We start from the raw sequence: 221,680 nt of genomic DNA on the forward strand, positions 1-221,680 counted from the left end.
GAGGTGGCGCCCGACAAGCGGTCCGTCACCTTCCGCCTTCATCCCAAAGCGCGTTTCAACGACGGTTCGCCGGTGCTCGCGGCCGATGTGGTGCACTCCTTCACCACGCTCACGGGGCCGCTGGCGGCACCCCAGTTCCGCACGATCTACGCCGAGGTGAAGAGCGCCACGGGCATCGGCGAGCGCACGGTGCGCTTCGACTTCGCGAGCCCCAATCCCGAGCTGCCGCTGGTCGTGGGCGGAATGGCGGTATTCAGCCGTGCCTGGGGCGCCGGCAAGCCTTTCGACCAGGTCACGACCGAGGTGCCGATTGCGTCGGGGCCGTACAAGATCGCCAACCCGCGCATGGGCCGCGACATCACCTACACGCGCGACCCGAACTATTGGGGGGCCGAGCTTCCGGTGCGCAAGGGCTTCTTCAACTTCGACCGCGTCACCTTCAAGATCTACCTGGACGACACCTCGCGCTTCGAAGGGCTGAAGGCGGGCGAGTTCGACTTCATGCGCGAGTTCACCTCACGCAACTGGGCGCGCCAGTACACGGGCAAGCAGTTCACGTCCGGCGAGATCCGAAAGCGTGCGTTCGAGAACCAGAACCCGGGCGACTTTCAGGGCTACGTGTTCAATGTCCGCAACCCGAAGTTCAAGGACATCCGCGTGCGGCAGGCCATCGGACTCGCCTTCGATTTCGAGTGGCTCAACAAGCAGCTCTTCTACGGCCTGTACAAGCGCGTGCAGGGCTACTACCCGAACAGCGAGTTCCATGCCGAAGGGCTCCCCAAGCCGGACGAACTGGCGCTGCTCGAGCCGCTGCGCAGCAAGCTGCGGCCCGAAGTCTTCGGGCCGGCCGTGATCTCGCCGAGTACCGCGCCACCCGGCAGCCTGCGCGAGAACCTGCGCCGCGCGCGCACGCTGCTGGCCGAGGCCGGCTGGACCTACCGCGACGGTGCCCTGCGCAACGACAAGAACGAGGTCTTCACCATCGAGTTCCTGAACGACCAGCCTTCGCTGATCCGCGTCGTGACGCCGTTGCAGACGGCCTTGCTGAAGCTCGGCATCCAGATGAGCTTTCGCACGGTGGACTTCTCCCTCTCGCAGCAGCGCATGGACAACTTCGACTTCGAGATGACCTCGGTGCGGCTGCCCGGAACCACGGCGCCGGGCGGCGAGCTGCTGGAATTCTTCGGCTCCAAGGCGGCCGCTACCCACGGCTCCTCGAACATCTGGGGCATCGCCGATCCCGCGGTCGATGCGCTGCTGCAGAAGGTGGTCGGCGCCACCACGCGGCCCGAATTGAGCGCCGCGATGCGTTCGCTCGACCGCGTGCTCTCGCACGGCTACTACTCGGTGCCGCAGTACTACGGCGACGCCTTCCTGATCGGCTACCGGCCCCGGCCCTTCGTGCTGCCGGACGTGATCCCGCCTTACTACCAAGCCGATGCCTGGGCCATGAGCACCTGGTGGGCATCGCCTGCCAACAAGTGAAGCCGTCATATGGCCAGCTACATCCTCAAACGCCTGCTGCTGATGGTGCCCACGCTCTTCGGCGTGCTGCTGCTGACCTTCGTCACGGTGCAGTTCGTGCCGGGCGGCCCGGTCGAGCAGATGGTGGCGCAGCTGCAGGGCCGCGACTCGGGCGGCGAACGCGCAGCCAGTTCCGGCGCGGGCTACCGCGGCCGCCAAGGTCTGGACGAAAAGCGCATCGAGGAGATCAAGAAGCTCTACGGCTTCGACAAACCGCCCGCCGAGCGTTTCTGGCTGATGCTCAAGTCCTTCGCGCGCTTCGATCTGGGCACCAGCTTCTACCAGCACAAGGATGTGTGGGAACTGGTCAAGGAGAAGCTGCCCGTCTCCATCAGTCTGGGTCTGTGGACCTTCTTCATCAGCTACCTCATCGCGGTCCCGCTCGGCGTGGCGAAGGCCGTGCGGGCCGGCTCGCGATTCGATTTCGTCACCACCTTGATCGTGCTGATCGGCTATGCCATTCCGGGCTTCGTGCTCGGCGTGGCGCTGCTGGTGGTCTTCGGCGGGCAGCTGCAGTGGTTCCCGCTGCGCGGCCTGACCTCGCCCAACTGGGACAGCCTGAGCTGGGGCGCCAAGGCGATCGACTACCTGTGGCACATCGCGCTGCCCGTGACGGCGATGGTGCTCGGCAGCTTTGCCGTGACAGCGATGCTGACCAAGAACTCCTTCCTCGAGGAAATCCGCAAGCAGTACGTGCTGACCGCGCGCGCCAAGGGCCTGGCCGAGCGCCAGGTGCTGTGGAAGCACGTGTTTCGCAATGCACTGATCCCGATCATCACCGGCTTCCCGGCCGCCTTCATCGGCGCTTTCTTCACCGGCTCGCTGCTGATCGAGACGCTGTTCTCGCTCGACGGGCTGGGCCTCCTGAGCTACGAGAGCGTGATCCGGCGCGACTACCCGGTCGTGCTCGGCACGCTCTATCTCTTCACGCTGATCGGGCTGGTGACCAAGCTGATTTCCGATCTCTGCTACGTCCTGGTCGATCCGAGGGTGAAGTTTGACTAACAGCAGCCCCGTGACCATTTCGCCCGGCCGCCGGGCCTGGATGCGCTTCAAGCGCAACAAGCTCGGCTTCTGGAGCCTCGTGCTCTTCACCGTCCTGGTGGTGCTGAGCCTGTTCGCCGAACTGCTTTCGACCGACAAGCCGCTGGTGGTGCGCTACGAAGGGCAGACCTACTTCCCGGTGCTGCGCGACTACTCCGAAAAGACCTTCGGCGGCGACTTCGAGACGCCAGCCGACTACCTCGATCCCTTCATCCGCGAGCGCATCACACAAGGCGGCAACTGGGCGATTTACGCGCCCAACCCCTACGGCCCCAAGACGCTCAACTACTTCGCGAAATCGCCGAACCCGGCCGCGCCTTCCAGTGAAAACTTTTTCGGCAGCGACGATCGCGGCCGCGACCTGCTGGCCCAGCTGATCTACGGCTTCCGCGTGAGCGTGCTGTTCGCGCTGGCGCTGACCGTCATCGGCGTCGTGCTGGGCATCGTCACGGGCGCGATCCAGGGCTTCTTCGGCGGCAAGACTGACCTCGCGTTCCAGCGCTTCATCGAGATCTGGGGCTCGATGCCGGAGCTGTATCTGCTGATCATCTTCAGCGCCGTGTTCGCCCCCAGCGTCGCGCTGCTGCTGATCCTCCTGAGCCTGTTCGGCTGGATGGGCCTGTCGGACTACGTGCGCGCCGAGTTCCTGCGCAACCGGCAGATGGACTACGTGCGCGCCGCACGCGCGCTCGGCGTCGGCAATCTGCAGATCATGTGGCGCCACATCCTGCCCAACAGCATGGTGCCGGTCGTCACCTTCCTGCCGTTTCGCATGAGCGCGGCGATCCTGGCGCTCACCTCGCTCGACTTCCTGGGCCTCGGCGTGCCGCCGGGAACGCCCTCGCTCGGCGAACTGCTGAGCCAGGGCAAGGCCAACATCGATGCCTGGTGGATTTCGCTCTCCACCTTCGGCGTGCTGGTGCTCACGCTGATGCTGCTGACCTTCATGGGCGACGCGCTGCGCGATGCGCTCGATCCGCGGAAGGCCGAAAAATGAGCCGGCCACTTCTGGACGTCCGCGGATTGCGCGTCGCCTTCGGCGGCAAAGAGGTCGTGCACGGCATCGACTTCGCCATCGCTGAAGGCGAAAAGCTGGCGCTGGTCGGCGAATCGGGTTCGGGCAAGACCGTCACGGCGCTGAGCCTGCTGCGGCTGGTGCAGAACGCCGATATCTCGGGTGCCGCAAGCTTTGCCGGCGGGGAGGGCGGAGGTGCAACACGCGAGCTGCTGTCGCTGCCGGAAGCCCGGCTGCGCGGCATCCGTGGCAAGGAGATCGCGATGATCTTCCAGGAGCCGATGACCGCGCTCAACGCGCTCTACACCGTGGGCGACCAGATCGCCGAGGTGCTCGAGCTGCACGAAGGCATGCCGGCGCGCGCCGCGCAGGAAGCCGCCGTGCAGTTGCTGGCCGACACCGGCATTCCGGAACCGGCGCGGCGGGCGAGGGCGTTTCCGCACCAGCTCTCGGGCGGCCAGCGCCAGCGCGCGATGATCGCGATGGCGCTGGCCTGCAAGCCGCGCCTGCTCCTGGCCGACGAGCCGACCACCGCACTCGATGTCACGGTGCGCGCGCAAATCCTCGAACTGCTGGCCGAGTTGCAGCGCAAGCACCACATGGCCGTGCTGCTGATCACGCATGACCTCAACCTGGTGCACCGCTTCGCCGACCGCGTGGCGGTCATGGAGGACGGCCACATCGTCGAGCAGGGCGCCGTTTCGACCGTGTTCGGCGCGCCGCAGCATGCCTACACCCGCAAGCTGATCGACAGCCGGCCGACGCGCGACGTGCCGCCCGTTCCCGCGGAGGCGAAGGGTGCGCCACCGGTGCTCGAAGCCAAGGCGCTGCGCGTCAGCTATCCGGTCTCGCGGCCCGGGGTGGCCGGCTGGTTCCGCAAGGGCGAGTTCGTGGCGGTGCAGGGCGCCGATTTCCGCATTGCGCAGGGCGAGACGCTGGGTGTCGTCGGCGAATCGGGCTCGGGCAAATCCACCCTTGCGCTCGCCGCGCTCGGTCTGCTCAAGTACGGCGGAAGCCTCGGCGTTGCCGGCCAGCGCTGGAATGCCGGCGGCGCGAGCGACCGCGCGCTGCGCCGCCAGATGCAGGTCGTGTTCCAGGATCCGTTCTCGTCGCTCTCGCCGCGCATGACGGTCGAACAGATCGTCGGTGAAGGCCTGACGGTGCACGCGCCAGGCCTCGACACCGCGGCCCGGCGCACGCGCGCACTGGCCGCGCTGGCCGACGTGGGCCTGAGCGAGGCGCAGTTCCCCTCGCTGCTCGACCGCTATCCGCACGAGTTCTCGGGCGGACAGCGCCAGCGTCTGGCGATCGCGCGGGCGCTGATCGTCGACCCGAAGCTGCTGGTGCTCGACGAGCCCACCAGCGCGCTCGATGTCACGATCCAGAAACAGGTGCTGGGTCTGCTGCAGCGACTGCAGCGTGAGCGCGGCTTGAGCTATCTGCTGATCACGCACGACGTCGAGGTGATCCGCGCGATGGCGCACCAGGTCATCGTGATGAAGGACGGTGCGATCCTCGAATCGGGCGGCGTCGAGCGCGTGCTCGATGCGCCCGAACATCCCTACACGCAGAAGCTGGTCGCTGCAGCGCTGGCAGATTAGAGAAAGACGGAGAGCACGAAATGTCGGCGATCGGAAGCGACCGGCGCGGCGCCTGGCGCGCAGCGCTCGCCTGCATGGTGAGCCTGGCGGTGGCGATGGGGCTGGGCCGCTTCGCCTTCACGCCCATGCTGCCGATCATGCTGCATGAGGGCAAGCTGGATCTGCAGGCGGGCGGGGTGCTGGCTTCGCTCAACTACCTCGGCTACTTCGTCGGCGCGCTGTCCTGCGCGGCGATCCGGCTCAAGCCGGCCACGATGGTCCGCGGAGCGCTGGTCGCCACCGCGGCGCTGCTGCTCGGCATGGGCCTGTGGGACAACTTCAGCGTCTGGGGCGTGCTGCGGACGGCGGCCGGCGTCATGAGCGCCTGGACCTTCGTCTTCGCCTCCGGCTGGGGCCTGCGGAGGCTGGCGGAAACGGGCGCCCCGACGCTGCAGGGCGTGATCTACGCCGGGCCGGGCGTCGGCATTGCGGTCACCGGTCTGGTGGGCGGCGCAGTGGGGCGCTGGGGCTCGGAGGCCGGCTGGATTGGCTTGGGCCTGCTGTCGCTGGTCCTGATCGCCGTGATCTGGCGCATCTTCAGCGACGGCGAAAGCGCGCACGCAGCGTCGCCGGCCGCCACCGCCGCGGCACCGAGTGAGGCTGAATCGGCCGCCGCGCGCAACGATGCGCGCTGGCTGGTCGGGCTCTACGGCCTGGCGGGCTTCGGTTACATCATCACGGCGACCTTCCTCCCGGTGATCGCGCGCCAGGCCTTGCCGGGCTCGCCCTGGCCCGATTTTTTCTGGCCCCTGTTCGGCCTGGCGATCGTTCCGGGCGCCCTGATCGGTGCGCGGGCGCCGGTCCACTGGGACAACCGGCTGCTGCTGGCGATCGCCTATGCGCTGCAGGCGCTGGGCGTCGTGCTTTCCGTAGCCTGGCCCACCATCATCGGCTTCACCCTGGGCAGCCTGCTGCTGGGCATGCCTTTCACCACCATCACCCTGTTCGCGATGCGGGATGCGCGGCGGCTGCGCGGCAACGCCGCGGCCGGGCTGATCGGCTATGCAACGGCTTCCTACGGCGTCGGCCAGATCCTCGGGCCGCTGTTTGCGGCGCCGCTGGCGCAGCGCACCGGCTCGTTCACGGTGCCGCTTTTGGTGGCTGCGGCGGTGCTGGCGTTCGGTGCCTTGCTTTTTGCGCTGGTCTGGTGGCGGTCGCAGCGGCCGGAAGGCGCTTTGACCACCTAGAAACCGACGTTCTTACACGTGTTTGGCATATAATTCGAGGCTCACGACCAAACGGGCGGGTACTCACCGCCCGTTTTTTATTGGTCGAAGCATTTCTCGATGCCGCAGGCGGGCAAGCAGGCAGGCGGGGGCGGCATCGGGGGCACACCAGAAGGCGCATACAGACACGTGGCATTGCAGCAGACAGTGGAACAAACCGTGGCCGGGCTCGGCTACGACCTGGTCGAGATCGAACGCTCGGCCGGAGGACTGCTGCGCGTGACGATTGATTTGCCCTGGAGTGGCCCCATTTCTGAGGCTGCAGCTGCAGCCGGTGCGCCGGAGCCTTTCGTCACCGTCGAAGACTGCGAGAAGGTCACCCGCCAGCTGCAGTTCGCGCTCGAGGTGGACGGCGTCGACTACAAGCGGCTCGAGGTGTCCTCGCCGGGTATTGACCGACCGCTGCGCAATGAGCAGGATTTCGAACGTTTCGCAGGCGAGGTGATCGACATCACGCTGAAGGCGCCCATGGGCGCGGCGGCGGCCGGCCAGGTGGCGGCCAACCGCAAGAAGTTTCGCGGCACGCTGGAGCGGGTCGCAGGGGCCGATGGCTCGCAGGGGTGGCAGATCGTCTGGAGCGATGCACCTGAGCCGAAGCCCGGTCAGAAGATCAGCAAGAAGCGCGCGCCTGCACCCCTGCAGGCGCTGGGTTTTGCATTGGACGAGCTGCGCGAGGCGCGGCTTGCGCCGATAGTGGATTTCAAGGGGCGCAGGCCCAAACCCGACACGACGGTGTCGGAATGAACAAGGAGAGTGGTGGCATGAATCGCGAAATGTTGATGTTGGTGGATGCGATCTCGCGCGAGAAGAACGTCGAACGCGACGTGGTTTTCGGCGCGGTCGAGTCTGCCCTGGCGCAAGCCACCAAGAAGCTCTACCAGGGCGACGTGGACATCCGCGTCGCGGTCGATCGCGACAGCGGCGACTATGAGACCTTCCGCCGCTGGCACGTGGTGCCCGACGAGGCCGGCCTGCAGCTGCCCGACCAGGAAATCCTGCTGTTCGAAGCCAAGGAAGAGATGCCCGACATCGAGGTCGACGAGTACATCGAGGAATCGGTGGAATCGGTGCCGATCGGCCGCATCGGCGCGATGGCGGCCAAGCAGGTGATCCTGCAGAAGATCCGCGACGCCGAGCGCGAAATGCTACTCAACGACTTCATGTCGCGCGGCGAGAAGATCTTCACCGGCACCGTCAAGCGGCTGGACAAGGGCGACATCATCGTCGAGGCCGGCCGCGTCGAAGGGCGGCTGCGCCGCAGCGAGATGATCGCCAAGGAAAACCTGCGCAACGGCGACCGCGTGCGGGCCATGATCATGGAGGTCGACCTCACGCTGCGCGGCGCGCCGATCATCCTGTCGCGCGCGGCGCCCGAGTTCATGATCGAGCTGTTCCGCCAGGAAGTGCCCGAGATCGAGCAAGGCCTGCTCGAGATCAAGAGCTGCGCCCGCGACCCCGGTTCGCGCGCCAAGATCGCCGTGCTCTCGCACGACAAGCGGGTCGACCCCATCGGCACCTGCGTCGGCGTGCGCGGCACGCGCGTCAACGCGGTCACCAACGAGCTTGCCGGCGAACGCGTCGACATCGTGCTGTGGAGCGAAGACCCGGCCCAGTTCGTGATCGGCGCGCTCGCGCCGGCCAACGTGTCGTCGATCGTGGTCGACGAGGAAAAGCATGCGATGGACGTGGTGGTCGACGAGGAAAACCTCGCGATCGCGATCGGCCGCGGCGGCCAGAACGTGAGGCTTGCCTCCGACCTGACCGGCTGGAAGATCAACATCATGGACGCCAACGAGTCGGCCCAGAAGCAGGCGAGCGAAACCGACGCCAGCCGCAAGCTCTTCATGGAGAAGCTCGACGTCGACGAGGAAATCGCCGACATCCTGATTTCCGAGGGCTTCACCAGCCTGGAAGAAGTGGCCTACGTGCCGATTTCCGAGCTGCTCGAGATCGAGAGCTTCGACGAGGACACGATCAACGAGCTGCGCTCGCGCGCCAAGGACGCGCTCCTCACGATGGAAATCGCCAGGGAAGAGAACGTCGAGAGCGTCTCGCAGAATTTGCGCGACCTCGAAGGACTCGATCCTGAACTCATTCCGAAACTGGCCGAGGCGGGTGTGCACACCCGCGACGACCTGGCCGACCTTGCGGTCGATGAACTCACCGAGATCACCGGCCAGAGCGCCGATGACGCCAAGCACCTCATCTTGAAAGCCCGCGAACACTGGTTCGCAGGCCAAGAGTGACGGTCATGGAGGCACGAAACCAATATGTCCAGTACCACTGTCGCCGAGTTCGCGAACGAGCTCAAGAAGACTCCCGAAATCCTGCTTGACCAGCTCAAGAGCGCGGGGGTGGCCAAGGCCGCCCCGACCGACGCGCTCACCGAGGCCGACAAGCAGCGCCTGCTCGGCTTCCTGAAGGCCAGCCACGGCACGGTCGAGCCCGAGCGCAAGAAGATCACGCTGACCAAGAAGTCGACCAGCGAGATCAAGCAGGCCGACGCCACCGGCCGCGCGCGCACGATCCAGGTCGAGGTGCGCAAGAAGCGCACCTTCATCCAGCGCGACGAGGGCCACCCGGCCACGCCCGAGCCGGCGCAGCAGCCGGCCGAGGCGCCGGCCGCCGCCGCGCCCGCCGCGCCGCGCATCGACGAAGCCGAACTCGCACGCCGCGAGGAAGAAGCGCGCCGCCAGGCCGAACTGATCCGCCGCCAGGAAGAAGAACTGGTCGAGAAGCGTCGCCTGCGCGAGGAAACCGAAGCGCGCGAACGCGAAAAGATCGAGCGCGCCGAACAGGCCGAGCAGGAAGCCAAGGCTGCCCGCAGCAAGAAGGCCGCGGAGAAGCCCGCCACCGTGACCGAAGGTGCGCCCGAAGCGCCCGAGGAAGCACCGGCGGTGAGCAACCGCAAGGCCGCTGCCGAGGCTGCCGCCGCCCAGGTCAAGGAAGACGCCAAGGCCAAGGCGGCCGCCGAATCGAAGGCCCGTGCCGACGAGGAAGCCGTGCGCGCCAAGGACCTCGACGAGCGCCGCCGCAAGGCCCTGGCCGAGGCGGAAGCCATCCGCGCCATGATGAATGCACCGGCGCGCGTGCTGGTGCCGCACAAGGCACCCGAGAAACCTGCGCCTGAAGCCAAGGCCGCGGTCAAGGGAACGCTGCACAAGCCGGCCACGCCCGCCGCCCGCACGGCGGCGCCGGCTGCGCCCGGCACGACGGCACCCGGCGCCGCCGGCGCCGGCAAGGAAGTCAAGTCGGCCAAGCTCTCGTCGAGCTGGGCCGGCGACACGGCCAAGAAGAAGGAAATCAAGACCCGCGGCGATGCCAGCGGCGGTGTCGGCCGCGGCAACTGGCGCGGGGGCCCGCGCGGGCGCCGCGGCAACGACCGCGGAGGCCAGGAAGAACGCGTGCAGGCCGCGCCGGTGGAGGCGCGCGTGCTCGAAGTGCACGTGCCCGAAACCATCACGGTCTCGGAACTCGCGCACAAGATGGCCGTCAAGGCGTCGGAAGTCATCAAGCAACTGATGAAGCTCGGCCAGATGGCGACCATCAACCAGTCGCTGGACCAGGACACCGCGATGATCATCGTGGAGGACATGGGCCATACCGCGGTGGTCGCCGCGCTGGACGATCCGGAAGCCTTCACCGACGAGGACGTGTCTGCGCAGAACGCCGAAGCGCTGCCGCGCGCACCGGTCGTGACCGTCATGGGCCACGTCGACCATGGCAAGACCTCGCTGCTCGACCACATCCGCCGCGCCAAGGTCGCCGCGGGGGAAGCCGGCGGCATCACGCAGCACATCGGCGCCTACCACGTCCAGACGGAGCGTGGCATGGTGTCCTTCCTCGACACCCCGGGCCACGAGGCCTTCACCGCCATGCGTGCCCGCGGTGCGCAGGCCACCGACATCGTGATCCTGGTGGTGGCGGCGGACGACGGCGTCATGCCCCAGACCAAGGAAGCCATCAAGCACGCGAAAGCGGCGGGTGTGCCGATCGTGGTCGCGATCAACAAGATCGACAAGCCCGATGCCAACCTCGAGCGCGTCAAGCAGGAGCTGGTGGCCGAGGAAGTGGTGCCCGAAGAGTACGGCGGCGATACGCCCTTCGTCCCGGTCTCCGCCAAGACCGGGCAGGGCGTCGACAACCTGCTCGAACAGGTGCTGCTGCAGGCCGAAGTGCTGGAACTCAAGGCGCCGGTGGATGCCGCGGCCAAGGGCCTGGTCATCGAAGCGCAGCTCGACAAGGGCCGCGGCCCGGTCGCCACCGTGCTGGTGCAGTCCGGCACGCTCAAGACCGGCGACGTGGTACTGGCCGGCTCGACCTTCGGCCGCGTGCGCGCCATGCTCGACGAGGACGGCAAGACCATCAAGACGGCCGGCCCCTCGATCCCGGTCGAGATCCAGGGTCTGACAGAAGTGCCGCAGGCCGGCGACGAGTTCATGGTGATGGGCGATGAGCGCCGCGCGCGCGAGATCGCGACCTACCGCGCGGGCAAGTTCCGCAACACCAAGCTGGCCAAGCAGCAGGCTGCCAAGTTCGAGAACATGTTCTCGGACCTGAGCGCCGGCGAAGTCAAGATGGTGCCGATCATCATCAAGGCCGACGTGCAGGGTTCGCAGGAAGCGCTCGCGCAGTCCCTGCTCAAGCTCTCGAACGACGAGGTCAAGGTGCAGGTCGTGTACGCCGCGGTGGGCGGCATCAGCGAGTCGGACATCAACCTCGCGATCGCCTCCAAGGCCATGGTCATCGGCTTCAACGTGCGCGCCGATGCCGGTGCGCGCAAGCTGGCCGAAGGCAACAACGTCGGCATCAGCTACTACAGCATCATCTATGACGCTGTCGACGAGCTGAAGACGGCGATGGCCGGCATGCTGGCACCGGAGCGGCGCGAAGAGGTCATCGGCTCGGCCGAGATCCGCACCGTCTTCGTGGCGTCCAAGATCGGTACGGTCGCGGGCTGTATGGTCACCGCGGGTTCGGTCAACCGCAGCGCGCATTTCCGCCTGCTGCGCGACAACGTGGTCGTCTACACCGGCGAGATCGACTCGATCAAGCGCCTGAAGGACGACGTGCGCGAAGTGCGCGAAGGCTTCGAGTGCGGTATCAAGCTCAAGAACTACAACGACATCAAGGAAGGTGATCAGCTGGAGTTCTTCGAGATCAAGGAAATCGCCCGGACGCTGTAAGCGCCCGATGCGACCCTGGCCATGCCCAAGAGAAAAGCCGCTGCCCCCAACCGCGCCTTCAAGGTCGCCGATCAGATCCAGCGCGATCTGACGGAGTTGATCGCGCGCGAGTTGAAGGATCCGCGGGTGGGCATGGTCACGATCCAGGCGGTCGAGGTCACGCCCGACTACGCGCATGCGAAGGTCTTCTTCAGCCTGCTCGTCGGCGACCCGGTGGAAACCACCGAAGCGCTGAACCAGGCCGCGGGCTTCCTGCGCAACGGCCTCTTCAAGCGCCTGCACATCCACACCGTGCCCACGCTGCATTTCCAGTTCGACCGCACGACCGAGCGCGCCGCCGACATGAATGCGCTGATTGCGCAGGCCGTCGCTTCACGTTCCAAAGACGACTGAAGATGAACGCGCCACGCACACGGGTGCAGAGGCGCCCTGTGCACGGGGTGCTGCTGCTCGACAAGCCGCTGGGTCTTTCCAGCAACCAGGCCTTGCAGAAGGCCAAGTGGCTGCTGCGCGCCGAAAAGGCAGGCCACACGGGCACCCTCGATCCGCTCGCGAGCGGCGTGCTGCCGCTGTGCTTCGGCGCGGCGACCAAGTTCAGCCAGCTGCATCTCGATGCCGACAAGACCTATGAGGCGACCGCGCGGCTCGGCATCAAGACCTCCACGGGCGATGCCGAAGGCGGGGTGATCGCCGAGCGTCCCGTGGCCGTGACGGCCGAGGACCTGGTGCGCGTCGAAGCGCAATTCACCGGTCCGATCCGCCAGGTGCCGCCGATGCACAGCGCGCTCAAGAAGGACGGCAAGGCGCTCTACGAATACGCACGCGACGGCATCGAGGTCGAGCGCGCCGCACGCGACGTGACGATCCACAAGCTGGCGCTCGGCCGCGTGGAAGACGACCAGATCCGCATCCTCGCAACCGTGAGCAAGGGCACCTACATCCGCACGCTCGGCGAAGACATCGGCGAAGCGCTCGGTTGCGGCGCCCATCTCACCGCCTTGCGCCGCATCGCCACCGGCGGCTTCGAAGTCTCGCAATGCGTGACGCTGGAAGCGCTGGAAGCCATGGGCGAGGAAGAGCGCCTGGCGCGGCTGCTGCCGACCGAAGCCCTGGTGGCCGGCCACACGAGCGTCACGCTCGGCGCCGAAGATGCGGCACGCTTTCTTTCGGGCCTGCGCCGTCGCGGCGACTGGCCCGACGCAGCGGAGGTCGCCGTCTTCGGGCCCGCGCCGTCGCACACCCCCGTTCGCCCTGAGCTTGTCGAAGGGCCGGCGCAGGCTTCGACAAGCTCAGCCCGAACGGATGAAAGAGCATTCCTCGGCACGGCGCACGTCACGGCCGGCGAACTGATCCCGGGGCGCTTGCTGAACCCCATCGAAATCCAGCAGACACTTTTGACCGAAGCGACACCATGAGCACCAACCAGATTCGCAACATCGCCATCATCGCCCACGTGGACCATGGCAAGACCACCATGGTCGACCAACTGCTGCGCCAGTCCGGCACCTTCGCCGAACACGAGAAAGTGGTCGACACCGTGATGGACAACAACGCCATCGAAAAGGAGCGTGGCATCACGATCCTGGCCAAGAACTGCGCCGTGACCTGGAAGGGCACGCACATCAACATCGTCGACACCCCCGGCCACGCCGACTTCGGCGGCGAGGTGGAGCGTGCGCTCAGCATGGTGGATGGCGTGGTGCTGCTGATCGACGCCCAGGAAGGCCCCATGCCCCAGACCCGCTTCGTGACCAAGAAGGCCCTGGCCCTGGGTCTGAAGCCCATCCTGGTGGTGAACAAGGTCGACAAGCCCGGCGCGCGCCCCGACTATGTGGTCAACGCCGCCTTCGACCTGTTCGACAAGCTCGGCGCGACGGATGAACAGCTCGATTTCCCCGTGGTCTACGCCTCGGGCATCAACGGCTGGTCGTCGCTGGAAGAGGGCGAACACGGCGAGCAGTGGGGCCCCGACATGTCGGCCCTGTTCGACACCATCCTCAAGCACGTGCCGGCCCATGCGGGAGATCCCGCCGCGCCGCTGCAGCTGCAGATCTCCGCGCTCGACTTCTCGACCTTCGTGGGCCGCATCGGCGTCGGCCGCATCAACGCCGGCACCATCAAGCCCATGATGGACGTGGTCGTGATGGAAGGTCCGGACGGCAAGTCCGTCAAAGGCCGCGTCAACCAGGTGCTGACTTTCCAGGGCCTGGAACGCGTGCAGGCCACCGAAGCCGGCCCGGGCGAGATCGTGCTGATCAACGGCATTGCCGACATCGGCATCGGCGTGACCGTTACCGACCCGGTGAATCCGGCGCCGCTGCCCATGCTCAGGGTCGACGAGCCGACGCTGACGATGAACTTCTGCGTCAACACCAGCCCGCTGGCCGGCCGCGAAGGCAAGTTCGTCACCAGCCGCCAGATCTGGGACCGCCTGCAGAAGGAGCTGCAGCACAACGTGGCGCTGCGCGTCAAGGAAACCGACGAGGAGGGCATCTTCGAAGTGATGGGCCGCGGCGAACTCCACCTGACCATCCTGCTGGAAAACATGCGCCGCGAAGGCTACGAACTGGCTGTGTCCAAGCCGCGCGTGGTGTTCCGCGACGTCGATGGCGTCAAGCACGAGCCGATCGAACTGGTGACCGCCGACATCGAAGACCAGCACCAGGGCGGCGTGATGCAGGCGCTGGGCGAGCGCAAGGGCGAGCTGGTCAACATGGAGCCGGACGGCCGCGGGCGCGTGCGCCTGGAGTACCGCATTCCGGCGCGGGGCCTGATCGGCTTCACCAACGAGTTCCTGAACCTGACGCGCGGCTCGGGCCTGATCTCCAACATCTTCGACAGCTACGAGGCGCACAAGGGCGACATCGGCAGCCGCAAGAACGGCGTGCTGATTTCCATGGACGACGGCGAGATCTTCACCTACGCGCTGGGCAAGCTGGACGATCGCGGCCGCATGTTCGTGCGGGCGAACGACCCGGTTTACGAAGGCATGATCGTCGGCATCCACAGCCGCGACAACGACCTGGTGGTCAATGCCACGCGCACCAAGCAGCTCACCAACTTCCGCGTCTCGGGCAAGGAAGACGCGATCAAGATCACGCCGCCGATCGACCTCACGCTCGAATACGGCGTGGAATTCATCGAGGACGACGAACTGGTCGAGATCACGCCCAAGAGCGTGCGCCTGCGCAAGCGCTTCCTGAAGGAACATGAGCGCAAGCGCGCCAGCCGCGACACAGTCTAGAGCCGCGCTGTCTCACGGCCGCGCGGTCTGGCTGATGGTCGCCGTGACCCTCATGTGGGCGACGGCGGGCGTGGTCACGCGCCACCTCGAACAGGCGCGCAGCTTCGAGATCACCTTCTGGCGCAGCTTCTTCACGCTGCTGGCCCTGCTCGTGATCCTGCCGCTCTGGCAGGGACGCGCAGTGTTCTCGAAGATCCGCGACGGCGGCCGCGCGTTGTGGATCTCGGGCGTCTGCTGGTGCGTGATGTTCACCGCCTTCATGGTGGCGCTCACGCTGACCAGCGTGGCCAACGTGCTGGTGACCATGGCTCTGGGGCCGCTCTTCACCGCGCTCGCGGCGCGGGTCTTCATCGGCCACCGGCTTCCGGCGCGCACCTGGGCCGCCATCGTGGTGGCGGGCCTGGGCATCGGCTGGATGTACGGCACCCAGCTCGGCGACGGCCTGCTGGCCGGCACGCTGGTGGCGCTCTGCGTGCCGCTGGCCGGCGCCTGCAACTGGACCGTGGTTCAGCATGCGCATGCCAAGGGCCGCGACATCGACCTGGTCCCCTCGGTGCTGCTCGGCGCCGCGGTCTCGTCGCTGCTCACGCTGCCGCTGGCCTGGCCGCTCCAGGCCAATGCGCACGACCTGGGCCTGCTCGCCTTCCTTGGCTTGTTCCAGCTCGCGATCCCGTGTGCGCTGTCGGTGGTCTGCGCGCGCATCCTGAAGGCGCCCGAGGTGGCGCTGCTCGCGCTGCTGGAAATCGTCTTCGGCATCGCGCTGGCCTGGATCGGGGCCGGCGAGGAGCCGGCGCCGAGCGTGCTGACAGGCGGTGCGCTCGTGATCGGCGCATTGGTGTTCAACGAACTGCTCGGGCTGCGTGACCGCCGCGCGGCCGCTATACCCTTGCCGGGGACCCACTAGACTTGGGACTTCTACCGATGTCCGGTGCAAACCCAGGGCCGTTTGACTTCCATTTCAAGAGGGAGATATCGATGCGACTTTCCACGTTCCTGCTGGCCGGTGCGCTGGCTACGGCATCCTTGGGCGCCGCGGCCCAGGTGTCGGTGAACATCCATGTGCCGGGCCTCATTGCCGTGGCGCCGCCGGCGCCTCGCTTCGAGCGCGTGCCGGCGCCACGCGTCGGCTACGTCTGGGTGGTCGGCCATTGGCAATACCACCAGGACGCGTATGGCTGGCGCCAGGGCTACTGGGAGCCGGCGCGCCCCGACCATGTCTATGCGCCGGGCCGCTGGGTGCGCGCCGACGGCGGCTGGCGCTGGGTCGAACCCAACTGGAAGCGCAAGGGCGGCAAGCACCGCGACCACGACGACGATCGCTATGAACGTCATGGCCGGCATGACGATCACGGCCCCGGCGGCCATCACTGCCCGCCGGGACAGGCCAAGAAGGGCCGCTGCTGAGCCTCAGGGGCGCGCCACCTTCCAGACGTTGTTGACGCCATCGCCGGTCTTGTCGCCGGCCTTGGTGTCCTTGACCCAGTAGTAGAGCGGCCAGCCCTTGTAGGCCCATTGCTTCTTGCCGTCGTCGCGCACGACGATGGTGTAGGCGGCCATCGGCTTGGCCGTGTCGGCCGCCATCAGCGGCGGCCAGTTGGTGGCGCAGGGTCCGTTGCAGGTGGACTTGCCGCTGCCGGCGGTATCGCGATCGAAGGTGTAGAGCGTCATGCCGGTGGGGCCGACCAGCACGCCATCGGCGGTACGGGTCGGGGTGTCCGGCGCCGATGCGGTCCTGGACATGCTGCCGCATCCGGCGAGCAGGGCGGCCGCAAGAATCGAAGCGCTGAGCAGTTTCATCAAGTTTTCTCCTTCGGTTAAAAAATCGCAAAAGCCGATACGGCCGGGGCAGTCTAGCGCCCGGGCCTTTTGTTCATAGTTGACGGTAGACCACGCCGGCGAGGCCCAGCAGCGCATCGCGCGGCAGCTTGCCCGCCAATGCATAGCCGAAACCGCGATCGACCCAATAGAAGCTCGGCACCGGACCGTCCGCCGAGTAGCGGAACGCCGTTTCGCCCGCCTGTGCCGGCCCGGCGGCGCTGCCCAGGCTGCCGATGTAGAGGGTCACGCGCTCGCCGTCGGCGCGCTCGAACATGAACTGTGCCCTTGCCCCCTCGCTGCCCGGCAGCAGACGGCCGCCCACGAGCGCGTAGCCCTCGGCCGACAGATCCGGCACCTTGAGTGGCTTGTCGAGCCGCCTGGAGAGCCACTGGACGAGGTGCTGCTGCTCGGCAGCGACCACTTCGACCGGATGCCGCTTCTCGGGCGCATAGACCGCGTGCGCCACCGAGGCGGCATGCACGAACTCGCGTGCGGCCGGCGCGCGGGCCAGCACGGCGCCGGTCTGCTGCGACGCCGACCATTGGTGGTTGCCGACCCAGCCGGCGGCGAAGGCGATCAGCACGCCCGCAGCCATCCCGCCCCAGCGCATCCAGCGCGCCTGCCGGGCCCGGCGATCATCTAGATGCCCGGCCGCCGCCAGCAGCGCTTTGGGAACGGGTTCGTCGAGCACTTCGCGATGCAGTTCGCGCAGCGCGTCGCGCTGGGCTCGCCAGGCGAGCTGGTCGGTGTCGGGAGGCGGCGTGGGGCTGTTCATGGCGGATGAGATGCGGGCTACTTGAGGCGGCGCAGACCGGGGCGGCCCGATGCCGGCGACTCGGTCCCTTCCATCAGGTCCTGAAGCCGGACGCGGGCACGCGAGAGGCGCGACATGACGGTGCCCACGGGGACATCCAGAATCCTGGCGACCTGCGCGTAGGAGAGGTCTTCGAGCGCCACCAGCAGCAGCACGGCGCGCTGCTCCTCGGGCAGGCGCAGCAGGCAGCGCTGCAGGTCGATGGTCCGGTCGCGATGACCGTCGCCACTGCTCAATTCATGCGCCACATCATCGATGTCCACCGTGGCGCGCGGCGGTGCGCGCCGCACCTGGCTCGCGAACACGTTGTGCATGAGCGTGAAGAGCCAAGCCCGCAGATCGCTGCCCACGATCCACAAGCGCCACTTGCTGCAGGCGCGCTCCAGCGTGTCCTGCACCAGGTCGTCCGCGGCCCAGGCGTCGCCCGTCAGCGCGCGCGCATAGCGCCTGAGGCTGGGAATGTGGTCGACGAGCGCGCGTGAATCCATCGCTGCACTAACGCCGTGGGGGCGCGGTTTATTCCACCGTGCCCGAAAAAATTCAGTGCTCGCTGCGCAGCACTCGCCGCTTGATCGGCTTGGCAGGGTTGCCGCCGTACACCGTCCAGGGATCCAGGGAGCGGAAGGCGACGCTGCGGGCGCCCAGCACCGCGCCTTCGCCCACTTCCACACCGGGCCCGACGAAGGCTTCTGCCGCGATCCAGGCGTCGGCGCCGATGGTGATCGGGCTCGCCGTCAACTGGAAACTCGCAGAGGAAATGTCGTGGCTGCCTGCGCACAGGTGTGCGCCCTGCGAGACCAGCGCGGCGCGCTCGAGCCGGATCGGCGCCATGTTGTAGCAAATGACCCGTTCAGCCAGCATCGCGCGATCGGCCAGGTGCAGATTCGGCGGATACCAGACCCGCGCGCTGCCGCGCACGTCGCTGGATTCGCCCAATTGCGCGCCGAAGAGTTTCAGCAGAAAGCGGCGCCAGAAGCGCATCTGCGGCGGCGTCCAGGAGGCGAGCAGCGCCCAGCTCAGGCTCCAGGCCGCGCGCAGCAGCCGGTTGGAAAGCGAGAAACTGGGGCCGCCTTCGAGCGGGTTGACGCGCGCGGCGTCGAGGGGTTGGAGCGCCATGGTGCTTCCTTCAGCGGCTGCGGCTCTTCATGGCCCGCTCGACCTCGCGCTTGCCTTCGCGGTCCTTGATGGTGTCGCGCTTGTCGTGCTCGGCCTTGCCCTTGGCCAGCGCGATCTCGCACTTCACCTTGCCCGCTTTCCAATGCAGGTTGAGCGGCACCAGCGTGTAGCCTTTCTGCTCGACCTTGCCCACGAGGCGGCGAATCTGCTCCTTGTGCAGCAGCAGCTTCTTGGTGCGCACCGAATCGGGCGTGATGTGCGTCGAGGCCGAACGCAGCGGGTTGATCTGGCAGCCGATCACGAACAGCTCGCCGTCGCGGATCACGACGTAGCCGTCGGTCAGTTGCACCTTGCCTTCGCGCAGCGATTTGACTTCCCAGCCCTCCAGCACCATGCCGGCCTCGAAGCGTTCTTCGAAGAAGTAGTTGTACGCGGCCTTCTTGTTGTCCGCGATCCGGGAGGAGGTGTCTTGTTTTTTTGTGGCCATGGTGTGTCAGGTGAGGGCTGCATGGCTTCAATACAATCCGTCGCGCACGCTGTGCCGATTCTATGAAAACAGTCCACAAGTCCATCCTGATCTGGTACAGCGCCGAAGAGATGTACTCCCTGGTCACTGACGTGACGAAGTACCCCGAGTTTCTCCCCTGGTGCGACAAGGCCAAGGTGATCGAGCACGACGCCGCCGGCATGACGGCCGAAGTCGGCCTCGCTTTCAGCGGTTTTCACCACAGCTTCACCACCCGCAACACCCATGTGCCGGGCCGCGAGGTCCATTTGAAGCTGGTCGACGGACCGTTCTCCAACCTCGACGGCGTCTGGAAGTTCACCCCGGTGGGCGAGGCGGGCGAGCGGGCCTGCCGCGTCGAGCTCAACCTCAGCTACGGCTTCAGCAATTTCGCGTTGCAGGCGCTGGTCGGGCCGGTGTTCGACAAGGTCGCATCCAACCTCGTGGAGGCCTTCGTCAAGCGCGCCGAGCACATCTACGACAAGATCTGATGCTGCAGGTGACCGTGGCGTACTCGCCGGCGCCGCGCGAGGTGTTCGAAGAGGTGCTGGGCGTGGCCGAAGGCGCGACAGTGCGCGATGCCGTGCGCGCAAGCCATCTGCCGCTTCAATTCCCGCAGCTCGACTGGCAGGCGATGCAGCCCGGAATCTGGGGCCATGCGGTGGCATGGGATCAGGCTCTGGCAGACCTCGACCGCATCGAGCTCTGCCGCCCGCTCACGGTGGACCCCAAGGTCGCACGGCGCGAGCGATTCAAGAAACAGGGCGCACGCGGAACGGGCCTGTTCGCGCGCCGCCGCAAGGGCGGCAAGGCCGGGTACTAGGCTCGGGGTGTGCGGGAGATCAGGCGGGAAACACCGCGGAACCGGCTTCGCCGGGCCGCTGGTGTTGCCCCCGGAAGGGGGTTGGCGAAGCGACACGAAGTGCGCGAAGCCTGGGGGCGAGCCTATTACTTGCAGTCGGCGCCGATCACCGACTGCAGGCGCTCCTGCTCGGCGGCCCGCGCCTTGTCGTCCATGATCTCGCGCTCGCCCTGGGCGTTCACGCGGGCCACGCGGATGCCGCTGTCGAAGGTGGCCTTGGCCTGGCGCGCCCGCTGGCAGTTCTCGGCCTTGGCCTGGGCGATCTTCTGAGCCTCGGCGGCCTTCTTGGCCTTTTCCGCTTCCTCGGCCTTGCGCGTTTTCTCCTCGAGTTCCTTGTCCACGCCGCTGGGCCTGGCGCCGCTGGCGGCAACGCGGGGCGCAGCAGCGGCATCGGCCTCGGGAGTTGCCGGTGCAGGGCTGAAGTTCGGCCGCGAGGAGGGCGCACCCGGCCGGCGCAGGATGTTCTTGTCCGGAATCTCGGGCGGCGGGGCCTGGTCGCTGAAGACCTTCTTGTTGTCCTTGTCGATCCACTGCCACTGGGCATTGGCGCCCATCGACAGCAACAGGCAGGCCGATCCGAGTACGAGCAAGTGCGCGATTTTCATGGCCGGCAGTTTAGCGCCGCCTTACGTTTTGCAACTTACTCGATGGCGTTTTTGCAACGTAACAACGGTATTCGTGCCGCAAGCCGATTCACCTTTGGCCCGGGTAAGTACCGAGCCATCGTTACAATCCGTCTTTTGGAGCTTCACCCATGCGCCTTCTCGGCAAAGCGCTCACCTTCGACGACGTGTTGCTGGTGCCAGCGTTCTCCCAGGTCCTGCCCAAGGACACCTCCCTCGCCACCCGACTCTCCCGCAATATCACACTGAACCTGCCGCTGGTCTCCGCGGCGATGGACACCGTGACCGAAGCGCGCCTCGCCATCGCGATGGCGCAAGAGGGCGGCATCGGAATCGTGCACAAGAACTTCACCGCCGCCGAGCAGGCTGCGCAGGTGGCCAAGGTGAAGCGCTACGAATCCGGCGTGCTGCGGGATCCGGTGGTGATCACGCCCACGCACACCGTGCTGCAGGTCATGCAGCTGTCCGACGAACTGGGCATCTCGGGCTTTCCGGTCCTCGACGGCGGCAAGGTGGTCGGCATCGTGACCGGGCGCGACCTGCGCTTCGAGAACCGCTACGACGTGCCGGTGAGCGAGATCATGACGCCGCGCGAGAAGCTCATCACCGTGCCCGACGGCACCACGCTCGCCGAGGCCAAGGCGCTGCTCAACAAGCACAAGCTCGAACGCCTGCTGGTCATCAACAACGCCTGGGAGCTCAAGGGCCTGATCACCGTCAAGGACATCACCAAGCAGACCAGTTTCCCGAATGCCGCGCGCGACGCCAGCGGCCGGCTGCGCGTGGGCGCCGCGGTCGGCGTGGGCGAGGGCACCGAGGAGCGCGTCGAGGCGCTCGTGAAGGCCGGCGTCGACGCGATCGTGGTCGACACCGCCCACGGCCATAGCGCCGGCGTGATCGAGCGCGTGCGCTGGGTCAAGAAGAACTATCCGCAGGTCGACGTGATCGGAGGCAACATCGCCACCGGCGATGCCGCCCGCGCGCTGGCCGATGCGGGCGCCGACGCGGTCAAGGTCGGCATCGGCCCCGGTTCCATCTGCACCACGCGCATCGTGGCCGGTGTCGGCGTGCCGCAGATCATGGCGGTGGACAACGTCGCCACCGCGCTGCAGGGCAGCGGCATCCCGCTGATCGCCGACGGCGGCATCCGCTACTCGGGCGACATCGCCAAGGCCATCGCCGCCGGCGCCAGCACCGTGATGATGGGCGGCATGTTCGCCGGCACCGAAGAGGCGCCGGGCGAGATCGTGCTGTTCCAGGGCCGCAGCTACAAGAGCTATCGCGGCATGGGCTCGATCGGCGCCATGCAGCAGGGCAGCGCCGACCGCTACTTCCAGGAATCGACCACCGGCAACCCGAACGCGGACAAGCTGGTGCCCGAAGGAATCGAGGGCCGCGTGCCCTACAAGGGCTCGATGGTCTCGATCGTCTACCAGATGTCCGGCGGCTTGCGCGCCAGCATGGGCTACTGCGGCTGCGCCACCATCGAGGACATGAAGAACAAGGCCGAGTTCGTCGAGATCACTACCGCGGGCATTCGGGAAAGCCACGTGCACGACGTGCAGATCACCAAGGAAGCGCCCAACTACCGCGCGGAGTGATCGGCCTCTCATGCACCACCAAAAAATCCTGATTCTCGATTTCGGCTCCCAGGTCACCCAGCTGATCGCACGGCGCGTGCGCGAAGCGCATGTGCTCTCCGAAGTCCATCCCTGCGACGTCACCGACGAATGGGTGCGCGAGTACGCGAGGGACGGCAGCCTGAAGGGTGTCATCCTCTCCGGCAGTCACGCAAGCGTCTACGAAGAGACGACCGACAAGGCGCCGCAGGCGGTGTTCGAGCTCGGCGTGCCGGTGCTCGGCATCTGCTACGGCATGCAGACCATGGCGCACCAGCTGGGCGGCAAGGTCGAGGGCGGCCACAAGCGCGAGTTCGGCTTTGCCGCCGTGCGCGCGCGCGGCCACACCGAGCTCCTGAAAGACATCGCCGACTTCACGACCGACGAAGGCCACGGCATGCTCAACGTCTGGATGAGCCACGGCGACAAGGTCACCGAGCTGCCGCCGGGTTTCAAGCTGATGGCCTCGACAGAGAGCTGCCCGATCGCCGGCATGGCCGACGAAGACCGGCATTTCTACGCCCTGCAGTTCCACCCCGAAGTCACGCACACGCAGCAGGGCAAGGCGATCCTCGAACGCTTCGTGCTCGGCATCTGCGGCGCCAAGCCCGATTGGGTGATGCGCGACCACATCGCCGAGGCGGTAGAGGCGATCCGCAAGCAGGTGGGCGACGAGGAAGTCATCCTCGGCCTCTCGGGCGGCGTCGATTCCTCGGTGGCCGCCGCGCTGATCCATCGCGCCATCGGCGACCGGCTGACCTGCGTGTTCGTCGACCATGGCCTCTTGCGCCTCGACGAAGGCGACAAGGTGATGGACATGTTCGTCGGCCAGCTGCACGCCAAGGTGATCCGCGTCGATGCAAGCGAGCTCTTTCTCGGCAAGCTGGCCGGCGTGAGCGACCCGGAGGCCAAGCGCAAGATCATCGGCGGCGAATTCGTCACCGTTTTCAAGCAGGAAGCGGCCAAGCTCACCAGCGCCGGGGCCAAGGGCGCCAAGTGGCTGGCCCAGGGCACGATCTATCCCGACGTCATCGAGTCCGGCGGCGCCAAGAGCAAGAAGGCCGTCACGATCAAGAGCCACCACAACGTGGGCGGCCTCCCCGAGCAGCTGGGCCTGAAGCTGCTGGAGCCGCTGCGCGACCTGTTCAAGGACGAGGTGCGCGAGCTCGGCGTCGCGCTCGGCCTGCCGCCCGAGATGGTGTACCGCCATCCTTTCCCCGGGCCGGGCCTGGGCGTTCGCATCCTCGGCGAGGTCAAGAAGGAATACGCCGAGCTGCTGCGCCGCGCCGACGCGATCTTCATCGAGGAGCTGCGCAACTTCAAGGACCCGTCCAGCGGCAAGAGCTGGTACGACCTGACCAGCCAGGCCTTCACCGTGTTCCTGCCGGTCAAGAGCGTGGGCGTGATGGGCGACGGCCGCACCTACGACTACGTGGTGGCGCTGCGCGCCGTGCAGACCAGCGACTTCATGACCGCCGACTGGGCCGAGCTGCCCTACGCGTTGCTGAAGAAGGTATCGGGCCGCATCATCAACGAAGTGCGCGGCATCAACCGCGTGACCTACGACGTGAGCAGCAAGCCGCCGGCGACGATCGAGTGGGAGTAAGGGGTGCGGATAATGCCTATATAAATCAATGACTTAGATCGAGTTTCGATGTCCGTGAGCACGACATCAATGGTGCTTCTCAAAAACTCTAAGTTGTTGAAAGATATGGGCTTTTTGTTGCAGCAAAAAACCTTTCGAAAGTGATCAGCGAAGAATGCAGCGCTACTTTCTGACGGTATTTCTGACGGCATCCCAGCGTTGCTGGATTGACGCCGATTTTTTACCGCCATTCGCTCGTGCAGAACGAGGCCGCGTGCTAGCGCTGGAGGATGCCGCCAAGGAACTGCTGAAGCCGGAGAACACGTGAGCATGGCTACGAGGAAAGCGCCGAGTTGGAGCGACGTCAGGGACCCGACTTCGACCGCCCGGGATTGATCGGCCTTGTGCAAGACCTCTACGCCGCCAGCAAGGAGAACCAGGCCTTCCTGCATTCCCGGCCGTCGGCCACCCGACGGGTCTGGCCGAGCTAATGGTGTTCTTCTGCGAGCGCGCGGCGGGCTTCAGCAACGACGTCGGCTTGCAGGACGAGGGTTACTTCGACGCTCTGGCGCGGATGTTCGCGCAGGCTTTGACGATCATCGGTACCTTGCCCAAGGATCGTCGGCCCGGACTACTGGGGCGCCTGGATGCTGTCCGACACCTCGGCCACACGGTTACGGCGTTGGTGACGACATGGACGACCTGCTGGTCGAGCATGGATTCGATGGCGGACAGTGATGAGCTCACCACGCTGCGCGCGGAGAACGGCCGGCTGATCGCGCTGCTCGAATCGCACGGCATCGAATGGCGGGCGCAGCAGCAACCGTCCCCACCGTCCGTCGAGGCCGGCACCGTGCCGAACGAAAGCCTGCTTTGATGCGCTGATGCAGATTCAGGTGTGCTTGAATTGGGGCGAGCGGGCAGACCACTATCGGCGACGTAGCGTGGCAGGAAGTATTGACGTTGTATATACTTCGTTGATATCAATGTTTCCGGAGCCGGTCATGTCCAAAGAAGCCATGTTCACCATGAAGCTGGAGCCGGAGCTGCGCGACGCCTTCATGGCCGAGGCCGAAGCTAGCCACCGCCCGGCGTCGCAGGTAGTGCGCGAACTGATGCGCGAGTTCGTCGAGCGTCAACGGCAGGCCCGTGAGTACGACGCGTTCTTACGCGCCAAGGTCGACACGGCGCGCGCGCAGATCGCGTCCGGTCAATACGCCAGTGACGCCGATGTCGAGGCCCGCTTTGCTGCCCGTCGCACTGCACTGCGGGCCAAAGCCGGCGGCGCTGACGCGTGAGGGTCCTGTGGACCTTGTCCGCCGAGCAAGACCGCGCCGACATCGTCGACTTCATCGCTCAGGACAACCCGCTCGCTGCCATCCGCATGGATGAGATTTTCTCGGCAGCCGTCGGCCGGCTGGAGAGCACCCCCTGCTGGGACGGGCAGGACAGATCCCGGGCACCCGTGAGTTGATCCCACACGAGAGCTATCGGCTGGTCTATGAGGTGCGGGCCGATACCGTCTGGATCTTGACCTTGGTGCATACCGCTCGCCTGTGGCCGCCGACCCGGTCGTGATCGACGGCCAGCAAAAGCGCTCGGTTCTGACGGTAGAAGTGACGGCAAAGCACGATGACGCGGACTACGAAGGGCAGTGTTCATGCGGGTTTCCAGACCTCGGAAACCATCGAGTGGGAGTGAGGGGTATCGTGGCGTGGGCAGGCGTAGAGCGGCCAAGCCGGCCTTCGCCGTCGACTCTCCGGGTGCCCCTGCCTGTGGCGCAAGTGATTCCCATTGGAGCGGCAGCTCGTCGTCAAAATCGAACACCAGCTGTACGGGAGCTCTTCGCAGCTGGAACAGGTGCTACGGTCCGGGGATGAATCGCCCCTCCATGGCCGGCATGGGTACCGGATTCTGGTAGGCCGCCCACAACCGCGCTTGCGCGCAACGGTGATGGGCGTGCGACACGGAGATCAACAGGCGACTGCGCGCATCCTGTTGTCGAAATGGCGCAACAGGCGAACGTAAGCATCGGCCAGCGAGTGATGAACATCGGGCTCGTTGTTCCAGAGCGATTCCGTCTCTCGCTCGTTCTGTTCCGTGTATCGAACGAGGTGCTGGTACAGGTGGCTCATATCAGTAGCAGTTCCTGAAACGTGGGATTCAGGAACTCGATGGTGGCGTCCCTGCGCGCCGCCAGGTCGCAGGCCACCAGCCAGGCCTCGTTGATCACATCCGGGAGTTGATGTTCTCCGCGGGTATGGCGCGCGATGCGTTGCAAGTCCTTCTTCCGCTGAGTGACGAAGCGCTCGAATGCGGGGTCTTGCGAATGAGCCATGAGGTCTCCCGTGTTTCAGTCTTGCCGAAGGTCTCCCAACAGGGGGGCGGCCACGGCTTCTTCGGCGATGGCCAGGCCATGGCGCTGCATCGCCGGGGCCAACGCGGCATCCCACGACGCGATGATGTAGGCGTCGGCCAGATCGCGCCGCGTGTGCGACGCGCTCGCCGTCGCGGCTTCGTAGTCCAGGGCTCCGAATCGCCAGGGATGGGCTCCCCAGGTACACATGACGTGGTTGGCGATCTGCACGCCGGGCCAATCGAAGTCGCCGTGATAGCGCAGACGGGCACCGGCTTGCGCCAACTGGGTGAGCAATGTTCGCTGCGCCGCTGCTGGCATGCCGTCGGTGCAGACCAGCGCGGCGCAACGCACACCCAGTCGGTCGGCGGCAATGGCGACCAGGTTGGGGTTCTCGCACACGAAGACCGCCTGGCCGGCCACGGCCCAGCGTGGCGGCGTGCGCAGCAGCCGGCGCAATGACACGTAGGCGGGTTCGCCCGGTGTGCACACCGGCGCCTCGTCGGCCCGGACCGGCAGATTCAGCAGCAGCGCCGGCCGAGCCAATTCATTGACCAGCACGCCGGCCCGCGCCCAGACGTCACGGGTGCGCTCGTCGGGCGTGTCTTCGGGATCGCTCGCATCCAGCTGACCCTTTTCGATCTGGCGCCAGGCGGCCAGCACCAGCGTCGCGGTGACCTGGCCGTTGTCCAGCGCGTGCGCGTCGCCCAGCGTTTCGGCCGCCAGTTGAGCGCGTGCCAAGCCGCCCGCCGGCAGGCGGCTCAGCACGGCATCCGCCGCTTCGAGCAGATGCTCGGCGGCTGAGGTGTCTTGCCGGGCGAGGCGCTTGAGCAAGCCGAGCGCGGCCGGCGCCTGCAGAAAACCGGTGAGCGCCGGATGTGTGCAGGACGCGACCACGGCAGACCAACGCGCCTGGGTCGCCGCGCGCACCGACGCGGGGTGCACGATGGGGCCGTCGATTTGTTCCAGCGCCTCCCGCAGCGAACCCGCGATGCCGGCGTCGCGCAGCGTGGCATTGAGCAGCGTGACGTCGATCTGCATCGACTTCGCCTCCCGAGGCGGGCGTCCGGTCAGCAGGGCCAGCGCTTCGCGCTCCGTGGTGCTCAGGGAACCCAGGCGCAGCAGGCTCGGTGGCGTGCCCGGTGCAGCGCGTTCGAAATGCCGGCGCAGCCGCCGGCGCAACGCAGCCAGTTCGTCGCCGCCGATCAGCTTGAGCAGGCGCGGGTCCATCCGATTCACGTCGGCGCGAAGCGCCGATCCGGATCGTCCTCGCGCCGCTTGGCCCGGCCGTCCCAGCTCCAGCGCGAGACGTACACTGCGTCGATGCCCTCGCGCCGCTGCAACTGGCAGATCGAAACGCCAGGCAGTTCGGCGTAACACGCCCACTCGCGTTCGCTGGTGATCACGAAGTCGAGGTCGAACTCGCGGATCAACCCCATGCAATGGGCCCGCGCCGCATCGTCGATACCGGCGAAGGCCTCGTCGAGCAGCATCAGGCGCGGCGCTTGCGGGTTGCTGCCTTGGCTATAGAAACTGGCGATGGCGGCGAAGAGCGGTACCGTCAGGCCCAAGGCGCGCTCGCCGCTGGAGGCTGGCCCCGAGAGCTTGCGCCATTGGCCGTCCTGCAAGCGTTCGACGCGGAAGCGGTGCCAGCGGCGGTAGTCGAGCGCACGCGCCAGTTGATCGACCATGCTGCCGCCGGCATCGCCACCTATCGGCCTGCCCAAGTCGGCATCGGCGCGCTCGCGTTCGGCGCTGATGCGCTGCTGGAGCATCGTGCCGACGACGCGCCGGTCTTCGGCTGACCAGAGGTCCGCGCTGGTGTTGAGCAGGTGCCGGCGAGCGGCCTCGAGCCCGACCGGCGCGCCTTCGTCTTCACCGAGCGGTTGCCATTGCAGGCGGTAGCGCACGCCGGTGGAGGTCGGGCGCTTGTGCAGTTCCCTGTTGATGGCCTGCACCTGCGTCTCGGCGGCGCGCAGCAGGCGCTGGACTTCGGCGGCGATCTCGGCCTGCAGGTAGTTCTCGAGCACCTCGCTTTCTTTCGCGGTGAGCAGTTCGCTGCGCTGGTGGATGTCGTCGGCGAGCCGCAGCGCGAGCTGGTCGGGGCGCTCGGGGCGGTTGTGAAAGATGATGTGCACCACGAAGCCCCAGTCGCTGGGCTCGGCCGGCGCGTGGTGGCCGAGCGCACTCAGCGCGCGCTGCAGTTCCTGCAGGTCTTCGGTGATCTGCCGTTGCACGCGGGTCCATCCGGCTTCGTCGTCCCGGATGTGCGCAAGCGCCTGTTCGATGCGGCGCGCGAGTGTCAGCGCGGGGTCGATGGTCCAGGTGCTGCGCAGGTCGGGCAGTTCGATGTCGGGCAGCGCGGACGACAGCAAGCTGCTGTCGGCAAAGTGCTGGAGGCGCGCGACGGCCGTGGCGCGTGCTTCGGTGCGCTGGGTCAGCGTGCTGTCGGCGGCTTCGCTCTTGGCGCTGGCGCGTGCGCGGGCTTCGCCGGCGAGGCGGCGCGCTTCGGCGGCCGTACGTTGATCCTTGTCGGCGGACTGAACGGCCTGGCGCGCTTCGGCCAGTTGACGGCGCAGGTCGTCGACCTGAGCGCCGACGGTTTCGCGCAGCACCTCGAAACGCGCCTGCGCTTCTTCGGCTTCGATGCGGCTGGCGGCGAGCCTTTCTTCGCGTTCCTGCAACTGTGCCAGCGCCTCGGCTTCGCGAGACTGCTGCAACAGCAAGTCGGGCTGTGCACGCCGCCATTCCTGCGCTGCCTGCACCAACCGGTATTGCGCGTCGTTGAAAGCTTGCAGGGCCATTTCGATGGGGGCCAGCGCATCGGCCGCCAGCGGCAGGCGCATGTCGGCGGCGTCGCGCTGCAAGCGCTCGCGCGCGGCATGCTGGGCTTGCTCGGCGTCGCGGCACTGGGTTTCGGCCTGGTCCAGCCGGGTGCGGGCGGTCTGAAATTCGCGGGCGCAGGCGGCGGTGTGCATCAGCGCCTGGCGCAGCGGCTGGTCGGACGGGGCGCTGCGCCATTCGTGTTCGGCCTGGCGGCGGTCGGCTTCGAGCTGCTCGAGTTGAAGCGCCACGGACGCGCCTTCTGCAGCCAGGTTTTCGAGGCGCTGCGCGATGACGTCCAGGCGCTGCCGGCGCGCCATTGCGCGGGCGGCATGGCCGATGTAGACCGCTTGCGGTTTGCTCCATGCGCCCGCCAGCGTGCCGAGGCGGAAGCGGCCGTCGGGCGCGACCCAGCCTTCGGCGGCAGGGTTCACGCCGCCGCAGGCCACGCTGGCAAGCAGGCGGTCGAGGGTGGCGGCCTGCATCGTCGCGTCGGCCGGCACGTCGGTTCGCAGCCAGTCGGCCAACGATGCGCCGGGCGCGGGCGGGCGCTGGGCCCATTGGGTGTCGAGCCAGGGCGGGTTGCCGTCGTCCGCGGCGAGCAGTGCGCCGTCGGGCGTAACCCAGGCGTCGAGCAGGCCGGAGGCCTCGAGCGCGGCTTCGAGGCCTGCGCGCTGCGCGGCGGCGACGTGGTCCTGGAAATCGACGAGCTGCCACAGCGGCGCGCCGGCCAGCCCATTGCGGCTGTCGGCCGTGCGTGTGTACGGCAGCGGCGGCACGGCATCACGGCCGGCGTTGAGTTGCGCGCGCTCAACTTCGAGTTCTTCACGCTCGCGTTGCAGCGTTTCGCGCTGCGTGCCGAGTGCGACCTGGCGTGATGCGTGCCGCACGCTGGCTTGTTGTTGTGCCGCTTGCAGGGCCAGCCGGGCGGGGTTGTCGCTAACGGGATCGGCAAGCAGCACCCAATCGTTCAAGGCTTCCAGTGGGCCATCGTCGTCCCACCGAAGCTGCACCAGGCTCGCGGTGTGGAATCCCCAGGCTTCGAGCAGCGCCTGCCCGGCTTGTTCGGCTGCGGCATCGGCCGCGCCGCGGCGTTCGGCCGCTTGTTCCAGTTCCCCCTGGCGTTCGCGCTGCGCCTCTTGCCGTTGGGCCAGCGCCAGACCGGCCTGATGCAGCTCGCCGTGGCGGCGGTGCAGCAGCGCCAATTGATCACGGCGCGTGGCCACCGTGCCGCGCAGCGCCACAGGCGCGGCATTGAACTCGCGCGTGGCTAGATCGGCCAGCGCGGGCGGTGCCAGCGCGGCCAGCGGGTTCTCGCTGAACGCTGACGCCACGCCGGCGCTGTCGGCGTGCTCCGCGCCTTCGTGGCGTACCGCGCCCAGCGCCTGCTCGGCCAGCGCCGCGCGCTGTGCGGCCTGCCGGCTGGCCTGCTGTTCGCGCTCCCAGCGGCTGCGGGCCTGCGCGCAGTCGGCCTGCTCCGTCTTCACGCCCGCGTGACGCTTGAGGGCATCCTTCTCGGCGCCTTCGAGTCGGTTCGCATCCTGGTTGATCGGGTCGGACTGCAGCGTCTCCTGGCGCGTGCGCTGCGCAGCCAGCGCGCTCTCAGCCTGCTCCTGGGTCTGCTGCGCCTGTGTTTCGGCGGCCAACGCGGCTTGCAGGTCGGCTTGCGCCTGGTTGCGTTCCTGGCTCGCGTTGTCGAAATCGGTCTGCGCCTGGCGCAGTTCGCGCGCCTGGCGGCGCGTCAACATGCCTGCGTAGACGCGGTAGCGCTGGTCGAAGCGCTCCACCGCCTTGGCCAGGCCCTTGAGTTCGTCGAGCTGGCGGCGGTCTTCCTCCAACTGGTTCAGGGCTTCGGCCACGTCGGTCAGCAACTCCTGCGGCAGCGGCGGAAGCGCTTCGGTCAACGCATGCGAGAGGCCGGCCTCGTCGGGCTTCTTCGACAACTGTGGCTGGCGCAACTGGATCAAGGTGTCCATCAAGGCGTCGTAGCGCCGTATGCCGAGGTGGAACAGGCGTTCGTCCACCGCGCGGCGGTAGCTGATGGCCGTTTCGAAGACCTGGCCCCGGCTTTCGATGGCTTCGCGCAGACGCTCGCGGGTCAGCACCACACGCTGGTCGTTGGTGAGCCAGAGGTCGCGGCCAATGCGCGGCCCGGCACCGTCAGCTTGCTCCAGCATGAAGAACCAGCTTTCCACCTGCGCGCGTGCCGCCACTGCCGACAAGCCAGCGCCCAAGCTGAGGTAGCGCGGCGTGCCGTCTTCCGCCAAGCGGCCGAACTCGATCCAGGCATAACCGATGCGCCGCGGGTAGCTGTTCATCAACAGGTTCCACGCCATCTTCTTGCCGCTGTCGCCGTCGGGCTCGATGCGCGACGAGCGCAGTTGCGCATCGAACAGGAAGGGCAGCGTCAACGACAACACCTTCGATTTGCCGGTGCCGTTGTTGCCGCGCAGCAGCAGGTGGCCGTCGCGGAACCAGAATTCCTCGCTGTCGTAGTGGAACAGTTCGACCAGGCCGAGCCGCAGCGGCTGCCAGCGTTGGCGCTGCGGTTCGGGCTGGGCGGGGCGGTCGTGGGCCGCTTGTGTTTCGGGCGGGGCGTCGAAGATGTCGTCGTGCATGGATTGGAACAGCGGGGTCAGAACAGCGAGCCGCCGGGTTCGCGGCCGCGTGCCGCCGTTGCTTGCACGTCGGCGTCGCTGAGCGCAAAACGGGCGATCGCGGGCAGCGCTCGGAAGCGGTCTACTGCGCGCACGATGAGTTGGAGCTTTTGCAGCCTTTCGAGCGCGGTCTGCGCCAGTTCCTGTTCCGCGCCGGGCTCGCGTGCCGACTTGCGCCAGAAGCGGCTGTAGCGCTCGGTGGCGCCGCGCACGAAGGCGGCGATCGCGTCGGCAGTGATGATGGCGCTGGCGCCATCCCGGCGGGCGCTTTCGGCCAGGTGTTCGGCGACCAGCAGCGTCACGTGCGCTTCGGTGCCTTCGGCCGGCATCGCGACGTCGGTCAGCGTGCCGGCTTCGTCGGTCAGTGCCAGGCCTTCGGCGCGTTGTTCGGCGACCAGGCCAGTGGCCTCGCATAGGCGGGCAGCCATCACGCCGCGCTGGTTGGCGAAATAGGCCTGCGTCTCGGCGGCTAGCGTTTCGGCGTAGACCACGGGGTCGTCAAGCAGGCGGCGCGCCAGCGCGTGGCGCAGCGCCGTGCGGCGGCCTTCGTCGCTGTCGGCCATGTGTTCGGTGACGAGCGCGTGCAGCCTTTCCTCGAGGGTCACCGGCGCGTCGTTGGCAGCCCAGGTGGAGGGGCCGCGCACCGCGGCGAGCATGCCGGCCAGCATCCGGCGCTGGATGTCGTAAAGCGCGTCGGCCTGGGCGCTGCCCTCGTTGTCGTGCACGAAGCCGTCCTCGTCGCCGGCCACACATTGCAGCACACCGAATTCCAGCAGGCTGCGGCAGACCGCGACCAGGTCGCGGCGCTCGGCCGCAGTGCGCAGCATGAAGCTGAACTGGCGTGCCACGAGCGTGGGTTCGGCCGCCATCTCCATCACGCGCTCGCCGAGCAGGTGCAGCGTGATCTGCGGGTCGGCACGTTCCAGCACGGCGCAGGCCAGGCACAGCAGCACGTAGCGGCGGCGGTCGAAGTCTTTCAGGCCGCGTGTGGCATCCGACAGATCGGCGGGGCGCTTGTAGAGCCGGGCGCCTTCGCGCTCGACCTGCAGCACCCAGCCCGCTTCGCGCGAGAACCAGTCGCGCAGCTTGTCGGCCTGGCGGCGAACTGCCGGAAAGTCTTCGTGCGTGGGGGGCATCAGCGGCTGCATCAGCAGGGCACGCAAGCCGATGCGGAACTCGTCGCGTTGCTGGCGTACTTGCAGTTCGCCGATGCGCTGGCTGCCGGGGGCTTGGCGGGTCGCCACTACTCGAGTTCCATGGTGGCGGTAATCGTCAAGCGATGATCGCGCCCCGCGAACACGCCGGCTGGCGCAACGATGCGCGCCAGGCTGCCCTCATCCAGCGGCTCGAGGCGGATGTGCAGCAGCCCATCGCCGGTCTGGCGTTCGATGGCTGCGTCCGGCCCCGATTGTTCAGCCAGCGCCTCACCCAGTAGATTGAGGAACAGGCCGAAGGCATGGGTGTCCAGTTCACCGAGTTCCGACAGCCGCGTCGCGCGGCCGGTCGCCAGGCGTCGGCGCGCCGCGTCGACCTGCCGCGATTCCTCGGCGAGCTGGCCGGCCATGCGTGCGCGCTCGTCGCTGCGGTCGCGCACCTTGGCCAGCGGCCCGCGCGGCGCGGCCTCGCCGTATTCGCGCAGGCGCGGGTTGATCTGCAGCGGCGGCGCGTCGGCCCAACGGGTGCTTGCCGGCAGGCTGTCGTCGGCCTGCGGGTTGAGCGAAAAGTGCCTTGCCGGATTGAGTGCAAATGCCGCCCGTGCCAGCCGGTGCGCCTCGTCTTCGTCGGCGCAGGCGGCGAACCAGCCGGCGAGCATGCGGAAGTCTGCCGAACGGTCGCTGCGACCGCTGCGCCGCTCGTTGATCGCAGCGATTGCGCCCAGCAGCTGCGGGATGGCTGCCCGCACCCGGGCCCGCAGCAGCTCGGCCTGCGGCGGCTCCTGGCCGGTTTGCAGGAACCAGCCGCGCAGACCCTTCCAGCGTTCGCGCCAGGCCTGCCAGCGGCGGAACTTCTCGTCGGCCAGGTCTTGCTCGCCGCCCGGCGCGGCATCGCGGGCTTCGCGTTCCGCGACACGCAGCAGCACCGGGTCGATGCGCGGCGTCAGCCCTTGCACCAGGCGGGCGATGGCATCCGAGCGCCGCACCAGATCGCCCATGAAACGTTCGAGGTAATCGATCAGCCGGCGTTTGTAGCCGACCACCGAGCCGGCTTCGGCCTGCTGCAGCTCGATGCTGCGAGCCACGCCGGCCATGAAGGCCTGCGCGTTGTCGGCCAGGCTCTCGAAGACGCGCACCAGGTCGCGCAGGATCTCGTGGACCTTGGCGGTGTCGGGGCCGTCGCCGGCGGTATCGGCGTCCATCAGGGTCTGCAACGCCAGCAGCCGGCTGGCGATGTCTTCCAGCGCGACGGTCTGCAGCTCGGCGCGGTGCTGCAAGGTCTGGAAAAAGACCGCCAGCGCGGCTTCGACCGCTTCGCCGCCGAGCGACAGCCGGTACAGGAACCTGGCGCGATAGAAATCATTGAGGGTAGCGACGCGCGCCGTGTCCGGCTGCGATTGCAGATTGCCCCAGTCGGCCAGCTGCGTCAGGGCTGCGTTGAGTTCTTCGATGCGCGGCGGCGCGTCGTGCCACTGCGCCTCGGCCAGCACCTCGTCCGGCCGCAACTGCAGGCGGTACTGCCGCTTGGCGGCAGCGAACACGTCCATGATGCGGCGGTAGAAGACGGCCTTCTCGGCGCTGACATGCCGGAACAGCTCGGTCGGGTCATTGGCGCTGGGCGCGGGGCCGCCTACTTCGCTATGTCCTTGCGTCAGGGCGTGAAAAGACGGTCTGTTGCTGCGATAGATGTCGCGTGCAGAAAGCTCATGGTTAGGCATGCTGCCGCTCCTTGTTCACACCACCGCTGGCGAGATTGACCCACTTGGCGCTGCGACCCTTTCCAGTCGAAGCGATCAGTCCTTCCGCTTTCATCGCCCGCAGCACCAGGCGCACCATGTCCCGGCTGACGCCAGGGCAGGCTTCTTCGATCTCCGAGATGGAAAACGGCTGCGTGCGTTCGAGAGCTTCCGCGCGAACGCGGTCGCCTTTGCTGCCTCGTCCGTGAGAGAGGGTACCAACACGCACCTCGAATTCCTTGTACGAACGCAGTAGCGCCCCCCAGAAGTAGTCGAGCCAAGGCTTGACGTCATGCTTGCCTTCGTGCCACCCCTGCGAGCTTGCTTCCAGCGTCTCGTAGTAGCCTTCTTTCGATTCCTCGAAGATTCGCTCCAGGCTGATGTAACGGCCCACGACGTAGTCGAACTTATAAAGCAGCAGCAAGGTCAGCAGGCGCGACATGCGTCCGTTTCCGTCAGGGAAGGGATGGATGCACAGGAAATCCAGCATGACCAGTGGGACGAGCACCAAGGGATCGGCCAAATGCCGGTCCAAGGCCGAGGCATAACGTCCGGTCAGCTCTCCCATGGCGATCGGTGCGAGGTGCGCTGCCACGGGCTGGAAACGCAGCCGCGTGCTGCCATCGGGGTGGCGTTCGATGATGTCGTTGTTGGCGGCCTTCCATCGTCCGCCAGGCTGTGGCATGTAGCGATAGAGCATGGTGTGCAGCTGCAGAACCACCCCCTCGCTGAATGGCATATCGGCAGCGGCCTCGTGGATCAAGGCCAGCGCGTCGCGGTAGCCCGCCACCTCCTGCTCCGAACGACTCTTCGGTACGGCGTTCTTGATTACCAGCGACTTCAAGCGCCCAGGCGCCACCACAACGCCTTCCAGGCGGTTCGACGACTCGGTGGATTCGACGACGGCAATCTGTCGCAGATCGGCGAGTGCTTCAGGAGACTGCGCGGCGTAGAGTTGCTGCTTGCCTTGGTACTCTCCCAGAGTGCGCAGCGTCGCCAGTTGCAGGCCGTCGTAGCGCAGTGCGGCGAGGAAGTCTGGTGTCAGCGACTGCATGCACCAAGTGTCGGAAGTGGAAATGGGGCAATTGTACGAAAAAATGGGGTATTTATGTATTGATTGCCCCATTAAAGGGGTGCACTACCCTGTTTATTCGCTGATGTCTGAGACCACGCAAGTGACGGTAAAGCGGTGCCATGCTTCCGCCACCTCGCGCAAGCATGCAGGTTTGTGGACCTCGGAAACAATGGAGTGGGAGTGAGGGGTGAAGCGCTTTTCTATATGAATCAATGACATAGGAAGATTCGACGACGATTTTTAGTAAATATTCGGTGAACCCGTAGGTGTGATCGAGAGGCGATCAAGAATCGCTGGACACACTTTGCGTTTTCCCCTACCGTTGCCCCCATGAGTGCGACGGTGTTGGTGGTGCAAACCGATGCGGACGATGAGACATCGCCCGCCCGCACCACGGCCGGCGCTGGCGCGACCCCATTCGCGCAACAGACCGTGACACTGACCAGGCAGGCATATATCGAGCTGGTCATGGCGGCCAAGCAATGGAAGTCGCTGCATGAACGTGCGACGGCGCGTGCGCACTGGGCTGAGCGGCGTCACCAACACGAGATCGAGAAGGCCCGACTTCGGGAGCTGGGCCTGCGCGAGGAATTGGCGTTGGCTCGGGCGCAGATCCTCGATCTGCGCCAACGGGTGTTTGGTGTCAGGACGGAGCAGTCGATGTTCGTTGCGCCGTCAGGCCGTGCGGTTGCAGGTGCGCCGCGCCCCAGGGGTCAGCAGCGCGGGCGCCCGGGCCACGGTCGCAGGCGTGCGGCTGAGCTGCCCGCGCGATGCGAGACGATCGAGCTGGACGCGGTTTGTCCGAAGTGCGGGCAAGGCCTGAGTGCGTTTCCCGGCACCGAGGACAGCGAGGTCGTGGAGCTGGAGGTCAAGGCCTACCGTCGCGTGATCCGGCGCCAACGCTATCGGCCCACGTGCCGATGCGGCTGCCTGGCCGGCATCGTCACCGCGCCGCTGCCACCCCGCCTGATCCCCCGCGGCAAGCTGGGGGTGTCGGTCTGGGTGAACGTGCTGTTGTCCAAGTTCTCGTACGGTCAGCCCACGCACCGCCTGCTGCACGACTGGTTTGATCAAGGCTTGCGGATCTCGCAGGGCACCATCACGGACGGCCTCAGGCGGCTGGCGCCGCTGTTCGAGCCGCTCGGGCAAGCCTGGTCGAACCAGCTACGAGCGCAATCGCACTGGCACGCCGACGAGACGCGCTGGGAAGTGTTCGTGGAACACGAGGGCAAGATCGGTCACCGCTGGTATCTGTGGGTGTTCCAGGCGCAGGACGTCGTGCAGTTCATCCTCGATCCGTCTCGCTCGGCACGGGTTCCCGGGGCGGCGCTGCGGGGCGTGGAGTCGGGCATCCTGAGCGTTGACCGGTACGCGGCGTACAAGAAGTTTGCGACCCAGACCCCAGGGATCAGCCTGTCGTATTGCTGGGCGCATCAGAGAAGAGACTTCCTCAGAATCGCCAACGACCACCCCGCGCTGTGGAGTTGGGCGATGGATTGGGTGGACCAGGTCGGCCTGCTGTATCACCTGCACGGGCGCCGCCGCCAGGCCTATGGCGATGCCGGGTGCATCGACACGGCCGTCTTCATCGAGCGGGACCGGGATCTGCGCGAAGCGGTGAACGCCATGCAGCGCAAGTGCGACGACGCGCTGGGCAACTCGCTGCTGGCCACCCCCGCGCGCAAGGTGCTGCAAAGCCTGAAGGCGCACTGGTCGGGCTTGGTGGTGTTCGTCGAGCACCCGTGGCTGGATCTGGACAATAACGCTGCCGAACGCGCGTTGCGAGCGGCGGTGGTCGGACGCAAAAACTTCTACGGCTCGGGCAGCCAGTGGTCGGGCGAGTTGGCGGCCACGGTGATGAGCCTGCTGATGACGACCAGGCTATGGAAGATCAACGCACGCACCTGGTTGATTGCGTACTTGCAAGCTTGTGCCGATTCGGGCGGGCGTCCGCCCGCGCAGCTCAGCGCCTTCGTGCCCTGGCAAATGAGTGCATCGCAGTTGGCCACCATGCGAGCGAGCCACCGGGGATTCGACGCTTCATGACACGCCATACATGAAACGCTACTGCGGACGGGACTTCACGGACGAGGACTTGCACACCATCGTGCAGCTGATCGAGCGCAACCCGCAACTCAAGCGTGCGCCGCTGTCGCGGCTGGTATGCGAGCGGCTGAACTGGGTTCGCCCGGACGGCCGCTTGAAGGACATGACGTGCCGGGTGGCGATGCTGCGCATGCAGGCCGACGGGCTGCTCACATTGCCAGCGTCGCAAATGGGTCAGCACCGCCGCCGGCCCGAATTCCTGCCCACGCCGCACACCGACGCTCGACCTGTGGTGACGCAGCCGGTGCACGAGCTCGGAGCGATCCAGCTGCACACCGTGGCCGCAGGCCATGCGCAATCGCGACGGTGGAACGAGTACATGGCGCGCTATCACTACCTGGGCTACACGCCGATGTCGGGAAGCCAGATGCGCTACTACGTGTATGCCGGTGAGCAATTGGTCGCCTTGCTCAGCTTCGGGGCCAGCGCATGGAAGCTCAGTGACCGTGAGCGCTTCATCGGCTGGAGCGAGTCCCAGCGGCAGAAGAACCTGCAACTCGTGGTCAACAACGCCCGCTTCCTGATCCTGCCCTGGATCCAGTGCAAGGGACTTGCCTCCAAGATCCTCGCGCTGGCCGCGCGGCAACTGCCGCGCGAATGGCACCAGCGCTACGGCTATCGTCCCGTCCTGCTGGAGACCTTCGTGGAAAGCCCTCGCCATCGCGGCACCTGCTACAAGGCCGCCAATTGGGTGCACGTTGGCCAGACCGTCGGGCGTGGCAAGAAGAGCCGCGTGCACAGTCAGATCGTGCCCATCAAGGACATCTGGCTGTACCCGTTGCGCAAGGACTTCGGCACCGTCCTCTGCCAGTAGCCACCGCGCTACGGGTTCACCGAATATTTACGATTTTTACGGCCATGAACTTCTGGCGGCAATTGCTGGAAGGCAGCGGAGGACAGCGAGCGTGACGGATCAATGGCCGGACTCACGTGCCGAAGCTGATGCCGGAGAACGTGTGTACCGGTGCTGAGTGCCGCGTAAAGGCGGGCTGGGCAGAGGTGGGGGACGGCGTTGCATCCCTGTCCCTTCCCCCTGCATGGCGGCTTGGAGAATGTCTTCAGAGGGCTCATAATCAAATTTGAGCAAATTACTCACTTTTTAATCGTTTTTATGCGCCACTAATTCATCGGCGTGATCATACCCGCCATCGTCGTCGTTTTTGTGCAGGCAAAGGCCGCTTCACTGGGAGATGCTTTATGAACGACCTGCCCGCTGATCCCATTGGCGCGGCGTGGCTGGCTCGGACCTATGGGGTGGCGCCTCTGGCCAGGTTGCCCGTGCTCAGTCAGGTGGGAGGGCGACGCGCCACTCAGGTGGACGAAGGATTCCGGCTGGAAGCCTACCTGGAGACCATGCGGCCGGCTGCGGAGCCTGCTGCACATCTGCAGTTCCATTTACGTCACGAAATCCCTCATTTGGAGTTCCTGGCGCGTCTGTTTGAGCGCACCGGACCAGGCTTCGTCCAGGCATGGGTCGCGGCCGAACCTACCGGGCAGTATGCCCGGCGGGCGGCGTTCCTGTACGAATGGCTGATGGATAGTGCGTTGGACGTGCCTGATCGGTTGGGGGGCAACTACGTCGATGCGATCAACGATGCCAAATTGGTGGCAGCGTCGGCCGATCGGGTGGTGAAGGTGCAGCGCTGGCGGGTGAATGACAACCTGCCCGGCACGCGGCACTTCTGCCCGACGGTGGTGAAGACGGAAGCGGTGACTCGGGCGGCTGGCCTGGACGTGCCCGGCCTGTTTGGCGACCTGACCGCCGAGTTCGGCGAAGATCTGCTGATGCGTGCCGCGGCGTGGATGACGCTGCGGGAAAGCAAGGCCAGCTTCGCCATCGAAGGAGAAGCCGACCGGGTCAGTCGCGTCCAGCGCTTTGCGGACGTCATGGCCCGACGCACCGGGCAGGACGAGCCGCCCTTGACCGATGCGGTGCTTGCCGAGTTGCAACAGGAAATCCTGGGCGGGAAGACCACGATCGCGCACTTCGGTCTACGGCAATCCCCCGTGTTTGTGGGCGAGACTGTGCGCTACCAGGAGGTCGTTCATTACGTGGCGCCGCCGGCCGGGGACATTGCTGCGATGCTGGAAGGGGTCGGCGTATTCCTTGAAAGAACACAAGGCCAGTCGTCCGTGATGCGCAGCGCCGTGGCGGCGTTCGGCTTTGTCTACATCCATCCTCTGGCCGACGGCAATGGCCGTGTGCACCGGTTCCTGATCAACGATACGCTGCGCCGTGATGGCGTTATCCCTGACCCGGTGATCCTGCCAGTATCGGCAGTCATCACGGATGATGCTGGCGAGCGTCGTGGCTATGACCGGGTGCTGGATCAGGTGTCAAGGCCATTGGTGCAGGCGGTGCGAGAGCATGTGGTGTTCGAGCCGGTGCAGACCACTTACCCGGACGGCGTGGTGTCGAACTTCGCCTTCCATGGCACAGAACAGGCCAGGCCGCTGTGGCGCTATCCCGATCTGGGGCCGCATGTGGTATTCCTTGCCAACATCATTGGTCGCACGCTCACCGAGCAGATGCGCGAGGAGTCGCGCTACCTTCGCAACCATGCGCAGGCACGCGCAGCGCTGAAGGAGATCGTCGAGATGCCTGACCACCAGGCGGATCGGGTGCTGCGGTCCATCGAGCAGAATCGAGGCAAACTCAGCAACGTGCTTGCCAAGGAAATGCCAGTGCTGCGGCAGCCTGGCGTCTGGGCCGACATTGTCGATGCGGTTTCGCGGGCTTTCCAGGAGAGCGAGCCTGCCGCTACGGCCGTTCTCGAACGATACCGTCCGGAGAAGCCTGTAGGGCGGTGAGTTGCGACACATGGCTGGCATGCGGATTGGCAACATGCAGCATGCACAACCGGAACCAGTCGATGCTATGAAGCAACAGAAGAAGCCCGCCAAGTCGCCCCCGCAACCCAAGCTGTCCCGAACCCATGCCCCACCAGGACTGGCGCCGATCGAGTGGCAGCGGTCCCTGCGCCGCCAATTCGGGCGCGAGCAGGTGTTCGGGCTGGAGAACATCGGCACGGAGCCGTTCTTCTCCGAATTCCGCGTCAGCAATCCGGAGTCGAAATCCACCTATTACCTGGCCATCCGCGGATCGCAGCCGGGCGACAATTTCTGCGCCTGCCCCGACTTTGCGACCAACGAACTGGGCACCTGCAAACACGTTGAATTCACGCTCGCGCGGCTGGCAAGAAAACGCGGCGCCAAGTCGGCATTCGCGCGTGGTTATCAGCCCGCTTTTTCCGAGCTGTATTTGCGCAACGACGGTACCCGCACCATTCATTTCCGTGCCGGTACGGATTGCCCTACCGCGCTGGCGCGCTCGGCGGCCGAATTGTTCGACGCATCGCAGGGCTGGCGCCTGCCAGAGGACCGCCTCCACAAAATCGGGCGATTTGTCGCACTTGCGGCGCGCACGGGCCACGAACTGCGCGCCTACGACGACGCGCTCGACTTCGTCGCCGGCAGGAGTGATGCGGCGCGCCGCGCCGCGGCGTTGGTCGATCTATTCCCGGATGGCGCTGCAGGCACTCGCTGGAAGAAACTGCTCAAGGTGCCGCTGTATCCGTACCAGGCCGAAGGCGCGCTGTTTGCCGTACGCGCCGGCCGCGCGCTGATCGGTGACGAGATGGGCCTGGGCAAGACCATCCAGGCGATCGCCGCGGCGGAAGTTCTGGCGCGGCATTTTGATGCTGCCAAGGTACTCGTGGTCTGCCCGACGTCGCTGAAGTACCAGTGGCAAAGCGAAATACTGCGTTTTTCCGGTCGCGCGTCCAGGGTCATCGGTGGCGGGCGGGCCCAGCGGCAAAACGAATATGCCGAGGAAGACTTTTGCAAGATCACCAATTTCGAGAAGCTCAGATCCGACCTCGATCTGATCTCCGCCTGGGCGCCGGACCTCGTGATCGTCGATGAGGCGCAGCGGGTCAAGAACTGGAACACCATCGCGGCAAAGGCGCTCAAGCGCATCGACAGCACGTATGCGATCGTGCTCACAGGAACCCCGCTGGAAAACAAGCTGGAGGAACTCATCTCGATCGTCCAGTTTGTCGATCAGCACCGCCTCGGTCCGACCTGGAAGCTGCTGCATGAGCACCAGGTTCGGGACGAGGGCGGCCGCGTCACGGGCTACACCGGCCTCGACAAGATCGGCCAGACCCTGGCGCCGGTCATGATCCGGCGGCGCAAGTCCGAGGTGCTGCTGCAGTTGCCGAGCCGCACCGATCAGAACCTGCTGGTGCCAATGACCGAGATGCAGATGCTGTACCACGCAGAGAACGCGGACATCGTGGCGAAGATCGTCCAGCGCTGGCGGAAAATGAAATTTCTCTCCGACCAGGACCAGCGCCGCCTCACCTGCGCCTTGCAGAACATGCGCATGTCGTGCAACAGCACCTACCTGCTCGACCAGGCGACCGACCACGGTGTCAAGGCGGACGAACTGGTGGAGTTGTTCGAGGGGCTGTTCGTCCAGCCGGGCGCAAAAGCGGTGGTGTTCAGCCAGTGGACGCGCACACACGCCATCGTTATCCGCCGGCTCGAGGCGCGCGGCATCGGCTATGTCAGCTTTCATGGCGGTGTGCCGTCGGAGCAGCGCCCGGCACTGATCGAGCGCTTTCGCGATGATCCGGATTGCCGCGTGTTCCTGTCGACCGACGCCGGCAGCACCGGCCTCAACCTGCAGCACGCCTCGACGCTGGTCAACATGGATTTGCCATGGAATCCGGCGGTGTTGGAACAGCGTATTGCGCGTGTGCACCGAATGGGGCAGAAGCATCCGGTACAGATCGTCAACTATGTGGCCAAGGGAACCATCGAGGAGGGCATGTTGTCGGTGCATGCGTTCAAGCGTTCCCTGTCCGCCGGGATTCTGGACGGCGGCAGCGCCGAAGTGTCGCTTGGCGGATCCCGGCTGAGCCGCTTCATGAAAGACGTGGAAAACGTCACCGGCCGCATGGGTGACGGCGAGGCCATGGCTCCGGCTGAAGAAGCCGCCCAGGTCGCTGCCCTGGAACTGGCGGCACCGGTCGGTGCGACGACCGCAGATTTGGACACCGTGACCACAACGGCTGCACCAGGGGCCGCTGGAACCGATCGGGAATCGGCGGCGGCGAACACCGACCCATGGTCCGGCTTGTTGCGCTTCGGTGCGGAACTGGCGGCGGCGATGACCTCACCGGACAATGGCTCTGGCACCACTCACCCTTGGGTCGAACGTGACCCCGCCACTGGGGTGCGCAGCCTCAAGGTGCCGCTGCCGCCGCCGGACACTGGCAAGCGGATCGCCGATGCCCTGGCGCTGCTCGCCGACGCATTGCTGGGTGCGGGCAACAAGCGTTAGTTAGTGGCGGCTGACCCATGGTCAGCATGGCAACTCCATCGATGACAACAGGCAAGGCAGTGGATTTGACGGTCAGATCTCTTGAGCCGCCGATCAGGCTGGCGAAAGCACCATCCTGTTTGAGACGCCACGATCGCCGCTGCAGACTGGAACCTGGGGTCCGGTCTATTGGAGCGCCATAATTATAGCGTTTTTCTGAAGAAAACGCCAATATAATGCACTCTTCTTAAGAGGGGGTGGATTCTTACTTTTAGAAGATATGTAAATATTATGGCTGTTTTCGCCAAAAAAACCTAAAATATCGGCTGTCATGGCCAAGAAGACAGCCCCTTTGCTCCCAGCCACCGATGAACTGCTACGTCAGTTCGGCGGCCGCCTGCGTCTGGCGCGGCTGCGCCGGCGGCTCTCGGCCAAACAGGTTGCCGAGCGAGCCGGGATGGCGCCCATGACGCTGCGCAGCCTGGAGCGTGGCGGGTCGGGGGTGACCATGGGTGCCTACCTCGCCGTCATGCAAGTGCTGGGCATCGAAAAAGACCTCGACTTGCTCGGTAAGGCCGACCCTGTGGGTCGCGAGCTCCAGGATGCGCAGCTGCCCGCGCACGCCAAGACAACACGACCAAGCTTGTCGCCGTCAGCCAAACGGCCGGCGACGGCCAAGAGGCCGGTGCCCGTTGCTGGCGCCGCGGCGGAGCTTCGCCATGCCATCGAAAGCTCACCGCAAGAACAACTGCGCAAGCTATTCGATTCCCTGCCCAGCGAGCAGATGCGCAAGGCACTTGAAGCACTGCCGGAAACACAGATGCGCAAGGCACTGGCCGCCATGCCGCCCGCGCACCTGCGTGAAGCCGTGGACCGGCAGGATGCCCCCAACAGGCAAATCAAGAAGCTGCTCAAGCCTTCTGAGGACGCGCGGGACTGGATCAAGAAGAGCGGCTTCGCCAGCGCCGATGCACTTGCTGGCTTGATCGACCCCTCGGTATCGCTGAAGAAAGGGCGTTGAGCCCATGGCAGCGACCATCGCCGTCTATGCGGACTGGGTCGGCCTCGCAGAGCCGCTACGGCTGGGGTGGCTGCATGCCAGGCGCGGAGCAGGCCGGGAGGTTTTCGAGTTTGAGTTCGACGCCGCGGCGCTGGCCCACCCCGCCGCCGGGAACTTGCACCTGGATCCCCGGTTGGGCCTCTTCGAGGGCCGGCAGCACCCGCCGCAGGGTCACGAGACCTTCGGCGTGTTCGCCGATGCGAGCCCGGATCGTTGGGGCAGGTTGCTGATGCGCCGCCGGCTAGAGCGCGCGCAGCGGGCAGGGCAGGTGGGCAAGGCCGTGCGCCTGCATGAATCGGACTACCTGCTGGGCGTGCACGACGCCTATCGTTCCGGGGCGCTGCGCTTGCGACTTGATGACGCCGGCGATTTTCTGGACAACCAGCACGGCGCGGCAGCGCCGCCATTCGTGCAACTGCGCGAACTGGAAGCGGCCAGCCTGGCGCTGGAGCGCGATGAGGACAACACCTCTGCGGCGGGCGACGACTGGCTGCGCATGCTGATCGCACCCGGCGGCTCGCTCGGCGGTGCGCGGCCCAAGGCCAGCGTGGTCGATCCACAGGGGCAGTTGTGGATTGCCAAATTCCCCAGCCTACGCGACGAGCACGACGTGGGCGCCTGGGAACTGGTGGTGCAGACCCTCGCGAAGGGGTGCGGCCTCGCCGTGCCACAAAGCCTCGCACGCAGATTCGCGAGCCCGCACCACACCTTCCTGGTGAAGCGCTTCGACCGTACGTCAGACGGCAGGCTTCACTTCGCCTCGGCGACGACGCTCACCGGCCGCTTGGATGGCGACGATGCATCGACAGGTGCGAGCTATCTGGAGATCGCCCGCGTGCTGATCGATCACGGCGCGCGCACCGTCGCCGATTTGCGCGAGCTGTGGTCGCGCATCGTGTTCAACATGCTGGTCTCCAACACCGACGATCACCTGCGCAACCACGGCTTCATCCTCGTGCCCGGCAAGGGCTGGCGCCTGTCCGATGCCTACGACATGAACCCTGTGCCCTCTGGAGTTGGCGCCGTGAAGTGACATCCACAAACGAGTGGAGAGTCGGCAGGTTGCGATCGAAGCCCAGCCCTTTAAAAAATGCGCGCTCAGGGGATGATTGGCATCTACTAAGAAGCGCTATCCCGTATGAGCAACCACAGGAAGCTCGCAGCCGAGGTCTTGAAGGCGCTTGATCAAGCGGCGGATGATTTTGGATCGGTCGTGGCGGTCGAGGTATTCGCTACCCAAGTCGCTGTACTCGGTGCCGTCGCGAAGCATGTGGTACGCGGCAGTGAGCATGGAAGCGGCCACGGCGAGGATGGCCTTCTTGGCTCCGCGACGTGCCTTGATACGCAGGAACTGCGCACGCAGGTAGCTGGTCTTCACGCGCACCGCGGCCCAGGCGGCAGTCACCAGGGTGGTCTTGATCCAGGTGCCGCTCTTGCGCACGCGGGTGGATCGGCGCTTGCCGGCGCTCTCGTCGCTGCGTGGACACAGTCCGGCCCAGGAGATCAGATGGCCGGCAGTGGGGAAGCGCGACATGTCCACGCCGATCTCCGCCACCACGACGCTGGCCGTCAGGTCAGAGACCCCGGGCATCGTCGTGAGCAGGCGGGCGCGCTGCCGGATCGGCGCCAGCGCTTTTCCCACGGCCGCATCCAGTTCGCCCAGCGTGCGCTGCAAGGCATCGATGACCTGCAGGTGCAGCCGCAGCATCGTGCGATGGTGCTCGGTGATGCGCCCGCGCAGCGCCTCGCGCAACTCGGCGGTCTTGTTGCGCGCCGTGCCCTGGGCCAGCGCGGCCAGCAGCGCCGGATCGCTCTGGCCGGCCACGATGGCATCGAGCATCGCACGGCCGCTCTTGCCCAGTACATCCGACAGGACGCTGCCCAACTTGAGGTTGGCGTCCTCCAGCACCTTCTGGATACGCAGCGAGTGCTGGGAGACCTCCCGCACGAGTTGCTTGCGCGTGCGCGTGAGGTCGCGCAACTGCTGGATCGCCTGCGGCGGCACGAAGCTGGAGCGAATGAGGCCGTGCGCCAGCAGATCGGCAATCCACATCGCGTCGTTGACGTCCGTCTTGCGCCCGGGCACGTTGCGAATGTGCGCGGCGTTGGCCAGCACCAACTCGAACTCGGCCTCCAGCACATGCCACACCGGCTTCCAGTACACGCCGGTGGCCTCCATCGCCACGTGGGTGCAGTCGTGCTCGGCCAGCCAATCGGCCAGTTCGAGCAACTGGGTGGTTGTGGTGCCGAAGCTGCGCACCTCCTGGTGCATGGGCGGCGAGACGCACCGCACGCAGGCCACGATGGTGTCCTTGTGCACGTCCAGGCCCGCACAGCGCGTGTAAAGCACTTGCATGAGAACCTCCTGACGGTTGATGGGCGCCGCAGGCAGTCCTCGTCATCGAACTCTACTAAGCGTGCTTCGGGACGTCGCCGCCCTCTGCCACATTCCGGGGTGCTCGCAGGACTGCGGGTCCAACTATTGAACGGGCTTGTTGCACCAAGGAGAAGCCGACCTCGTCAGCAGCGCCCAATTTCATCCTACAACCACCCGCCATCCGTCGCCAGCCACGTCCCCCGCTTCATGCTCCGGGGTCGGGCCCGCCCGATGGCGAACTATTGAGGACTATTGGATCGCGCCCTCAACCGTATCCAAACGATTGATTCAAGAATAGTGGCTGCGCTGCGGAGTGCTTCCTTCAGCCCATGGATGGGGGTCTCCATCGTCTTGTGGACGCGCACACCCGAACGGCCGACTAACCTGACTTGAGGCGTCTTACCCCGAGCGCCACCGTGAAGAACCACCCGAGGAGTACCTGACCATGGCAAAGACCAAGAGGAGTACAGCGTCGTCCTCTGACGGCGACGCGCGCAAGTCGGTCATCGTGACCTTCAAGCCGAAGGAGACGCGGCGCAACAAGTCGGCCGACAAGATGGAAATCCTTGCCTCGAGCTGTCCACGCGCCGGCAACCTTTTCATCTACGACGTCGCCGGCGCCGACGCGTTCACCGTCGGCGCCCCGGGCCTGCCGACATCGATCGAGAGCGACAGCATCGGCTTCGACATCAACCTCTACGAGGCACCGATCGTCACGTTGAAGCTGTCGGATAGCGAGATCAAGGCGCTGAAGAGCAACCCCGACGTCTCCGCGGTCGAAGACGACGGCTGGGCCCATGCGCTCCCGCTGCAGAACTTGGTGTTCGAGGGGCAGCCGTCGGTGCAGGCCGAGACGGTGCCGATCGGCGTCTCGCAGATCCAGGCGGTGCCGGCCTGGGGTTGCTCGCGCGGTCGCGGCATCAAGGTCGCGGTGCTCGACACCGGCATCGATTGGAACCATCCGGATCTGCGGCCGAACGTGCGCAGCGCGATCAGCTTCGTGCCGGGCGAAACGGCGATGGACGGCAACAGCCACGGCACGCACTGCTCAGGCACCATCGCTGCGGTGATCAACGGCGCCGGCGTCGTCGGTGTGGCACCTGAGGCCTGGCTCTATGGGATCAAGGTACTGGCCAACAGCGGCAGCGGCCAGTTCAGCTGGATCATCGCCGGCATCAACTGGGCGATCCAGAACAAGATGCAGATCGTCAGCATGAGTCTGGGCGCGAGCAGCGCGCCAGCGGCGCTTGAAGCGATCTGCAACGCCGCGTTCAACGCCGGTGTGCTGCTGGTCGCGGCAGCCGGCAACGCCGGACCGCCGCCGGCCGGCCAGCCGACTTCGGTGGGCTTTCCGGGGCGCTACAGGAATGTGGTCGCGGTCTCGGCGATCGACAGCAACAACGTCATCGCGCCGTTCAGCAGCCGCGGGCCGGAGGTCGAGATCTGCGCGCCGGGCGTGCAGGTGCTGTCCACCGTGCCCGGTGGCGGCTACGGTCAGAAGAGCGGCACCAGCATGGCCTGCCCGCATGTCGCCGGCGCTGCGGCAGTGATCTGGGGCGCGCACCGATTCGCCACCAACGTGCAGATATGGAACCTGCTCGGGGCGAGCGCCGACAACCTCGGCAACCCGGGCTGGGACTCGCAGTACGGCTACGGCCGCGTCGACGTGGACCAGGCCGCACTGGCGGTGGTGCCGGCGCCAGCGGTTCAGTTGCGGCCCTGAGGCGCGGCGACGCAGCAGCCGATGCAGGTGCTGATCCTTCCGCTGGTGCCCGACGCGCCGCTGCCGCGGCGCGCGCAGGCGGCCTCCCGGTCACCTGGACGCCCAGGCTACGGCGTGCAGGAGCAGTGCCTGCCGTTTACCGCGGCCGCCGGGCTCGGCCTGCTGGTGCCTGCGCCGTTCGACTTCGGCCTGTGCCTGCCGGCTGAGGTGCCGCCGCTCGCGCGCGCCTTCAGGCCGCCACCCGCGGCCGATGTCGCCGGCGACCGACGGACGTTCTACGTGTGCGACCGGCCGTCAAGCCGCTTCACGGGCAATGCGTTCACCTTCGACGCCTTGCCTTTCGACGACGAGCAAGGGCAGCGCCGCGAGATACGCCCGGTGCATCCCGGATTGAGTTTCTTCGATCGTGAAGACCAGGCGCACCTGTTCAAGTTGCACCTGCCCTGGTTGCTGCGCACGCCGCCGCAGGTGGACAGCTTCTTCGGCCAGCCGATCAACCGTCCGGTGCCGGTGGCAATGCACGTCGGCCTGGTCGAGACCGACTGGTACGCGCATCCAGTGAACCTGGTGTTGCTGCGGCCTACCGAAGGATCGCTGCATGTGCGCGCCGGCGACACCGTCGCTCAGGTGAATTTTGTCGCCCGCGCCGCCCGTCGCGTCGATCCCGAGATACTTCCGCGCGACGGCAGCACGGCCCACGCGCTGCACAACGAGTTGCTGCAATGGCACATCGCGCATGGCCGCGATCGCAGCGCCTATCGGAGGCTTGCGCGCAGCGAGCAGGGCCGACTCGTCGAGGCTCAGAGCAACGGCGCCGGACCTTGAGCCCATGCCGGCACAACGACGCGATGGGAAGAGCGACGGGCTCAGCCGCCGTCAGCGAACGCATCGAGCGCCTCGGCCAGTCCGTCGTACTCGATGCACTCCACCATCGGATGCGCCGCCAGGTCCAGTACCTGGCGTGCCGTCATCTCGCCGGCGACCATGCGGATCACTTCGATCTCTTGCGTCGCTACAAACGGCACGACATCGGCCGCCTTCGCGCCGGGCGCGAGCGTGACGATGAACTGGAGCTTCAGCTTTGGATGCCTGACAGCCAAGCGGGTGAGCACTGAGGCCGTGCGCGGTTCGAGAGGGTGTTTCATCGCGGCGATCTGATTGGCGGGGCTGGCGGATCCATGCTATCCCCGCCAAGAATAGTCGGGTTGCTCGAGCTGGCTTTGACCTGGACCTGCAGCGCGCAACCATGCGGCGAGTCGCGCGTCTTCGAAGGGTGGTGTAGATCATTGGTATTCAAAAATGCTCCCTGCTTGCTTGCTTGCGCAGCGCAGATCAGGGAAGCTCCTGCCACGTCGGTGCGCCGGCTCGCCTATCGAATGAATCCATCCGTTCTAAAAAACCGCCGCATCAGCCTGAATACGCGCCTGAGTCTGGGCGTCGCTGCGGTGGTGCTGGCAGCCACGTTCACGATTGCGACGATCGCGTTGCACCTGGTCAAGGCCAGCATGCAGGCGTCGATTGCGAACGAGCAGTTCGCGCGCGTATCGACCATTGCGGAGGCGCTAGACCAGAAGTTCGCGAGCCGGCGAACCCTGCTGAAGACCTTCGCCGAAAGCGTGGAGACGCAGGGATTCACGAACGGTGCGCCGCTGCAGGCCTTCCTGAAACAACACGAGTCCCTTCGAGCAGCCTTCGACAACGTCGCCCTCCTGGACCTCGATGGCAATCTGGTGGCCAACTTCAACGGCGCGCAACAGATCGGCCGGTTGAACATCAAGGACCGTGCGTATTTTTCGGACACGGTCAGATCCATGGCCGGCGTGATCTCGCAACCGTACCGCAACCGGATCAACGGCCTGGCGCAGGTGGCGATCACGGAACCCGTGATGGACAGTACCGGAGGCGTGCAGTTCGTGATCTCGGGCTCCATCAACCTGAAGGAACGGAATATTCTGGGCTCGCTCGCCGACATCAAGTTCGGCGAGACCGGCTACCTGTTCATCACGACCACGGACGGCGTCGTGGTCGACCATCCCCGCGAGGCGCGCGTCCTGAACCGCTCCAGCGCAGAGGACGCTGGCAACCCTGAAATCGATCGCGCGATCGCGGGCTTCGAGGGCAAGACCGAGGGGCTCAACGATGCCGGCGTGCATGGCTTGTACGCCTTCAAGCGCATCCGCCACGCCAACTGGGTTCTGGGCTCGATGTATCCGCGCCAGGAGGCCTTCGCCCGGATCGATGCCATCGAGCGCGCGGCCTGGGGCGGGGCGCTCGTGCTTGCCCTGCTGGCGGGCACGCTGGCGCTGGTCGTCGTGCGACGCCAGCTGAAGCCGCTGACGGAACTGCACCGGCACATGCGGGATGCGCAAGCCGCACCCGCCGAAGTTGCAACGCCACGCAGTTACCCGCGCGATGAGATCGGCGATCTTTCGCGAACCTTCGACGAGCTGATGCGAGAGCGGCAATCCAGCGAAAAATTCCTGCGCGACATCACCGACCACCTCCCCGCCATGGTGTCGCATGTGGATGCCCATGGACGCTTCGGCTTCGTGAATGCCCGCCTGTGCGACAAGCTGGGCCGCAGCGCATCCGAGCTCGTCGGCCAACCCGCGCAAGGCATGCACGGCGCGGACGACAGCGTCATTCCGGACCGCTACCTCCAGCGGGTGTTGGCCGGCGAGCCCGTGACTTTCGAGCGAAGAGGCTCGGTAAGGGGCGGCGAGCAGGCGCGTTTTTTCCAGACCGATCTCATCCCGGATCGCGATCGATCGGGATCGGTCCGCGGCTACTACGCGATGACCTCCGACGTGACGGAGCGCAAGCGCATCGAACTCAGTCTCGCGCACAGCGAGGCGCAGATCCGCACCATTGCGGACAGCATTCCGGCACTGGTTTCGCACGTCGACGCTTCGTTGCGGTACACCTTTGTCAACGCCCACATCAAGGCGCTGCACAAGAACGACGCGATGGCCGGCAGGTTGATGCCCGAGGTTCGCGGGAAGGCGGACTTCGCCGTGGTCGAGCCCTACTACCGCCGTGCGCTCGCGGGCGAAACCGTGATCGTCGAAAAAAGCGGCGATTCGGCGCTGGGCATCGGCGACCGGACCTACAAGGCCCACTACATCCCCGACCAGGACGATGTCGGCATGGTGCAGGGCGTGTTCGCAATGACCTTCGATATCACCGACGAGGTCAGGGTACGCAAGGCGCTCAGCGAGCAGGAGAAGCGGCTGCGCGACGTCACCGACAGCATTCCGGCGCTGGTGGGTTATTTCGATCGCGAGGAGAACTGCCACTTCGGCAACAGTCGGGCGCGGCAGATGGCCGGCTTGGGCGATGGTCCGCTCGACCGCGTGACCTTGCGGTCCGCGGTGGGCGAGGAGGTGTACGCGCAGCACGTGCCGCACATTCCCATGGTGCTGGCAGGAAAGGCGGTGCGCTTTCCAGTCCAGGCGCCGCTTCGCGGCAAGGACGGCTACTTCCAGGTGAATCTGATCCCGGACAAGGATCTGCAGGGGCAGGTGCTGGGCTTCTACCTGATGACCTTCGACATCACCGCGCTGAAGGAAGCGGAGCTGCGCCAGGCTGAAAGCGAAATGCGCTTGCGCACCATCACGGACAACCTGCCGGCGCTGATCACGTACATCGACCGCGAGCAGAAGATCACTTTCGCGAACGCGACCTACCGCGAATGGCTGGGACTCGATCCGTCCGCGCTCGTGGGCCGCCATATCCGCGACGTGGCAGGCCCCGAGCTGTACCTGGCCCGCAAGGCCATGCTCGAGCGTGCGCTGGCGGGCGAGCGTGTCGAATTCGAAGCCAAGACCAAGAGAGAGGATTTCGATCGCATCACCCACGTCATCTACGTGCCCCACATCGGCGTCGACGGCTCGACGCATGGCATTTTCTCGCTCAGCCTGGACATCACTGCGCTCAAGCAGGTGGAGCGCCAGCTGATCGAGCTGGCGCGGGTCGATACGCTGACCGGCTTGCCGAACCGGCTCGCCTTCAACGAGTATCTGCCGAACGCCATTGCGCGTGCCAGGCGCACGGGCAGCACCATCGCGCTGATGTTTCTGGACATCGACCATTTCAAATCGATCAACGACACGCTCGGCCACGCGGCTGGCGACGAGGTACTGAGCGAATACGCAGGACGCCTGCTGGCCAGCGTGCGCAGCACCGACACCGTGGCGCGGCTCGCCGGCGACGAGTTCGTCATCGTGCTCGAGAACCCGAGCACGCAGGAGGCGGCCGCGGCGGTGGCGCGGAAGATCGTCGGACGGGTCAACGCTCCGGCGTTCCAGGTCGATGGCCGGCTGCTGGATGTCACGACGAGCATCGGCATCGCATTTCATGAAGCGACCGATTCTTCCGTCACGGCCGAAGAACTGCTGGCGCTTGCGGACGCCGCGCTCTATGGCGCAAAGGCGGCCGGGCGCAACAGGTTCGAGTTCTCCGCTGACAGTTTCGCCGGGGTGGCCCAGAATCCCCAGCGCCAATCGAACAGGGGCTAGAGGCCATGCCGTCTGCCGAAGTTGTTACGCCAGAGCAGTTGTTGAAAGAGATCGCAGCGCAAGGCCGCATGCCGATCGTGCGGATAGGTCAGGCGCTGGTGTCCCTGGGCATGGTCATGGACGAACAGTTGAGCGCCGCATTGGCGCAGCAGCAGCTCGATCGCAGCGTGCCGCTGGGCGAGACCCTGGTGCGCATGGGTGTGGTCAGCCGTGCCCAGCTGCAGACTGCGCTGGTGCGAAAGATGGGCTACCCCCTCGTCAATCTGCATCTGTTTCCGGTCGCTGCCGAAGCCCTGCGCAAGATCAGCCATGGCGTCGCGCGGCGCTTGCAGGTGATGCCGCTGATGATTCACGAGGGGCGTCTCATCCTCGCGCTCGACGATCCGGCTGGCCGGCATGCCGCCATCGACGAGGTGGAGTTCATCGCCGAGATGAAGGTGGTCCCGGTGCTCGGACAGTGCGGCGACCTGGACGGCGTGCTGCACAAGGCGTACGAGAAGATCGGCGCGCCGGCGGACGGACGCTCGGCAGCTGCCGACCCGATGGCCATCGACTTCGACCTGGCCGGCACCAGCGAACTGCTGGAGACCCTCGAGAAGGAAGGCCGCGCGCCTCCGGTCGACGAAGAGGCGCCGATCGAGCAATCGGACAACTCGCTGGTGCGGATGATCAACAGCATGATTCTCGAAGCGCACCGCGAGGGCGTGTCGGACATCCATATCGAGAGCTATCCGGGACAGGAGAAAACCCGCATCCGTTTTCGCCGCGACGGAAGGCTCTACACCTATCTGGAACTCCCGCCCAGCTACCGCAACGCGATCGTCGGACGCGTGAAGATCATGTGCGACCTCGACATCAGCGAGAAGCGCAAGCCGCAGGACGGCAAGATCAATTTCGCCAAGTTCTCGCCGCAGCATCGCATCGAACTGCGCGTGGCGACCGTCCCGACCAGCAACGGGCTGGAAGACGTGGTGAGGCGCATTCTTGCTTCGGCCAAGCCCGTCGCGCTGGACCAGCTCGGGCTTTCGGAGCGCAATCTTGCGCGCTTCACCGCGGCGGTCGAGCGCCCCTACGGCATGGTGCTCTGCGTCGGCCCCACCGGTCGGGCAAGACCACGACCCTGCACTCGGCGCTCATGCACATCAACACGCCGGAACGAAAGATCTGGACCGCCGAAGACCCGATAGAGATAGAGATCACGCAGGCGGGCTTGCGACAGGTGCAGTTCAACCCCCGCATCGACTGGACCTTCGCCAAGGCCTTGCGGGCCTTCGTGCGCGCAGATCCGGACGTGATCATGGTCGGCGAGATCCGGGACGAGGAAACCGCCAAGACCGCGATCGAGGCATCGCTGACCGGCCACCTCGTGCTCTCGACCCTGCACACCAACAGCGCGCCCGAAACCGTGACGCGGCTCCTGGACATGGGGATGGACCCCTTCAACTTTGCCGACTCGCTGCTGGCGGTGCTGGCGCAGCGGCTGGTGCGCCGCCTCTGCACCCACTGCATCAGCAGCCGCCCCGCGAGCCCGGAAGAGACCGAGGAACTGCTGGCCGACTACCTGCACGCGTTCGCGAAGAAGGATTCGCCGGCCGAACGGGAGGCCGTGCTCAATTCCTGGCAGCGCCGCCATGCCCGCGATGGGCGGCTCATGCGCTTCGCGAGCGCCGGATGCAAGCACTGCGACGACACCGGGTTCAAGGGACGCGTCGGCATCCATGAGCTGATGGTGATGTCGAAAACGCTGCGCCGCCTGGTGCAAAACGGCGCTCGCGCGGAAGAACTGCAGGAAGCGGCGCTGCGCGAAGGCATGCGCACCCTGCGTCAGGACGGCATCGCCAAGGTTCTTTCAGGGCAAACGACGATCGAGGAAGTGCGCGCGACCAGCAACGTGTGAAGGCTCACGCGGCGTCCCATGCCACGGACGGCAACGCCGCGACGGCAGGCCTGGCAAACAGGTAGCCCTGGAACAGATCCACGCCCAGCGCGCGCAGCACGCGAACTTCTTCCGAAGCTTCGACACCTTCCGCGATCACCCTGATTTCAAGCTCCTCGCAGGTGGCGACGAAGCCTTTCACGATGGTCACCCGGACGGGGTCGATGTGGATGTCCCGCACCAGGCTTATGTCGATCTTCACCACATCGGGCTGAAAGGCCGCCAGGAGCTCGAAGCCGGCGTAGGCGGAGCCGAAGTCGTCGATGGCAGAGGTGAAGCCGTAGCGTTTGAAGGTGCGGAAGGCCGCCGCGAGACCGGGCAGGTCCTCGACGCGCTCGCCCTCGGTGATCTCGAACATCAGGCGGTTGATCGGAAAGTTGCAGCGCTTGGCCGTTGCCATGGCGGTACGAAAGCATTCTTCCTGCCCGGCCACGTCGTTAGGCATGACGTTGAGGCTGAGCTTGGATTCCATGCCCAGCGCCGAGGCCATCTCGATGGCCCGCACGCGGCAGGCTTCGTGGAAGGCAAAGCGCTGTTGCGGGCCCACGCGCCCAAGCACTTCGGACGCGCCTTCTCCGGACAGGCCGCGCACCAGCGCTTCATGGGCAAAGATTTCCCGCCGGGCGAGGTCGACGATCGGCTGGAAGGCCATCGTGAACCCCGAGTCGAAGCCAGGGGAGTCGGCAACGGCGGTTGTTTCGGCTGTCACTGGCATGGACCTCGCAGGCGGTGTTGGTAAAGGCTGCATTGTGCTGGCGAGCCTGTGTAGTCCGGTGGCGCAAAAATACAAAGTGACCACAGGCGAGCGAAAAGTCGCACCTTGGTATTACTTCACCCGTTGCTTCACGAGCTTCCGCGCCAGCGTGCGCCGATGCATGCCGAGGCGCCGGGCCGTTTCGGAGATGTTGAAGCCGGTCTCGGCCAGCGTTTCGTGGATGCGCTCCCATTCGAGCGTCTTGATCGAGGTCGAGCGCTCGGTCAGTTCGACCTCAACATCGCCCTCGGCGCGGCCGAAGGCGGCCTCGATGTCGTCGGTGTTGGAGGGCTTGGCCAGGTAGTGGCAGGCACCGAGCTTGATGGCTTCCACGGCGGTCGCGATGCTGGCGTAGCCGGTGAGCACGACGATCAGCATCTGCGCGTCGTGCGCATGCAGCATCTGGACGCAGGCCAGCCCGGAGGCGCCGCCGGCGAGCTTGAGGTCGACGACCGCATAGCCTGGCGAGTGGGACTTCAGGATCTCCGTCACCTGCTCGGCGGCCGTGGCCTGCAGCACCGTGTAGCCGCGGCGCTCGAAAGAGCGGCACAGGGTGCGCGCAAAGGCCGCATCGTCCTCGACGATGAGCAGCAGTCGTTCGTCAGTTTCCATTGCCTGCGATCTCCTCGAATTGGATCGCCGCCAGCGGCAGGCGCAGTGTCACGGCGGCACCACCTTCCGGCCGATTGTGCGCCGCCACGCTGCCGCCCAGGGTGCGCGCCACGTTGACGACCAGGAACAGGCCCAGGCCGCCGCCGGGGCGCCCCTTGCTTGACTGATAAGGCTTGCCCAGCTGCGCCAGCATCCCGGGTGCGAAGCCCGGGCCGGCATCGGACACGGTCAGGACCAGATCGTCGCCATCGCGCGCCGCATCGAGGCCGACCCAGCCCGGCGAGGCCTCGAGCGCGTTGTCGAGCACGTTGTAGATGGTCTGCTTGAGCGCGGAGTCCGAGACGATGGGCAGGTCGTCGCCGAAGGTGTTGGCGTAGGCCAGCGCGCCGGGCGAGCGCGTGGTGCGCCATTCCGCGACCAGGCCGTCGAGGAAGGCGCGGACGGTGGTCTGCACCGGCGACTCGCCGCGCGCTTCGCCGGCCGACAGCAGGATGCCGCTCACGATGGTCTTGCAGCGCGCCACCTGGGCCTGCATCTCCTCGATCTCCTGCCGTAGCTCGGGCTCGGCGGCAAAGGGCTGCATGCGCTGCCAGTCGCCGAGGATCACCGACAGCGTCGCCAGCGGCGTGCCGAGCTCGTGGGCCGCGCCGGAGGCCAAGAGGCCCATGCGTACGATGTGCTCCTCCTCGGCGGCGCGCTGGCGCAGGTCCGCCAGGTGCGCGTCGCGCGCCCGCAGGTTGCGGCTGATGCGCGTGATGAAGATTGCCAGCAGCGCCGCGTTGAGCGCGAAGCAGATCAGAAGCCCCTGGATGTACGGACTGGCGAGCCCGCGCGCATTGTCCATAGGAATCGCCAGCGGGCGATGGACGAAGGTCAGGCCCATGAAACAGGCGGCGGTGACGGCGACCATGGTGCGGGTGTAGCCGGGGCGCAGCAGCACGGCGCCGAGACTGACCTGCAGCAGGTACAGGAAGATGAAGGGGTTGGTGGCGCCGCCGCTGAGATAGAGCTGGACGGTCAGCGTGCCGACGTCGACCAGGAGTGCGATGAAGAGCTCGCCGTCCGCGACCTCCTGCCGCCGGCGCCAGCGCAGTAGGCTGAAGAGGTTGAAGGCCACGAGAAAAGCCAGCGCCGCCCCCATGTGGTCCAGCGGCAGGCGGATGCCGAAGCCGAAGTGGACGATGGCGATGGTCAGGATCTGGCCGCCGACGGCCATCCAGCGCAGCTGGATCAGCTGCTGCATATTCTTCAGGCCTGCCGAGTCGCCGGGTTCAGTGTTCTGCTGCATCCCTCTTTGCTCTCGTTGCGATGCGCTCCGTGCGCGCCACCAGCCAGGCCGCGCCCGCGACCATGAGGGCCAGCGCATACCAGGTGATGGCGTAGACCAGATGGTTGTTGGGGAAGGCGATCACCGTCAAGCCGGCGGCCGGCCAGCGCGGTTCGGCCGCTGCATTCGCCGGCTGCGGCGCAGGCGCATCCTCGTCCACGAAGAAGGGCGCCACCTCCGCCAGGCCGCGCGCCGCGGCGATGGCCTGCACGTCGCGCGAGAACCAGCGATCGGCTGCGGGATCGTTGCGGCGCAGGAAGCCGCCGCCGGGCTCGGTCATGCGCAAGAGGCCGATGAGGCTGACTTCGCCCGCCGCTTCACCGTCGGTGCGCTTCGCGCGCTCGCGCCGCTGCGGCGGCACGAAGCCGCGGTTGACCAGCACCACCGAGCCCTGCGCGGTCTGCAGCGGCGTCAGCACCCAGTGGCCGGCGCCGAGCACGGTCGAGGCCTGTACCAGGGTTTCACGCTCGTGGAGAAAGCGGCCGGTCAGCCGCACATGCCGGTATTCGTCGTCGGCCGCATTCACGCGCGGCCATTGCGCGGGCGCGGGTGCATCCGCCGGCGGCGCATGCACGCGCCCTTCGACGCGATCGATCAGCTGGAGCTTCCAGCTGCGCCGCTCGAGCTGCCACGTGCCCAAGGCCAGGAACAGGATGAAGAGCAGGGCGCCGGCAACGGCGAGCATCGCCAGTGCCGGCCTGGAACGCGTTGCGCTCAAGGCGCGTTGCGCATCTCGTGCATCGAGGCCGGCATCATGTTGTGGTTGAGGTGGAACATCACCCACAGCGAGCCGCTCAGCGTGATCACGACCAGCACGATCGTGAAGATCAGCGCGAGCATGTTCCAGCCGCCCTGCGACTTGGCGTTCAGGTGCAGGAAGTAGATCATGTGGACCACGATCTGCACGGCCGCGAAGCCCAGGATGACGAAGGCCGTGAGGCCGGGCTTGTCGAACACCTTGCCCATCACCAGCCAGAAGGGGATGGCGGTCAGGATCACCGACAGGATGAAGCCGGTCAGGTAGCCCTTGAGGCTGATGTGCAGGTCCGCTTCGACGTGCGGGTCGTGTTCGTGAACGTCGTGCGCATCGCTCATGACAATGATCCCATCAGGTAGACGAAGGTGAAGACGCCGATCCACACGACGTCCAGGAAGTGCCAGAACATCGACAGGCACAGGAGCCTGCGCCGGTTCTCGGGGATCAGCCCGTGCTTGCCGACCTGGATCATCAGCGTGACGAGCCAGACGATGCCGAAAGTCACGTGCAGGCCGTGCGTGCCCACCAGCGTGAAGAAGGAGGACAGGAAGGCACTGCGCTGCGGGCCGGCGCCTTCGTGGATCAGGTGCGCGAACTCGTAGAGCTCGATGCCGATGAAGCCCGCTCCCAGCAGGCCGGTGACGGCCAGCCAGGCCAGCGTCGCGCCGGTGCGCTTCTTCAGCATCTCGAGCATCGCGAAGCCGTAGGTGATCGACGACAGCAGCAGCAGCGAGGTGTTGAGCGCGACCAGCGGCAGCTCGAACAGGTCGGCGCCCGAGGGGCCTGCTGCATAGCTGCGGCCCAGCACGCCGTACATCGCGAACAGGCAGGCGAAGACCAGGCAGTCGCTCATCAGGTAGAGCCAGAACCCGAGCAGCGTCCCGTTCTCGGGATGGTGCTCGTCCACGACGTGGAAGAGCGGGTTCGGTGCGGCGCTCACGGCGCCGTGGGGGGAGGGGACGGTGATCTCAGACATGGCCGGTCAGGAGTCGGGTGCGATCGCCTTCCGTGCGGACGACCTCGTCCACCGGGATGTGATAGTCGCGCTTGTAGTTGAAGGTGTGGATGATGGTCGCGAGCAGGAGCGCGGCGAAGGACACGCCGGCCAGCAGCCACATGTGCCAGATGAGCGCGAAGCCCATGGCGGCGCTGAGCATGGCCAGCACGAAGCCGGCGGCGGTGTTCTTCGGCATGTGGATCGGGGTGAAGCCTTCCAGCGGCCGCTCGTAGCCGCGCTGCTTCATGTCCCACCAGGCGTCGTTGTCGTGGATGCGCGGCGTGAAGGCGAAGTTGTAGGCCGGCGGCGGCGAGGAGGTGGACCACTCCAGCGTGCGGCCGCTCCACGGGTCGCCCGTCGTGTCGCGCAGCGATTCGCGCTTGCGGAAGCTGACGACCAGCTGGATGAGGAAGGAGAGAATGCCCAAGGCGATCAGGAAGGCGCCGAAGGCGGCGATCTGGAACCAGATCTGCAGCGACGAATCCTCGAAATGGCTCACCCGGCGCGTGACGCCCATCAGCCCGAGCACGTACAGCGGCATGAAGGCGAAGTAGAAGCCGGTCAGCCAGAACCAGAACGAGCACTTGCCCCAGAACGGGTCGAGCTTGAAGCCGGAGACCTTCGGGAACCAGTAGGTGATGCCGGCGAAGGCGCCGAACACCACGCCGCCGATGATCACGTTGTGGAAGTGCGCGATCAAAAACAGGCTGTTGTGCAGCACGAAGTCGGCCGGCGGCACCGCGAGCAGCACGCCGGTCATGCCGCCGATCACGAAGGTGACCATGAAGCCGATCGTCCACAGCATCGGCACCTCGAAGCGGATGCGCCCGCGGTACATCGTGAACAGCCAGTTGAAGATCTTCGCCCCCGTCGGGATCGAGATGATCATCGTGGTGATGCCGAAGAAGGAATTGACGCTGGCGCCCGACCCCATGGTGAAGAAGTGGTGCAGCCACACCAGGTACGAGAGGATGGTGATCACGACCGTCGCGTAGACCATCGACGCATAGCCGAACAGGCGCTTGCCGCTGAAGGTGGACACCACCTCCGAGAACACGCCGAACACCGGCAGGATCAGGATGTACACCTCCGGATGGCCCCAGATCCAGATGAGGTTGACGTACATCATCGGATTGCCGCCGAGCTCGTTGGTGAAGAAGTTCGTGCCGACGTAGCGGTCCATCGACAACAGCGCCAGCACCGCGGTGAGCACCGGGAAGGCGGCCACGATCAGCACGTTGGTGCAGAGCGCGGTCCAGGTGAAGACCGGCATCTTCATCAGGGTCATGCCGGGCGCACGCATCTTCACGATGGTCGCGATCAGGTTCACGCCCGACAGCAAGGTGCCGACCCCGGCGACCTGCAAGGACCATATGTAGTAGTCGACCCCGACGTCGGGACTGTAGGCAATGCCGGACAGCGGCGGATAGGCGAGCCAGCCGGTCTTGGCGAACTCGCCGACGAACAGCGACATCATCACCAGCACCGCGCCGCTCGCGGTCATCCAGAAGCTGAAGTTGTTGAGGAAGGGGAAGGCCACGTCGCGCGCGCCGATCTGCAGCGGCACGACGTAGTTCATGAGCCCGGTGACCAGCGGCATGGCGACGAAGAAGATCATGATCACGCCGTGGGCCGTGAAGACCTGGTCGTAGTGGTGCGGCGGCAGGTAGCCCGCCGCGTCGCCGAAGGCGATCGCCTGCTGCAGCCGCATCATGATCGCGTCGGCGAAGCCGCGCAGCAGCATCACCAGGCCGAGCACGATGTACATGATGCCGATCTTCTTGTGGTCGATGCTGGTGATCCAGTCGCGCCACAGCGTGCCCCAGACGCGGTAGTAGCTCAGCGCGCCCAGGAGGGCGAGGCCGCCCAGCACGACGGCGACGAAGGTCGCCATGAGGATCGGCTCGTGGTAGGGGATCGCCTCCCAGGTGAGGCGTCCGAAGACGAGCTTGGTCAGATCGGGATGGTCGGGCATCGTGATGAACGGATTACTGGATCGTCGTCCGGACGGCGAGCGGCGCCCCGGTCGGGTTGTCGATGGTGCAGATTTCGGCGGCGAGGGTGCGCATCGGCTGGCCTTGCTCGCCGCGCGGTACGGTCGTCATGGCCAGCGGGGACAAGCCGCCGCGGCCTGCGCCGCCGCTGGCATCGACCGCCATCATGTGCTTCATGCACATCTTGCCGGGCTCCACGCAGCGGTTGACGATGGCGTCGTACAGGCCCGGCGCCACGCTGGCGTAGCGGCGCACCGGCTCGCGCTCGCTCGGGCGTTCGAGCTGCATGTAGCCCTCGCGGCTGAGCGCCTGGCCTTCGGCCTTGTTCTTCTGCACCCAGCGATCGAAGTCGGCACGGCTCATGCCGTGGAACTTGAAGCGCATGCCCGAGAAGCCGGCGCCGCTGTAGTTGGCGGAAATGCCTTCGTAGGTGCCGGCCTTGTTCATGACCGCGTGCAGCTTGGTTTCCATGCCGGGCATGGCATAGATCTGGCCGGCGAGCGCGGGGATGTAGAAGGAGTTCATGACCGACGAAGCCGTGATCCGGAACTGGATCGGCACGTCCACCGGCGCCGCGACCTCGTTGACCGTGGCGATGCCTTGCTCCGGATAAAGAAACAGCCATTTCCAGTCGAGCGCCACCACCTCCACCACCAGCGGCTTCGCGTTATCGGGCACCGGGCGTCGCGAGTCGATGCGGTCGAGCGGCCGGTAGGGGTCCAGCGTGTGCGTGCTGATCCAGGTCAGCGCACCGAGCGCGATGATGATCAGGAGCGGCGCGGCCCAGATCACCAGTTCGAGCTGCGTCGAATGGTCCCAGTCCGGCTTGTAGGTGGCCTCGGTGTTGGACTCCCTGTACTTCCAGGCGAAGAAGAAGGTCAGGGCGATGACCGGCACGATGATCAGCAGCATCAGCATCGTGGACACCACGATCAGCCGGCCCTGCTGGGCGGCCACGTCGCCGGACGGGTTCAGCACCACCATGTTGCAGCCCGCCAGCAGGGCAGCGAGCACGAGGAGGGCCGGTCCGCGAAGGGTCTTGAGGAGTGGCATGCCTGGAGCGAGGAAAAAACGTAGGCCGCGGGAAAACGCGGATTGCGGATGAGCGCAAAATGTACGTCCATCGACCCTGTTTGGCGATTGGACGTTTTGTCCTATGGCGTAAAACCGCATCTGATGCGACCCTGAGCGACCTTGCAAGCCCCCTGAACCCGAAGCACGCACGATGTCCAGCATCAGCCACGCCCCTTCCGAACCCTCGTCCGAGACCCTCGAGAGGGATGCTCGCCTCATCACTGCCGACCATTCGAAGGTGGCGCCCGGGGAAATCGCGGTCGGCGTGGTCATCGGGCGCGCATCCGAGTACTTCGACTTCTTCGTCTACGGCATCGCGTCGGTGCTGGTGTTCCCGGCCCTGTTCTTTCCGTTCGAGGACCTGCTGGAAGGAACACTTTACGCCTTCGTGATCTTTTCCTTCGCCTTTATCGCGCGGCCCTTCGGCACCGTGATCTCGATGGCGGTCCAGCGCCGCTGGGGACGCGGCACCAAGCTGACCATGGCGCTGTTCCTGCTGGGCACCTCCACCGTCGGCATCGCATTTTTGCCCGGCTACGAGACCGCGGGTTTCGCGGCCATCGTGCTGCTCTCGATTTTCCGCATCGGCCAAGGGCTCGCGCTGGGCGGCTCCTGGGACGGCTTGCCCTCGCTGCTGGCGCTCAACGCGCCGCCGAACCGCCGAGGCTGGTATTCGATGCTGGGCCAGCTCGGCGCGCCGGTCGGCTTCATCATCGCCAGCGGTCTGTTCGCCTTCCTGTATGCCAGCCTGTCGCCGGCCGACTTCCTTTCGTGGGGATGGCGCTACGCTTTCTTCGTGGCCTTCGCCATCAATGTGGTGGCGCTGTTCGCGCGCCTTCGGCTGGTGGTCACGCACGAGTACGAGGTGTTGCTCGACGAGCAGGAGCTGGAACCCACCGACGTGGTCGAGCTCGTCCGCGCGCAGGGTTCCAACCTGTTGATCGGCGCCTTCGCCGCGCTGGCGAGCTATGCGCTGTTCCACCTGATCACCGTGTTCCCGCTGTCGTGGATCCGGCTGTATTCGGAGCAGTCCATCACCGAATTCCTCGGCATCCAGATCGTCGGCGCGGTACTGGCGGCCGGCGGCATCGTCGCCTCCGGATGGATCGCCGACCGCGTGGGTCGGCGCCAGACGCTGGGCGCGCTCGCGATCCTGATCGCGGTCTTCAGCGGCTTCGCGCCGATCCTGCTCGACGGCGGCACCGTGGGCCAGGACGTCTTCATCCTGGTCGGCTTCGTGCTGCTGGGCCTGTCCTACGGCCAGGCCTCGGGCACCGTGACCTCCAATTTCATCTCCAAGTACCGCTACACCGGCGCTGCGCTCACCTCGGACCTGGCCTGGCTCATCGGCGCCGCGTTCGCACCGCTGGTGGCGCTGGGCCTGTCGGCGCACTTCGGGCTCGCCTACGTCAGCGTCTATCTGCTGTCCGGCGCGGCGTGCACGCTGGCGGCGCTGGGCATCAATCGCGCACTCGAGGCCCGCGAGCAGCCGTGACGCCCGTGCAGCCATCGTTCGACGGCGTGGCAGCTCGGCCACCGTCGACCGACCGGCTGTTCTTTGCGCTGCTCCCTGACGCGGCCGCCATCGCGCGCATCGAGAAGCTCGTGCGCGATCTGCAGAGCGATTTCGGGCTGAAGGGCAAACCGCTCGGCGCAAAGCGCTTCCATGTGACGCTGCACGTCGTGGGCACCTTTGCGCGCTTTCCGCAGGAGCTTGCCGACGCGTCGGTCAGGGTCGCGCAAGCGGTGAACGCCATGCCGTCCTTCAAGCTCGGCTTCGACCGCGTCGGCAGCTTCTCGCGCAAGGCACGCAACATGCCGCTGGTGCTGCTGGGCGAAGACGGCTTGGTGACCGTGAAGACGCTGCAGCAAGCCCTGGACCGCGCGATGGCGCAGATCGGCCTCGGTCACGGCGGCCGCGAGCACTACACGCCGCACCTGACGCTGCTGTACGACGACCGTCACGTCGCCGCGCGACCGATCGAGCCCATCACCTGGACCGCGCACGAGTTCGTTCTCGTGCGCAGCCTGATCGGCCAGAGCCGGCACGAGGTGCTGGCGCGCTTGCCTTTGCGCGGCTGAGCGCGGGGTTCAGCCGCCGCGCTGCATCCGGTCCGCGACCCAGTCCACGAAGACCCGCACGCGCGGCGACAGCTGCCTGTGATGCGGATACATCACCGACACCGGCATCGGCGCAGGCCGGAACTCGGCCAGCACTTCGCGCAGCGTCCCGGCCGCGAGCTCCCGTTCCACGTGATAGCGCGGCATCTGCGCGAAGCCCAGGCCGGCCGCGCAGCAAGCCGCGTAGGCATCGGCATGGCTCACCGTCGCCGAGCCGCGCAACTGCATCGTGCGCCGCTCGCCGTCCACCATGAACTCGAAGGGCAGCACCTTGCCGCTGCCGCTCGCATAGTTGACCGCGCGGTGGGCCCGGAACTCCTCCGGCGTGCGGGGTTCGCCGAATTGTTCGAGATAAGCGGCGCTGGCGCAGGTCACCTGCTCGAGCAGCGCGACGCGCCGGCCCACCATGCTCGACTCGCGCGGCTCGCCGGCGCGCAGCACGCAGTCGATGCTTTCGCGCACCAGGTCCACCAGCCGGTCGCCGAGGCCGATCTCGACTTCGATGTCGGGGTAGCGCGCAAAGAACTCGCCGATGTGCGGCAGCAGGAAATGCATGGCGAGCGTGCCCTGCAGGTCGACGCGCAGCTTGCCCTTGGGTTTGGCCGCCGAACTGCGGAAGACCGACTCCGATTCCTCGAAATCCGACAGCAGTTGCTGGCAGCGCTGGTAATAGGCCTCGCCATCCAGCGTGGCGCTCACATGCCGCGTGGTGCGGTGCAGGAGGCGTGCGCCGAGGCGCTTTTCGAGTTGCTGGATGGTGTGCGTGACCGTCGCGCGCGGCAGCTGCAGGTCGTCGGCCGCGCGCGTGAAGCTCTGCAGGTCGACGATGCGGACGAAGACGCGCATGGCATCGAGGCGGTCCATCTTCAGCCTTCCTTGATTGTTTGTGATTTTTGGACAGTGATGACGAATCTACTTCATTTATCTGCTTCTGGTTAAACAGAACAATCCATCCCACTGACCCGCAAAGAAGCAAGCGGACCAGCCCTCAACCAACCCTTCCAGGAGCTCAGCCATGAACGCATCGCAAGTCGCCATCGTCACCGGCGCATCCCGCGGCATCGGCGCCGCCATCGCCAGCCGCCTCGCCGCCGACGGCTATGCCGTGGTCGTCAACTACGCCGGCAACGCACAGGAAGCCGCCAAGGTCGTGGACGGCATCGCCGCCGCCGGCGGCCGGGCCGTCGCGGTGCAGGCCGACGTGGCCGATCCGGCCGCGGCGCGCCGCCTCTTCGACGAAGCGATCGCCGCCTACGGCCGCGTCGACGTGCTGGTCAACAACGCCGGCGTCATGCCGCCGGCGCTGCCGCAGCTGGCCGACACCGACGACGCCACCTTCGACCGGCTGTTCTCGGTCAACGTCAAGGGTAGCTTCAACACGATGCGCGAGGCGACGACGCGCCTGCAGACCGGTGGGCGCATCCTCAACTTCTCGACCAGCGTGATCGGCCTCGGCCTGCCGGGCTATGCGATCTATGGCGCGACCAAGGCCGCGATCGAGGTCATGACCAACATCCTCGCCAAGGAGCTGCGCGGCAAGGGCATCACGGTCAACGCCGTCGCGCCGGGCCCCACGGCCACCGCGCTGTTCCTCGACGGCAAGTCGCCCGAAGCCATCGAGCGCTTCGCCAAGGCCGTGCCGCTGGAACGCCTGGGCACGCCCGAAGACATCGCCAACACGGTGGCCTTGCTCGTCGGCCCGCAGGCCGGCTGGGTCAACGGCCAGACCCTGCGCGCCAACGGCGGCCTGGTCTGAACTCCTCTCACACAGAAAGCAACACCATGAAGAAATCCGTCATCCTCGTGACCGGCGCCTCCACCGGCATCGGCCATCTCACGACCCGCGCGCTCGCGGCGCAGGGCCACGTCGTCTACGCCAGCATGCGCGACATCGCCGGCCGCAACGCAGCGCGCGTGCGCGAGCTGCGCGACTGGGGTTTTGCAGGCGGCCACGACATCCGCGCGATCGAGCTCGACGTGCTCTCGCAGGCCTCCGCCGACGAAGCGGTTGCGACCATCGTCGGCGAACAGGGCCGGCTCGACGTCGTCGTCCACAACGCGGGCCATCTCGTGGTCGGGCCGACCGAGGCCTTCACGCCGGAGGAGATGGTCAAGGTGTTCGACACCAACGTGCTCGGCACGCAGCGTGTCAACAAGGCCGTGCTGCCCGTGATGCGCGGCCGGCAGTCCGGGTTCGTGCTGTGGGTCAGCAGCACCACGGTGCGTGGCGGCTTCCCGCCCTTCATGGGGCCGTATGCGGCAGCCAAGGCGGCGATGGATTCGTTGGCTGTCACGATGTCCTACGAACTCGCGCGCTTCGGCATCGAGACCTCGATCGTGGTGCCCGGCGCCTTCACCAGCGGCACCGCGCATTTCCCGAATGCGGGCAAGCCGGCGGATGCGGCGACCGTGGCGGCCTACGCGCGCTACGACGGGCTCATGGACCGGGTGGGCGCCAAGCTCAGCGCACTGATGCCCGCGCATGCCGACCCGCAAGCCGTGGCGGACGAGATCGCGCGCATCATCGGGCTGCCGGCCGGCGAGCGGCCGTTCCGCTCAGTGATCGATTTCATCGACGACGGCGCGGGTGCCGTGACCGAAGTGGCCGAGCGCGTGCGCGAAGCCTTCGCGGCGCGCATCGGGATCGCCGACCTGCTCGAGCCCGCGATCCGGGCCTGAGAGCGGCTATTCCTCCGGAACGTACTTGCCGCCCGCGGCCTTGTACTTCTCGATCGCCTTGCTGAGGTCATCGAGCTCCTCGCAGGGCACGGTGCACAGCTTCACCAGCCGCGCATGGCGCTCCTCGGCCTTCGGCAGATCGCCCTTCACGAGATAGAGCTCGCCCGAATATTCGAGCGCGCCGCGGTGGTTGGGGTCGATGCGCAGGGCGGCGTCGTAGAAGTGCTCCGCGCCTTCCAGGTCCGGTGCGGACTTGTTCTTGCGCAGGCTGTAGCCCATCAGGTTGTTCCAGTCGGCGCTGCGCGGGTCGTTCACCCGCTTGAGTTCGGCAATGGCCGCCGGCCAGTTCTTGGCCGTGATCTGCGCCCTGGCTGCCGCCAGCCGAAGCGCGGGCGGCGTCGAGTCGGTATCGGCCGCGAGCGCCGGCTGCAGCGAGAGGGCGGCGAGCAGGACGCAGGCGGCGAATCGATGGAGCATCCTCATGGGCGCCATTTTGCAGCGCCGCGGCAGATCTTAGGGCTCGGGGATGTACTTGTTGCCGGCTGCCTTGTAGCGCTCGATGGCCTGGCTGAGCCGCTCCTGTTCGAAGCATGCGTTGTTGCAGACCAGTTTCAGCGTCGTCAGCCGCTGCTCCGCCTTGGGCAGCTTGTCCAGCACCAGGTAGAGCTCGCCGGAATACGAGAGCGCCCCGCGGTGGCTGGGCTCGATGCGCAGCGCGGTGTCGTAGAAGCGTTCTGCGGCCGCATAGTCGGGCGTCCTGGCCTTGCGCAGGCTGAAGCCCATCAGGTTGTTCCAGTCGGCATTGTTCGGGGCGTCCACGCCCTGCAGTTCCGCGATGGCGCCTTTCCAGTCCTTGGCTTCGATCAGCGCCCTCGCGTTCGCAAGGCGGATCGACGCCGGCAGCGATGCCGAGTCCACGGCATGCACGCTCTGGTGCATCGCGAGCGCGGCGAGAAGGATGCAGGCGGCGAGGCTGAAGGTCGTCTTGGTCATGCTGCCGAGAATAGGCAGCGGCGCCGGCCTGGTCTTGAAGATTTGCGCCATCGCCGGCGCGGTGCATCACGCGGTCAGCTTGCCGAAGCCCGAGTCGCGCGCCAGCACGATCGCGCGGCCCCGGTTGTCGACCTCCAGCTTGGCGAACACGCTGGTCAGGTGGTTGCGCACCGTCTTTTCCGACAGGCCTAGCGTCGCTGCGATCTGGGCGTTGTCGCGGCCCTGGGCCAGCAGTTCGAGCAATTGGCGCTCGCGGCCGGTGAGCGCATCGAACACCGGGTCGTGCGCCGGCGCAGCGGCGGACAGGAATCTGCGCACCTCGGCGAGCCAATGCGCCCAGCCGGGCTCGTCGAGCAGCAGGTGGTTGCCGCTGTCGATCGGCACGAAGCGCGCACCGCGGATGCCGCTCGCGATCAGCCGCCCCTCGGCGAAGGGCACGCGAAGATCGCGCATGCTGTGCAGCACCAAGGTGGGACAGCGCACTTCGGCCAGAAGATGCGTGACGTCGATGCGGTTGAACTCGCGCATGAAGCGCGCGGCGTTGGCGGGCGAGCTGGAGATGCGCTCCAGTTCGTTGAACCACCGGTGCTGCTCGGCCGAGCCTCCCGGAATGAACTGGCTGGTGAAGAACTGGCGGAACGACGCGTCCTCCTTGCCCCAGCCCAGTTCGGCCAGCTTGCACATCATCTCGGCTTCTTCGCGCTGCAGGGCCGTGTTGCTGCGCACCAGGCGCCCGCGCGCATAGCCGCCATGCAGCACCATGTGGCTGACGCGATCCGGATGCTTCGCCGCGTAGGCGATGGCGATCGACGCACCTTGCGAGATGCCGAGCAGGCCGAAGCGCTCGGTGCTCAGCGCGTCGACCACGGTTTCGAGATCGCTCAGCCAGCTGTCGAAGCCGAGATCGTCGACCTCCCAATCCGACAGGCCACAGCCGCGCTCGTCGTAGCGCACGAAGGTGGCGTTGGCTGAGAGCCCGTGCAGCACGTGGCGCCAGACCGGGCTCTCCCAGTCGTACTCCAGGTGCGACAGCCAGGTCGCGGCCTTGATCAGCAGCGGGCCGCTGCCGGACATCGCATAGGCCAGCTGCACCTGGTCATGGCCGCGCGCGAAGCGGATTTCCTGTCGCGGGCGCGGCGGGCCGGCGGCGGATAGATAACTTTTCTGCACAGCCTTTAGTTGAGGACGTTTGTCTCCCATGGTCAATCGACCAGATGGCCGGTACCCGGCCGGACCGGCTAAGGCAAGCGCCGGATTTCCGTGCCGAAGCCCTGGAGCCGCTCGACCACATAGGCCGGATCCAGCAACTCCTCGGGGTGGTGAAGCCCCGGCACGACCGCCGAGCCGCCGGCCAGGCCGAGCAGACGCTCGACCGCCAGGGCCGCGCCGCGCGCGCTGAGGCCCGAGTAGACGTCGCCGTCGATCAGCGCGTGGCGCGTGACGCCTTGCCGGCCACCCTGCTGCTCACCCGCGATCTCCACGATCACCTCGTGCGAGGGCGCCGCGCGGCGCCGGCCCTCCCTGAGGGCGAGATCGACCCGGATCGACGGCGCGCCGGTCGCGGCCGCGAGGCTCACCACGTCGAGCAGCGGGTAGGCCTGCCCCTCGTGCGTGACGCCGTCGGCATCGACGAAGCGGCGCTTCGCCTGCGCTTCGTTCGCCCACAGCCAGCGGCCTTCATGCCGCAGCAGCGGGCGCGGCGTGCCGTGGCCCAGGCGTTCGATGTCGGCCTGCGCAACCGGCCCGCCGAGGTCGTCGGCATCGAGCAGCCCGCCGATCGCGATCGAATCGACGCGGCGGAACTCGCGCGCGAAATGCAGCGCGGCGAGCGCCGCCGTGCCGCCCAGGTACTGGCCCAGCAACAGGATGGGCGCGCTGTTCGGCTTGCGAACATGGAGCGCCACCTCCGGCCCGATGTCGAACACGAAATCGGAGAAGGACACATAGGGCAGGCCGCGGGCCTGGGCAAACCGCATCGAGTGCAGGCCAGCGTCCTTCAGCAGCACGACCACGGCGCTGTAGCCTGCATCGGCCGGCAGGCCAAGGTCCCTGCGGGCCAGGCCGATCATCACGGCGCCGGCGCCGCCGATCTCGCGTGCGAGCGCACCGGCCTTGTCCATGTCCCGAGCGCCGATCGCGATCGGCAGGTCCGGCTGGAGCTGGCGCAGCGTGCGCACGGCCCGGCTGCCCACCAGGCCGGAGCCGCCGATGAACAGGACGGGCTTCATGTCAGGCCTCCCTCGACGACTTGCAAGCCGGCCTCCTGCAGGCGCCGAAGCGCATAGCCCGGCTCGATCAGCACGTCGAGCAGGTAGAGCCCCGGCGGCGCCGCGGCGCCGCCGGCCAGGCCCAGCAGGCGCTCGATGCCGAGCGCCACGCCCACGGCCGTCACGGGCGCCTGGCCGCCCGGATGCACCAGCACATGGCGCGTGCGGCCCGGCTGGCCGTTGCTCTTCAGCCGGCCGCTCATCTCGATGATGATCTCTGTGGAGAAGGGATCGCCGCGCCGGCGCGAGGCGCTTTCGCCGACGGCCAGGTCCACGCGGATCGAATGGGCGTCGGTGGCGGCGCCCAGGCTCAGCACGTCCAGCGGCGCGTAGGCCTGGCCCTGTTGTTCGACACCTTCCGAGTCCTTGAAGCGGCGCGCGGCGTCTTCGCCGGTGGCCCACATCCACTGCCCGTTCTTCAGGATCTGCGCGCTCGCCGCGGCCTGCGTGATGCGCTCGTAGTCCACGTAGGCCGCCGGACCGCCCATGTCCTGCTCGTCGAGTACCAGTGAGATCTCGATCGTCTCGACGCGCTCGAATCCGGCCGCGAACTGCAGCGTTGCGAAGGTGGCCACGCCGGCCAGCCAGTTGCTGGCCATCAGCACCGGTGCGCTGGCCGGCCTGCGGATGAACCAGGCCACCTCGGGGCCGATCTCGAAGCTGGCGCTGGAGACGCTGAGGTAGGGCAGGCCGTTCGCCTGCGCATAGTCCAGCGAATGCATCGTGTCGTCCTTCAGGAACATCGCGATGGCGCTGTAGCGCTTGCCGGCGGGCTGGCCCCGGTCGGCGCGCGCGAGGTCGATCGCCACCGCGTCTGCATGGCCGATTTCTCGCGCCACCGCCTCGGCCCTGGCCAGGTTTCGCCCGCCGATGGAGATGGGGAGTTCGGGGTGCAGGCGGCGCAAGGCCTTCGCGGCCTGGGCGCCGACGACGCCCGAGCCGCCGATGATGAGCACGGGTTTTGTTGAACGCGCTGGCATGGTGGGAACTCCTGTCTGGGATTGGGTAAGATGCAATCTACGTCAAGTAACTTACTATTGGTAAGTTACGGAAAGTAGAATCCAGACCGAAGACGCTGTCAAGCTCGCCCCATGAACGACCCTTTGCCCAAAAAACTGTCCAAGGCCGAGCGCCGCGAACAGCTGCTCGAGACCGCGCTCGCCATCGTGCGGGAGCAGGGCACCGACGCCCTCACGCTCGGCTACCTGGCCGAGCGCGCGGGCGTGAGCAAGCCGATCGCCTACGAACATTTCAAGACACGCTCGGGCCTCCTGATCGCGCTCTACGAGCAGATCGACAACCGCCAGGTCGCGGCGCTGCTGCTCGCGCTCGAACGAACGCCGCGCCGGCTGGAAGAGGTGGCGCGGGTGGTCAGCACCGCCTACATGAACTGCTTCACTTCGGTGGGACCCGAATGGCATGCGATCTCGGCCGCGCTCAAGGGCGACGAGGAGATGGAAGCCTTCCAGCGCGAGCTGATCGACAGCTACGTCGCTCTCTACCGCGATGCGCTCGCGCCCTATTCGAAGCTGCCCGAGGACGAATTGCGCCTGCGCTGCGTCGGAATCATCGGCGCCGGCGACGCGATCGCGCGCGACATGGTCCGCGGGCGCATCGACGAGGCCTCGGCGGCGGCGAGCCTGGCCTCATTGATCGTCGGCTGGCTGGCTGCCAAGGCATAGCGCCAACGCCAGCACCGACAGCGGCGCCGACCCCTCGGCCTTGTTGTTGATCGTCACGTAGGCCGCATGGCCCGCGCCGGTGGTGGCGGCGATCACGCGGGCCAGCGTCCCGCGTGTCTCGGGGTCCGGGTCCACGAGCTTGTCGAAGGGCTCGTAGAGCTGCTTGGCTTCCTCGTAGCCGTAGGCGCCGTGCAGCCGGTTCAGGTTCCAGCGGCAGACCAGCGGGCCCGGCCACAGCGCGCGCAGCACCGGCAACTGCTCGCCGATCGGCGGCATCTTGGGATGCAGGCCGAGGCAGTAGGTGGCGCCGGCCTCGCGCAGCACGTCGGCAAAGGCCGGGGTCAGGAACTCGGGATTGCGCACCTCGACCGCGATCACGCCGTCCGGCGCGCTCGGGCGCAGCGCGGGCAAGGCCTGCAGCATGTGCCGCAGGCGCTGCAACAACTCAGGCATTTGCGACAGCATCGACGACGGCAGCGGACTGAGCTGGAACACGAGCGCGCCGATCTTGGCGCCCAGGCCGTCGAGCGCCGGCTGCACGAAATCCTGCACCGCCAATGCCGGATCGAGGAAGGCCGGATTGGGCTGCATGCCACGCCCGTCGTCGCCGCGCACCAGCGCATCGGCGACGACGCTCGGTGCCTTGACGACGAAGCGGAAGTCTTCCGGCACCTGCTGCGCGTAGGCAGCGAACTGGCTGGCCGACAGCGCGCGGTAGAAGCCGCGGTCCACGCTGACGGTGCGCAACAGCGGATGCTGCGCATAGGCCTTGAGCCCGTGCTTGGACAGCACCGACTGCTCGTACTCGCCGTCCCAGACCAGTCCGGCCCAGCCCGGGAAGAACCAGGAAGAGGTGCCGAGCCGCAGTTGCGGCGGCAGCGCCTTCACCAGCGCCTGCTGCGCCGCATCGGGCGGCGCGGGCTGGACCTTGGCCGCAGCAGCCTGGCCTGCGCACTTCTTCGGCGCGGGCGAAGCGGGCGCGGGTTCGTTCGGGTCGTCGAAAAGCGAGTCTTGCATCGTGTGGCAGGGCGAGCGCCACATTCTCCAGCAAGCCCTAGCCCAGCTGCCCGCTGGCCAACGCCGCCGCAGCCGAGCGCGTCTCGACGCCCAGCTTCTCGAAGATGTGCTCCAGGTGCTTGTTGACCGTGCGCGGGCTCATGCCGAGGATCTCGCCGATGTCGCGGTTGGTCTTGCCCTTGGCGAGCCAGGACAGCACCTCGGTTTCGCGTGGCGTCAGCGCCGCATCGGCCAGGCGCGAAGTGCCGGCGGCGCCTTCCTTGTGCGGCGCCAGCAGCAGCATCGTTTCGCCCAGCGTCGCGGTGCCCAGGTTGCGCACCGACAGGCGCGTGCCTGCCAAGGTCGAAAGCACCACGCTCGCGCCGCCCGCGAGCACCGGGTCCAGCGCCGCGGGCAGCTGGCCGGGCGCCGAAGGCTCGCCCAGCGCATGCAGCCACAGCGCGGCCTGCGGCGAACGCCAGGCCACGCGGCCCTGCGCGTCGATCAGCACCACGCCCATGCCCGCCACGTCGACCGCGTCGCGCGCCATGCGCGCGATGTGGGCGTTGCGCGCATGCGTGTGCAGGCGCGCCAGCACCTCCTGCGCGCGGATCGGCTTGACCACGTAGTCGACGCCGCCGCTCTCGAAGCCTTCGACCACGTGCGGCGTTTCGGACAGCCCGGTCATGAAGAGCACCGGGATGTGCGCCAGCGCCGCATTGGCCTTGATGCGCCGGCAGGTGTCGAAGCCCGACAAGCCCGGCATCAGGCCGTCGAGCAGGATCGCGTCGGGCACCACCAGTTCCAGAAGGCGCAGCGCCGACTCGCCGTCGCCGGCCACCAGCACCGTGTAGCCGCTGGCCTCCAGCGTGTCGCACAGCACGCCCAGGCTGCTCGGCGCATCGTCGACCACCAGCACCACGGGCCGTTCGCTTTCAGGGGTTGGATACATGCAGCAGATCCTCCGAAAGGGCTTTCTTGAAATCCTCGAGCTCGAAGCGCATGACCATGCGGCGCAGGTAGCTGCAGCTGGCGGCCAGCGTCGCGTCTTCGGACGCGAGGCGGTCGAGCGCGCGCTGCAATCCGCGCACGTGGCCGAGTTGCACCAGGCTCATCAGCTCGGTGCGTGCGTCTTCCGGCAGGCCCAGCTGCTGCGGCGGCGCGGCTTCGGCCGGCGGCGGCGCATGGCCGGGCACCATCCATTCCAGGCCGAGGTGGCGCTCCAGCGTCATGATCAGCTCGGACTCGATCACCGGCTTGCCGATGAAGGCCTGGCAGCCGGCCATGCGCAGTCGCTCGCCCTGGTTCTCGAACACGTTGGCCGAGACCATCACGATCGGCACCGCGTCGAAGCCGGCGGCGCGAACGAGGGCGGCCGTCTGCCAGCCGTCCATGTCGTCCATGCTGATGTCGAGCAGGATGGCCGAGGGCACGTGCTCGCGCAGGCTGTCGAGGCACTCGGTGCCGCTGGCGGCCTCGCGCACGTCGAAGCCCAGCGGCGCCAGCATGCCGGCCAGCATTTGGCGCTGCACCGGCTGGTCGTCCACCACCAGCAGCGTGCGGCGTGGGCCGAAGTAGCCGGAGATCTGGCGTTGCGGCTCGGCCTGCGGTCCGGGATCGGGCACCTCGCGCAAGTAGACCCGCACGCTGAAGGTGCTGCCGGCGGCCGAACTCGCGGTCAAGGTGAGTTCGCCGCCCATCAGCGAGGTCAAGAGGCCGGTGATGGTCAGGCCCAGGCCGGTGCCCGGTTCGCCGCGCTGGCGGCCCGCGGCGCCGCGCTCGAAGGGCAGGAAGATGCGCTGGTGGTCCTGCGGCGCCACGCCGATGCCGGTGTCGACGACGTCGAAGCGCAGCACCTGCCGCCGCGCATCGACGTGCAGCGTGACCGTGCCGGCATCGGTGAAGCGCACCGCGTTCGCGAGCAGGTTGATCAGGATCTGCCGCAGCCGCTTGGCATCGGCCTGCACCCAGGCCGGCAGCCGCCCGCTCTTCGTGAAGACGAAGGCCAGGCCCTTGGCCTCGGCCTGCGGCCGCACCATGCGCACCACCTCGTCGAGGAACTCGGGCAGCGGCAGCGGCATGCGCTCCAGCTGCAGCCGGCCGGCTTCGATGCGCGCCAGGTCGAGCAGGCCGTCGATCAGGCTCAGCATGTGCTCGCCGCTGTGGTGGATGGTCTGCAGCGCGTCGCGCGGCGGGATCTGCTTGCCGTCCTCCTTCAACAGGATCTGCGAGTAGCCGAGGATGCTGTTGAGCGGCGTGCGCAGCTCGTGCGTCATGCCGGCCACGTAGCGCGTCTTGGCCTGGTTGGCGGCCTCGGCCGCGTCCTTGGCCGCCTGCAGCGCGGCGTCGGTGCGCTGGTGCGCCTCGATCTCCAGCGTGAGCAGGTGGTTGTGGCGATTCGATTCCTCCTGCGCCATCTCGCGGCTTTCGCTGCCGAGCACCACCCACCAGGCGCCCAGCGCCGCGGCCAGCGAGAGCAGCGCGAAGGCCTTGAGGAAGGCATCGCGCAGCGCGCCGCGCTCCACCGTGCTCTGGATCAGCTGCTGCTCGTACACCACGCCCATGATCACGGCCAGCAGCAGGATGAAGGAGCTCGCCACCACCAGATAGCGCGCCACGCGGAAGTTGAGCCGTGCCGAGAGCGCGGGCGGCAGCAGCGCCGTCAACCAGGTGTTGACCTGCTCGGCCGCGCGCGAACCGGTCTTGCAGCGGTCGTGGCAGCGCGACTCCAGCGTGCAGCACAGCGAGCAGATCGGCGCGTTGTAGGCCGGGCAATGGGCCATGTCCTCCGATTCGAAGGCGTTCTCGCAGACCGAGCACTTCACGCTTTGGCCCGGCGCCCAGGGCGTGTCGCCGCTGCGCGCGAGGTAATAGCGCCCGCGCGTCCACCAGGCGAGCAGAGGCGAGACGAGCAGGGCAGTCAGGAGCGCGATGAAGGGCGAGAAGGCCTGGGCCAGCGGACCCAGCGCGCCGGCATAGGCCACGATGCCCAGCAGCGCGGCCACCAGCATCGCGCCAAGCCCCACGGGATTGATGTCGTAGAGGTGCGCGCGCTTGAACTCGATGTGCTTCGGGCTCCAGCCCAGCGGCTTGTTGATGACCAGGTCGGCCACCAGCGCGCCGACCCAGGCGATGGCGAGGTTGCTGTAGAGGCCCAGCACGTTCTCGAGCGCAGCGAAGACGCCCAGCGTCATCAGCAGCACCGCGATCATCACGTTGAACACCAGCCAGACCACGCGGCCCGGATGGCTGTGCGTGAGGCGCGCGAAGAAGTTCGACCAGGCCAGCGAGCCCGCATAGGCATTGGTGAGGTTGATCTTGATCTGCGACACCACCACGAAGAGCGTGGTCGCGCCCAGCACCCAGGCCGGGTTGCCGAACACGTAGCCGAAGCCGGCCAGGTACATCTGCGTCGGCTCGACCGCCTGCTCGCTCGGGATCTGATGCTGCAGTGCCAGGAAGGCCAGGAAGGCGCCGCCCAGCATCTTCAGCATGCCCGGCACGATCCAGCCGGCGCCGGCGACGAGCACGGCGCCCCACCAGCGGCGCCGGTTGGCAGGCGTCTTCTCCGGCAGGAAGCGCAGGTAGTCGACCTGCTCGCCGATCTGCACCACCAGCGAGAAGGCCACTGTCGCGCCGGCGCCGAACATGATGGCGTCGAAGCCGCTGCTGCTCGAAATGCGGCCCGAGAGGCTGGTGAAATCGCTGAAGGCCTGCGGGTTCTTCAGCAGCACTGCGATGTAGGGGCAGACGAAGAGAACCATCCAGATCGGCTGCGTCCACAGCTGCAGCCGCGAGATCAGCGTGATGCCGTACATCACGATCGGGATCACCACCAGCGACGAGACCAGGTAGCACGCCGGCAGCGGCCAGCCGAAGTAGAGCTGCAGCGCGAGCGCGAGGATGGCCGCCTCCAGCGCGAAGAAGATGAAGGTGAAGCTCGCGTAGATGAGTGAAGTCAGCGTGGAGCCGAGATAGCCGAAGCCGGCGCCGCGCGTCAGCAGGTCCATGTCCAGCCCGTACTTGGCTGCGTAGTAGCCGATCGGCAGGCCGGTGAGGAAGGTGATGAGGCCCACCACCAGGATGGCCCACACCGCGTTGGAGAAACCGTAGCTCAGCGCGATGGTGCCGCCGATGGCTTCGAGCGCGAGGAAGGAGGTGGCGCCGAAGGCCGTGTTGGCGACCCGGAACTCCGACCACTTGCGAAAGCTGCGCGGCGTGTAGCGCAGCGCGTAGTCCTCCAGGGTTTCGTCGGCGACCCAGGCGTTGTAGTCGCGGCGAATCCTGAAGATTTTCTGGCCTGTCACAGATTGCATGGTGTTCCGGCGCTCGGCAGTGGAAGGCATGCGTTGCAAGAAGCGCTCCTGCTGGGCCGTCGGCAAGGCGGGCAGTGTGGCGCCGGGCGGCGCGGGCCCCGATACGTTGATTGACGTATTCGAATCGCCGGGTCCTCTTCCTAGAGTGGCGGCCATGGTGCTGGTCGCACCGCCGGCTGGATGCACAGCGGTGGTGCGCAGCAACCCAAAGCCTTTTCACAACCCGTCTGGAGAGTTCGATATGTCCCGTGACCCCAACGCCTCCCCCGAGTCGCTGCTGCAGCAGCGCCGCCGCCTGATCCAGGGCGCCGCCGCGCTGCCGATGCTGGGCCTCGGTGGCCTCGCCTTCGGCCAGCAATTCCCGACGGCCAAGGTGAACACCACCAAGCTCGCGGTGACCGACACCGAAGTGACGGTCGGCCAGCTGCATTCGTCCAGCGGCACGATGGCGATTTCCGAGACCGGTTCGATCCAGGCCGAGCAGCTCGCCATCGACGAGATCAACGCCATGGGCGGCATCCTCGGGCGCAAGATCAAGGTGATCAAGGAAGACGGCGCTTCCGACTGGCCGACCTTCGCCGAGAAGTCGAAGAAGCTGCTGGTCAACGACAAGGTCGCGACCGTGTTCGGCTGCTGGACCTCGGCTTCGCGCAAGGCGGTGCTGCCGGTGTTCGAGAAGGAGAACGGCCTCCTGTACTACCCGACCTTCTACGAAGGCCTGGAGCAGAGCAAGAACGTGATCTACACCGGCCAGGAAGCCACGCAGCAGATCATCTGGGGTCTGGACTGGGGCGCGAAGGAGAAGAAGGCCAAGACCTTCTTCCTGGTCGGCTCCGACTACATCTGGCCGCGCACCTCGATGAAGATCGCGCGCAAGCACATCGAGAACTTCCAGAAAGGTTCGGTCAAGGGCGAGGAGTACTACCCGCTGGGCCACACCAACTTCAACTCGCTGATCAACAAGATCAAGGTCGCCAAGCCGGACTGCATCTTCGCGGCGGTGGTGGGCGGCTCCAACGTCGCCTTCTACAAACAGCTCAAGGCCGCAGGCATCACCGGCGACAGGCAGTTCCTCTTGACGCTGGCGGTGACGGAGGACGAGATGACGGGCGTGGGCGGCGAGAACTTCGCCGGCTTCTATTCGTCGATGAAGTACTTCCAGACGCTGCCGAACGACAACAACAAGAAGTTCGTCGCCGCCTTCAAGGCCAAGTACGGCAAGGACTCGGTGATCGGCGACGTCACGCAGGCCGGCTATCTCGGGCCCTGGCTCTGGAAGGCCGCGGTCGAGAAGGCCGGCAGCTTCGACGTCGACAAGGTGGTCGCCGCTTCGCCGGGCATCGAGCTGAAGACCGCGCCCGAAGGCTACGTGAAGCTGGACCCGAACCACCACCTGTGGAGCAAGGCGCGCATCGGGCAGGGCATGCCGGACGGCAGCTTCAAGGTGGTGGCGGAGTCGAGCGAGCTCATCAAGCCGGATCCGTTCCCCAAAGGCTACCAGTAAGGACTTCGCTCCCTCCCCCTCTGGGGGGGCAGGGGTGGGGGCATGCGGCGCGCGCATTCGACCGCTGCTGGCCCCCATCCCAACCTTCCCCCAGAGGGGGAAGGAGTCAAAACCATCGGATTTTCGCCATGAACTTTTCGGACATGTTGAACATCGGCCTGATGCAGGGCTTCGCGGGCCTGAGCCTGTTCGCGGTGCTGCTGCTGATGGGCCTGGGGCTGGCGATCATCTTCGGCCAGATGGGCGTCATCAACATGGCGCACGGCGAGTTCATGACGATCGGGGCCTACACGATCTACCTGGGCTCGACGCTGACTGAGGCGCACGCACCGGCCTTGCTGCCGTATTACTTCGCGCTCGCCATCGTGATGGCCTTCGTGTTCGCCTTCATCGCCGGCTGGCTGGTGGAGTGGGGGCTGATCCGGCACCTCTACAAGCGCCCGCTGGACACCCTGCTGGCCACCTGGGGCATCAGCCTCGGGCTGCAGCAGATCTTCCGCACCGGCATCGGGCCCAAGGAAGTGAGCCCGACGCTGCCCGAGTGGTTGATGGGCTCGTGGGCGCCGGCCGAGGGGCTGGACATCCCGATCAACGGACTCTTCGTGCTGGCGCTCACCGCCTTCGTGACGGCGGGCATCCTGATCGCGCTGCACCGAAGCCGCTGGGGCCTGCGCGTGCGCGCCACGGTCGCCAATCGCCAGATGGCCAACGCGACCGGCATCGACACCAGGAAGACCGACCGCTTGACCTTCGCGATCGGCTGCGGCATCGCCGGCGTGGCGGGCGCGGCCTTCACCACCATCGGCTCGACCGGGCCGACCTCGGGCCAGCTCTACATCGTCGACGCCTTCCTGGTCGTCACCTTCGGCGGCGCGGCCAGCCTGCTGGGCACGGTGGTGTCGGCCTTCGGCATCGCGCAGACGCAGTCGATCTCGGAGTTCTTCATCACCGGCTCGATGGCCAAGGTGCTCACGCTCTCGCTGATCGTGCTCATTCTGATGATGCGCCCGCAAGGTCTCTTTGCCGTCAAGGTGCGGCGCTAGGACTTCTCACATGACTTCGCTTTTCGATTCGTTCAAGCGCTCGGGCCTGTGGAGCGTGATCGTGCTGGCGGTCCTGCTGGCGGTCGTGCTGCCGGCCACGCTCGATATCTTCCGCCTCAACCTGGTCGGCAAGTACCTCACCTACGCCTTCGTCGCCGTCGGCCTGGTGATGGTGTGGGGCTACGGCGGCGTGCTGAGCCTGGGGCAGGGCGTCTTCTTCGGGCTCGGGGGCTACGCGATGGCGATGTTCCTGAAGCTGGAGGCCTCGGACCCCGAGACCACCAAGATCCAGTCGACGCCGGGCATCCCCGACTTCATGGACTGGAACCAGATCACCGAGCTGCCGATGCTCTGGCTGCCCTTCAAGAGCCTGCCGCTGACGGTGATCCTGGTGATCGCGGTGCCGACGGCGCTGGCCTGGCTGATCAGCTTCGCGATGTTCAAGCGCCGCGTGGGCGGCGTGTACTTCGCGATCATCACGCAGGCGGTGGCGCTGATCCTGTCGGTGCTGATCATCGGCCAGCAGGGCTACACCGGCGGCGTCAACGGCATGACCGACCTGAAGACGGTGCTGGGCTGGGACACGCGCACCGACAGCGCCAAGTACATCCTCTACTACCTCTGCGTCGGCCTGCTGATGGCCAGCATCCTGCTGTGCCTGTGGATCCAGAAGAGCAAGCTCGGCACGCTGCTGCTCGCCATGCGCGACAAGGAAGACCGGGTGCGCTTCTCGGGCTACGACGTCTCGAACTTCAAGGTCTTCACCTTCTGCCTGGCCGCCGCACTCTCGGGCATCGGCGGTGCGATGTTCGCGCTGCAGGTGGGCTTCATGTCGCCGTCCTTCGTCGGCATCGTGCCCTCGATCGAGATGGTGATCTTCGCGGCCGTCGGCGGGCGCATGAGCCTGGTAGGCGCGGTGTACGGCGCGCTGCTGGTGAACGCGGGCAAGACCTTCTTCTCCGAGAGCTTTCCGGATCTGTGGCTGTTCCTGATGGCCGCGCTTTTCATCGGCGTCACGCTGGCCTTCCCGATGGGCTTGGCCGGGCTGTGGGAGAGCCATATCAAGCCCTGGTGGCTGCGCCGCGCGACCGAGCGGAAACTGCATGCCGAGCAGCTGGCCGCCGCGCAGGCCCACTATCCGGAGCCGCCGCCGAAGGCGAGCCGCACCGTCGATGAACCCTCGCTGCCCGACGGTGTCGGCAGCCAGAGCGCCTGAGGATTCTTCATGAGCAGCAACACCGACTTCGCGCTCGCAGTGGAAGACCTCAGCGTCTCCTTCGATGGTTTCAAGGCCATCGACGATCTCACGCTCTACATCGACCGCAACGAGCTGCGCGTGATCATCGGCCCCAACGGCGCCGGCAAGACCACCTTGCTCGACCTGATCTGCGGCAAGACCAGGGCCACGAGCGGCAGCATCAAATTCCAGAACACCGAGCTCACCAAGATGGCCGAGCACAAGCGCGTGCGCCTGGGCATCGGGCGCAAGTTCCAGACCCCCTCGATCTACGAGAACCTGAGCGTGTTCCAGAACCTCGAGGTGTCCTTCCCCAAGGGGCGCTCGGTGTTCGGGGCACTGGCCTTCCAGTGCGACGACGAAGTCAAGGCCAAGGTGCAGGCGGTGGCCGATGACATCGGCCTGGCCGGCAAGCTGCATACCGAAGCCGGCCTGCTCTCGCACGGCCAGAAGCAGTGGCTCGAGATCGGCATGCTGCTGATGCAGGAGCCCGAGCTGCTGATGCTCGACGAACCCATCGCCGGCATGAGCGCGCGCGAGCGCGAGCTGACGGCCGAGCTGCTCAAGCGCATCTGCAGGAACCGCGCGGTGATCGTGATCGAGCACGACATGGATTTCGTCAAGCAGATCGCGCACAAGGTCACCGTGATGCACCAGGGAAAGATCCTGGCCGAAGGGCCGATGGAGAAGGTGCAGGCCGACCCGAAAGTCATCGACGTCTACCTCGGTCATTGAGAGAAAGAGACCCATGCTCCAAGTGACAGACCTTCACGTCGCCTACGGCCAGAGCGAGGCGCTGCACGGCATCTCCTTCGAGGCCAGGGCCAACGAGACCGTCGCCATCATGGGCCGCAACGGCATGGGCAAGACCACGCTGTTCAAGAGCCTGATGGGCGTGCTGCCGATCAGGAGCGGAAGGATCGAGGTCGCGGGCCAGGACGTGTCGCGCGACGAGAGCTTCCGCCGCGTGGCCAAGGGCATCGCCTACGTGCCGCAGGGCCGCATGATCTTCCCGACGCTGACGGTCGAGGAAAACATCCAGACCGGCCTGGAGAACGCCAAGGTCAATCGCATTCCCGAGGAGATCTACGCGCTCTTCCCGGTGCTCTTCGACATGAAGCGGCGCAAGGGCGGCAACCTCTCGGGCGGCCAGCAGCAGCAGCTGGCCATCGCTCGCGCGCTGGTCACCGAACCCAAGGTGCTGCTGCTCGACGAGCCCACAGAAGGCATCCAGCCTTCGGTCATCAAGGACATCGCGAAGGCGCTCAACGAGATCCGAAAGATGCGGCAGATCACCATCGTCGTGTCCGAACAGGTGCTGAGCTTCGCGCTGGACGTCGCGGATCGGCTGTTCGTGATCGAAGGCGGCCGCCTGGTCCACGAAACCGCGCGCGACAAGACCGACGTGAACCACATCAAGGCCTACCTCTCCGTTTAACCGAACCCCAAAGAAGGAGCATGCATGACCGACACCCTGATCAAGGTCGACCTCACCCAGTCGCCCACCGAGAACGAGATGATCCACAACCGCTGGCATCCGGACATCCCGATGGCATGCTGGGTCAACCCGGGCGACGACTTCATCCTCGAGACCTTCGACTGGACCGGCGGCTTCATCAAGAACAACGACAGCGCCGACGACGTGCGCGACATCGACCTGAGCACCGTGCACTATCTCTCGGGCCCGGTGGGCGTGAAGGGCGCCGAGCCCGGCGACCTGCTGGTGGTGGACCTGCTGGACATCGGCGCCAAGCAGGACAGCCTCTGGGGTTTCAACGGCTTCTTCTCGAAGAAGAACGGCGGCGGCTTCCTCACCGATCACTTCCCCGAAGCGCAAAAGTCGATCTGGGACTTCAAGGGCATGTTCACCAGCTCGCGCCATGTGCCGGGTGTCAACTTCGCGGGCCTGATCCATCCGGGCCTGATCGGCTGCCTGCCGGACAAGCCGATGCTGGACATGTGGAACAAGCGCGAGATCGACTTCATCGCGACCGACCCGGAGCGCGTGCCGGGCCTGGCCAACCCGCCCTTCGCCGCCACCGCCCACATGGGCAAGATGACGGGCGAGGCGGGGGCCAAGGCCGCCGCCGAGGGCGCGCGCACCGTGCCGCCGCGCGAGCATGGCGGCAACTGCGACATCAAGGATCTGTCGCGCGGCTCCAAGGTCTTCTTCCCGGTGTACGTGGATGGTGCGGGCCTTTCGGTGGGCGACCTGCACTTCAGCCAGGGCGACGGCGAGATCACCTTCTGCGGCGCGATCGAGATGGCCGGCTGGGTGCACATGAAGGTCAGCCTGATCAAGGGCGGCATGGCCAAGTACGGCATCAAGAACCCGATCTTCAAGCCCAGCCCGATCACGCCGAGCTACAACGACTACCTGATCTTCGAGGGCATCTCGGTCGACGAGGCCGGCAAGCAGTACTACCTGGACGTGCACATCGCCTACCGCCAGGCCTGCCTGAACGCCATCGAGTACCTGAAGAAGTTCGGCTATTCGGGCGCGCAGGCCTATTCGATCCTCGGCACGGCTCCGGTGCAGGGCCACATCAGCGGCGTGGTCGACGTGCCCAACGCCTGCGCCACGCTCTGGCTGCCGACGCAGATCTTCGACTTCGACATCAATCCGAACGCGGCAGGGCCGACGAAGATGATCGACGGCTCGATCGACATGCCGCTGTCGCACGACCTGCGCTGAGGGGGGCGGAATCGATGCCCACCTACGATTACGCCTGCAGCCGCTGCGGCGGCTTCGACGCCTTTCGCCCGCTGGCGGCACGCAACGAGCCTGCGGCCTGCCCGCATTGCGGCGAGGCCTCGCCGCGCGTGTTCGCGAATGCGCCACAGCTGGCTCTGATGGCCGGCAGCACGCGGCGTGCGATCGAGACCAACGAACGCGCCTCGCACGAACCGCGAAGCTCGCGCGACTACGCGCGACTCAGGCACCCGGCCGGCTGTGGCTGCTGCTCGAGCGCGCGCTCAGGCGCCACGGTGAAGGCACCGAACGGCGCCAAGACCTTTCCCTCGAAGCGGCCCTGGATGATCAGTCACTGAAGCGCTTCACTCGGGCGCCAGCCTGAAGCTGGTCTTCAGGCCGCCGATCGCCGACGGTCCGACCCACAGGTCGAAGTTGCCGGGCTCCACCGTGGGCTGCAGGTCCTGGCCGATGAACATCAGGTCGGCGCGCGAGAGCGTGAACTCGACCGCCATCGTCTGGCCCGCTGGCACCCGCACCTTGCGGAAGCTCTTGAGCTCCCGCACCGGCCGCGTGACGCTGGCGGCGCGGTTGCCGATGTAGAGCTGCACCACTTCCTCGGCCTCGCGCTTGCCGGTGTTGGTGATGCGCGCGCGCACGGTCAGCGTGCCGTCCCAGGCCATGCGGCCCGGGCTCAGTTCCAGGCCCTCGTAGCGCACGCGTGCATAGCCCAGCCCGTGGCCGAAGGGGAACAGCGCATCGTTGCTCGCGTCCAGGTAGCGTGCCTTGTAGAAGGTGGCCGGCGCATCGGCGAGCTGAGGCCGGCCGGTGCGCTTGTGGCTGTAGTAGTAGGGCACCTGGCCCGGCGTCTGCGGAAAACTCACCGGCAGCCGGCCCGAGGGATTGACGTCGCCGAACAGCACGTCGGCGATGGCCGGCCCGGTCTGCGAACCGAGGAACCAGGTGACCAGGATCGCGCGCGCATTGCGCACCGCGCCCCTGAGCGCCAGCGCGCGCCCGTTGCGCAGCAGCACGACCACCGGCTTGCCGGTGGCTGCGACAGCGTCGGCGAGCTCCTGCTGCGCCCGCGGGATCTCGATGTCGCTGCGCGAACGGGCCTCGCCCGACATTTGCTCGTTCTCGCCGATCGAAAGCACCACGACATCGGCCTCGCGCGCCGCAGCGATTGCGGCGTCGATACCGCCCGCGATCGGCGCATCGACGTCCGAACCGCGCACCACCGTGAGCAGTTCGGGCGAGGCGAGCGAATTCCGGATTGCCTCCTCGATGCCGACCGGCGACGCCTGGCCGGGAAAGACCATCCAGGGCCCGAACAGGTCGGAGGCACCGGCAAAGGGGCCGATGAGCGCGATGCGTTGCCCCGACTTCGGCAGCGGCAGCACGTCGCCGTCGTTCCTGAGCATCACGATCGAGCGTCCTGCAGCATCGCGCGCCAGCGCCTGGTGCGCGGAACTGTCGAAGCGCGGGCCGGCCGCGTCTTCGAGCCCGCGGAAGGGCTGGTCGAACAGGCCCAGCCGCAGCTTGATCCGCAGCACGCGGCGCACTGCGTCGTCGAGGCGGGACATCGGCACTTCGCCCGAGGCCACCAGGCCGGGGAGGTGCTGCATGTACAGGCCGCTCTGCATGCTGACGTCGGTGCCCGCGAGGAAGGCGCGCTTGGCGGCTTCGCGCCCGTCGGCCGCGAAGCCGTGCGCGATGAGTTCCTCGTCGGCGGTGTAGTCGGAAACGACGAAGCCCTGGAAGCCCCATTCGCCGCGCAGCACGCCGGTGAGCAGGTTGCGGTTGGCGTTCGAGGGGATGCCGCCGATCTCGTTGAAGGCGCTCATGATCGACAGCGCACCGGCATCGATGGCCGAGCGAAAGGGCGGCAGGTAGACCTCGCGCAGCGTGCGCTCCGAGAGATCGACCGTGTTGTAGTCGAGCCCGCCTTCGGCCGCGCCGTAGCCGGCGAAGTGCTTGGGCGTGGCCAGCATCGCGTCGGCGCGCCCGAGGTCCTTGCCCTGGAAGCCGCGCACCCGCGCGGCCGCGAACTGGCGGCCCAGGTAGACGTCTTCGCCGGCGCCCTCGACGCCGCGGCCCCAGCGCGCGTCGCGCGCGATGTCGACCATCGGCGCGAAGGTCCAGCGGAAGCCGTCGGCCGTGGCCTCGACGGCGGATGCATGCGCCGTGCGTTCGGCCAGGGCCGGCTCCCAGCTGGCCGCCTCCGCGAGCGGCACCGGGAACACGGTGCGGAAGCCGTGGATGACGTCGGCGCCGAAGAGAAGCGGGATGCCCAGGCGCGACTCGTTGACCGCCGCCTGCTGCGCCCGGCGCTTGCCTTCGAGGCCCGCGTTGTTGAAGAGGCCGGTCACGCGGCCGGCGCGGATGTCGGCCAGCTGCTGCTCCTGGCTCTGGCGCGCGGCCTGCGGATTGGCCACGATGTCGATGCCCGCGGGCGCGTAGAGGCTCAGCTGGCCGACTTTTTCTTCCACCGTCATGCGCACGATGAGGGACTCGACGCGCGCAATCGACATCGGGGCCAATCCGCCGGGCGTGGGGCCCGTGGCGCAACCGGTGATGCAGGCGAGAAGGAAGAGGAGGGCGAAGACGAGGCGGGGGAATCTGCAGACGCTCATTGCCCGCATTTTCGCGTGAGCCGAATGGCTCGGAAAATCGTCGGGCTCTCGGGGCCCGGCTGTCCCTACGTCAATCAACGTATTCGCCGCCGTCCGCCGGCTTCGCAGAATGGATCGCATCCATGACCACAGACAAGGACCGATCATGATTCACGGCGATATTTCGAGCAGCAAGGACACCGTCGGCGTCGCGGTCGTCAACTACAAGATGCCGCGTCTGCACACGCGCGCCGAGGTGCTGGAGAACGCGAAGGCGATCGCGAAGATGGTGGAGGGCATGAAGACCGGCCTGCCCGGGCTGGACCTGGTGATCTTTCCCGAATACAGCACGCACGGGATCATGTACGACAGCGCTGAGATGTACGAGAACGCGGCCACCGTGCCGGGCGCCGAGACCGAGATCTTCGCCGCCGCCTGCCGCAAGGCCAAGGTGTGGGGCGTGTTCTCGCTCACCGGCGAGCGCCACGAGGAGCATCCGAAGAAGGCGCCCTACAACACGCTGATCCTCATGAACGACCAGGGCGAGATCGTCCAGAAGTACCGCAAGATCATGCCCTGGGTGCCGATCGAGGGCTGGTACCCGGGCAACAGCACCTACGTGAGCGAGGGTCCCAAGGGCCTGAAGATCAGCCTCATCATCTGCGACGACGGCAACTACCCCGAGATCTGGCGCGATTGCGCGATGAAGGGGGCAGAACTCATCGTGCGTTGCCAGGGCTACATGTACCCGGCCAAGGAACAGCAGATCCTGATCTCGAAGGCGATGGCCTTCGCCAACAACACCTATGTGGCGGTGGCCAATGCATCCGGCTTCGACGGCGTGTACTCGTACTTCGGCCACTCGGCGATCATCGGCTTCGACGGCCGCACGCTCGGCGAGTGCGGCGAAGAGGAAATGGGCGTGCAGTACGCCGCGCTGTCGAAAAGCCTGATCCGCGACTTCCGCAAGAACGGCCAGTCGGAGAACCACCTGTTCAAGCTGCTGCATCGCGGTTACACCGGCATCCTCAATTCGCACGAAGGCGACAAGGGCGTGGCCGACTGCCCCTACGACTTCTACGCGCAATGGATCGCCGACCCGCAGGCCACGCGCGAGAGGGTCGAGGCACTCACGCGCTCCACGGTCGGCACCGCCGAAGCGCCGATCGACGGCATCCCCAACGAGGAGACCGCCAACCTCTATCGCTGAAGACACGCTGCCGGCGCGGGCACAATCCGCGCCATGAGGCAATGGTTGCGTACGCAGGGTGGCTGGTGGCTCGCATGGCTGCTGCTCGCCGGCGCCGGTGCGGTCTGGATCGCGCGCGCCGAACTCCGGCAGCTCCATGAGGAGTTCGAGGCCAACGGGCGCATCGCGCACCGCCTCATGAGCCAGCAGGTGGTGCAGTACGACGCGGTACTGGCCACGCTCGCATTGCTGGAAACCGCGCCGGACGGGGCCCGCTCGGAGCAGCGCCTGCCGTCCGTCTACCCCTCGATCCTCGGCGTGCAGCGGCGCGATGCCGGCGCGGCCTGGGCCGACCCTCCGTTGGCCGCGGCCGAGGCGAAGTCGCGCGAACTGCGGCGCCCCGAGCTTGCAACGCAGGACTTCGCGAACGGCCGCTACCGGCTCGTGATCGGCGCCGAGCCGACCAGCTATGCGCTCGACATCGACCTCGCGAGCACCGTGCCCTGGCGCGACTGGCCGATGGACCCGAAGCAGAGCCCGGTGCGCGTGGTGCTCGAGCATGCGGGCCAGCAGTTCGTGCTGCAGGCCGGACAGCCCGCGGCCTCGCAGGGCTGGCCCTTCAGCTTCCGCAAGGTGCTGGCCTCGGAAAGCCAAGCCTTCGATCTGGCGGCGCAGCGCCAGGTCTCATGGCGCGAACTGCCCTGGGCCTGGATGGCCGCCTGGGCGCTCGCGATGGCGGTGGTGCTGGCCGGCAGCTACGCGTTGCGGCGCCAGCGCATCGAGCGGCGGCGTGCCGAAGAGCTGCTGCGGCTCGGCCAGGTCGCGCGCCTCAATGCGCTCGGCGAACTCGCGGCGGGCATGGCGCACGAGCTCAACCAGCCGTTGACCGCGGTGCTCGCCAACACGCAGGCCGCGCGCCGGCTGCTCGACGACGACCCGCCCGAGCTCGACACCGCACGCGCGGCGATGAAGCAGGCCGCCGAACAGGCGCGCCGTGCCGCCGACGTGGTGGCGCGCCTGCGCCGCGTGATCGAGCGCCCCGGGCATGCGACCGAGGCCAGGCCGGTGATCCTGCAGGAGGTGGTGCGCAACGGGCTGCACCTGCTCGGCCCGGAATTCGACAGGCGCGCGATCGCGCCGGCCTTCGACGGTGCGGCACAGGCGCCGGTGAGCGTACGGGCCGAGCCGGTGGCACTGGAGCAGATCGTCCACAACCTGCTGATGAACGCGCTGCAGGCGCTCGAAGAACTGCCGGCCGGCGAGCGGCAACTGCGGCTCACCGTGGTTCGCAACGGCGCATACGGTGTGTTGACCGTGAGCGACAACGGGCGCGGCATTGCGCCGGAGATCCTGCCGCGCATCTTCGAGCCCTTCTTCAGCACGCGCGAAGGCGGCCTGGGACTGGGCCTGAGCTTGTGCCAAACCTTGGCCGAGAGCGTGGGCGGCACGCTGGCCGCGGAAGCGGCCGCGCCGCGCGGTGCCCGCTTCACGCTGCGCTTGCCGCTTTCGTCATGAACGAGCCGCTCTCTCCGCTCATCCACCTGATCGACGACGACCTCGCCGTGCGCGAGAGCCTGGCCCTGCTGATCGGCACGGTGGGCCTGCGCACGCAAGGCTGGGCGGATCCGCAGGCCTTCCTCGAGGGCTTCGACCGCGGCGGCATCGGCGCCATCGTGCTCGACGTGCGCATGCCCGGCATCGGCGGCCTCGCGCTGCTCGAAACGCTGATCGCCCAGGGCGTCGACCAGCCGATGATCATGCTCACCGGCCACGGCACGGTCGAGATGTGCCGGCGCGCCTTCAAGGCCGGCGCGGCGGAGTTCCTCGAGAAGCCGGTTGACGACGAACAGCTGCTCGAGGCGCTGCAGCACGCGGTGCGCCAGCACATCCGCTCGCGCGAACGGGCGCAGGCCGACCAGGCGGCGCGCGAGCGCCATGCCCAGCTCTCCGAACGCGAGCGCGAGGTGCTGGGCTTCATCGTGGCCGGACTCACCAACAAGGAGATCGCGCGTGCGCTCGCGTTGTCGCCGCGCACGGTCGAGACGCATCGCGCCAACCTGTTCGCCAAGCTCGGCTGCGATTCGCTGGCGCAGCTGATCCGGCGCTACGCAGCGCTCGTCGACAGCACTCCGTAGTTCTACGGAGCGGCCGGCGTAGCCGTACGAATGTTCCTTCGAAGGTCCTGTTTCTACAGTTGCGTTGCGGCCGGCAAGGCGCCGGCGCAAATCGATCAACCCCTTTCGGAGACCTACATGCATTCGACCCTTCGCCTCGGCAGCCTCGCCGTCCTGCTCGCCGCTTCCGCGATGAGCGCCCAGGCCCAAGCCCAGACGCCGAGCCTCGCCGTCCGCAGCGAAAAGAACATCTCGCTCGAACTCGCGAACCAGCTCGCCGCGGCGACCGTGGCAGCCTGCGCGGCCAACGGCTATTCGGTGGCGGCCACGGTGGTCGATCGCGCCGGCGTGGTGCGCGCGGTGCAGCGCGCCGACAACGCGGGCTCGCACACCGTGGGCGCCAGCGAGCGCAAGGCCTGGACCTCGGCATCGGCCAAGGCGCCGACGCTGGCGATGATGGAGAACGCACAGAAGAACCCCGGCGCGGCCAACCTGGTGAACATCCCCGGCTTCCTGCTGCTCGGCGGCGGCGTGCCGATCATGGCCGGCAACGAAGTCATCGGCGCCGTGGGTGTCGGTGGCGCGCCGGGTGGTCACCTGGACGAGCAGTGCGCCAACGCGGGGATCGAGAAGGTCAAGGCGCAGTTGGGCTGAAGGCGATGAAGGCCGTCCTTGTCTTCGCTGCGCTCGTGCTGACCGCGGGCGGCCTGGCCGCGCCTGCGGCGGCGCAGATGCCGCCCGGCCGCCGCAGCGGTGCTGGCCTATGAAGGCTTGCACCAGGCGGCGTGGCGCGGCGACCCGCCGCGGCTGAAAGCGCTCATCGAGGGCGGCGCCGCTCTCGATGCGCGCGACAGTCGCGGCCACACGCCCTTGCACGTGGCGACGCATGCGCGCCAGCGCGAGGCGATCCGCATGCTGGCCAAGGCCGGCGCGAGGCTCGACGAAAAGCTCAAGGCCGCGGGCGCAAAGTAGGGGCCTGCGAACGGGCCCCCGGCTCGGGGACAATCGGGCGATCCTCGATGCAGGGCCGCTCCATGTACATGCCACCCCAGTTCAATTCGCAAGACCGTGCCATCGCCGCGGAACTGATGCGCGCGCATCCTTTCGCCAGCCTGATCTCGACCGACGACGACGGGCTGCCCTACGTCTCGCACCTGCCGCTGGTGCTCGACGACCGCGGGGAGGGCGGCTTCGCGCTCTTCGGCCATTGCGCCAAGCCCAATCCGCACTGGCGCTACCTGCAGGCGCGGCCGCAGGCGCTGGTGAGTTTCCTGGGGCCGCATGCCTACATGTCGCCCTCGGTCTACCCCGACCTCGCGCGCGTGCCGACCTGGAACTACCTGGCGGTGCATTGCACGGTCCAGGCCCAGCTGATCGAGACGCCGGCGGAAAAAGATGCGCTGCTCAAGCGCTTGATCGGCCAGCACGAGCCGGCCTACGCCCAGCAGTGGCGCGAACTCGGTGAGGAGTTCCAGAACAAGATGCTGAACGGCATCGTCGGCTTCGAGCTGCAGGTGACGGCATTGCAGTGCAAGGTCAAGCTCAACCAGCACCGGCGCGAATCGCATGCCGCCATGCACGCGCGCTACAGCGAGGGCACGCCCGACGAACAGGCGCTGGCCGCGTGGATGCAGCGGCTCGGCATGAAGACCGGCGCGGCGCAGACGGAGGAAGGCTGAGATGCGCGCCCTCGGCTTGATCGGCCTGGTGCTCGCGCTCGCCATCGTCGGGCTGCTGGCCAGGAAGCAGATGGGCGGCGTCGCGGGCGCACCGGCCGCCGACGCACGCACGCAAAGCCAGCAGGTCCAAGAGCAGTTCAAGCAATCGCTGGACGCCGCGATGCAGCAGCCGCGCCCCCTGACCGATGACAAATGACGCGCACTGGATGCAGCTCGCGCTGGCCGAAGCGCGGCTGGCGGCCGAGGCCGGCGAAGTGCCGGTGGGCGCGGTGCTCGTGAAGGACGGCCGGCTCGTCGCCAGCGGACGCAACGCGCCAGTCGCGCAGCACGACCCCAGCGCGCATGCCGAAATGAACGCGCTGCGCGCGGGCGGTACGGCGCTCGGTAACTATCGCCTCGACGGCTGCGAGCTCTATGTGACGCTCGAACCCTGCGCCATGTGCGCCGGCGCGATGCTGCATGCGCGGCTGGCCCGCGTCGTGTTCGGCGCGGCCGATCCGAAGACCGGTGCCGCGGGATCGGTACTCGACCTGTTCGCGCAGAGCCAACTCAACCATCGCACGCACGTGCAGGGCGGCGTGCTTGCCGCGGAATGCGGCGATCTGCTGCAGGATTTCTTCAAGGGCCGCCGCAGCGCGGCGCGCGAAGCGGCCGAACCCCTGCGCGACGATGCCTTGCGCACGCCGGTCGAACGCTTCGGCGCGCTCGCCGGCTACAGCTTCGCGCCGAACTACGTGAGCGATCTGCCGAGTCTGCAGGGCTGGCGCATGCACTACCTGGACGAAGGGCCGAGTGGCGCCGCTTGCACCTGCCTCTGCCTGCACGGACCGGGCGAATGGAGCTACTTCTTCCGCCATCTCGCGGCCTTGCAGACGCTGCGCGTGCTGGCGCCCGACCTGATCGGCTTCGGCCAAAGCGACAAGCCCAAACGGGAGGCCGTGCACCAATGGACCTGGCATCGCGACGTGCTGCTCGAATGGCTGGAGCGCCTGCAGCCCGGCCCGCTGGTCCTGGTGCACAGCGCCGGCGCTTCCGAACTCGCGTCGCTGCTGCGCGCTGCCATGCCCGCGCGCTTTCCCTTGGCGCTGCTGGCGCCCGACGCCGGCGAGCCCGTGGCCGACGCATGGCGCGCGCCCTTTCCCGACCGCGGATACGAAGCCGCATTGCGTGTCCTGGGCCCGACTCCGCACGGCGTCTCGGGCCCTGACGCAGCACAGGCGTCCCGGCTGGCACAGGAGGCAATGGGATACTTCGCCCCGTGAAAAAGAAACACATCTACATCTACTCGCCCTCCAGCGCGGTTCGCAACAAGGCCGCATTCCGGCGCGGCGTGAAGCGCCTGCAGGCGCTGGGCCATGAAGTCGAACTGGACGAAGCCGCGCTCGACAGCCATCAGCGCTTTGCCGGCGACGATGCCACCCGCCTGGCCGCCATCGCGCGCGCCGCGGGCAGCCGCGCCGACGTGGCGCTGATCTCGCGCGGCGGCTATGGGCTCACGCGCATCCTCGATGCCATCCCCTACAAGGCCGTGACCCTCGCGATCGAGCGCGGCACCGAGTTCGTGGGACTCAGCGATTTCACGGCCCTGCAGAACGCGCTTCTCGTGAAAACCGGCGCCGTGAGCTGGGCCGGCCCCGCGCTCGGCGAGGACTTTGGCGCCGAGGATGGCGCCGACGACATCATGGAAGCCTGCTTCGACGATCTGCTGAGCGGGCGGGGCGAGGGCACAGGCTGGCGCATGCCGGCGCGCGATGCCGCGGCGATGCCGGGCTTTCGCGGCATTCACGATGCGGTGCTGTGGGGCGGCAATCTCTGCGTGCTCACCAGCCTGCTGGGCACGCCGTACTTTCCCCAGATCGACAAGGGCGTGCTTTTCTTCGAAGACGTGAACGAGCATCCCTACCGCGTCGAACGCATGCTCGACCAGTTGCGCCACGCGGGCGTGCTGGGCCGTCAGAAGGCGGTGATCTTCGGGCAGTTCACCGGCGCCAAGAAAGTGCCGCACGATCGCGGCTTCAGCATGCAGACCGTCGTTTCACGGCTGCGCGAACTGATCAAGGTGCCGGTGCTGGCGGGCCTGCCCTTCGGTCATGTGCCGACGAAGGTGCTGTTGCCCGTGGGGGCCAAGGTGGAACTGGCGGCAGACGCACGCGACGTCTTCATGGTGTGGGGACACCGGCACGCGCATTGAAAAAAGAAAAAGGCTGCTATGCAACAGCCCTTCAGGTGGTGATGCGGTGGTGCGGTCTGGGCCCCATCGCGCCGGGCAGGCCGCCCTTGAACAGGCGGTTGATCTGTCTCATCTGGCGGCGGGCGGCGACCTCGCCATCGATCGCGCTCAGCGCGGTCAGCACGTCCTGGCGCAGGTACCAGAGCGCCTCGAGATCGCCGGCAAAGCGAACGCGCTGGGCAACCCGCTGAACGGAATGGCCGCCGTGGACTTGCAGCAGCGACAGCATCGCAGTACGGATCTGGCCCATCTGACGGTCCGCCGAGCGGCGCAAGCCGAGGCTCGGGAGCGACAGAAAGCGGAAGAAACTGCTGAGTGACACCATGAAAGACGAAGGCGTTTTGCCGGAGGCCTTGAGGGTTGCTACGTTAAAGCCGCGCAGGACGCCACACAAGTGTGGAAACATCATTTCATGTTCAAAAACAACATACTTCACGAATCAGTTCATGCACTGGTCGAAGAATTGATACCTAAGTTCTACTTGACGAGTGAAATGAGCGCCAAGCGCCTGTATCGAAATGAAAAAGCAACAGGCGCAGCGGCTTCCCGGTCGATTTGACATGCTGAAAGGGCGTTTTTCTGATGCTTTGCCATAATCCCTCGGCGAGAGCTACCAAAAATTGCACACAATGAGCGCCCACCCCACTGTCGTTTTTGCTGACCTGACGGGGAGCACCCGGGTCTTCGAGGCCATGGGGAATGCACGTGCAACCGACACTGTCACAAGACTGATTCAGTGGATCGGGGGTGTTTGCGAGGCGCACGGCGGCCGCGTCGTGAAATCGCTGGGCGATGGCGTCTTTGCGATATTCGCCAATGGTGCGACCGCCACCCGGGCCGTGCTGGAACTCCAGCGCAACCACCAGAAGCGGCTTCAGACCTGGCCCGCACCGCTCAGGATGGAGCTTCAGATCGGCGTGGCGAGCGGCGAGGTGGTCGAAGTCGACGGCGACTGCTATGGCGACGCGGTCAACCTGGCTTCGCGGCTCAGCGATCTGGCCGGCCCGAGCCAGATCTGGGCCACGGAGTCGGTCATCGACGAATTGGTGGGCGGCGAGGTACGCCACCGCAGCCTCGGCCCGATCAACATCCGCGGCAAGAACGAGATGCCGATCGTCCACCGTATCGACTGGCAGGACGAGGTCTCGGAGTTCCTCACGATGCCGGCCTCCCTGGCGCCGCCGGTGCGAGGCGCCGATTCGTCCTTCGGGCAGATCGAACTCGCATGGCTGGACGTGCGCTCGATGTTTCGCGCCGCGGAGCTGCCCATCCATCTGGGGCGCGTCGACGAAGCCCAGTTCGTGGTCAACGATCCGCGCGTGTCGCGGCTGCACGCGCGCATCGAAGCGCGGCAGGGCAGTTGCGTGCTGGTCGACGTCAGCACCTACGGCACCTGGGTCCGCTTTCACGGCACGGCCGGTGCCAGCGGCGAGATCGCGCTGCGGCGCGACGAATGCGTGCTGCACGGCAGCGGCGAAATCGGGCTCGGTGCACCCTTGAGCGACTTCAGCGCACCGACCATCTCGTTCAACACCACCGGCGGCAACGTGTTGCTGGCGCGCCGCGACCTGCGGTAGGGCCTGTTAACAGGCCCTAAACCCCTGCCGGCATCGCGCCGCGCGCGAATCTTCTTGGCATTGCCGGCGAGTGCGTCCACCATGGCGGCCTCTTTCTCCGCCGCACCATGCTGCCGCCCTTCGATCCCTGGCTCACGAGCTTTGTCGCCGCCGACGTGGCCGTGGCCTCGCATGCGAGCGCAGAGGCGCTGGCCGGCCGGCGGGCGCGGCGTCTGGCCGATCTGCTGAGGTCCGCAGCGCGCGGATCGGCGCTGTACCGCAAGCTGCTCGCGGGCCGCGATCCGGCGCGCCTGCGCCTCGAAGAGCTGCCGATTGCGCAGAAGGCCGAATTGATGCGCCGATTCGATGACTGGGTCACCGATCCCGCGCTGCGGCTCGATGCGCTGCGCCGCTTCACCTCCGACCGCTCTCGCATCGCGGACCCTTTCCTCGGCCGTTACGTGGTGTGGGAGAGCTCGGGCAGCAGCGGCGAGCCGGCCATCTTCGTGCAGGACGCCCGGGCGATGGCGGTGTACGACGCGCTCGAATTTTGGCGGCGGCCGGTGCTGCGGCCGCTTCAGCGGATGATGGACCCGTGGTCCGTCGGCGAAGGCATCGCCTTCGTCGGTGCGACCTGCGGCCACTTCGCCAGCACGGTGTCGATCGAGCGGCTGCGGCGGCTGAATCCTGCGCTGGCCGGCAGCCTCCGCGGCATCTCGTTCCTGCAGCCCGCCGGCAAGCTGGTGGCAGAACTGAATGCATTGGCACCCGCTGTCATCGCCACCTATCCGAGCGTGGCCGTGCTGCTGGCGGAGGAGCGCCTTGCCGGCCGGCTCGAGAAAGCCCCGCGCGAGCTGTGGACCGGCGGCGAAGACCTCTCAACGGCGACGCGCGATTTCCTGCAACAGGCCCTGGGCTGCCGGGTGGCCGACAGCTACGGCGCCTCGGAGTTCCTGACGCTCGCCGCCGAATGCCGTTGCGGCAGCCTGCATCTGAACTGCGACTGGGCGATCCTCGAATCGGTCGACGAAGGTGGCCGCCAGGTGCCCGTCGGTGAGGCCGGCGCGACCACCTTGCTGACCAACCTCGCGAACCACGTGCAGCCGCTGATCCGCTACGACCTGGGCGACCGCGTCACGCAGCGCGCTTCGGCTTGCGCCTGCGGCTCCCATCATCCGGTGATCGAGGTTCAGGGCCGCAACGACGACACGCTGCGGCTTGGCCGCCCCGGTGCGCGGATGGTGCGCATCCTGCCGCTGGCCGTGAGCACGGTGCTGGAAGACGATGCGGGCCTGTTCGACTTCCAGCTCGAGCAGCAGGGGCCTTGCGACCTGCTGCTGCGCACGGGATTGCATGGCAAGGCCGCGGACACGACTTTGCGGCGCGCCCGGGCGGCACTCTCGGCCTTTCTGGTGCGGCAAGGCGCGGCCGGCGTGCACATCCATTGCCGAAGCGGCGAGACGGGACGCCGCGGCCGCAGCGGCAAGGTGCAGCGGGTGGTCGGCGCGCATGCTTGAAGCACGGGGCGGCATCCACTAGGCTTGGTCCACGCATCCAACATGGAGACCGGCATGACCATCGCGAATCCATTTCCCATCCCTTACGGCAACTTTCAGCCCGTCCTCGATTGGCAGGCCGCCTTCATCGAGAGCCTGATGCAGGCTCAGAACTTCCAGCTCCAGATGCTGACCGCCTGGCAACGGCCGTTCGCCAGCGTCAACCAGGACCTGTGGGACCAATGGGTGGCCCGTTTCGGCGGCGGCGTGCCGTTGGACGCGTAGGGCGCCCGAAACCTCGGGTTTGTACCTAGGCCTGAGCCCCTCAAGTTTCGGCTCCGCGCTGCCGATATGCCTGACAACCCGGCCCAGTTTGGCGGCCGCGACGGGGAAAGCACATGCGCAATTGGAAGATCAGTACCCAACTGGGTATGGGGTTCGGGATCGTGTTGCTGTTGATGGCGACAGGGGTCGCGATCGGCATCGCGTGCCTCCAGGACATCGCTGGCAGCGGCACCATCACCCCGGAACTCGCGCGGCGTATCGATTCGACGCAGAACCTCATGCTGGGCCTCGGGTTCGTCGCCCTGCTGGCGGGCGTCGGCTGCACCCTCTGGCTCGCGCGCAGCATCATGCAGCCGCTGGGCGAAGCGATCTTCATCGCGGAGACCGTGGCTTCGGGCGACCTCAGCAAGGAATTCGAAACCGAGCGCGGCGGCGATTTCGGACGCCTCTTGCGCGGCATGGGCGAAATGGAGGACACCCTGACCGACGTGGTGACCCGCATCAAGGCGTCGACCGACTCGATCGTGGTGGCATCCAGGCAAATCGCTGCCGGCAATCAGGATCTGTCTTCGCGCACCGAGGAGCAAGCCAGCTCGCTGGAGCAGACCGCGGCCTCGATGGAAGAACTCACCAGCACGGTGAAGCAGAACGCCGACAACGCGCGCCAGGCCAATCAGCTGGCGCTCTCGGCCTCCGAAGTGGCGGTCAAGGGCGGCGACGTGGTCAGCCAGGTGGTCCACACCATGGCCTCGATCAATGCGTCCTCCAAGAAGATCGTCGACATCATCGGCGTGATCGACGGCATTGCCTTCCAGACCAACATCCTCGCGTTGAACGCGGCGGTCGAGGCGGCGCGTGCCGGCGAGCAGGGCCGCGGCTTCGCAGTCGTGGCTGCCGAAGTGCGCAACCTCGCGCAGCGCTCGGCCGCCGCCGCCAAGGAAATCAAGGGCCTGATCGACGACTCGGTCGGCAAGGTCGATGCCGGCAGCCAACTGGTCGGCGAAGCCGGCAAGACGATGGAAGAGATCGTGGGCAGCGTGAAGCGGGTGACCGACATCATGGGCGAGATCACGGCAGCGAGCCACGAGCAGACGCAGGGCATCGAGCAGATCAACCAGGCGATCACGCAGATGGACCAGGTGACGCAGCAGAACGCGGCGCTGGTGGAAGAGGCCGCGGCTGCGGCACAATCGATGCAAGAGCAGGCGGGGAACCTCTCGCAGGTCGTCGGCACCTTCAAGCTCGACGACGACGAACAGCCCGTCGTGGCCCAGCCCAAGCCGATGCCGGTGCAAACGCGGCCTGTCGTCCAGCCGGTGCGGCCGGCACAGCCACCGGCGCGGCGGGCCATTGCCGCGCCGCAGCGCAAGCAACTGGCCGCCACGAGCACGCCAGCCGGCAGCGGCGACTGGGAGACCTTCTAGACCCGCAGCTGCCAGCCGATGCCCTTGATCGCGCTTACAGCTTGTGCGTGGACAGCAAGATGCTCGTCTCCGTGTTCGAGATGCCCTGAATCGAGCGGATGGCATTGAGCACCTTGTCGAACGCCTCCAGGGTGTCGGCACGCAACTCGGCCATCAGGTCCCAGCGGCCATTCGTCGTGTGCAAGGCAACGACATTCGGATGCCCGCGCAGCTTCTTGAGCACATCGGGCCCGTGGTGGCCCTCGACCTCGATGCTCGTGATCGCCCGGATGCGATGGGCCTCCGCCTCCGGCCGCAAGCGCACCGTGTAGCCGACGACGGTTCCGTCGCTCTCCAGCTTGGCGATCCTGTTCTGCACCGTGGCCCGGGCGACGCGCAGCTTCTTTGCCAGCGCAACCACGGACATGCGCGCGTTGTCGCGCAGCAGCGCGATGAGTTGGCGGTCGGTGTCGTCCATTGTCAGATCTTCAAAGTGCCATTCCTACTTAGCAAAATGTAATCCTCCAGGAGGAATTTGCCAAGTTGGATGGTTCATTCTGGCACCCCGCGACGGAACAATTGCGGCATGGCTGCGCGCAGCAATCGCAATTTCCAGGAGCCCTTCATGACCCGCTTCGTAGACGTCCCCACCATGTCCCGCCTCGTTCAGGACATTGGTGTGCCCCGCTTCATCGGCGAGCTCGCCGATGCCATCCAGCAGGACTTCGTGCGCTGGCCCGAGTTCGACAAGTCCGCCCGCGTCGCCAATCACTCGGAGATCGGCGTCATCGAACTGATGCCGGTGTCCAACGCCAAGCGCTACGCTTTCAAGTACGTCAACGGCCATCCGAGCAACACCACGCGTGGCCTGTACACGGTCATGGCCTTCGGCGTGCTGGCCGAGGTCGAGACCGGCTACCCGGTGCTCTTGTCGGAACTGACCGTCGCCACCGCGCTGCGCACCTGCGCGACCTCGCTCGTGGCGGCGCGCGCATTGGCACGGCCCGATGCGCGCCGCATGGCGCTGATCGGCAACGGCGCGCAAAGCGAGTTCCAGGCGCTCGCCTTCCACAGCCATCTGGGCATCGAGGAGATCGCCGTCTACGACGTCGACGCCCGTGCGACGGACAAGCTGGTCCGCAATCTGTCGGCGTACCCGTCTCTGAAGATCATTCGCGCCGGTTCCACCGCCGAGGCGGTCCGCGGCGCCGACATCGTGACGACCGTCACCGCCGACAAGGCTTACGCCACGATCCTCACGCCCGGAATGATCGAGCCGGGCATGCACATCAACGCCATCGGCGGCGATTGCCCGGGCAAGACCGAACTGCACGCCGACGTTCTGCGAAATGCTCAGGTGTTCGTCGAATACGAGCCGCAGACGCGCATCGAGGGCGACATCCAGCAGTTGCCGCAGGACTTCCCGGTCGTCGACCTGTGGCGCGTGCTCGCCGGCACCGAAACGGGCCGCCAGCGCGCTGACCAGGTCACGGTGTTCGACTCCGTGGGCTTCGCGTTGGAGGATTACTCGACCTTGCGCTACGTGCACGCGCAGACCGAGAAGCGCAATCTCGGCATGAGCGTCGAGCTGGTGCCCTGGGCCGAGGATCCGAAGGACCTGTTCCGCCATACGCGCAGCGGCGCCTCGCATGCCGTCATGCGCCGCGTCGCATGAACGGGCTCATCGCCATGCCTTCCATCCAGGCGCCTGCCGCCGTGGTCATGGTCCGCCCGCACCGGTTCACGCCGAACTCGGAAACCGCCGCCGACAACGCGTTCCAGAGCCTGGCCGCGAAGGAGGCCGCGCAGGCCGTGGGCGGCGCAGCGCATCGCGAGGTCACGGCCGCCGTGGAGCGCCTCGAAGCCGAAGGCGTGCGCGTGCACCTGTTCGAAGACCAGGGAGACCGCGACACGCCGGATTCGGTCTTTCCCAACAACTGGTTCTCCACGCATCCGGGCGGGCACGTCGCCATCTATCCGATGCACGCGCCGAGCCGCCGCCGCGAACGCCGTGCCGACGTGATCGAGATGCTCAAGTCCAGGTACCGCGTGCAGGACGTGATCGATTATTCCGGTCTGGAGCAGGATGGCCTGTTCCTCGAAGGCACCGGCGCGATGGTGTTCGATCACCTTGCGCGCGTGGCCTACACGGCGCGCTCGAACCGTGCCGATCCGGTGGCGCTGGAGCGCTTCAGCACCCATTTCAACTTCGAGCCGATGCTGTTCGACACGGCGGATGAGGCCGGCCGCCCGATCTATCACACCAATGTGCTGATGTGCGTGGCGACGGAGTTTGCGATGGTGGGTTTCGACATGGTTCCCGACCAGCGAAGGGCCGCCGAACTGCGCGCCCGGCTGCAGGAGTCGGGGCGCGAGGTCATTGCGCTGAGCGCCCGGCAGATCGCCGACTTCGCCGGCAACGCGATCGAACTGTCGGGCCGCGACGGCCGGATTCTGGCGCTGTCGCAGCGGGCCCTCGAGAGCCTCACCGCTCAGCAGAAGACGACCATCCAGCGCTCGGCCCGGCTCATTCCCCTGTCGGTGCCGACGATCGAAATGGCGGGCGGCTCGGTGCGCTGCATGATCGCCGGCATCCACCTGTCTCTGAGGGGCGCGTGATCGCTCTATCTGCCCACGATCGTCAGTTCACGGTCGTTGGCAGTGACGTCGAAGAGCGACAGCAGTTCCCGGCCTAGGAGGGCGTCCGTCGATTTGCGGCCCAGCGAGCCCACGACCACGGTGGCCTGCGGCACGCTGAAGGGCCCGAAGGTCATGGGCACACGCTCGATGCGACGCGCATCCATGACGGCCCCGGCGGTCTGCATGTGCGCGGGGGAACCTCCGATCAGGTTCGCCCGTGCGGCGAAGTCTTCGGTCACGGCGACGCCGGCATTGACTGTGGCGGCCTTGTCGATCACGAAGCGCACCGGGAAGCCGTTGACGGAGCCATGAATCCAGAAGCGGCCGTCCTGGCCGACGGGAACGGTGATCTGCCGGGATCCGTCGACTGCAATGTTTGTCGTCTTTCCCTTGGGCTGATCTGCGGTGTCGACCAGTACGCAGGCATCGGACCGAGGCTGCGCCGGCCGCGCGCTGGGCGGCACGTTCGTGTAGGTCTTGCCGCATTTGAAGATGGATTCCGCCGCGACAACCGGGTGCATGCTCATGACGCCGAGGGCAACCGCCGCTTGTGCTCCGAGATATCGCAGCGCCTGTTTGGGTTTCGAGTGCTTCGGCATGGCGTGACCTCGCTCTGATCAACAGTCTCAGACAATGCTTCATCCGGTACCGGCGCAGCGTCATCCAAATTCCACGTCGGCTGAACGGTTCGTTGGAGGCGATCGACGGTCTTCTGAACGGATCACCCGCGCACCGACGGCGCGGGCATGCCTGGCGCTGATCAGCCCTTGATGAAGGCGAGCAGGTCGCTGTTGAGACGATCCTTGTGCGTGTCGGTGAGACCATGCGGGGCGCCCGGATAGACGATCAGCTTGGCGCCCTTGACCAGCTTGGCCGATGCGCGGCCGGACGCGTCGATCGGCACGATCTGGTCGTCGTCACCGTGAACGATGAGCGTCGGCACGTCGAACTTCTTCAGGTCTTGGGTGAAGTCGGTTTCCGAGAACGCCTTGATGGAGTCGTAGGTGTTCTTGTGGCCGCCCATCATCCCCTGCATCCAGAATGAATCAATGAGTCCCTGCGAAGGCTTGGCGCCCGGCCGGTTGAAGCCGAAGAACGGGCCCGAGGCGATGTCCTTGTAGAGCTGCGAGCGATTCGCGATCGAGCCGGCGCGGATGCCGTCGAACACCTCGATCGGCAGGCCGCCGGGGTTGGCCGGCGTCTTCAGCATGAGCGGGGGAACCGCACCCACGAGCACCGCCTTGGCCACACGTTTCGTGCCGTGACGGCCGATGTAGCGCGTCACTTCGCCGCCGCCGGTCGAAAAGCCGACCAGCACTGCGTTCTTCAGGTCCAGCTTCTCGATCAGGGTGGCGAGGTCGTCGGCATAGGTGTCCATGTCATTGCCGTTCCAGGGCTGGCTGGAACGGCCATGGCCGCGGCGGTCATGCGCGATGACCCGCAAGCCCTGCGAGGCCAGGAAAAGCATCTGCGATTCCCAGCTGTCGGAGTTGAGCGGCCAGCCATGGCTGAAGACCACGGGTTGGCCCGAGCCCCAGTCCTTGTAGTAGATCTGCGTACCGTCCTTGGTGGTGATGTAGCTGCCGGCCGGCCTGGCTTGAGCGCTGGCCGGAACTTTGCTGCCATGAGGCTGTGCGGTTTCCGGCTTGTCGGCGGCTGCCAGCGCTGTGCTCGCGGCCAGGCTGATGATGGACAGGGCGAAGATTTTGGAAAGAGTCTTCATAGCAGGCTTCGTTGGAGGTTGGTTTCAAGGTTTCGCGTCTTCGGGTGCATGTCGGTGCGCGACGCCGCCATGTAAAATGTGTGCAAGTAAATCGTGTGCTATGTATATGCCGGAAAGAAGGGCACAGTGCTGTGCCCGTCACGATGTGTTCAGGAGGCGTTCTTGAACAAGTTCGTCCGTATCTCCAGCAGTCGCTCGCGCATCGAGCGCAACTCATCCGCCGAACACCGGGCGGCGGAAGCGACACACGCGGGAACCGCTTTCGCTCGAGCCCGCAGAGCGCGCCCCTTGCTCGTCAGCGACACGACGACTTGCCTTTCATCCGATGTCGAGCGACGCCGATCGATGAGCTCCGCCGACTCGAGACGCTTGAGCAACGGCGTCAGCGTGGGCGACTCCAGAAACAGTTGTTCCCCGATCTCGGACACCGTCAATCGGTCGCGCTCCCACAACACCAGCATGACCAGATACTGCGGGTATGTCAGGCCGAGGTCCTTCAACAATCCACGATAGACCTTGTTGAAGCCCAGCATGGTCGAGTAGAGCGCAAAGCAAAGCTGTTGCTCCAGGGCCAGGGAATACGCCTCGGAGGGGGCTGCGACGGGTGATTTGCTTGCCATGGGCGAATTATAAATAGCACACTATCTAATAGCAAGCTATTTATTCGTGCTGCCGAGAGAAGTCGTCCTATCGATTGAAGGTGGCTTACGTACCTTCCCTATGGTCGAACGAGGAGTCCGATCGCAAGAATGTCTCGTCCAGTTCGCCAAGCCGGCAGTCCAGAAGCGCCGGCTCGACTTCACGCTCAAGCACTTCGAACATCCCTTCGACAAAGTCCACCAGGCGATCGGAGGCCGAAATCGCATCATCAACATTGCCAGTGGCGACTGCATCAAGGACGGCAATGTGCGCGTCCACCGTGTCCTGCAAGTTGGCACCCCGCGCCGCATGCGTGTGATAGATCCAGCCGATGCGACGGAAGATGGTGTGCAGCGGCCGCAGCGTGCTTTCGACGAAAGGTTCGCCGGCGGCCGCGAGAAAGAGCTGGTCGATGCGCCGATCCACCACGTTGAACTGCTCGAGCGTCATGCCGTCCCTGTGTTCGGCCAACTGGCGCTTGAGATGCAGCATCTGGTTGCGCTGTGAAGAACCGGATCGCTCGGTGGCCAACCGGATCACGAAACGCTCCATGTCGCGCCGCAAGCGCAGCAGGACGCGATCGCGCGTAAGGTCGACCGGCACGATCTGCAAGCCATGTCGTGGCGTCACGTGCACCAGCGTATCGGCGGCCAGCCGATTGACGGCCTGAAGAACCGGCGTACGACCGAAGCCGACCATCCCCTGCAGATCGTGCGTCGCCAGGAACAGTCCCGGCCTCAGTTCGCAGCAGACCAGCAGTTCTTCGATGCGCGCATAGGCCAGGTCGGAGAGGCTCACCGAACTTCGCCGGCGAGACGGGTCCTGGACCGAAGCACTCTTTGCGGCCAGACGCGGTCGCGGACGGGTGGTTGAAGGCATGCGGCTCGTGGTCTGAAGGGGGTCCGTGCCCATCGCACGTTCCATGGTAAGCATAGCCTGATATTCAAGATTTTCTGCAGCGATAGCGTCGTTTTCTCCAATGAACGACTGCCGACGGATGGGATGGGTGTGAATAGGGTAAACACGAAGAACTTTTGTGAAATATCACAGTATTCTTTTTGTCATGGCAACCCTGATCTCAGACGTCAAAGTCATCCTCACGGCCCCGGAGGGGATCAACCTCCTCGTCGTCAAGGTGGAAACCAACCAGGCCGGGCTGTACGGCCTCGGCTGCGCGACCTTCTCCTACCGGCATCGGGCCGTGCAATGCCTGGTCGAGGAATACCTCCGGCCCTTGTTGATCGGGCGGGACGTGAGCGCGATCGAGGAGCTGTGGCAGCTGATGCACCAGAACGCCTACTGGCGCAACGGACCGATCGAGAACAACGCCATCTCGGGCGTCGACATGGCGCTATGGGACATCAAGGGGAAGATGGCCGGCATGCCCCTCTACCAGCTGTTCGGGGGCAAGTGCCGGGAGGGCGTGCCGATCTATCGGCATGCGGACGGCCGGGACCTGGCCGAGCTCTGCGACAACATCCAGAAGTACCGGGAGCAGGGCATCACCCACATCCGCTGCCAGAGCGGCGGCTACGGCGGCGGCGCCTTCGGACCGGCCCCCCCGACGGCGCCGAGGGGTGCTGCGCACGGCATCTACCTGGACAGCAGGACGTACATGCGCGACACGATCAAGCTGTTCGAAGGCATCCGAGCGAAGGTGGGCTTCGACGTCTCGCTCTGCCACGACGTGCACGAGCGGCTGAAGCCGATCGAGGCAATCCAGTTCGCCTGCGAGATGGAGCGCTTCGATCTGTTCTTTCTCGAGGATGCGATTGCGCTCGAAGAGGGCAAGTGGCTGCGCCAGCTGCGCGACAAGACCCGCATCCCGCTGGCGCAGGGCGAGCTGTTCAACAACCCGTCTGAATGGAAGACGCTGATCACCGACCAGCTGATCGACTACATCCGCGTCCACCTGAGCCAGATCGGCGGCATCACGCCCGGCAGGAAGCTCCAGCTCTTTGCCGAACAGTTCGGCGTGCGAACGGCATGGCACGGCCCGGGCGACATGTCACCGCTCGGCCACGCGGCCAACATCCACATCGACCTGGCGGCGCGCAATTTCGGCGTACAGGAGTGGTCGGGCACGGAGCCGCCCAACTTCGTCATCCAGGAACTCAAGGGGCCGCGCGATGCGCTGCTCGACGTCTTTCCGGGCCTGCCGGCGTTCGAGAACGGCTACGTCTACGCAAACGACAAGCCGGGCCTCGGCGTCGACATCGACGAAGAGGAAGCCCGCAAATACCCGTGCGAGAACGTCGTGACCACATGGACGCAAACGCGTCTGGCCGACGGAACGCTTCAAACGCCCTAGGAACGGAGACCATGTCCATTCAACTCTTCGATCTCACGGGCCGCACCGCGCTCGTCACGGGTTCCTCGCGCGGCCTGGGCTTCGCCATCGCCGAGGGCCTTGCCGCCGCCGGCGCACGGATCGTGCTCAACGGCGTCGATGCGGCACGGCTGGCCGATTCGGCCGCAGCGCTGCGCGGCAAGGGCTATGCGGTCGAGGCGTATGCCTTCGACGTCTGCGACGAGGGCGCAGTGGTCGGCGCGTTCGACCAGCTGGACGCGGCCGGCATCGAGATCGACATCCTCGTGAACAACGCCGGCGTGCAGTTCCGCAAGCCCATGGTCGAGCTCGCGACGGAAGACTGGCGCCGCGTGATCGAGACCAATCTGACCAGCGCCTTCGTTGTCGGCCGCGAGGCGGCCCGCCGCATGATCCCACGCGGCCGCGGCAAGGTCATCAACATCGGCTCGCTCACCAGCGAACTGGCGCGCGCAACCGTCGCGCCCTACACCGTGGCCAAGGGCGGCATCAAGATGCTGACGCGCGCCATGACTGCCGAATGGGCCGGCCACAACATCCAGGCGAACGCCATCGGGCCCGGCTACATGCTGACCGACATGAACCAGGCCCTGATCGACAACCCGAGCTTCGATGCCTGGGTCAAGGGCCGCACGCCGGCCGGTCGCTGGGGCCGCCCCGACGAACTGGTGGGCGTGGCCGTGTTCCTGGCGTCCACCGCTTCCAACTACGTCAGCGGCCAGATCATCTACGTCGATGGCGGCATGGTTTCCGTTCTCTAAGCGTTCCCTAACTACACATTCCATTCAGGAGACAGTCGATGAAACGAAGCATTCGCGCGGTCGTTGTTGGATTGACCGTTGCCGGCGCCTGCGTCGGCGCCGCGGGCACGGCCTTTGCGCAGGACATCAAGGAGCGCAACATCAAGTTCGCTTTTGCCAATACGGCGGACTCGGCGCACGGGATCGGCGCCAAGCGTTTTGCCGAGATGGTCGCGAGCAAGAGCGGCGGCAAACTTAACGTGAAGCTCTACGGCAGCGGCACGCTCGGTGGTGAAGCCGTGGTGGCATCGGCGATGCAGGGCGGCACCATCGAGATGTCGATGATGGGGCCCGGCCTTCTGACCGGCATGGACAAGGAGTTCGGTGTCTTCGACACGCCCTTCCTGTTCGACAGCTTCAAGGAGGTCGACGCCGCGCTGGACGGCCCGGTCGGCAAGAAGCTGCTCGACAAGCTGCCTGCCAAAGGGCTGGTCGGCCTGTCCTACTGGGATCATGGCTTTCGCATCCTGACCAACAGCAAGCGGCCGATCGCCAAGCTCGAGGACATCCAGGGACTGAAGATCCGCGTGCAGCAGATTCCGGTGTTCATCGAGTCTTTCAATGCGATGGGCGCCAACGCCGTGCCGATGCCTTTCCCCGAACTGTATTCGGCCCTCGAGCAGAAGGCCGTCGACGGCCAGGAGAACCCGTTCATCTCCGTCGAGGTAACCAAGTTCTACGAGGTCCAGAAGTACGCCTCCACCACGCGCCATGCGTACTCGCCGCTGCTCGTGCTGATGAGCAAGAAGTTCTGGGACCAGTTGTCGGCCGATGAGCGCAAGGTGCTGACGGACGCGGCGAACGAGGTGAAGAGCTACGAGCGCCAGGTGTCGCGCGAGCTGGATGCCAAGGCGCTCGACACGCTCAAGAGCCGGGGCATGGTGATCACCGAAGTCTCGGCGCAGGAACGTGCACGGATGCGCGACAAGCTCAAGCCGGTGATCGACAAGCATCGCCAGACGACAGGCGAACTGGGCAAGGAAATGACGGCCGAGGTGGAACGCATTCGTTCCGGAAAGTGAAGACCATGAACACCCGAAACATTCTTGGCGCCATCGCCGCGATCGCGGCGACGCTGTGGTCCCCTGTCGCGCCGGCCGCGGACTATCCGAGCCGGCCTATCGAGATCGTCGTGCCCTCGTCGGCGGGTGGCGGCACGGACGTGATGGCCCGGCTCTTCGCCGAAGCTGCCAAGAAGAGCGTGCCGCAACCCCTCGTCGTCACCAACAAGCCAGGTGCTGGTGGTGGCATCGGCATGACGGAAGTGCAGCGCGCACCAGCCGACGGCTACAAGATCGGCGTGCTGATCTCCGAGCTGGCGATCATTCCGCACCTCGGGATGACCAAGGTCACGACCGCCGACTTCATCGCCGTTGCGCGGCTCAATGGCGATCCGGGCCTGATCGCCGTGCGCGCCGACTCGCCATGGCAGTCGATCGACGACCTGTTGGCCGCCGCGAGAAAGCAGGACGGCGCCGTGTCGATGGGCAACGCCGGCACCGGCACCATCTGGCACCTCGCGGCCGCCGCCGTCGAACAGAAGACGCGCGTGCGCTTCAACCACGTGCCCTACCAGGGCGCCGCACCGAGCGTGCTCGCGCTGGCGGGCGGCCATGTGGATGCGATCGTCGTGAGCCCGGCCGAGATCGGGTCGCACGTGGCGGCCGGCAAGGTCCGCGTCCTGGTGTCCATGGCCGAAGGCCGGCTCGCGGCCCCCTACGACAAGGTCGCGACCTTCAAGGAGAAGGGCGTGGACCTGGTGCTGGGCACCTGGCGTGGCCTGGGCGTGCCCGCGGGCACGCCGCCCGAGGTGGTGCGGTACCTGCGCGAGGCGGCGCGCAAGACCTCCGAGGACCCCGCGTTTCGCGAAGCCTTGACCAAGGCCAACCTGCAGCCGGCCTATATGGATGGCGAACAGTTCCAGGCCTTCATGAACAGCCAATCGACCTATTTCAAGTCGCTGCTGGCGACCGTCGAGATCAAGAAGTAGGGCGCCCGCATGGAAGCACTCGTCATCCACGCCCCCGGCGATTTGCGCGTCGAAGAAGTCGCCACGCCCGAACTCGGCCCCGGCCAGCTGCAGGTGCGCGTGCGTTGCGGCGGCATCTGCGGCTCCGACCTGCACTATTACCAGCACGGCGGCTTCGGCACCATCCGCATCAAGGAGCCGATGGTGCTGGGCCATGAGGTGGCCGGCGTGATCGAAGCGGTTGGCGCCGGTGCAGGCGGCTTCGCGGCCGGCGAGCGCGTCGCCATCAGCCCGAGCCGGCCCTGCGGCCTCTGCCGCTACTGCCAGCAGGGCCTGCAGAACCATTGCCTGGACATGCGCTACTACGGCAGCGCGATGCGCACCCCGCACGTGCAGGGCGCCTTCCGCCAGCAGATCGTGGTCGAGCACTGGCAGGCGCATCGGCTGGCCGACAGCGTGAGCGAAGGCGAGGGCTCGATGGCCGAGCCGCTGTCGGTCGCGCTGCATGCGGTGCGCCGCGCGGGCCCGCTGCTGGGCAAGAGCGTGCTGGTCACCGGCTGCGGGCCGATCGGCGCGCTGGCCATCATTGCGGCGCGGCGCGCCGGTGCCACCCACATCGTGGCCACCGACGTCGGTGCGCACACGCTGGGCAAGGCGTTGAAAGTCGGCGCCGACGAGGTGGTCAACGTGGCCGAGGAGCCCGATGGCCTGGCACGCTTCACGGCCGACAAGGGGCATTTCGACGTGCTGTTCGAGGCCAGCGGCAACCAGCGCGCGCTGGTCGGCGCCTTCGATGCGCTGCGCCCGCGCGGCATCATCGTGCAGCTGGGGCTGGGCGGCGAGACGACGCTGCCGATCAACACCATCGTGGCCAAGGAGTTCGACCTGCGCGGGGCCTTCCGCTTCCACGAGGAGTTCGCGGTGGCGGTGGAGCTGCTCAACAAGGGACTGGTCGACGTGAAGCCGCTGATCTCGGCGACCTTGTCCTACCGCGACTCGGCGCGCGCCTTTGCGCTGGCGGCCGATCGCTCGCAGGCCATGAAGGTACTGCTCAGTTTTGAGTGAAACCGGGCGCGCACGGCGCGTCATGAGGGGACGTCGATGAACCGACTGATCAATGGCTATTGCAAACTGCTCGATGCGCTGGTCGCGCTGGCGCTCGCGATCATGGTGGTGCTGGTGTTCGGCAACGTGGTGTTGCGCTATGCGTTCAATACCGGCATCACCGTGTCGGAAGAGGTGTCGCGCTGGCTGTTCGTCTGGCTGGTGTTTCTCGGCGCCATCGTCGCGCTGAAGGAGCACGCGCACCTCGGCAGCGACATGCTCGTCGCGCGTCTGCCGGTGGCCGGCAAGAAAGTCTGCCTGGTCCTGGGCCAGCTGCTGATGCTGTACGTCACCTGGCTGCTCTTCTCCGGCAGCCTGGCACAGGTCAAGATCAACTGGGAGGTCGAGGCGCCGGTGACGGGTGCCTCCATCGCCATCTTCTATCTTGCCGGCGTCGTGTTCGCGGTGTCGGCAGGTGTGCTGTTGCTGCGCGAGCTGTGGCGCACCTTGAGCGGGCAGTTGCGCGACGACGAACTGGTGATGGTCAAGGAGTCGGAGGAGGCCGCCGAATTCGAGGAACTCCAGGCGCAGCTGGCGCGACAGAACGCGGAGTCGGCGCCTGCCGCCAACGAGCAGGCCAGGAGCAGGACATGACCGTCGCCATCTTCCTCGGCGCGCTGCTCGGCACCATGGCGCTGGGCATCCCGATCGCCTTCGCGTTGCTCGCCACCGGCGTGGCGCTGATGTGGCACCTGGACCTGTTCGATGCGCAGATCCTGGCGCAGAACGTGGTCAACGGCGCCGACAGCTTCCCGCTGCTGGCCGTACCTTTCTTCATGCTGGCCGGCGAGATCATGAATGTGGGCGGCCTGTCCAAGCGCATCATCGACGTCGCGCTGGCCCTCGTCGGCCACATCAGGGGCGGGCTGGGCTACGTGGCGATCCTCGCAGCTATCCTGCTGTCGGCCCTGTCGGGGTCGGCAGTGGCGGATGCGGCCGCGCTCACGGCGCTGCTTCTGCCGATGATGGTGGCCGCCGGCCACGACAAAGCGCGCTGCGGCGGACTCATCGCGGCCTCGGGCGTGATCGGGCCGGTGATCCCGCCGTCGATCGCCTTCGTGATCTTCGGCGTCGCGGCCAACGTGTCGATCTCCAAGCTGTTCCTGGCCGGCATCTTCCCCGGCATCCTGATCGGCGCTTCGCTCTGGCTCACCTGGATGTTCCTGGTGCGCAAGGAAAAGATCGTGCCGCCGCCGCGCAAATCGGCGCGCGAGATCTGGACGGCGCTGCGCCAGGCGACCTGGGCCCTGATGCTGCCGGTGATCATCCTGGTGGGGCTGCGCTTCGGCGTATTCACGCCGACCGAGGCGGCCGTGGTGGCGGCCGTCTACGCCTTCTTCGTTGCCACGGTGGTGTACCGCGAACTAAAGATCGGCCAGCTGTACGCCGTGTTCGTGAGTGCCGCCAAGACCACGGCCGTCATCATGTTCCTGGTGGCGGCCGCGCTGGTGTCGGCGTGGCTGATCACGGTGGCCGATCTGCCGGGCAAGGTGATTGGCCTGCTCGAGCCCTTCATGGGCAACAAGACGATGCTGCTGATCGCGATCATGGTGCTGTGCATGATCGTCGGCACGGCGATGGACATGACGCCGACCATCCTGATCCTGACGCCGGTGCTGATGCCCGTGATCAAGCAGGCGGGCATCGACCCGGTCTACTTCGGTGTGCTCTTCATCATCAACAACTCGATCGGCCTGGTCACGCCGCCGGTCGGAACCGTGCTCAACGTGGTAGCCGGTGTCGGGCGCATGAAGATGGACGATGTGACCAGGGGCGTGCTGCCCTTCATGGCGGCCGAGTTCGCGATCCTGTTCCTGATGGTGCTGTTCCCGCAACTCGTCACCGTGCCGGCCAAGTGGTTCGGCGGCTGAAGTGGCTGCACGGCGCCATCCACGGGGAACAAGCGGACGTTGAACAATCTACTGAAACATCACAACTAGAGCAGACTGCATGCCAATCGCTGCGGCTCGAGCAGCGCTCAACGATTGGCTGCATGCGACATTTTTAACCCTGCAGTGCGTCCATCAGCACGTCCTGCACGATGCGGCCGCCTTCAGGTGTGGCCCAGCTGCCTGCCAGTTCGGCGATCAGCTGGTTGGTGCTGGTCAGTGTGACGCCGTTCTTCTCCATGCGACGCAGCGCCATGTCGTCGGCCAACTTGCTCGGCGAGCCACCGCCGTCCGCGACCACCTGCACGTCATAGCCTTGCGATACCAGGGTCAGCGCCGGATAGACCGTGCACACGTCATTGGTCACACCGGCGATGATGAACTTCCTGCGGCCGGTCGACTTCACCGCCGCAGCGAAGTTCTCGTCGTCCATGGCGTTGACGACGCCGGCGCGCTTGATGCGAGCGGCGAACTCGGCCGGAAAGATGTCCGCCAACTCGCTGAGCAGCGGCCCTTGGGCGTACTCACTGGCTTGGGCGTGATACTGCTGCCTGAGGAGGTGGCCGCCGAGGATGTGGTGGCCGGTCGCTTGCGACGGGTTCTACCAGGGTGGCAGGCCAACCCGACGCCCGTCTACGCACTCACCGAGACCCGTTTGCTACCGGCGAAGACGCAGCGCTTTCTCGAGTTCCTGCAGGAGCGTTTGGGGCAGCAAGCTCGCCCGACCTCGAAGCCGCGGGCCACCCGACGAGTGAATCTCAGCGCGCTTCAAAGCCCTCGCCCGGAGTAAGCGGCGCGTGGCGATACGTCGCCGGTGTGCGGGCGAGCTTGACGGGCGCGCCGATGCCGCGGTAGCCGCCGGCCATCTCCACCACCATGCCGCGGTGCGCTGTGTGTGGATGCGCCAGCGCCGCGTCGACCGGCAGCACCGGTGCGGCGGGCACGCCGGCGGCCATCAGCGTGTCGATCAGCGCGTTGCCGTCGAAGCCCTTCATCGCGGCTTCGAGCGTTGCCTTCAGCGCTTCGCGGTTCACGGAACGGGCACCGGCGGTGGCGTACAGCGGATCGTCCGCCAGCTCGGGCACGCCGATGCAGCGGCAGAAGGCCGCGAACTGTCCGTTGTTGCCGACCGCCACGAAGACCGGTTCGGTGCCGGTCGCCAGCGCGTCGTAGGGGTAGATGTTGGGGTGCGCATTGCCGGTGCGCTTCGGCGCCTTGCCGTCGACGAACCAGTTCGCCGCATGCGGGTGCAGCAGCGACAGGCCGCTGTCGTACAGCGCCGCCTCCACGAACTGCCCGCGTCCGCTGCGCTGGCGCTCCTGCAGCGCCAGCAGCACACCGATCACCGCATTGAGGCCCGTCACCATGTCGACCACCGGCAGGCCTACGCGCAGCGGCCCGCCGTCAGCCTCGCCGTTGATGCTCATGATGCCCGTCATCGCCTGCACCGCGGCGTCGTAGCCGGGTAGGGCGCCGAGCGGGCCGTCGGAGCCGAAGCCCGACACGCGGCACCACACAAGCCGCGGGAAGCGCTGCGCCAGAGTCTCGTAGCCGATGCCCCAGCGCTCCATCGTGCCGGTCTTGAAGTTCTCGATCAGTACGTCAGCCTCGGCCACCAGCGCGAGCAGCGCCTCGCGCCCGTCGGCGCTGCCGAGGTCGAGGTGCATCGTGCGCTTGTTGCGGTTGAGCCCGTGGTAGTACGAAGCCACGCCGTCCTTGAAGGGCGGGCCCCAGGTGCGTGTGTCGTCGCCTTGCGGCGGCTCGACCTTGAGCACGTCGGCCCCGTGGTCGCCGAGGATCTGACCGCAGTAGGGGCCGCCGAGGATGCGGGAGATGTCCAGCACGCGGATGCCGGCCAGCGCGCCGGTGGAGGAAGGCGATGCGTTCATGGCGGTGTCAGTCGAGTTGCGCGCCGGACTGCTTCACCACGCCGGCCCACTTGCTCATCTGCGCCTGGATGAACTTGCCCAGTTGCTGCGGTGTGTGGGCGGGCGCCGGCTCCAGGCCCTGCGAGGCGAAGAGCTGTTTCACCTTGGGCGTGTCGAGCACCTCGACGAAGGCCTGGTTGAGCTTGGCGATGCGCTCGGGCGGTGTGCCGGCCGGTGCGACGATGCCGAAGAAGACGCTCACGTCGTATCCGGGCACGCCCTGCTCGACGACGGTCGGCACATCCGGCAGCGCCTGCGAACGCTCGGCCGTCGTGACGCCCAGCGCGCGCAGCTTGCCGGCCTTGACATAGGGCAGGGCGGTGAGCACGTCGGTGAAGCTCATGCTCACCTGGCCGCCCAGCAGGTCGTTCAACGCAGGCCCGGTGCCCTTGTACGGGATGTGTTGCAGGTCGACGCCGGCCGAGGCGTTGAAGAGCACGCCGGCCAGGTGCGACGACGCGCCGTTGCCCGACGAGGCGTAGCTCAGCTTGCCGGGGTTGGCCTTGGCGTAGGCGATCAGTTCCTTCACGTTCTTCGCCGGCACGGCGGGGTTCACCACCAGGATATTCGGCAGATGGCCGACCTGGATCACCGGTGCGAAGCTCTTCACCGGGTCGTAGCTCACCTTGCGGTAGAGACTGGCGTTGATAGCCAACGGTCCCGAGGTGCCGAACAGCAGCGTCTGGCCGTCGGGCGTGGCGCGCGCGACGTAGTCGGCGCCGATGTTGCCGCCGGCGCCGGCGCGGTTCTCCACGATCATGGGTTGGCCGAGGCGGTCCTTCATCTCTGCAGCAAGCGTGCGCGCCATCGCGTCGGTCGGGCCGCCCGGCGGAAACGGGATCACGAGCGTGACGGGCTTGTCGGGAAAGGTGTCGGCCTGTGCCGCAGGCAGCAAGGGCAGGGCCGCGGCGCTGGCGAGCACGAGTGTGGCGAGAAGTCGCATGGGTTTGTCTCCGTCGTTGTGTGGGTGAGAAGGGGTCAGGCCGTGAGGGCCTCCGGGGAATCGGCGGTCCAGTCGCGCGGCACCGCCAATGCAGCAAGCGGGTCACGCGGCAACACGCGGTGCAGCAGTACGAGCTGCGCCCATTCGATACGCTGCGCCGAGCCGCCACGCGCGCCCTCCCAGGCCATCGCGATGGCGCTGGCCACGTGGTAGAGCGCCGACGCGGCCTGCCGCGCGAGGCGGTCGCCGCCGTCTGCGGCCGCGAGCAACGCCAGCGCTACGGCGCGCGCGAGAGCATCGCGCAGCGCGGCGGCAAAGGCAGGCGCGAGCGGCGCGTCGTCGACCAGCGCCTCGAAGTGCGCCTGCAGCACCGGCAGCGAGCCTTCGCGTTTCACCGCGCGGATCACATCGAGCGCGACGATATTGCTGGTGCCTTCCCAGATGGAGCCGAGGTGCGCGTCGCGCAGCAGGCGCGGGTCGCTCCATTCCTCGATGTAGCCACAGCCGCCGCGCACTTCCATCGCGTCACCGGTCACCTTGCGCGCATCGCGGCAGGCACGGAACTTGATGAGCGGCGTGAGGATGCGCAGCAGCGGGTAGGCGGCGGTCTCGCCGTCGTCGGACCGTGCCAGCGCCTGGGCGGTCTGGAACACCATGCTGCGCGCCTGCTCGGCGGGGAGCCGCAGCTTCTGCAGTTGGCGCTGCATCAGTGGCATGTCTTCCAGCCGCTTGCCGAAAGCGCGGCGCTCGTGCGCGATGTACTCGGCCTCGGCCACCGCGCGGCGCATGAGGCCGGCGGCGCGCACGCCGTTCGACAGGCGCGAGTTGTTCACCATGTCGGCCATCTGCACGAAGCCACGGCCCTGCTCGCCCACCAGGTAGGCCAGGGCGCCTTCGAGCCGGATCTCGCCGCTGGCCATCGAGCGCGTCCCCAGCTTGTCCTTGAGCCGCAGGATGCGGTAGCGGTTGGCGCTGCCGTCGTCGAGCTGGCGCGGCAGCAGGAACAGCGACACGCCTTTCATGCCCGGCGGGCCGCCGTCGACGCGCGCCAGCACCATCGCGAAGTCGGCGTCGGGGTTGGAGCAGAACCACTTGTCACCGCCCAGGCGCCACTGGCCCTGCTCGTCCTGCCAGGCGCGGGTCTCGGTGGCGGCGATGTCGGAGCCGGCAGCCTGCTCGGTCATGAACATCGCGCCCTGCGCCAGCGTGTCGAAGTCGAGCGATCGCAAGCGCGGCATGAAACGCTCGACCAGCTCGGGGCTGCCGAACTTCTTCAGGGTGCGCGCCAGCGAATCGGTCATCGACACCGGGCAGCACAGGCCGAACTCGGCCTGCACGAAGAGATAGGTCAGCACGTACTTGACCAGCGGCGGCATGCGGCCCTTCCATCCCAGCGTGTCCTCGCGGTGCGACATCGCGGCGAGGCCGAACTCGCTCAGCGCGAGCCGTTCCATCTCGACGTACGCCGGGTGCTTGTGGACCCGCGGGTCGTCGACGCCGGTGCGGGTGCGCAGCGTCAACGTGGGCGGGTTCTGGTCTGCGGTGTGCGCGAGCTCGTCGAGCCGGCCACCAGCCAGGGCCCCAAGGCGCTCGAAGTGCGGCTGCATGTGCGCCAGCAGGTCGGCCGGCAGGTAGAGCGCCAGCAACCTGTGCAGTTCGGTGTCGTCGGCGTAGAGGCTCCGGCCGTGGCGGTCGGGTACGGGATGGACGGCAGTGCCGTCGGCGGTCGCAGCGTGGCTGGGCATGGCTTGTCTCCTTGTTCCCCGAATTCTTGGTGCGGCGACGATTCTTGTCTAATATCAGATTGGTCTTGATCAATCTGATATGACTATTGTTGAAAGGGCCTCGCCATGGAGCTTCGCCACCTGCGCTACTTCATCGTCCTGGCCGAAGAACTGCACTTCGGCCGGGCCGCACGGCGGCTGGCGATCTCGCAGCCGCCGCTGAGCGTGGCCATTCGCCAGCTGGAGGAATCGGTCGGCGCGCAGCTCTTCGAGCGCAACAGCAAGGCGGTGCGCCTCACCGCCGCGGGCCAGACGCTGCAGGCCTCGGCGCGCGCGCTGCTGCGCGATGCGGACGAGGCGCGAATGGAGGCGCGGCACGTGGCGCAAGGATCCGCGGGGCGGCTGCGCATCGGCTTCGTCGGCGCCATGCTCTACCGCGGGCTGCCGCAGGCGCTGACGCGCTTCCAGGCGGCGCATCCGGCGGTGCGCGTGACGCTGGCCGAGCTCAACTCCGGCGAACAGATGGCCGAGCTTCTGCACGACCGCTTGGACGTCGGCTTCGTCCACACACGCCGCGTGCCGGCCGAACTGCAGTACCGGCTGCTGGTGTCCGAGCCCTTCGTCGCCTGCCTGCCGGCCCAGCACCGGCTGGCGAAGAAGCGCAAGGTCGCGCTCGCCGGTCTGCGCGACGAGTCCTTCGTTCTGTTCTCGCGCAGCGCATCGCCCGACTACCACGAGCGCATCCTGTCGATCTGCGCCGACGCCGGCTTCTGGCCCGAGGTGCGCCAGGAGGTGCGCCATTGGCTGGCCGTGGTGTCGCTGGTGTCGCAGGGCATGGGCGTGGCGCTGGTGCCCGACGCGATGCGCCATTGCGCGCTGCCGGGGGCGGTGTTTCGTCCGCTGGAGGGCGCGAGCACGTCGTCGGAGGCCTACGGCGTATGGCTCGCGTCGCCGCAGAACGTGCTGGTGCCGCGGCTGCTCGATGAAGTGGCGCGGAGCTTGGGTCCGCGTCGCCAATCGGGGGCGTCGCCCCCGGGCGGCCTTTGAATCACCTAGTGGACTTGCTTGGGCAGGTTCAGGCTCTGGAGCAGCGGGACCCAGCGATCGTGCTCCGTGCGCACGAACTTCGCCAGTTCCTCGGGCGTGCCGCCGCGCGGCTCCATGCCAATGGCGCGGGCCTTGGTGATGAACTCCGGGTCGGCGATCACCTGGTTGACGGCCTTGTTCAGACGGTCGATCACGTCTTTCGGCGTGCCGGACGGCACCGAGAGCGAGTACCACAGCGTGGCGTCGAAGTCGTAGCCCATCTCCTTGAACGTCGGCGCCTCGGGAACCTGCGGCAGCCTGCGGCTGTCCATCACGCCCAACACGCGGAGCTTGCCGCTGCGGATATGCGGCAAGGAGCCGGTGATGGACGTCCCATGGATGTCGATCTGGCCGCCGAGCAGGGCCTGCACGGCGGGGGCATCGCCGTTGAAGGGGATATGGGTTGTACTGATGCCGACGGCCTTCTCGAAGCTCATGGGAGCAAGGTTGGTCAGGATCGCCGCGCCCGGGGAGCCGCGGTTGATCTTGCCGGGGTTGGCCTTGGCGTACGCGACCATCTCCTTGATGTTGGTGTACGGCAGGTCGGCCCGGCCGACGATGATCGCCGGTTGGTAGGCGATCTGCGTGACCGGCGCGAAGTCCTTGTTGGGATCGTAGGGCAGCTTCTCGTAGAGGACGGTGTTGTTCGCCAGGGTTCCCAGCGACGACACCAGCACGGTGAGCCCGTCCGGGCGCGACCTCGCCACGTAGTCTGCGGCGACGATTCCGCTGGCGCCGGGCTTGTTTTCCACGATGACCTGGGTCCCGCGCTTCGTCAGTTCGGCTGCAAGGATGCGGACGTACTGGTCGGTGCCGCCACCGGCGGCGAAGGGAACGACGATCTTGGTGGCCGTCTGCGCCTGGGCCGAACCCAGCGCCACGACCAGTCCGGACAGCAGTCCCGAGATGAATTTCCGATAGCTCACTTTGTCTCCTTTTGTCCCCTCGGAGGGGCAGGTAAATCCTGGACTCAGTCTATGGTCGGGTACAGCGCGCGGACGTGCAGGGAATGAAAAGCTGCTTTGTATGTCGTGCACGCGGGGCAGGCCTGCGCGGCCTATCCTGCGTCCATCCGTTGGTTCATTTCATCGAATGACATCCACAGTTCCGGCGACGCCGTCATCCATCCAGGCCCGGTGGGCCATGCAGGCCGCGCTGCCGGCCGTGATCGCTGGTTATCCGCTGCTGGAGGCGCTGCAGACCTGCCGGCGACAGGCGATGTCCGGCAAGCCGGGCCATGGTCGGGCGCCGTTCAACACGATCGCGCACAGCACGCGGCAGTGGACCCACAGCGACCGCGACTTCAACACGCCGACCGTCGACCTGCTTTACAGCAACGCCTGGCTGGACCTTCGCCATGGGCCCGTGGTGCTGGAGATCCCGGCGCGCAGCCGCTTCTTCGTCGTGGAGCTCCTGGATGTCTACACCAACAACTTCCAGAACCTCGGCACGCGCAACGTGCCCGCCGAGGGCGCTCGTTATGCACTCCTGGGCCCGGACGCGCCGGAGTCGCTCGCAGCGGCAGGCACGATCGCCGTTCGTTGTCCTTCCGCATTGGTGTGGCTGCTCGGCCGCGTGATCGTGGACGGCGAGGCGGACCTGCCTGCGGCGCGTGCGATGCAAGCCGGGTTCCGGCTGCACGGCGCGTCCGCGCCGGCGCCGTTCGCGAGCCTGGCACAGTGGCAGGACACGGGAGATGCGGCGCTCGACTTCTTTTCCAACCTGGCGCGGGCGTTCAATGACTTTCCGCCGCCGCCGTCGCAGCGCGCGCCTCTCGAGTTGCTCACTGCCGCGAACATCGCGCTGCCACCCGATGGCGTGCTCACCGAGTTGCGCGGCGCCGCGATCGAGGGCTTGCGCGGGGCGTATCGCGAAGGCATGGCGCTGATCGAAGGCCACACCCACACCGCATCCAAGGCGCCGTGGCGCTTCTCCACGCGCCTGGGCCGCTTCGGCAACGACTACATGCTGCGCGCAGCCACCGCCTGGAAAGGCATCGGCGCGCTGGCCGCGGACGAGGCGATCTACGCGCCGGCCGATTACGACCGGCACGGCGAGCTGCTGCACGGGCGCAATGCATACCGCATCCGGTTCGAGGACGGCGGCGACCTGCCGGTGGATGCGTTCTGGTCCATCACGGTGTATGGCGACGACCGCTTCCTGGCCGCTCATCCGTTCGGCCGGCATGCGCTCGGCAGCCGCAGCGGCCTGGAGCGGGACACGGACGGCGCACTGACGATCCACGTGGGCCACCGGCGGCCTGCCACGCCCGGGTCGAACTGGTTGCCAGCGCCGGACGCCCCCTTCTACCTGATCCTGCGGATGTACCACCCGCAGCAGCGCCTGCTGGAGGGGCGCTACAAGCTGCCGCCAGTGGAGCGGGTGGACTGATCGGCCTTCACGACGCCGGCCTCGCGCAGTGCCGCGATCTCGGCGTCGCTCAATCCCGCCTCCCGCAGCAATTCCTCGGTGTGCGCGCCGTGGGCCGGTGCGGCCTGGGTCTGGAGGCGCGGCGTGTCGCACAGGTCATAGGGCAGGCCGAAGCTGCGATAGCCGGGGCGATCCCCGTTCGGCGCAGCCTCGATGACCATGCTGCTGGCCCGGAAGTCTTCGCCCGCAAGGGCATCGCTGTAGCTGCGCACGACACCCACCACGATGTTGTTGCGCGTGAGCAGGTCGACGCACTCGCGCGTGCCGTAGCGAGAAAGCCGTTCGCTCACGGCCTCCTTCATGGCCGGCCGGTTCGCGACGCGGAGCTCGTTGGTGAGGAAGCGCGGGTCCGTCGCCAGCGCGGGGGAGCCGATGGTTTCGCACAGGCGCACCCAGTGCGCCTGCACGTAGGCGGAGACCACGACCATGCCGTCGTGCGTGCGAAAGATGTCTGCCGCCGGAGCACTCAGCGGCTGGCCGTCGCCGCTGCGGGTGGGCTCGACGCCGCGCGCCAGGTAGTCGCTCCAGTTCGGCAGCTGCAGGTTCAGCGCCACTTCCAGCAGCGAGATGCGGATGGTTTCGCCGATGCCGGTGCGCACGCGCCGGAAGAGCGCAGCCAGGATCGCCTGCGCCGCCACCTGCACGGTGGCCGTGTCGATGATGGTGGCGCCCACCTTCTGCGGCAGGCCCTGCGGCTCGCCGGTCACCGACATCAGGCCGCTCTCCGCCTGCGCCGCGATGTCGTAGCCGGGCCGGTCGCGCGAGGGCGCGCCCGCGGGGAAGCCGCTGATCGAGACGTAGACCAGCCCCGGCTGTATCTCGCGCAATGCATCGGCCCCCAATCCGAGTGCCTCGGCGGCGCCCGGCCGCAGGTTCTGCACGACCACGTCGGCACGCTCGATCAGGCGCAGCGCGATCTCCACCCCGCGCGGATTGCGCAGGTCCAGGGCGATCGACTTCTTGCTGCGGTTGTAGGCGCGCAGCATGGCGTGGCCGAAGTGGCCCGTGTGGCGCGCCATGTCGCCTTCCAGCGATTCGATCTTGACCACCTTCGCGCCGAGGTCGCCCAGCGTCATCGCGGTGCCGGGGCCCGCAATGTAGTTGCCGAGTTCGATGACGCGAATGCCCTGCAGGGGCGGGGGAGGAGCGGCTCGTTCGTTCATCCGGGCGACTCTAGGAGCCGAGTGGGACCACGGGAACGCAGGAACTGCAAAGCTGCTTTGCAGGGCGCGCCGCCGGCTGTGCCGGATCGTCGCCAAACTTCGACCCCATGATGACCGTGGAGATTCGAAGGGTCGGCGAGACGAAGGACCTGCTGGGCGAAAGCCCGTGCTGGGATGCGCGCGCGCATGCCGTCTGCTGGATCGACTCGCTGGCGGGAACGCTACGGCGGCTGTGGCCTGCCACCGGCGAGGCCGAGCAACACGGCCTGCCCGCGCCGGTCGGCTCGATTGCGCCTTGCGAGAGCGGTTCGGTGGTCGCGGCGCTGAAGAACAGCTTCGCCCGCTACGACTTCGCCACGCGCAAGCTGGAGATCCTGGCGCGCATCGACATCGATCACCCGGACGTGCGCCTCAATGACGGCAAATGCGACCCCTGGGGCAACTTCATCGCCGGCACCATGCACATCAACCGCCAGCCGGGCGACGCTGTCCTCGGCGGCCTGTACCGGCTGCGGCCCGACCGCTGCGTGGAGCGCATTGCGGGCGGGTTCGGGTTGACCAACGGCCCCTGCTTCAGCCTCGACGGCCGCACGCTCTACGTGGCCGACAGCACGGTCCGCACGATCTGGGCCTATGACTACGCGCCGGAAGGTCCGTTGTCCAACCAGCGCGTCTTCGCGCAGACCGAGGGTTACGGATCCGGCCCCGACGGCGCGACCGTGGACGCTCAGGGCTTCGTCTGGACCGTGCTGACGCGGATCGGGAAGATGGCCCGCTTCGCCCCCGACGGACGGCTCGACCGGATGGTGGAACTGCCGGCAACGCATCCGACCAGCCTGTGCTTCGGCGGCCCGCAGTTCGAAGTTGCCTATGTCACGTCGATCTCCAGGAGCACGCATCTCGCGGGACTCCTGCCGCAGGACGGCGGCCTGTTCGAGCTGAGCGGGATGCCCGCCGCCGGGATGCCGGCGCACCGCTTCGCGGACTGAAACCGGCCTCAGGCCGCGTCGCCTTCGCGCAGCGCCTCGGCGATGAAGTCGACGAAGGCGCGCACTTTCAGCGGCAGCGCGCGGCTCTGGCGGAACACTGCATAGATGCCGTTGGAGAACCCGCGCACCGCGAACCGGTAATCGGGAAGGAGCCGCAACAGCGAGCCGTCCTGGATGCAGCTGCGCACCGTGGGCTCCGATAGCAGCGCGATCCCCATGCCGCCGATGGCGGCCAGCCGCAGCAGTTCGCCGTTGTTCGAGCTCAACACGCCCTGGATCACCAGCTCCTGCTGTTCTCCCTGTTCGTCGATGTATTTCCAGGTGGTGGCCTCGTGCTCGCGACGGTAGGTGAGGCAGCGAACCTCCGGCAGGTCGCGCGGGTGGCGGATGCGCTTGTGCACCTTCATGAAGGATGGGCTGGCCACCAGCACTTCGTCACTGCTGAGCAGCCGCTTGATCACGAAGCTCGAATCGGTCGACTCGCCGGTGCGGATGTCGATGTCGAAGTCGTGCTCCACCAGGTTCACAGGGTGTTCGGAGAGTTCGAACTCCAGCTGGATGTCCGGATGGCGCTGGGCGAAGCGCGGCAGCAGCGGCGCGATCACGCGCAGGCCGATCTGCGTGCGCGAGTGGATGCGCAGACGGCCCTCGGGCAGCAGTTTCGAGCTGCGCGCGGCTTCCTCCGCCTCCGCCATCGCCTCCAGCACCACCTCCGCGCGCCCGAGGAAGGCCTGTCCCGCCTCGGTGACCTTGAGCTTGCGGCTGGTGCGGTCCACCAGTTGCACCCCCAGCTCTTCCTCCAGCGCGCTGATGCGGCGCGAGATGGTGGCGGGCGAAAGACTCAGGCTGCGCCCCGCGGCCGAGAGGCTTCCCTTCCGCAGGGTCGTCACGAAGATCCGCAGCGAATCGAGGGCCTTCATTTCAGAAAACGCAAAGAAGGTGTGCGCGGCGTGGTGCGCGGCGCAGGCACTCCGTTCCTAAGATCGCTCCACGCAACCAAGCCAACCAGGAGCCTCGTCATGGATTTCGGAATCTTCATTCTGATGCAGCAGCGAAACAAGCACAAAACCTCTCACCAGATCCTGCGCGATGCCGTGGAGCAGACGCGGCTGGCGGACGAACTGGGCTTCGGCGGCGCCTGGTTCGCAGAACATCATTTCAGCAACTACGGCATGTGCTCGTCGCCGCTCACGATGATCGCGCACTGCGCCGCCGTCACCCGCAACATTCGCCTGGGCACCGGCATTGTCGTCGCACCGCTGTACACCCCAGCCCGCCTGATCGCCGACGTCGCGATGGTGGACCAGCTGTCCGACGGCCGCCTGAACCTGGGCATCGGCTCCGGCTACCAGCACTTCGAGTTCGAGCGCTTCGGCGTTTCGCTGGAGACCTCCAAGCAGCGCACGCTGGAGATGCTGGACATGCTGGAGCTGGGCCTGAAGGAGCCGAAGTTCGCCTACGACGGCCAGTTCTACCAGCAGCCCGAGAGCGCGATCAGCCAGCGCGCGGTGCAGCAGCCGATGCCGCCGTTGTGGGTGACCAGCGTGGACCCGACCTTCCTTGCCCGCGCCGTGCGTGGCGACCACCACGTGTTCGTCTCCGGCGGCGACGGCGGCGTGGAGAAGCTGCAGGCCACCCGCGCCCTGATCGACAAGGTGGCCCTGGGTGAAGGCAAGAACCCGGCCCAGGTGCCGGTCGGCGTGCTGCGCGCGGCCTACGCCAGCGAAAACAAGGCCGAAGTGGATCGCTACCTCGATTGCGCCCGCTACCAGCGCCGCGTGGCACTCAGCCTGAAGCGCCGCACGGCGCAGATCGCCGAGGACTACCAGGTGGCCGAGACGATGGTGGAAGGCGAGCCGACCCTGGACGAGATGCGTGCCCTGTTGCCCGTGGGCTCGGTGGACACGGTGATCGAGCGGGTGGTGCGCGAGATCCGCGCCATCAAGCCCGTGCACTACTGTTTCCAGACGCAGATGGGTGACTTCGACCACCCGACGATGCTGAAGCACCTGGAACTGTGGGCCAAGGTCATCATGCCCGCCGTGCAGCGCGAGATCGCCAACGACCCGCCGCACGTGGCCAAGCCGGCCACCGAGGCCGCCGCCGCCTGAGGCGCGCAGGCGTACGTCATGAGTAGCACGACCTTGCACCGCGATGCCATCGAACCGACGCTGTTTCGACAGTTGCTCGGCTGCTTTCCGACGGGGGTGGCGATCATCACGACACGTGCCGCCGACGGACGGCCCGCAGGCCTGACCTGCAATTCCTTCAGCTCGGTATCGCTGGAGCCGCCGCTGGTGCTGTTCAGTCTGCGCAAGGCAAGCAGCTTGCTGGGCGCGTTCGCTGAAGCCGATGCGTTCGCCATCAACATCCTGTCCGAGCGCCAGGATGCGCTGTCGAGTCGTTTTGCCTCGAGCAAGATCGCGGACAAGTTCGAGGGCGTGGCCTGGCGCTCGGGGCCTCTCGGAATGCCGATCATCGAAGACTGCCTGGCAAGCTTCGAGTGCAGCGTCCACGCCCGTCATGAGGCCGGCGACCACGACGTCTTCATCGGAGAAGTGAAGCACATGAGCGGAGGCCCCGCCGACCAGGCGCTGGTGTTCTACAAGGGCGCCTACATGATGCTGGCGGAGTCGCTTCGCACGCTGGTGATCCAGGGGCGGCTCGGCTCGGCCGATCTCGACGAAGCCTATCGCACGCTGTATGGGACGCTGTTGCGGCTGGCGTGCGAGCGAGCCACCGAAGGCGAGATCGATGCCATCGAGGCCGCCGTCGACGGCATCGAGCGGCATCAGGCCACGGACTCGCTCGCGCAACGCATCGAGTCGGCCAGTCGCTTCTTCTCTGCCATCGCGGCAGCCGGGCACAACGAAGCCCTCATGCTCATGGCGCAGACGATGACCACCATCCTGCGCGAGCGCTTGACGCACGTGGTCCCGGTGCGGCTGCGGCCGGACTTGTTTCCGCTTCGGCGCAAGGTCGTGCTCTGCCTTCGGCAGCGTGACGCGGACGGGGCCGCGGCCGCTCTGGACGAGCTGATCACGAAGCTGCGCACGGGCGGCGACGTGGCCGCCGAGCCCAGCCGCTCATAGAAAACAGGACAGGAGACAACATGTCGAACACCGAAATCGCCGATGGCGAGGCGGATGCCTACGCCGCGTTCCGCCGCGAGCTGGAGGACTTTGCCCGCCGCGCCTGCCCGCCGGAGATCCGCGCCGTCGTCGCAGCGGGCCAGAAGGTCACCAAGCGCGAGTACATGGGGTGGCAGAAGATCCTCCATGAGAAGGGCTGGGGCGCGCCCAGCTGGCCGCGCGAATACGGCGGCACCGGCTGGGACATCAAGCAGCGGCTGATCTTCGAGGAGGTGATGGCCGAGGCCGATTGCCCGCCGCTGTACCACCACGGTCTGGGCCACATCGGCCCCGTCATCATCCGCTTCGGCACCGAGGAGCAGAAGGCGCGCTTCCTGCCGCGCATCCTGGACGGCTCCGACTGGTGGTGCCAGGGCTACTCGGAGCCGGGCTCGGGCTCGGACCTCGCCTCGCTCAGCACCAGCGCGCGGCTGGACGGCACCGACTACGTGATCAACGGCCAGAAGATCTGGACCTCGCACGCGCACGAAGCCAACATGATCTACATGCTGGTGCGCACCTCGAAGGAGGCGAAGAAGCAGGACGGCATCTCGCTGATCCTGGTGCCGATGGACAGCAAGGGCATCACGGTGCGCCCGATCCGCACCATCGACGGCTGGCACCATCTGAACGAGGTGTTCTTCGACGAGGTGCGTGTGCCCGCCGCCAACCTGATCGGCGAGGCCGGCAAGGGCTGGACCTGCGCCAAGTACCTGCTGGAACGCGAGCGCCTGCCGCCCGCCAACGTCGCGCGGCTGGAGTTGGTGCGAAGGCAAGTCACGCGCGTGGTGGAAGAGGCTGCGAAGGCCGCCGTCGGGCGCCGTGATTTCAGCAACCTGCGCTACCGGCTGTTGCTCGCCGAAGCCGATGTCAAGGGTGCGCGCGTCATCCTGGCCCATGCGACGGACGACCTGAAGCACCAGCGTCCGCTCGGCGTGCAGCCTTCGGTGATCAAGCTGATGTGCAGCGACGTCGCCCAGCGCCTGACCTCCATCGCGCTCGATGCGGTCGGGCCGGAGGCGGCCCACCGCTTCCTCGCCCATGACGGCGAGGGCGTGCCCGGCGCCACCTGGGTGCAGAACTACATGTTCACGAGGGCGAGAACGATTGCCGGCGGCACCTCCGAAGTGCAGCGCAACGTCGTCGCCAACGAATTGCTGGGAGCCTGAAAAGTGTCCATGTCATTCACGCCATTGTTTCCCGGCATGCTGCTCGATGCGGCCGACCGCTTCGCGCAGGACCACGCCGCGACACAGGACTTCGCCGAGACCGACCCGATCCGGGAAATGGGCTGGGCCTGTACGGTCGTGCCCGAAGAGTCCGGCGGCGTCGGCGGCACGCTGGCCGACCTTGCCTCCATCGTCGAAGGCCTCGCTACGCACGGGCTGCACTTGCCGGTGGTGGAGACCTGTGCCGTCGCGCCCATCCTGCTGCAGGCCGCGGCGCCCGAAGCTTCTGCGCGCTGGCTGGAAGCCGTGTGCGAGGGCAGCGCGAAGATCGCGCCGCTGACCGCGCTGTCCGCATCGCTGGACGACATCGCGGTGCAGGCGAAGCAGCTGGACATCGGCTGCGAGCTGACCGGCGTGGTCCAGGGCGTCGATGTGTCGCTGGCCGCCACGCACTATCTCGTGCCCGCTGTGCTGCAGGGGACGGGCGAGGCGGCGATCTTCCTGGTCGACAAGGAGCGCATCCCCGCGCCCACGACAACTTACCGGACGATGGAGGGGCGGCGCGGCGCCGACTTCCGGCTGGAGCACCTGAGGGAGCCGGCGCTGGCCTGCATCGCGCGCGGCGCCGAGGCTCAGCGCGCGCTGGTCCAGGCCGACAACGCGGCCCTCCTGCTGACGGCGACGGACACCGTGGCCGCGCTGGCCACGCTGATCCAGCAGACCGTGAACCACCTGAAGGAGCGGCGCCAGTTCGGCGTGACGCTGTCGTCCTTCCAGGTGCTCAGGCACCGCACGGCCGACATGTACGTGCGCTACCTCGGCGCCAAGGGCCTGCTGATGCACGCCTTCCAGGAATACGACAGCGACGCGGCTGACCTGCGTCGCACCCTGCGCCTGATGAAGGTGGCGCTGGCGGAAACCGCCCGCACCTGCGCTGAAAGCGCCATCCAGATGCATGGCGGCATGGGCGTGAGCGAGGAGGTCCTGGCCACGCGCCTCGCCCAGCGCCTGCTCGCCTCCGAATTCCGCTACGGCGACCGCCTCACGCATGCGGCGCGGCTGCTCGCGCCGCAACCAACCTTTCCAGGAGTTCACCATGAACGTCAGCCTTGAAGTTTCCGAGCACATCGCCGTCGTGCGGCTGAACAAGCCGCCGGTCAACGCACTGGACCGCGCGACGCGGCAGCGCCTGATCGATGTGTTCGACGAGGTCTCCGAACGCGCCGACATCCGCGTGGCCATCCTCACCGGCACGGGCAAGTATTTCTGCTCCGGCGCCGACCTGAAGGATCGGCCGGACCCGGAGAAGGCCGGCGACTTCCTCGGCCATAACCGCCTGACGCGGGAGACCGGCAACGCGATCCGCGAGTGTGCCAAGCCGGTGATCGCCGCCGTCAATGGTCCGGCCTTGGGCGCCGGCTTCGGCCTGATGGCCGCCTGCGACATCTTCCTGGCCTCCGAGGACGCGAGCTTCGCGATGCCGGAGATCAACGTGGGGCTGGCCGGTGGGGTGTCGATGCTGCGAACCATGTTCGGCCGCTCCTTCACGCGTCGCATGTTCTTCACCGGCATGCGCGTGCCCGCCGCCGAGTTGTACCGCCGGGGCGTGCTGGACGAAGTGCTGCCGCCGGACGAGCTGCTGCCCGCGGCCCTGCGCCTCGCGCAGGAGATGGCATCCAAGAGCCCGCTTGCGCTGGCCTACGCCAAGCAGGCCGCCAACATGATGGATTTGATGCCGCAGCGCGACGGCTACCGCTTCGAGCAGAACATCACCATGGCGCTGTCCAAGACCGAGGACGCCAAGGAAGCGCGCCAGGCCTTCCTGGAAAAGCGCCAACCTGTCTACAAGGGGCGCTGAGCCATGGCCGTCGTTGCAGTCGCGGAGGTCGTGGAAGTCGTGGAAGTGGGAAGGGGTCTGGACGCGCTGTTCCAGCCGCGTTCGATCGCGATCTTCGGCGCGTCGGAGGACGTGACCAAGATCGGCGGGCGGCCGCTGCAGTTCCTCCTGAAGTACGGCTACCGCGGCGCGATCTATCCGATCAACCGCAAGGGCGGCACGGTGCAGTCGCTTCAGGCCTATGCGAGCGTGGCGGACCTGCCGGAGGCACCGGAGTTGGCCGTGATGGCGGTTCCCCCCGAGAGCGTGCTGGAGGCGATCAAGGACTGCGCGAGGAGCGGAGTGCGCGCGGCGGTCATCCTCTCCTCCGGCTTCTCCGAGATGGGTGAAGCGGGCAGCCGGCTGCAGACCGAGATCGGCAAGGTGGCCAGGTCGTCAGGCATGCGCGTGGTCGGCCCGAACTGCCTGGGCTCCATTGGTGTCGCGGAAAAGAGCATCGCCACTTTTTCGGTGGCGCTCGAGTCGGCGTTCCCCGCCGCGGGCCACGTCGGCATCGTGTCGCAGAGCGGCAACCTCGGCAGCTACACGATGCGGCTCGCTGTCGATCGCGGCATCGGCATCAGCCGCCTGCTCACCACAGGCAACGAATGCGACGTGGAAATCGCCGACGGCATCGCCTCGCTGGCCACCGACCCGGCCACCTCGGTGATCCTGTGCTGCATGGAAACCTGCCGCGACGCGGGCAAGCTGGTGCGGGCGCTGGCGATGGCGCGCGAGGCCGGCAAGCCGATCATCGTGCTGAAGGTCGGCGTGTCCCACGCCGGCAGCGAAGCGGCTGCCTCGCACACCGGCGCGCTGGCCGGTTCGGACGCGGTGTTCGACGTGGTGCTGCGCAACGGCGGCGCCATCCGGGTGCCGAGCATCGAACAGTTGCTGGACGTTGGCCACGCCGTCTCGGTGGTTGGCACCGCCCGCGCGCCGAAGGGCAAGCGCGCCGCGCTGGTGACGGCCTCCGGCGGCTTCGGAGTGCTGATGGCCGATGCGGCCAGCGCCCAGGGCCTGGATCTGCCGAAGCTTTCCGCGCGCGCGCAGGAGCGCATCCTCTCGGCGCTGCCGTACGCATCGCCCGGCAATCCGGTCGACATGACCGCGCAGGTGTCGAGCCGGCCGGAGTTGCTGGTCCAGGTGCTGTCCGCGGTGGCGGAAGACCCCATGTGCGATGCGGTGATCCTGCAGTCCGCCTATGCCTTCCAGATGCCGCGGCTGCGCGACGTGTATATCGCCGCGCTGGAGCAGGTGCGGCTAGACCATCCGTCGCGGCTCATCCTGCTGTGCTGCAAAGCGCCGCGCGACACGATCGCGCAACTGAACCGGATGGGCTTCCCCACGGTGGAAACCATCGACGCGGCCTGCTCGACCCTGGCGGCGCTGGTGCGGCTCGGTACGCGGGGCGAACAGGCCGCGACGGCAGCGACCTTGTCTTCGACCGATGCGCTGCCGCAAGAAGCATTCGCCAACGAGGCGAGCGCCAAGGCGGCGCTCGCGCAGGCGGGCGTTCCCGTGCTGAAGGAAGTCACGGCAGCCAGCCGGGATGCGGCGCTGACGGCGGCGCGCGAAATCGGATTTCCGGTTGTGCTCAAGATCGTCTCGCCCGACATTCCGCACAAGACCGAGGTCGGCGGCGTCGTGGTCGGCGTGCGCTCGGAGGCGCAACTCGCGACCGAGTACGACAGCCTGCTGGCGCGCGTCGCGCAGAAGGCGCCAGAAGCCCGGATCGCCGGCGTGCTGGTGGCGCAGATGGCGCAGGGCGGCATCGAACTGATCCTCGGGACCAAGAAGGACCCGGTCTTCGGGCCGGTCGTGATGGTGGGCCTGGGCGGAATCTTTGCCGAGGTGCTGCGTGACGTGGCTCTGCAGATCGCGCCCGTGACCGAACAGCAGGCGACGCAGATGCTGCGCTCGCTCAGGGCCTTCCCCTTGCTCGACGGCGCGCGCGGCCGGGCAAAGGCGGACGTGGCGGCGGCGGCGCGCGCCGTCGCGGCGCTCTCGCAATTCGCTGCGCAGCACGCCGATGTCGTCGCGGAGATCGACATCAATCCATTGGTGGTGATGGACCAGGGGCAGGGCGCGTTCGCGCTCGATGCGCTGCTGGTGCCGGAAACGAAAGGCAATCCATGAATCCCTCTCTCGAAGGCCGCGTGGCATTTATCAGCGGCGCCGGCCACGGCATCGGCCGGGCCACCGCGCTGACCATGGCCCGGCTCGGCGCCACCGTCGGCGTCAACGACCTCAAGCAGGAATTCGTCGAAGAAACCGTTGCCGAGATTCATCGGCTGGGCGGCAAGGCGATGCCCCTGGCGCAGGATGTCTCCACCCGCGACGGCATGCGCGAAGCCGTGCTGCGCTTCGCGCGTGACGCAGGGCGGCTCGACGTGATGGTCAACAACGCCGCCTGGGTGCGCTACCAGCCGCTGGCGGAGATCACGCCCGAGGTGATGGACCGCATGGTCGACATCGGCTTCAAGTCGGTGATCTGGGGCATCCAGGCCGCCGCCGAGGCGATGGACCCGGAGCGCGGCGGCTCCATCATCAATGTGGCGTCCATCGCTGCCTTCAAGTCGCCGGCCCGGTCGGTGGTGTACAGCGGCCTCAAGGCCGGCGTGCTCGGGATCACCCGGGCCGCGGCCGCCGACCTGGGCGCGCGCGGCATCCGCGTCAATGCGGTCGCGCCGGGTGCGGTGCCGACCGAAGGCACGGCGAAGCACCGCAACGCGGAACTCGATGCGAAGCGCATCGCGCGCACGCCGCTCGGCCGGCTCGGCACGGTGGAAGACATCGCCGACGCGATCTGCTTCCTGGCCGGCGACGGCTCCCGGTTCATCAGCGCGGATGTGCTGCGCCTCGACGGCGGCGCGTCGGAGACTTCGCTGTGAGCGCGACGGACAGCGCTCCCAAACGGCTGCAGAACGTGTACGTGGTGGCGCAGCGGCCGGTCGAACTGCATTCCTTCTACGAATCCGCGCTGGGGCTCAAGCTCAAGTTCCGGGACAAGGACCGCTGGTTCCAGTACGGCGTGGGCAACACCAGTGTGGCCGTGGCGTGCAAGGAAGAAGCGGCGCCGGCGAGGTCCGGGCTCGTGATGGTGTTCGAGGTGGAGGACTTCGCCGGGGCCGAGGAACGCATCGCCGGCGCGGGCGGCCAGGTGCTCGGCATCCGTGACATGGGGGCGCACGGTGCGGTGATGTCGCTGCGCGACCCCGAAGGCAACGTCGTGCAGCTGTTCAAGCGCGCGGCCACCCCGGCGCAATGAGCTCCGCTGCGCAGCTGCAGGCCCTGCTCGATCGCGAGGCGATCCGGGAGTGCCTCAATCGCTACTGCCGCGGCATCGACCGTGCCGACGAGGCGGCGCTGCGATCCGCCTACTGGGAGGACGCCACGGATTGCCACGGCGCCTGGAACGGCAGCGCCACGGGTTTCATCGATCAGGCCTTGCAACGCCTGCGCCTGGGCGGCCGGCGCGTGCACCAGGTGGGCAATGTCTCCATCGAGCTGCATGATGGTGTCGCTGCGGTGGAGAGCTATTTCCTTGCGCTGCAGGCTCCTGCCGGGAACTCCAAGCAGACCTTCTTGTGCGGACGCTACGTCGACCGCTTCGAACGCCGGCACGGCGAGTGGCGGATCGCCGCCAGGACGGTCGTGTACGACTGGATCGAGGAGCGCGAGCGCCCGGAGCTCGCGCTTGCCGATGAGGCCCTGTTCGGTGTGCGACAGCCGGTGGGTTGCGCAGCGCCCGGGGATTCGGTGTACGCGCTGCTGCGGGAAGTCCGCGTCGGATAGACACGTGATCCGTAACCCGGAAAAATTCTCGACCCTGCTCGCCGAAGTTCGGCAGTTCGTCCGCGCCGAGTGCCTGCCCCTCGAGGAGGAGGTCGACCGCAACGACGAGATCCCCGAGGCGCTGGTGCAGCGCATGCGCGAGATCGGGCTGTTCGGCCACAGCATCCCCGAGGCCTATGGCGGCGCCGGCCTGAGCACGGAGGAGTTGTCGCTGGTGAACATCGAGGTCTCGCAGGTGGCGACCACGTTCCGGGCGCGCTTCGGCGGCAACACCGGCATCGCGTCGGAGTCCATCGTGGTCGACGGGACGCCCGGGCAGAAGAAGACCTACCTGCCGCGGCTCGCCAGCGGCGAGATGACCGGCTGCTTCGCGTTGACCGAGCCGGAAGCCGGCTCCGACGCGACGGCACAGAAGACGGTCGCGGTGCGCGACGGCGACAGCTTCCTGATCACCGGGAAGAAATGCTTCATCACCAACGCACCGATCGCCAACCTGTTCACCGTCTTCGCCAGGACGGATCCGGACGCGAAAGGCGCCAAGGGCATCACCGCATTTCTCGTCGAGCGGGGCACACCGGGCTTGTCGACTTCGGCGCCCTATCGCAAGCTGGGCCAGCATGGCTCCCCGGTGGGCGAGGTCGTGCTGGACCGGGTCAGGGTTGCAGCCTCCGCCATCGTCGGCGGCATCGAAGGGCAGGGCTTCCGCACCGCCATGAAGACGCTGAACAAGCAGCGCATCAACCTGGCCGCCCTGTGCACCGGCCCCGCGATCCGGCTCGTCGAGGAAATGGCGAAGCACGCGCAATCACGCCGCCAGTTCGGGCAGCCGATCGGCGAGTTCCAGCTGGTGCAGCAGATGATCGCCGAGAGCAACATGGAGGTGCATGCGGCGCGTGCACTGGTGCTCGAGACCGCACGCAAGCGGGACGACGGCGCCGACGTCACGATGGAAGCGTCCATGTGCAAACTGTTCGCCTCCGAGATGTGCGGCCGTGTCGCAGATCGGGCCGTGCAGGTTTTCGGCGGCAGCGGCTACATGGCCGGCAATGTGGCTGAGCGCTTCTACCGCGATGTGCGCCTGTTCCGGCTCTACGAGGGAACGAGTCAGATCCACCTCGTCAACATTGCCAAACGAACCATCGCACTGGCCGCACAGGACGCGGTTGGGTCATGAACTACCAGGTCGGGCCTGAAAGGGAGCTTCGTCGCCGCTGCTACCGCAGCGTGTGACACATTGTTCCAGTCCTGGGACATCAGCGGCGCGCACCACGAGCCAAGGCGCGGTGTGGCCCTGTGGGCGCGCCGGCGGAACGGCCCTTGCTTTGACAAGCAGGTCCAACCTTCGTTTCGTCGCACGACACCGCCCATGACCCCACCCGACACCGCCCTTGCTTCCAGGCCCCACCTGAGCGTGCGCACGGTGTGCGTGGACGCGCCCGGGCGGCTGCATCTGGGCTTTCTCGATCCCGCCGGCTCGCTGGGGCGCGCGTTCGGCAGCCTTGGGCTGGTGATCGATGGCTTCACGACCGAGGTCGAGCTGGCAGGGGCGGCCTCGGACCGCATGACGGGGGATACGCCGGCCGCGCAAGCGGAACTCGATCGCGCCGGCGCCTTCCTGCAGTTGCTGCGCCAGCGCAGCGGCCGCCATGCGCCGCTGTCCCTGCGGCTGCGGCAGGTGTTGCCGCCTCACGCGGGCTTCGGCTCCGGCACACAGCTCGCGTGCGCCATCGGTCGGGCCTTCGCGCACTGGCATGGCCTGGATCTGAACACCGCCACGCTGGCGCAATGGCTCGGCCGCGGCCTGCGATCGGGCGTCGGGATCGCGGGCTTCGACGCCGGAGGCTTGCTCGTCGATGGCGGCCCCGGCACGGACGGCCTGCCCGCGCCGCTGCTGTCGCGCGTTGCCTTCCCCGAGGCGTGGCGCATCGTCGTGGCCCAGGACCCCTCGCATCGGGGCCTGTCGGGCAGCGCGGAAAAGAAGGCCATTGCCACCTTGCCGCCCTTGCCGCAGGCCAGCGCCGCCGACATCTGCCACCAGGTCCTGATGCGCATCCTGCCGGGGGCGGCGAGCGCGGAATTCGCGCCGTTCGCCGCAGGCATCCGCCGGATGCAGCAGCTGCTCGGCGAGCACTTCGCGCCGGCGCAGGGCGGTGCCTTCACGAGCCCGGCGGTCAGCCGGCTGATGCAGTGGATCGCCGAGGCGAGCCGCGATGCGAAGGCCGGGCCGTCGGCCGCGATCGGTCAAAGCTCGTGGGGTCCCACGGGTTTCGCCATCCTGCCTTCGCAAGCGCGCGCCGAAGCGCTGGTCGAAGCCGCGCAGGCAGCCGGTCAGGTCGACGCCCATCTGAAGCTGCGCATCGTGTCCGGCCGCAACCACGCGGCGATGGTGTGCGAAGTCAGCTCGGACCCGCGCATCGATTGAACACGCCGCAGACAACCATCCACACCGAAAGCTCCCATGGAACGTCCCCGCATCCTCCACATGTTCACGCCCGGCCGCCAGATGAGTCCCTTCGACATCAACATGGCGGCGGATGCGGGTTATCAGATCATCGTGCCCTACTGCGAGGTGGACCTCGATCGCATCACTGCACTGACGCAGGACACCATCTTTTCGCGCGGGCCGAAGGGCGTCGCACGCACCGGCATCTTCATCGGCGGACGCGATGCGCAGCTGGCCGCCGACATGCTCGAGCGCGCGAGGACCTCGATGGTCAAGCCCTTCGTCGTCTCGCTGATGGCCGATCCGAGCGGCGCCTACACCACCGCCGCGGCCATGGTGGCCTGTGTCGAGGTCGCCTTGAAGCGCCACCAGCCCCAAGGTCTGGAAGGCCAGCGCGTGGTGATTCTGGGCGGCACGGGCCCGGTAGGCCGCGTGGCCGGCGTGATCGCCGCGCAGGCCGGCGCCGAGGTCTTTCTGTCCAGCCGCAACGGTATCGACGCGGCTGAGGAAGCCGCTCAGGAAACCGGGCGGCGCTTCGGCGTGACCTTGCACGGCCTGTCCGGCGGCGACCCGGCCGCGGTGCGCAGGTCCATCGCCGAGGCCGATGTGCTGCTGGCCTGCGCGGCGGCCGGCGTTCAGGTGGTATCGAACGAGGCGCTCGGCGTCGCCACCCGGCTCAAGGTCGCGGCCGACGTGAATGCCGTGCCGCCCGAAGGCATCGCCGGCGTCGGTGTGATGGACGACGCCAAGCCATTGGCCGGCACGCAGGCCGTCGGCATCGGCGCGCTGGCGGTGGGCAACGTCAAGTACCAGACGCAGCATCGTTTGCTGGTGCAGATGTGCGAGGCCGAGAAGGCGCAGGTGCTGAGCTTTCCCGAGGCCTTCGCGGTTGCCCGCGCCTTCCTGGCCGAGCAGGCCGGCAAGACGGCGTGAGGCGCGCTCGCGCGATGCGCACGCTCGCAGTCGCCGCAATCTCCGCGCGTGCCATGGCCGAGGCGGCAGCGCACGATGGCTTCGACGTGGTCGCGCTCGACCTGTTCGGCGATGTCGACACGCGTCGCGCGGCCTCGCGCTGGCTGCCGATCGGCGCGCCTGGAAGCCTCCATATCGATGGCGTGCGGGTCTTGGCCGCATTGCGCGAGCTGGCGCGCGAACGTGAAGGCGGGGGGCCGGTCGTGGGATGGGTGGCGGGCAGCGGTTTCGAGGGGGAGCCCGCGTTGCTCGAACAGGGCGCGGCCGTACTGCCGCTGATCGGCACTGCAGCGGCCGCGGTGCGCCGCCTGCGCGATCCGGTGGTGTTCTTCGGCTTTCTCGCGGCCGAGCGCATGCCGCATCCGCAGGTGAGCTTCGAGCCTCCCGAGAATCCTGCAGGGTGGTTGATGAAGGATGCACATGGCTGCGGCGGCTGGCATGTTCGCCGCGCGCCCTGGCCGAAGGACGAGCGGCCCAGCGCGCACCGCTATTACCAGCGCGAGATGCCGGGGCTGCCGATGTCGGTCACCTTCATCGCCAATGGACGCGATGTCCATGTGCTCGGCTTCAACGAACTGAGCGTGCGCAGTTTCGGCGCGCGGCCTTTTGTTTTTTGCGGCGCGGTCGGCCCGGTCCCCGTAGCGGCCGACATGGCGCGCCGCGTCACGGCCATCGCGCTGGCGCTCACCGCGGAGTTCGAGCTCTGCGGCCTGTGCAGTCTCGATTTCATGCGCGACGGCGACGCCATCGGCGTGCTGGAAGTCAATCCGAGGCCGCCGGCGAGCATGAGCCTCTACCGTCGGCCGGCCGGCTCGCCGGGCCTGATGCAGGCGCACTTGCGCGCCTGCATGGACGGGGAGTTGCCGCCGGCAACGCCCTCGCATGCGCAAGATGTCGAAGGCATGGAGATCGTGTTCGCGCCGCGAGCCCTGCAGCTCGACGCGCCGGCAGCGCAGCGGCTCGCCGCATGGCCCGGCATCCGCGACCTCCCCGATGCCGGCCAGCGCTTCGGCATCGACGACCCCGTGTGCACCCTGACGGCGAGCGCAAGCAGCGCCCAGCAGGTTCGCACGCGCTTGAACGAAGGCCGCGAGCGGCTGCTGCAATCACTGGAGACCTTGGCATGAGCAACACTTCCTCGCCGGCGGCGGCCGCGGGCCTGAGCGTCAACCTGTTGGCGCAGCCATTGGTCGAACGCCTGCTGGCCGATGCCGATGCGCTGGGCCTGCATGTGCGCCGCGACGACACCGGGGTCCACATCGTCGATGCCGGCATCGAGGCGCGCGGCAGCGTGGCTGCCGGGCTGCGGATCGGCGAGATCTGCATGGGTGGACTGGGGCATGTGCACCTGCGCAGCGGCTGCAGCGCCGAAGGCTGGCCGACCTGGCTCGACGTGCGCAGTTCGCAGCCGGTACTGGCGTGCCTGGGCAGCCAGTACGCGGGCTGGAGCCTGTCGGCGACCAAGGAGGAGACCGGCGGCAAGAAGTTCTTCTCGCTCGGCTCCGGTCCGGCGCGCGCGCTGGCGGTCAAGGAAAAACTCTTCGCCGAGCTGGGCTACCGCGATCGCGCGGACTTCGGCGTGCTCGTGCTGGAAGTCGATCGCACGCCGCCGAAGATCGTGGTCGACAAGCTGCTGCGCGACTGCGACCTGCCCGCGCAGGCGCTGACGCTGATCCTCACGCCCACCACCAGTCTCGCGGGCACCACGCAGGTGGTGGCGCGCGTGCTCGAAGTGGCGCTGCACAAGGCGCACGAACTGGGCTATGCGCTGGCGGACATCGTCGATGGCGACGCCAGCGCTCCGCTGCCGTCGCCCAGCAGCGATGGCGTCGAGGCCATGGGGCGCACCAACGACGCGATCCTGTACGGCGGCCGCGTGCATCTGACAGTGCGCGGCGACGACGACGCGGCCCGCGCGCTGGCCCGTGCGCTGCCCTCGCGCAACTCGCGCGACTACGGGCGTTCGTTCGCGGAGATCTTCAAGGAGGTGGCGTACGACTTCTACAAGATCGATGGCGCGCTGTTCGCCCCGGCCGAGGTATGGGTCAGCAATCTCGACAGCGGCAACACCTGGCACGGCGGGGCGTCCGACATGGCGCTGCTGCAGCGCCTGTGGCTGCAGGAGGCCTGAAATGATGGATCGCATGCGCGGGGTGAGCCCATGACCATTCGCGTGGTCATCATGAGCGACGAGATCGGTTGGCACACGCGCCAGCTGCAAGCCGCGCTGCGCACGCGCGGCGCGGTAGGGCGCTGCGTCGACCTGGCGGCCTGCCAGATCGACACCACTGCGGCATGGCATGGCCTGGTCATTCCCGGCTACGGGCGCGAACTGCCCGACGCGGTCCTGGTCCGGGGCATTGCCGGCGGCAGTTTCGAGCAGGTCACGAAGCGCCTTGGCGTGCTGCACGCGCTGCGCGAGCTGGGCGTGCCGGTCTACAACGATGCCCGCGCGATCGAGCGCTCGGTGGACAAGTCGATGACCAGCCTGCTGCTGCATGCCGCGCGCATTCCGGCCCCCGCCACCTGGGCGACGGAATCGGCGGCCCAGGCCCGGCGCATTGCGATGCGCGAGACGGCTGCGGGCCATGCGCTGGTGCTCAAGCCCTTGTTCGGCTCGCAGGGCAAGGACCTGCAGCTGGTGGGCGAGGTCGACGGCGTGCATCACCCGATGCCCGACACCGACGCACGTTACGCGGGCTTGGCATATCTGCAGCGCTTCGTGCCGCCGGTGGCTGCGCCGGGCTTCGACTGGCGCGTGCTGGTGGTGGGCGGGCGCGCGCTGACCGCGATGCGGCGCGTGAGCGCGCACTGGGTCCACAACGTGGCCCAGGGTGCGCGCTGCGAGCCTGCCGAACTGGAGCAGCCGCTCGCGCAGCTGGCCGAACGCGCCGCGCTCGCGCTGGACATGGACTACGCGGGCGTGGACCTCATCGCAGCGGCGAGCGGGCCGCCGATCCAGGTGCTGGAAGTCAATGGCGTCGCTGCCTGGCAGGGGCTGCAGCGCGTGACGGCTTTCAACATCGCCGGGGCCATCGTCGACGACTTGCTGGACCGCAAGATGGCGCAGGCGCGCCGCCGCCTGGAGGAGGGCGTGGCTCCGGAGCGCCGCGCCTGATGAGCGCGCAGCAGGCGGCGATCGAAAGGGCCCGGGCCTGCTTCCTGCGGGCCTGCTGGCTCGACGTCGCGGTGCGCAAGCCGGGCAACGTCAGCCTCGTCTCTCCGGGGCACGGCATGCAGGCCTCGATGTTCATCGCCAGCGCGCAAGCGGCGGCGGGCGCGCTGTTCGAACCCGGCTTATGTGTGGGCGGGCGCATCGAGCGCGCCGTGGCCGCGACTTGGGCGGTCGCCGGATGCAACACCAACCTCGGCATCCTGCTGCTGGGCGCGCCGATCGCGCTGGCCATGGAGCGCCACCCCGGCGCCACGACCTGTGCGGCCTTGCATGCTGCGGTCGAGTCCGTGCTGGCCGCGCTCGACATCGATGATGCACGCGCGGCCTATCGCGCGATTGCGCGCGCGCGCCCTGGCGGCCTGGGAAATGCCCCGGCGGAGGATGTGCACGACGATCCGAGCATCGACCTGCGTGCTGCGATGGCGCTGGCTGCGGAGCGCGATCTCATCGCGCGGCAGTACCGCGACGGCTTTGCGGATCTGTTTGCACTGGCCTTCCAGGCGCCGGTCCACGGCATGACTTGCGGCGAAGGGCCGGTCGACGGCGAGGCGCCGCCCGATGCCGCCACTGTGGCTTCCGTCCAACGGCTTTACCTGGCTTGCCTGAGCGGCTTTGCGGATTCACACATTGTGCGAAATCACGGCGAGCGCGTGGCACAGACTGTCATGACGGCGGCGCAGGCCTGGCGTGAGCGCGAGCGCGCAGGCGCCGTGCTCGATGCCGAGCCCGACTTCGCCGGTTGGGATCTGTCACTGAAGGCCGCACGCATCAACCCGGGGACGAGCGCCGATTTCACGGTGGCGGCGCTGCTGCTTGCGGGCTGGATCGGCTCGTGCGCGACGCCCGCGCGCGAAGCAGCGAACGGATGGCACGGATCGTGATACCCATGACATTGCGCTGGTCATCCTGGCCGGTGTCGTAACGACCGTATCACCTTAGAGGAGACCCGAAACCATGGCAAAAATCGATCGACTGATGGTGGGCGAATCGCTCGTCGGCGAGGGCAATGAAGTCGCCCACATCGACCTGCTCATCGGCCCGCGCGGCAGCGCCGCTGAAACCGCCTTCGCCCACGCGTTGACCAACAACAAGGATGGCTTTACCTCGCTGCTCGCTGTGGTGGCCCCCAACCTGCTGACCAAGCCGGCGACCGTGATGTTCAACAAAGTGACCATCAAGGGCGCTAAGCAGGCGGTGCAGATGTTCGGACCGGCGCAGCGCGCGGTGGCGCTGGCGGTGGTCGACAGCGTCGAGGATGGCACCATCCCCATGGCCGAGGCGGACAACCTGTTCCTGTGCGTCGGCGTATTCATCCATTGGCTCGCCGACGACGACAAGAAGATCCAGGACTACAACTACCAGGCGACGCGCGAGGCGATCCAGCGCGCCGTTTCGGGCTCGCCCACAGCCGCCGAAGTGGTGGACAAGAAGGGCACGACTGCGCATCCGTTCGCGGCACACCTGTAGGCCACAAGCACTAACGAGAAGAAGCCGGCGCGTGAACCGGGCCGGCTTCTTTTCTTTCGCCTCGGAGCGAGGCGCGGCGCGCTCAGCGCTTGGCGGGCACCATGCCGCTGGCGAGAAAATTCAGCACCGTCGCGCTGTGAGCCGATCTCGACGTGCGGTACGTCGGCGCGTGGCGCTCGATCTGAACGCCGACCGATTGCACGTCGTCGAACTTGCGCGGCTTCACGACCTTGACGCGAACCCAGCTCGCGCGGAATTCGTCGATGAGAATGTCGGCGATGGCCTCGGCGAAAGCCTCGAGCAGTTGCAGCCGGTGTTCGACCAGGAGCCTGTGCAGGCGTTCGCGCACGACGCTGTAGTCGATCGTGTCGCCGATGCAGTCGGTGTCGCAGGCATGCGCGCGAGGCACGCCTGCGTACACGTCAATCAGGAGCGGCTGCGGGCGGTGCAGTTCGGACTCGTGGATGCCGATCACCGTCTCGCCATTGAAGCCCTCGATGAAGATCAGGTCCATCGGTGCCGTCGCATCGGCGGTGTCGGAGACCTGGGAGACATTGGAAGGGTGGTCGATGGAGGGACGCAGGCTGGTGTTCAAGTGATGTCTCCAGGTGAATTCGAATGTGTTTGAAAGTGTGTCCGCTGGCGAGTCGAGCCCCCCATGCGGGATTCATCAACGCAAAATGCAGGCCAGTGAACGGACCTGCTCCGGCGCTGCCCCGGCTCGGTGTTTCACCGGGTGCGCGGCATGCCGGCAAGCACAACAATGAGCCGACCAAGGAGACACGATGAAACGCGCCGGAGAACTCCAATGACATTGATGCCGCGGCAAGGTGATCGACACGCCGACCGTGTGCTCGATGTCGTGAGACGAGGATTTCACGAGGAGGGCAACGATCTGGTCACGCGCTCGTGGAGCCGCTGCCTGAATCAGTACCAGCTCGACCCAGGACGCGCGCGCGAGCCGGTGGTGATCGAGTCTGCGGCCTTGCAAAGCCGGCGCAACCAGCATGCTGACGTGATCGAATGCGCACGCTACGAGATGACCACGCTCTATCAGCAGCTCGCGGACCCCGAGTCCGCCGTGGTGCTGACCGATACCGACGGCGTGATCGTGCACATGGTGTCTTCGCCCGAGTTCGCTGCCGAGGTCGAGCCGATGGGCCTGCATGCCGGCGGCATGTGGGGCGAAGCCGAAGCCGGCACCAACGGCATGGGCACCTGCCTCGCGGCCGCGCATCCGATCTCCGTGCGGCGGGAAGAGCATTTCTTCAGCCAGTTCACGCAGCTGACTTGTTCGGCGGTGCCGGTGCTCGATCCGACCGGCGAGATCATCGCGGTGCTCGACGTGACCAGCCGCTCCAGCCTGATGCAGCAGCATGTGCTGGTCCTGCTGGGCATGACGGCGCGCATGATCGAGAACCGGCTCATCGACAAGCGTTTCTCGAATGCGCATCCGCTGCATTTCCACAGCCGGCCCGAATTCGTCTACACGCTGCACGAGGGCAAGCTCGCGGTCGGAGAGGACGGGCGCATTCTTGCGGCCAACCGCAGCGCCTTGTTCCAGCTCGGCCTGCAATCGATGGACGAGATTCGTTCCCAGCGCATCGATGACCTGTTCCAGACCTCGCTCGAAGACATCCTGCAGCGCAGCCTGTCCTCCTCCTTCCACCCGGTCGTGGCCTACCGCGCCAAGGCGGCGCTGCGCTTCTTCGCGGTGGCGCGCCGGCCGGCGTCGGACGCTGCCACGCCCGCGCGTGTGGCGGGCATGGGCATCGTGGCACTGGACGAGGCGCAGGGCGAAGGCTTTCGCGTGCCGTCGCGAGTGTCTGCCGGGCGTGGCGCGCCGATCATCCGCACCTTCAAGGACGCGCGGCTCGTGGCCCATCTGGACACCGCGCGGCGCGTGGTAGCGCGCCGCACCCCGGTGCTGTTGTGCGGCGAGACCGGTTCCGGCAAGGAGGTCTTCGCGCGAGCGATCCACGAGACCAGTCCGCATGCCGAGGGCGCCTTCGTTGCCGTCAACTGCGCAAGCCTGCCCGAAACCTTGATCGAATCCGAGCTCTTCGGCTACAAGGCCGGCGCCTTCACCGGCGCGCAGCGCAGCGGACGACGCGGCAAGATCCTGCAGGCCGATGGCGGCACGCTGTTTCTCGACGAGATCGCCGACATGCCGCTGGAGTTGCAGGCCCGCCTGCTGCGTGTGCTCGACGAGCGCCAGGTGACGCCGCTCGGCACCGAGGAAACCCATCCTGTGGACTTCCAGCTCGTGAGCGCGAGCCATCGCCATTTGCCGAGCCTGGTGCGCGAAGGCCGATTCCGTGAGGACCTCTATTACCGGCTGGCCGGCATCGAGCTGGACTTGCCGCCCTTGCGCGACCGCAGCGACAAGCGCGAGCTGATCCAGGCCGTGCTGGCGGACGAAGGCGGCAGTGCGTGCAGGCTGGGCGAAGAGGCCGAGCGCCTGCTGATGGCCCATCCATGGCCCGGCAACCTGCGGCAGCTGCGCCACGTGCTGCGCACCGCGGCCGCGCTGGCCGACGGCAAGACCATCACGAGGGAACACCTGCCTTCGCTCGCGGCGCGGCAGGCGCCGTCGTCCCTGCATGCCCATGCTGCGCTGCCGGCCGCCGAGCTGACGGGTGCCGAGGCGAACACGGCATCTGCCGACGCTGCGCCCACGGTCAAACTCAACCCGATTCAGGCCAACGAGCGGCAGGTACTGTTGCAGATGCTGGAGCAGCATCGTTGGAACGTGAGCAACGTCGCCAAGGCGCTCGATGTCAGCCGCAACACCTTGTACCGAAAACTCCACAAGCTCAACATCGAGATCTCCCCGCCGGACTGAGTCCGCGCATCCATCGGCCATGGCCAATCTGGGGCACTCCGATGCGGTCGCCATCGACCCGCGCGGCGCCGGCCTGGCTCTCGAAGCCGGCGAGCCGCAGCTGCCTGCAGCGCCGCCGCGTTCGCGCCTGGCCTGGTGCATCACCGGCTCCGGTCATTTCCTCGAGGAGTCGCTCGCGCTCGCGGCGCGGCTGCCGGCGGTGGACCTGTTCCTCTCGGCCGCTGCCGAGGAAGTGCTGCCGATCTACAAGCTGCACATCGAGACGCTGAAACCGCGCTTTCGCGTGTTCCGCGACAAGACGGCCAGCGGCGTGCCGGTGGGCATGCTCTACGACGACATCTATCACACCGTCGTGGTCGCGCCGGCGACCAGCAACACGGTGGCCAAGTGCGCGTTCGGCATCAGCGATACGCTGCCGACCAACATGTTCGCCCAGGCCGGCAAGCTCGGCATCCCTGGCATCGTGTTTGCATGCGATACGGAACCGGTGGTGGTCACCAAGTCGCCGCACGACTGGGTGACGCTGCGCCCGCGGCGCATCGAACTGGACAACGTGGAGCGGCTGCGCGGCATCGACTTCTGCCGGGTGGTCTCTTCACCGGCCGAACTCGAAGCTGTGCTCGATGCACGACTGAAGGAACTCTCTCTCGCATGGAACACATCGTCTTCCTGACCGGGCGCCTCGCCCAAGCCAGCCTCACGCGGGTGCTGGCCGGCATCGAGGCGGCCCCGTTCACATGGGAAGTGCGAGAGATCGGGCTGCAGGTGGCGGCGCTCATGACGGCCGACCTGATCCGCCGCCGCGTGGCGACGCCCGTGTTGAGCGAAGGCGAAGGCGAGAAGCGGCGTGCCGATCGCATCATCGTGCCGGGCCGCTGCCGTGGCGATGTCGAGGCCTTGAGTCTTCATTACGGCGTTCCGGTGGAGCGCGGTCCGCAGGAGTTGAAGGACTTGCCGCGCCACTTCAACCGGGCTGCGCAGCACATCGACCTGAACGAGTACCAGGTTGCGATCTTCGCCGAGATCGTCGATGCGCCGCGGCTGTCGGTGGCGCAGATCATCGAGCGGGCGCAGCGGTTGGCTGCAGACGGCGCCAACGTCATCGACCTCGGTTGCCTGCCCGAGACGCGCTTCGATCATCTGGCCGAGAGCGTGCAGGCGCTGAAGGCCGCCGGCTTCCAGGTCAGCGTCGATTCGAGCGATTCACAGGAACTGCTGCGCGGCGGCAAGGCCGGCGCCGACTATTTGCTGAGCCTCACGCTGGACAGCCTGTGGATCGCCGACGAGGTCGCCGCGACGCCGGTGCTGATCCCGCGCGTTCCGGCCGACGAGGAGTCGCTGTACGAAGCGGTGGTGCAGATGCAGCGCCGCGGGCGCGCCTTCCTGGCGGATTCGATCCTCGATCCGATACCGTTCGGGCTGACTGCCTCGATCGTGCGCTACCACCGGCTGCGCGCGCGTTTTCCCGACGCGCCGATCATGCTCGGCGTCGGCAACCTGACCGAGCTCACCGAGGCCGACACGAGCGGCATCAATGCCGTGCTGTTCGGCATCGCCGCCGAACTGAACGTTGCCGCTGTCCTGACGACCCAGGTCAGTCAGCATGCGCGCCGCGCGGTGTGCGAGGCCGACTGGGCGCGCCGCATCATGCATGCGGCGGCTCAGCACGGCACCTTGCCCAAGGGCATGAGCGACGCGCTGATGACGGTGCATGCCAAGCATCCGTTTCCCGACACGCCGGAAGAAATCGGCGAGATCGCCGCGCAGGTGCGCGACCCGAACTTCCGCGTGCAGATCTCGCCCCTCGGCCTGCACGTGTACAACCGCGACGGCATGCGCCTGGGGCAGGGCGCCTTCGAACTCTGGCCGCAGCTCAAGCTGGAAGACGATGCGGACCATGCCTTCTACATGGGTGTCGAGCTGGCGCGCGCGGAGATCGCCTGGCAGCTGGGCAAGCGCTACGTGCAGGACCAGCCGCTGGACTGGGGCTGCGCCGCGCCGCGGGCCACCGAAGACCTGGCGCGCTGGTGCGCGCCGGGAAGCACCATGAAGGCGCCGACAAACAATGCGGCCGAGCCCGGGCCATGAGCACTCCCATGAACGACCAGATCTTCGAAGCCGTGGTGACTACCGTGGCGCCCGGCGGGCAGGCGCATGTGGCGCCGATGGGAGTTCGGTACCAGGAAGGCGGCATCGTGCTGATGCCGTTCAAGCCCTCCACCACGCACGACAACATCGTGGCCACCGGCCGTGCGGTGCTCAACATCGTGTGCGACACCCGCGTGTTCGCCGGCTGCGTGACCGGCCGCAAGCTCTGGCCCACGCATGCGGCCGAACGCATCGACGGCGTGCGGCTGGCCTGTGCGCTGCGCCACGTCGAACTGGAGCTGGCCGAGCGCCGCGACGACGCGCAGCGGCCGGTGTTGCGCATGATGTCCGTGCACGAGGCCACGCACGCACCCTTCGCCGGCTTCAACCGCGCCCAGGCCGCGGTGATTGAAGGGGCCGTGCTGGTCAGCCGCCTGCATATGCTGGCACCCGAGAAAGTGGAAACCGAAATGAGCTATCTGCAGATCGCGATCGACAAGACTGCGGGACCCGAGGAGCGCGAAGCGTGGGAATGGCTGCGCGCCGCGGTCGCGCAGCACCATGCCCGCGCGCAGGAGCGGACATCATGACGCGCATGCTCGTGAGTGTCCGCAGCGTGCAGGAGGCCCTGCTCGCGGCACGCGGCGGGGCCGACTTCATCGACCTGAAGGAGCCCGGCGAGGGCGCATTGGGCGGCTTGCCGGTGGCGACGATCGCCGCCATCGTGAGTGCATTGCGAGCGCACGACATCGCACGGCCCGTGAGCGCGACCATCGGCGACCTGCCGATGCACGCGCTGCCTCGCATCCGGGCCCAGGTCGAGGCCGTCGGCGCCTGCGGCGTCGACTACGTCAAGGTCGGCATCGAGCGGGGGCCGGAGGCGTTCGCCGTGCTCGACGCGCTGGCGGCCTGCGACTGGCCGGTGGTGCCGGTCTTCGTTGCCGACCGCGGCCTGGATGCGGCGCTGGTCGCGCATGCCTGTGGGCTCGAGTTTCCGGCGCTCATGGCCGACACCGCCGACAAGCAGGCCGGCAGCCTGTTCGATGCGGTCCCGATGGCGGACCTGCGCCACTTTCTGGCGCTGGTGCGCGCCTCGGGCCGGCTGGTCGGGCTGGCGGGCGCGCTGCGCACGACGCATATTCCCTTGCTGCAGGCGCTGGCGCCCGATTTCGCGGGCTTTCGCAGTGCCGTTTGCGTTGGCGACCGCAAGACGGCGCTGTGCCCGCAGCGGCTGGCGGCGCTGGCCGCGCTGCTGCACGGGCAGGCCGTCGACGAGCCCATGCCCGCTTGATCTTCTCCTGCGCCGGCGCTCAGCGCGCAGCGTAGGTGGCTTCGCCCAGCAGCAGCGCGCGCATGGTCGCCACCTGGCTCTTGTGAAGCAAGGTGATCGGGAAGGCTGCGTCGTCGGACAGCTCGGCAAACTGCGGGTCGACCACACCGGTATCACCCAGCTCGGCCAGTGTCAGCCCCGGGTCGATGGCGCAGGACTTGACCATCACCAGCTGCTCGGCGTTGAGGTGCTTCGCCAGGTCCAGCGCGATGGTGTCGGAGGTGGCGTCCCAGCCGGTGCGTGCGTCCGGCTGGTCGCGCCGCAGCTCGAGGGGCAGCCACAGCGCGGTCTTTCCCTGGTGCAGCAGATCGGGGATGTCGGTCCTGCGCGCGGCCAGTTGCAGTGTGGGATTCAGCGCGTGCAACTGGTAGGCGGTCTGCGCCATCGCCAGCACCGCCATGTTGTGGGCGGCCAGGTCATCGAACTGCCAGTGCGCCTGGACGCGTCGCACTTCGTCGGCGAAGCTGCCGCCGCCGCAGACGATCGTCACGCGGCCGCCGCCGATCTGCGTGAGCAGATCCAGCCACTCCAGCAGCACCGGGTCGGCACAGAGGCTGCCGCCGATCTTGACGACCCACATCAGTCGTGCTCCCGTTCGAACAGCGCCGCCACCGCGACACTCGGAGCGCACACTTGCGCCCAGCCTGCGGTGCCCGCCGCCGCCTGGCGGGCCACCTTGGCTACATCGCTGCCATAGGCGGCGCGCCGTCGCGGGGCCGCTTCGGCGGCTGCGGCTGCGAGCTCGGGCACCAGGAAGGCGCCGCAGCCCGCGCTGACGATCACGGCTTCACGGGAGAGCGCATGCGCGGCCAGCACGCGGCGCAACTGCGCGGCCAGTGCTTCGAGCTGGGCGCTGCGCCAGGCCCGTGCCAGATCGAGCCATTCATCGGCGGCGGCATCGCGTTCGTCCAGTCCCACCATGCGTGCGAGACGCTGGCGCGTCGCCGGCAGGCTCTTGGCGGCGTTATCGGCGCTCGGGTGCAGGTCGTGCGCCGGATCCAGCTCGCCGCTGAGCCGGTAGACGTCGGCGGTCGTGGCGAAGAATTCGTTCATCACATGGCGCGCATGGCCGCGCCATGTGATGCGCTGGGTCAGTGCGCACAGGGGTGTGCGCACCACGCCGTGGTAGGCCAACTCGCCGCTCACCAGGCGTTCGGCGTCGCTGCGGCCCGCGGTCAGCACGCGCGCGTTGCCGAACGCGATCAGGTCGGTGGTCGTGCTGCCGATGTCGACCAGCACGCCCTCCGGCAGCGTGAGCGCGGCATGCCGCGCCGTCGCGAGCCAGTTGGCCGAGGCAACGCACTCCCATTGCCTGGCAACCTCCGCGGCGGCGCACCAGCCGGCATCGCCGGCAAAGAAATGCAGCGCGCTCGGCGGAACCGGCAGCGCGGCCGCCAGCGTGGCGGCAATGCTTCGAACGCCGTCCTCGCGGTCGGGGAACAGATCGACCATCTCGCCCGTCATGGTCACGGCATGCTGCGCGGCCTCGAGCGCGGGCCAGCGCGTGCGCGCGGCTTGCAATGCGCGCACCAGATGGTCCAGGCCCTGCCAGAGAGGGCACCCCCATTGCGCCACGTCGACGACCTCGCCGCCTTGCAGCAGGCAGGCCTTGACGTGTGCGCCGCCGATGTCCCACCCGATGGTGGTGCGTTCAGACGTGGGCACGCGCAAGTTCCCGATCCTGGGTGTCGCCGTGCAAGCGGCTCGCCACCAGTTCAGCCGCCAGGTTGCGGCCCAGGGCCGCCGAGAGCCCGACATAGGCGCAGGTGACGCGTGGATTGACCTCGATCACCACCGGCCCGCGCTGCGGATGCCAGACCAGGTCGATGCCGGCGAAACCGCGCAGGCCCGGGATGGCGCGCGCCACCTGCATGGCCAAGGCGGCCAGGGGACGCGTGCGCGGATCGTCGCGGCCCAGCGCATCGACCGTCACGCCTTCGAAGGAAAGTCTGCCTTGCGCATCGAGCGCGATGCGCTGGCGGTTGACGCTCAGCATCTCGGCATTCTGCTCTGTGCACAGCAGCGACAGGCTCAGGGCCTCGCCTTCGACCCAGGGCTCGAGCGTGACGGCCGCGCCGGCCTGCGCGCGCCGGGCCTGGTCCTCGAGCGCAGCCGCGCGGCGGGTGTGCACGTGGGTGGCCACGCCGCCCGCGCCGTCGTCGGGCTTGACCACCCAGCGCTCGACCTCGGGCGCATGCTCGAAGGCCAGTGGTGTCGTCACGCCGTGCGCGGCCAGGTGCACGAGCGTGGCGTGTTTGCCGGCGGTGAGTTCGATGGCTTCGGCGCTGCAGCCCAGCCAGCGCGCATCGCCCACGATGCGCTGGAAGCGCGCCAGCAGGCCGTCCGTCTCGGGCGCGACCAGCCAGACCATGTCGTGCAGCGCACTCTGCCGCGCCACGAAGGCGAAGGCCGATTCGCCCGCGAGCGGACGCAGTGGCGCGGCGCGGGCGGGCAGGGTGTCCACGGGGACGCAGGTGGCCGCCGACACGGAACAATCGCGAACGCGCATCAGGTCTGCGACCATGGCATCGCGCATCGACAGCCCCAGCGGCAGCAGCTCGTCGGCCGCCGCGTCATCGCCGTAGTCGGTCCAGCCTCCGCCGCTGAGATACTCGTAAACAAACACGCGTGTCGTCATTTCCATCCTCCTTCCGGGTGCTTACCCATGATCTCCGAATTGAACCTGATCCCCGTCATCGACCTGCTGCAAGGCCAGGTGGTGCGTGCCGTGCGCGGCGACCGGCAAGCGTACCGGCCGATCGTGTCGGCGCTGTGCTCCAGCAGCGATCCGGTGACGGTGGCGCGCATCCTGTGCGATCACTGTGCGGCGCGGCAGTTGTACGTGGCCGACCTCGATGCCTTGCAGGGCCGGGCCACGCAGATTGCGGTGCTGGTCGATCTGCTGCAGGCGCTGCCCGAGATCGAGCTCTGGCTGGACGCGGGCTTGGCGGATGCATCGGCCGGCCAGGCATTGCGCCGCCAGCTGGCACCGTTCGCCTCGCGCATCGTGTTCGTGTATGGCAGCGAATCCCTGCGTTCGCGCGAGGCGTTGGCGCGCTGCTTCGGCAACGGCGCCGGTGAAGACGAAGTCCGGGCCGCGCTGTCGCTGGACCGGCGCGACGGCCAGCGCCTCGACGCCGCCGGCTGCTGGGACGCGGTGGAGTTGTGGCCGCAGCGGCTGATCGTGATGACGCTCGAGCGCGTCGGCTCCGGCGCCGGGCCGGACCTGGATACCTTGCAGGAGGTGCGCCGCCTGGCGCCGCGCGCCATGCTGATCGGTGCGGGCGGCATCCGCAGCGAGGACGACCTGGCGCGCGCCAGCGCGGCGGGCGCCGATGCCTGGCTCGTGGCCAGCGCGCTGCACGACCTGCAGCTGCCGCGGTTGCGGCGCTGAACCGAGGACGCCCGGCGGGAGGAAGGTTCGAGGGCATGCCATCAGCGCCCTGCACACACGAACCGTGCCATCCCGCGAGCGGCTCGCGCGCCCTGCCATCGGCGCTTGCCGGCGCGCATTGACCGCCCGAAAGCGCAACACTCTGTCTCATAACGGGTGTGTCAGCCGGGCTTCGGCCAGGCACGGCTCGCCTGGCGGGTGAATGGCACGTGCTTTGCGTGGTTGCCTGCCCATGACTCCAGTCGACGCAAGCGCGCAGCCCGGCCAAGCCCCGTGGACCTGTCCTTTCTGCCCCTTGTTGTGCGACAGCTTCGGCGTGGAACTCGCGCCGCCCGGCACGCCGCCCAGGCTGACCGGCAGCGAGTGCCCGCGCGCGCGCAGTGCGCTGGCCGCATTCGGCGGCGCGGCCGCAACCGAGCGGCCGCGGCTCGACGGCCGCGACTGCGATCTCGATACCGCGCTGGCCGCCGCCGCATCCTTGCTCGCGGCCAGCCGCCAGCCCTTGTTCGGCGGCCTCGGCACCGACGTCGCGGGCGCCCGGGCACTCTATGCGCTGGCTTGCGAAACGGGTGCCATCTGCGACCCGGCCCGCGGACCGGCGCTGATGCACGGCCTGCGCGCGCTCCAGGATCGCGGCGGCTTCTCGACCACGCTGGCCGAAGTGAGGACCCGGGCCGACCTCATCGTCTGCATGACCGGGGAGCCCACGCCGCGCTATCCGGAATTCTTCCGCCGCTGCGGCGTGGGCGGGCCGGAGGGCGCGCGCACCGAGATCCTGCCGCTGCACGGCGATCTGTTCGACACCGTGGCGCTGCTCGCGGCGCTCGTGGCCGGCCGTCTCGCTGCGGACGATGCGCGCGTGCCGGCCGACCTCGCAGCACTGTCGGAGCGTCTGCATGCAGCCCGCTATGCGGTGCTGGTGTACGAGCCCGGATGCCTGCCCGCCCACGGCGCGCTGATCGTCGAAGGCATCCAGCGCATCGTCGCCACACTCAACCGCAGCACGCGCGCGGCCTCGCTGTCGCTGGGCGGCGACGACGGCGCCGCGACCGTGAACCAGGTGTTCGCCTGGCTGTCCGGCCTGCCTTTGCGTTCGCGTGCCGGGCCTGCGGGACTCGAGCATGAGCCGCTGTGCTTCGATGCGGAGCGCTTGCTGGCCGATGGCGCGGTGGACACGCTGCTGTGGGTGTCGAGCTTCGGCCCCGAACCCGGGCCGCCGCCGGTGGACCTGCCGCGCATCGTCCTGGGCCATCCGCAGATGCGGCTGCAGCAGGAAGCGATGCCTCCCCGCGAGCTGGTGTTCATCCCCGTGTCGACGCCGGGCATCGGGTCCGGCGGCCATCTCTTCCGCACCGACGGCTCGGTCCTGCTGCCGTTGCGGCCGCTGTACGACGACGGGCTGCCCAGCGTGAGCGACGTCGTCCGGCGCCTGACCCAGTCGGTACAGGCACTGAGGCGAGGGCTTGCGCAATGACGACCCTTTGCCTGCGCGGCGGCCGCGTCATCGATCCGGCGAACGGGTGCGACGAGGTGCGCGATCTTCATGTGCGCGAGGGCCGCATCGTCGAGCCGGCGCCGCATGGCGCCGCGACCGAGGACATCGACGCGAGCGGCTGCATCGTGATGGCCGGCGGCATCGACATGCACACCCACATCGGCGGCGGCAAGGTCAATCTCGCGCGCATGCTGATGCCGGAAGACCATCGGGCCAACGCCAACCCTCTTGCGCTGCCCGACAACGCGCTCGAGATGGCCTCCTGCGGCACCTGCACGCCCGGCACGCTGGCCACCGGCTACCGCTACGTCGAGATGGGCTACACGGCCGCCTTCGAGCCAGCCATGATGGCCTGCAATGCGCGCCATACGCACATGGAAATGGGCGACACGCCGATCCTCGACCATGGCGCCTACGTGATGCTCGGCAACGACGAGCTGTTCCTGCGCATGCTGGCCGAGCGCTGGGATTTCGAACGCATCCGCGACTACGCCGGCTGGACCATCAACGCCAGCAAGGCGATGGGCGTGAAGGTGGTGAACCCAGGCGGCATCTCGGCCTTCAAGTTCAACCAGCGCAAGCTCGACGTCGACGAAAACCACGTGCACTGGCAGATCACGCCCAGGCAGGTGGTGCACACGCTGGCGCGCGCGCTGCGCGAGCTGGGGGTGCCGCATCCGCTGCACATCCACGGCAGCAACCTCGGGGTGGCCGGCAATATCCAGTCCACGCTGGACACCATCGCCGCGCTGGAGGGCTTGCCCGGACACCTGACGCACATCCAGTTCCATGCCTATGGCACCGAGGGGCCGAAGAAGTTCTTCTCGGCCGCCCTGCAACTCGCGGAGGCGGTGAACGCGCACAAGAACGTCAGCATCGACGTCGGGCAGATCATGTTCGGGCAGACCGTCACGGCCTCCGGCGACACCATGCGGCAGCACGCGCAGTCGGGCCTGGCCGATCCACGCAAATGGATCGGTGCCGACATCGAATGCGAGGCAGGCTGTGGCGTAGTGCCCTTCCGGTATCGCGAGCAGAGCTACGTGAATGCGCTGCAGTGGGTGATCGGGCTGGAGATCTTCCTGCTGGTCGACGACCCATGGCGCGTGGTGCTGACCACCGACCATCCCAACGGCGGCCCGTTCACCAGCTATCCGCACCTGATCCGCCTGCTGATGGACCGCAGCTTTCGGGAGGAGCAACTGGCCAAGCTGCATCCCGAGGTGGCTGCGCACGCCGCGCTGCGCTCGATCACGCGCGAGTTGTCGCTCTACGAGATTGCGATCATGACGCGCGCCGGTCCCGCCCGCCTGCTGGGCCTGCGCGACCGCGGCCACCTGGGCGCGGGCGCGGCAGCCGACATCGCGGTGTACCGCGAGGACGGCAACCGCGAGGCCATGTTCGCGACGCCCGCGTACGTGTTCAAGGACGGCGTCCTGGTATCGCGCGCCGGCCGCGTGACGGCGGTGCCCGTGGGCGGCACCCACTTCGTCGCGCCGGAGTACGACCGCGGCATCGAGCAACGGCTGCGCCGGCACCTCGCCGCGCAAGGGTCGGTCAACTTCGATCACCTCGCGATCGGTCACGACGAACTGTGCCAGTGCTGCCGCGGTGGGCGCCTGCTGCCGGCGGCCTGTTTCGAGGGGACCTCATGATCGTCAACGGCGTCGCGATCGACGACGGCTTCGCCGAGGCATTCCCGATGAAGGCCACGCGCATCGTCATCACGGCGCACAACCCCGTCTGGGCGCGCCACGCGGCGGTGTCGGCCACCGGCTTCGCGACTTCGGTGATCGCCTGCGGCTGCGAAGCCGGCATCGAGCGCGAACTGGCGCCCGAGGAAACGCCCGATGGCCGGCCGGGCATTGCGGTGCTGATCTTCTCGATGTCGGGCAAGGAGCTGGCGAAGCAGATCGAACGCCGTGTCGGCCAATGTGTGCTGACCTGCCCGACGACGGCGGTGTTCGCCGGCATCGCGGAGGGCGAAGCCGTGGCCCTGGGCAAGAACCTGCGCTTCTTCGGCGACGGCTGGCAGACCAGCAAGGTGATCGCCGGTGTTCGCTACTGGCGCGTGCCGGTGATGGACGGCGAGTTCGTCGCGCAGGAAACCACGGCGGTGGTCAAGGCCGTCGGCGGCGGCAACCTGCTGCTGCTGGCGCGCGATACCGATGCGGCCTTGGCCGTGGCCGAGGCCGCGGTGGCGGCGATGAAGCAGCTGCCCAACGTCATCATGCCCTTCCCCGGCGGCGTGGTGCGCTCGGGCTCGAAGGTCGGCAGCAAGTACCCGGCGCTCAGCGCGTCGACCAACGACGCCTTTTGCCCCACCTTGGTAGGTTTGGTGGCGCATAGCGAACTGGCGCGCGGCGGGCCGGCGCAGCAGATCGGTTGCGTGATGGAGATCGTGATCGATGGCCTGACGGAGGCCGACGTGGGCGCGGCCATGCGCGTGGGCATGGAGGCCGCCGTGGCGATCGGACAGCCCGGCGGACTGCTGCGCATTTCCGCCGGCAACTACGGCGGCAAGCTGGGTCCGTTCCACTTCCATCTGCGCAGGCTGCTCGCCGCGGGAGATGACCAATGAGCGGGTGGCATTTCAGGCTGCGGCAGGCGCCTGCGCTGCGCGTCGATCTACGCGGCATCACGCCGGCCGTGCTTGCAGGGCTCCCGATCGAGCAGGTCGAGCGGCTGCCGGTCGGCCATGGCAACACGACGCTGGCGCTGGCGGAACTCTTCGACATCGCGCCGCGCGAGGAGGGCGTGCTGCATTTCGAAGGCAGTCTCGAACGCTTCGACCGCATCGGCTGGCAGATGGACAGCGGCCGCATTCGCGTCGAGGGCCATGCCGGCGACTATGCGGGCGGCTGCATGCGCGCAGGCGAGCTGCAGATCGAGGGCCGCGCAGGCCTGCTGGCTGCTTGCGAAATGGCGGGCGGCACGCTCACCGTCGAGGGCGATGTCGGCGACTTCGCCGCCAGCACCTTGCCCGGCAGCATGGACGGCATGCGCGGCGGCACCTTTATCGTCCGCGGCAATGCGGGCGAGCGCTTCGGCGACCGCATGCGGCGCGGCACCGCCCTGGTCCATGGCGACGTGGGGGCTTTCCTCGGTTCGCGCATGGTCGCGGGCACCATCGCCGTAGGTGGCCGTGTCGGCGTCCATGCGGGCCATGGCATGCGTCGCGGCAGCGTGGTGTTTGCGGGGCCCGGCGCGGCCGTGCCGATCGGCGTCGAGACGATGCCGACCTTCGTGGCGAATCGCGCCGCGACCCCCGTGTTCTGGGCTTTGCTGGCGCGCGATCTGGCGCGCCATGGCGGAGCTTTCGGCGAACTGCCAGCGCGCCGCATCGAGCGCCATCTGGGCGATCTCGCAGCCGATGGCAAGGGCGAGCTGATCTACGTGAACCCGTGACCCACGGCTCTTCTAACATCTGGAGTTTCTGTGACGCATCCCCATCTCTTCCACGCCGGCGAGGCCACCGTGCTCGCCAAGGACGGCCAGTTCACCGATGCCATGCCGGAGATCCTGATCGGCCTTGTCGACGGGCCGGTGGGCGCCGCCTTCGCCGGCATGATGGCGCAGAGCAAGGGCCACACGGCGATGTTCGCGATCCGCGCCTGCAACCAGCTCGTGCGACCGGCGACCATCATGGTGCCCAAGGTCACGCTCAAGGATTCGGCCAACATCGAGCTCTTCGGCGGGGTGGTGCAGAGCGCGACCGCTGACGCGGTGGTCGATTGCCTGATCGAGGGCATCATTCCCAAGGACCTGGCCAACGAGCTGTGCATCATCAGCCTGGTGTGGATCGATCCGCGATGCGCCAGGGACGACAATCTCGACAAGAAAGACATGTACCGCACCAACTACGAGGCCACCAAGCTCGCGATCCGGCGCGCGTTGAACAACGAGCCCACCGTGGACGAACTGATCGCCAACCGCCACCGGATCAAGCACGACATGGACGACTGGAGCTGAATGCCTAGGGACTGTCTCAGCTTCGCGCTGCTCGACGACTGCGCCTCGACGCGCGAGCGGCCGACCAGCCGGCTGTACACCGGCTATGTCCGCCAGCACCGGTGCACCGACCCGGCGAGTCTCGACACCGTGTGGGACCAGGTCGATGCCGATCTGCGGCAGGGCCTGCACGCGGTCCTTCTGGCCGACTACGAGTGGGGTGCCAAGCTGCTGCATGCCGGGCAGGCGCGGCTCGCATCGGAAGATGCTTCGGCGCTGCGGGTGCTGATGTTTCGCCAATGCGCGAGGCTCTCGGCCGACGAGGTCGCCACCTGGCTCGCGGAGCGCGAACAGAGCGAATCGTCCGAAGCCGGCGAGCCGCAAGCAGCCGGCGTGATGGAGCTCGTGTCCAGCATAGACGAGGCCGCCTTCACCGATGCCATCGCGCGCATTCACGCCGCCATCCGGGCGGGCGAGACCTACCAGGTCAACTTCACCTACCGCCTGCAAGGCCGAAGCTACGGTTCGCCCGTGAGCCTGTACCGGCGGCTGCGCGCGCGCCAGCCCGTGGCCTACGGCGCGCTGATCGCCTTGCCGCAGAGCGAGAAGGAGGGGGAGGGCGATGTCACGCACGTGCTCTCGTGCTCGCCCGAACTCTTCCTGCGCCACGACGCCGGCGTGCTGACAGCGCGTCCGATGAAAGGCACGGCGGCGCGCGGCGGCGCGCCCGAGGGCGACAGCGAGATGGCGCGCCTGCTTTCGGTGGACCCCAAGAACCGCGCCGAGAACGTGATGATCGTCGACCTGCTGCGCAACGACATCGGCCGCGTGGCGCGCATCGGTTCGGTGAAGGTGCCGGCGCTGTTCGCCGTCGAACCCTACGCCACGGTGTTCCAGATGACCTCGACCGTGCAGGCGAGGCTGCGCGCCGAGGTCGGCATGCCCGAGCTGCTGCGCGCGGTGTTTCCCTGCGGTTCCATCACCGGCGCACCCAAGCACCGCACGATGGAATGGATCGCCGCACTGGAGAGCACGCCGCGCGGGCTCTACTGCGGCGCCATCGGCTGGGTCGATGCGCCGGCGCACGGCGCGCGCATCGGCGACTTCTGCCTGTCGGTGGCGATCCGCACCCTGACGCTCGGCGCCGAGGCCGGGCAGTCGCGGCCGCTGCGGCTGGGCATCGGCGCCGGCATCGTGCAGGACAGCCGCGCTGCCGACGAGTTCGAAGAGTGCCGGCTCAAGGCCCGCTTTCTCACCGGCCTCGACCCCGGCTTCGAGCTGTTCGAGACCATGCATGCCACCCCAGAAGGCATCCGGCACCTGGAGCGACACTTGGCGCGGCTGGCGCGCAGCGCCCGCTCCTTGGGCTTCGCCTTCGACCGCGACGCATCGCTCGCGGCCTTGCGCGACGCGCTGCCGGCACTCGCGCCGCGGCAGCCCTCGCGCCTGCGCCTGGCGCTGGCGCATGACGGGCGGCTTCGTCTCACGCACGCACCGCTGGCGCCCCTGGCCGGCGGCGCGGTGAAGCTGCTGATCGCCGACGAGCGATTGCCCGATGCGAACCCGTTGGCTGCGCACAAGACCACATTGCGCCGGCACTACGACGCCGGCGTGCGTGCCGCAGAAAGCGCCGGCGCCTTCGACAGCCTGTTCTTCACGGCCGACGGCCGGCTCGCCGAAGGCGGACGCAGCACGCTGTTCGCGCGCATCGATGGGCGCTGGTGGACGCCGCCGCTTGACGACGGCGCGCTGCCCGGCGTGATGCGCGAGGTGCTGCTGGAAGATCCCGCGTGGCGCGCCGCCGAACGCACGCTGCGCCGGGAAGACCTGCAGGCGGCGCAGGCGCTCGTGGTGTGCAACGCGCTGCGGGGCGCACTGCCGGCGCAGCTCCAGCTCCAGGCGCATGAGGTTTCGGCGGCGTGATGCGCGTTTCGATCCCGGCCCGGAAATGAAGCTGGCGCTGTTCGATCTCGACCACACCTTGATTCCGTTCGACAGCGGCATGGCCTGGACGCGCTTCCTGATCGCGCGCGGCGTCCTGCCGGCGGATGCGGAGTCGGTCTACCTGGGCTATTGCCAGCAGTACGTGGCCGGCACGCTGGACATCCGCGAACTGCATCGCATCAGCGTCGCGCCGCTGGCGCGCTTCGGCCTCGCCGTGCTGCGGCAATGGGCGAGCGAGTTCGAGGCCGAGATGGCGCCGCAGGTGCCCGAGGCGATGCGCGCGCTGGTGCGCAGGCACCAGGACGCGGGCCACCTCTGCGCCATCGTGACCGCCACCACCTGGCTCATCGCCGAGCCCTTTGGCCGGCTGTTCGGCGTTGCCGACGTGCTGGCGACGCAGTCGCTGGTCGTCAACGATGCGCTCGACGGGGCGATCAACGGCGACCCCTGCTTCGGCGCCCACAAGCTGATGCATGTGAGCCGGTGGCTGGCCGCGCGAGGCATGAGCCTCGAGGCCCTCGAGCAGTCGTGGTTCTATTCCGACTCGATCAGCGACCTGCCCCTCCTGGACGCGGTCTCGGATCCGGTGGCGGTGTGCCCGGACGAGCGCCTGCGCGCCCTGGCCCTGCATGCCGGCTGGGAAATTCTCGAACGCGCCTGAAGGGCCGATGTCGGGAGTCCTCCGGCAGCGCGACCGGCTACAGTCGGCCAGGAGCCGACCTTCGCCGTGAACTCTCAACGTCAGTTCCTCCAGCACATGGTCGCGGCCCTCTTGATTGCACATCAGCCTGGGCGGGAACTGGAATGAACCAGGCGGAGCTTGGCGGCCTTGAGCGGCGCGATCGCGTCTCGAACCTTCCGCCAAAGCTCGGCGCGGAGCTCGGATGGCGTGCTGCGGTAGTACAGCGTCTGGCTTCACGTCGCGAAGACGAGCCGTCAGGCGTGCGCTCGGCCCAGATAGAAGCGCCCGCAGTCGATCAGCGTCTTGTCAGTCCATGAGGTTGTGCGGACGAGGATGACCATGCGCCGCTATGGAAAGAGGAGCCAATGGCCGCTGGCTGTCGTCGCATCCCGTTTGTTGGCCGTCGACGAGCTTCTTCGCCTTGCAGTCGAGCTTGTCAAAAATGATCTCCCGTTCGGCCTGGCTCGTGGTCAACGCGACCCGGCCCGCGAACTCGCCGCCCCGATGGACATCGGCATGCGCGGAAATCTGCTCGCCATCACCAGTCACCTCGATGGTGATGACCGCGCCTCGATAGTCGAATTTCCTCTGAATCTCATTGTTCATATTGATCTCCCTGGGAAGCTGCACGAGCTGCAACTCGGAGTTGGGGCAACGCTGTACCAAGAGTCAGCTGCCGGCGGCAGCCGGACCACCTCTAGGATGTGGTCACGGGCATGCAACGGCGCGAACGACGGTCATGCCAATCGTCGTTCGACCCAGTGGGTATCGTTACCAAAGAGACGATTTCCCCGGTGTGCAACGAAGGCCAATTTTTCCCGGTTATGAGGTGTGTCCGGTCGCCACAGCTCATGGACAACGGCCACAGTCTCTTGCTGGACTACGTCGTTCGAGCGCCGCAGCCTGATTTCGATGAGGGCACGTGTTTTACGGGACACCTGGCTTTCTCCTTTCCGTCGGTTGGGGCTGTCCCCCACGTAAGAGCGTGCTGTCTTACGTCGCATCAGGCGCAATGTACGGCAATATTCGCCGGATGTGAACTTTTCACATACTCTTCACATAGGTGCCAAGATGTACTTGACCGGGAATACGCATGGACTCGTCACTGAACAACACCATGGTTGACGTGAGCTCGGGCCCAAGTTCGCTGAACGAACTTCGGGATCTGATCCTCAAGCTATACGGCAGCGAAGCGGCAGCGCTCGAGCCACACGCGCCCCTGCGCGACAAGGGATTCGATTCGCTGACGCTGATCGAATTCGTGTTCGCGATCGAAGACCGCTTCTCCATCTCTATTGCGGATGACGAGACGAACAGCGTGGACACGCTGGCCGGGCTCGCGGCGGTAGTCGACGACAAGATCCGGATGACGCAAGCCAAGTGAAAGCCGAGGTCGCCGTCAATAGCGGCATATCCGTCATCGCTCGAACGCTGCCTCTTGGCGAGGCCAGGGCTCGTTGATGGCAGCAAGCCCGTCGTCGGTGAAATAGAGGTCGAACTCTCCACGGCGGGGCCATCCCGCGCTGCTCGCGGAGGGCAAGTTGAGCCGCGCATGGCGCGCCTAAGGTTCGTGCCTACCTGAAGGCGAAATAGGCACCATGAGCTCAAAGGCTGCAGTCGCGACTACCTACCGGGAGGCCTGGCGCCGAGTTCCGCGCTGCCATGACTTGCTCAGTTGCCTGGTTTGCCGCCCACTTGGTGGCTGCGGCGCGCATTCAATCGACAAGCTTCGACGCGTGCTCCAGTGCGCCACATTTCGTCAGGACGCGGTCCATTGGGAGATCGTGACTTGACGCCCTGACGGCTGAATGATTGCAGTCCAACACGGTCCATGACCGGCCCGAGCTGTAGCCTGTGGAGCTAGGTTCGCTACAAGAAGCCCTGCCCGGACTTTCGTCTCTGGGCAGGGCCTCCGCGCGTTCGGGGTGTCCGTTTCCGGCTTTCCCGAACTCGAAACGCTAGCTTGACCTTCCTCCAGTGCAACCGCATCGGATGGGTTCGGTGCACCCCGCAGGACGCCGCCTACTTGGTCGGTCCGGCGCACGATTCATCCTGCGGAACCTGTGGAACTGGGCGCGACGGTCGCTTCTGCTGGCCCTTATCTGCCAGGCCCACCACCACCGCCGGGACCGCCACCACCACCGCCGGGACCGCCACCACCACCGCCGGGACCGCCACCGCCGCCGCCGGGACCGCCACCGCCGCTGCCGGGACCACCACCGCCGCCGCCGGGACCACCACCGCCTGCACCGCCACCGCCTGCGCCGCCACCGCCTGCGCCGCCGCCGCCTGCGCCGCCGCCGCCTGCGCCAGCAGCGCCTGCGCCAACAGCGCCTGCGCCAACACCAGCACCTCCGCCGCCAGCGCCGCTACCACCCGGGTCTGCGCTGGCTATTCCAACGGTCCCGCCTCCGCCCGAATCTTTGGAGATCACAGCTGAGTTGGCCGCGCCAGAAAAACCGGTCGCCCCCGGAGGTGACCCTGAGCCCCCGACCAGGGGCGATCGCACCAACTGACTTGCGTTCCTGGTGTTGAAGCAAGGCGCCTCCCCAAAGGGGTTGTACCGGTCGCATGCGGCCGAGCTTCTTGGTGCCGCAGGAGGAGCGGCGGCTTGGAACCGTGTATCTGGACGCGCCAATGGACGCGCGTCGCCGACGCTGGGATGCGTTTCAGCAGCAGGCGGCCTCACCAGCGCCACGGCAGGTGCCGGTGCCGGTGCCGGTGCCGGTGCCGAAGTGGCCGGCGTGGCAGCCTTGGCTTCGAACGCGTCTGTCCTGGCAGTTCTGGGCTCTGGGGGTTGTTGCACTCTTGGCACCGGCCCCGGTGTCGGCGTCGGTGCGACACGCGCCGATCTAGGCGAAATGCGGACCGTCATCACGGTTGTTGGAGCCTGCTGCGGAGCGAGGTCGTCTTGGGCGACCGAGTCAGTCGGTGCATCCTGGGCAGGCACGCTTGATGGAGTGTGCGGCGATTCGGGCTGCTTTGCGCCTTCCGTTGCCGGCGCGGCCGATTGAGTGACCACCACTGTTTGGTCCGCAGGCGCCGCCGGCGGCGCAGCAGTGGCCATCGTCTGATCCACAGAGGCTGCAGGCGGCTGGGGAACAGCTTTCGCCGCGCGGTTCACAGAGCCGGCAGAAGGCGGGGGAGAAGTTGCCGTCGACGGGCCCACCGGCACGAGGGGCGATTGCGACGGAGGCGCTTCTGTTCGTTCCGTGGGCAGGTTGGCCGACTGCAGCAGAGACGAGATCGCGCTCGAAAGCGTCGGGCCGCTCATCGCAGAGCGGCCCAAGTACCAGAAGACGAAGGCTCCATACAACAGCGCCAGGACGATCAACAGCCAGACGATAGAGACGTCGACGCCGTGCGGCACGGGGATAAAGCCGATGCGTCTCGGCGCGCGCTGACTTTTCTGCTTCAGAACAGCAGCGTTCAATGGCAACAAAGAGGGCGAAGCCGTTTGCAGCCAGCGCGGCTCGCTGACGGTAGTGTCGAAGGTCGTCGTGCCCGAGCGAATGCCCGAAAACTTGCCGGCACAGCCGCAGCAGTACCTGGCGCGGTCCCTGTTGGGCGTGTGGCACGACTCACAGAACTTCGTCACACCGGCATTCCCCCGGACAGGACAGCAGCGCTTGGGGCGCTACGGAATAGGGATGAACTTCGTGATGATCACGAGCGAATTGATCACGACCCAGAACGCCACGAAGTCCATGGCCCATGCCCGCTTTGAGAGGCCACGCGGCGGCTTCGGCGGCGGTACCTGTTCGCCCGAATTCTTGCTGGCTGCATAGAACGCAGGCAGCTTGTGAGAGCAGCATTTGCAGATGTGTGCGGAGCCCGTGTTGATGGTGCTGCAGGCCTCACAGATTTCCGCCGAGCTGCCTGCTTGCAATCTTGCGAGATCGATGAGGTTGCCGAAGGCAACGCTCGAAGAGGGACTCTTAGTCTCGGCAACAAAAACGGCAGCGGCTGTCATTGATGCGCTCCTGGACGAAGGACGGTTGCGGGTTCGGTGTGCGCCCGCGCGCCGCGGTAGCGTTGCGCTTTGGCTTGAGCCAGGCTTCGCCCCAATCGGTGTTCGGCGACGGCGATCCTTGCAAACATCAGTAGGTCGGTGTCGTCGGGACCGGCGCCCGAACCTTCGATCTGCTTTCGGAACGCTCGAACGATGCGGCCCTGAACTGCCTTGCGGACCCGCACCGCCGCAGCCCTTGCCCTGCGGGCACTTCGCTCGCAAGGTTCGATGGACCTTCGTGCCCGCGCGCCGCGGTGCCGCAGTGCAGCAAGACGGCGCCTCTTCCTCGCTAGCGGGCCCTTTCTGCGTGTGACAGACTTTGACATCTCGGTCTCCTTCGACGGCGCGGCAAATGTGAAGGCTTCACATTTGTACTACTCTTGTCTTATAGTGGCGAGGACTTTTGTAAGACTTCGGCGGATGTCGCTGGTCCAGTTGGTAACTGGGTGTTAACGCCCATCTCACCCCGTCCAAGGATCCACGTGTCGCACCAAACCTTGCGCGCGCTGTTCGAGATCAGGCTGCGCTGGACTGACAAGGTGCTGCAGGAAGCTCCTACTCAGGTCAACGGCGGCTTGTGGGTTCCTGACACGCCTCGCAATAGAGAGAGGCTTCAACAGGCTGCAGCGCTGGGAGACAGACTTCATGGCCACGAAACCCACTGGATCGAAAGACGCCAAGCGTGATCAAGCCCGGCGTCGATCGATCTGCGACAGATGACGCAGACGACAGAAGGCCAACTCTCCTGGGTCCTCTCGGCTTGCGCACGCGTCATGCGGCCGTTGGTCAGGCTCGCGCTGGCCTTCGGCGTCAAGCATGCCCACCTGGAGGAACTGCTGCGCGACGTGCTGGTCGACGAAGCGCGCAGCGCTTGGCTCAAATCCAAGGGCGCCGAGCCGAACATCAGTCAGCTGTCGGTGACGACAGGCTTGAACCGCAAGGCGGTGACTGCCATGGTGCGTGAAGCGGAAGATCCGTTGCCGCACACCGGGATGTCGGCCGCGGCCAAGACCCTGACCTTGTGGCTGCACATGATCGACGAGGACCCTGCGCACCGGTCCCTGCCCATCGTGGCCGAAGCCCCGGCGTCATCGTTCGAAACCGTCGCCCGGCGCGCCAGCCATGGCAACGTGCACCACCGCGCCATCCTCGACGAGCTGGTGCGTTTGAACATGGCGATCGAGCACGAGGGCCGCGCCGAGCTCAACGCCACCGCCTTCGTTCCGGCGAAGGACTTGAAGACGATGCTCGCCTTCCTGGGCGACAACACGCGCGACCACCTGCTCGCGAGCGTGGCCAACACGCTCGGCGCAGAGCCGCCCTTGCTCGAACGATCGGTATTCGCAACCGGGATTGCGCTGGAGGACTGCGAACGCATCCACGCCTTCGTGCGCGAGCGGTGGAACGAACTTCACGGCGAGTTGACCCGGGAGATGACGCGCGCCTTCGACGAGGCCGAAAAGACAGCTTCGGGTCGCATCAGGATCGGCATCTACACCTACTACGAAAACGGCACAACCGAGTACGCTAAAAACTCGGCCCCCGCTCCCTCCAAACGATCGCGAAGAAAGGCATGACGAGCACTTTGCTGCGCAACGGCTTTATGGCACTGCTCATTGGGTTGCTGCTCTCTTGCGGCGGCGGCGGCGGCGGCGGCGGCGGCGGCGGCGGTGGCAGCAGCAGCAGCAGCAGCAGCAGCGGAGCCGGAAGCGCAGCGTTCGGCAGCGCCGGCATTGCAGGATTGACCACCGAGTCGCTCGGCGGCGGCGGCGGCACCAGCGACGGCCAGGGCGGAAGCTCGTCCGGCACGGATGGCGGCTCGACAACGGCCTCCAGCGGCGACGACGGATCGGGCGTGGGCTCCGGCGGTACCGGCGTGAGCACCGCCGATGCGGCCGGCATCGGCGGGGTCGATGGCGCGGGCAGCATCATCGTCAGCGGACTGCGCTACGACACGGACACCGCCGTCATCAACCTCGAGGATGCCGCATCCCTGCAGCTGGGCATGAGCGTGAAGGTCAGCGGACCGGTCAACGCCGACTTCACGAGCGGCACGGCCCGCCGGGTCGATTCGGCGGCCGATATTCGCGGCCCGCTTTCATCGGTCGATCTGGCGCAGGGCAGCTTCGTCGTCATGGGCACCACGGTGACCACCGACAACGCCACCGTCTGGGCCGATGCGGCCGGGCTTGCTGCCATCGCACCCAACACGACGCTGCAGGTCTGGGGCCTGCCGGCGGCACCCGGCGTACTGCGTGCGACGCGCGTGGAGCAACACGGCCCCTCGGCACCGATCCTCACCGGCACGGTCCAGAACCTCGATCAGGCACGACGCACCTTCACGCTCGGCGGCTTCGTCGTCGACTACAGCGTCGCGGCCCTGAGCGGCAGCCCCGACGGGCGCCCGCCTGCCAACGGCACCCTCGTGCGCGTGCGTGCGAACATCGCCCTGCCGGGCCGCCTGCCTGCCACCCTCGTGCAGTGGTGGTACCCGGTGCCGACGGCGAACGCCACGCAGGTCCAGCTCGCAGGCGTCGTCACCGACTACGCGGGACTGGGTTCGCTGCGGGTGCTGGGCACGCCGGTGGACGCCTCTTCCGCGCAGATCACCGGCGGGCCGGCCGGCTCGGTCGGCAATGGCGTGAAGGTGGACGTTGCCGGCACGATGTCCAACGGCATCCTCAAGGCCACCAAGCTCAAGATCAGGCATATCCCTGGCACCGGCGGGCCGGCGTCGTTCATCCTGATCGGGGCCGTCGGCAATTTCAGCTCCGCATCGAGCTTCCGGGTACGAGGACAACCCGTGAATGCCGGCGATCCAGGCGTCGTGTTCGTCAACGGCAGCGCGTTGAACCTGGGCAACGGGGTTCGTGTGAGCATCGAGGGCGATCAGGTCGTCGATGGCATGCTGATCGCCACGCGCGTCAGTTTCAATCCATAGGCTCATGACCGATCGCATGAGCTGATGGGTGGACGCCTACCTGGCCGAGTGATCTCGCATGTCCGAAGGGCCTGTCGAGCTTGGTCAAGCGGCCACCTGAACTTCGGCTTTGGCCTAAGCCGTCCTACCCTAGCCGCATCCGCGACGCTCACCTTCGAGCCTCAAGGCTGGTATTCCGCCTATCGATGAAAACGGTCATGGCGTGACATCGTCGTCGGGCAATCAGAAAATGAACATGCTGGTTCGGGCAGAGCACGAGCGCCTTCTGAGGTTTGAACGCGCGGCGTCCGCGCTATCTAGACCTGGATCAGTCCCCAGCGCAGCGCGACCCAGGTCAGCTCCGCCTGGTTGCTCGCGCCCAGCTTCTGCTTAACGCGGTAGAGGTGCGAGCCGACCGTGCTGATCGAGAGGTTCAGCGTGGCGGCGATCTGCGCCACGGTCATTCCGCGCGCGAGCTGGATGAAGACCGAGAACTCGCGCTCGCTGAGCAATTCGGCCGGATTGGCGTCGCCCTCGATCTGCGCTGTCGCCAGCGCCTGCGCAGTATGGGCGTCGATGTAGCGTTCGCCGCGCGCCACCGCTTTCACCGCGGCGATCAGCGCCTCGGGCGCGCTGCGCTTGGCCAGGTAGCCGAGGGCACCTGCGCGCAGCACGCGGCGCGGGTGAGCGGTGTCCTCGTGCGCCGACAGCGCGAGCACGCGCGCCTTCGGATCGTGGGCGAGCAGGCGCCGCAGGGCTTCAAGGCCGCCCATGCCGGGCATCGACAGGTCCATCACCACCACGTCGGGCCGCACCTGCGGATAGTCCTGGCAGGCCTGCTCGCCGGTGTCGGCTTCGGTCACGACGTCGATCTGCGCGTCGGCCAGCAGCATGCGAAAGCCCATGCGCACCAGCGCATGGTCGTCGACGAGCATCACTCGGATTGCTTGGGTCGCTTGGGTCATGGGTTCTCCGCGACGGCCGCCGGCAAGGGCAGGCGCACCGTCAGTTGGGCACCGTTCGGCGCGGCGGGTTCCAGGTGCAATTCGCCACCCAGGCTTTCGATGCGCTCGGCGAGCCAGCGCAGGCCATAGTGGCCCGCGCCCGTTTCCCGGGTGGCTTCAGGGCCCGGCAGGCCGCGCCCGTCGTCGGTGAGCGAGAGCTTCACCGCTTCTTCGTCGCGATGCAAGGCAAGCACGATCCGGCGCGCCTGTCCGTGCCGCAGCGCGTTGGTGATGCCCTCCTGCGCGGCGCGGTACAGCACGAGCGCCGCGTCGGTGTCCATCGGCACGCGGTCGAGTTCGAGCCCGAGCCGCCATTCGATCTGTACTTCGCTGTGGCTCGTTCGCGTGCGTTCGACCAGATCCTCGAGCGCGGCCACCAGTCCGAACTTGTCGAGCACCAGCGGGGTCAGGCGCGGAATCATGCCGTGCATCGCGGTGTAGAGACGCGCCGATTCGTCGGCGATCACCCGCGCCGCCTGCTCTGCCTGTGGATCGAGTGCCTGCATGCGCTTGGCGATCGACAAGGCCATGCTGCGCATCGCAGTGACCGACTGCCCGAGCTCATCGTGCAGTTCGCGCGCGATCAACCGTCGTTCCTGTTCGATCTTCTGGTCGACCCAGCGGCCGAGTTCGCGGCTTTCGGACAAGCGGCTCTCCGCCCGCACTGCCCGCCGCTCGGTCTCGATGTGCTGCTGCAGCATGCCGACCATGCGGTTGAAGGCGGCGCCGATGGCCGCCGCCTCGGTCCCGGGCAGGGCGCGCAGCGCGACATCGAAACGCCCGCTCTCGAGCTGGTTCAGCGCGTCCACGATGTCCGCGAACGGGCGTGTGGCGCGTCCCACGAGCCAGAACACGAGCGCATTGACGATCAGCAGCAGGCCGAGCGCGCTGAGCATCAGTAGCGCGGCACTGTCCCAGGCATCGAGCACCGCGCGCGAGGCGTTGGAACGCACGATCAGCTTGCCGCCGGGAAAGGCGATGGACATTTTCGTCGGCGCAGGCGAGACGAGGCCGGCGAACCAGTGCGGCGCATCGCGGCCGGCCTTGTAGACCGAGGTCGGCGAGCTGTACAGCACTTGCTCCTCGTCATCGAGCAGCGTGATGTCGTTGGAGCGCACGCGGCCGACGCCCTGCAGGAAAGCCAGCATTGCCGGCGTGCCTTGGGCCGCGTAGAGCCACGCCGTCCGGTTCAGCAGCTGCGCAGCCACGCGATTGGCCGCCACCACTTCCTCCTGCACCGATTCGCGCATGGCGCGCAGCTGCAGGGCGAGCATGGCGGCGACGAACAGCAGGGTCAGCAGGCTCACGATCAGGTTGATCTTCAGGCGCAGCGTCATGTCGTTAACCGGCCCTAGCGCCGAAGCGGCCGTGCAGCGCGTAGCTGTCGAGTGCGGCGACCATCGCAGAGGCCATCGCCGGATGCGCCGGATCGTGGCCCGCACCGTCGACCCATCGAAGCTGGCCGTGCACGAGGCGCTCATGCACGGCCTGCGCGGCGTCCGGCCGGCAGACGCGGTCGTCGCGGGAATGCAGCAGCAAGGTAGGCACCTGCGGCAGCGCGCCGAGGCGATCGAGCAGCGGGGGCGCGTCGAGCCAGCAGCGGTGGATCAGGTAGTGGCTCTGCACGCGGTAGCGGTCCACCAGCGCGTCCTGCATTTCTAGCTCGGGTTCGATCTCGTCGGATGGCGCGGCCGCGCCGCCGGCCAGCGTTTGCTCCCAGCGCCACCACGCGAGGGCGAGTCGCCGGTGCAGGTCCGCGTTGTCGACGGTCGGCGCCTGCTGCAGGGCGCGGGCCAGAAAACCCAGCATGTCGTGGCGCTGATCGGCCGGCGCCACCGCCGCGAACCGCGCCCAGGCGGCGGGCGCGCGGCCCGGCGTGTCCTGGAAGAAGGCCTCGATCTCCTCGGTCGTGGGGAGGAACACCGAGCGCAGCAGCAGGGCCGCCACCGCCTGCGGCTCGAAGCCCGCATAGGCGAGCGCCAGCGTGGCTCCCCAGGAGCCGCCGGCCACCAGCCAGCGCGGCACCTCGAGCTGCTCGCGCACCATGCGCAGGTCTTGCAGCAGCTCGGCCGTGCGGTTGTGCGCGGTCGCGCCGCGCGGACGGCTCATCCCGGCGCCGCGCTGGTCGACGCTGATCACGCGAAAGCGCGACGGATCGAAGAAGCGGCGCAAGAGCGGCGAGCTGCCCGAACCGGGCCCGCCGTGCAGCACGAGCGCGCAAATGCCCGCCGGATCGCCGCTTTCCTCCACATGCAGCACATGGCCGTGCGGCACCGCCAGTGCATGGGTGCGCAGGGGCGGCGATTCGGGGTACAGGCCAGAAGGGAGCACGGGGCCATGGTAAGCGCCGGCCCCTTCGCCGCTATTCATGAAAATCATGAAGTGCGAATCATGATTTCATGGCTGGAGCGCGGCGGCCCCGCAGTCCAAGATGCGCAAGGGACACCACGGATCCCCGCGGCGGCCGACCGGCGCCGTGCAACGCTTCCAGGAGACACACACATGAAATGGGAAACCCCGACGGCCACTGATCTTCGCTTCGGCTTCGAGATCACGATGTACGTCAGCGCCCGCTGAGTTGCGCGCCTCGTGACAACCCGCCCCGGCACTCCCGGGGCGGGTTGTTTCGCCCCCTTTTTTCTCTTCTTCGATGCGCATCACTGTTCTGGGCTCGGCCGCCGGCGGTGGCTTTCCTCAATGGAACTGCAACTGCCCCAATTGCGCAGGCGTGCGCGCAGGCACGGTGCGCGCCAAGCCGCGCACGCAGTCCTCGATCTTCGTGCGGCCCGACGAGGGCGACGACGGCGTCCTGTTCAATGCCTCGCCCGATATCCTGGAGCAGATCCGCAGCAACCCGGTGCTGCAGCCGGCGCGCAAGCTGCGCGACAGCGCCATCGCCGGCGTGGCGCTGATCGACGGGCAGGTCGACCATGCCACGGGACTTTTCATGCTGCGCGAGCGCGGCACGCCGCTGCCGCTGTGGTGCACCGACCCGGTGGCGGAAGACCTGAGCCAGGGCAATCCGGTGCTGCGCGTGCTGTCGCACTACTGCGGCGTGGCGCGAAGCCCGATCGCGATCGACGGCGGCGCCTTCGAGGTGCCCGGCGTGCCCGATCTGGTCTTTCGCGCGCTGGCGCTGAGCGGCAAGGCGGCGCCGTATTCGCCGCACCGCGAGCATCCGGTTGCCGGCGACAACATCGGCGTCACGATTCGCGACCGCAAGAGCGGCAGGAGCGTGTTCTACGCGCCGGGCCTGGGCGCCATCACGCCGCCGGTGTTCGACGCCATGGCGAATGCCGACGTCGTCGTGGTGGACGGCACCTTCTGGACCGACGACGAGATGATCCGCCTGGGCGTCGGCGCCAAGCGGGCGCGCGAGATCGGCCATCTTCCGCAGTCGGGCGAGGGCGGCATGATCGAGTGGCTCGCGCGCCTGCCCGCGAGCACGCGGCGCATGCTGATCCACATCAACAACACCAATCCCATCCTCGACGAGGACTCCGATGAGCATGCCGCGCTGCGGCGCGCGGGCATCGAGGCCTGCGAGGACGGGATGACGATCCAGCTCTGAGAGCGCGGAGCCCCACACACACCATGCACGCCGACAGGATCCAGGACCCGGTTCGCCCGGCCACCGACAGCGAGAAAAGCGCGCCGGCATGGAGTCGCGAGGAATTCGAAGTCCGGCTGCGCGAGCGCGGCCGCAGCTACCACATCCATCATCCGTTCAACGTGATGCTCAACAGCGGCCGGGCCACGCCCGAGCAGGTCCGCGGCTGGGTGGCGAACCGCTTCTACTACCAGATCGCGATCCCGATCAAGGACGCGGCGGTGCTCTCGAACTGCCCCGACCAGGAAGTGCGCCGCGGCTGGGTGCAGCGCATCCTCGACCATGATGGCTTCGAACTCGGCGGCGTGAAGGATGAGGGCGGCATCGAGGCCTGGCTGCGGCTCGCGGAGGCCGTCGGACTGGCACGCGAGGAGGTGCGCGACCTGCGCCACGTGGTGCCCGCCGTGCGCTTTGCGGTGGATGCTTACGTGAACTTCGCGCGCCGCGCGCCGTGGCAGGAGGCGGTGTGCTCCTCGCTCACCGAACTCTTCGCGCCCGAGATTCACAAGCAGCGCCTGGCCACCTGGCCGGCGCACTATGCATGGATCGAGCCGGCCGGGCTGGACTACTTCCGCAACCGCGTGAGCCAGGCGCGGCGCGACGTCGAGCAGGGCTTGGCGATCACGCTCGATCACTTCGACACCCGGGCGCTGCAGGAGCGCGCGCTGGAGGTGCTGCAGTTCAAGCTCGACATCCTGTGGGCCATGAACGATGCGATGGCGACGCGCTACGGCGTGAACAGCGCATGAGCGAGAACAAGAAAGTGTTGACCCCCGAGAGCAGGCCCCGCGTCGGTCCCGGCTTTCGCCTGCAATGGGAGCCGGTGCAGGACTGCCACGTGCTGCTCTATCCCGAGGGCATGGTGCGGCTCAACGGCAGCGCGGGCGAGATCATGAAGCGCTGCGACGGCGAAAGCAGCATCGCCGCGATCGTGGCCGACCTGGAGCAGGCCTTCGACACCACCGGGCTCGAGCCCGAAGTGCGGGGCTTCGTCGAGATGGCGGCGCAGCAGAACTGGCTGCGGTGGGACGCATGACGCAGCCGCCACGCCCCGGGCCGCCGCTCTGGCTGCTGGCCGAGCTGACCTACCGCTGCCCGCTGCATTGCGTGTTCTGCTTCAACCCGGTCGATTTCGCGCAGCAGGACAGCGAGCTCGACACCGAGGACTGGCTGCGGGTGCTGCGCGAGGGCCGGGAGCTCGGCGCCGTGCAGTGCGGCCTCTCGGGCGGCGAGCCGCTCTTGCGCGACGACCTGGAGATCATCGTCGCCGAGGCCAAGCGGCTGGGCTACTACACCAATCTGCTGACCTCCGGCGTGGGCCTGGGCGCGGATCGCGCCGCCGCGTTGAAGGCCGCGGGGCTCGACCACGTGCAGCTGTCGTTCCAGGATTCCACGCGCGAGATGAACGACTTCCTCTCGCACACCAAGACCTTCGAGTTGAAGAACCGGGTGGCGAAGATCATCAAGGACCAGGGCTGGCCGATGGTGCTGAACGTGGTGATCCACCGCATGAACATCGACCACATCGACCGCATCATCGAGATGGCGCACGAGATGGGCGCCGAGTACCTCGAACTCGCGAACACCCAGTATTACTCGTGGGCCTTCTTGAACCGCGACCAGCTGCTGCCCACGCATGAACAACTGCGCCACGCCGAAGAGGTGACCGATGCCTGGCGCGCCCGGCTGGGCGAGCGCATGCGCATCTTCTTCGTCGCGCCCGACTACCACGAGGGGCGCGCCAAGAAGTGCGTCAACGGCTGGGGTAGCATGTTCCTCACCGTGGCACCGGACGGCACGGCGCTGCCATGCCACACCGCCAAGATGCTGCCGGGCCTCGAGTTTCCGAACGTGAAGGCGCACAGCCTGCGCGAGATCTGGTTCGATTCGGAGGGCTTCAACCGCTACCGCGGCACCGGCTGGATGAAGGAGCCCTGCGCGAGCTGCGATATGCGCGAACAGGACCTGGGCGGCTGCCGCTGCCAGGCCTACCTGCTGGCCAACGACGCGGCCGCCGCCGATCCGGTGTGCGCGAAGAGCCCCGACCACCACCGGGTGGTGGAGGCGGTGCAGCGCGCGGCCGCGCGCGACCCGGCCGGCCCGGTCGAACATCCGCTGGTGTTTCGCGATCCCGCCAATTCGCGCCGCCTCGCCGCACCCGTCACGCCGGGTGCGTGAGGGCGTGCGGCATGTCGCGGGCCGCTTTCTTTCGCCGCTGTCGACCCGCGACCAACGTTGGAGCGGGCAGGGGCGTCGCTGCCGGCCCAGGCTTATGCGCAGATCTGCCAGGCCACTTTGAACTGGCTGCGCAGCGCAGTTTGAATATGCGAACTTGACTGCTACGACGACGCGAAGAGGTGACGAAAGGACTGTCTCAATGCCTCTTTCGCGTACGCTTCCGTGCATGGGTCCTGCAAGTTGATAGCAGGCCTCCGCTTTTCTCCATTGGCAGGGTCTGCCATCGAAGAGACGCGCTCTACGCAGGAGCCGTGCCCTTGACGGCCCAAGCGAGCGCTGCGTAGGAGCGTCGGCCATCTGCTTCGCCGTCGAGATAGGCTGCCTCGACAGCGTCGCGCAGCCGCGTGCGCTCGACCTGGCCAAGCGTGGCGACGTATTCTGCGCCAGGACCGTCCTTGCCCTCGAAGGGCGCCCAGTAGTCCGCGAACGAAGCGAACTCCATTCGGATGGAGAGTGTCGTCTCAACCACGTTCTTGAACCCGGCGTCGCGCCACGCCCGGGTCAGTTCGCCGGGCCGCGTCATCGGCCGTGTGTAGTTGCGGGCGCGGCGCGCCCTCGCTTCCAGGTCGAGTGCAGCGGCCGTGTCGAAGAACAAGCGGTTGGCGACCCAGCCGCCACGCGCGTCCCATACAGCCGCACCGACGATACTTCCAGGCTTGGCGACGCGCCGCATCTCGGCAATGGCCTTACCCGCCTCCGGAACGAAGTGCAAGACCAGGAGCGAGAGAACGCGGTCGAAGCTCTGCTCCGGGAAGGGCAGCGCACAGGCGTCGGCCACATTGAAGACGATGCGCGCATCTTGGTTGTGGCGCCTGGCATGTTCGACATAAGGCTCAGCGATGTCCACGCCCCGCACTTCGCCAGCGCCGGTGCGGCGGGCCACCGCAAAGGCCAGATGGCCTGTGCCGCAGCCGACATCGAGTACGCGGTCGCCGTCCGCGGTTCCGACGAAGTCCAGGAAAGGCAGCGCGAGGCGCCGGCTCCAACGGCCCATCAGCTGTTCGTAGCCATCGCCTTCGGCGGCGACGAAGCTCGAAGAAGTGGTGTTCATCGGCAGTTCCTTCGCACGGCTGGGCGCAGTGCCTGCCAGATGCTATGACGCTGTTGATTGCAACGTCAACGTCTTTGAAAGGTAGCTGGGACGACCTCACCAGGGACAGGCAAGACGTGTAGTTCACCGACCAGAGCTAGCGCGCGCTGCCGCCCGTTCTGTGGACGCCGGCCTAAGTTTCTTGATAGTTCTCGAGCTGCATCGGACCGACATGCCCGAGCGCCGAATGCCGGCGAGTCCCGCCGCCTTCGCTCATCCCGGCGGCATCTTGTCGAATGCCAGCAGTTCGGGGTCGAGGTGGTCCCACGCCAGGGCGCGCATGCGGTAGGCCACCAGCTGCGGCTTGTAGCGGCTCGGGTCGTCCAGGCTTGCCGCGTGCACGGTGAAGATCTGCGGCATGGCCGAGAACCCCAGGTAGACCGGTGAGCCGCATCGGGGGCAGAAGCCGCGGGTCTTCACGTTGCCGCTGTCGGCAACCATGTCCCATTGCGTTGCATCGCCCGTGAGTTTCACGCCGGCGCCGGCGAAGGTCAGATAAGAGCCGTGGCCGGTGCCGCTCATGCGCTGGCAGTCGCGGCACTGGCAGTGGATCATCACCAGCGGGTCGCCGGGGATCTCGTAGCGGATCGCGCCGCAGGCGCATCCGCCGGTATAGGCGTCACTCATGTTCTTTCTCCTGTCTTAAGGTGGTGTTTGCGGTCGCGCGTCAGTGCGGCCCGTTGGCGAAGTTGCTCAAGTTGGGGACGACCTTGCGCCAGCCATCGCGCAAGTTCTGGAACGCGGTGTCGTTGGTGGGCGTCACGAAGCCTGAATGCACGAGCTTCAATCGCGTGCCTTCCGGGACCTTGGCCAGCGTGAAGGTGACGAGCGTGTCCAGCCGCGAACCGTAGCCGTTGTTGCTCTCATGGCCGCCCTTCCAGGCGTAGACGAAGCGCTCGTTCGGGACGACCTCCAGCACTTCGCAGTGGATGGTGCCGTCCCACGCGCCGGCCGGCTTGGTCTGGTACGTGAAGCGCGTGCCCTGCACGGGCGCGAAGCCGCGCGGCTCCATCAGCCAGCGTGCGATCAGCGTGCCTGTGGTCAAGATCTTCCACATGGTCTCGGGCGCGTGGGGAAACACTTCGTCGACCACGATGTCTTGCGTGGCGGATTTCAAGGCGGCGTCGTTCATGGGTCGATTTCTTTCAAGAGGGTTCGGAGGTCGGCAAAGCGCTTGCGCCAGAACACGCCGTAGTGGCCCATCCAGTCGGCAAGCGGCGCCAGACCTTTGGGGTCGGCGCGATAGAAGACGTTGCGGCCCTGCGCGCGGTCCACCACCAGGCCCGCCCGCTTGAGCGAGCCCAGGTGCTGCGAAATGGCGGACTGCGTCACGCCGCTGCCCTGGGTCAACTCCACCACGCTGATTTCGTGCGCGTGCGCGATCCGCTCGAAGACGGCCCGCCGGGTGGGGTCGGCAAGCGTGCGCATGACGGTGTCGAGGGGGGCGGTTTGCATCATGGGATTTATATTAGTGAATGCTAATTAATAAGTCAATGCTAATTTGTTTGACTTCTGCCAAACCCCGTTCAACCCGGACGGCGATTTCCCTTTCGCCGAAGCAGAGGCCAGTTCGCCCGCCAGCCAATGAGGCGGACGTTGAGCAGGTAGCCGATCTGCTGCTCGGTAAGGAAGAAGCTGAATGGGCCGGCTCCGGCTATCGCGGAGCGCAAGGCCGCGTCAAACGCGACGACCTGCAATGGCACATCGCGGCGCGGCCCAGCGACATCGCCAAGTTGCCCGAGGGCAGGGCGAAGATTCGAGCCCAGAGGCAAGAGCACCGCGAGCGCACCGGCGACCCGATTCAGCAAGCGGCGGTTTCGGATGTAAGCCACCTGAATTTTCCGGTGCGAGAACGCCATGGCGAGAAACGTGCGCCACAGCAAGGCATTCACAAACACCAAGGCTGTGACCGCAGATGACACTGAACCGCTCACACGCAACAGGCTCCATCCCGGTAGGTGACAACACTGAGGGCGCCCGGTGGAACGCCTTGCGGCGGAGCGTGCAGCAGGGACTAAGCAGCGGACCTCCTTCGCCAACGAGGGTCAACGTGAGTTCCATTTCATGCCGAGCCCGCAGCTCTCGTTCGAACTGAATGATCTTGGCGGACGCGTAGCCGCATTGGCTGCCAGCCACGCAGCAGCCCGAGATCCGGCGCGAATCGCCAGGCCAGCAGCAGCAAGGCGAGCACGGCCGGGATCCAGCGAAGGTCAATGTCTGCCGCCTGGCTCTGTGCGAAGCGGCGGTCCAGCATGGCCGTCCTCAGCGCGTCCGGCGTGTTGAGGCGCAGGTAGTTCACGCCGACGAGCTTGGCCAGCGCTTGCAGATGGTCCTGCCGCAGCTCGGAAAGATGCTCGTGGTTCTGCGTGCCGCCGATGGCGGAGCCCTGCACCACGTCCTCCGGCTTCCAGTAGCCGGCGGGCTCGCCGCTGCTGCCGGTCTTTGGAATCGGCACCGGCACGTCGCCGCCGACGCCGACGAGCCAGCCCTGCACCTCGCCGGTCGTGACGTCGACCATCGGCGGTGTTTCGTTGGCCCGCAGCGGCGGCGACTCCTGCCCGTCGCTGATGAAGACGAAGCTGGTGTGCGGGCCGATGCTCCTGGCGCCGCGCACGGCCCAGGTCACCCCCTTGCCGACGTTGCTGGCGTTGGCCCAGCGCATGCGGGCATCGATGCGTTCGAGCGAGGCCAGCAGCTCTTCGTAGTGGCTGCAGACCTCGATCGGCGCGAGGATCACCAGCGAGCGGTAGTCCGCGAAGACGCTCCAGCCCACCTTGGAACCGCACGGCAACGCACCCAGCACATCGCGCATGGCTGCGCGCGCCAGCGTCAGCCGACTGACCGCAGCATGGTTGAGTTCGACGTCCTCGACGTTCATGCTCTGCGTGATGTCGAAGCTGACCTGCCACTCGAACACCGGGCGCTGCAGCTGCACACGCGGCGGCCAGACCGCCAGTGCGAGCAACAGCAAGGCCGCCAACAGCGGCCAGCTGCCGCTGCTGCCGATGCGCCGCCAGGCGGCGTTCACGGCAAGTCCCCGGCGACGAATCCGGGAACCCGGACCCGGCGCTGCTCGACCGACTGCTGCTGCTCGGCGGAGAAGGCTTCCTGCTCTTCCGGCGCCAGGCGCAGCGCGCGCTCCAGGTTGTAGCGCGCATCCCAGTCCTGCGGCGCCGCGCGCAGCAGGTCGCGCAATCGCTGCTTGCCCAGTTCGAACAGCGGCTCGGCGCCAGTCTGCTGCGCCAGGCCTTGCCGCAGGTACATGTTGCCGAGATTGAAGAGCGCCTGCTGCGCGATGAGGTCGCGTTCGCCATTCTGGAGCAGGCCCGCATAGCCTTTGAGCGCGGCGTCGTGATTGCCGGCCTTCGAGAGGGCCAGCGCCTGCGCCAGCTGCAGCTCGCGCGCAGACCGGAGAGGAATCCCCGTCGCATCCTTGCCGGCAGGCGCATCGGCGATGCGGGCGATCTCGGCATTGAGGCCCGTCGTCTGTCGCAAACGCAAGCCCCGCTCCAGCGCCGCGCCCGCGCAGCACAGGCTCAGAACGCCGAAGACCAGATGAACCGTGCGTCGCTTCATGGGCTTGCCCGCCAGCTTTGAAGCTGCAGCGCGCGGCAGGCGAGCAGGCCGGCGCAGCACAGCATCGCTGCAAGGTAGTAGGCGCCACCGTGGTCGCGCCGCGGTACCCGCTCGTGGATGGTCAGCGGGAAGTTCTGCTGTCGGTCGATCTCGGCCATCGCCGCGGCCATGGCGTTGGAGTCGTCCACCTGGTACAGCCGGTAGGGCGTGCTCAGCGTCTTGAAGAATTGGTGCAGCGCCAGTTCTTCGCCGAGGCCGTAGGCCGATGCCGTCCCGGTGTTGAGGTTGGGAGAGTTCGGGCCGCTGCGCACGTAGATCCAGTACAGGCCGATCTTCTCGCGCGCGAGGCCTGCCTGGACGCGTTGGCGCGTGGCCTCGTCGAGCTGGGCGCCGCCGTCGGAGACGATCAGGATCACGCGGCTTCCCGAGTAGCTGCGGTTCTCGAATTCCTCGATGGCGGCCAGGAGCGCGACACCCATGCGGGTTTCGGGCAGGCCGCGGCCGATGGCGCTGGCGGCGAGCGCGGCCTGCACCGTGTCCGTCTTCTGCGTGAAGGGCACGACGGCGATCGGCACCGTGCTGAAGGTCATGAAGGCGAAGCGGTTGTCGGGCCGCTTCGCGACGAAGTCGCTCAGCAGGTCGCGCACGACCTTGGCTTTGGGCTCCTGCGCCATACGGCCCGCCGTCTGCAGGCCGTTGGTGTGAACCGTCGCATCCATGCTGCTGCTGCGGTCCATCAGGATCAGCACCTCGGCGCCTCGGCCGGTGCGCTGCACCTGGGCGCCCGACTGCCCGGGACCGGCGAGTCCGAGCACGGTCAGAGCGATGGCTGCGACCGCGAAGACGCGCCAGAGGAAACCCGCGACGCGGCCGATGCGGTCGGCCGGCAGCCAAGCCAGGTACGGGAAGTCCAGCGTATCGCTGCGCCGGCGCAGCAGCGGCAGCAGCGCGAGCGGCAGCAGAACGAGCATCCAGGGCTGGGCGAAGTCGAAGCGCATGGTTCGCCTAGCGCCGGCGGCGCTTCTCCGCATCGCGCAGGGCCCGGCACAGCGGTCTGAGCGGGTAGGGGGAATCGCTCTCTGCTGCGGCAGCGTCGCCAGCGAAGAAGCGCCTCGTGGATTCGCGGTAGAAGTCCTCGAGCCGCGCCTGGAGCGGGCGCAGATAGGGCGCCTCGGCCAGCAGCCGCGGCAGGCTGGCGCCGTGGACCACGTGCCCGGCACTGGTGTTCAGTGCGCGATGCACGACGCGCCAGGCTTGCGCGCTCCCCGGGTCGCCGATGCGCTTGAGTTCGCGCCAGGCCTGCGCGAAAGGAAGGTGCCGCGCTTCCCGCGCGTTGCGCCAGGCCCACCAGGCGAACCAAGCCAGCAGCACGCCCAGCAAGGTGGCGAACGAAAGCCTCATCTGCCGCTCGATGGCATCGGTCGGAAGCGCAGCGACCGGGCGGTCAGGGCGCAGCGGCTGCAGATCGCCCTGGCCGAACACGTCCGGCGGCGTCAGCGGCGCGATGCTGACTGGCCACGCGGGCAGCGCGAGCGTCGGGCCCGAGGCAGTGGCGATGCTCATTGCCGGCAGCGCAATGGCGCTCAGCGCGCGCGGCGCGTTGACGAGCTGGTAGTCGATGGCCAGCCAGCGCCGTCCCTGCCCATCGGTTTCGATCCGCGGCGGCCTGCGCTCCAGCCAGAGGTCGATCCGTGCTGCGGCCGGCAGGGCGCCGGGCTGGAGCGGGCGGCCCGCATGCTCGAGCAGCACGCGCTGCGTCAGGACGTCGCCCAGCACATGCCCGAAGCTGCGCGGCTGTTCGACCGTGGCGGCGACCGGGTCGGCACTCAGCGCAACACCGGTACTGGCGCCTAGCGCCACCGCCATCACCGCCGCCCGGATGGCCTTCATGCCGCCGTCTCCATGAAGTAGCGTGTGAGGGCCTCGGCGTCGAAGCGGCCGTGCAGATGGAAGGGCGGCATGCCGTGCGCGTCGAACAAGGTCCTGAGTTCGGCGCGCCGTGTTGCGACAGCCTCGCGCCATCGCGTGCGCAGCGACTCGCGCATCCACAGGCTGCGCCGCACGCCCGTTTCGGCATCGCTGAGGGCAACCAGCGCGCGCTCGTGCGGTGGCTCGGTCTCGGCCGGGTCCCAGGTCACCACCGGGACGACGCAGGCCGGCGCCAGCTGATCGAGCAGCTCACCGAGGGCAGTGACCGGCCAATGGAAATCGGAGGCGAGAAACACCAGGCCGCCGCGGCCGACCAGGCGTTCGGTCGTGCGCCGCAGGCCGTCGAGCGCGCTGCCGTGCGCCACCATGCCCGGTGCCGCACGGCAGTCGCGCAGCATGCGCGCCATCAGGCTGCCGTTGCCGCGGCTGTGGCGCGCGGGCACGAACAGATCGTCGCGCTCGCGCTGGTCGAAAGCCAGCAGGCCCGCCGAGTCGCCGGTGCGGAATGCGCTGTAGCCCAATGCCTCGGCGAGATCGGCCACCACGTCGAGCTTGCGCCTGTCGGCACCGAAATGCATCGAGGCCGAGACATCCACCACCAGATGCACGGGGATCGCCACGCGCAGCCGGTGGATGCGCACCAGCCAGTCGCCGCGGCCGTCGCGAACGCTGGCGCGCAGGTCGATGCGCCGCGGATCGGGATGGTCGAAGAGCCGCCGGTGCGCGGCGAACTCCTGTCCGCTGCCCTGGCTCAGGCCGCGCTGCGCACCCGGGCGCCAGCCGCCGAAGCGAAGCGGCAGCTGGTAATGGAATTCGTCGACGCGGTCCATCGCTGCCTCGATGTTTCAAGGCGCGGCGATCTTGTCCATGATCTGCATCACCAGCGCCTCCGACAGCTCGGCCCGGCGCAGCTCGTAGACCGGCGTGAAGAAGATCCGGTGCCCGAGCACAGAAGGCAGCACAGCCGTCAGATCGGCGGGCTCCAGGTGCGCGCGCCCCTCGAGCCAGGCCACGGTGCGCGCCGCGCGCAGCAGCGCACTCATGCCGCGCGGGCTGGCGCCGGCGAGGATCAGGCGATCCATGTCCACGCCGTCGAGCCGGATGCCGAACTTTTGCGGCGTCTCGCTGGCCTCCCACAGGTCGAGCACATAGCGCTCGATGGTCTTGCTGGCGCGCACCGTGCGCTGCACCTGCGCGCCGATGGCGTTGAGCCGGTCCCAGGGCAGGATGGCCGGCGCCACCTTGTCGATCAGGCCTTCGGTGTCGTGGAATGCGGTGTCGAACACCAGCGACTGGCGAATGCCGCGGTCGGCGGGCTTGGGCATGTTCAGCTCGAACATGAAGCGGTCGCGCGCCGCCGACGCCAGCTCGAAAGTCTCTTCGCGCTCGACCTTGTTGCGATCGGCGAAGACCGTCATGTGCGGAAAGCTGTACTCGCGGTCGAAGGCGGAGACGGTGCGCTCGGCCATCGCACGCAGCAGCAGCGACTGGACCTGCGGCCGGGCCCGGTTGATCTCGTTGAAGAAGAAGGTGACCAGCCGTTCGCCGTGGCGCAGCAGAGGTCCCGGATCGATGCGCGGGCGTCCTTGGGCATCGACGTAGGTGTGATAGACCAGGTCGCCCGGCATCAGGTCGACCGTGCCCTCGACGCGCTCGAAATCGCCGCCGATGGCGCGCGAGAAGGCGCGCAGCACCGTGGTCTTGCCGACGCCGACATCGCCTTCGAGCAGCACGTGGCCGCGCGCGAACAGCGCGACGTTGATGAGGCGGATCGTCTGCGTCTGCCCGATCACCGCCTTCGCGACCTCGTCCTCGACGCGCAGCGCGAGATGGCGCCAGTCTTCGAGTTGTTCTTGAAAGCCCATGGTGCTGATTCCGAGCGGGCCCGCTATTTGGATTCCATCAGCTTCTTCAGGTTGCCGAGTCCGCTGCGGTAGACGCCGGTGACGGCCTTCAGCGCAGCCTCGTCGTTGAGTTCCGGCGGCGGGTTGTTGTTCGGAAAGCCGCGATAGAAGGCGCCGCGCCACTCCACGACGGACTTGCCGCCGTCGGCGACGACGGAGAGCGTGGCGGTGTAGTTCGTCACCGGCAGCGCACCGCCGTCCTTGGCGCGGTAGCTGTACTTCTTCTGCGCGTCGTCGTAGCTTTCGAGCGCCTCGACGAGCGTGCCGCCATCCTTGAGCTTGAGGGTTCTCACCGAGCCTTCGGTGTTGCCCTTGTCGGCGGTGCTTTCCGCTACGGCCGGATGCCAGTCCTTCAGCGCGTTGAAGTTCTTGATCTTGGCCCAGACGGCGTCGGCCGGCGCCTCGACGGTGACTTTTTCGGTCACCTTCTGGCGCGTCGGGCCGTGGGCCAGGCTGGAGGCCGATGCGGCAAGAAGCAAGGACGCGGCGAGGATCGAGAGAGCCCGTCGGCCGGGAGCGTGTGTCAGCATGGATGTTCTGCGATGGGTTGAGAAAAGGGTCGCTCTGATAATCCTCAGGGATCGATCGGCGCGCCGATGAAGGCGCCGAACGCGCGGCTGTTCTGCCCTGTGGCGATGGTCTTGAGCTTGCGTCCGCTGCCGGCATCCAGCACCTGCACGTTGTCGTCCATCCAGTTCACGACGTAGACGCGGTCTGCGTGCGCGGCGATGCCCTCGGGATAGGCGAAGCCGGGGAGGGTGCGCCGCACCCGCAGCGAATCGGCGTCGACCACGCTGACGGTGTCGTCGCGCTGGTTGGTCACGAACAGCAGCGCACCGCCTTGCGCCAGTGCCGCGCCGTACGGGGACTTGCCGACCTTCACGGTCGCGATGACGGCCGGCCGCCGCGTGTCGCGCATGTCGATCACGGAGATGTCGTCGCTCTGCACGTTGAGCGCATAGAGCCGTGCGCGCGGCGCGTCGTAGAGCAGCGCGAAGGGGTGGCTGCCGACACGCACGCGCGCCAGCACTCGCCGCTTGGCCGTGTCGATCACAGCCACGCTGTCGTCGTCGCGCTCGGCCACGAACACGGTGGCGCTGTCGGTGTGCGCGGCCACGCCGGCGGGCGCCCGGCCCACTGGAATCGAGGCCAGGGGCGGCGCGGCGCCGCTGCCGCGCGCGTCGAACACCAGCAGCCGGGCACCGTACCAGTCGGCGACGTACAGGTGCCGGCCATCGCCCGAGATGTCGAGGCCCACCGGGCCGTCTCCCGCAGCCAGCGTGTTCACGACCTTCTGTTGCCGCATGTCGATGACCGAAATGGTCTTGCTGTCGGGGTTGGACACGAAGGCGCGGCCGGCACGGTCGGACGCCACCACGCCGGCCGGCGACCGGCCGACGGCGACGGTGGCCACGACCTGCTGCGAGGCGAGGTCGATGACGGACACGTCATGGCTTCCCTGGTTGGTGATGTAGGCGAAGGGCGAGGACCAGGCCGAAGTGCACAGCATCAAGGCAGCGATCCATCCGTGGCGCACAGGTGTTGCGGTGCCCGTCATGGCTGTGCGCTTTTGGGGCGCCGTTCAGCGTCCGTTGGCCGGGCCGATGAAGCAGCCCTTTTTCACCTTGGCCTGGAGCGCGCGGTAGCGCTTGATGTCGGCCTGCAGCTTTTCCGAATCGCGGATGTAGCCGCCGCGCTCGCCGCCGATGGTGGTGGCCTTGCTCGCGGTGCTCAGCTGCACGTAGTCCGCGTATTTCACCTCCTTGGCGAGCGCGTCGAGCGCGCACGAGCACTTGTTGATCATCTCGAAGGTACTGGTGCCGGGATGTGCGGCCATGCATTCCTGCACGTAGAGCACTCGGTCCACGGTGGGGAAATCGTTCGCGAGCGCGGCGCCATGCGCGGCCATCGGCAGGCCGAGAAAGCAGAGAAGGCGGAGGGTTTTCTTCATGAGGTTCGCCGGGTTTCGAAAGAGTGGCGCTAGCGCGCCGGCGCCTTGGCACCCTCGATGAGGAGTTCCTCGACGAGGAGGGGCTTGGCGGCCAGGCCATCGCCCTGGATCTGCGTCCGGATGCCATAGACGCCCCCGGGCACTGCGGCCGAGAGCAGGAAGCGATAGTTCTTCTTCGCGAATTTTTCGTACCTCGGCCGGTTCGGATCGTCCAGGAACGGGCTGAACACGATCTCCTTGCCCTTGACCGTGCGCCCCTGGTAGCGCATCGTCGCGTCGCGCACTTCGGCACCCTGGTAGACCGCCATGCGCAGGCGCTTGCGGAAATGATTCTCGGAGCCCCCGGTGAGGCGCTTCATCTCGCGCACGTCATGCTCGAGGAAGTAGAGGATGACGGGGTTGCCGGCGGCTGCCGGCACATCGGGCACCTGCAGCTTGCGCTCTCCGCTCAGGAATGCGCCCTTGGCATCGCAGCAGCTGCCGTCGGCCTTGGCGCTCAGGCCCACCGTGACGCTGTCGACAAAACCCTCTTCGAGACTGCCTGTCTTGCTGAAGGTGTAGCGCAGCAGGGTCGGCGCCTGCACGCTCTGCAGCTGCGGGGTCATGAACAGCAGGCGCTCCGCGACCGAGAAGTCGGGCTTCTCGCCCTCGGCCCGGGAGGCCAGTGGCGAGACGAGCAAGGCGCAAAGCGAGGCGGCGACGGCGAAGCGCATGGAAGTCGGCTTGGAGTCTGTTCAGGCTCTAGTTATTGGGCGCCCCGAACGATGCATCGACCAGCGGGACCCCGTATTCCTTGAGGATCGCCTGGATCTCGGGCGCCTTGGATTCGATCAGCCCCTCGACCTGCTGCTTCCATTCGCGTTCGCCGTAGCGCACGCCCATGGCCATCTGGTAGTCGAGCCGGATTCCCTTTTCGGACTTCAGCGGCACCACGACCAGGGCCGGCGTCTTGACGCGCTGGGCAAAGAAGCCGGCGATCGGACCCCAGACGACGACGGCGTCGAGCTTGCCCTCGGCCAGGTCCCGCTCGACGATCTCGCCCGGATACTGCGCCGGGTCGGCGCTCATGAGCTTGTAAGGCACGCCTTGTTCGAGCAGGCCGTGCCGGTTGAGCCATTGCGAGGCCGGCGAGCGGTCGTAGATGCCGATGCGCAGCGCCTTCAGCTTGGCCGGATCGAGCTTGAGGAAATCCTCGGCCGAGGCCACGTGGTCCATTCCCTTGCCCTTGGGGAAAACCAGGGCATAGGTCGAGCGGTAGTAGGGCTTGGTGACGGAGACCTCGTCGAGGCCGACCGGCACGCCCATCACGATGTCGCAGGGGTAGTCCTGTCCCGGCAGCTTGAAGCGCAGCGTGTTGCGGAAGAAGGCCAGCCGCTGCGGGAACGAGTAGTAGGTCACCGGAAGTCCGAGCGCCTTGCCGAACAGCTCGGCAATGCGGTTCTCGATGCCCTCGCCCTTGGTGTTGGAGAAGGGCATGTTGTTCGGATCCTGGCACACGCGCAGCGCCTTGCGCGCCGGCGTGTCCTGGGCCACGGCGGGAATCAGCGCGCAACAGCATGCCGCGCCCACGACGCCCGCGCGCAGGCGGGCGCCGATGGGCCGGGGCCTGCCAGCGGGCTGCCGGACGGTCATTTGTTTTCTTCCACTCTGGCGCGGGTGATCGCGCCGTCGGATCGGCCCTTGAGGTAGGCGTAGAGCTGGTTGATGTTGTCCATCACCGCGGGGTTGTTGCCGAAGCTCTGCATGCCCTTGTCGAGCTTTCCGTCGCGCACGATCTTGATGAACTCTTCCTTCTTCAGCGTCTTCAGGCTGTTGATGAGAGAAGGGCCGACCATGCCTTCCTGGTTGGGACCGTGGCAGCGATCGCAGGCGGCGGAGCGCCAGGCGCGAAATCCCTTCATGGTTTCCGGGTCCACCTTGTAGCCCTCGGTTACTTTGTAAGGCGTCGGGTCTGTCGCTGCGACGGCCATTGTGCAGGCCACGCCGGCGAGCAGAAGAAGGGACGGCAGCAACGTTGACGTACGAAATTTCATGGCTCCTGGGTCTCCGATATCTTTGGGAAAGTAGAGGGGAGAGCCCTCTCATGAGTGCTCTCCCGGCCCGCCCGCACGTTGCGGCTTGCGGCTCAGTTGCTCGGCAGCGCGAACACGGTCAGCGAACCGCCGAGCTCGGTGAACTGGCTCAGCTCCTTGTAGCCGCCGACAGCGCCGAGTCCTTCGGTGCTCTTCTCTGGATCGATGCCCGCTGCCATGCCGATGCCGGCCCAGCCGCCGATGCCGGAGAGGACGCCAATGAACTGCTTGCCCTTGTGCTCATAGGTGAACACGTTGCCGATGATGCCTGACGGGGTCTTGAACTTGAAGAGCTCCTTCTTGATGTCCTTGGCATCGACGCACTTGAGATAGCCCTCCAGCGTGCCGTAGCAGGAGATCCCGCCGGCGGTGTTCAGCGAACCGCTCCACACCGAGAACTTCTCCGCCTTGCTTTGCACGATCTTGCCGGTGCCGGCGTCCCAGGTGATGTAGTTGCCCATGCCGCCATGGCTGCCCGGCGTGGGATACATCGAGAGCGTGGCGCCCACGTAGGGCTGGCCAGCCGTGTATTCGACCTTGAACGGCTCGTAGTCCATGCAGACGTGGTTCGTCGGCACGTAGAAGAGCTTGGTGTTGGGGTCGTAGGAAGCCGGTTGCTGGTCCTTGCTGCCCAGCGCCGCGGGGCAGACGCCCTTGGTATTGACATCGGCACCGTTCTGCGCGGTCGAGTACTTGGCCACCACCTGCGGCCGGCCGGTCTTCATGTCGACGTGCGAGGCCCAGTTCACCTTGGGGTCGAATTTTTCGGCCACCAGCAGCGCACCGGTCACGCGGTCCAGCGTGTAGGCGAAGCCGTTGCGGTCGAAGTGCACCAGCGCCTTGGTCGGCTTGCCTTTGACGTTGATGTCCGCCAGGATCATTTCATTGATGCCGTCGAAGTCCCATTCGTCGAACGGCGTCATCTGGTACACCCAGTTGACCTTGCCGGTGTCCACGTCGCGCGACCAGATGCTCATCGACCACTTGTTGTCGCCGGGGCGCTGCGAAGGGTTCCAGGTCGACGGGTTGCCGGTGCCGTAGTACACGGCGTTGGTGGCCTTGTCGTAGCTGTACCAGCCCCAGGTGGTGCCGCCGCCGATCTTCCACTGGTCGCCCTTCCAGGTTTTCAGCGAAGAGTCCTTGCCGACCGGCGCGAGCTTGCCGTCGGTCCAGGTCATGGTCTTGCCGGGGTCCATCAGCATCTCTTCGTCCGGCCCGGTGCTGTAGCCTTTCCAGGCCAGCTTGCCATCCTTGATGTTGTAGGCAGCCAGGAAGCCACGCACGCCGAACTCGCCGCCGCTGATGCCGGTGATGACCTTGTCCTTGAAGACATGGGGCGCGTTGGTGTTGGTGGCGCCGACCTTCGGATCGCCGTTCTTCACCGACCACACCACCTTGCCGGTCTTGGCGTCGAGTGCGACCAGGGTGGTGTCGGCCTGTTGCAGGAAGACCTTGCCCTCGGCATAGGCCAGGCCGCGGTTCACCGTGTCGCAACACATGACCGCGATCACCGACTGATCCTGCTTCGGCTCGTACTTCCACAGGATCTTCTGGGTTTCGACGTCGAGCGCGAACACCTTGTTCGGAAACGGCGAGTGCAGGTACATCGTGCCGTCGACCACCAGGGGCGAGCCCTCGTGGCCGCGCAGCACGCCGGTAGAGAAGGTCCATGCGACCTGCATCTTGCCGACGTTGCTCTTGGTGATCTGGTTCAACTTGCTGTAGCGCTGGTTGAACATATCGCCCGCTTGCATCGCCCAGTTCTTCGAGTTCGCGACGTTCTTCTCTACATCGGCATTGGCAAGCGCCAAGGCCGGAAGAGCAAGCATCGCGACACCGACGTGCCGCACGAGACGGCCGACGATCTGCCTGGAAAATTTCATAAATGTCTCCTCACATTTGACAGTGGGTATCGAACACGAATTGGCAGCAGCCTTCGGATCTATTCGATCGGTTTGGCGAAGGCTGCGGACCGCAACATCCATGCCCACCATGCCGCCACGCAGTCGTCGAGCTCACCGATGCGGCTTCGATCGGCAGGGTGTGCTGTCTCCTCGGCGGATGCCGGTTTTCGAGGGCTGCAAGAGGACTATCGGACCTAGGGAAATCCCCAGCGTTGGATGCCTTCGCCGCGCCGAACGTCACGCGTCGCGGCGGCAATGCGCCGCATGCGCATCCAAATTTGACGCAAAGTGTCTCGCGCCAAGTACGGATGTCGAGTGCCGATGGGTTGCAGAGGCGCTTGCGCGGGCAAATGTGTAGGACGGATTTCAGTGAAAACCCTGCGAAGGGAAGAGGCACAGAATTTGCGGATCGATAGCGAACGGCAAATACCCTTGATCATTGAAACTACGACAGCTCGACGAATCCCTTCGGCCTCCATGCTGCGAACCATTGACTTAACCAAGCGCTATGGCACGCGCACGGCCCTGCAGTCGTTGTCCTTGCGTCTGCCTGCGGGTCAGTTCGTGGCGCTGCTGGGGCCCAACGGCGCCGGCAAGTCGACGCTGTTCCAGGTCCTGACCGGCATGTTCGCCGCTGACGAAGGCGAGGTCGAAGTGGCCGGCCATTCGCTGCGCCATTCCGCGACCGCTGCGCTCAGGCATATCGGCGTCGTGTTTCAGCAGATGTCGCTCGATCTCGACCTCAGCATCCGGCGCAACCTGTTGTTCCAGGCCGACCTGCATGGCCTTCCGCGGCGGCTGGCGCAGGAGCGCATTGCGTCGGCCTGCGAGCGCTTGAACATCGACGCAGATCTGGACCGCAAGGTGCGCGAGCTGTCGGGCGGCAACCGGCGCAAGGTCGAGCTCGCGCGCGCGGGTTTGCATCGTCCGGCCGTTCTGTTGATGGACGAAGCCACGGTCGGGCTGGATCCGAAATCGCGCCAGGATCTGCTGGCCGCCTTGCGCGCGGACGTGCGCGAGCGCGGGGCGTGCGTGCTGTGGGCGACGCATCGGGTGGACGAAGCCGAGGAAGCCGACCGCGTGCTCGTGCTGCACAAGGGAGCGCTGCTGGCGGACGGCACGCCGGCGCAGGTGAGCCGGCTGCTCGGCGGCGACACGCTGGAGGAGGGCTTCATCGCGCGCACAACTTGAAACTTGAAAATCCCGAAAACAAAAGATGGAGACATGTATGCCGAGACCTTCTCGTCCGATCCTGCGCACGCGGCTTCGTGCCGCCGCCGGCGCACTGGCGCTGGCGGCCGCGAGCCAGGCCGTGCTGGCGCAGGGCGCCGCCTACGTGTCCAGCGAGAAAGACAGCGCGCTGACTGTGATCGACCTGGGGACGCTGGCGGTGAAGGGCACGATCCCCACCTGCAAGCGCGCGCGCCACATCCAGCTGACGCCCGAGCGCCAGCTGATGGTCGCCTGCACCGACTCGAACGAGGCCGACCTGATCGACCCTGCCAGCGGCAAGTCGGTGCGGCGCATCCCGCTGGGCGACGAGCCCGAGGCCTTCGATCTGTCGCCCGACGGCAAGGTCATCTATGTCTCCAACGAAGACGCGGGCGAGGCCAGCTTCATCGACGCGGCCAGCGGCAAGAAGCTGCGCTCCGTGAAGGTGGGCGCGGAACCGGAAGGCGTCAAGGTGAGTGCCGATGGCAAGACCCTGTACGTCACCTCGGAGGTGGCGAGCCTGGTGCACGTGATCGACACCGCCAGCGGCAAGGTCACCAAGAACATCCGGGTCGGCAAGCGGCCGCGGCGCATGGCGATCACGCCCGACGGCAAGGAGCTGTGGGTCACCAACGAGTTGGGCGCCAGCGTCAGCATCGTCTCGACCGCCACGCACGAGGTGATCGCCACCTTGAAGTTCGAGCTCAAGGGCGCGCGCGCCGAGGACATCACGCCCGTGGGTATCCAGATCACGAAGGACGGCCGGCGGGCCTTCGTCGGGCTCGGGCGCGCGAACCACGTCGCCTTCGTCGACGTGGGGAGCCGCAAGGTCGGCTCGCTGGTGCTGGTCGGCAAGCGCGCCTGGAACGTCACGCTCGACAAGGCAGAGGCGCGGCTTTACGTCGTCAACGGGCTGAGCGACGACGTGACGGTGGTCGACGTGGCGCTCGCCAAGGCGATTAAGAGCGTTCCGGTCGGACGCGTGCCTTATGGACTCGTGATCGTGGAATGAGGAAGCGCACACCGGTATCCTGGCTTGCGCTCGCGTCGCTGGCGGCAGTTCTGATCGACGCTGCGCCGGCGGCCGCGGCGGTGCTCAAGGCCACCCTGATCACGCCCGCAGACGATGCGCGCCTGGAGCGTTCGCGCGTCGAGCGCGCCTACCTCGGGCATCCGGGCGGCCCGCTCGCGGAGGGCCTCGAGCTGGCCGTCGATGAGGCCAGGTTCGAGCTGGAAGCCGCGGGCGCGGAGGTGGCCCTGGCCAGCGTGCCGGCCGCTTCGGTCGATGCGGCGCGCGCGGCGGCCGTGGCGGCCGAGAAGAACGGCGCCGCGGTGCTGCTGACCGACCTGCCTGCCGAATGGACGCTGGCGGTGGCCGATGCCGTGAAGCTGCCGGTGCTGAACCTGAGCGACGCGTCCGACCGGTTGCGCCAGCAAGACTGCCGCGCGCGACTGTTCCATCTGATTCCCAGCGAGCGCATGCGCAGCGATGCGCTGGCCCAGACGCTGGTGTCGCGCAAATGGAGCAAGCTGCTCCTGCTGGTGGGCGGCAGCCCGCAGGATGCCTCGCGTGCGGCGACCGCGCAGGCGTCGATCAAACGCTACGGGCTGCAACTGGTGGGCAGCAAACCCTTCAAGCTGTCGGCGGACCCGCGCGAGCGCGACCTGGCCAACCCGCTGCTGCTGACGGCCGGCAGCAGCTACGACGCCGTCTGGGTGGTCGACAGCGACGGCGAATTCGCCCGCACGCTGCCTTATCGCACCGTGCTGCCGCGCCCGGTCGTGGGTGACGGTGGCCTGTTGGCGCTGGCCTGGCACGCGCAGTTCGAGCGCTACGGCGCGCCGCAGGTCGCGCGGCGTTTCGCCAAGGCCACGAAGCGGCCGATGACGGCGCACGACTGGGCGGCGTGGATGGCCGGCAAGACGCTGACGGCCGCGGCCATCGCCGCGCCCAAGGGGCCGAATGCGGCCTGGGCGCAGGCCGTGGCGAAGAGCTCGCTGGACGGTTCCAAGGGCACCGGCCTGAGCTTCCGCGCCTGGGATGGCCAGCTGCGCCAGCCCATGCTGCTGAGCGACGGGCAGGGCGTTATCGCGCAGGCACCGGCCGACGGCGTACTGCATCCGCGCAACGTGCTCGACACGCTGGGCGCCGATGCACCGGAGAAGCTATGTCCGAGCCCGCGCTGAAAACGCCGGAGAGCGCGAGTGCCGAGCCACTGGCGCGGCGCGGGCTGGGCCACGCCTTGCAGGCGATGCGCGCCATCGTGCTGCGCGAGCTGTACAAGTTCTCGCAGCAGACCGGGCGGCTGGTGTCGGCGCTGGTGCGCCCGTTGCTGTGGCTTGCCGTCTTCGCCGCGGGCTTTCGCAACGTCTTCGGCGTCGCGATCGTCGAGCCCTACGACACCTACATTCCCTACGACGTGTACATCGTGCCCGGGCTGGTCGGCATGGTGCTGCTGTTCAACGGCATGCAGTCGTCGCTCGCGATGGTCTACGACCGCGAGATGGGCCTGATGCGCCTGCTGCTTACCGCGCCGCTGCCGCGGCCCTGGCTGCTGTTCTCCAAGCTGTGCGCCACCGCGCTGCTGTCGGTGCTGCAGGCGCTCGCGTTCGTGGTGGTGGCCGCCCTGATCGGCACCGAAGTGCCGCTGCTGTCGCTCGCCGGCCTGCATGCGCTCGCGGCGTTGGCGGCCGGCGCGCTCATGCTGGGCGCGCTCGGGCTGCTGCTGTCGGTGCACATCAAGCAACTGGAAAACTTCGCCGGCACGATGAATTTCGTCATCTTCCCGATGTACTTCCTGTCGACCGCGCTCTACCCGCTGTGGAAGTTGCAGGAGTCGGGGGCCGAGTGGGTGTACCAGCTGGCGCGCTTCAATCCCTTCACCTACGCGGTCGAGTGGATTCGCTTCGCGCTCTACGGCAAGGACCCGGGCCTCGCGCCCTATGTCGTGTTCGGCTGCCTGATCGTCTTCTTCGGCCTGGCCTGCTGGGGCTACGACCCGCAGCGCGGCTTCGGCGGCCTGACCAAGCGGGGAGGGGGCACATGAGCCCCGCCCGGCCGCCCGAAGGGGCTCGCACCGCAGTGTGGAGCACGGAGGTTATCCAATGAGCCTGCACGATCGCATCGACCGGCGCGGCTGGCTGCGGCGGGCCGCCGCACTGGCGCTGGGCGCGCTGCCGCTCGGCGGCGCGATGGCTTCCCCCGAAATCTTTCCTTCGCGCCCCGTCACGCTGTGGGTGCCGTGGCCCGCCGGCGGCGCGACCGACGTGTCGCTGCGGCTGCTCGCCGAGCTGGCCTCGGTCTGGCTCGGCCAGCCGGTCCTCACCGAAAACCGCGGCGGCGCCGGCGGCACGCTGGCGATGCCGGTGCTGCAGCAGGCGCGGCCTGACGGCTACACCGTCGCCCAGATGCCGCAGCCGGTTTTTCGCGTGCCGCACACGCAGAAGGTGTTGTGGGACCCGATTCGCGACGTGACGCCGATCATTCAGGTTTCCGGCGTCACCTTCGGCGTGCTGGTTGCGGCCGCCAGTCGCATCCGTTCGCTCGACGATCTGTTCGCATTCGCACGCGCGCGTCCCGGCGAGCTGACCATCGCCACCAACGGCATCGGCACCACGCCGCACATGGTGCTCGAGGAGCTGTTCACTGCCCGCGGCCTGCGCTACATCCACGTGCCGTACAAGGGCACGGCCGAACAGTTGAACGCGATCGCCGGCGGGCAGGTGATGGCCGGCGTCAATTCCACCGGCTTCGGGCCGGCGGTCGATACGGGCACGCTGCGGCTGCTGGTGACCTTCGGCGCCGAGCGCTCGAAGCGCTGGCCCGAGGTGCCGGTGCTGCGCGAACTCGGCTTCGACATCGTGGCCAAGTCGCCCTTCGGCTTGGCGGGCCCGCGCGGCCTGCCGCCCGGGGTGGTGACGGTGCTGCACGAGGCCTTCAAGAAGGCCATGTTCGATCAGCGCTTCAAGGACGAGCTGGCCAAGTACGACCAGGAGATCGACTACCTCGGGCCCGAGGCCTACGCGCAGTCCTGCCGCGAGATCTTCGCGCAGGAGCGCGCCATGGTGGACAAGCTGGGCCTTGCCCGCACAGGCAGCTGAAAGGAGCCGCACCGGTGAGCCTATCGAGCACGACAACGACCCGCCGGCTGATCGGGCTGGCCGTCGCTGCGGCGGCCTGCCCGATGCAATCGCAGGCACAGGCGCAAGCCGCGCCAGTGGCCGCATTGCCCACCGTGGAAGTGGTCGAGGCCATGCCGGTGCCCGGCACCGAAGTGCCGAAGGACCAGATTCCGTCCAATGTGCAGACTGCCGACGACGTGCAGCTGCGGCGCGCGCAGAGCCTGAACCTGCCGGACTTCATGTCGACCCAGTTGCCGAGCGTCAGCGTCAACGAGATCCAGGGCAACCCGTTCCAGCTCGACGTGAACTACCGCGGCTTCACCGCGGGCCCGTTGCTCGGAACGCCGCAGGGCCTGTCGGTGTACCAGGACGGCGTGCGCATCAACGAACCCTTCGGCGACGTGGTGAACTGGGATCTGATCCCCAAGGCGGCGATCTCCAGCATCACGCTGCTGCCGGGCTCCAACCCCCTGTTCGGCCTCAACACGCTCGGGGGTGCGCTGTCGCTGCAGACCAAGCGCGGCGACACGCATCCCGGCACCGAGCTCGAGCTGCAGGCCGGCTCCTTCGGCCGGGTGAGCACCGAGCTCACGCACGGGCGCAAGCTGGGCGATGACGGGCATCTGTTCCTGGCGCTCGCCGGCCTCAACGAAGACGGCTGGCGCGACCACTCGCCGTCGCGCGTGCGTCAGCTCTCTTCGCCAAGGTGGGGCAGGACCGCGGAAAGCTTTCCTGGGACCTGAGCTTCACCCATGGCGACAACCAGCTGGTAGGCAACGGCCTGCTGCCCGAGTCCATGCTCATGCAGAACCGCAAGCAGGTCTACACGCGGCCGGACCGGACCGACAACCGGATGTCGATGCTGACGCTCAATGCCAGTTACCAGCTGAGCGACGTGCAGACGATCTCGATGACGGCGTACACGCGGCGCTCGCGCTATTCGACGCTCAATGGCGACTTGAACGACGACTTCGATCCGCCCGACGTCGAGGAGTCGGGCGTGGAGAACCGGACGAGGACGCAGCAGCACGGCGAAGGCCTGGCGCTGCAGTCGACGGTCAGCGCGGGCATTCATCGCTTCACCTTCGGCGCTTCCGTCGACCGGGCGCGTACGCGCTTCGCGCAGACCGAGGCCGAAGGCTTCCTCGACGCGACGCGTTCGGTGGTGCCGCTGGAAGAAGCCGAGGTCGACGCGCTGCTGGCGGGCAAGAGCCGCACGGCCAGCATCTACTTCTACGATCTGGTGACGCTCAGGCCCGACCTGCAGCTCAGCCTCTCGGGCCGCTACAACGACACCCGTGTGACGACCCGCGACGAGGGGCGAGCCTTGCTCGGGCTTTCCACGCAGCTCGACGGCGAGGGCCGCTACCGCAAGTTCAATCCGGCGGCCGGCTTGACCTGGCAGGCCACACCGCGGCTCACGGCCTATGGCGGCTGGAGCCAGGGCAGCCGTGCGCCGAGCCCGATCGAGCTGGGCTGCTCCGATCCGCAAAACGCCTGCGTGCTGCCGAATGCGCTGCAGTCCGACCCGCCCCTCAAGCAGGTGGTGTCGCAGACGCTCGAGGCCGGGTTGCGAGGCACTTTCGCGCCGGGCCTGAGCTGGAACGCCTCGGTCTTTCGCACCCTGAACAAGGACGATCTGCTGTTCGTCAGCAGCGGGCTGTCGCGCGGCTACTTCACGAACTTCGGGCGCACATTGCGCCGGGGCGTGGAACTCGGACTCGAGCAGCGGACGGACCCGCTGACATGGTCCTTGTCCTACAGCTACCTGCAGGCGAGATACGACTCTCCGGCGTGCCTGGTGTCCGAATCCAACAGCAGCGCCGAAACCAGCTCCGCGTGCGGCGGCGAAGGCGAGATCGCGGTGCGCCGCGGCGATCGGCTGCCTGGTTTGCCCGCCCACCATCTCAAGTTCAAAGTCGACTGGCAGGTGACGCCGGCCTGGACGCTGGGAGCCCAATACCGCGCCTACTCGCGGCGATCCGTACGCGGCAACGATAACGGCGCACACACGCCCGACGGGGTCGAATTCAGCGGCACCGGCTACGTGGGCGGCTATGCGCTGCTCGACCTCACGACGAGCTGGAAGCTGGGCCGCAGCGTCGAACTCTTCGCCAAGGTGGCGAACGTGTTCAACCGTCGCTATGCCAGCGCCGGCCAGCTCGGCCGCAACGGCTTCGACGCCGGCGGCGCGGTGCTGCCGCCCGATGCATGGCGTAACGAGCAATTCGTGGCCCCGGGCGCGCCGCGCGCGATGTGGCTCGGCGTGCGGATGCAGCTTGGCGCCTGAGGGCGGATTCGTTCTCAGCCGCGCTGCGCGCTGCGTTTGCGCGCCGGCTTGCGCGCCGCCGGCAGATGGCCGAGCTGCTGCTGGATCTGGGCCTGGCCATGCGTACGCAGATAGTCCTCGAAGGCGAGCGCGACCTGCGGCAATTGCCGCGACGCGAGGTGCATGACGTACCAGTCCCGCACGATCGGATTGCCCGCCACGGGCAGGAGGCCGAGCAGGCCCGCGTTCATCTCGAGCACGCAGGTGTGCATCGACAGGAAGGCGATGCCGAAGCCCGCGGCGCACATCTGCTTGATGGCCTCGTTGCTCGACAGCTCGGAGCCGATGCGCAGCGGCAGGCCGTTGTCTTTGAAGAAGCGCTCGACCGTGGTGCGCGTGCCCGAGCCGCGCTCGCGCACCAGCATGCGCGTGTCCGACAGGAGGGCGAGGCTGGGCTTGGGCGCCGACATCAGCGGATGGCCGGGCGCCGCGAGAAAGGCCATCGGGTGCTTGGCGAAGGCGCTCGAATCGGTCTTCAGCTCGGCGGGCGGGCGGCCCATGATCGCGACGTCGATCTCCTGGCCCGCGAGCATGCGCACGATTTCGTCGCGATTGCCTACCTGCAGCTTGAGCTTCACCTTCGGGTGCTCCTTGGCGAAGTTCACCAGGATGGGCGGCAGCAGGTATTCGGCGGTGGTGATGGCGCCGACGCGCAGCGTTCCCGAGAAGACGCCCTGCAGCGTGGCCATTTCCTCGCCGGCCTCGCGCCACAGGTCGAGGATGCGCCCCGCATAGCCGGCCAGCAGCTCGCCGGCCTCGGTCAGCCGGATGCCGCGGCCGGTGCGCTGCAGCAGCGGCGTGCCGGCCGATTCCTCGAGCGTGCCGATCTGGATCGATACCGCGGGCTGCGTCAGGTGCATCTCGTCGGCCGCCAGCGACACGCTGCCGAGCCGGGCCACCGCGTGGAAGGTGTTGAGCTGGCGAAAGCTTGCGTGCTTGGAAAGGGGCATCGGACGATATTAGGTTTGCAACATGCCAATGTCAAAAGATTTAATTTTTCCTAATCGTTGGCGAGTCCTACATTCTCCTCACCGACAGCACGAATCCATTCATCTCTAGAGGCGAATCCATGGGCAACATGAACGAAGCAACGCAGATCACCGATGCCAAGAAGCGGTACTCGGCCGGTGTGCTGAAGTACGCACAGATGGGCTACTGGGACGGCGACTACCAGCCGAAGGACACGGACATCCTGGCGCTGTTTCGCATCACGCCGCAGGAAGGCGTGGACGCCATCGAGGCCGCCGCGGCGGTGGCCGGCGAATCGTCCACCGCGACCTGGACCGTGGTGTGGACCGACCGGCTCACCGCCTGCGACATGTACCGCGCCAAGGCCTACAAGGTCGAGCCGGTGCCCAACAATCCGGGGCAGTACTTCTGCTACGTGGCCTACGACCTGTCGCTGTTCGAGGAAGGCTCGATCACCAACGTGACGGCCTCCATCATCGGCAACGTCTTCAGCTTCAAGCCGCTGAAGGCCGCGCGGCTGGAGGACATGCGCTTTCCGGTCGCCTACGTCAAGACCTTCGCCGGGCCGCCGACCGGCATCGTGGTGGAACGCGAGCGGCTCGACAAGTTCGGACGTCCCCTGCTGGGCGCCACGACCAAGCCGAAGCTGGGCCTGTCCGGGCGCAACTACGGCCGGGTGGTGTACGAGGGCCTGCGCGGCGGCCTGGACTTCATGAAGGACGACGAGAACATCAACTCGCAACCCTTCATGCACTGGCGCGACCGCTTCCTGTTCGTGATGGATGCGGTGAACAAGGCGAGCGCGGCGACGGGCGAGGTCAAGGGCAGCTATCTGAACATCACGGCCGGGACGATGGAAGAGATGTACCGCCGCGCGCAGTTTGCCAAGGAACTCGGCTCGGTGATCGTGATGGTGGACCTGGTGATCGGCTACACGGCCATCCAGTCGATGAGCAACTGGTGCCGGCAGAACGACATGATCCTGCACCTGCACCGTGCCGGCCACGGCACCTACACGCGGCAGAAGAACCACGGCGTGAGCTTCCGCGTGATCGCCAAGTGGATGCGCTTGGCGGGCGTGGACCACATCCACGCGGGCACGGCGGTCGGCAAGCTCGAGGGCGACCCGATGACGGTGCAGGGCTACTACAACGTCTGCCGCGATACGCACACCAAGGTGGACCTGCCGCGCGGCATCTATTTCGACCAGGACTGGGGCGCGCTGCGCAAGGTGATGCCGGTGGCCTCGGGCGGCATCCACGCCGGCCAGATGCACCAGCTGCTGGACCTGTTCGGCGACGACGTGGTGCTGCAGTTCGGCGGCGGCACCATCGGGCACCCGCAAGGCATACAGGCTGGGGCGACCGCCAACCGCGTGGCGCTGGAAGCCATGGTGCTGGCGCGCAACGAGGGCCGCGACATCGCCAACGAGGGGCCGCAGATCCTGCGCGACGCGGCCCGGTGGTGCACACCGCTGGCGGCGGCGCTCGATACCTGGGGCGAGATCTCTTTCAACTACGCCTCCACCGACACGTCCGACTATGTGCCGACGCCGTCGGTGGCCTGAACCGGTCCACGAGGAGAGACAGACATGCGAATCACGCAAGGCACCTTTTCATTCCTGCCCGACCTGAGCGACGAGCAGATCCGCCGGCAGGTCGAGTATTGCCTCGGCAAGGGCTGGGCACTCGGCATCGAATACACGGACGACCCGCACCCGCGCAACACCTTCTGGGAAATGTTCGGCAACCCGATGTTCGACATCCAGGATCCGGCCGGCGTCATGCTCGAGCTCGCGGCCTGCCGCAAGACCTTCGCGCAGCAGTACATCCGCGTCACGGCATTCGATTCGACCCACGGGACCGAGTCGGTGGTGATGTCCTTCATCGTCAACCGGCCGGCCAACGAGCCGGGCTTCCGCCTGATCCGCACCGAGGAGCCGGGCCGCACCATCCGCTACAGCATCGAGAGCTACGCCGTGCAGGCGCGGCCCGAAGGCGCGCGGTACTGAGGCGAAGCCACCCGCATGGATACCGCCCAGTCCACCGCCACCGCGCCGAGGCAGCTCTTCGAGTCCTCGGGCGTGAAGGCCCTGCTCGACCAGCTCGATGCCGAGCTGATCGGCCTGGCGCCGGTCAAGGGCCGCATCCGCGACGTCGCCGCGCTGCTGCTGATCGACAGGCTGCGCCAGGCGCAAGGACTGCAATCGCAGCCGCCTTCGCTGCACATGTCGTTCACCGGCAATCCCGGCACCGGCAAGACCACGGTGGCGATGCGCATGGCCGAGGTGCTCAAGCAGCTGGGCTACGTTCGCAAGGGCCATCTGGTGGCGGTGACGCGCGACGACCTGGTGGGCCAGTTCATCGGCCATACGGCGCCCAAGACCCGGGAAGTGATCAAGAAGGCGATGGGCGGCGTGCTGTTCATCGACGAGGCGTACTACCTGTACCGGCCGGAGAACGAACGCGACTACGGACAGGAGTCGATCGAGATCCTGCTGCAGGTGATGGAGAACCAGCGCGATGACCTGGTGGTGATTCTTGCGGGCTACAAGGACCGCATGGAGACCTTCTTCGGCAGCAATCCGGGCATGGCCTCGCGCATCGCGCATCACATCGATTTCCCGGACTACAGCGAGGCCGAACTGATGCAGATCGCGCAGCTGATGCTCAAGCGGCTGAACTACAGCTTCGACGACGGCGCGGCATCCACCTTCGCGCGCTATGTGAGCCTGCGCCGGCGGCAGCCGCATTTCGCCAACGCGCGATCGGTGCGCAATGCGCTCGACCGCATCCGGCTGCGCCACGCCACGCGGCTGTTCGGCAGCGAAGAGGCCCTGACGCGCGAACAGCTCTGCACGCTGGAAGCGCAGGACATCCTGGCGAGCCGCGTGTTCGACCCGAGCGCACGCATGAGCACGGAGCTTGCCCAATGAGCATCGAAGCCCTCGTGTTCGACGTCGACGGCACCCTGGCCGACACCGAGGAGGTGCATCGCCGCGCCTTCAACCTGGCCTTCGAAGAGCTCGGCCTGGACTGGCGCTGGGAGCGCTCCGAGTACCGGGCCCTGCTCGCGGTGACGGGCGGCAAGGAGCGGCTGAGGGCCTACATCGATGGCCTGGCCTCGAGCGCCTCCGAGAAGAAGCGCCTGCACGAGCGGGTGCCGGAGCTCCACGCCGCGAAGACGAGGCACTACACCGAGATCGCGCGGCAGGGCGGCATCGAACTGCGTCCCGGCGTGGCGCGTCTGCTCGACGAGGCGCTCGGCGCCGGCTTGCGCCTGGCGATCGCCAGCACCACGACGGCCGTCAACATCGACGCCTTGCTGCTGGCGACGCTGGGCCCGGGCGGCTTGTCGATGTTCGACGTGATCGCCTGCGGCGACCAGGTGCGCGCGAAGAAGCCTGCGCCCGACATCTACCGGCTCGCGCTCGACACCATGGGCGTGGCGCCCGAGCGGGCGATCGCCGTCGAGGACTCGCCCAACGGAGTGCGCTCGGCCGTCGCTGCCGGCCTTTGGACGCTGGTTGCGCCCACCTTCTGGACCGAAGGCGGCGACTTCAGCGGCGCCGGGCTGGTCCTGCCCAGTCTCGCAGACGCATGGCTCAGCGTCGAGGAACTCACGCGCAGGGCCACTGCTGTGCCGCCGCTGAATGCGGTTCAAGCGCTCTACCGGGGGGAATGAGATGCAGCAGAAAGAAATCTCCGCGCGGCCCGGGTCCGCCTCGACCATGCGGATCGCGCCCAGCCTGTTGTCGGCGGACTTCGCGCGCCTGGGCGAGGAGGTGAGGGCGGTCATCGAAGCCGGCGCCGATCTGATCCATTTCGACGTGATGGACAACCACTACGTCCCCAATCTGACCGCCGGTCCGCTGGTGTGCCAGGCCATCAAGGCTTACGCCACGGTGCCCATCGATGTGCACCTGATGGTCAAGCCGGTCGACGCGCTGATCCCGATGTTCGTCGAGGCCGGCGCCTCGATCATTTCGTTCCACCCCGAGGCCAGCGAGCACGTGGACCGGACCATCCGTCTGATCAAGGCCAGCGGCTGCAAGGCCGGCCTGGTGCTCAACCCGGCGACCCCGCTGCAGGTGCTCGACCATGTGCTGGACCAACTCGACCTGGTGTTGCTGATGTCGGTCAATCCCGGCTTCGGCGGGCAGAGCTTCATCGAGAGCGTGCTGCCGAAGATCGAGGCAGCGCGCCGCCGCATCGATGCGAGCGGGCGCGACATCTGGCTCGAGGTCGATGGCGGCGTGAAAGCCGACAACGCGCAGCGCATCGGCGCCGCGGGCGCCGACACGCTCGTGGCCGGCTCGGCGGTGTTTGCCGGCGGCCGCTATCGCGAGGCCATCGACGCCATCCGCACTCGGGCGCTGGCGGGGTGCGCGGCATGAAGGATCTGCGCGCCATCGACGCCATCGCCTTCGACCTCGACGGCACGCTGGTCGACAGCGCGCCGGACATCCGGCATGCCTTGAATGCCGCGCTCGAAGAGGCGGACCTGGAGGGCTTCGAGCTGGACACCGTGCGCGCGTGGATCGGCGACGGGCCCGACGCGCTGATCGCGCACGCCTTGTGCTGGCACGGCATCGACGCCGACGAAGCGCTGCAGGCCCGGCTGCGCAAGGCCTTCGATGCGCACACGCTGGCGGCGCCTCTGCGATCGGGCAGCGTCTTCCACGGCATCGCCGAGCTGGTCGCCGGCCTGGCCCGGACGCTGCCGATGGTGGTGGTCACCAACAAGCCGACGCGGTTGGCACGCGCCGTGCTGGATGCGGCCGGACTGCTGCCTTTTCTGACCGGGGTCTACGGCGCCGATGCGCAAGCCCAGCGCAAGCCTGCGCCCTACCTGCTGCTGGCCGCGGCGCATCGGCTGGGGGTGGCGCCTGCGCGCCTGCTGATGGTCGGCGACGGGCCGCCCGACCTGCTCGCCGCGAAGGCCGCCGGATGTCCGGCCGCCCTGGTCGCATGGGGCTACGGCGGGCGCGCGGTCGGGACCGCATCGGTGCCGGCGTGGCGCCTGGCGACGCCGCAGCAACTGCTGCTGAACGCACTCGCGTCGCGCGCCATGCGCAGCGAAGAAGAAACGACGAATGACTAGAACCAGGAGATCGACATGCCAATCGCAGGCAAGGCCACGCTGACCCAGTACATCATCGAGGAACGCCGCCGCCATCCAGGCGCCACGGGGGCGCTCAATGCCGTCATCACGGACGTTTCGCTCGCCTGCAAGGCGATATCGCGAAAGGTGGCGCTGGGCGCCCTGGGCGACATGCTCGGCAGCGCCAGCAGCCACAACGTGCAGGGCGAGGAACAGAAGACGCTCGACGTGCTGAGCAACGACATGTTCCTGCGCGCCAACGAGTGGGGCGGCCACGTGGCGGGCATGGTGTCCGAGGAGATGGAGGCGCCCTACGTGCCGCCACAGCAGGATCCGCGCGGCAAGTACCTGCTGCTGTTCGACCCGCTGGACGGCTCATCCAACATCGACGTCAACGTGGCGGTGGGCAGCATCTTCTCGATCCTGCGCGCGCCGACGCCCGAGCGCGACGCCAGGCCGGAGGACTTTCTGCAGCCCGGCACGCAGCAGGTCGGCGCCGGCTATGCGATCTACGGCCCTTCGACGATGCTGGTGCTGACGCTGGGCAACGGCACGCATGCCTTCACGCTCGATCCGCAATTGGGCGAATGGGTGCTGAGCCATCCGAACCTGCGCATTCCTGCGCGGACCAGCGAGTTTGCGATCAACGCGTCGAACAGCCGTTTCTGGGAGCCGGCGGTGAAGCGCTATGTCGACGAATGCCTGGCCGGCCGGGAAGGCCCGCGCGGCATCGACTTCAACATGCGCTGGATCGCCTCTCTGGTGGCCGAGACGCACCGCATCCTGATGCGCGGCGGCGTGTTCATGTACCCGCGCGACAGCAAGGAGGCGGGCCGGGCGGGGCGCTTGCGCCTGCTCTACGAGGCCAATCCGATCTCCTTCCTGATCGAGCAGGCCGGCGGCATGGCCAGCACCGGCCGCCGGCGCCTGATGACGGTCGAGCCCGAGGCGATCCACCAGCGCATCGGCCTGGTCTTCGGCTCGTCCGAAGAGGTCGCGCGCGTGGAGGCGTACCACGCCGAGGAGCCGCAGGACACCTACCAGGCGCCGCTGTTCGGCAAGCGTGGCTTGTTCGCGACCGCGGCCTGAACCAGGCACGAATTCTTCATTCCCGAGGTCACCATGTCAGCCAAATATCCGATCGTTGCCATCACCGGCTCCTCCGGCGCCGGCACCACTTCTGTCACCCGAACCTTCGAGAACATCTTCCGCCGCGAGAGCGTCAAGGCAGCGATCGTCGAGGGCGACAGCTTTCACCGCTACGACCGCAACGCCATGAAAGCGGCAATGACCGAGGAGGAGGCCGCCGGCAACCGGAACTTCAGCCATTTCGGCGAGGATGCCAACCTGTTCGCCGAGCTCGAAGCGCTGTTTCGCGACTACGGCGAAGCGGGCGTCGGCCGCAGCCGGAAGTATCTGCATGACGAGCACGAGGCGGCGCCCTACGAGCAGGAGCCCGGTACCTTCACGCCGTGGGAAACGCTGCCGGCGAGTGAACTGCTGTTCTACGAAGGCCTGCATGGCGGCGTGACGACGGCCAAGGTCGACATCGCGCGCCATGTCGACCTGCTGATCGGCGTGGTGCCGGTGATCAACCTCGAGTGGATCCAGAAGCTGCACCGCGACAAGAGCACCCGCGGCTACTCCACCGAGGCCGTGACCGACGTGATCCTGCGCCGCATGCACGAGTACGTGCACTACATCTGCCCGCAGTTCACGCGCACCCACATCAATTTCCAGCGGGTGCCGGTGGTCGACACCTCCGATCCGTTCATCGCGCGCACCATCCCGAGCCCGGACGAAAGCCTGGTGGTGATCCGCTTCGCCAACCCGACGGGCTTCGACTTTCCCTATCTGCTGAGCATGCTGCACGACTCCTTCATGTCGCGCGCCAACACGCTGGTGGTGCCGGGCGGAAAGATGGAGCTGGCCATGCAGCTGATCTTCACGCCGATGATCCTGCGCCTCATGGAGCGCCGCAAGAAAGCGTATGCCATCTAGGAACTTCGTCATGACAACTGAAATCCTTGCCTTGCGCACGCAGTGCGCCAACGCCATCCGGGCGCTGGCCATGGACGCGGTGCAGGCCGCCAACTCGGGCCATCCAGGCATGCCGATGGGCATGGCCGACATCGCCGAGGCCTTGTGGCGGCATCGCCTGCGGCACGACCCGGCCCACCCGCGGTGGATCGACCGCGATCGCTTCGTCGTCTCCAACGGGCACGGCTCGATGCTGCTGTATGCGCTCCTGCACCTGAGCGGCTACGCGCTGCCGATGGAGGAACTCCGGCGCTTTCGCCAACTGCATTCGCGCACGCCCGGGCATCCCGAGGTCGGCGTCACGCCCGGGGTCGAGACCACCACGGGGCCATTGGGGCAGGGCATCGGCAATGCGGTCGGCATGGCGCTGGCGGAGAAGTTGCTGGCCGAGGAGTTCAACCGTCCCGGCCATGCGGTGATCGACCATCGCACCTATGTGTTCCTCGGCGACGGCTGCCTGATGGAAGGCATCAGCCACGAGGCCTGTTCGCTGGCGGGCACCTGGCGCTTGAACAAGCTCGTGGCCTTCTACGACGACAACGGCATTTCCATCGACGGTGAGGTCTGCGGCTGGTTCAGCGACGACACGCCGGGCCGCTTCGAAGCCTACGGCTGGACCGTGCTGCGCGATGTCGACGGCCATGACGCGGCGGCCCTCGACGCGGCCATCGCCAAGGCCGCGGCCGCGGACCGGCCGGTGCTGGTGTGCTGCAAGACGCGCATCGGCCAGGGCTCGCCGAATCGAGCGGGTAGCGCGAAGGCGCACGGCGAGGCACTGGGGGAAGCCGAGATCGCCCTCACGCGGCAGGCGCTGGGCTGGAGTGCGCCGCCCTTCGAGCTGCCGCCGGATGTTGCAGAGGCGTGGTCGGCGCGCGAGTCGGGCGCCGCGCTGCACGCGGCGTGGCAGGCGCGCTTCGCCGCCTATGCGCAGGAATATCCGGCGCTCGCGCGCGAGCTGCTGCGTCGCCATCGCGCCGACGCACCGCTCACTGCGCAGGTCGAGGCAGCGCTGGCCTCGGCGGCAGCGGCTGCGCAGCAGCGGCAGGCGGCCGTCGCCACCCGCAAGGCCTCGCAGCAGGTGCTCGACGAGCTCGGGCCGGCGATGCCGGAACTGATCGGCGGTTCGGCCGACCTCACCGGGTCGAACCTGACCGACTGGAAAGGGCACCGCGCGCTCAAGGGTGCGGGCACGGGCAATCACGTGCACTACGGCGTGCGCGAGTTCGGCATGGCGGCGATCATGAACGGGCTGGCGCTGCACGGCGGCCTGCGGCCCTTCGGCGGTACCTTCCTGACCTTCTCCGACTACGCGCGCAACGGCGTGCGCATGTCGGCGCTGATGAAGCTGCCGGTCATCTACGTCTTCACGCACGACTCGATCGGGCTCGGCGAGGATGGCCCGACGCACCAACCGGTCGAGCATGCCTCGAGCTTGCGCCTGATCCCGGATGTGGATGTCTGGCGTCCTGCCGACGCCACCGAAACGGCCGTGGCCTGGCGGCAGGCATTGCGCCGCATGGACGGGCCGAGCTGTCTGCTGCTGACGCGTCAGGCCTTGCCGCATGCCGGCGGCGGCGAGCGCGTCGAATCCATCGCGCGGGGCGCTTACATCCTGTGGCGTCCGGAAGCGGAGCGCGTGGCCCTGCTGGCGAGCGGCTCGGAGGTCGCGGTCGCACTGGCGGCCGCGGCCTTGCTGGACAAGGAGGGCATTGCGGCCCGTGTGGTTTCGGTGCCGTGCATGGATGTGTTCGAGCGCCAGCATGCGGACTGGCGCCACGCGGTGATTCCGCGCCACCTGCCGCGGCTGGCAGTGGAGGCCGGCAGCACCGGCCTGTGGTGGAAGTTCGTCGGCGAGCACGGCGACGTGGTCGGGCTCGACCGCTTCGGCGAGTCGGCACCGGCCGGCGAGCTTTTCAGGCTGTTCGGAATTACTGCCGAGGCGGTGGCCGAGCGTGCCCGGCGCCTGCTGGCGAGCGTCTCGCATGCCGGCGTGAGGGAGACCGCATGAGGCGCTACACCCCGCGCTGACGCTTCGTTCCCATTCCCATCCCACTTCCACAGGAGCCTGCCATGGCCATGATTTCACTGCGCCAACTGCTGGACCACGCTGCTGAGCATCAGTACGGCGTTCCGGCCTTCAATGTCAACAACCTGGAGCAGATCCAGGCCATCATGCAGGCGGCCAGGAAGACCGACAGCCCGGTCATCCTGCAAGCCTCGGCCGGCGCCCGCAAGTACGCCGGCGAGCCCTTTCTGCGCAAGATGGTCGAGGCCGCCGTGGAGATGTACCCTGAGATTCCCGTCGTGATGCACCAGGACCACGGCGCCAGTCCGTCGATGTGCATGCAGGCCATCCGCTCGGGCTTCACCAGCGTCATGATGGATGGTTCGCTGATGGAAGACGCCAAGACCCCGGCCAGCTACGACTACAACGTCGGCGTGACGCGCAGGGTGGTGGAAATGGCGCATGCGGTCGGCGTCTCGGTCGAGGGCGAACTGGGTTGCCTCGGATCGCTGGAGTCCGGCATGGCCGGCGAGGAAGACGGCAGCGGCGCCGACGGCGTGCTCTCGCACGACCAGCTGCTGACCGACCCGCAGCAGGCGGCGGACTTCGTGGCCAGGACCGGCGTCGATGCCCTCGCGATCGCCATCGGCACCTCGCACGGTGCCTACAAGTTCAGCCGCAAGCCGACCGGCGACATCCTGGCGATCGACCGCATCAAGGACATCCATGCGCGCATTCCGCAGACGCACCTGGTGATGCACGGCTCCTCGTCGGTGCCGCAGGAATGGCTGGCGGTCATTCGCGAATTCGGCGGCGAGATCAAGGAGACCTATGGCGTGCCGGTCGAGGAGATCCAGGAAGGCATCCGCCACGGCGTGCGCAAGATCAACATCGACACCGACATCCGGCTGGCCATGACCGGCGCCATGCGCCGTGCCATGGGGCGCGATCGCAGCGAGTTCGATCCGCGGAAATTCCTGAAGGACGCCACCGCCGCCGCACGCAATCTCTGCGTCGATCGCTTCCAGGCCTTCGGCAGCGCCGGTATGGCGGGCAGAATCAAGCCAGCGGCACTGGCGGAGCGCTGAAGCTCAATGCGCCGCTTGGACGCAGGGCGGGGCGACGTCGATCCCGATGAGTGCTCGTGCGAACATGTAGTTGTTGCGCGCCCGCTCGCTCATGGAATCCATGTCGACGTGACCTGCCGCATCGCAGGGGAAGGCCCAGCCCCGGCCTTCCTGAAACAGGGATCGAAAACGCAATTCGTAGCGCGGGCCTGTGGTCTGGTCGGAATGTCTCGCTTCGCTGCTCTCGCCCGCGTGCGCTTGCGCCGCCGATACACGATCGATGTATGCCATGTTTTCCAGTCTCCCTGTAGAGGTCTCAGGTGAATCCGATCACAACGTACGACACCGGCCTGGGTGACCGGCGTAGTACTTCGGTAATCAAAATTCATGCCAGCCGTTCGCCGGCTCGCCGGAGCCGGTCCTGCGCCGCCGTCATGACACTGTGTGCCACGCGCTCGCCGGGTTTTCGAACAATGTGCGAATCGCAAAAAGCTGGAGGCCGTCGAAAGGCCCGGTGGCCCTGGAGCTACGAATGCTTGTTTTGGAGGCACGGGTGCGAAGCGCTCGTCGTACAACGCCAAACCGGGTTGCAGACGGCGTTTCCCACAGAGTTGCCCACATGTTCGGTGGACAACTTTCACAGTGAAATTCGCGTCCCTGGGATAGATGAAGAACTCACTTAGCCACAAGTCGGCTTTGCAAATTTCTCACAAAAATAGTTGGCCCCCTGCCAAGTCATCGGAAGACAGGCGGCGCGCGGCGCGCATTCGCGTCACGCGCTGAACTCTGTCGCAGCTCGACGGCGCTGAGCGCGGGGCTATGAGCTCATCGAGCGATGCGCCGCGTGGGTGTGCATGATCCTCGCCCAGGTGGGCCACTTTTGCTTCGGCAGTGGGTCAGTTTCAGATCGGCGTTAACACAGGTCGCTGAGCTCACAACTCGGCGACGGCAAGCGCGAAGTTCACCACGTTCTTGATCTACGCTGGCTGGCGGGAACTGATGGAATCGGATGCGGACAGTCGCCCACTTGAAAGACCCCGCTCCACGTGGTCTCGAGTGGCTGGCCCGTCAGGCCATCGACGACTTGCTAGCGTTCGTTGGCTGAAGCCAACTCGTTCCGTCAGTCCCAAGCAGCGCCTGATCGACCTCTGGAGGCAGGTCAAAGATGAGTGGCGAACGCGCACTGGACTTGGCGATCGCATAGCGTGAGAAGCAGCTTGATCAGACGAGACAGTGGCTGCAGTCGGTCGGCGAAGTGCGCCCGCGACAGCGCCAACAACACGTTGCGAAGCGCTAGCCCGTAGGGGCCGCCGGGGGGCTCGCGTCACCCGGCGCGAGCGCCGTGATCTTCGAGGCCAGTTCCTGCGATTGTTCCTTGAACTTTCCCGGGTTGGCCTTCCTCAGCTTCGTCAGGTTCTGCAGCTTCCATTGAATCGCGGGCAACGCGCTGAGATGGTCCAGCCCCATCCGGTCCCAATCGGGCTCTCCGTCTGCGAGGGAGATGAGGAAAGCTCGTTCGTCCACGTCCAGGTCTTCGTGCAATCTGGAAATCATCTGTTCCCGTGCGGCGAACAGTGCACCCAGCTCAACCGGCTCCGTGGTCATGCCCTTGAAGTTGGCCTCGAACTCGTATGTCATATCGTGCAGCGGAGGAAACAACACCTCGTGTATCGGCCTGTTGTGGCTTGCCAGGTACACCACGAACGCCCGTCGAATTCCATCGGTGATGCCGCCGTTTGCCAACAGGTGCATCACGTCGAACAGATCCCGCGGATGCTGGCGATCCATCGCAGCGACAAGCTTCCCGCCATAGACATCATCCTCCGACACCACGGGTATCTCCAAGTCGGCCTGGAGGACCTCCTGTGCCTTGGGCGTAAGCCCCGCCATCGCCACGGGCCTGACGGTGCCGCGCATCACATAGTTCACCTCAACCTTGACCTCGATGCCGTCCCGCTTCACCAGGAGCTTTGTCTCGCCCGCTTCCGGCGCTCCGGAGAGATGCGACTGGAATCCCTTCGACTTGAGCTGGTCGGCTGCTCGTCCGAGCGACGCTTTGATCTGCTCGAGCGCCGCGGCGCGAGACAAGGTGTGGTCGGGCAAGACCAGGTCGAGATCGACGGACAGGCGGGGCATTTCGCGAACGAACAGATTGATGGCCGTGCCGCCCTTGAGAGCGAACGTGTCGTCGGTAAAGACGAAGGGGGCGACCTGGGTCAGCAGGCGCGCGGTCTTGAGGTAGATGTCGTTCATTTCTTGAGGACCAGCAGTCCTTCGTTGGTTTGAGAGACCCAGCGTCGAGCGCCACCGGCCGGCAGGCGTGCCGGATCCAGCTTCTTCGCCCAGGGCAGGGATAGGTCACGCCCGAGTTGTAGGCACAGGCGGACCGTCTTGACGCTCGTGCACTCCTGGAGCAGCTCGCCAAGAACAGATGCGCGAAGGCTGTAGGTGCTTTCGGCAAGCTCGCGCGCTTCGGACAGCGGCTGCCGCACGCCCACTTCGCTCAACAGCTCCAGGAACGCGCGCTCAGGGGCGGAGACATTCGGCCCGTGCGCACGGCCTTCGAAGGGGCCAACATGCTTCATGCCGAATGCGTCGCTGCTGAAGAGCTGCTTGCGGTGGTATTCAGCCGGGAAGGGGGCCGTGAACCATTCCGGCAGCTTGGCCGACTTCAGGCCGTACAGGTGTAGTTTGGGCTCCTGAGAGACATAGTGACGCACGCCATGCCAATCCAACGCAGTCTTGCCGCCAACGTGGAGGCCAGGTATCTGTCGCTGGAGCAGCCAAAGACTGGGGTCTCGCTGCAGCGAGGCATCGGGGCGGGCGTACACACCGCGTGCGAGTCGCTTGAGCCATCCCGCGCGAACGTAGTGGACTGCTAGGTCGGCGGAGATGCCTTCGAGGGCGAGGTTGTCACTGGTGACGGGCGTGCCGCTGGGAACCTGCGCCAGCAGGTTGTTTAGTTTTGACCGAGTTATCGTAGTCATGCTACGATTATTCCGATATTCCTAAGCATGTGCAATGTTTTGTTTTGTGAGAGTTGTCGTAGCCAGACTACGATAAGTCGTTCAATTTAAAACACGCTAGTGCCCCGGTGGCCACACAAAGTGCCCCACTTATGGCCACCCAAACTGCTCCATCCTGGCCACCGACTTCCGGGCCAGTGTCGCTGCCGCTGGCCACCTCCAAGTGCGAACCCCATCGCGCCTTCATCGACGCCCAGTTGCGCCTGGGCCGCAACGCCACCGCCATCTACCAGGACCTGGTCGACTTGCACGGCTTTGACGGCGCCTACAACTCGGTCAAGCGCTTCTGCGCCCAGCTTCGCCACAAGGAGCCCGAGCAGTTCGATCGTCTGAGCTTTGCGCCCGGCGAGGAGATCCACCAGGAAAGTGAACGCACCCGCTTGACTTGTGAGGCGCTGGCTGACGTAGCGGCGGGCCGGGTTGTAAACCATGAGGCAGTGCTCGCTTGGGCGGAAAGCTTAGGCACCGATTCGCCTCTACCCATACCGAGACCACGTGAGTAGCCATCGAATGACCCGTGCGCGTGCAGTCACCGGGCTGCGGACCATGAGCGCGCGGCCGGAGTGCGTTGCTCAGTTCCGGCTATCGCGGATGGGATCGCGCCGTGGCTGGTTCGGTCGAACGCCAGTGCAGACAAGCGCTTGCAACTCGAACCTATGGAAGTGGAAGAGCGGGGACGAAGTCGCGAACAAATTTACCGTGACTCCTACGCTGAGCCCCCTGTTAATTTAACATAATGCACATTGTATTGCTTGAGGCAGAGGCCTATGAGTCAGGCCGGCCCAAGCCCGTCACCACTTGCCGTCGCTGGGCCTCTTGGCCCGGACGGCCGTGCTCAGCAGCCGGACCGCATCCGGTCGATTGGCTCGTTGGGCGAAATCGATCGCCGTCAGCCCTTGCTCGTTCTTCATCTGGGTGTCGGCGCCTTCGTCAAGCAGCAGTTGTACGGCCGCGGTCGAGCCGTACATCGCGGCCATCATCAGCGGCGTGGTGCCGTTGGGCGACTGCGCGTCGATGAAGGCGTAGTTGTCCAGCAACTGCTTTATGACGGCCACGTGGCCGTTGGTGGCCGCGTAATGCAGCGGCGCCCAGCCCGGCTTGTTGACGTCGGCGTCGCGCGCAATCAGCTTGGCCACGAGATCCTGCTGGCCCCTGAGCGCAGCCATCATCAAAGGACTCTCGTCCTTGGCATTGCGCAGCTCGACATTGGTCTTGGGCGAATCCAGCAAGGCCTGGATCACCTTCGGCGACGGCTCCCGCAGCGCGATCAGCAAGCCGGTCTGGCCTTGCTCGTCGGGGGTATTGGGGTCGAATCCTCGGTTCAGCAGCTCATTGACGACGCTCGCGTTGTCGCTGCGCACGGCCCGGAAGAAATCCTCGAACGAGCCGGCATGAACGACAAAAGTTGCTGTAAAAACAGATAGATATAGGATCTTCTTAAAGTAGATTTTCATGCTTTCACGGCAGCGAAAAGGGTTTCGAAGTTGTCGCTGGTGACCTGCGCGATGGTCTCCAGCGGCAACTGGCGCAGCTGCGCGATCTGTTGCGCCACGAAGGGCACGTACGAGGGATTGTTGGTCTTGCCGCGGTACGGCACGGGCGCCAGATAGGGGCTGTCGGTCTCGATCAGCATGCGGTCGAGCGGCACGAAGGCCGCGACGTCGCGCAGATCCTGCGCCTTCTTGAAGGTCAGAATGCCCGAGAAGGAGATGTAGAAGCCCAGGTCGAGCGCGGCGCGTGCGACCTCGGCGGTCTCGGTGAAGCAGTGGAACACGCCGCCCGCGGCTTGGGGCCTGCCGTCCTCGCCCTCCTCCTTCAGGATCGCCAGCGTGTCGGCCGAGGCTTCGCGCGTATGGATCACCAGCGGCTTGCGCACCTGTTGTGCGGCACGGATGTGCACGCGGAAGCGGTCGCGCTGCCATTCCATGTCGGCGATGCTGCGCCCGCCCTTGCGTTCTTCCATCTGGTAATAGTCGAGGCCGGTCTCGCCGATGGCGATGACCTTGGGCAACGCGGAACGCTGCACCAAGTCTTCCACCGAAGGCTCTGCAATGTTCTCGTTGTCCGGATGGACGCCTACGCTGGCCCAAAAGTTGTCAAAACGCGCCGCCAGGGCCTGCACCTCGGCGAATTCTTCCAGCGTGGTGCAGATGCAGAGCGCCCGGTCGACTTGCGCGGCGGCCATCGCGGCGCGAATCTGCGGCATCTGGCCGGCGAACTCGGGGAATGTCAGGTGGCAGTGGGAGTCTGTGAACATCGCGGAGCTTCAAGAAACGGCTGTGCATCCGCACTGCCTGCGGTCCGCGTCTCGTGAACGGGGACTCAAATGGTCTGGGTTGGCCGGTCGGAGGCCATGGTGCCGCCGAGCGCCTCTTCGATGCGCGCCTTGAGCTGGCGCGACTTGTCGTCGGACGGGAAGCGGATGCCGACGCCCGGCGCCCGGTTGCCGGCGGCGCGGGCCGGGGTGATCCAGGCCACCTTGCCGGCCACCGGATAGCGCTGCGGATCTTCGGGCAGCGTGAGCAGCACGTAGACGTCGTCGCCCAAGCGGTACTCGCGCGAGGTCGGAATGAAGATGCCGCCTTCGGCGAACAGCGGGATGTACGCCGCGTAGAGCGCGCCTTTTTCCTTGATGGCCAGCTGGATGACGCTGGGCCGGGCAGGTGCGGAGGGGGTGGTGGATGCAGGTGTGTTCATGGGCGACGGCCTGCCGAGTTTAGGGTGCTTCGCGCCTCGCTCACAAGCGCTTCGAGCATCAGGCCCGCATTGAACGGGTGTTCTGCGGTTTTTGCAGCATTCGCGAGCGATTTCGACCAGCGGGCCAACGCGACTTTCGGCGGCACGGCCGGCAGGTCCGCGGCCTCGAAGAAACGCGGCGCAGCGCCGCTGCCGGTGGCCATGAGGTCGTGACACAGCTTCTGCAGCGCGCTGATGGCCTGGGCCGGCGCATGGTCGGCCAGCGCGGCGACGTCGCCGCGCAGCATGGCCTTGGGCAGCAATCCCCAGGCCTTGGGCGACTGGCCCGCGGCGGCGAGCCGCAGCGCATCGCTCGGCCGGCCGCCGGCCGCGCGCAGCAGGGCGGGCGCATCGTTGGCGGGCACGCCCCGCTCCACCAGCCAGTTGCGCGCCTCCTCGTCTTCAGGCCAGGGCAAGGTGAAGCCGAGGCAGCGGCTGCGGATGGTGGGCAGCAGTTGCCAGGCGGCTTCGCTCGCCAGCACGAAGCGCACGTCGCCGACCGGCTCTTCCAAGGTCTTCAGCAAGGCATTGGCCGTGATCGTGTTCATGCGCTCGGCCGGATAGACCAACACCGCCTTGCCGCGCCCGCGCGCGCTGGTGCGCTGGGCGAAGCCGACCGCATCGCGCATCGCCTCGACACGGATCTCGCGGCTGGGCTTGCGTTTCTTGTCGTCGATGTCGGCCTGGCTTTTTTCGTCGAGCGGCCAGCCGAGTTCCTGCATCGCCACCTCGGGCATCAGCACGCAGAGATCGGCATGGGTGCGCACGGAAATCGCGTGGCAGCTCGGGCAGTGGCCGCAGGCGCCCTCCCCCTTTGCCTCGTCGCGCTGCTCACAGAGCCAGGCGGCGGCCAGTGCCAAACCGAGCTCGTACTGGCCCAGGCCCGAAGGCCCTTGCAGCAGCCACGCATGGCCGCGCTGGCGCAGCAGTTCGCCCAGCGGCCGCTGCAGCCAGGGCGACAGCGCGGGCGCGCTCATCGAGACCCCATCAGGCCGCGCGCGGCCAGGGCCGCCTCGATCTGCTGCCAGACCTGGTCGCGCGACTGGCCGGCATCGATGCGCACGAAGCGCGATGCCGCGGCTGCGCGCTGCGCATAGCCTGCGGCGACGCGACGGAAGAACTCGACCGGCTGCGACTCGAACTTGTCCGGCAGGCGCGCGCCGGCCAGCCGCTCGGCCGCCAGTTCGGGCGACAGGTCGAACCACAGGGTGATGTCGGGCTGCAGCAGCGCGCCATCGTCAGGCCGGCCCTGCACCCATTGTTCGAGCGCGGACAGCACCGCGGTGTCGAAGCCGTGCCCCGCCCCCTGGTAGGCGAAGGTGGCATCGGTAAAACGGTCGCACAGGACGACTTCGCCGCGCGCCAGTGCAGGCTCGATCACGCGCACGATGTGATCGCGCCGCGCCGCGAACACCAGCAGCGACTCGGTCAGCGGATCCATCGGTTGCGTGAGGATCATCGTGCGCAGCGTTTCGGCGATCGGCGTACCGCCGGGCTCGCGCGTGCGCGTGACCTGCCGGCCCCGGGCCTTGAACAACGCTTCGAGCGCATCGATGTGGCTCGATTTGCCGGCGCCATCAATGCCTTCGAGCGTCAGGAACAAACCCTTCATTGCCCGCTCCGTTGATAGCGGTTCACCGCGCGGTTGTGCTCTTCGAGCGAGCTGCTGAACTGGCTCGAGCCATCGCCCTTGGAAACGAAGTACAGCGACTTGCTTTGCGCCGGCTGGACCGCCGCCAGCAGCGCTGCCTTGCCCGGCATCGCGATCGGGGTGGGTGGCAGGCCAGGACGGGTGTAGGTGTTCCAGGGCGTATCGGTCTGCAGATCCTTCTTGCGCAGATTGCCGTCGAAGCGCGTGCCCATCCCGTAGATCACGGTCGGATCGGTCTGAAGCGGCATGCCCGCGCGCAGGCGGTTGGCGAACACCGCCGAGATCTGGGTCCGGTCCTGGGCCTTTCCTGTCTCCTTTTCGACAATGCTGGCCAGAATAAGCGCCTCATCGGCCGTCTTGAGGGGTACATCGGAGGCCCGCGCGGCCCAGGCGGCGTCGAGTTTCTTGTCCATGGCGCGCATCGCCCGCTGCAGCAGCGCGATGTCGGTGGAGCCCTTGGAATAGGTGTAGGTGTCGGGGAAGAAGCGGCCCTCCGGGTGCAGGCCCGGCTTGCCGAGCCTGGCCATCAGTTCTTCGTCCGCCAGGCCGAAGGTCTCGGGCTTCAGCTGCTCGGCCTTGGCCAGCGCGCTACGCACCTGGCGGAAGTTCCATCCCTCGACCAGCACCAGGCTGCGCGTGGCCTCTTCACCGCGCACCAGCACGTTGAGCAGCGTGCGCGGCGTGATGCCCCGCTCCAGTTCGTAGCTGCCGGCGCGGATCTGCCGGTCCTGGCCCGAGAAGCGGAACCACCAATAGAGAAGTTGCGGCGACACGTCCGTGCCCGTGTCGGCCACTGCCTGCGCGACGCCGCGCGGCGTGGTGCCCGGCTCGACCGAGAGATCGACCGTGGGCGCTGGCAGCTCGAGCGGCTGCTGCAACCACCAAAGCCCTGCCGCGCCGGCGCCCAGCACGATGAAGGCGGCGAGAAGAAAAAGGGTGAGAAAGAAGCGGCGCACGGGTCCGATGGAGAAGACGGAGAGGAAGAGACGCGGGGTAGCCCTGCGGACTGAACGGGACGGTGCCGACCATGATAATTCAGCGATGACCTCAGTCGTTCTGAATGGCGTAACAGCCCTCTCCCACCTCGGCGTGATTCGCGCCGAGGGCCCCGAAGCCGCCAACTTCCTCAATGGCCAGCTGACCCAGGACTTCGCGCTGCTCGGCGCTTCCGAAGCGCGCCTGGCCGCGCTTTGCACGGCCAAGGGCCGCATGATCGCGAGCTTCATCGGCATCCGGCCCGAGCCCGAGCGCGTGCTGCTGGCCGTGAGCCGCGACATCCTCGCCGTCACCCTGAAGCGGCTTTCGATGTTCGTGCTGCGCGCCAAGGTCAAGCTCAGCGATGCCAGCGAGGAGTTTGCGCTCTACGGCCTGGCCGGGACTGCGCTGACCGCCAATGGCGTCGATGCCGGCGCGGTGCCGGGCCGTTGCAGTCAGTTCGGCGACGCCAATGTGGTTTCGCTCTATCCGTCCGACGGCATTCCGCGTGCGTTCTGGATCGCGCCGGCCGGCAGCGCCGCGCCCGAGGGCGCTGCCCTCGACCCCGCGCTGTGGCAATGGAGCGAAGTGCGCAGCGGCATCGTCACCCTGAGCACGCCGATCGTCGAAACCTTCGTGCCGCAGATGCTCAACTACGAATCGGTCGGCGGCGTGAACTTCAAGAAGGGCTGCTACCCGGGCCAGGAGGTGGTGGCGCGCAGCCAGTTCCGCGGCACGCTGAAGCGCCGCACCTACCTCGTGCAGGCCGATGCGCCGATCGCCGCGGGCCAGGAGGTCTTTGCCGCCAACGATCCGGAGCAGCCGGTCGGCACCGTGGCGCAGGCCGCGCCGGCGCCGGGCGGCGGGTCGGCCGCGCTGATCTCGATCCAGATCGCGGCGCTCGATGCGGGCGGCCTGCGCGCGGGCGCGCCCGACGGACCGGCGCTCACGGTCGAGCCCCTGCCCTACCCGCTGCTCGAAGACATCTGAGGCCGCGGCCTCGTCAGCAGCAGCGCCCCCTGCCGCTGCCGTAGCGGGCCTGTTGACGTTCGCGGAAGAAGGCCTCGTAGCTCATCGGCGCCTGCTCCGGATGCGTGCGTTCCATGTGGCTCAGGTAGGCGTCGTAGTCCGGCAGGCCCACCATCAGGCGCAGCGTGGCGCCGAGCGAGCGCGCGAGATAGCGCCCGGCTTCCGGCAAGGTGGCGCTCGCCGTTCTCATGCGGCGGCCGACGGCGCCAGCGGCTCGAAGGGCGTCTCGCGCGCGGTCGGCTTGTGGGCCGCGCGCGCCGCAAGACAGGCACGCACGCTGTAGAACAGCACGCTCAGCACCACGAAGATGAAGAGCGCGCACAGCCCGGCGTCGAGCCGGTCGTTGAAGACGATGCGCGCCATGGCCTCGGGCGTTTTGGCCGGCGCGATCAGCACGCCCTGCGCCAGCCCGTCGGCGTACTTCGCGGCATGGGACAGGAAGCCGACCTTGGGGTCCGGCGAGAAGATCTTCTGCCAGCCCGCCGTCAGCGTGCACACCAGCAGCCAGGCGGCCGGCAGGATCGCGACCCAGGCGTAGCGTTCGCGCTTCATGCGGAACAGCACCACGACGCCCAGCATCAGCGCCACCGCGGCCAGCATCTGGTTGGAGATACCGAACAGCGGCCACAGCGTGTTGATGCCGCCCAGCGGATCGACCACGCCCTGGTAGAGGAAGTAGCCCCAGGCGCCGACGCAGAGGAAGGTCGCGATCAGGTTGGCGACCATCGAGTCGGTGCGCTTCAACGCCGGCACGAAGCTGCCCAGCAGGTCCTGCAGCATGAAGCGCCCGGCACGCGTGCCCGCATCCACCGCGGTCAGGATGAACAGCGCCTCGAACAGGATCGCGAAGTGGTACCAGAAGGCCATCATGGCCGGCCCGCCGATGGCCTGGTGCAGGATGTGCGCCATGCCCACCGCGAGCGTCGGCGCACCGCCGGCGCGGCCGAGGATGGTGCTTTCGCCCACGTCCTTCGCGGTCTGGACCAGCATCTCGGGCGTGATCACGAAGCCCCAGCCCGAAATGGTCTGCGCCACCGCCGCCGGCGTGTTGCCGACCAGCGCGGCCGGGCTGTTCATCGCGAAGTAGACGCCCGGCTCGATGCAGGCGGCGGCCACCAGCGCCATCACCGCGACGAAGGACTCGGCCAGCATGCCGCCGTAGCCGATGAAGCGCGCATGGCGCTCGTTGTCGAGCATCTTCGGCGTGGTGCCCGAGGAGATCAGCGCATGGAATCCCGACACCGCGCCACAGGCGATGGTGATGAAGAGGAAGGGAAACAGGCTGCCCGACCACACCGGACCATTGCCTTGAGCGAACTGCGTGATGGCAGGCATCTGCAGCGTCGGCGCGACGAACACGATGCCGATCGCCAGCGCGACGATGGTGCCTATCTTCAGGAAGGTCGAGAGGTAGTCGCGCGGCGCCAGCAGCAGCCACACCGGCAGGCTGGCGGCGATGAAGCCGTAGCCGATCAGCATCCAGGTCAGTGCCTTGCCGTCGAAGGTGAAGAGCGGCGCCCAGGTCGCGCTCTGCGCCACCGCCTGGCCGCCGAAGATCGCCAGCATCAAGAGCACGAAGCCGATCACCGAGATCTCGCCGATGCGCCCCGGCCGGATGTAGCGCAGGTAGACGCCCATGAAGACCGCGACCGGGATCGTGGCCGCCACCGTGAAGGTGCCCCACGGCGATTCGGCCAGCGCCTTGACCACGATCAGCGCCAGCACCGCGAGGATGATGATCATGATCATGAAGGTGCCGAAGAGCGCGATCAGGCCCGGCACCGTGCCCATCTCCTGCTTGATCAGGTCTCCGAGCGAGCGGCCGTCGCGCCGCGTCGAGATGAAGAGCACGATGAAGTCCTGCACCGCGCCGGCGAACACCACGCCGGCCAAGATCCACAGCAGGCCCGGCAGGTAGCCCATCTGCGCGGCGAGCACCGGCCCGACCAGCGGACCGGCACCCGCGATGGCCGCGAAGTGGTGGCCGAACAGCACGTTCTTGTCGGTCGGCACGTAGTCGAGCCCGTCGTTGTGGCGATGTGCCGGCGTCTTGCGATTGCCGTCCAGACGGAGCACGCGCTCGGCGATGAAGAGGCTGTAGTAGCGGTACGCGATCAGGTAGGTGCAGATGGCTGCGATCACGACCCACAAGGCGCTGATCGCCTCGCCGCGGGCCAGTGCCACGGTTCCCAGCGCGAATGCGCCGATCACGGCCACGACGAGCCACACCAGGTGGCGGCGGATGCTGTGCATGCGGATGTCTCCTTGATTTGAACCCCGGGAGTTTGGCGAGCCTTGGCCGCGCCGGCATCCGTCACACCGCGCGGATCGCCCACGTGGCATTGCGTAATGGGAAACCCTAGTTCCAGGAACACCAAGCCTGGGGGAGAGCTATTTGATGCGTGCGTGCTCCACCGCGTACTTGATCAGCTCGGCCTGCCCCTCGATGCCGAGCCGGCGCTTGATGCTCTGGCGGTGCGCCTCGATCGTGCGCACGCTCAAGCCCAGCTCGCGCGCGATCTGCTTGCTCGACTGGCCGCGGCCCAGCGCCGACAGGATCTCGCTCTCGCGCGGCGTGAGCAACGGCTTGGGCGCCTGGTTGCGGAACAGCCGCTGCGAAACAGCCGGGCTCAGGAAAGTGCCGCCGGCCGAGACCGCATCGATGGCGGCGACGATCTCGGCCGCCGGTGCATCCTTCAGCACATAGCCGCGCGCGCCGGCCTGCAGGGCCTGCTGCACGTACTCGGGGTTGTCGTACATGCTGAGCATCACCACGCGCACCGCGGGCTGCCGCTGCTGCAGCAAAGCCGCGAGCTCGATGCCGTTCATGTCCTTCATGCCGACATCGGCCAGCACGAGATCGGGCTGCAGTCGCTCGATCAGCACCAGGGCTTCGGCGGCGCTGCCGGCTTCGCCGACGATCTCGATGCCCGGCAGCGGATCGAGGCGCGCGCGCAGGCCGTCGCGCACCAGTGGATGGTCGTCGACGAGGAACAGGCGAACCGCGGATGGCTGCGTCATGCGAGCTCCAGGCTGTGCGCCGGCACATCGGCCACGATGGTCGTTCCGCCGCTGCCGGATCGCATTTCGAGCCGTCCACCGACCGAGGCCACGCGCTCGCGCATGTTGCGCAGCCCGATGCCGCGCTTCGGGTCCAGTTGCATGGCTTCCACGTCGAAGCCGACGCCGTCGTCGGCCACCTCGAGCCGCACGCGATCGTCCGAGAAATCGAGCGCGATGCGCACCTGCCGCGCCTGCGCATGCTTGCGCACGTTGGTCAATGCTTCCTGCGTCACGCGGAACAGTGCGGTCTTCACTTCCTCCGTCAGCTCGCGCGGCAAGCCTTCGACGGCGACCGCCGCATGGACAGCGCCCTCCTCGCCGAACTCGGCCGCAAGCCGTTCAAGCGCGGCCGGCAGCCCCAGCGTGTCGAGCAAGGCCGGCCGCAGCCGGTGCGAGATGCGCCGCACTTCGGCGAGCGACTCGTTGAGCCGCTGCAGGGCCTTACCGAGCGCCGGCGGCGCGTTCTGCTGCGCGCGCTCCAGCGCATCGACGGCCGATTCGATCAAGAGCTTGGCCGACACCAGCGTCTGGCTGGTGCCGTCGTGCAGCTCGCGCGCGAGATGGCCACGCTCCTCTTCCTGCGACTGCACGACCTGGCGCGCCAGGAGCCGCAGCTTGGCTTCGGCAATGCGGTGCTCGCTCAGGTTCAGCAGCAGGCCGGTGGCGCTCACCACGCCCAGGCACAGCGCGGCGATGCCGGCGATCCACAGCATGGTGGTGGTCACGTTGAGGCTCATCTGCCGGTCCAGCGTCTGCATCGTCGCCTCGATGTCGTCGAGGTACAGGCCGGTGCCGACCATCCAGTTCCAGCGCGGCAGCGCCGTCACGTAGCCGAGCTTGGGCGCGGTCTGCGCGCTCGAGGGCTTGCGCCACTGGTACTCGACGTAGCCGCCGCCTGCGCGGGCCCGCGCGAGCAGGTCCTGGATCGTGAAGCGCCCCTGCGAATCGCGTAGCTCCCAGAGGTTCCGGCCGACCAGGTCGGGCTGGCGCGAATGCATCAGCGACCGGCCCTGCAGGTCGTAGACGAAGAAGTAGCCGTCGTCGCCGTAGTCGAGCGCGGCAAGCCGGCGCAGGGCCTCGGTGCGCGTCGCCTCGTCGTCCAGCCCTGCGTCGTACAGCGGCCGCACGGTGCTGACGGCCAGTTCGACATAGCTGCGCAGTTCGCTGCGCCGCTGTGCCATGTAGGTCTGCTCGATCAGGGCGCGTTCACGCTGTGCCAGGTCGCGCTCCTGGTGGCGCACTGCGAGCGCCACCAGCACCAGCGCGATCAGGAGCGGCGCGACGGCGAGCGCAACGATCTTGGTGCGGAGATTCATGGGGCGGCAAGACTACCACCCCTGTCGCTCGCGCTTTCAAGCCAGTTTCAGAAGTTCCGCGGCGAGTTCATTCGGCATGTCGACCATCACGTCGTGGCTGACCGGCATCTTCAGGACACGCCAGCCGGCCGCGCCATCGACCTTGGCCGCGAAATAGCGGAACGGACTCGGATCCCAGCCATCGGCCAGGATGTAGAGCCGGCTCGCGATCGTGTCGACGGCGCCGGTGAGCAGCAGCGGCATCTCGAAGGTCGCCAGCGCCTGCGGCCGGCACAGGCGGTCGACGCGGTCACGGTTGCTCTGCGCGATGTTGAACGCTTCGGCGGGAATCGGCTGCATCAGCCCGCTGTTGCCGGACAGCGCCGTGCCGCGAAAAGCGCCCAGGAACTGCGCCGCCACTTCGGGCGCGAGTGCCTTCGACAGCAGGCCGTTGAGCGAGTCGCCGTTCTCGGGCACGAAGGCATCGAGGTAGACCAGCGAACGCACCTTGTCGCTCATGCGGTCGGCCACGCCGGTGATGACCATGCCGCCGTACGAGTGGCCGACCAGGATCACGTCCTGCAGCTCTTCCCATTCGATGCAGCCGCAGACGTCGCGGATGTGCGTCTCGAGCGTGATGTTTTCCGCCGACTGGTGGAAGCGCTCGCCGACGCCGGTGTGCGTGGGTGTGAACACCGTATGCCCGGCCGCGCGCAATGCCTGCGCCGTCTCGCGCCAACACCAGCCGCCATGCCAGGCGCCATGAACCAGAACGAAATTGGCCATGCTGAATCCTCGAAGAAAAGGAAGCCGGAATATTGGGTGGTGAACGGACCACCTGCCACGGGGTATTCCCGGCAGCGTGGTCTGCACCGCTCAGGAAGCCGAATCCTCGATGAACTGCTCCAGCAGCCGCTTGAGCTGCTGTGTCTTGCGCGGGCCCAGTGCTTCCTCGATGGCCCCATGATGAGCATCCACGCTGGCCTTGAGCCGCGCCACGGTCTCCAGGCCCAGATCGCTGATGTAGACAACGACCTTGCGGCTGTCCACACTGTCGGCGGCGCGCAGCACCAGGCCGCGGTTGACCAGCTTGTCGATGTTCTTGGTCAGCGCCGGATGGTTCAGAAGCACCGCCTGCGCCAGCTCGCCCATCGAACGCCCTTTTTCGTCCGACAGGACTTGGAGGATGCGCCAGTGCTCTTCGGTCACTTCTTCGGCGGCGATGGATTGCGCCAGGCCGATGCGCATCTGCCGGTTGGCCGAGGCCAGCAGGAATGCCAGGTAACTGGAGATGTTTTCAGTGGGCATGGTTAGTGCATCGAGTCGGAACGCAGGCGCTTATTTTAGGACCGATCTATTTCCTTGGAAAGGATCGGTGCATGCTGCGTGGCGTTTGGTCATCCGGCGCCATCTTGGTGCACCCCCTGGAGCAACTCATGGCGTCAATATCCGCAAGTCCGGGCCCGATGGGATTCGCCGCACGCCCGCGCAGGCCACCGCAGCATGATCTGCGCATCGCCCTGTGCGTCCCCTTGGGCGGAACGGTGGGCATCTGGGGGCCTTCCGCCCTGGCATCGGCGCGGCTGGCCGTCGCCGAGCTCAACCAGCGCGCCGGCATCAACGGCCAGGCCTGCCAGCTGCTGACTATCAACGCGGCGGACGATGCGCCGGACCTCGAGCGCACGCTTCTGGAGCTGGTGGAAAACGACGATGTCGATGCGCTGATCGGCATGCACACCAGCGCCGTGCGGCAACGCATCCTGGCGGCAGTCGGCGGACAGCTACCCTTCGTCTACACGCCCTTGTACGAAGGCGGGGAACACACGCCCGGGGTGTTTGCCATCGGCGAGACCACGGCGAGCCAACTGCGTCCGGCCATCGCATGGCTGGGCCGGCACCAGCGGCCAAAGCGCTGGATGTTCATCGGCAACGACTACGTGTGGCCGCATGTGTCGCATGCGATGGCCCGCGACTACGTCGCCGAGACGGGCGGCACGGTGGTGGGCGAAAGGTACCTGCCCCTGGGCACCAGCGACTACGCGGAGGTGCTGTCGCAGTTGCGCCGAAGCCGTGCGGATGCGGTGCTGCTCTCGCTGATCGGCCAGGACGCGATCGAGTTCAACCGGGCCTTCGGGCGCGAAGGGCTGGCGCGCGACATGGTGCGGCTGTCCTGCGCCATCGGCGAGAACGAACTGCTGGGAATCGGCGCCGACAACACCGACAACCTCTATGTCGCCTGCGGCTACTTCGCCACGCTCGACACCGACGACAACCTCGCATTCAAGGAGCGCTACTACGGCCATTTCGGCGAACGCGCGCCGACGCTGAACACCTTCGGCCAGTCGACCTATGAAGGGGTGCACTTCCTCGCGGAACTGCTGGGGCGCGAGGCCGCGCCCTGGACCGATTTCCGCCGTCTGGGCGATGAGCCCTTTCACTATCGCAGTGCGCGCGGCGCCGTGTACGCCGGCGGCCAGGCCTGCAAGGTGCCGATCTATCTCGCCCAGGCCGAAGGCCACCACTACAAGGTGATCGCGCGCCTTTGAATAACGTGCCACAGAGGGATTTCGATCCCTTTTTTATTTTCCAAGGCAAGCAAAATGCTTGACCAGGAAAATAAAATCTCACACACTGACTGCCGATCGACGTCTTATTCACGGAGTCCGCCATGGCAGTCAAACGCCCCACCCTCGCCCAGCTCGACCAGGTCGCCCTGGATCTCGGCATCCATCTCTCGCCCGAGCAACTGAGCACCTACAACACCCTGTTGCAAGGCAACTTCGACGCCTACGACGTAGTCGACGAGATGCCCGATTTCCTGCCGCAGGTGAGCTATGCCCGCACGCCCGGCTACCGCCCGACGGGCGAAGAAAACAAGTACGGTGCGTGGTATGTGAAGACCACCGTCAAGGGCGCCGCCAGCGGCAAGCTGCTGGGCAGGACGGTCGTGCTCAAGGACAACGTCTGCCTGGCCGGCGTGCCGATGATGAATGGCGCGTCGACCTTCGAAGGCTATGTGCCGAATGTGGACGCCACGGTCGCGACCCGGCTGCTCGACGCCGGCGCCACCATCGTCGGCAAGGCGGTCTGCGAGTACTTCTGCTTCTCCGGCGGCTCCCACACCAGCGCCACCGGCCCGGTGCACAACCCGCATCGCATGGGCTACTCGGCGGGCGGCTCCTCGTCGGGCTCGGCCGCGCTGGTGGCCGCCGGCGAGGTCGACATGGCGATCGGCGGCGACCAGGGCGGCTCGATTCGCATGCCGGCCTCGTTCTGCGGCATCTACGGCATGAAGGCCACGCACGGCCTGGTGCCCTACACCGGTGTGATGCCGATCGAACTGACGATCGACCACACCGGGCCGATGACGGCCAGCGTGAGCGACAACGCATTGATGCTCGAAGTCCTCGCCGGCCCCGACGGGCTCGACCCGCGCCAGCATGCGGGCCA

The 221,680-nt window shown here is 67.2% G+C and carries 212 protein-coding genes and 5 pseudogenes (2 of these 217 cut by a window edge); 128 read left to right on the top strand and 89 right to left on the bottom strand.

Annotated elements, in window-relative coordinates; all coding sequences use genetic code 11:
- From ACSQ9I_RS14145 to ACSQ9I_RS14205, 13 genes are all read left to right on the top strand, one after another.
- Nucleotides 1-1,485 carry the 3' portion of an extracellular solute-binding protein gene (locus ACSQ9I_RS14145; protein ID WP_436303937.1) on the top strand. 312 nt of this gene lie to the left of the window's left edge, so 1,485 of the gene's 1,797 nt are visible here — the last part of the coding sequence; its start codon lies off the left edge, out of view; its stop codon occupies nucleotides 1,483-1,485.
- A gap of 9 nt (nucleotides 1,486-1,494) precedes the next feature.
- Nucleotides 1,495-2,529, top strand: coding sequence for a microcin C ABC transporter permease YejB (locus tag ACSQ9I_RS14150; protein WP_093107557.1), 1,035 nt, complete (start codon nucleotides 1,495-1,497; stop codon nucleotides 2,527-2,529).
- 10 nt (nucleotides 2,530-2,539) lie between these two features.
- Nucleotides 2,540-3,565 (top strand): ABC transporter permease, encoded by a 1,026-nt coding sequence (locus tag ACSQ9I_RS14155; RefSeq protein WP_436290467.1) that lies wholly within the window; start codon nucleotides 2,540-2,542, stop codon nucleotides 3,563-3,565.
- Complete coding sequence (locus tag ACSQ9I_RS14160; RefSeq protein ID WP_436303938.1) at nucleotides 3,562-5,184, top strand: ABC transporter ATP-binding protein; 1,623 nt, start codon at nucleotides 3,562-3,564, stop codon at nucleotides 5,182-5,184. The genes ACSQ9I_RS14155 and ACSQ9I_RS14160 overlap by 4 nt, the downstream gene beginning before the upstream one ends.
- Before the next feature lie 20 nt (nucleotides 5,185-5,204).
- Nucleotides 5,205-6,410: a YbfB/YjiJ family MFS transporter gene (locus ACSQ9I_RS14165; protein ID WP_436313532.1), complete on the top strand. Its 1,206-nt coding sequence runs from the start codon at nucleotides 5,205-5,207 to the stop codon at nucleotides 6,408-6,410.
- A gap of 168 nt (nucleotides 6,411-6,578) precedes the next feature.
- On the top strand, nucleotides 6,579-7,193 hold the full coding sequence (gene rimP / locus ACSQ9I_RS14170; protein WP_436315754.1) for a ribosome maturation factor RimP: 615 nt from the start codon (nucleotides 6,579-6,581) through the stop codon (nucleotides 7,191-7,193).
- 17 nt (nucleotides 7,194-7,210) lie between these two features.
- A complete protein-coding gene (gene nusA, locus ACSQ9I_RS14175; RefSeq protein WP_093107547.1) occupies nucleotides 7,211-8,695 on the top strand; it encodes a transcription termination factor NusA in 1,485 nt (494 codons plus the stop codon).
- 24 nt (nucleotides 8,696-8,719) lie between these two features.
- Nucleotides 8,720-11,635, top strand: a complete 2,916-nt coding sequence (infB, locus tag ACSQ9I_RS14180; protein ID WP_436313533.1) for a translation initiation factor IF-2 — start codon at nucleotides 8,720-8,722, stop codon at nucleotides 11,633-11,635.
- Between the two features lie 21 nt (nucleotides 11,636-11,656).
- Nucleotides 11,657-12,028, top strand: coding sequence for a 30S ribosome-binding factor RbfA (gene rbfA / locus ACSQ9I_RS14185; RefSeq protein WP_093107543.1), 372 nt, complete (start codon nucleotides 11,657-11,659; stop codon nucleotides 12,026-12,028).
- A gap of 2 nt (nucleotides 12,029-12,030) precedes the next feature.
- Nucleotides 12,031-13,050 carry a tRNA pseudouridine(55) synthase TruB gene (gene truB, locus ACSQ9I_RS14190; RefSeq protein WP_436313534.1) on the top strand — a complete coding sequence of 340 codons (1,020 nt, stop codon included), beginning with the start codon at nucleotides 12,031-12,033 and terminating at the stop codon, nucleotides 13,048-13,050.
- Nucleotides 13,047-14,879, top strand: coding sequence for a translational GTPase TypA (gene typA, locus ACSQ9I_RS14195; protein WP_093107539.1), 1,833 nt, complete (start codon nucleotides 13,047-13,049; stop codon nucleotides 14,877-14,879). The genes truB and typA overlap by 4 nt, the downstream gene beginning before the upstream one ends.
- Nucleotides 14,845-15,783, top strand: a complete 939-nt coding sequence (locus tag ACSQ9I_RS14200; RefSeq protein WP_436313535.1) for a DMT family transporter — start codon at nucleotides 14,845-14,847, stop codon at nucleotides 15,781-15,783. The genes typA and ACSQ9I_RS14200 overlap by 35 nt, the downstream gene beginning before the upstream one ends.
- Nucleotides 15,784-15,854: 71 nt before the next feature.
- Nucleotides 15,855-16,283: a hypothetical protein gene (locus tag ACSQ9I_RS14205; RefSeq protein WP_436313536.1), complete on the top strand. Its 429-nt coding sequence runs from the start codon at nucleotides 15,855-15,857 to the stop codon at nucleotides 16,281-16,283.
- A gap of 3 nt (nucleotides 16,284-16,286) precedes the next feature.
- Here ACSQ9I_RS14205 and ACSQ9I_RS14210 read toward each other — a convergent pair whose 3' ends face one another.
- The 5 genes from ACSQ9I_RS14210 to smpB all read right to left on the bottom strand — a co-directional run bounded on the left by ACSQ9I_RS14210 (nucleotide 16,287) and on the right by smpB (nucleotide 19,114).
- Entirely contained in the window at nucleotides 16,287-16,676 is a 390-nt protein-coding gene (locus ACSQ9I_RS14210) for a COG4315 family predicted lipoprotein (RefSeq protein WP_093107533.1), read from the bottom strand.
- 73 nt (nucleotides 16,677-16,749) lie between these two features.
- On the bottom strand, nucleotides 16,750-17,472 hold the full coding sequence (locus ACSQ9I_RS14215) for an anti-sigma factor family protein (RefSeq protein ID WP_436313537.1): 723 nt from the start codon (nucleotides 17,470-17,472) through the stop codon (nucleotides 16,750-16,752).
- 17 nt (nucleotides 17,473-17,489) lie between these two features.
- The gene (locus ACSQ9I_RS14220; RefSeq protein ID WP_436303944.1) at nucleotides 17,490-17,999 is read right to left on the bottom strand and encodes a sigma-70 family RNA polymerase sigma factor; all 510 of its coding nucleotides are present in this window, start codon (nucleotides 17,997-17,999) and stop codon (nucleotides 17,490-17,492) included.
- 52 nt (nucleotides 18,000-18,051) lie between these two features.
- The gene (locus ACSQ9I_RS14225; protein ID WP_436313538.1) at nucleotides 18,052-18,627 is read right to left on the bottom strand and encodes a putative colanic acid biosynthesis acetyltransferase; all 576 of its coding nucleotides are present in this window, start codon (nucleotides 18,625-18,627) and stop codon (nucleotides 18,052-18,054) included.
- A gap of 10 nt (nucleotides 18,628-18,637) precedes the next feature.
- Nucleotides 18,638-19,114 carry an SsrA-binding protein SmpB gene (smpB, locus tag ACSQ9I_RS14230; RefSeq protein WP_093107525.1) on the bottom strand — a complete coding sequence of 159 codons (477 nt, stop codon included), beginning with the start codon at nucleotides 19,112-19,114 and terminating at the stop codon, nucleotides 18,638-18,640.
- Between the two features lie 62 nt (nucleotides 19,115-19,176).
- On the opposite strand from smpB, the gene ACSQ9I_RS14235 reads away from it, so the two are divergent.
- Nucleotides 19,177-19,623: a type II toxin-antitoxin system RatA family toxin gene (locus ACSQ9I_RS14235; RefSeq protein ID WP_093107523.1), complete on the top strand. Its 447-nt coding sequence runs from the start codon at nucleotides 19,177-19,179 to the stop codon at nucleotides 19,621-19,623.
- A complete protein-coding gene (locus ACSQ9I_RS14240; protein ID WP_436308939.1) occupies nucleotides 19,623-19,955 on the top strand; it encodes an RnfH family protein in 333 nt (110 codons plus the stop codon). Before ACSQ9I_RS14235 ends, ACSQ9I_RS14240 begins: the two co-directional genes overlap by 1 nt.
- A 125-nt stretch (nucleotides 19,956-20,080) precedes the next feature.
- On the opposite strand, the gene ACSQ9I_RS14245 is transcribed toward ACSQ9I_RS14240, so the two are convergent.
- The gene (locus ACSQ9I_RS14245; RefSeq protein WP_093107519.1) at nucleotides 20,081-20,599 is read right to left on the bottom strand and encodes a DUF4124 domain-containing protein; all 519 of its coding nucleotides are present in this window, start codon (nucleotides 20,597-20,599) and stop codon (nucleotides 20,081-20,083) included.
- 149 nt (nucleotides 20,600-20,748) lie between these two features.
- Here ACSQ9I_RS14245 and guaB point away from each other — a divergent pair, with 149 nt between their 5' ends.
- From guaB to ACSQ9I_RS14275, 6 genes and pseudogenes are all read left to right on the top strand, one after another.
- Nucleotides 20,749-22,218, top strand: coding sequence for an IMP dehydrogenase (gene guaB, locus ACSQ9I_RS14250; RefSeq protein ID WP_436303947.1), 1,470 nt, complete (start codon nucleotides 20,749-20,751; stop codon nucleotides 22,216-22,218).
- 10 nt (nucleotides 22,219-22,228) lie between these two features.
- The gene (gene guaA, locus ACSQ9I_RS14255; protein WP_436313539.1) at nucleotides 22,229-23,842 is read left to right on the top strand and encodes a glutamine-hydrolyzing GMP synthase; all 1,614 of its coding nucleotides are present in this window, start codon (nucleotides 22,229-22,231) and stop codon (nucleotides 23,840-23,842) included.
- A gap of 154 nt (nucleotides 23,843-23,996) precedes the next feature.
- The gene (locus ACSQ9I_RS14260) at nucleotides 23,997-24,149 is read left to right on the top strand and encodes a hypothetical protein (RefSeq protein ID WP_436313540.1); all 153 of its coding nucleotides are present in this window, start codon (nucleotides 23,997-23,999) and stop codon (nucleotides 24,147-24,149) included.
- Nucleotides 24,150-24,311: 162 nt separating this feature from the next.
- The gene (locus ACSQ9I_RS14265) at nucleotides 24,312-24,698 is read left to right on the top strand and encodes a hypothetical protein (protein WP_436313541.1); all 387 of its coding nucleotides are present in this window, start codon (nucleotides 24,312-24,314) and stop codon (nucleotides 24,696-24,698) included.
- 127 nt (nucleotides 24,699-24,825) lie between these two features.
- The gene (locus ACSQ9I_RS14270; protein ID WP_214682375.1) at nucleotides 24,826-25,119 is read left to right on the top strand and encodes an antitoxin of toxin-antitoxin stability system; all 294 of its coding nucleotides are present in this window, start codon (nucleotides 24,826-24,828) and stop codon (nucleotides 25,117-25,119) included.
- Nucleotides 25,116-25,399 (top strand): annotated as a pseudogene (locus tag ACSQ9I_RS14275) (type II toxin-antitoxin system RelE/ParE family toxin). The gene ACSQ9I_RS14270 and the pseudogene ACSQ9I_RS14275 overlap by 4 nt, the downstream one beginning before the upstream one ends.
- A 553-nt stretch (nucleotides 25,400-25,952) precedes the next feature.
- Here ACSQ9I_RS14275 and ACSQ9I_RS14280 read toward each other — a convergent pair.
- From ACSQ9I_RS14280 to ACSQ9I_RS14305, 6 genes are read right to left on the bottom strand one after another with little or no spacing between them, the layout of a single operon-like run.
- Nucleotides 25,953-26,159, bottom strand: coding sequence for a hypothetical protein (locus tag ACSQ9I_RS14280; protein WP_436313542.1), 207 nt, complete (start codon nucleotides 26,157-26,159; stop codon nucleotides 25,953-25,955).
- 15 nt (nucleotides 26,160-26,174) lie between these two features.
- The gene (locus ACSQ9I_RS14285; protein WP_436313543.1) at nucleotides 26,175-27,407 is read right to left on the bottom strand and encodes a TIGR02679 family protein; all 1,233 of its coding nucleotides are present in this window, start codon (nucleotides 27,405-27,407) and stop codon (nucleotides 26,175-26,177) included.
- Between the two features lie 5 nt (nucleotides 27,408-27,412).
- A complete protein-coding gene (locus ACSQ9I_RS14290) occupies nucleotides 27,413-31,618 on the bottom strand; it encodes a TIGR02680 family protein (RefSeq protein WP_436313544.1) in 4,206 nt (1,401 codons plus the stop codon).
- A gap of 17 nt (nucleotides 31,619-31,635) precedes the next feature.
- Nucleotides 31,636-32,901, bottom strand: coding sequence for a TIGR02678 family protein (locus ACSQ9I_RS14295; RefSeq protein ID WP_436313545.1), 1,266 nt, complete (start codon nucleotides 32,899-32,901; stop codon nucleotides 31,636-31,638).
- On the bottom strand, nucleotides 32,901-34,529 hold the full coding sequence (locus ACSQ9I_RS14300; protein ID WP_436313546.1) for a TIGR02677 family protein: 1,629 nt from the start codon (nucleotides 34,527-34,529) through the stop codon (nucleotides 32,901-32,903). Before ACSQ9I_RS14300 ends, ACSQ9I_RS14295 begins: the two co-directional genes overlap by 1 nt.
- Nucleotides 34,522-35,601 (bottom strand): Fic family protein, encoded by a 1,080-nt coding sequence (locus ACSQ9I_RS14305; RefSeq protein ID WP_436313547.1) that lies wholly within the window; start codon nucleotides 35,599-35,601, stop codon nucleotides 34,522-34,524. Before ACSQ9I_RS14305 ends, ACSQ9I_RS14300 begins: the two co-directional genes overlap by 8 nt.
- A 372-nt stretch (nucleotides 35,602-35,973) precedes the next feature.
- Here ACSQ9I_RS14305 and tnpC point away from each other — a divergent pair, with 372 nt between their 5' ends.
- The 6 genes from tnpC (at nucleotide 35,974) to ACSQ9I_RS14335 (ending at nucleotide 45,150) form a co-directional block, all read left to right on the top strand.
- Entirely contained in the window at nucleotides 35,974-37,668 is a 1,695-nt protein-coding gene (tnpC, locus tag ACSQ9I_RS14310; protein ID WP_436315755.1) for an IS66 family transposase, read from the top strand.
- Between the two features lie 10 nt (nucleotides 37,669-37,678).
- Nucleotides 37,679-38,542 (top strand): Druantia anti-phage system protein DruA, encoded by an 864-nt coding sequence (locus tag ACSQ9I_RS14315; protein ID WP_436313548.1) that lies wholly within the window; start codon nucleotides 37,679-37,681, stop codon nucleotides 38,540-38,542.
- 383 nt (nucleotides 38,543-38,925) lie between these two features.
- A complete protein-coding gene (locus tag ACSQ9I_RS14320; RefSeq protein WP_436313549.1) occupies nucleotides 38,926-40,539 on the top strand; it encodes a Fic family protein in 1,614 nt (537 codons plus the stop codon).
- Between the two features lie 67 nt (nucleotides 40,540-40,606).
- Nucleotides 40,607-43,078, top strand: coding sequence for a DEAD/DEAH box helicase (locus tag ACSQ9I_RS14325; RefSeq protein ID WP_436313550.1), 2,472 nt, complete (start codon nucleotides 40,607-40,609; stop codon nucleotides 43,076-43,078).
- 310 nt (nucleotides 43,079-43,388) lie between these two features.
- On the top strand, nucleotides 43,389-44,078 hold the full coding sequence (locus ACSQ9I_RS14330; protein WP_436313551.1) for a helix-turn-helix domain-containing protein: 690 nt from the start codon (nucleotides 43,389-43,391) through the stop codon (nucleotides 44,076-44,078).
- A gap of 4 nt (nucleotides 44,079-44,082) precedes the next feature.
- Nucleotides 44,083-45,150: a type II toxin-antitoxin system HipA family toxin gene (locus tag ACSQ9I_RS14335; protein WP_436313552.1), complete on the top strand. Its 1,068-nt coding sequence runs from the start codon at nucleotides 44,083-44,085 to the stop codon at nucleotides 45,148-45,150.
- Between the two features lie 96 nt (nucleotides 45,151-45,246).
- On the opposite strand, the gene ACSQ9I_RS14340 is transcribed toward ACSQ9I_RS14335, so the two are convergent.
- Nucleotides 45,247-46,473: an IS110 family transposase gene (locus ACSQ9I_RS14340; RefSeq protein ID WP_436313553.1), complete on the bottom strand. Its 1,227-nt coding sequence runs from the start codon at nucleotides 46,471-46,473 to the stop codon at nucleotides 45,247-45,249.
- A 466-nt stretch (nucleotides 46,474-46,939) separates the two neighbouring features.
- Between ACSQ9I_RS14340 and ACSQ9I_RS14345 the strand changes: the two genes are divergently transcribed.
- Nucleotides 46,940-48,217, top strand: a complete 1,278-nt coding sequence (locus ACSQ9I_RS14345; protein WP_436303964.1) for a S8 family peptidase — start codon at nucleotides 46,940-46,942, stop codon at nucleotides 48,215-48,217.
- A 21-nt stretch (nucleotides 48,218-48,238) separates the two neighbouring features.
- On the top strand, nucleotides 48,239-49,042 hold the full coding sequence (locus ACSQ9I_RS14350; RefSeq protein WP_436313554.1) for a DUF6065 family protein: 804 nt from the start codon (nucleotides 48,239-48,241) through the stop codon (nucleotides 49,040-49,042).
- A gap of 41 nt (nucleotides 49,043-49,083) precedes the next feature.
- Here ACSQ9I_RS14350 and ACSQ9I_RS14355 read toward each other — a convergent pair whose 3' ends face one another.
- Complete coding sequence (locus ACSQ9I_RS14355; protein ID WP_436303966.1) at nucleotides 49,084-49,362, bottom strand: hypothetical protein; 279 nt, start codon at nucleotides 49,360-49,362, stop codon at nucleotides 49,084-49,086.
- Nucleotides 49,363-49,593: 231 nt separating this feature from the next.
- Here ACSQ9I_RS14355 and ACSQ9I_RS14360 point away from each other — a divergent pair, with 231 nt between their 5' ends.
- Complete coding sequence (locus ACSQ9I_RS14360) at nucleotides 49,594-52,734, top strand: PAS domain-containing protein (protein ID WP_436313555.1); 3,141 nt, start codon at nucleotides 49,594-49,596, stop codon at nucleotides 52,732-52,734.
- Between the two features lie 5 nt (nucleotides 52,735-52,739).
- Nucleotides 52,740-54,631 (top strand): annotated as a pseudogene (locus tag ACSQ9I_RS14365) (GspE/PulE family protein).
- Between the two features lie 4 nt (nucleotides 54,632-54,635).
- On the opposite strand, the gene ACSQ9I_RS14370 reads toward ACSQ9I_RS14365, so the two are convergent.
- From ACSQ9I_RS14370 to cyoA, 8 genes are all read right to left on the bottom strand, one after another.
- On the bottom strand, nucleotides 54,636-55,322 hold the full coding sequence (locus ACSQ9I_RS14370; RefSeq protein WP_244503882.1) for an EAL domain-containing protein: 687 nt from the start codon (nucleotides 55,320-55,322) through the stop codon (nucleotides 54,636-54,638).
- Between the two features lie 174 nt (nucleotides 55,323-55,496).
- Entirely contained in the window at nucleotides 55,497-56,036 is a 540-nt protein-coding gene (locus ACSQ9I_RS14375) for a response regulator transcription factor (RefSeq protein WP_436313556.1), read from the bottom strand.
- Nucleotides 56,026-57,324, bottom strand: a complete 1,299-nt coding sequence (locus tag ACSQ9I_RS14380; protein WP_436303969.1) for an ATP-binding protein — start codon at nucleotides 57,322-57,324, stop codon at nucleotides 56,026-56,028. The genes ACSQ9I_RS14375 and ACSQ9I_RS14380 overlap by 11 nt, the downstream gene beginning before the upstream one ends.
- A complete protein-coding gene (locus tag ACSQ9I_RS14385) occupies nucleotides 57,308-58,048 on the bottom strand; it encodes an SURF1 family protein (protein ID WP_436303970.1) in 741 nt (246 codons plus the stop codon). Before ACSQ9I_RS14385 ends, ACSQ9I_RS14380 begins: the two co-directional genes overlap by 17 nt.
- Before the next feature lie 29 nt (nucleotides 58,049-58,077).
- Nucleotides 58,078-58,458 carry a cytochrome o ubiquinol oxidase subunit IV gene (gene cyoD, locus ACSQ9I_RS14390; RefSeq protein ID WP_093107466.1) on the bottom strand — a complete coding sequence of 127 codons (381 nt, stop codon included), beginning with the start codon at nucleotides 58,456-58,458 and terminating at the stop codon, nucleotides 58,078-58,080.
- Nucleotides 58,455-59,096: a cytochrome o ubiquinol oxidase subunit III gene (gene cyoC / locus ACSQ9I_RS14395; RefSeq protein ID WP_093107464.1), complete on the bottom strand. Its 642-nt coding sequence runs from the start codon at nucleotides 59,094-59,096 to the stop codon at nucleotides 58,455-58,457. The genes cyoD and cyoC overlap by 4 nt, the downstream gene beginning before the upstream one ends.
- Nucleotides 59,089-61,092 (bottom strand): cytochrome o ubiquinol oxidase subunit I, encoded by a 2,004-nt coding sequence (gene cyoB / locus ACSQ9I_RS14400; RefSeq protein ID WP_436313557.1) that lies wholly within the window; start codon nucleotides 61,090-61,092, stop codon nucleotides 59,089-59,091. Before cyoB ends, cyoC begins: the two co-directional genes overlap by 8 nt.
- A gap of 13 nt (nucleotides 61,093-61,105) precedes the next feature.
- Nucleotides 61,106-62,164 (bottom strand): ubiquinol oxidase subunit II, encoded by a 1,059-nt coding sequence (gene cyoA, locus ACSQ9I_RS14405; RefSeq protein ID WP_093107460.1) that lies wholly within the window; start codon nucleotides 62,162-62,164, stop codon nucleotides 61,106-61,108.
- 172 nt (nucleotides 62,165-62,336) lie between these two features.
- On the opposite strand from cyoA, the gene ACSQ9I_RS14410 reads away from it, so the two are divergent.
- Nucleotides 62,337-63,680, top strand: a complete 1,344-nt coding sequence (locus ACSQ9I_RS14410; RefSeq protein ID WP_093107458.1) for an MFS transporter — start codon at nucleotides 62,337-62,339, stop codon at nucleotides 63,678-63,680.
- Complete coding sequence (locus tag ACSQ9I_RS14415; protein ID WP_436313558.1) at nucleotides 63,677-64,267, top strand: 2'-5' RNA ligase family protein; 591 nt, start codon at nucleotides 63,677-63,679, stop codon at nucleotides 64,265-64,267. The genes ACSQ9I_RS14410 and ACSQ9I_RS14415 overlap by 4 nt, the downstream gene beginning before the upstream one ends.
- A gap of 9 nt (nucleotides 64,268-64,276) precedes the next feature.
- Here the strand turns inward: ACSQ9I_RS14415 and ACSQ9I_RS14420 are convergent, their stop codons facing one another.
- Nucleotides 64,277-65,170 (bottom strand): LysR substrate-binding domain-containing protein, encoded by an 894-nt coding sequence (locus ACSQ9I_RS14420; protein ID WP_436303975.1) that lies wholly within the window; start codon nucleotides 65,168-65,170, stop codon nucleotides 64,277-64,279.
- A 151-nt stretch (nucleotides 65,171-65,321) separates the two neighbouring features.
- Between ACSQ9I_RS14420 and ACSQ9I_RS14425 the strand changes: the two genes are divergently transcribed.
- Both ACSQ9I_RS14425 and ACSQ9I_RS14430 read left to right on the top strand, forming a co-directional pair.
- Nucleotides 65,322-66,062: an SDR family oxidoreductase gene (locus ACSQ9I_RS14425; protein WP_436313559.1), complete on the top strand. Its 741-nt coding sequence runs from the start codon at nucleotides 65,322-65,324 to the stop codon at nucleotides 66,060-66,062.
- Nucleotides 66,063-66,088: 26 nt separating this feature from the next.
- Complete coding sequence (locus ACSQ9I_RS14430; protein WP_436313560.1) at nucleotides 66,089-66,985, top strand: SDR family oxidoreductase; 897 nt, start codon at nucleotides 66,089-66,091, stop codon at nucleotides 66,983-66,985.
- A gap of 6 nt (nucleotides 66,986-66,991) precedes the next feature.
- Here the strand turns inward: ACSQ9I_RS14430 and ACSQ9I_RS14435 are convergent, their stop codons facing one another.
- The 5 genes from ACSQ9I_RS14435 to ACSQ9I_RS14455 all read right to left on the bottom strand — a co-directional run bounded on the left by ACSQ9I_RS14435 (nucleotide 66,992) and on the right by ACSQ9I_RS14455 (nucleotide 71,225).
- On the bottom strand, nucleotides 66,992-67,462 hold the full coding sequence (locus tag ACSQ9I_RS14435) for a tetratricopeptide repeat protein (protein ID WP_436308946.1): 471 nt from the start codon (nucleotides 67,460-67,462) through the stop codon (nucleotides 66,992-66,994).
- Between the two features lie 36 nt (nucleotides 67,463-67,498).
- Nucleotides 67,499-68,029, bottom strand: coding sequence for a tetratricopeptide repeat protein (locus tag ACSQ9I_RS14440; RefSeq protein WP_436308947.1), 531 nt, complete (start codon nucleotides 68,027-68,029; stop codon nucleotides 67,499-67,501).
- A 15-nt stretch (nucleotides 68,030-68,044) separates the two neighbouring features.
- Entirely contained in the window at nucleotides 68,045-69,148 is a 1,104-nt protein-coding gene (locus ACSQ9I_RS14445) for an alpha/beta fold hydrolase (RefSeq protein ID WP_436313561.1), read from the bottom strand.
- 68 nt (nucleotides 69,149-69,216) lie between these two features.
- Nucleotides 69,217-70,206, bottom strand: coding sequence for an NAD(P)-dependent oxidoreductase (locus ACSQ9I_RS14450; protein ID WP_436313562.1), 990 nt, complete (start codon nucleotides 70,204-70,206; stop codon nucleotides 69,217-69,219).
- Entirely contained in the window at nucleotides 70,203-71,225 is a 1,023-nt protein-coding gene (locus ACSQ9I_RS14455) for an NAD(P)-dependent oxidoreductase (protein WP_436313563.1), read from the bottom strand. Before ACSQ9I_RS14455 ends, ACSQ9I_RS14450 begins: the two co-directional genes overlap by 4 nt.
- A gap of 111 nt (nucleotides 71,226-71,336) precedes the next feature.
- Between ACSQ9I_RS14455 and ACSQ9I_RS14460 the strand changes: the two genes are divergently transcribed.
- Complete coding sequence (locus ACSQ9I_RS14460) at nucleotides 71,337-71,927, top strand: TetR/AcrR family transcriptional regulator (RefSeq protein ID WP_436313564.1); 591 nt, start codon at nucleotides 71,337-71,339, stop codon at nucleotides 71,925-71,927.
- Here the strand turns inward: ACSQ9I_RS14460 and ACSQ9I_RS14465 are convergent.
- Genes ACSQ9I_RS14465 through ACSQ9I_RS14475 form a run of 3 tightly spaced genes read right to left on the bottom strand, consistent with a single transcriptional unit; the run spans nucleotide 71,892 to nucleotide 77,239 of the window.
- A complete protein-coding gene (locus tag ACSQ9I_RS14465; protein ID WP_436313565.1) occupies nucleotides 71,892-72,944 on the bottom strand; it encodes a DUF72 domain-containing protein in 1,053 nt (350 codons plus the stop codon). The genes ACSQ9I_RS14460 and ACSQ9I_RS14465 overlap by 36 nt on opposite strands.
- Nucleotides 72,945-72,981: 37 nt before the next feature.
- Nucleotides 72,982-73,875 carry a response regulator transcription factor gene (locus ACSQ9I_RS14470; RefSeq protein WP_093107439.1) on the bottom strand — a complete coding sequence of 298 codons (894 nt, stop codon included), beginning with the start codon at nucleotides 73,873-73,875 and terminating at the stop codon, nucleotides 72,982-72,984.
- The gene (locus ACSQ9I_RS14475) at nucleotides 73,859-77,239 is read right to left on the bottom strand and encodes a hybrid sensor histidine kinase/response regulator (RefSeq protein WP_093107834.1); all 3,381 of its coding nucleotides are present in this window, start codon (nucleotides 77,237-77,239) and stop codon (nucleotides 73,859-73,861) included. The genes ACSQ9I_RS14470 and ACSQ9I_RS14475 overlap by 17 nt, the downstream gene beginning before the upstream one ends.
- A 241-nt stretch (nucleotides 77,240-77,480) precedes the next feature.
- On the opposite strand from ACSQ9I_RS14475, the gene urtA reads away from it, so the two are divergent.
- The 7 genes from urtA (at nucleotide 77,481) to ACSQ9I_RS14510 (ending at nucleotide 84,074) form a co-directional block, all read left to right on the top strand.
- Nucleotides 77,481-78,743, top strand: coding sequence for an urea ABC transporter substrate-binding protein (gene urtA / locus ACSQ9I_RS14480; RefSeq protein ID WP_436313566.1), 1,263 nt, complete (start codon nucleotides 77,481-77,483; stop codon nucleotides 78,741-78,743).
- Between the two features lie 128 nt (nucleotides 78,744-78,871).
- Nucleotides 78,872-79,786: an urea ABC transporter permease subunit UrtB gene (gene urtB, locus ACSQ9I_RS14485; protein WP_436313567.1), complete on the top strand. Its 915-nt coding sequence runs from the start codon at nucleotides 78,872-78,874 to the stop codon at nucleotides 79,784-79,786.
- Between the two features lie 10 nt (nucleotides 79,787-79,796).
- On the top strand, nucleotides 79,797-81,002 hold the full coding sequence (gene urtC, locus ACSQ9I_RS14490; RefSeq protein ID WP_436313568.1) for an urea ABC transporter permease subunit UrtC: 1,206 nt from the start codon (nucleotides 79,797-79,799) through the stop codon (nucleotides 81,000-81,002).
- Between the two features lie 9 nt (nucleotides 81,003-81,011).
- On the top strand, nucleotides 81,012-81,758 hold the full coding sequence (gene urtD, locus ACSQ9I_RS14495) for an urea ABC transporter ATP-binding protein UrtD (RefSeq protein ID WP_093107431.1): 747 nt from the start codon (nucleotides 81,012-81,014) through the stop codon (nucleotides 81,756-81,758).
- A 13-nt stretch (nucleotides 81,759-81,771) separates the two neighbouring features.
- Nucleotides 81,772-82,461 carry an urea ABC transporter ATP-binding subunit UrtE gene (urtE, locus tag ACSQ9I_RS14500; RefSeq protein WP_436313569.1) on the top strand — a complete coding sequence of 230 codons (690 nt, stop codon included), beginning with the start codon at nucleotides 81,772-81,774 and terminating at the stop codon, nucleotides 82,459-82,461.
- A gap of 24 nt (nucleotides 82,462-82,485) precedes the next feature.
- Nucleotides 82,486-83,718, top strand: coding sequence for a formamidase (gene fmdA / locus ACSQ9I_RS14505; protein WP_436313570.1), 1,233 nt, complete (start codon nucleotides 82,486-82,488; stop codon nucleotides 83,716-83,718).
- Nucleotides 83,719-83,732: 14 nt separating this feature from the next.
- Complete coding sequence (locus ACSQ9I_RS14510) at nucleotides 83,733-84,074, top strand: zinc ribbon domain-containing protein (protein ID WP_093107425.1); 342 nt, start codon at nucleotides 83,733-83,735, stop codon at nucleotides 84,072-84,074.
- A gap of 6 nt (nucleotides 84,075-84,080) precedes the next feature.
- On the opposite strand, the gene ACSQ9I_RS14515 is transcribed toward ACSQ9I_RS14510, so the two are convergent.
- Nucleotides 84,081-86,249 carry a glycoside hydrolase family 3 N-terminal domain-containing protein gene (locus ACSQ9I_RS14515; RefSeq protein WP_436313571.1) on the bottom strand — a complete coding sequence of 723 codons (2,169 nt, stop codon included), beginning with the start codon at nucleotides 86,247-86,249 and terminating at the stop codon, nucleotides 84,081-84,083.
- Between the two features lie 247 nt (nucleotides 86,250-86,496).
- On the opposite strand from ACSQ9I_RS14515, the gene ACSQ9I_RS14520 reads away from it, so the two are divergent.
- The 9 genes from ACSQ9I_RS14520 to ACSQ9I_RS14560 all read left to right on the top strand — a co-directional run bounded on the left by ACSQ9I_RS14520 (nucleotide 86,497) and on the right by ACSQ9I_RS14560 (nucleotide 93,503).
- Nucleotides 86,497-87,540, top strand: coding sequence for an aliphatic amidase (locus ACSQ9I_RS14520; protein WP_436313572.1), 1,044 nt, complete (start codon nucleotides 86,497-86,499; stop codon nucleotides 87,538-87,540).
- A gap of 33 nt (nucleotides 87,541-87,573) precedes the next feature.
- Complete coding sequence (locus tag ACSQ9I_RS14525; RefSeq protein WP_436303988.1) at nucleotides 87,574-89,034, top strand: sensor histidine kinase; 1,461 nt, start codon at nucleotides 87,574-87,576, stop codon at nucleotides 89,032-89,034.
- On the top strand, nucleotides 89,031-89,654 hold the full coding sequence (locus ACSQ9I_RS14530; protein WP_436313573.1) for a response regulator transcription factor: 624 nt from the start codon (nucleotides 89,031-89,033) through the stop codon (nucleotides 89,652-89,654). Before ACSQ9I_RS14525 ends, ACSQ9I_RS14530 begins: the two co-directional genes overlap by 4 nt.
- Before the next feature lie 117 nt (nucleotides 89,655-89,771).
- The gene (locus ACSQ9I_RS14535) at nucleotides 89,772-90,287 is read left to right on the top strand and encodes a GlcG/HbpS family heme-binding protein (RefSeq protein ID WP_436313574.1); all 516 of its coding nucleotides are present in this window, start codon (nucleotides 89,772-89,774) and stop codon (nucleotides 90,285-90,287) included.
- Nucleotides 90,288-90,386: 99 nt separating this feature from the next.
- Nucleotides 90,387-90,605: an ankyrin repeat domain-containing protein gene (locus ACSQ9I_RS14540; RefSeq protein ID WP_436313575.1), complete on the top strand. Its 219-nt coding sequence runs from the start codon at nucleotides 90,387-90,389 to the stop codon at nucleotides 90,603-90,605.
- Nucleotides 90,606-90,667: 62 nt separating this feature from the next.
- Entirely contained in the window at nucleotides 90,668-91,312 is a 645-nt protein-coding gene (locus ACSQ9I_RS14545; protein ID WP_436313576.1) for an FMN-binding negative transcriptional regulator, read from the top strand.
- 1 nt (nucleotide 91,313) lies between these two features.
- Nucleotides 91,314-91,508, top strand: coding sequence for a hypothetical protein (locus ACSQ9I_RS14550; protein ID WP_093107413.1), 195 nt, complete (start codon nucleotides 91,314-91,316; stop codon nucleotides 91,506-91,508).
- 10 nt (nucleotides 91,509-91,518) lie between these two features.
- On the top strand, nucleotides 91,519-92,574 hold the full coding sequence (tadA, locus tag ACSQ9I_RS14555) for a tRNA adenosine(34) deaminase TadA (RefSeq protein WP_436313577.1): 1,056 nt from the start codon (nucleotides 91,519-91,521) through the stop codon (nucleotides 92,572-92,574).
- Entirely contained in the window at nucleotides 92,571-93,503 is a 933-nt protein-coding gene (locus ACSQ9I_RS14560) for an LD-carboxypeptidase (protein ID WP_436313578.1), read from the top strand. Before tadA ends, ACSQ9I_RS14560 begins: the two co-directional genes overlap by 4 nt.
- A gap of 31 nt (nucleotides 93,504-93,534) precedes the next feature.
- On the opposite strand, the gene ACSQ9I_RS14565 is transcribed toward ACSQ9I_RS14560, so the two are convergent.
- Nucleotides 93,535-93,978 carry a hypothetical protein gene (locus ACSQ9I_RS14565; protein WP_436313579.1) on the bottom strand — a complete coding sequence of 148 codons (444 nt, stop codon included), beginning with the start codon at nucleotides 93,976-93,978 and terminating at the stop codon, nucleotides 93,535-93,537.
- A 193-nt stretch (nucleotides 93,979-94,171) separates the two neighbouring features.
- Between ACSQ9I_RS14565 and ACSQ9I_RS14570 the strand changes: the two genes are divergently transcribed.
- The 4 genes from ACSQ9I_RS14570 to ACSQ9I_RS14585 all read left to right on the top strand — a co-directional run bounded on the left by ACSQ9I_RS14570 (nucleotide 94,172) and on the right by ACSQ9I_RS14585 (nucleotide 98,303).
- Entirely contained in the window at nucleotides 94,172-95,119 is a 948-nt protein-coding gene (locus ACSQ9I_RS14570; protein WP_436313580.1) for an adenylate/guanylate cyclase domain-containing protein, read from the top strand.
- Nucleotides 95,120-95,226: 107 nt separating this feature from the next.
- The gene (locus ACSQ9I_RS14575) at nucleotides 95,227-96,615 is read left to right on the top strand and encodes a phenylacetate--CoA ligase family protein (RefSeq protein WP_436313581.1); all 1,389 of its coding nucleotides are present in this window, start codon (nucleotides 95,227-95,229) and stop codon (nucleotides 96,613-96,615) included.
- Nucleotides 96,616-96,669: 54 nt separating this feature from the next.
- The gene (locus ACSQ9I_RS14580; RefSeq protein ID WP_436313582.1) at nucleotides 96,670-96,879 is read left to right on the top strand and encodes a hypothetical protein; all 210 of its coding nucleotides are present in this window, start codon (nucleotides 96,670-96,672) and stop codon (nucleotides 96,877-96,879) included.
- 113 nt (nucleotides 96,880-96,992) lie between these two features.
- Complete coding sequence (locus ACSQ9I_RS14585) at nucleotides 96,993-98,303, top strand: methyl-accepting chemotaxis protein (RefSeq protein WP_436313583.1); 1,311 nt, start codon at nucleotides 96,993-96,995, stop codon at nucleotides 98,301-98,303.
- A 34-nt stretch (nucleotides 98,304-98,337) separates the two neighbouring features.
- On the opposite strand, the gene ACSQ9I_RS14590 is transcribed toward ACSQ9I_RS14585, so the two are convergent.
- Nucleotides 98,338-98,760: an Lrp/AsnC family transcriptional regulator gene (locus tag ACSQ9I_RS14590; RefSeq protein WP_093107398.1), complete on the bottom strand. Its 423-nt coding sequence runs from the start codon at nucleotides 98,758-98,760 to the stop codon at nucleotides 98,338-98,340.
- Nucleotides 98,761-98,907: 147 nt separating this feature from the next.
- Between ACSQ9I_RS14590 and ACSQ9I_RS14595 the strand changes: the two genes are divergently transcribed.
- Both ACSQ9I_RS14595 and ctlX read left to right on the top strand, forming a co-directional pair.
- Nucleotides 98,908-99,957, top strand: a complete 1,050-nt coding sequence (locus ACSQ9I_RS14595) for an ornithine cyclodeaminase (protein WP_093107830.1) — start codon at nucleotides 98,908-98,910, stop codon at nucleotides 99,955-99,957.
- The gene (ctlX, locus tag ACSQ9I_RS14600) at nucleotides 99,954-100,901 is read left to right on the top strand and encodes a citrulline utilization hydrolase CtlX (RefSeq protein WP_436313584.1); all 948 of its coding nucleotides are present in this window, start codon (nucleotides 99,954-99,956) and stop codon (nucleotides 100,899-100,901) included. Before ACSQ9I_RS14595 ends, ctlX begins: the two co-directional genes overlap by 4 nt.
- Nucleotides 100,902-100,906: 5 nt before the next feature.
- On the opposite strand, the gene ACSQ9I_RS14605 is transcribed toward ctlX, so the two are convergent.
- The 4 genes from ACSQ9I_RS14605 to ACSQ9I_RS14620 all read right to left on the bottom strand — a co-directional run bounded on the left by ACSQ9I_RS14605 (nucleotide 100,907) and on the right by ACSQ9I_RS14620 (nucleotide 104,082).
- A complete protein-coding gene (locus ACSQ9I_RS14605; protein WP_436313585.1) occupies nucleotides 100,907-101,521 on the bottom strand; it encodes a retropepsin-like aspartic protease family protein in 615 nt (204 codons plus the stop codon).
- Between the two features lie 161 nt (nucleotides 101,522-101,682).
- Nucleotides 101,683-102,645 (bottom strand): alpha/beta fold hydrolase, encoded by a 963-nt coding sequence (locus ACSQ9I_RS14610; RefSeq protein ID WP_436313586.1) that lies wholly within the window; start codon nucleotides 102,643-102,645, stop codon nucleotides 101,683-101,685.
- A gap of 149 nt (nucleotides 102,646-102,794) precedes the next feature.
- Nucleotides 102,795-103,265 carry a MarR family winged helix-turn-helix transcriptional regulator gene (locus tag ACSQ9I_RS14615; RefSeq protein WP_436290419.1) on the bottom strand — a complete coding sequence of 157 codons (471 nt, stop codon included), beginning with the start codon at nucleotides 103,263-103,265 and terminating at the stop codon, nucleotides 102,795-102,797.
- 85 nt (nucleotides 103,266-103,350) lie between these two features.
- Complete coding sequence (locus tag ACSQ9I_RS14620; protein WP_436313587.1) at nucleotides 103,351-104,082, bottom strand: GntR family transcriptional regulator; 732 nt, start codon at nucleotides 104,080-104,082, stop codon at nucleotides 103,351-103,353.
- Between the two features lie 265 nt (nucleotides 104,083-104,347).
- Between ACSQ9I_RS14620 and ACSQ9I_RS14625 the strand changes: the two genes are divergently transcribed.
- Genes ACSQ9I_RS14625 through ACSQ9I_RS14655 form a run of 7 tightly spaced genes read left to right on the top strand, consistent with a single transcriptional unit; the run spans nucleotide 104,348 to nucleotide 111,357 of the window.
- Entirely contained in the window at nucleotides 104,348-105,595 is a 1,248-nt protein-coding gene (locus ACSQ9I_RS14625) for an enolase C-terminal domain-like protein (protein WP_436313588.1), read from the top strand.
- A gap of 11 nt (nucleotides 105,596-105,606) precedes the next feature.
- Complete coding sequence (locus ACSQ9I_RS14630; RefSeq protein ID WP_436313589.1) at nucleotides 105,607-106,374, top strand: SDR family oxidoreductase; 768 nt, start codon at nucleotides 105,607-105,609, stop codon at nucleotides 106,372-106,374.
- A gap of 38 nt (nucleotides 106,375-106,412) precedes the next feature.
- A complete protein-coding gene (locus tag ACSQ9I_RS14635) occupies nucleotides 106,413-107,435 on the top strand; it encodes a TRAP transporter substrate-binding protein (protein ID WP_436304002.1) in 1,023 nt (340 codons plus the stop codon).
- A gap of 5 nt (nucleotides 107,436-107,440) precedes the next feature.
- Complete coding sequence (locus tag ACSQ9I_RS14640; protein WP_436313590.1) at nucleotides 107,441-108,403, top strand: tripartite tricarboxylate transporter substrate binding protein; 963 nt, start codon at nucleotides 107,441-107,443, stop codon at nucleotides 108,401-108,403.
- 9 nt (nucleotides 108,404-108,412) lie between these two features.
- Nucleotides 108,413-109,447 (top strand): L-idonate 5-dehydrogenase, encoded by a 1,035-nt coding sequence (locus ACSQ9I_RS14645; protein ID WP_436313591.1) that lies wholly within the window; start codon nucleotides 108,413-108,415, stop codon nucleotides 109,445-109,447.
- Nucleotides 109,448-109,483: 36 nt separating this feature from the next.
- Nucleotides 109,484-110,080, top strand: coding sequence for a TRAP transporter small permease (locus ACSQ9I_RS14650; RefSeq protein WP_436313592.1), 597 nt, complete (start codon nucleotides 109,484-109,486; stop codon nucleotides 110,078-110,080).
- Nucleotides 110,077-111,357: a TRAP transporter large permease subunit gene (locus tag ACSQ9I_RS14655; RefSeq protein ID WP_436313593.1), complete on the top strand. Its 1,281-nt coding sequence runs from the start codon at nucleotides 110,077-110,079 to the stop codon at nucleotides 111,355-111,357. Before ACSQ9I_RS14650 ends, ACSQ9I_RS14655 begins: the two co-directional genes overlap by 4 nt.
- Nucleotides 111,358-111,490: 133 nt before the next feature.
- Here ACSQ9I_RS14655 and ACSQ9I_RS14660 read toward each other — a convergent pair.
- Nucleotides 111,491-111,901, bottom strand: a pseudogene (locus tag ACSQ9I_RS14660) (isochorismatase family protein); the annotation flags it as partial.
- A 6-nt stretch (nucleotides 111,902-111,907) separates the two neighbouring features.
- Here ACSQ9I_RS14660 and ACSQ9I_RS14665 point away from each other — a divergent pair.
- Nucleotides 111,908-112,165 (top strand): annotated as a pseudogene (locus ACSQ9I_RS14665) (LysR substrate-binding domain-containing protein); the annotation flags it as partial.
- Here the strand turns inward: ACSQ9I_RS14665 and ACSQ9I_RS14670 are convergent.
- The 3 genes from ACSQ9I_RS14670 to ACSQ9I_RS14680 are packed head-to-tail and all read right to left on the bottom strand — an operon-like array spanning nucleotide 112,134 to nucleotide 115,991.
- The gene (locus ACSQ9I_RS14670) at nucleotides 112,134-113,264 is read right to left on the bottom strand and encodes a CaiB/BaiF CoA transferase family protein (protein ID WP_436313594.1); all 1,131 of its coding nucleotides are present in this window, start codon (nucleotides 113,262-113,264) and stop codon (nucleotides 112,134-112,136) included. The pseudogene ACSQ9I_RS14665 and the gene ACSQ9I_RS14670 sit on opposite strands and share 32 nt — an antisense overlap.
- 7 nt (nucleotides 113,265-113,271) lie before the next feature.
- Nucleotides 113,272-114,246: a Bug family tripartite tricarboxylate transporter substrate binding protein gene (locus tag ACSQ9I_RS14675; protein WP_436313595.1), complete on the bottom strand. Its 975-nt coding sequence runs from the start codon at nucleotides 114,244-114,246 to the stop codon at nucleotides 113,272-113,274.
- Nucleotides 114,247-114,281: 35 nt separating this feature from the next.
- Nucleotides 114,282-115,991, bottom strand: coding sequence for an acyl-CoA dehydrogenase family protein (locus ACSQ9I_RS14680; RefSeq protein WP_436313596.1), 1,710 nt, complete (start codon nucleotides 115,989-115,991; stop codon nucleotides 114,282-114,284).
- Nucleotides 115,992-116,096: 105 nt separating this feature from the next.
- Between ACSQ9I_RS14680 and ACSQ9I_RS14685 the strand changes: the two genes are divergently transcribed.
- Nucleotides 116,097-117,017 (top strand): LysR family transcriptional regulator, encoded by a 921-nt coding sequence (locus tag ACSQ9I_RS14685; protein WP_436313597.1) that lies wholly within the window; start codon nucleotides 116,097-116,099, stop codon nucleotides 117,015-117,017.
- A gap of 5 nt (nucleotides 117,018-117,022) precedes the next feature.
- Here ACSQ9I_RS14685 and ACSQ9I_RS14690 read toward each other — a convergent pair whose 3' ends face one another.
- Nucleotides 117,023-117,982: a Bug family tripartite tricarboxylate transporter substrate binding protein gene (locus tag ACSQ9I_RS14690; RefSeq protein WP_093111651.1), complete on the bottom strand. Its 960-nt coding sequence runs from the start codon at nucleotides 117,980-117,982 to the stop codon at nucleotides 117,023-117,025.
- Nucleotides 117,983-118,148: 166 nt separating this feature from the next.
- Here ACSQ9I_RS14690 and ACSQ9I_RS14695 point away from each other — a divergent pair, with 166 nt between their 5' ends.
- On the top strand, nucleotides 118,149-119,447 hold the full coding sequence (locus tag ACSQ9I_RS14695; protein WP_436313598.1) for a DUF1254 domain-containing protein: 1,299 nt from the start codon (nucleotides 118,149-118,151) through the stop codon (nucleotides 119,445-119,447).
- On the opposite strand, the gene ACSQ9I_RS14700 is transcribed toward ACSQ9I_RS14695, so the two are convergent.
- Entirely contained in the window at nucleotides 119,414-120,649 is a 1,236-nt protein-coding gene (locus ACSQ9I_RS14700; RefSeq protein ID WP_436304012.1) for a CaiB/BaiF CoA transferase family protein, read from the bottom strand. The two genes, ACSQ9I_RS14695 and ACSQ9I_RS14700, sit on opposite strands and share 34 nt — an antisense overlap.
- A gap of 110 nt (nucleotides 120,650-120,759) precedes the next feature.
- Between ACSQ9I_RS14700 and ACSQ9I_RS14705 the strand changes: the two genes are divergently transcribed.
- Complete coding sequence (locus ACSQ9I_RS14705) at nucleotides 120,760-121,638, top strand: SMP-30/gluconolactonase/LRE family protein (RefSeq protein WP_436315756.1); 879 nt, start codon at nucleotides 120,760-120,762, stop codon at nucleotides 121,636-121,638.
- A gap of 8 nt (nucleotides 121,639-121,646) precedes the next feature.
- On the opposite strand, the gene ACSQ9I_RS14710 is transcribed toward ACSQ9I_RS14705, so the two are convergent.
- Entirely contained in the window at nucleotides 121,647-122,558 is a 912-nt protein-coding gene (locus tag ACSQ9I_RS14710; protein ID WP_093111657.1) for a LysR family transcriptional regulator, read from the bottom strand.
- Between the two features lie 99 nt (nucleotides 122,559-122,657).
- Here ACSQ9I_RS14710 and ACSQ9I_RS14715 point away from each other — a divergent pair, with 99 nt between their 5' ends.
- The 17 genes from ACSQ9I_RS14715 to fae (ACSQ9I_RS14795) all read left to right on the top strand — a co-directional run bounded on the left by ACSQ9I_RS14715 (nucleotide 122,658) and on the right by fae (ACSQ9I_RS14795) (nucleotide 139,669).
- A complete protein-coding gene (locus tag ACSQ9I_RS14715) occupies nucleotides 122,658-123,749 on the top strand; it encodes an LLM class flavin-dependent oxidoreductase (protein WP_436313599.1) in 1,092 nt (363 codons plus the stop codon).
- Nucleotides 123,750-123,767: 18 nt separating this feature from the next.
- Entirely contained in the window at nucleotides 123,768-124,730 is a 963-nt protein-coding gene (locus ACSQ9I_RS14720; protein ID WP_436290406.1) for a flavin reductase, read from the top strand.
- A gap of 20 nt (nucleotides 124,731-124,750) precedes the next feature.
- Nucleotides 124,751-125,938, top strand: coding sequence for an acyl-CoA dehydrogenase family protein (locus ACSQ9I_RS14725; protein ID WP_436313600.1), 1,188 nt, complete (start codon nucleotides 124,751-124,753; stop codon nucleotides 125,936-125,938).
- 9 nt (nucleotides 125,939-125,947) lie between these two features.
- Nucleotides 125,948-127,051, top strand: a complete 1,104-nt coding sequence (locus ACSQ9I_RS14730) for an acyl-CoA dehydrogenase family protein (protein WP_436313601.1) — start codon at nucleotides 125,948-125,950, stop codon at nucleotides 127,049-127,051.
- The gene (locus tag ACSQ9I_RS14735) at nucleotides 127,035-127,796 is read left to right on the top strand and encodes an enoyl-CoA hydratase/isomerase family protein (protein ID WP_436304018.1); all 762 of its coding nucleotides are present in this window, start codon (nucleotides 127,035-127,037) and stop codon (nucleotides 127,794-127,796) included. Before ACSQ9I_RS14730 ends, ACSQ9I_RS14735 begins: the two co-directional genes overlap by 17 nt.
- A 3-nt stretch (nucleotides 127,797-127,799) precedes the next feature.
- Nucleotides 127,800-129,953: an acetate--CoA ligase family protein gene (locus tag ACSQ9I_RS14740; RefSeq protein WP_436313602.1), complete on the top strand. Its 2,154-nt coding sequence runs from the start codon at nucleotides 127,800-127,802 to the stop codon at nucleotides 129,951-129,953.
- The gene (locus ACSQ9I_RS14745) at nucleotides 129,950-130,708 is read left to right on the top strand and encodes an SDR family NAD(P)-dependent oxidoreductase (protein WP_093111671.1); all 759 of its coding nucleotides are present in this window, start codon (nucleotides 129,950-129,952) and stop codon (nucleotides 130,706-130,708) included. Before ACSQ9I_RS14740 ends, ACSQ9I_RS14745 begins: the two co-directional genes overlap by 4 nt.
- Nucleotides 130,705-131,085, top strand: a complete 381-nt coding sequence (locus ACSQ9I_RS14750) for a VOC family protein (RefSeq protein WP_093111673.1) — start codon at nucleotides 130,705-130,707, stop codon at nucleotides 131,083-131,085. Before ACSQ9I_RS14745 ends, ACSQ9I_RS14750 begins: the two co-directional genes overlap by 4 nt.
- A complete protein-coding gene (locus ACSQ9I_RS14755) occupies nucleotides 131,082-131,612 on the top strand; it encodes a nuclear transport factor 2 family protein (protein ID WP_436313603.1) in 531 nt (176 codons plus the stop codon). Before ACSQ9I_RS14750 ends, ACSQ9I_RS14755 begins: the two co-directional genes overlap by 4 nt.
- Nucleotides 131,613-131,616: 4 nt before the next feature.
- Nucleotides 131,617-132,786, top strand: coding sequence for an acyl-CoA dehydrogenase family protein (locus ACSQ9I_RS14760; RefSeq protein ID WP_436313604.1), 1,170 nt, complete (start codon nucleotides 131,617-131,619; stop codon nucleotides 132,784-132,786).
- 192 nt (nucleotides 132,787-132,978) lie between these two features.
- Nucleotides 132,979-134,034: a beta-ribofuranosylaminobenzene 5'-phosphate synthase family protein gene (locus ACSQ9I_RS14765; RefSeq protein WP_436313605.1), complete on the top strand. Its 1,056-nt coding sequence runs from the start codon at nucleotides 132,979-132,981 to the stop codon at nucleotides 134,032-134,034.
- Nucleotides 134,035-134,070: 36 nt separating this feature from the next.
- Complete coding sequence (locus tag ACSQ9I_RS14770) at nucleotides 134,071-134,988, top strand: NAD(P)-dependent methylenetetrahydromethanopterin dehydrogenase (protein ID WP_436313606.1); 918 nt, start codon at nucleotides 134,071-134,073, stop codon at nucleotides 134,986-134,988.
- Nucleotides 134,989-135,002: 14 nt separating this feature from the next.
- Nucleotides 135,003-136,154, top strand: a complete 1,152-nt coding sequence (locus ACSQ9I_RS14775) for an ATP-grasp domain-containing protein (protein WP_436313607.1) — start codon at nucleotides 135,003-135,005, stop codon at nucleotides 136,152-136,154.
- On the top strand, nucleotides 136,151-137,158 hold the full coding sequence (gene mch / locus ACSQ9I_RS14780) for a methenyltetrahydromethanopterin cyclohydrolase (RefSeq protein ID WP_436313608.1): 1,008 nt from the start codon (nucleotides 136,151-136,153) through the stop codon (nucleotides 137,156-137,158). The genes ACSQ9I_RS14775 and mch overlap by 4 nt, the downstream gene beginning before the upstream one ends.
- Nucleotides 137,159-137,188: 30 nt before the next feature.
- Nucleotides 137,189-138,145, top strand: a complete 957-nt coding sequence (locus tag ACSQ9I_RS14785; protein WP_093111688.1) for an ATP-grasp domain-containing protein — start codon at nucleotides 137,189-137,191, stop codon at nucleotides 138,143-138,145.
- Nucleotides 138,145-139,083, top strand: coding sequence for a triphosphoribosyl-dephospho-CoA synthase (locus ACSQ9I_RS14790; RefSeq protein ID WP_436313609.1), 939 nt, complete (start codon nucleotides 138,145-138,147; stop codon nucleotides 139,081-139,083). The genes ACSQ9I_RS14785 and ACSQ9I_RS14790 overlap by 1 nt, the downstream gene beginning before the upstream one ends.
- A 73-nt stretch (nucleotides 139,084-139,156) precedes the next feature.
- Entirely contained in the window at nucleotides 139,157-139,669 is a 513-nt protein-coding gene (fae, locus tag ACSQ9I_RS14795) for a formaldehyde-activating enzyme (protein ID WP_093111692.1), read from the top strand.
- 82 nt (nucleotides 139,670-139,751) lie between these two features.
- Here the strand turns inward: fae (ACSQ9I_RS14795) and ACSQ9I_RS14800 are convergent, their stop codons facing one another.
- Nucleotides 139,752-140,183: a dihydroneopterin aldolase gene (locus tag ACSQ9I_RS14800; RefSeq protein WP_436315757.1), complete on the bottom strand. Its 432-nt coding sequence runs from the start codon at nucleotides 140,181-140,183 to the stop codon at nucleotides 139,752-139,754.
- Between the two features lie 294 nt (nucleotides 140,184-140,477).
- On the opposite strand from ACSQ9I_RS14800, the gene ACSQ9I_RS14805 reads away from it, so the two are divergent.
- The 5 genes from ACSQ9I_RS14805 to ACSQ9I_RS14825 are packed head-to-tail and all read left to right on the top strand — an operon-like array spanning nucleotide 140,478 to nucleotide 145,893.
- Entirely contained in the window at nucleotides 140,478-142,514 is a 2,037-nt protein-coding gene (locus ACSQ9I_RS14805; RefSeq protein ID WP_436313610.1) for a sigma-54-dependent Fis family transcriptional regulator, read from the top strand.
- 19 nt (nucleotides 142,515-142,533) lie between these two features.
- Nucleotides 142,534-143,187: a flavoprotein gene (locus tag ACSQ9I_RS14810; protein WP_436313611.1), complete on the top strand. Its 654-nt coding sequence runs from the start codon at nucleotides 142,534-142,536 to the stop codon at nucleotides 143,185-143,187.
- On the top strand, nucleotides 143,166-144,602 hold the full coding sequence (locus ACSQ9I_RS14815) for a DUF6513 domain-containing protein (protein ID WP_436290392.1): 1,437 nt from the start codon (nucleotides 143,166-143,168) through the stop codon (nucleotides 144,600-144,602). Before ACSQ9I_RS14810 ends, ACSQ9I_RS14815 begins: the two co-directional genes overlap by 22 nt.
- A gap of 8 nt (nucleotides 144,603-144,610) precedes the next feature.
- Complete coding sequence (locus ACSQ9I_RS14820; protein WP_436313612.1) at nucleotides 144,611-145,192, top strand: DUF447 domain-containing protein; 582 nt, start codon at nucleotides 144,611-144,613, stop codon at nucleotides 145,190-145,192.
- A complete protein-coding gene (locus ACSQ9I_RS14825) occupies nucleotides 145,189-145,893 on the top strand; it encodes a (5-formylfuran-3-yl)methyl phosphate synthase (protein ID WP_436290391.1) in 705 nt (234 codons plus the stop codon). The genes ACSQ9I_RS14820 and ACSQ9I_RS14825 overlap by 4 nt, the downstream gene beginning before the upstream one ends.
- Nucleotides 145,894-145,912: 19 nt before the next feature.
- Here ACSQ9I_RS14825 and ACSQ9I_RS14830 read toward each other — a convergent pair whose 3' ends face one another.
- From ACSQ9I_RS14830 to ACSQ9I_RS14840, 3 genes are read right to left on the bottom strand one after another with little or no spacing between them, the layout of a single operon-like run.
- Entirely contained in the window at nucleotides 145,913-146,512 is a 600-nt protein-coding gene (locus ACSQ9I_RS14830; protein WP_093111702.1) for an amino acid kinase family protein, read from the bottom strand.
- Nucleotides 146,512-147,597, bottom strand: a complete 1,086-nt coding sequence (locus ACSQ9I_RS14835) for a hydantoinase/oxoprolinase family protein (RefSeq protein WP_436313613.1) — start codon at nucleotides 147,595-147,597, stop codon at nucleotides 146,512-146,514. The genes ACSQ9I_RS14830 and ACSQ9I_RS14835 overlap by 1 nt, the downstream gene beginning before the upstream one ends.
- Nucleotides 147,584-148,570 carry an ATP-grasp domain-containing protein gene (locus ACSQ9I_RS14840; RefSeq protein ID WP_436313614.1) on the bottom strand — a complete coding sequence of 329 codons (987 nt, stop codon included), beginning with the start codon at nucleotides 148,568-148,570 and terminating at the stop codon, nucleotides 147,584-147,586. Before ACSQ9I_RS14840 ends, ACSQ9I_RS14835 begins: the two co-directional genes overlap by 14 nt.
- A gap of 27 nt (nucleotides 148,571-148,597) precedes the next feature.
- Here ACSQ9I_RS14840 and ACSQ9I_RS14845 point away from each other — a divergent pair, with 27 nt between their 5' ends.
- From ACSQ9I_RS14845 to ACSQ9I_RS14880, 8 genes are all read left to right on the top strand, one after another.
- Nucleotides 148,598-149,326 carry a HisA/HisF-related TIM barrel protein gene (locus ACSQ9I_RS14845; RefSeq protein ID WP_436313615.1) on the top strand — a complete coding sequence of 243 codons (729 nt, stop codon included), beginning with the start codon at nucleotides 148,598-148,600 and terminating at the stop codon, nucleotides 149,324-149,326.
- A gap of 232 nt (nucleotides 149,327-149,558) precedes the next feature.
- Nucleotides 149,559-150,800 (top strand): formylmethanofuran dehydrogenase, encoded by a 1,242-nt coding sequence (locus ACSQ9I_RS14850; RefSeq protein ID WP_436313616.1) that lies wholly within the window; start codon nucleotides 149,559-149,561, stop codon nucleotides 150,798-150,800.
- On the top strand, nucleotides 150,797-152,476 hold the full coding sequence (locus tag ACSQ9I_RS14855) for a formylmethanofuran dehydrogenase subunit A (RefSeq protein ID WP_436313617.1): 1,680 nt from the start codon (nucleotides 150,797-150,799) through the stop codon (nucleotides 152,474-152,476). Before ACSQ9I_RS14850 ends, ACSQ9I_RS14855 begins: the two co-directional genes overlap by 4 nt.
- Nucleotides 152,473-153,402, top strand: a complete 930-nt coding sequence (gene fhcD, locus ACSQ9I_RS14860; protein WP_436313618.1) for a formylmethanofuran--tetrahydromethanopterin N-formyltransferase — start codon at nucleotides 152,473-152,475, stop codon at nucleotides 153,400-153,402. The genes ACSQ9I_RS14855 and fhcD overlap by 4 nt, the downstream gene beginning before the upstream one ends.
- A complete protein-coding gene (locus tag ACSQ9I_RS14865) occupies nucleotides 153,399-154,229 on the top strand; it encodes a formylmethanofuran dehydrogenase subunit C (RefSeq protein WP_436304038.1) in 831 nt (276 codons plus the stop codon). Before fhcD ends, ACSQ9I_RS14865 begins: the two co-directional genes overlap by 4 nt.
- A 30-nt stretch (nucleotides 154,230-154,259) precedes the next feature.
- Nucleotides 154,260-154,793, top strand: coding sequence for a formaldehyde-activating enzyme (gene fae / locus ACSQ9I_RS14870; RefSeq protein ID WP_093111717.1), 534 nt, complete (start codon nucleotides 154,260-154,262; stop codon nucleotides 154,791-154,793).
- Entirely contained in the window at nucleotides 154,794-156,695 is a 1,902-nt protein-coding gene (pabB, locus tag ACSQ9I_RS14875; RefSeq protein WP_436313619.1) for an aminodeoxychorismate synthase component I, read from the top strand.
- Nucleotides 156,696-156,720: 25 nt separating this feature from the next.
- Nucleotides 156,721-157,377, top strand: a complete 657-nt coding sequence (locus ACSQ9I_RS14880; RefSeq protein WP_436304040.1) for an HAD family hydrolase — start codon at nucleotides 156,721-156,723, stop codon at nucleotides 157,375-157,377.
- 327 nt (nucleotides 157,378-157,704) lie between these two features.
- On the opposite strand, the gene ACSQ9I_RS14885 is transcribed toward ACSQ9I_RS14880, so the two are convergent.
- Complete coding sequence (locus tag ACSQ9I_RS14885; RefSeq protein ID WP_436313620.1) at nucleotides 157,705-158,004, bottom strand: hypothetical protein; 300 nt, start codon at nucleotides 158,002-158,004, stop codon at nucleotides 157,705-157,707.
- Nucleotides 158,005-158,491: 487 nt separating this feature from the next.
- On the opposite strand from ACSQ9I_RS14885, the gene ACSQ9I_RS14890 reads away from it, so the two are divergent.
- Complete coding sequence (locus tag ACSQ9I_RS14890; protein WP_436290380.1) at nucleotides 158,492-158,782, top strand: acyl carrier protein; 291 nt, start codon at nucleotides 158,492-158,494, stop codon at nucleotides 158,780-158,782.
- 638 nt (nucleotides 158,783-159,420) lie between these two features.
- Here the strand turns inward: ACSQ9I_RS14890 and ACSQ9I_RS14895 are convergent.
- On the bottom strand, nucleotides 159,421-159,774 hold the full coding sequence (locus ACSQ9I_RS14895) for a hypothetical protein (RefSeq protein ID WP_436313621.1): 354 nt from the start codon (nucleotides 159,772-159,774) through the stop codon (nucleotides 159,421-159,423).
- Nucleotides 159,775-161,035: 1,261 nt separating this feature from the next.
- On the bottom strand, nucleotides 161,036-161,371 hold the full coding sequence (locus ACSQ9I_RS14900) for a hypothetical protein (protein WP_436313622.1): 336 nt from the start codon (nucleotides 161,369-161,371) through the stop codon (nucleotides 161,036-161,038).
- Between the two features lie 755 nt (nucleotides 161,372-162,126).
- Between ACSQ9I_RS14900 and ACSQ9I_RS14905 the strand changes: the two genes are divergently transcribed.
- Both ACSQ9I_RS14905 and ACSQ9I_RS14910 read left to right on the top strand, forming a co-directional pair.
- Nucleotides 162,127-162,987 (top strand): DUF6502 family protein, encoded by an 861-nt coding sequence (locus ACSQ9I_RS14905; protein WP_436313623.1) that lies wholly within the window; start codon nucleotides 162,127-162,129, stop codon nucleotides 162,985-162,987.
- A complete protein-coding gene (locus tag ACSQ9I_RS14910; RefSeq protein ID WP_436313624.1) occupies nucleotides 162,984-164,351 on the top strand; it encodes a DUF5666 domain-containing protein in 1,368 nt (455 codons plus the stop codon). Before ACSQ9I_RS14905 ends, ACSQ9I_RS14910 begins: the two co-directional genes overlap by 4 nt.
- A gap of 296 nt (nucleotides 164,352-164,647) precedes the next feature.
- On the opposite strand, the gene ACSQ9I_RS14915 is transcribed toward ACSQ9I_RS14910, so the two are convergent.
- The 3 genes from ACSQ9I_RS14915 to ACSQ9I_RS14925 are packed head-to-tail and all read right to left on the bottom strand — an operon-like array spanning nucleotide 164,648 to nucleotide 167,713.
- Nucleotides 164,648-165,295: a response regulator gene (locus tag ACSQ9I_RS14915; protein ID WP_093110154.1), complete on the bottom strand. Its 648-nt coding sequence runs from the start codon at nucleotides 165,293-165,295 to the stop codon at nucleotides 164,648-164,650.
- Nucleotides 165,292-166,671 (bottom strand): ATP-binding protein, encoded by a 1,380-nt coding sequence (locus ACSQ9I_RS14920; protein WP_436313625.1) that lies wholly within the window; start codon nucleotides 166,669-166,671, stop codon nucleotides 165,292-165,294. Before ACSQ9I_RS14920 ends, ACSQ9I_RS14915 begins: the two co-directional genes overlap by 4 nt.
- Nucleotides 166,672-166,675: 4 nt before the next feature.
- Entirely contained in the window at nucleotides 166,676-167,713 is a 1,038-nt protein-coding gene (locus tag ACSQ9I_RS14925) for an alpha/beta fold hydrolase (RefSeq protein WP_436313626.1), read from the bottom strand.
- A gap of 123 nt (nucleotides 167,714-167,836) precedes the next feature.
- Between ACSQ9I_RS14925 and pqqA the strand changes: the two genes are divergently transcribed.
- The 5 genes from pqqA (at nucleotide 167,837) to pqqE (ending at nucleotide 171,122) form a co-directional block, all read left to right on the top strand.
- Nucleotides 167,837-167,911, top strand: coding sequence for a pyrroloquinoline quinone precursor peptide PqqA (pqqA, locus tag ACSQ9I_RS14930; RefSeq protein WP_010100094.1), 75 nt, complete (start codon nucleotides 167,837-167,839; stop codon nucleotides 167,909-167,911).
- 73 nt (nucleotides 167,912-167,984) lie between these two features.
- A complete protein-coding gene (gene pqqB, locus ACSQ9I_RS14935) occupies nucleotides 167,985-168,905 on the top strand; it encodes a pyrroloquinoline quinone biosynthesis protein PqqB (protein WP_436313627.1) in 921 nt (306 codons plus the stop codon).
- Between the two features lie 23 nt (nucleotides 168,906-168,928).
- The gene (gene pqqC, locus ACSQ9I_RS14940; RefSeq protein ID WP_436313628.1) at nucleotides 168,929-169,693 is read left to right on the top strand and encodes a pyrroloquinoline-quinone synthase PqqC; all 765 of its coding nucleotides are present in this window, start codon (nucleotides 168,929-168,931) and stop codon (nucleotides 169,691-169,693) included.
- Nucleotides 169,690-169,980 carry a pyrroloquinoline quinone biosynthesis peptide chaperone PqqD gene (gene pqqD, locus ACSQ9I_RS14945; protein ID WP_093110149.1) on the top strand — a complete coding sequence of 97 codons (291 nt, stop codon included), beginning with the start codon at nucleotides 169,690-169,692 and terminating at the stop codon, nucleotides 169,978-169,980. Before pqqC ends, pqqD begins: the two co-directional genes overlap by 4 nt.
- Nucleotides 169,977-171,122 (top strand): pyrroloquinoline quinone biosynthesis protein PqqE, encoded by a 1,146-nt coding sequence (pqqE, locus tag ACSQ9I_RS14950; RefSeq protein WP_436313629.1) that lies wholly within the window; start codon nucleotides 169,977-169,979, stop codon nucleotides 171,120-171,122. Before pqqD ends, pqqE begins: the two co-directional genes overlap by 4 nt.
- A gap of 298 nt (nucleotides 171,123-171,420) precedes the next feature.
- Here pqqE and ACSQ9I_RS14955 read toward each other — a convergent pair whose 3' ends face one another.
- The 18 genes from ACSQ9I_RS14955 to ACSQ9I_RS15040 all read right to left on the bottom strand — a co-directional run bounded on the left by ACSQ9I_RS14955 (nucleotide 171,421) and on the right by ACSQ9I_RS15040 (nucleotide 185,533).
- Entirely contained in the window at nucleotides 171,421-172,233 is an 813-nt protein-coding gene (locus ACSQ9I_RS14955) for a class I SAM-dependent methyltransferase (RefSeq protein WP_436313630.1), read from the bottom strand.
- Nucleotides 172,234-172,485: 252 nt separating this feature from the next.
- Nucleotides 172,486-172,899, bottom strand: a complete 414-nt coding sequence (locus ACSQ9I_RS14960; protein WP_436304053.1) for a GFA family protein — start codon at nucleotides 172,897-172,899, stop codon at nucleotides 172,486-172,488.
- A gap of 40 nt (nucleotides 172,900-172,939) precedes the next feature.
- Nucleotides 172,940-173,404 carry an SRPBCC family protein gene (locus ACSQ9I_RS14965; protein WP_436313631.1) on the bottom strand — a complete coding sequence of 155 codons (465 nt, stop codon included), beginning with the start codon at nucleotides 173,402-173,404 and terminating at the stop codon, nucleotides 172,940-172,942.
- Nucleotides 173,401-173,727 carry an ArsR/SmtB family transcription factor gene (locus ACSQ9I_RS14970; protein WP_212733699.1) on the bottom strand — a complete coding sequence of 109 codons (327 nt, stop codon included), beginning with the start codon at nucleotides 173,725-173,727 and terminating at the stop codon, nucleotides 173,401-173,403. The genes ACSQ9I_RS14965 and ACSQ9I_RS14970 overlap by 4 nt, the downstream gene beginning before the upstream one ends.
- 71 nt (nucleotides 173,728-173,798) lie before the next feature.
- Entirely contained in the window at nucleotides 173,799-174,206 is a 408-nt protein-coding gene (locus tag ACSQ9I_RS14975) for a hypothetical protein (RefSeq protein WP_436313632.1), read from the bottom strand.
- Between the two features lie 128 nt (nucleotides 174,207-174,334).
- Nucleotides 174,335-175,300, bottom strand: a complete 966-nt coding sequence (locus tag ACSQ9I_RS14980) for an MxaL protein (protein WP_436313633.1) — start codon at nucleotides 175,298-175,300, stop codon at nucleotides 174,335-174,337.
- Entirely contained in the window at nucleotides 175,297-175,848 is a 552-nt protein-coding gene (locus ACSQ9I_RS14985) for an MxaK protein (protein WP_436290370.1), read from the bottom strand. Before ACSQ9I_RS14985 ends, ACSQ9I_RS14980 begins: the two co-directional genes overlap by 4 nt.
- Complete coding sequence (locus ACSQ9I_RS14990; protein WP_436313634.1) at nucleotides 175,845-176,846, bottom strand: vWA domain-containing protein; 1,002 nt, start codon at nucleotides 176,844-176,846, stop codon at nucleotides 175,845-175,847. The genes ACSQ9I_RS14985 and ACSQ9I_RS14990 overlap by 4 nt, the downstream gene beginning before the upstream one ends.
- Nucleotides 176,847-176,853: 7 nt before the next feature.
- Nucleotides 176,854-177,738 carry a calcium incorporation protein MxaA gene (locus ACSQ9I_RS14995; RefSeq protein ID WP_436313635.1) on the bottom strand — a complete coding sequence of 295 codons (885 nt, stop codon included), beginning with the start codon at nucleotides 177,736-177,738 and terminating at the stop codon, nucleotides 176,854-176,856.
- Nucleotides 177,735-178,607: a DUF58 domain-containing protein gene (locus tag ACSQ9I_RS15000; protein ID WP_436313636.1), complete on the bottom strand. Its 873-nt coding sequence runs from the start codon at nucleotides 178,605-178,607 to the stop codon at nucleotides 177,735-177,737. Before ACSQ9I_RS15000 ends, ACSQ9I_RS14995 begins: the two co-directional genes overlap by 4 nt.
- Nucleotides 178,608-178,622: 15 nt before the next feature.
- A complete protein-coding gene (locus ACSQ9I_RS15005) occupies nucleotides 178,623-179,642 on the bottom strand; it encodes an AAA family ATPase (protein ID WP_436308982.1) in 1,020 nt (339 codons plus the stop codon).
- Between the two features lie 23 nt (nucleotides 179,643-179,665).
- On the bottom strand, nucleotides 179,666-180,211 hold the full coding sequence (locus tag ACSQ9I_RS15010) for an SRPBCC family protein (protein WP_436313637.1): 546 nt from the start codon (nucleotides 180,209-180,211) through the stop codon (nucleotides 179,666-179,668).
- 44 nt (nucleotides 180,212-180,255) lie between these two features.
- Nucleotides 180,256-181,239, bottom strand: a complete 984-nt coding sequence (locus ACSQ9I_RS15015; protein ID WP_436304061.1) for a cytochrome D1 domain-containing protein — start codon at nucleotides 181,237-181,239, stop codon at nucleotides 180,256-180,258.
- A gap of 24 nt (nucleotides 181,240-181,263) precedes the next feature.
- On the bottom strand, nucleotides 181,264-181,632 hold the full coding sequence (locus ACSQ9I_RS15020; protein WP_244504004.1) for a hypothetical protein: 369 nt from the start codon (nucleotides 181,630-181,632) through the stop codon (nucleotides 181,264-181,266).
- A 29-nt stretch (nucleotides 181,633-181,661) separates the two neighbouring features.
- The gene (locus ACSQ9I_RS15025; RefSeq protein ID WP_436313638.1) at nucleotides 181,662-182,345 is read right to left on the bottom strand and encodes a hypothetical protein; all 684 of its coding nucleotides are present in this window, start codon (nucleotides 182,343-182,345) and stop codon (nucleotides 181,662-181,664) included.
- A gap of 28 nt (nucleotides 182,346-182,373) precedes the next feature.
- Entirely contained in the window at nucleotides 182,374-183,264 is an 891-nt protein-coding gene (locus ACSQ9I_RS15030) for a substrate-binding domain-containing protein (RefSeq protein ID WP_093110135.1), read from the bottom strand.
- Nucleotides 183,261-183,665 (bottom strand): c-type cytochrome, encoded by a 405-nt coding sequence (locus tag ACSQ9I_RS15035; protein ID WP_436313639.1) that lies wholly within the window; start codon nucleotides 183,663-183,665, stop codon nucleotides 183,261-183,263. The genes ACSQ9I_RS15030 and ACSQ9I_RS15035 overlap by 4 nt, the downstream gene beginning before the upstream one ends.
- A 92-nt stretch (nucleotides 183,666-183,757) precedes the next feature.
- Nucleotides 183,758-185,533, bottom strand: a complete 1,776-nt coding sequence (locus ACSQ9I_RS15040; protein ID WP_436315758.1) for a methanol/ethanol family PQQ-dependent dehydrogenase — start codon at nucleotides 185,531-185,533, stop codon at nucleotides 183,758-183,760.
- 552 nt (nucleotides 185,534-186,085) lie between these two features.
- Between ACSQ9I_RS15040 and ACSQ9I_RS15045 the strand changes: the two genes are divergently transcribed.
- Genes ACSQ9I_RS15045 through ACSQ9I_RS15075 form a run of 7 tightly spaced genes read left to right on the top strand, consistent with a single transcriptional unit; the run spans nucleotide 186,086 to nucleotide 193,232 of the window.
- Nucleotides 186,086-186,799, top strand: a complete 714-nt coding sequence (locus ACSQ9I_RS15045; protein ID WP_436315759.1) for an ABC transporter ATP-binding protein — start codon at nucleotides 186,086-186,088, stop codon at nucleotides 186,797-186,799.
- Nucleotides 186,800-186,836: 37 nt separating this feature from the next.
- Nucleotides 186,837-187,832, top strand: a complete 996-nt coding sequence (locus ACSQ9I_RS15050) for a PQQ-dependent catabolism-associated beta-propeller protein (RefSeq protein WP_436290364.1) — start codon at nucleotides 186,837-186,839, stop codon at nucleotides 187,830-187,832.
- On the top strand, nucleotides 187,829-189,007 hold the full coding sequence (locus ACSQ9I_RS15055; protein ID WP_436313640.1) for a branched-chain amino acid ABC transporter substrate-binding protein: 1,179 nt from the start codon (nucleotides 187,829-187,831) through the stop codon (nucleotides 189,005-189,007). Before ACSQ9I_RS15050 ends, ACSQ9I_RS15055 begins: the two co-directional genes overlap by 4 nt.
- Nucleotides 188,989-189,867 carry an ABC transporter permease gene (locus tag ACSQ9I_RS15060; RefSeq protein WP_436313641.1) on the top strand — a complete coding sequence of 293 codons (879 nt, stop codon included), beginning with the start codon at nucleotides 188,989-188,991 and terminating at the stop codon, nucleotides 189,865-189,867. The genes ACSQ9I_RS15055 and ACSQ9I_RS15060 overlap by 19 nt, the downstream gene beginning before the upstream one ends.
- Nucleotides 189,868-189,925: 58 nt before the next feature.
- A complete protein-coding gene (locus tag ACSQ9I_RS15065) occupies nucleotides 189,926-190,921 on the top strand; it encodes a tripartite tricarboxylate transporter substrate binding protein (RefSeq protein ID WP_436313642.1) in 996 nt (331 codons plus the stop codon).
- A 14-nt stretch (nucleotides 190,922-190,935) separates the two neighbouring features.
- Nucleotides 190,936-191,685 (top strand): TonB-dependent receptor plug domain-containing protein, encoded by a 750-nt coding sequence (locus ACSQ9I_RS15070; protein WP_436313643.1) that lies wholly within the window; start codon nucleotides 190,936-190,938, stop codon nucleotides 191,683-191,685.
- Nucleotides 191,649-193,232: a TonB-dependent receptor domain-containing protein gene (locus tag ACSQ9I_RS15075; protein WP_436313644.1), complete on the top strand. Its 1,584-nt coding sequence runs from the start codon at nucleotides 191,649-191,651 to the stop codon at nucleotides 193,230-193,232. Before ACSQ9I_RS15070 ends, ACSQ9I_RS15075 begins: the two co-directional genes overlap by 37 nt.
- Nucleotides 193,233-193,246: 14 nt before the next feature.
- Here the strand turns inward: ACSQ9I_RS15075 and ACSQ9I_RS15080 are convergent, their stop codons facing one another.
- The gene (locus ACSQ9I_RS15080; protein ID WP_436290360.1) at nucleotides 193,247-194,221 is read right to left on the bottom strand and encodes a LysR family transcriptional regulator; all 975 of its coding nucleotides are present in this window, start codon (nucleotides 194,219-194,221) and stop codon (nucleotides 193,247-193,249) included.
- 119 nt (nucleotides 194,222-194,340) lie between these two features.
- On the opposite strand from ACSQ9I_RS15080, the gene ACSQ9I_RS15085 reads away from it, so the two are divergent.
- The 10 genes from ACSQ9I_RS15085 to fba all read left to right on the top strand — a co-directional run bounded on the left by ACSQ9I_RS15085 (nucleotide 194,341) and on the right by fba (nucleotide 204,476).
- On the top strand, nucleotides 194,341-195,807 hold the full coding sequence (locus tag ACSQ9I_RS15085) for a form I ribulose bisphosphate carboxylase large subunit (RefSeq protein ID WP_093110126.1): 1,467 nt from the start codon (nucleotides 194,341-194,343) through the stop codon (nucleotides 195,805-195,807).
- Nucleotides 195,808-195,831: 24 nt separating this feature from the next.
- Nucleotides 195,832-196,251 carry a ribulose bisphosphate carboxylase small subunit gene (locus ACSQ9I_RS15090; protein ID WP_436304070.1) on the top strand — a complete coding sequence of 140 codons (420 nt, stop codon included), beginning with the start codon at nucleotides 195,832-195,834 and terminating at the stop codon, nucleotides 196,249-196,251.
- 15 nt (nucleotides 196,252-196,266) lie between these two features.
- A complete protein-coding gene (gene cbbX, locus ACSQ9I_RS15095; protein ID WP_436313645.1) occupies nucleotides 196,267-197,175 on the top strand; it encodes a CbbX protein in 909 nt (302 codons plus the stop codon).
- Entirely contained in the window at nucleotides 197,172-197,924 is a 753-nt protein-coding gene (locus ACSQ9I_RS15100) for an HAD-IA family hydrolase (RefSeq protein WP_436313646.1), read from the top strand. The genes cbbX and ACSQ9I_RS15100 overlap by 4 nt, the downstream gene beginning before the upstream one ends.
- A 1-nt stretch (nucleotide 197,925) precedes the next feature.
- Nucleotides 197,926-198,636, top strand: a complete 711-nt coding sequence (gene rpe / locus ACSQ9I_RS15105) for a ribulose-phosphate 3-epimerase (RefSeq protein ID WP_436290357.1) — start codon at nucleotides 197,926-197,928, stop codon at nucleotides 198,634-198,636.
- Nucleotides 198,633-199,343: an HAD family hydrolase gene (locus tag ACSQ9I_RS15110; protein ID WP_093110158.1), complete on the top strand. Its 711-nt coding sequence runs from the start codon at nucleotides 198,633-198,635 to the stop codon at nucleotides 199,341-199,343. The genes rpe and ACSQ9I_RS15110 overlap by 4 nt, the downstream gene beginning before the upstream one ends.
- 15 nt (nucleotides 199,344-199,358) lie before the next feature.
- Nucleotides 199,359-200,432: a class 1 fructose-bisphosphatase gene (locus ACSQ9I_RS15115; RefSeq protein WP_436304073.1), complete on the top strand. Its 1,074-nt coding sequence runs from the start codon at nucleotides 199,359-199,361 to the stop codon at nucleotides 200,430-200,432.
- Nucleotides 200,433-200,465: 33 nt separating this feature from the next.
- Nucleotides 200,466-201,344 (top strand): phosphoribulokinase, encoded by an 879-nt coding sequence (locus ACSQ9I_RS15120; protein ID WP_093110120.1) that lies wholly within the window; start codon nucleotides 200,466-200,468, stop codon nucleotides 201,342-201,344.
- A gap of 10 nt (nucleotides 201,345-201,354) precedes the next feature.
- Nucleotides 201,355-203,391 (top strand): transketolase, encoded by a 2,037-nt coding sequence (tkt, locus tag ACSQ9I_RS15125; protein ID WP_436313647.1) that lies wholly within the window; start codon nucleotides 201,355-201,357, stop codon nucleotides 203,389-203,391.
- 62 nt (nucleotides 203,392-203,453) lie between these two features.
- Nucleotides 203,454-204,476 carry a class II fructose-bisphosphate aldolase gene (fba, locus tag ACSQ9I_RS15130; protein WP_093110118.1) on the top strand — a complete coding sequence of 341 codons (1,023 nt, stop codon included), beginning with the start codon at nucleotides 203,454-203,456 and terminating at the stop codon, nucleotides 204,474-204,476.
- 3 nt (nucleotides 204,477-204,479) lie between these two features.
- Here fba and ACSQ9I_RS15135 read toward each other — a convergent pair whose 3' ends face one another.
- The 3 genes from ACSQ9I_RS15135 to ACSQ9I_RS15145 all read right to left on the bottom strand — a co-directional run bounded on the left by ACSQ9I_RS15135 (nucleotide 204,480) and on the right by ACSQ9I_RS15145 (nucleotide 207,442).
- A complete protein-coding gene (locus ACSQ9I_RS15135; protein ID WP_436313648.1) occupies nucleotides 204,480-204,746 on the bottom strand; it encodes a hypothetical protein in 267 nt (88 codons plus the stop codon).
- 1,002 nt (nucleotides 204,747-205,748) lie between these two features.
- A complete protein-coding gene (locus ACSQ9I_RS15140) occupies nucleotides 205,749-206,708 on the bottom strand; it encodes a nucleotidyl transferase AbiEii/AbiGii toxin family protein (RefSeq protein WP_436313649.1) in 960 nt (319 codons plus the stop codon).
- Nucleotides 206,705-207,442 (bottom strand): type IV toxin-antitoxin system AbiEi family antitoxin domain-containing protein, encoded by a 738-nt coding sequence (locus ACSQ9I_RS15145; RefSeq protein WP_436313650.1) that lies wholly within the window; start codon nucleotides 207,440-207,442, stop codon nucleotides 206,705-206,707. The genes ACSQ9I_RS15140 and ACSQ9I_RS15145 overlap by 4 nt, the downstream gene beginning before the upstream one ends.
- 74 nt (nucleotides 207,443-207,516) lie before the next feature.
- Here ACSQ9I_RS15145 and ACSQ9I_RS15150 point away from each other — a divergent pair.
- A pseudogene (locus tag ACSQ9I_RS15150) lies at nucleotides 207,517-207,837 on the top strand (IS21 family transposase); the annotation flags it as partial.
- Between the two features lie 435 nt (nucleotides 207,838-208,272).
- On the opposite strand, the gene ACSQ9I_RS15155 reads toward ACSQ9I_RS15150, so the two are convergent.
- The 6 genes from ACSQ9I_RS15155 to mltG all read right to left on the bottom strand — a co-directional run bounded on the left by ACSQ9I_RS15155 (nucleotide 208,273) and on the right by mltG (nucleotide 212,824).
- Nucleotides 208,273-208,935, bottom strand: coding sequence for an ankyrin repeat domain-containing protein (locus tag ACSQ9I_RS15155; RefSeq protein WP_436313651.1), 663 nt, complete (start codon nucleotides 208,933-208,935; stop codon nucleotides 208,273-208,275).
- Nucleotides 208,932-209,738 (bottom strand): TatD family hydrolase, encoded by an 807-nt coding sequence (locus ACSQ9I_RS15160; protein WP_436304078.1) that lies wholly within the window; start codon nucleotides 209,736-209,738, stop codon nucleotides 208,932-208,934. The genes ACSQ9I_RS15155 and ACSQ9I_RS15160 overlap by 4 nt, the downstream gene beginning before the upstream one ends.
- A gap of 65 nt (nucleotides 209,739-209,803) precedes the next feature.
- Nucleotides 209,804-210,178 (bottom strand): PilZ domain-containing protein, encoded by a 375-nt coding sequence (locus ACSQ9I_RS15165; protein ID WP_093110111.1) that lies wholly within the window; start codon nucleotides 210,176-210,178, stop codon nucleotides 209,804-209,806.
- Entirely contained in the window at nucleotides 210,175-211,194 is a 1,020-nt protein-coding gene (locus tag ACSQ9I_RS15170) for a DNA polymerase III subunit delta' (RefSeq protein WP_436313652.1), read from the bottom strand. Before ACSQ9I_RS15170 ends, ACSQ9I_RS15165 begins: the two co-directional genes overlap by 4 nt.
- Nucleotides 211,191-211,829: a dTMP kinase gene (tmk, locus tag ACSQ9I_RS15175; RefSeq protein ID WP_436290354.1), complete on the bottom strand. Its 639-nt coding sequence runs from the start codon at nucleotides 211,827-211,829 to the stop codon at nucleotides 211,191-211,193. The genes ACSQ9I_RS15170 and tmk overlap by 4 nt, the downstream gene beginning before the upstream one ends.
- Nucleotides 211,826-212,824: an endolytic transglycosylase MltG gene (mltG, locus tag ACSQ9I_RS15180; protein WP_436313653.1), complete on the bottom strand. Its 999-nt coding sequence runs from the start codon at nucleotides 212,822-212,824 to the stop codon at nucleotides 211,826-211,828. Before mltG ends, tmk begins: the two co-directional genes overlap by 4 nt.
- Nucleotides 212,825-212,909: 85 nt before the next feature.
- Here mltG and ygfZ point away from each other — a divergent pair, with 85 nt between their 5' ends.
- Nucleotides 212,910-213,833: a CAF17-like 4Fe-4S cluster assembly/insertion protein YgfZ gene (gene ygfZ, locus ACSQ9I_RS15185; protein ID WP_436313654.1), complete on the top strand. Its 924-nt coding sequence runs from the start codon at nucleotides 212,910-212,912 to the stop codon at nucleotides 213,831-213,833.
- Nucleotides 213,834-213,846: 13 nt separating this feature from the next.
- Here the strand turns inward: ygfZ and ACSQ9I_RS15190 are convergent, their stop codons facing one another.
- The 6 genes from ACSQ9I_RS15190 to ACSQ9I_RS15215 all read right to left on the bottom strand — a co-directional run bounded on the left by ACSQ9I_RS15190 (nucleotide 213,847) and on the right by ACSQ9I_RS15215 (nucleotide 219,538).
- Nucleotides 213,847-214,062 carry a YbdD/YjiX family protein gene (locus ACSQ9I_RS15190; RefSeq protein ID WP_093110106.1) on the bottom strand — a complete coding sequence of 72 codons (216 nt, stop codon included), beginning with the start codon at nucleotides 214,060-214,062 and terminating at the stop codon, nucleotides 213,847-213,849.
- Nucleotides 214,059-216,125 (bottom strand): carbon starvation CstA family protein, encoded by a 2,067-nt coding sequence (locus tag ACSQ9I_RS15195; RefSeq protein WP_436313655.1) that lies wholly within the window; start codon nucleotides 216,123-216,125, stop codon nucleotides 214,059-214,061. Before ACSQ9I_RS15195 ends, ACSQ9I_RS15190 begins: the two co-directional genes overlap by 4 nt.
- 138 nt (nucleotides 216,126-216,263) lie before the next feature.
- Nucleotides 216,264-216,893: a response regulator transcription factor gene (locus ACSQ9I_RS15200; RefSeq protein WP_093110104.1), complete on the bottom strand. Its 630-nt coding sequence runs from the start codon at nucleotides 216,891-216,893 to the stop codon at nucleotides 216,264-216,266.
- Nucleotides 216,890-218,251, bottom strand: a complete 1,362-nt coding sequence (locus ACSQ9I_RS15205) for a cache domain-containing protein (RefSeq protein ID WP_436313656.1) — start codon at nucleotides 218,249-218,251, stop codon at nucleotides 216,890-216,892. Before ACSQ9I_RS15205 ends, ACSQ9I_RS15200 begins: the two co-directional genes overlap by 4 nt.
- Before the next feature lie 36 nt (nucleotides 218,252-218,287).
- On the bottom strand, nucleotides 218,288-219,016 hold the full coding sequence (locus ACSQ9I_RS15210; RefSeq protein WP_436313657.1) for an alpha/beta fold hydrolase: 729 nt from the start codon (nucleotides 219,014-219,016) through the stop codon (nucleotides 218,288-218,290).
- Between the two features lie 90 nt (nucleotides 219,017-219,106).
- The gene (locus tag ACSQ9I_RS15215; protein WP_093110101.1) at nucleotides 219,107-219,538 is read right to left on the bottom strand and encodes a MarR family winged helix-turn-helix transcriptional regulator; all 432 of its coding nucleotides are present in this window, start codon (nucleotides 219,536-219,538) and stop codon (nucleotides 219,107-219,109) included.
- 128 nt (nucleotides 219,539-219,666) lie between these two features.
- Here ACSQ9I_RS15215 and ACSQ9I_RS15220 point away from each other — a divergent pair, with 128 nt between their 5' ends.
- Both ACSQ9I_RS15220 and ACSQ9I_RS15225 read left to right on the top strand, forming a co-directional pair.
- On the top strand, nucleotides 219,667-220,776 hold the full coding sequence (locus tag ACSQ9I_RS15220) for a substrate-binding domain-containing protein (RefSeq protein WP_244504002.1): 1,110 nt from the start codon (nucleotides 219,667-219,669) through the stop codon (nucleotides 220,774-220,776).
- A 122-nt stretch (nucleotides 220,777-220,898) separates the two neighbouring features.
- Nucleotides 220,899-221,680, top strand: partial view of an amidase gene (locus ACSQ9I_RS15225; RefSeq protein ID WP_436313658.1) — the 5' portion only. Its footprint extends 736 nt past the window's final position; 782 of the gene's 1,518 nt are visible here — the first part of the coding sequence; the start codon lies at nucleotides 220,899-220,901; its stop codon lies off the right edge, out of view.

The organism is Variovorax sp. LjRoot84, assembly GCF_964254305.1.
GTDB lineage: Bacteria > Pseudomonadota > Gammaproteobacteria > Burkholderiales > Burkholderiaceae_C > Variovorax.

Coding starts and splice junctions, on each gene's coding strand:
- ACSQ9I_RS14350 (WP_436313554.1), top strand. CDS start 48,239: ATGCAGGTGCTGATCCTTCCGCTGGTGCCCGACGCGCCGCTGCCGCGG.
- ACSQ9I_RS14370 (WP_244503882.1), bottom strand. CDS start 55,322: ATGGCCTTCCAGCCGATCGTCGACCTCGCCCGGCGGGAAATCTTTGCC.
- ACSQ9I_RS14425 (WP_436313559.1), top strand. CDS start 65,322: ATGAACGCATCGCAAGTCGCCATCGTCACCGGCGCATCCCGCGGCATC.
- urtE (WP_436313569.1), top strand. CDS start 81,772: ATGCTCCAAGTGACAGACCTTCACGTCGCCTACGGCCAGAGCGAGGCG.
- ACSQ9I_RS14910 (WP_436313624.1), top strand. CDS start 162,984: ATGACGAGCACTTTGCTGCGCAACGGCTTTATGGCACTGCTCATTGGG.
- rpe (WP_436290357.1), top strand. CDS start 197,926: ATGCAGCAGAAAGAAATCTCCGCGCGGCCCGGGTCCGCCTCGACCATG.
- ACSQ9I_RS14805 (WP_436313610.1), top strand. CDS start 140,478: ATGACATTGATGCCGCGGCAAGGTGATCGACACGCCGACCGTGTGCTC.
- ACSQ9I_RS14730 (WP_436313601.1), top strand. CDS start 125,948: ATGTCATTCACGCCATTGTTTCCCGGCATGCTGCTCGATGCGGCCGAC.
- ACSQ9I_RS15200 (WP_093110104.1), bottom strand. CDS start 216,893: ATGACGCAGCCATCCGCGGTTCGCCTGTTCCTCGTCGACGACCATCCA.
- ACSQ9I_RS14150 (WP_093107557.1), top strand. CDS start 1,495: ATGGCCAGCTACATCCTCAAACGCCTGCTGCTGATGGTGCCCACGCTC.
- ACSQ9I_RS15040 (WP_436315758.1), bottom strand. CDS start 185,533: ATGCTTGCTCTTCCGGCCTTGGCGCTTGCCAATGCCGATGTAGAGAAG.
- ACSQ9I_RS14465 (WP_436313565.1), bottom strand. CDS start 72,944: ATGCAAGACTCGCTTTTCGACGACCCGAACGAACCCGCGCCCGCTTCG.
- ACSQ9I_RS14920 (WP_436313625.1), bottom strand. CDS start 166,671: ATGACGCTGCGCCTGAAGATCAACCTGATCGTGAGCCTGCTGACCCTG.
- urtC (WP_436313568.1), top strand. CDS start 79,797: ATGACTTCGCTTTTCGATTCGTTCAAGCGCTCGGGCCTGTGGAGCGTG.
- ACSQ9I_RS14210 (WP_093107533.1), bottom strand. CDS start 16,676: ATGAAACTGCTCAGCGCTTCGATTCTTGCGGCCGCCCTGCTCGCCGGA.
- ACSQ9I_RS14240 (WP_436308939.1), top strand. CDS start 19,623: ATGCTGCAGGTGACCGTGGCGTACTCGCCGGCGCCGCGCGAGGTGTTC.
- ACSQ9I_RS14970 (WP_212733699.1), bottom strand. CDS start 173,727: ATGCAAACCGCCCCCCTCGACACCGTCATGCGCACGCTTGCCGACCCC.
- ACSQ9I_RS14820 (WP_436313612.1), top strand. CDS start 144,611: ATGAACGACCAGATCTTCGAAGCCGTGGTGACTACCGTGGCGCCCGGC.
- truB (WP_436313534.1), top strand. CDS start 12,031: ATGAACGCGCCACGCACACGGGTGCAGAGGCGCCCTGTGCACGGGGTG.
- ACSQ9I_RS15020 (WP_244504004.1), bottom strand. CDS start 181,632: ATGAAGAAAACCCTCCGCCTTCTCTGCTTTCTCGGCCTGCCGATGGCC.
- ACSQ9I_RS14885 (WP_436313620.1), bottom strand. CDS start 158,004: ATGAACAATGAGATTCAGAGGAAATTCGACTATCGAGGCGCGGTCATC.
- ACSQ9I_RS15215 (WP_093110101.1), bottom strand. CDS start 219,538: ATGCCCACTGAAAACATCTCCAGTTACCTGGCATTCCTGCTGGCCTCG.
- ACSQ9I_RS14685 (WP_436313597.1), top strand. CDS start 116,097: ATGGAGCTTCGCCACCTGCGCTACTTCATCGTCCTGGCCGAAGAACTG.
- ACSQ9I_RS14655 (WP_436313593.1), top strand. CDS start 110,077: ATGACCGTCGCCATCTTCCTCGGCGCGCTGCTCGGCACCATGGCGCTG.
- ACSQ9I_RS14990 (WP_436313634.1), bottom strand. CDS start 176,846: ATGCGCTTCGACTTCGCCCAGCCCTGGATGCTCGTTCTGCTGCCGCTC.
- ACSQ9I_RS15165 (WP_093110111.1), bottom strand. CDS start 210,178: ATGAACACACCTGCATCCACCACCCCCTCCGCACCTGCCCGGCCCAGC.
- ACSQ9I_RS14585 (WP_436313583.1), top strand. CDS start 96,993: ATGCGCAATTGGAAGATCAGTACCCAACTGGGTATGGGGTTCGGGATC.
- ACSQ9I_RS14825 (WP_436290391.1), top strand. CDS start 145,189: ATGACGCGCATGCTCGTGAGTGTCCGCAGCGTGCAGGAGGCCCTGCTC.
- pqqB (WP_436313627.1), top strand. CDS start 167,985: ATGCGCATCACTGTTCTGGGCTCGGCCGCCGGCGGTGGCTTTCCTCAA.
- ACSQ9I_RS14385 (WP_436303970.1), bottom strand. CDS start 58,048: ATGCTCGCCGTTGCCGGCGCCCTGCTCTTCATCCTGTTCCTGGCCTTG.
- ACSQ9I_RS14710 (WP_093111657.1), bottom strand. CDS start 122,558: ATGAAGGCCCTCGATTCGCTGCGGATCTTCGTGACGACCCTGCGGAAG.
- ACSQ9I_RS15050 (WP_436290364.1), top strand. CDS start 186,837: ATGCCGAGACCTTCTCGTCCGATCCTGCGCACGCGGCTTCGTGCCGCC.
- ACSQ9I_RS14475 (WP_093107834.1), bottom strand. CDS start 77,239: ATGCAATCTGTGACAGGCCAGAAAATCTTCAGGATTCGCCGCGACTAC.
- cyoA (WP_093107460.1), bottom strand. CDS start 62,164: ATGCCACTCCTCAAGACCCTTCGCGGACCGGCCCTCCTCGTGCTCGCT.
- ACSQ9I_RS15155 (WP_436313651.1), bottom strand. CDS start 208,935: ATGAAAATCTACTTTAAGAAGATCCTATATCTATCTGTTTTTACAGCA.
- ctlX (WP_436313584.1), top strand. CDS start 99,954: ATGAACGGGCTCATCGCCATGCCTTCCATCCAGGCGCCTGCCGCCGTG.
- ACSQ9I_RS14525 (WP_436303988.1), top strand. CDS start 87,574: ATGAGGCAATGGTTGCGTACGCAGGGTGGCTGGTGGCTCGCATGGCTG.
- ACSQ9I_RS14800 (WP_436315757.1), bottom strand. CDS start 140,183: ATGGACCTGATCTTCATCGAGGGCTTCAATGGCGAGACGGTGATCGGC.
- ACSQ9I_RS14305 (WP_436313547.1), bottom strand. CDS start 35,601: ATGCAGTCGCTGACACCAGACTTCCTCGCCGCACTGCGCTACGACGGC.
- ACSQ9I_RS15160 (WP_436304078.1), bottom strand. CDS start 209,738: ATGTTCACAGACTCCCACTGCCACCTGACATTCCCCGAGTTCGCCGGC.
- ACSQ9I_RS14440 (WP_436308947.1), bottom strand. CDS start 68,029: ATGGCGCAAATCTTCAAGACCAGGCCGGCGCCGCTGCCTATTCTCGGC.
- ACSQ9I_RS14205 (WP_436313536.1), top strand. CDS start 15,855: ATGCGACTTTCCACGTTCCTGCTGGCCGGTGCGCTGGCTACGGCATCC.
- ACSQ9I_RS14755 (WP_436313603.1), top strand. CDS start 131,082: ATGAGCTCCGCTGCGCAGCTGCAGGCCCTGCTCGATCGCGAGGCGATC.
- ACSQ9I_RS14735 (WP_436304018.1), top strand. CDS start 127,035: ATGAACGTCAGCCTTGAAGTTTCCGAGCACATCGCCGTCGTGCGGCTG.
- ACSQ9I_RS14765 (WP_436313605.1), top strand. CDS start 132,979: ATGACCCCACCCGACACCGCCCTTGCTTCCAGGCCCCACCTGAGCGTG.
- ACSQ9I_RS15170 (WP_436313652.1), bottom strand. CDS start 211,194: ATGAGCGCGCCCGCGCTGTCGCCCTGGCTGCAGCGGCCGCTGGGCGAA.
- fhcD (WP_436313618.1), top strand. CDS start 152,473: ATGATCGTCAACGGCGTCGCGATCGACGACGGCTTCGCCGAGGCATTC.
- infB (WP_436313533.1), top strand. CDS start 8,720: ATGTCCAGTACCACTGTCGCCGAGTTCGCGAACGAGCTCAAGAAGACT.
- mch (WP_436313608.1), top strand. CDS start 136,151: ATGAGCAACACTTCCTCGCCGGCGGCGGCCGCGGGCCTGAGCGTCAAC.
- ygfZ (WP_436313654.1), top strand. CDS start 212,910: ATGACCTCAGTCGTTCTGAATGGCGTAACAGCCCTCTCCCACCTCGGC.
- ACSQ9I_RS14570 (WP_436313580.1), top strand. CDS start 94,172: ATGAGCGCCCACCCCACTGTCGTTTTTGCTGACCTGACGGGGAGCACC.
- tadA (WP_436313577.1), top strand. CDS start 91,519: ATGCAGCTCGCGCTGGCCGAAGCGCGGCTGGCGGCCGAGGCCGGCGAA.
- ACSQ9I_RS14725 (WP_436313600.1), top strand. CDS start 124,751: ATGTCGAACACCGAAATCGCCGATGGCGAGGCGGATGCCTACGCCGCG.
- ACSQ9I_RS14965 (WP_436313631.1), bottom strand. CDS start 173,404: ATGAACGACGCCGCCTTGAAATCCGCCACGCAAGACATCGTGGTCGAC.
- ACSQ9I_RS14775 (WP_436313607.1), top strand. CDS start 135,003: ATGCGCACGCTCGCAGTCGCCGCAATCTCCGCGCGTGCCATGGCCGAG.
- ACSQ9I_RS14960 (WP_436304053.1), bottom strand. CDS start 172,899: ATGAGTGACGCCTATACCGGCGGATGCGCCTGCGGCGCGATCCGCTAC.
- ACSQ9I_RS14430 (WP_436313560.1), top strand. CDS start 66,089: ATGAAGAAATCCGTCATCCTCGTGACCGGCGCCTCCACCGGCATCGGC.
- ACSQ9I_RS14925 (WP_436313626.1), bottom strand. CDS start 167,713: ATGATTTTCATGAATAGCGGCGAAGGGGCCGGCGCTTACCATGGCCCC.
- ACSQ9I_RS14280 (WP_436313542.1), bottom strand. CDS start 26,159: ATGGCTCATTCGCAAGACCCCGCATTCGAGCGCTTCGTCACTCAGCGG.
- ACSQ9I_RS14640 (WP_436313590.1), top strand. CDS start 107,441: ATGAACACCCGAAACATTCTTGGCGCCATCGCCGCGATCGCGGCGACG.
- ACSQ9I_RS14630 (WP_436313589.1), top strand. CDS start 105,607: ATGTCCATTCAACTCTTCGATCTCACGGGCCGCACCGCGCTCGTCACG.
- urtD (WP_093107431.1), top strand. CDS start 81,012: ATGAGCAGCAACACCGACTTCGCGCTCGCAGTGGAAGACCTCAGCGTC.
- guaB (WP_436303947.1), top strand. CDS start 20,749: ATGCGCCTTCTCGGCAAAGCGCTCACCTTCGACGACGTGTTGCTGGTG.
- rbfA (WP_093107543.1), top strand. CDS start 11,657: ATGCCCAAGAGAAAAGCCGCTGCCCCCAACCGCGCCTTCAAGGTCGCC.
- ACSQ9I_RS14840 (WP_436313614.1), bottom strand. CDS start 148,570: ATGACGACACGCGTGTTTGTTTACGAGTATCTCAGCGGCGGAGGCTGG.
- ACSQ9I_RS15135 (WP_436313648.1), bottom strand. CDS start 204,746: ATGGCATACATCGATCGTGTATCGGCGGCGCAAGCGCACGCGGGCGAG.
- ACSQ9I_RS15025 (WP_436313638.1), bottom strand. CDS start 182,345: ATGCGCTTCGCCGTCGCCGCCTCGCTTTGCGCCTTGCTCGTCTCGCCA.
- ACSQ9I_RS14325 (WP_436313550.1), top strand. CDS start 40,607: ATGAAGCAACAGAAGAAGCCCGCCAAGTCGCCCCCGCAACCCAAGCTG.
- ACSQ9I_RS14545 (WP_436313576.1), top strand. CDS start 90,668: ATGTACATGCCACCCCAGTTCAATTCGCAAGACCGTGCCATCGCCGCG.
- ACSQ9I_RS14700 (WP_436304012.1), bottom strand. CDS start 120,649: ATGAACGAACGAGCCGCTCCTCCCCCGCCCCTGCAGGGCATTCGCGTC.
- ACSQ9I_RS14245 (WP_093107519.1), bottom strand. CDS start 20,599: ATGAAAATCGCGCACTTGCTCGTACTCGGATCGGCCTGCCTGTTGCTG.
- ACSQ9I_RS14855 (WP_436313617.1), top strand. CDS start 150,797: ATGACGACCCTTTGCCTGCGCGGCGGCCGCGTCATCGATCCGGCGAAC.
- ACSQ9I_RS14615 (WP_436290419.1), bottom strand. CDS start 103,265: ATGGCAAGCAAATCACCCGTCGCAGCCCCCTCCGAGGCGTATTCCCTG.
- pabB (WP_436313619.1), top strand. CDS start 154,794: ATGCCTAGGGACTGTCTCAGCTTCGCGCTGCTCGACGACTGCGCCTCG.
- ACSQ9I_RS15210 (WP_436313657.1), bottom strand. CDS start 219,016: ATGGCCAATTTCGTTCTGGTTCATGGCGCCTGGCATGGCGGCTGGTGT.
- ACSQ9I_RS14635 (WP_436304002.1), top strand. CDS start 106,413: ATGAAACGAAGCATTCGCGCGGTCGTTGTTGGATTGACCGTTGCCGGC.
- ACSQ9I_RS14160 (WP_436303938.1), top strand. CDS start 3,562: ATGAGCCGGCCACTTCTGGACGTCCGCGGATTGCGCGTCGCCTTCGGC.
- ACSQ9I_RS14345 (WP_436303964.1), top strand. CDS start 46,940: ATGGCAAAGACCAAGAGGAGTACAGCGTCGTCCTCTGACGGCGACGCG.
- ACSQ9I_RS14215 (WP_436313537.1), bottom strand. CDS start 17,472: ATGAACAGCCCCACGCCGCCTCCCGACACCGACCAGCTCGCCTGGCGA.
- ACSQ9I_RS14810 (WP_436313611.1), top strand. CDS start 142,534: ATGGCCAATCTGGGGCACTCCGATGCGGTCGCCATCGACCCGCGCGGC.
- ACSQ9I_RS14380 (WP_436303969.1), bottom strand. CDS start 57,324: ATGCAGCAGAACACTGAACCCGGCGACTCGGCAGGCCTGAAGAATATG.
- ACSQ9I_RS15005 (WP_436308982.1), bottom strand. CDS start 179,642: ATGGGCTTTCAAGAACAACTCGAAGACTGGCGCCATCTCGCGCTGCGC.
- ACSQ9I_RS14335 (WP_436313552.1), top strand. CDS start 44,083: ATGGCAGCGACCATCGCCGTCTATGCGGACTGGGTCGGCCTCGCAGAG.
- ACSQ9I_RS14705 (WP_436315756.1), top strand. CDS start 120,760: ATGACCGTGGAGATTCGAAGGGTCGGCGAGACGAAGGACCTGCTGGGC.
- ACSQ9I_RS14290 (WP_436313544.1), bottom strand. CDS start 31,618: ATGCACGACGACATCTTCGACGCCCCGCCCGAAACACAAGCGGCCCAC.
- ACSQ9I_RS14530 (WP_436313573.1), top strand. CDS start 89,031: ATGAACGAGCCGCTCTCTCCGCTCATCCACCTGATCGACGACGACCTC.
- ACSQ9I_RS15055 (WP_436313640.1), top strand. CDS start 187,829: ATGAGGAAGCGCACACCGGTATCCTGGCTTGCGCTCGCGTCGCTGGCG.
- ACSQ9I_RS15010 (WP_436313637.1), bottom strand. CDS start 180,211: ATGCTGACACACGCTCCCGGCCGACGGGCTCTCTCGATCCTCGCCGCG.
- ACSQ9I_RS15080 (WP_436290360.1), bottom strand. CDS start 194,221: ATGCCCCTTTCCAAGCACGCAAGCTTTCGCCAGCTCAACACCTTCCAC.
- smpB (WP_093107525.1), bottom strand. CDS start 19,114: ATGGCCACAAAAAAACAAGACACCTCCTCCCGGATCGCGGACAACAAG.
- ACSQ9I_RS14470 (WP_093107439.1), bottom strand. CDS start 73,875: ATGTATCCAACCCCTGAAAGCGAACGGCCCGTGGTGCTGGTGGTCGAC.
- cyoB (WP_436313557.1), bottom strand. CDS start 61,092: ATGCCCGACCATCCCGATCTGACCAAGCTCGTCTTCGGACGCCTCACC.
- ACSQ9I_RS14235 (WP_093107523.1), top strand. CDS start 19,177: ATGAAAACAGTCCACAAGTCCATCCTGATCTGGTACAGCGCCGAAGAG.
- ACSQ9I_RS14850 (WP_436313616.1), top strand. CDS start 149,559: ATGACTCCAGTCGACGCAAGCGCGCAGCCCGGCCAAGCCCCGTGGACC.
- ACSQ9I_RS14595 (WP_093107830.1), top strand. CDS start 98,908: ATGACCCGCTTCGTAGACGTCCCCACCATGTCCCGCCTCGTTCAGGAC.
- ACSQ9I_RS14360 (WP_436313555.1), top strand. CDS start 49,594: ATGAATCCATCCGTTCTAAAAAACCGCCGCATCAGCCTGAATACGCGC.
- ACSQ9I_RS14590 (WP_093107398.1), bottom strand. CDS start 98,760: ATGGACGACACCGACCGCCAACTCATCGCGCTGCTGCGCGACAACGCG.
- ACSQ9I_RS14340 (WP_436313553.1), bottom strand. CDS start 46,473: ATGCAAGTGCTTTACACGCGCTGTGCGGGCCTGGACGTGCACAAGGAC.
- ACSQ9I_RS14900 (WP_436313622.1), bottom strand. CDS start 161,371: ATGACAGCCGCTGCCGTTTTTGTTGCCGAGACTAAGAGTCCCTCTTCG.
- ACSQ9I_RS14625 (WP_436313588.1), top strand. CDS start 104,348: ATGGCAACCCTGATCTCAGACGTCAAAGTCATCCTCACGGCCCCGGAG.
- ACSQ9I_RS15045 (WP_436315759.1), top strand. CDS start 186,086: ATGCTGCGAACCATTGACTTAACCAAGCGCTATGGCACGCGCACGGCC.
- ACSQ9I_RS15015 (WP_436304061.1), bottom strand. CDS start 181,239: ATGACGGGCACCGCAACACCTGTGCGCCACGGATGGATCGCTGCCTTG.
- ACSQ9I_RS14790 (WP_436313609.1), top strand. CDS start 138,145: ATGAGCGCGCAGCAGGCGGCGATCGAAAGGGCCCGGGCCTGCTTCCTG.
- ACSQ9I_RS15060 (WP_436313641.1), top strand. CDS start 188,989: ATGTCCGAGCCCGCGCTGAAAACGCCGGAGAGCGCGAGTGCCGAGCCA.
- ACSQ9I_RS14865 (WP_436304038.1), top strand. CDS start 153,399: ATGAGCGGGTGGCATTTCAGGCTGCGGCAGGCGCCTGCGCTGCGCGTC.
- nusA (WP_093107547.1), top strand. CDS start 7,211: ATGAATCGCGAAATGTTGATGTTGGTGGATGCGATCTCGCGCGAGAAG.
- cyoD (WP_093107466.1), bottom strand. CDS start 58,458: ATGAGCGATGCGCACGACGTTCACGAACACGACCCGCACGTCGAAGCG.
- ACSQ9I_RS14265 (WP_436313541.1), top strand. CDS start 24,312: ATGGTGTTCTTCTGCGAGCGCGCGGCGGGCTTCAGCAACGACGTCGGC.
- ACSQ9I_RS14460 (WP_436313564.1), top strand. CDS start 71,337: ATGAACGACCCTTTGCCCAAAAAACTGTCCAAGGCCGAGCGCCGCGAA.
- ACSQ9I_RS14435 (WP_436308946.1), bottom strand. CDS start 67,462: ATGCTCCATCGATTCGCCGCCTGCGTCCTGCTCGCCGCCCTCTCGCTG.
- ACSQ9I_RS14355 (WP_436303966.1), bottom strand. CDS start 49,362: ATGAAACACCCTCTCGAACCGCGCACGGCCTCAGTGCTCACCCGCTTG.
- ACSQ9I_RS15220 (WP_244504002.1), top strand. CDS start 219,667: ATGGCGTCAATATCCGCAAGTCCGGGCCCGATGGGATTCGCCGCACGC.
- cbbX (WP_436313645.1), top strand. CDS start 196,267: ATGGATACCGCCCAGTCCACCGCCACCGCGCCGAGGCAGCTCTTCGAG.
- ACSQ9I_RS14880 (WP_436304040.1), top strand. CDS start 156,721: ATGAAGCTGGCGCTGTTCGATCTCGACCACACCTTGATTCCGTTCGAC.
- ACSQ9I_RS14165 (WP_436313532.1), top strand. CDS start 5,205: ATGTCGGCGATCGGAAGCGACCGGCGCGGCGCCTGGCGCGCAGCGCTC.
- ACSQ9I_RS14715 (WP_436313599.1), top strand. CDS start 122,658: ATGGATTTCGGAATCTTCATTCTGATGCAGCAGCGAAACAAGCACAAA.
- ACSQ9I_RS14225 (WP_436313538.1), bottom strand. CDS start 18,627: ATGGCGCTCCAACCCCTCGACGCCGCGCGCGTCAACCCGCTCGAAGGC.
- ACSQ9I_RS14770 (WP_436313606.1), top strand. CDS start 134,071: ATGGAACGTCCCCGCATCCTCCACATGTTCACGCCCGGCCGCCAGATG.
- ACSQ9I_RS14605 (WP_436313585.1), bottom strand. CDS start 101,521: ATGCCGAAGCACTCGAAACCCAAACAGGCGCTGCGATATCTCGGAGCA.
- ACSQ9I_RS15090 (WP_436304070.1), top strand. CDS start 195,832: ATGCGAATCACGCAAGGCACCTTTTCATTCCTGCCCGACCTGAGCGAC.
- guaA (WP_436313539.1), top strand. CDS start 22,229: ATGCACCACCAAAAAATCCTGATTCTCGATTTCGGCTCCCAGGTCACC.
- ACSQ9I_RS14815 (WP_436290392.1), top strand. CDS start 143,166: ATGGAACACATCGTCTTCCTGACCGGGCGCCTCGCCCAAGCCAGCCTC.
- ACSQ9I_RS14845 (WP_436313615.1), top strand. CDS start 148,598: ATGATCTCCGAATTGAACCTGATCCCCGTCATCGACCTGCTGCAAGGC.
- urtB (WP_436313567.1), top strand. CDS start 78,872: ATGAACTTTTCGGACATGTTGAACATCGGCCTGATGCAGGGCTTCGCG.
- ACSQ9I_RS14580 (WP_436313582.1), top strand. CDS start 96,670: ATGACCATCGCGAATCCATTTCCCATCCCTTACGGCAACTTTCAGCCC.
- ACSQ9I_RS15110 (WP_093110158.1), top strand. CDS start 198,633: ATGAAGGATCTGCGCGCCATCGACGCCATCGCCTTCGACCTCGACGGC.
- ACSQ9I_RS15100 (WP_436313646.1), top strand. CDS start 197,172: ATGAGCATCGAAGCCCTCGTGTTCGACGTCGACGGCACCCTGGCCGAC.
- ACSQ9I_RS15190 (WP_093110106.1), bottom strand. CDS start 214,062: ATGAGAACGGCGAGCGCCACCTTGCCGGAAGCCGGGCGCTATCTCGCG.
- ACSQ9I_RS15030 (WP_093110135.1), bottom strand. CDS start 183,264: ATGACCGTCCGGCAGCCCGCTGGCAGGCCCCGGCCCATCGGCGCCCGC.
- ACSQ9I_RS14450 (WP_436313562.1), bottom strand. CDS start 70,206: ATGAAGCCCGTCCTGTTCATCGGCGGCTCCGGCCTGGTGGGCAGCCGG.
- ACSQ9I_RS14410 (WP_093107458.1), top strand. CDS start 62,337: ATGTCCAGCATCAGCCACGCCCCTTCCGAACCCTCGTCCGAGACCCTC.
- ACSQ9I_RS14510 (WP_093107425.1), top strand. CDS start 83,733: ATGCCCACCTACGATTACGCCTGCAGCCGCTGCGGCGGCTTCGACGCC.
- ACSQ9I_RS14200 (WP_436313535.1), top strand. CDS start 14,845: ATGAGCGCAAGCGCGCCAGCCGCGACACAGTCTAGAGCCGCGCTGTCT.
- ACSQ9I_RS14745 (WP_093111671.1), top strand. CDS start 129,950: ATGAATCCCTCTCTCGAAGGCCGCGTGGCATTTATCAGCGGCGCCGGC.
- ACSQ9I_RS14575 (WP_436313581.1), top strand. CDS start 95,227: ATGCTGCCGCCCTTCGATCCCTGGCTCACGAGCTTTGTCGCCGCCGAC.
- ACSQ9I_RS14420 (WP_436303975.1), bottom strand. CDS start 65,170: ATGGACCGCCTCGATGCCATGCGCGTCTTCGTCCGCATCGTCGACCTG.
- cyoC (WP_093107464.1), bottom strand. CDS start 59,096: ATGTCTGAGATCACCGTCCCCTCCCCCCACGGCGCCGTGAGCGCCGCA.
- fae (WP_093111692.1), top strand. CDS start 139,157: ATGGCAAAAATCGATCGACTGATGGTGGGCGAATCGCTCGTCGGCGAG.
- ACSQ9I_RS14300 (WP_436313546.1), bottom strand. CDS start 34,529: ATGCCTAACCATGAGCTTTCTGCACGCGACATCTATCGCAGCAACAGA.
- typA (WP_093107539.1), top strand. CDS start 13,047: ATGAGCACCAACCAGATTCGCAACATCGCCATCATCGCCCACGTGGAC.
- ACSQ9I_RS14520 (WP_436313572.1), top strand. CDS start 86,497: ATGATTCACGGCGATATTTCGAGCAGCAAGGACACCGTCGGCGTCGCG.
- ACSQ9I_RS14645 (WP_436313591.1), top strand. CDS start 108,413: ATGGAAGCACTCGTCATCCACGCCCCCGGCGATTTGCGCGTCGAAGAA.
- ACSQ9I_RS14610 (WP_436313586.1), bottom strand. CDS start 102,645: ATGAAGACTCTTTCCAAAATCTTCGCCCTGTCCATCATCAGCCTGGCC.
- ACSQ9I_RS14995 (WP_436313635.1), bottom strand. CDS start 177,738: ATGAAGGCCATCCGGGCGGCGGTGATGGCGGTGGCGCTAGGCGCCAGT.
- ACSQ9I_RS14285 (WP_436313543.1), bottom strand. CDS start 27,407: ATGGACCCGCGCCTGCTCAAGCTGATCGGCGGCGACGAACTGGCTGCG.
- ACSQ9I_RS15085 (WP_093110126.1), top strand. CDS start 194,341: ATGGGCAACATGAACGAAGCAACGCAGATCACCGATGCCAAGAAGCGG.
- ACSQ9I_RS14650 (WP_436313592.1), top strand. CDS start 109,484: ATGAACCGACTGATCAATGGCTATTGCAAACTGCTCGATGCGCTGGTC.
- ACSQ9I_RS14985 (WP_436290370.1), bottom strand. CDS start 175,848: ATGAAGCGACGCACGGTTCATCTGGTCTTCGGCGTTCTGAGCCTGTGC.
- ACSQ9I_RS15120 (WP_093110120.1), top strand. CDS start 200,466: ATGTCAGCCAAATATCCGATCGTTGCCATCACCGGCTCCTCCGGCGCC.
- ACSQ9I_RS14320 (WP_436313549.1), top strand. CDS start 38,926: ATGAACGACCTGCCCGCTGATCCCATTGGCGCGGCGTGGCTGGCTCGG.
- ACSQ9I_RS14830 (WP_093111702.1), bottom strand. CDS start 146,512: ATGTGGGTCGTCAAGATCGGCGGCAGCCTCTGTGCCGACCCGGTGCTG.
- ACSQ9I_RS14330 (WP_436313551.1), top strand. CDS start 43,389: ATGGCCAAGAAGACAGCCCCTTTGCTCCCAGCCACCGATGAACTGCTA.
- ACSQ9I_RS14515 (WP_436313571.1), bottom strand. CDS start 86,249: ATGTCGATTGCGCGCGTCGAGTCCCTCATCGTGCGCATGACGGTGGAA.
- ACSQ9I_RS14695 (WP_436313598.1), top strand. CDS start 118,149: ATGACATCCACAGTTCCGGCGACGCCGTCATCCATCCAGGCCCGGTGG.
- tmk (WP_436290354.1), bottom strand. CDS start 211,829: ATGAAGGGTTTGTTCCTGACGCTCGAAGGCATTGATGGCGCCGGCAAA.
- ACSQ9I_RS14740 (WP_436313602.1), top strand. CDS start 127,800: ATGGCCGTCGTTGCAGTCGCGGAGGTCGTGGAAGTCGTGGAAGTGGGA.
- ACSQ9I_RS15195 (WP_436313655.1), bottom strand. CDS start 216,125: ATGCACAGCATCCGCCGCCACCTGGTGTGGCTCGTCGTGGCCGTGATC.
- pqqE (WP_436313629.1), top strand. CDS start 169,977: ATGACGCAGCCGCCACGCCCCGGGCCGCCGCTCTGGCTGCTGGCCGAG.
- fba (WP_093110118.1), top strand. CDS start 203,454: ATGGCCATGATTTCACTGCGCCAACTGCTGGACCACGCTGCTGAGCAT.
- ACSQ9I_RS14455 (WP_436313563.1), bottom strand. CDS start 71,225: ATGCCAGCGCGTTCAACAAAACCCGTGCTCATCATCGGCGGCTCGGGC.
- ACSQ9I_RS15205 (WP_436313656.1), bottom strand. CDS start 218,251: ATGAATCTCCGCACCAAGATCGTTGCGCTCGCCGTCGCGCCGCTCCTG.
- ACSQ9I_RS14890 (WP_436290380.1), top strand. CDS start 158,492: ATGGACTCGTCACTGAACAACACCATGGTTGACGTGAGCTCGGGCCCA.
- ACSQ9I_RS14785 (WP_093111688.1), top strand. CDS start 137,189: ATGACCATTCGCGTGGTCATCATGAGCGACGAGATCGGTTGGCACACG.
- ACSQ9I_RS15065 (WP_436313642.1), top strand. CDS start 189,926: ATGAGCCTGCACGATCGCATCGACCGGCGCGGCTGGCTGCGGCGGGCC.
- ACSQ9I_RS15145 (WP_436313650.1), bottom strand. CDS start 207,442: ATGACTACGATAACTCGGTCAAAACTAAACAACCTGCTGGCGCAGGTT.
- ACSQ9I_RS14260 (WP_436313540.1), top strand. CDS start 23,997: ATGCAGCGCTACTTTCTGACGGTATTTCTGACGGCATCCCAGCGTTGC.
- pqqD (WP_093110149.1), top strand. CDS start 169,690: ATGAGCGAGAACAAGAAAGTGTTGACCCCCGAGAGCAGGCCCCGCGTC.
- tkt (WP_436313647.1), top strand. CDS start 201,355: ATGACAACTGAAATCCTTGCCTTGCGCACGCAGTGCGCCAACGCCATC.
- ACSQ9I_RS15140 (WP_436313649.1), bottom strand. CDS start 206,708: ATGAACGACATCTACCTCAAGACCGCGCGCCTGCTGACCCAGGTCGCC.
- ACSQ9I_RS14535 (WP_436313574.1), top strand. CDS start 89,772: ATGCATTCGACCCTTCGCCTCGGCAGCCTCGCCGTCCTGCTCGCCGCT.
- ACSQ9I_RS14315 (WP_436313548.1), top strand. CDS start 37,679: ATGAAACGCTACTGCGGACGGGACTTCACGGACGAGGACTTGCACACC.
- pqqC (WP_436313628.1), top strand. CDS start 168,929: ATGCACGCCGACAGGATCCAGGACCCGGTTCGCCCGGCCACCGACAGC.
- ACSQ9I_RS14270 (WP_214682375.1), top strand. CDS start 24,826: ATGTCCAAAGAAGCCATGTTCACCATGAAGCTGGAGCCGGAGCTGCGC.
- ACSQ9I_RS15035 (WP_436313639.1), bottom strand. CDS start 183,665: ATGAAATTTCGTACGTCAACGTTGCTGCCGTCCCTTCTTCTGCTCGCC.
- ACSQ9I_RS14675 (WP_436313595.1), bottom strand. CDS start 114,246: ATGCGACTTCTCGCCACACTCGTGCTCGCCAGCGCCGCGGCCCTGCCC.
- ACSQ9I_RS14550 (WP_093107413.1), top strand. CDS start 91,314: ATGCGCGCCCTCGGCTTGATCGGCCTGGTGCTCGCGCTCGCCATCGTC.
- ACSQ9I_RS15000 (WP_436313636.1), bottom strand. CDS start 178,607: ATGGACCGCGTCGACGAATTCCATTACCAGCTGCCGCTTCGCTTCGGC.
- ACSQ9I_RS15115 (WP_436304073.1), top strand. CDS start 199,359: ATGCCAATCGCAGGCAAGGCCACGCTGACCCAGTACATCATCGAGGAA.
- ACSQ9I_RS14955 (WP_436313630.1), bottom strand. CDS start 172,233: ATGAACACCACTTCTTCGAGCTTCGTCGCCGCCGAAGGCGATGGCTAC.
- ACSQ9I_RS14220 (WP_436303944.1), bottom strand. CDS start 17,999: ATGGATTCACGCGCGCTCGTCGACCACATTCCCAGCCTCAGGCGCTAT.
- urtA (WP_436313566.1), top strand. CDS start 77,481: ATGTCCCGTGACCCCAACGCCTCCCCCGAGTCGCTGCTGCAGCAGCGC.
- ACSQ9I_RS14680 (WP_436313596.1), bottom strand. CDS start 115,991: ATGCCCAGCCACGCTGCGACCGCCGACGGCACTGCCGTCCATCCCGTA.
- ACSQ9I_RS14670 (WP_436313594.1), bottom strand. CDS start 113,264: ATGAACGCATCGCCTTCCTCCACCGGCGCGCTGGCCGGCATCCGCGTG.
- ACSQ9I_RS14375 (WP_436313556.1), bottom strand. CDS start 56,036: ATGGAAACTGACGAACGACTGCTGCTCATCGTCGAGGACGATGCGGCC.
- ACSQ9I_RS14915 (WP_093110154.1), bottom strand. CDS start 165,295: ATGACCCAAGCGACCCAAGCAATCCGAGTGATGCTCGTCGACGACCAT.
- ACSQ9I_RS14905 (WP_436313623.1), top strand. CDS start 162,127: ATGACGCAGACGACAGAAGGCCAACTCTCCTGGGTCCTCTCGGCTTGC.
- ACSQ9I_RS14720 (WP_436290406.1), top strand. CDS start 123,768: ATGAGTAGCACGACCTTGCACCGCGATGCCATCGAACCGACGCTGTTT.
- fmdA (WP_436313570.1), top strand. CDS start 82,486: ATGACCGACACCCTGATCAAGGTCGACCTCACCCAGTCGCCCACCGAG.